At 71.3% G+C, this 222,967-nt stretch carries 222 protein-coding genes, 4 tRNA genes, 2 pseudogenes and 1 riboswitch (2 of these 229 cut by a window edge); of the genes and pseudogenes, 119 read left to right on the top strand and 109 right to left on the bottom strand.

The window, feature by feature from the left end:
* The 4 genes from BJ999_RS01420 to BJ999_RS01405 all read right to left on the bottom strand — a co-directional run.
* A protein-coding gene (locus BJ999_RS01420) for an ATP-binding protein (RefSeq protein WP_229810171.1) crosses the window boundary here: on the bottom strand, nt 1-51 show its beginning. It extends 495 nt beyond the left edge of the window; only the first 51 of its 546 coding nucleotides appear in the window; the start codon lies at nt 49-51; the stop codon falls past the left edge of the window.
* Between the two features lie 371 nt (nt 52-422).
* On the bottom strand, nt 423-2,435 hold the full coding sequence (locus tag BJ999_RS01415) for a sensor histidine kinase (protein ID WP_229810170.1): 2,013 nt from the start codon (nt 2,433-2,435) through the stop codon (nt 423-425).
* A gap of 64 nt (nt 2,436-2,499) precedes the next feature.
* Nucleotides 2,500-3,846 carry a purine-cytosine permease family protein gene (locus BJ999_RS01410; RefSeq protein ID WP_179831560.1) on the bottom strand — a complete coding sequence of 449 codons (1,347 nt, stop codon included), beginning with the start codon at nt 3,844-3,846 and terminating at the stop codon, nt 2,500-2,502.
* Nucleotides 3,839-3,955: riboswitch (TPP riboswitch) on the bottom strand. (Overlaps the previous gene by 8 nt.)
* 74 nt (nt 3,956-4,029) lie before the next feature.
* Nucleotides 4,030-4,365: a rhodanese-like domain-containing protein gene (locus BJ999_RS01405; protein ID WP_179831559.1), complete on the bottom strand. Its 336-nt coding sequence runs from the start codon at nt 4,363-4,365 to the stop codon at nt 4,030-4,032.
* Between the two features lie 47 nt (nt 4,366-4,412).
* On the opposite strand from BJ999_RS01405, the gene BJ999_RS01400 reads away from it, so the two are divergent.
* A complete protein-coding gene (locus tag BJ999_RS01400) occupies nt 4,413-4,874 on the top strand; it encodes an SSI family serine proteinase inhibitor (RefSeq protein WP_179831558.1) in 462 nt (153 codons plus the stop codon).
* A gap of 126 nt (nt 4,875-5,000) precedes the next feature.
* On the opposite strand, the gene BJ999_RS01395 is transcribed toward BJ999_RS01400, so the two are convergent.
* Nucleotides 5,001-5,867 (bottom strand): LURP-one-related/scramblase family protein, encoded by an 867-nt coding sequence (locus tag BJ999_RS01395; protein ID WP_179831557.1) that lies wholly within the window; start codon nt 5,865-5,867, stop codon nt 5,001-5,003.
* A gap of 86 nt (nt 5,868-5,953) precedes the next feature.
* Nucleotides 5,954-6,817, bottom strand: coding sequence for an Fpg/Nei family DNA glycosylase (locus BJ999_RS01390; protein WP_179831556.1), 864 nt, complete (start codon nt 6,815-6,817; stop codon nt 5,954-5,956).
* A gap of 197 nt (nt 6,818-7,014) precedes the next feature.
* Between BJ999_RS01390 and BJ999_RS01385 the strand changes: the two genes are divergently transcribed.
* From BJ999_RS01385 to BJ999_RS01375, 3 genes are all read left to right on the top strand, one after another.
* Nucleotides 7,015-7,221, top strand: a complete 207-nt coding sequence (locus BJ999_RS01385; protein WP_179831555.1) for a heavy-metal-associated domain-containing protein — start codon at nt 7,015-7,017, stop codon at nt 7,219-7,221.
* 64 nt (nt 7,222-7,285) lie between these two features.
* Nucleotides 7,286-8,263: a hypothetical protein gene (locus BJ999_RS01380; protein ID WP_179831554.1), complete on the top strand. Its 978-nt coding sequence runs from the start codon at nt 7,286-7,288 to the stop codon at nt 8,261-8,263.
* 32 nt (nt 8,264-8,295) lie between these two features.
* Nucleotides 8,296-10,530, top strand: a complete 2,235-nt coding sequence (locus tag BJ999_RS01375) for a heavy metal translocating P-type ATPase (RefSeq protein WP_179831553.1) — start codon at nt 8,296-8,298, stop codon at nt 10,528-10,530.
* A gap of 117 nt (nt 10,531-10,647) precedes the next feature.
* Here BJ999_RS01375 and BJ999_RS01370 read toward each other — a convergent pair whose 3' ends face one another.
* Complete coding sequence (locus BJ999_RS01370) at nt 10,648-11,079, bottom strand: MarR family winged helix-turn-helix transcriptional regulator (RefSeq protein WP_179838266.1); 432 nt, start codon at nt 11,077-11,079, stop codon at nt 10,648-10,650.
* Between the two features lie 115 nt (nt 11,080-11,194).
* On the opposite strand from BJ999_RS01370, the gene BJ999_RS01365 reads away from it, so the two are divergent.
* Nucleotides 11,195-12,274: an alkene reductase gene (locus tag BJ999_RS01365; protein WP_229810169.1), complete on the top strand. Its 1,080-nt coding sequence runs from the start codon at nt 11,195-11,197 to the stop codon at nt 12,272-12,274.
* A 4-nt stretch (nt 12,275-12,278) separates the two neighbouring features.
* Here the strand turns inward: BJ999_RS01365 and BJ999_RS01360 are convergent, their stop codons facing one another.
* From BJ999_RS01360 to BJ999_RS01350, 3 genes are all read right to left on the bottom strand, one after another.
* Nucleotides 12,279-12,887 carry a TenA family protein gene (locus BJ999_RS01360; RefSeq protein WP_179831552.1) on the bottom strand — a complete coding sequence of 203 codons (609 nt, stop codon included), beginning with the start codon at nt 12,885-12,887 and terminating at the stop codon, nt 12,279-12,281.
* Between the two features lie 175 nt (nt 12,888-13,062).
* The gene (locus BJ999_RS01355) at nt 13,063-15,240 is read right to left on the bottom strand and encodes a bifunctional polysaccharide deacetylase/glycosyltransferase family 2 protein (RefSeq protein WP_179831551.1); all 2,178 of its coding nucleotides are present in this window, start codon (nt 15,238-15,240) and stop codon (nt 13,063-13,065) included.
* Between the two features lie 2 nt (nt 15,241-15,242).
* Entirely contained in the window at nt 15,243-15,785 is a 543-nt protein-coding gene (locus tag BJ999_RS01350; RefSeq protein WP_179831550.1) for a hypothetical protein, read from the bottom strand.
* A gap of 119 nt (nt 15,786-15,904) precedes the next feature.
* Between BJ999_RS01350 and BJ999_RS01345 the strand changes: the two genes are divergently transcribed.
* Nucleotides 15,905-16,534 carry an RNA polymerase sigma factor gene (locus BJ999_RS01345; RefSeq protein ID WP_229810168.1) on the top strand — a complete coding sequence of 210 codons (630 nt, stop codon included), beginning with the start codon at nt 15,905-15,907 and terminating at the stop codon, nt 16,532-16,534.
* Complete coding sequence (locus BJ999_RS01340) at nt 16,531-17,232, top strand: hypothetical protein (RefSeq protein ID WP_179831549.1); 702 nt, start codon at nt 16,531-16,533, stop codon at nt 17,230-17,232. Before BJ999_RS01345 ends, BJ999_RS01340 begins: the two co-directional genes overlap by 4 nt.
* A 7-nt stretch (nt 17,233-17,239) precedes the next feature.
* Here the strand turns inward: BJ999_RS01340 and BJ999_RS01335 are convergent, their stop codons facing one another.
* Nucleotides 17,240-18,043, bottom strand: a complete 804-nt coding sequence (locus tag BJ999_RS01335; protein ID WP_179831548.1) for a transporter substrate-binding domain-containing protein — start codon at nt 18,041-18,043, stop codon at nt 17,240-17,242.
* A gap of 221 nt (nt 18,044-18,264) precedes the next feature.
* Here BJ999_RS01335 and BJ999_RS01330 point away from each other — a divergent pair, with 221 nt between their 5' ends.
* On the top strand, nt 18,265-18,825 hold the full coding sequence (locus BJ999_RS01330; RefSeq protein WP_179831547.1) for a dihydrofolate reductase family protein: 561 nt from the start codon (nt 18,265-18,267) through the stop codon (nt 18,823-18,825).
* 63 nt (nt 18,826-18,888) lie between these two features.
* On the opposite strand, the gene BJ999_RS41645 is transcribed toward BJ999_RS01330, so the two are convergent.
* Nucleotides 18,889-19,299 (bottom strand): phosphoribosyl-AMP cyclohydrolase, encoded by a 411-nt coding sequence (locus BJ999_RS41645; RefSeq protein ID WP_179831546.1) that lies wholly within the window; start codon nt 19,297-19,299, stop codon nt 18,889-18,891.
* A gap of 46 nt (nt 19,300-19,345) precedes the next feature.
* Nucleotides 19,346-20,128, bottom strand: coding sequence for a helix-turn-helix domain-containing protein (locus BJ999_RS01320; RefSeq protein ID WP_179831545.1), 783 nt, complete (start codon nt 20,126-20,128; stop codon nt 19,346-19,348).
* Nucleotides 20,129-20,213: 85 nt separating this feature from the next.
* Between BJ999_RS01320 and BJ999_RS01315 the strand changes: the two genes are divergently transcribed.
* Nucleotides 20,214-20,642, top strand: coding sequence for a hypothetical protein (locus BJ999_RS01315; RefSeq protein ID WP_179831544.1), 429 nt, complete (start codon nt 20,214-20,216; stop codon nt 20,640-20,642).
* 25 nt (nt 20,643-20,667) lie between these two features.
* Here the strand turns inward: BJ999_RS01315 and BJ999_RS01310 are convergent, their stop codons facing one another.
* Nucleotides 20,668-21,039: a hypothetical protein gene (locus BJ999_RS01310; RefSeq protein WP_179831543.1), complete on the bottom strand. Its 372-nt coding sequence runs from the start codon at nt 21,037-21,039 to the stop codon at nt 20,668-20,670.
* A 63-nt stretch (nt 21,040-21,102) separates the two neighbouring features.
* On the bottom strand, nt 21,103-21,681 hold the full coding sequence (locus tag BJ999_RS01305; protein ID WP_179831542.1) for a TetR/AcrR family transcriptional regulator: 579 nt from the start codon (nt 21,679-21,681) through the stop codon (nt 21,103-21,105).
* Between the two features lie 79 nt (nt 21,682-21,760).
* Here BJ999_RS01305 and BJ999_RS01300 point away from each other — a divergent pair, with 79 nt between their 5' ends.
* The 5 genes from BJ999_RS01300 to BJ999_RS01280 all read left to right on the top strand — a co-directional run bounded on the left by BJ999_RS01300 (nt 21,761) and on the right by BJ999_RS01280 (nt 26,840).
* Nucleotides 21,761-23,170, top strand: coding sequence for an MFS transporter (locus tag BJ999_RS01300; RefSeq protein WP_179831541.1), 1,410 nt, complete (start codon nt 21,761-21,763; stop codon nt 23,168-23,170).
* An 84-nt stretch (nt 23,171-23,254) separates the two neighbouring features.
* A complete protein-coding gene (locus BJ999_RS01295) occupies nt 23,255-24,277 on the top strand; it encodes an MDR family NADP-dependent oxidoreductase (RefSeq protein WP_179831540.1) in 1,023 nt (340 codons plus the stop codon).
* A 19-nt stretch (nt 24,278-24,296) separates the two neighbouring features.
* Nucleotides 24,297-24,722, top strand: coding sequence for a MerR family transcriptional regulator (locus BJ999_RS01290; protein ID WP_179831539.1), 426 nt, complete (start codon nt 24,297-24,299; stop codon nt 24,720-24,722).
* A gap of 71 nt (nt 24,723-24,793) precedes the next feature.
* Entirely contained in the window at nt 24,794-25,366 is a 573-nt protein-coding gene (locus tag BJ999_RS01285) for an NADPH-dependent FMN reductase (RefSeq protein WP_179831538.1), read from the top strand.
* A gap of 1 nt (nt 25,367) precedes the next feature.
* A complete protein-coding gene (locus BJ999_RS01280) occupies nt 25,368-26,840 on the top strand; it encodes a DHA2 family efflux MFS transporter permease subunit (RefSeq protein ID WP_229810167.1) in 1,473 nt (490 codons plus the stop codon).
* A gap of 43 nt (nt 26,841-26,883) precedes the next feature.
* On the opposite strand, the gene BJ999_RS01275 is transcribed toward BJ999_RS01280, so the two are convergent.
* Entirely contained in the window at nt 26,884-27,690 is an 807-nt protein-coding gene (locus BJ999_RS01275; RefSeq protein ID WP_179831537.1) for an SDR family NAD(P)-dependent oxidoreductase, read from the bottom strand.
* 109 nt (nt 27,691-27,799) lie between these two features.
* Entirely contained in the window at nt 27,800-28,372 is a 573-nt protein-coding gene (locus BJ999_RS01270; protein ID WP_179831536.1) for a CGNR zinc finger domain-containing protein, read from the bottom strand.
* A 69-nt stretch (nt 28,373-28,441) separates the two neighbouring features.
* Between BJ999_RS01270 and BJ999_RS01265 the strand changes: the two genes are divergently transcribed.
* A complete protein-coding gene (locus BJ999_RS01265; protein ID WP_179831535.1) occupies nt 28,442-28,831 on the top strand; it encodes a carboxymuconolactone decarboxylase family protein in 390 nt (129 codons plus the stop codon).
* Entirely contained in the window at nt 28,828-29,700 is an 873-nt protein-coding gene (locus BJ999_RS01260) for a phosphotriesterase family protein (RefSeq protein ID WP_179831534.1), read from the top strand. Before BJ999_RS01265 ends, BJ999_RS01260 begins: the two co-directional genes overlap by 4 nt.
* On the opposite strand, the gene BJ999_RS01255 is transcribed toward BJ999_RS01260, so the two are convergent.
* A complete protein-coding gene (locus BJ999_RS01255) occupies nt 29,697-30,146 on the bottom strand; it encodes a hypothetical protein (RefSeq protein WP_179831533.1) in 450 nt (149 codons plus the stop codon). The genes BJ999_RS01260 and BJ999_RS01255 overlap by 4 nt on opposite strands.
* 295 nt (nt 30,147-30,441) lie before the next feature.
* On the opposite strand from BJ999_RS01255, the gene BJ999_RS01250 reads away from it, so the two are divergent.
* Nucleotides 30,442-31,350 carry a hypothetical protein gene (locus tag BJ999_RS01250; RefSeq protein WP_179831532.1) on the top strand — a complete coding sequence of 303 codons (909 nt, stop codon included), beginning with the start codon at nt 30,442-30,444 and terminating at the stop codon, nt 31,348-31,350.
* Entirely contained in the window at nt 31,347-32,408 is a 1,062-nt protein-coding gene (locus tag BJ999_RS01245; RefSeq protein ID WP_179831531.1) for a hypothetical protein, read from the top strand. Before BJ999_RS01250 ends, BJ999_RS01245 begins: the two co-directional genes overlap by 4 nt.
* Before the next feature lie 111 nt (nt 32,409-32,519).
* Here BJ999_RS01245 and BJ999_RS01240 read toward each other — a convergent pair whose 3' ends face one another.
* Nucleotides 32,520-34,304 carry an alpha/beta hydrolase gene (locus tag BJ999_RS01240; protein ID WP_179831530.1) on the bottom strand — a complete coding sequence of 595 codons (1,785 nt, stop codon included), beginning with the start codon at nt 34,302-34,304 and terminating at the stop codon, nt 32,520-32,522.
* A gap of 342 nt (nt 34,305-34,646) precedes the next feature.
* Between BJ999_RS01240 and BJ999_RS01235 the strand changes: the two genes are divergently transcribed.
* From BJ999_RS01235 to BJ999_RS01215, 5 genes are all read left to right on the top strand, one after another.
* A complete protein-coding gene (locus BJ999_RS01235) occupies nt 34,647-34,808 on the top strand; it encodes a hypothetical protein (protein ID WP_179831529.1) in 162 nt (53 codons plus the stop codon).
* Nucleotides 34,809-34,882: 74 nt separating this feature from the next.
* Nucleotides 34,883-35,389: a MauE/DoxX family redox-associated membrane protein gene (locus BJ999_RS01230; protein WP_179831528.1), complete on the top strand. Its 507-nt coding sequence runs from the start codon at nt 34,883-34,885 to the stop codon at nt 35,387-35,389.
* Nucleotides 35,389-35,901 (top strand): TlpA disulfide reductase family protein, encoded by a 513-nt coding sequence (locus tag BJ999_RS01225; RefSeq protein WP_179831527.1) that lies wholly within the window; start codon nt 35,389-35,391, stop codon nt 35,899-35,901. Before BJ999_RS01230 ends, BJ999_RS01225 begins: the two co-directional genes overlap by 1 nt.
* A gap of 31 nt (nt 35,902-35,932) precedes the next feature.
* A complete protein-coding gene (locus BJ999_RS01220) occupies nt 35,933-37,768 on the top strand; it encodes an ATP-binding cassette domain-containing protein (RefSeq protein ID WP_179831526.1) in 1,836 nt (611 codons plus the stop codon).
* The gene (locus BJ999_RS01215; protein WP_179831525.1) at nt 37,765-38,253 is read left to right on the top strand and encodes a S26 family signal peptidase; all 489 of its coding nucleotides are present in this window, start codon (nt 37,765-37,767) and stop codon (nt 38,251-38,253) included. The genes BJ999_RS01220 and BJ999_RS01215 overlap by 4 nt, the downstream gene beginning before the upstream one ends.
* A 57-nt stretch (nt 38,254-38,310) precedes the next feature.
* Here BJ999_RS01215 and BJ999_RS01210 read toward each other — a convergent pair whose 3' ends face one another.
* From BJ999_RS01210 to BJ999_RS01195, 4 genes are all read right to left on the bottom strand, one after another.
* The gene (locus BJ999_RS01210) at nt 38,311-38,739 is read right to left on the bottom strand and encodes a DoxX family protein (protein ID WP_179831524.1); all 429 of its coding nucleotides are present in this window, start codon (nt 38,737-38,739) and stop codon (nt 38,311-38,313) included.
* Nucleotides 38,740-38,820: 81 nt separating this feature from the next.
* Nucleotides 38,821-39,255, bottom strand: coding sequence for a YdeI/OmpD-associated family protein (locus BJ999_RS01205; protein WP_179831523.1), 435 nt, complete (start codon nt 39,253-39,255; stop codon nt 38,821-38,823).
* Between the two features lie 82 nt (nt 39,256-39,337).
* Nucleotides 39,338-39,730, bottom strand: coding sequence for a VOC family protein (locus tag BJ999_RS01200; RefSeq protein ID WP_179831522.1), 393 nt, complete (start codon nt 39,728-39,730; stop codon nt 39,338-39,340).
* Between the two features lie 83 nt (nt 39,731-39,813).
* Nucleotides 39,814-40,227, bottom strand: coding sequence for a VOC family protein (locus tag BJ999_RS01195; RefSeq protein WP_179831521.1), 414 nt, complete (start codon nt 40,225-40,227; stop codon nt 39,814-39,816).
* Nucleotides 40,228-40,353: 126 nt separating this feature from the next.
* Between BJ999_RS01195 and BJ999_RS01190 the strand changes: the two genes are divergently transcribed.
* The 3 genes from BJ999_RS01190 to BJ999_RS01180 all read left to right on the top strand — a co-directional run bounded on the left by BJ999_RS01190 (nt 40,354) and on the right by BJ999_RS01180 (nt 42,423).
* A complete protein-coding gene (locus tag BJ999_RS01190) occupies nt 40,354-41,226 on the top strand; it encodes a sigma-70 family RNA polymerase sigma factor (RefSeq protein WP_179831520.1) in 873 nt (290 codons plus the stop codon).
* Nucleotides 41,227-41,261: 35 nt separating this feature from the next.
* Nucleotides 41,262-41,660: a VOC family protein gene (locus BJ999_RS01185; protein WP_179831519.1), complete on the top strand. Its 399-nt coding sequence runs from the start codon at nt 41,262-41,264 to the stop codon at nt 41,658-41,660.
* 67 nt (nt 41,661-41,727) lie between these two features.
* Nucleotides 41,728-42,423 (top strand): response regulator transcription factor, encoded by a 696-nt coding sequence (locus BJ999_RS01180; protein WP_179831518.1) that lies wholly within the window; start codon nt 41,728-41,730, stop codon nt 42,421-42,423.
* Nucleotides 42,424-42,514: 91 nt separating this feature from the next.
* Here the strand turns inward: BJ999_RS01180 and BJ999_RS01175 are convergent, their stop codons facing one another.
* Together BJ999_RS01175 and BJ999_RS01170 are read right to left on the bottom strand one after the other, a co-directional pair.
* A complete protein-coding gene (locus BJ999_RS01175; protein ID WP_179831517.1) occupies nt 42,515-43,531 on the bottom strand; it encodes an aldo/keto reductase in 1,017 nt (338 codons plus the stop codon).
* Nucleotides 43,528-43,974, bottom strand: a complete 447-nt coding sequence (locus BJ999_RS01170; protein ID WP_179831516.1) for a VOC family protein — start codon at nt 43,972-43,974, stop codon at nt 43,528-43,530. Before BJ999_RS01170 ends, BJ999_RS01175 begins: the two co-directional genes overlap by 4 nt.
* A gap of 59 nt (nt 43,975-44,033) precedes the next feature.
* Here BJ999_RS01170 and BJ999_RS01165 point away from each other — a divergent pair, with 59 nt between their 5' ends.
* Nucleotides 44,034-44,687, top strand: coding sequence for a TetR/AcrR family transcriptional regulator (locus tag BJ999_RS01165; RefSeq protein ID WP_179831515.1), 654 nt, complete (start codon nt 44,034-44,036; stop codon nt 44,685-44,687).
* Between the two features lie 124 nt (nt 44,688-44,811).
* Here the strand turns inward: BJ999_RS01165 and BJ999_RS01160 are convergent, their stop codons facing one another.
* Nucleotides 44,812-46,008, bottom strand: coding sequence for an MFS transporter (locus tag BJ999_RS01160; RefSeq protein ID WP_179831514.1), 1,197 nt, complete (start codon nt 46,006-46,008; stop codon nt 44,812-44,814).
* A 101-nt stretch (nt 46,009-46,109) separates the two neighbouring features.
* Between BJ999_RS01160 and BJ999_RS01155 the strand changes: the two genes are divergently transcribed.
* On the top strand, nt 46,110-46,715 hold the full coding sequence (locus BJ999_RS01155) for a TetR/AcrR family transcriptional regulator (RefSeq protein WP_179831513.1): 606 nt from the start codon (nt 46,110-46,112) through the stop codon (nt 46,713-46,715).
* Here the strand turns inward: BJ999_RS01155 and BJ999_RS01150 are convergent.
* The 5 genes from BJ999_RS01150 to BJ999_RS01130 form a co-directional block, all read right to left on the bottom strand.
* Entirely contained in the window at nt 46,712-47,911 is a 1,200-nt protein-coding gene (locus BJ999_RS01150) for a hypothetical protein (protein WP_179831512.1), read from the bottom strand. The genes BJ999_RS01155 and BJ999_RS01150 overlap by 4 nt on opposite strands.
* The gene (locus tag BJ999_RS01145; RefSeq protein WP_179831511.1) at nt 47,908-50,157 is read right to left on the bottom strand and encodes a xanthine dehydrogenase family protein molybdopterin-binding subunit; all 2,250 of its coding nucleotides are present in this window, start codon (nt 50,155-50,157) and stop codon (nt 47,908-47,910) included. The genes BJ999_RS01150 and BJ999_RS01145 overlap by 4 nt, the downstream gene beginning before the upstream one ends.
* 73 nt (nt 50,158-50,230) lie before the next feature.
* Nucleotides 50,231-51,076, bottom strand: a complete 846-nt coding sequence (locus tag BJ999_RS01140) for an FAD binding domain-containing protein (protein ID WP_373292687.1) — start codon at nt 51,074-51,076, stop codon at nt 50,231-50,233.
* Nucleotides 51,073-51,588, bottom strand: a complete 516-nt coding sequence (locus tag BJ999_RS01135; RefSeq protein WP_179831510.1) for a (2Fe-2S)-binding protein — start codon at nt 51,586-51,588, stop codon at nt 51,073-51,075. The genes BJ999_RS01140 and BJ999_RS01135 overlap by 4 nt, the downstream gene beginning before the upstream one ends.
* A gap of 47 nt (nt 51,589-51,635) precedes the next feature.
* Nucleotides 51,636-52,949 (bottom strand): MFS transporter, encoded by a 1,314-nt coding sequence (locus BJ999_RS01130; protein ID WP_218934890.1) that lies wholly within the window; start codon nt 52,947-52,949, stop codon nt 51,636-51,638.
* A gap of 99 nt (nt 52,950-53,048) precedes the next feature.
* Here BJ999_RS01130 and BJ999_RS01125 point away from each other — a divergent pair, with 99 nt between their 5' ends.
* The 3 genes from BJ999_RS01125 to BJ999_RS01115 all read left to right on the top strand — a co-directional run bounded on the left by BJ999_RS01125 (nt 53,049) and on the right by BJ999_RS01115 (nt 55,554).
* Nucleotides 53,049-54,134 carry a helix-turn-helix domain-containing protein gene (locus BJ999_RS01125; RefSeq protein WP_179831509.1) on the top strand — a complete coding sequence of 362 codons (1,086 nt, stop codon included), beginning with the start codon at nt 53,049-53,051 and terminating at the stop codon, nt 54,132-54,134.
* A gap of 363 nt (nt 54,135-54,497) precedes the next feature.
* The gene (locus BJ999_RS01120) at nt 54,498-54,980 is read left to right on the top strand and encodes a carboxymuconolactone decarboxylase family protein (protein ID WP_179831508.1); all 483 of its coding nucleotides are present in this window, start codon (nt 54,498-54,500) and stop codon (nt 54,978-54,980) included.
* Nucleotides 54,981-55,068: 88 nt separating this feature from the next.
* The gene (locus tag BJ999_RS01115; RefSeq protein WP_179831507.1) at nt 55,069-55,554 is read left to right on the top strand and encodes a carboxymuconolactone decarboxylase family protein; all 486 of its coding nucleotides are present in this window, start codon (nt 55,069-55,071) and stop codon (nt 55,552-55,554) included.
* A gap of 326 nt (nt 55,555-55,880) precedes the next feature.
* Here the strand turns inward: BJ999_RS01115 and BJ999_RS01110 are convergent.
* Nucleotides 55,881-55,963: transfer RNA gene (locus tag BJ999_RS01110), tRNA-Leu, on the bottom strand.
* A gap of 128 nt (nt 55,964-56,091) precedes the next feature.
* Here BJ999_RS01110 and BJ999_RS01105 point away from each other — a divergent pair.
* The 7 genes from BJ999_RS01105 to pknB are packed head-to-tail and all read left to right on the top strand — an operon-like array spanning nt 56,092 to nt 65,288.
* Nucleotides 56,092-56,847, top strand: coding sequence for an FhaA domain-containing protein (locus tag BJ999_RS01105; protein WP_179831506.1), 756 nt, complete (start codon nt 56,092-56,094; stop codon nt 56,845-56,847).
* A gap of 11 nt (nt 56,848-56,858) precedes the next feature.
* The gene (locus BJ999_RS01100) at nt 56,859-57,356 is read left to right on the top strand and encodes an FHA domain-containing protein FhaB/FipA (protein WP_179831505.1); all 498 of its coding nucleotides are present in this window, start codon (nt 56,859-56,861) and stop codon (nt 57,354-57,356) included.
* On the top strand, nt 57,353-58,936 hold the full coding sequence (locus BJ999_RS01095; protein ID WP_179831504.1) for a Stp1/IreP family PP2C-type Ser/Thr phosphatase: 1,584 nt from the start codon (nt 57,353-57,355) through the stop codon (nt 58,934-58,936). Before BJ999_RS01100 ends, BJ999_RS01095 begins: the two co-directional genes overlap by 4 nt.
* Nucleotides 58,937-60,523 (top strand): FtsW/RodA/SpoVE family cell cycle protein, encoded by a 1,587-nt coding sequence (locus BJ999_RS01090; protein WP_179831503.1) that lies wholly within the window; start codon nt 58,937-58,939, stop codon nt 60,521-60,523.
* A gap of 16 nt (nt 60,524-60,539) precedes the next feature.
* The gene (locus BJ999_RS01085; protein ID WP_229810080.1) at nt 60,540-62,015 is read left to right on the top strand and encodes a peptidoglycan D,D-transpeptidase FtsI family protein; all 1,476 of its coding nucleotides are present in this window, start codon (nt 60,540-60,542) and stop codon (nt 62,013-62,015) included.
* Nucleotides 62,012-63,454, top strand: coding sequence for a serine/threonine-protein kinase (locus BJ999_RS01080; protein WP_179831501.1), 1,443 nt, complete (start codon nt 62,012-62,014; stop codon nt 63,452-63,454). Before BJ999_RS01085 ends, BJ999_RS01080 begins: the two co-directional genes overlap by 4 nt.
* Before the next feature lie 22 nt (nt 63,455-63,476).
* Nucleotides 63,477-65,288, top strand: a complete 1,812-nt coding sequence (gene pknB, locus BJ999_RS01075; RefSeq protein WP_179831500.1) for a Stk1 family PASTA domain-containing Ser/Thr kinase — start codon at nt 63,477-63,479, stop codon at nt 65,286-65,288.
* A 218-nt stretch (nt 65,289-65,506) separates the two neighbouring features.
* Here the strand turns inward: pknB and BJ999_RS01070 are convergent, their stop codons facing one another.
* Genes BJ999_RS01070 through BJ999_RS01055 form a run of 4 tightly spaced genes read right to left on the bottom strand, consistent with a single transcriptional unit; the run spans nt 65,507 to nt 67,667 of the window.
* The gene (locus BJ999_RS01070) at nt 65,507-66,109 is read right to left on the bottom strand and encodes an anthranilate synthase component II (protein ID WP_179831499.1); all 603 of its coding nucleotides are present in this window, start codon (nt 66,107-66,109) and stop codon (nt 65,507-65,509) included.
* A 6-nt stretch (nt 66,110-66,115) separates the two neighbouring features.
* A complete protein-coding gene (locus BJ999_RS01065; RefSeq protein WP_179831498.1) occupies nt 66,116-66,304 on the bottom strand; it encodes a hypothetical protein in 189 nt (62 codons plus the stop codon).
* An 8-nt stretch (nt 66,305-66,312) separates the two neighbouring features.
* The gene (locus BJ999_RS01060) at nt 66,313-66,954 is read right to left on the bottom strand and encodes a class E sortase (RefSeq protein WP_229810079.1); all 642 of its coding nucleotides are present in this window, start codon (nt 66,952-66,954) and stop codon (nt 66,313-66,315) included.
* 23 nt (nt 66,955-66,977) lie between these two features.
* The gene (locus BJ999_RS01055) at nt 66,978-67,667 is read right to left on the bottom strand and encodes a DUF881 domain-containing protein (protein WP_229810078.1); all 690 of its coding nucleotides are present in this window, start codon (nt 67,665-67,667) and stop codon (nt 66,978-66,980) included.
* Between the two features lie 147 nt (nt 67,668-67,814).
* Here BJ999_RS01055 and BJ999_RS01050 point away from each other — a divergent pair, with 147 nt between their 5' ends.
* Nucleotides 67,815-68,072 carry a cell division protein CrgA gene (locus BJ999_RS01050; RefSeq protein WP_021597057.1) on the top strand — a complete coding sequence of 86 codons (258 nt, stop codon included), beginning with the start codon at nt 67,815-67,817 and terminating at the stop codon, nt 68,070-68,072.
* A gap of 154 nt (nt 68,073-68,226) precedes the next feature.
* Here the strand turns inward: BJ999_RS01050 and BJ999_RS01045 are convergent, their stop codons facing one another.
* Nucleotides 68,227-69,123: a rhomboid family intramembrane serine protease gene (locus BJ999_RS01045; RefSeq protein ID WP_179831496.1), complete on the bottom strand. Its 897-nt coding sequence runs from the start codon at nt 69,121-69,123 to the stop codon at nt 68,227-68,229.
* A 72-nt stretch (nt 69,124-69,195) separates the two neighbouring features.
* Nucleotides 69,196-69,720 carry a peptidylprolyl isomerase gene (locus tag BJ999_RS01040; RefSeq protein WP_179831495.1) on the bottom strand — a complete coding sequence of 175 codons (525 nt, stop codon included), beginning with the start codon at nt 69,718-69,720 and terminating at the stop codon, nt 69,196-69,198.
* Nucleotides 69,721-69,890: 170 nt separating this feature from the next.
* Between BJ999_RS01040 and BJ999_RS01035 the strand changes: the two genes are divergently transcribed.
* Both BJ999_RS01035 and BJ999_RS01030 read left to right on the top strand, forming a co-directional pair.
* Nucleotides 69,891-70,364 carry a hypothetical protein gene (locus BJ999_RS01035; RefSeq protein ID WP_179831494.1) on the top strand — a complete coding sequence of 158 codons (474 nt, stop codon included), beginning with the start codon at nt 69,891-69,893 and terminating at the stop codon, nt 70,362-70,364.
* A 111-nt stretch (nt 70,365-70,475) separates the two neighbouring features.
* On the top strand, nt 70,476-71,285 hold the full coding sequence (locus BJ999_RS01030) for an acyltransferase (protein ID WP_179831493.1): 810 nt from the start codon (nt 70,476-70,478) through the stop codon (nt 71,283-71,285).
* Nucleotides 71,286-71,362: 77 nt separating this feature from the next.
* Here the strand turns inward: BJ999_RS01030 and BJ999_RS01025 are convergent, their stop codons facing one another.
* Nucleotides 71,363-72,820 carry a DEAD/DEAH box helicase gene (locus BJ999_RS01025; RefSeq protein WP_179831492.1) on the bottom strand — a complete coding sequence of 486 codons (1,458 nt, stop codon included), beginning with the start codon at nt 72,818-72,820 and terminating at the stop codon, nt 71,363-71,365.
* Nucleotides 72,821-73,020: 200 nt separating this feature from the next.
* Nucleotides 73,021-73,479, bottom strand: a complete 459-nt coding sequence (locus BJ999_RS01020; RefSeq protein ID WP_179831491.1) for a rhodanese-like domain-containing protein — start codon at nt 73,477-73,479, stop codon at nt 73,021-73,023.
* A 108-nt stretch (nt 73,480-73,587) separates the two neighbouring features.
* On the opposite strand from BJ999_RS01020, the gene BJ999_RS01015 reads away from it, so the two are divergent.
* The 16 genes from BJ999_RS01015 (at nt 73,588) to BJ999_RS42775 (ending at nt 93,339) form a co-directional block, all read left to right on the top strand.
* On the top strand, nt 73,588-74,571 hold the full coding sequence (locus tag BJ999_RS01015) for a helix-turn-helix domain-containing protein (RefSeq protein WP_179831490.1): 984 nt from the start codon (nt 73,588-73,590) through the stop codon (nt 74,569-74,571).
* A gap of 525 nt (nt 74,572-75,096) precedes the next feature.
* Nucleotides 75,097-76,488 (top strand): iron-containing redox enzyme family protein, encoded by a 1,392-nt coding sequence (locus tag BJ999_RS01010; RefSeq protein WP_179831489.1) that lies wholly within the window; start codon nt 75,097-75,099, stop codon nt 76,486-76,488.
* 117 nt (nt 76,489-76,605) lie between these two features.
* Entirely contained in the window at nt 76,606-76,968 is a 363-nt protein-coding gene (locus BJ999_RS01005; protein ID WP_179831488.1) for a Rieske 2Fe-2S domain-containing protein, read from the top strand.
* Nucleotides 76,965-78,050, top strand: a complete 1,086-nt coding sequence (locus BJ999_RS01000; protein ID WP_179831487.1) for a 50S ribosomal protein L11 methyltransferase — start codon at nt 76,965-76,967, stop codon at nt 78,048-78,050. The genes BJ999_RS01005 and BJ999_RS01000 overlap by 4 nt, the downstream gene beginning before the upstream one ends.
* Nucleotides 78,047-79,516, top strand: coding sequence for an iron-containing redox enzyme family protein (locus BJ999_RS00995; RefSeq protein ID WP_179831486.1), 1,470 nt, complete (start codon nt 78,047-78,049; stop codon nt 79,514-79,516). The genes BJ999_RS01000 and BJ999_RS00995 overlap by 4 nt, the downstream gene beginning before the upstream one ends.
* Nucleotides 79,513-80,631, top strand: a complete 1,119-nt coding sequence (locus tag BJ999_RS00990) for an amidinotransferase (protein WP_179831485.1) — start codon at nt 79,513-79,515, stop codon at nt 80,629-80,631. The genes BJ999_RS00995 and BJ999_RS00990 overlap by 4 nt, the downstream gene beginning before the upstream one ends.
* A gap of 21 nt (nt 80,632-80,652) precedes the next feature.
* Complete coding sequence (locus BJ999_RS00985; protein WP_179831484.1) at nt 80,653-81,921, top strand: ATP-grasp domain-containing protein; 1,269 nt, start codon at nt 80,653-80,655, stop codon at nt 81,919-81,921.
* On the top strand, nt 81,918-83,174 hold the full coding sequence (locus BJ999_RS00980; protein ID WP_179831483.1) for an MFS transporter: 1,257 nt from the start codon (nt 81,918-81,920) through the stop codon (nt 83,172-83,174). Before BJ999_RS00985 ends, BJ999_RS00980 begins: the two co-directional genes overlap by 4 nt.
* 88 nt (nt 83,175-83,262) lie before the next feature.
* Nucleotides 83,263-84,528, top strand: coding sequence for an ATP-grasp domain-containing protein (locus BJ999_RS00975; protein ID WP_179831482.1), 1,266 nt, complete (start codon nt 83,263-83,265; stop codon nt 84,526-84,528).
* The gene (locus BJ999_RS00970) at nt 84,528-85,811 is read left to right on the top strand and encodes a hypothetical protein (RefSeq protein ID WP_179831481.1); all 1,284 of its coding nucleotides are present in this window, start codon (nt 84,528-84,530) and stop codon (nt 85,809-85,811) included. Before BJ999_RS00975 ends, BJ999_RS00970 begins: the two co-directional genes overlap by 1 nt.
* Before the next feature lie 145 nt (nt 85,812-85,956).
* Nucleotides 85,957-86,820, top strand: a complete 864-nt coding sequence (locus tag BJ999_RS00965; protein ID WP_179831480.1) for a S1 family peptidase — start codon at nt 85,957-85,959, stop codon at nt 86,818-86,820.
* A gap of 204 nt (nt 86,821-87,024) precedes the next feature.
* A complete protein-coding gene (locus tag BJ999_RS00960; protein ID WP_179831479.1) occupies nt 87,025-88,443 on the top strand; it encodes a cytochrome ubiquinol oxidase subunit I in 1,419 nt (472 codons plus the stop codon).
* Between the two features lie 9 nt (nt 88,444-88,452).
* A complete protein-coding gene (cydB, locus tag BJ999_RS00955) occupies nt 88,453-89,460 on the top strand; it encodes a cytochrome d ubiquinol oxidase subunit II (protein ID WP_179831478.1) in 1,008 nt (335 codons plus the stop codon).
* The gene (gene cydD / locus BJ999_RS41195; protein WP_218934888.1) at nt 89,457-91,112 is read left to right on the top strand and encodes a thiol reductant ABC exporter subunit CydD; all 1,656 of its coding nucleotides are present in this window, start codon (nt 89,457-89,459) and stop codon (nt 91,110-91,112) included. Before cydB ends, cydD begins: the two co-directional genes overlap by 4 nt.
* A 241-nt stretch (nt 91,113-91,353) precedes the next feature.
* The gene (gene cydC / locus BJ999_RS41190) at nt 91,354-93,096 is read left to right on the top strand and encodes a thiol reductant ABC exporter subunit CydC (protein WP_218934887.1); all 1,743 of its coding nucleotides are present in this window, start codon (nt 91,354-91,356) and stop codon (nt 93,094-93,096) included.
* Between the two features lie 114 nt (nt 93,097-93,210).
* Complete coding sequence (locus tag BJ999_RS42775) at nt 93,211-93,339, top strand: hypothetical protein (RefSeq protein WP_268247769.1); 129 nt, start codon at nt 93,211-93,213, stop codon at nt 93,337-93,339.
* A gap of 31 nt (nt 93,340-93,370) precedes the next feature.
* Here the strand turns inward: BJ999_RS42775 and BJ999_RS00945 are convergent, their stop codons facing one another.
* From BJ999_RS00945 to BJ999_RS00930, 4 genes are read right to left on the bottom strand one after another with little or no spacing between them, the layout of a single operon-like run.
* Nucleotides 93,371-94,174: an alpha/beta fold hydrolase gene (locus BJ999_RS00945; RefSeq protein ID WP_179831477.1), complete on the bottom strand. Its 804-nt coding sequence runs from the start codon at nt 94,172-94,174 to the stop codon at nt 93,371-93,373.
* 23 nt (nt 94,175-94,197) lie between these two features.
* Nucleotides 94,198-95,433: a hypothetical protein gene (locus tag BJ999_RS00940; RefSeq protein ID WP_218934886.1), complete on the bottom strand. Its 1,236-nt coding sequence runs from the start codon at nt 95,431-95,433 to the stop codon at nt 94,198-94,200.
* A gap of 10 nt (nt 95,434-95,443) precedes the next feature.
* Nucleotides 95,444-96,328, bottom strand: a complete 885-nt coding sequence (locus tag BJ999_RS00935) for a nitrilase family protein (RefSeq protein ID WP_179831476.1) — start codon at nt 96,326-96,328, stop codon at nt 95,444-95,446.
* A gap of 11 nt (nt 96,329-96,339) precedes the next feature.
* Entirely contained in the window at nt 96,340-97,692 is a 1,353-nt protein-coding gene (locus BJ999_RS00930; protein WP_229810077.1) for an amidase, read from the bottom strand.
* Nucleotides 97,693-97,857: 165 nt separating this feature from the next.
* Between BJ999_RS00930 and BJ999_RS00925 the strand changes: the two genes are divergently transcribed.
* Complete coding sequence (locus BJ999_RS00925) at nt 97,858-98,898, top strand: LacI family DNA-binding transcriptional regulator (protein ID WP_179831474.1); 1,041 nt, start codon at nt 97,858-97,860, stop codon at nt 98,896-98,898.
* Here BJ999_RS00925 and BJ999_RS00920 read toward each other — a convergent pair.
* A complete protein-coding gene (locus BJ999_RS00920) occupies nt 98,891-99,490 on the bottom strand; it encodes a TetR/AcrR family transcriptional regulator (RefSeq protein ID WP_179831473.1) in 600 nt (199 codons plus the stop codon). The genes BJ999_RS00925 and BJ999_RS00920 overlap by 8 nt on opposite strands.
* A gap of 116 nt (nt 99,491-99,606) precedes the next feature.
* On the opposite strand from BJ999_RS00920, the gene BJ999_RS00915 reads away from it, so the two are divergent.
* On the top strand, nt 99,607-100,641 hold the full coding sequence (locus BJ999_RS00915) for a hypothetical protein (protein WP_179831472.1): 1,035 nt from the start codon (nt 99,607-99,609) through the stop codon (nt 100,639-100,641).
* Between the two features lie 362 nt (nt 100,642-101,003).
* A complete protein-coding gene (locus tag BJ999_RS00910) occupies nt 101,004-101,177 on the top strand; it encodes a hypothetical protein (protein ID WP_179831471.1) in 174 nt (57 codons plus the stop codon).
* A 151-nt stretch (nt 101,178-101,328) separates the two neighbouring features.
* Here BJ999_RS00910 and BJ999_RS00905 read toward each other — a convergent pair whose 3' ends face one another.
* The 6 genes from BJ999_RS00905 to BJ999_RS00880 all read right to left on the bottom strand — a co-directional run bounded on the left by BJ999_RS00905 (nt 101,329) and on the right by BJ999_RS00880 (nt 106,978).
* The gene (locus BJ999_RS00905; RefSeq protein ID WP_229810091.1) at nt 101,329-102,024 is read right to left on the bottom strand and encodes a YdcF family protein; all 696 of its coding nucleotides are present in this window, start codon (nt 102,022-102,024) and stop codon (nt 101,329-101,331) included.
* Between the two features lie 89 nt (nt 102,025-102,113).
* On the bottom strand, nt 102,114-102,572 hold the full coding sequence (locus BJ999_RS00900) for a hypothetical protein (protein WP_179831470.1): 459 nt from the start codon (nt 102,570-102,572) through the stop codon (nt 102,114-102,116).
* 131 nt (nt 102,573-102,703) lie between these two features.
* Nucleotides 102,704-104,119 (bottom strand): MFS transporter, encoded by a 1,416-nt coding sequence (locus tag BJ999_RS00895; RefSeq protein WP_218934885.1) that lies wholly within the window; start codon nt 104,117-104,119, stop codon nt 102,704-102,706.
* 176 nt (nt 104,120-104,295) lie between these two features.
* The gene (locus BJ999_RS00890) at nt 104,296-105,531 is read right to left on the bottom strand and encodes an RNA polymerase sigma factor (protein ID WP_179831469.1); all 1,236 of its coding nucleotides are present in this window, start codon (nt 105,529-105,531) and stop codon (nt 104,296-104,298) included.
* Nucleotides 105,528-105,851: a YciI family protein gene (locus BJ999_RS00885; protein WP_179831468.1), complete on the bottom strand. Its 324-nt coding sequence runs from the start codon at nt 105,849-105,851 to the stop codon at nt 105,528-105,530. Before BJ999_RS00885 ends, BJ999_RS00890 begins: the two co-directional genes overlap by 4 nt.
* A gap of 488 nt (nt 105,852-106,339) precedes the next feature.
* Nucleotides 106,340-106,978, bottom strand: coding sequence for a TetR/AcrR family transcriptional regulator (locus BJ999_RS00880; RefSeq protein ID WP_179831467.1), 639 nt, complete (start codon nt 106,976-106,978; stop codon nt 106,340-106,342).
* Between the two features lie 88 nt (nt 106,979-107,066).
* Here BJ999_RS00880 and BJ999_RS00875 point away from each other — a divergent pair, with 88 nt between their 5' ends.
* The 4 genes and pseudogenes from BJ999_RS00875 to BJ999_RS00860 all read left to right on the top strand — a co-directional run bounded on the left by BJ999_RS00875 (nt 107,067) and on the right by BJ999_RS00860 (nt 109,640).
* On the top strand, nt 107,067-107,432 hold the full coding sequence (locus BJ999_RS00875) for an SgcJ/EcaC family oxidoreductase (protein WP_179831466.1): 366 nt from the start codon (nt 107,067-107,069) through the stop codon (nt 107,430-107,432).
* A 2-nt stretch (nt 107,433-107,434) separates the two neighbouring features.
* Entirely contained in the window at nt 107,435-108,238 is an 804-nt protein-coding gene (locus tag BJ999_RS00870) for an NmrA/HSCARG family protein (protein ID WP_229810076.1), read from the top strand.
* Between the two features lie 128 nt (nt 108,239-108,366).
* A pseudogene (locus tag BJ999_RS41640) lies at nt 108,367-108,471 on the top strand (IS5/IS1182 family transposase); the annotation flags it as partial.
* 836 nt (nt 108,472-109,307) lie between these two features.
* A complete protein-coding gene (locus BJ999_RS00860; RefSeq protein WP_179831464.1) occupies nt 109,308-109,640 on the top strand; it encodes a hypothetical protein in 333 nt (110 codons plus the stop codon).
* Nucleotides 109,641-109,859: 219 nt separating this feature from the next.
* Here the strand turns inward: BJ999_RS00860 and BJ999_RS00855 are convergent.
* A tRNA-Ala gene (locus tag BJ999_RS00855) sits at nt 109,860-109,932 on the bottom strand.
* Between the two features lie 473 nt (nt 109,933-110,405).
* On the opposite strand from BJ999_RS00855, the gene BJ999_RS00850 reads away from it, so the two are divergent.
* Nucleotides 110,406-111,341 (top strand): LLM class flavin-dependent oxidoreductase, encoded by a 936-nt coding sequence (locus BJ999_RS00850; protein ID WP_179831463.1) that lies wholly within the window; start codon nt 110,406-110,408, stop codon nt 111,339-111,341.
* Between the two features lie 112 nt (nt 111,342-111,453).
* On the opposite strand, the gene BJ999_RS00845 is transcribed toward BJ999_RS00850, so the two are convergent.
* Nucleotides 111,454-112,149 carry an HAD-IA family hydrolase gene (locus BJ999_RS00845; RefSeq protein ID WP_179831462.1) on the bottom strand — a complete coding sequence of 232 codons (696 nt, stop codon included), beginning with the start codon at nt 112,147-112,149 and terminating at the stop codon, nt 111,454-111,456.
* Nucleotides 112,150-112,171: 22 nt separating this feature from the next.
* Nucleotides 112,172-112,291, bottom strand: a complete 120-nt coding sequence (locus tag BJ999_RS41185) for a DLW-39 family protein (RefSeq protein WP_021592723.1) — start codon at nt 112,289-112,291, stop codon at nt 112,172-112,174.
* Nucleotides 112,292-112,511: 220 nt separating this feature from the next.
* Here BJ999_RS41185 and BJ999_RS00840 point away from each other — a divergent pair, with 220 nt between their 5' ends.
* The 3 genes from BJ999_RS00840 (at nt 112,512) to BJ999_RS00830 (ending at nt 115,445) form a co-directional block, all read left to right on the top strand.
* Complete coding sequence (locus BJ999_RS00840) at nt 112,512-112,721, top strand: hypothetical protein (RefSeq protein ID WP_179831461.1); 210 nt, start codon at nt 112,512-112,514, stop codon at nt 112,719-112,721.
* Nucleotides 112,722-112,738: 17 nt separating this feature from the next.
* Nucleotides 112,739-113,530, top strand: a complete 792-nt coding sequence (locus tag BJ999_RS00835; RefSeq protein WP_179831460.1) for an SDR family NAD(P)-dependent oxidoreductase — start codon at nt 112,739-112,741, stop codon at nt 113,528-113,530.
* A 121-nt stretch (nt 113,531-113,651) separates the two neighbouring features.
* Nucleotides 113,652-115,445, top strand: coding sequence for a M64 family metallopeptidase (locus BJ999_RS00830; protein WP_179831459.1), 1,794 nt, complete (start codon nt 113,652-113,654; stop codon nt 115,443-115,445).
* Between the two features lie 93 nt (nt 115,446-115,538).
* Here BJ999_RS00830 and BJ999_RS00825 read toward each other — a convergent pair whose 3' ends face one another.
* The 3 genes from BJ999_RS00825 to BJ999_RS00815 all read right to left on the bottom strand — a co-directional run bounded on the left by BJ999_RS00825 (nt 115,539) and on the right by BJ999_RS00815 (nt 117,734).
* Nucleotides 115,539-116,489 carry a DMT family transporter gene (locus BJ999_RS00825; protein WP_179831458.1) on the bottom strand — a complete coding sequence of 317 codons (951 nt, stop codon included), beginning with the start codon at nt 116,487-116,489 and terminating at the stop codon, nt 115,539-115,541.
* 113 nt (nt 116,490-116,602) lie between these two features.
* Complete coding sequence (locus BJ999_RS00820; protein WP_179831457.1) at nt 116,603-117,544, bottom strand: helix-turn-helix transcriptional regulator; 942 nt, start codon at nt 117,542-117,544, stop codon at nt 116,603-116,605.
* On the bottom strand, nt 117,501-117,734 hold the full coding sequence (locus BJ999_RS00815; RefSeq protein ID WP_089310823.1) for a hypothetical protein: 234 nt from the start codon (nt 117,732-117,734) through the stop codon (nt 117,501-117,503). Before BJ999_RS00815 ends, BJ999_RS00820 begins: the two co-directional genes overlap by 44 nt.
* A 536-nt stretch (nt 117,735-118,270) precedes the next feature.
* On the opposite strand from BJ999_RS00815, the gene BJ999_RS00810 reads away from it, so the two are divergent.
* Complete coding sequence (locus tag BJ999_RS00810) at nt 118,271-118,777, top strand: DUF3307 domain-containing protein (protein ID WP_179831456.1); 507 nt, start codon at nt 118,271-118,273, stop codon at nt 118,775-118,777.
* A gap of 759 nt (nt 118,778-119,536) precedes the next feature.
* Here BJ999_RS00810 and BJ999_RS00805 read toward each other — a convergent pair.
* Nucleotides 119,537-120,274 carry a bleomycin resistance protein gene (locus BJ999_RS00805; RefSeq protein ID WP_179831455.1) on the bottom strand — a complete coding sequence of 246 codons (738 nt, stop codon included), beginning with the start codon at nt 120,272-120,274 and terminating at the stop codon, nt 119,537-119,539.
* 296 nt (nt 120,275-120,570) lie between these two features.
* On the opposite strand from BJ999_RS00805, the gene BJ999_RS00800 reads away from it, so the two are divergent.
* From BJ999_RS00800 to BJ999_RS00755, 10 genes are all read left to right on the top strand, one after another.
* On the top strand, nt 120,571-121,431 hold the full coding sequence (locus tag BJ999_RS00800; protein ID WP_179831454.1) for a dioxygenase family protein: 861 nt from the start codon (nt 120,571-120,573) through the stop codon (nt 121,429-121,431).
* 543 nt (nt 121,432-121,974) lie between these two features.
* Complete coding sequence (locus tag BJ999_RS00795) at nt 121,975-122,478, top strand: DUF1269 domain-containing protein (protein WP_179831453.1); 504 nt, start codon at nt 121,975-121,977, stop codon at nt 122,476-122,478.
* A gap of 231 nt (nt 122,479-122,709) precedes the next feature.
* Entirely contained in the window at nt 122,710-123,303 is a 594-nt protein-coding gene (locus BJ999_RS00790) for a dihydrofolate reductase family protein (RefSeq protein WP_179831452.1), read from the top strand.
* Between the two features lie 142 nt (nt 123,304-123,445).
* On the top strand, nt 123,446-123,853 hold the full coding sequence (locus tag BJ999_RS00785; RefSeq protein WP_179838258.1) for a YciI family protein: 408 nt from the start codon (nt 123,446-123,448) through the stop codon (nt 123,851-123,853).
* Nucleotides 123,850-124,995 (top strand): RNA polymerase sigma factor, encoded by a 1,146-nt coding sequence (locus tag BJ999_RS00780; protein ID WP_179831451.1) that lies wholly within the window; start codon nt 123,850-123,852, stop codon nt 124,993-124,995. Before BJ999_RS00785 ends, BJ999_RS00780 begins: the two co-directional genes overlap by 4 nt.
* 158 nt (nt 124,996-125,153) lie before the next feature.
* Nucleotides 125,154-125,504: a hypothetical protein gene (locus BJ999_RS00775; RefSeq protein ID WP_179831450.1), complete on the top strand. Its 351-nt coding sequence runs from the start codon at nt 125,154-125,156 to the stop codon at nt 125,502-125,504.
* A 147-nt stretch (nt 125,505-125,651) separates the two neighbouring features.
* Nucleotides 125,652-125,975, top strand: a complete 324-nt coding sequence (locus BJ999_RS00770) for a VOC family protein (protein ID WP_218934884.1) — start codon at nt 125,652-125,654, stop codon at nt 125,973-125,975.
* A 1,481-nt stretch (nt 125,976-127,456) separates the two neighbouring features.
* Complete coding sequence (locus BJ999_RS00765; protein WP_179831449.1) at nt 127,457-129,085, top strand: replication initiator; 1,629 nt, start codon at nt 127,457-127,459, stop codon at nt 129,083-129,085.
* Complete coding sequence (locus tag BJ999_RS00760; protein ID WP_179831448.1) at nt 129,085-129,285, top strand: helix-turn-helix domain-containing protein; 201 nt, start codon at nt 129,085-129,087, stop codon at nt 129,283-129,285. The genes BJ999_RS00765 and BJ999_RS00760 overlap by 1 nt, the downstream gene beginning before the upstream one ends.
* A complete protein-coding gene (locus BJ999_RS00755; RefSeq protein ID WP_179831447.1) occupies nt 129,285-130,457 on the top strand; it encodes a tyrosine-type recombinase/integrase in 1,173 nt (390 codons plus the stop codon). Before BJ999_RS00760 ends, BJ999_RS00755 begins: the two co-directional genes overlap by 1 nt.
* 61 nt (nt 130,458-130,518) lie before the next feature.
* On the opposite strand, the gene BJ999_RS00750 is transcribed toward BJ999_RS00755, so the two are convergent.
* The 9 genes and pseudogenes from BJ999_RS00750 to dnaA form a co-directional block, all read right to left on the bottom strand.
* A tRNA-Ile gene (locus BJ999_RS00750) sits at nt 130,519-130,595 on the bottom strand.
* 89 nt (nt 130,596-130,684) lie between these two features.
* The gene (locus BJ999_RS43370) at nt 130,685-131,392 is read right to left on the bottom strand and encodes a DUF3566 domain-containing protein (protein WP_420838221.1); all 708 of its coding nucleotides are present in this window, start codon (nt 131,390-131,392) and stop codon (nt 130,685-130,687) included.
* A gap of 330 nt (nt 131,393-131,722) precedes the next feature.
* Nucleotides 131,723-134,227 (bottom strand): DNA gyrase subunit A, encoded by a 2,505-nt coding sequence (gene gyrA / locus BJ999_RS00740; RefSeq protein ID WP_179831446.1) that lies wholly within the window; start codon nt 134,225-134,227, stop codon nt 131,723-131,725.
* A gap of 82 nt (nt 134,228-134,309) precedes the next feature.
* Nucleotides 134,310-136,247, bottom strand: coding sequence for a DNA topoisomerase (ATP-hydrolyzing) subunit B (gyrB, locus tag BJ999_RS00735; RefSeq protein ID WP_179831445.1), 1,938 nt, complete (start codon nt 136,245-136,247; stop codon nt 134,310-134,312).
* A gap of 358 nt (nt 136,248-136,605) precedes the next feature.
* A complete protein-coding gene (locus tag BJ999_RS00730) occupies nt 136,606-137,124 on the bottom strand; it encodes a DciA family protein (RefSeq protein WP_229810074.1) in 519 nt (172 codons plus the stop codon).
* Nucleotides 137,121-138,263: a DNA replication/repair protein RecF gene (gene recF / locus BJ999_RS00725; RefSeq protein WP_179831444.1), complete on the bottom strand. Its 1,143-nt coding sequence runs from the start codon at nt 138,261-138,263 to the stop codon at nt 137,121-137,123. Before recF ends, BJ999_RS00730 begins: the two co-directional genes overlap by 4 nt.
* A gap of 159 nt (nt 138,264-138,422) precedes the next feature.
* Nucleotides 138,423-139,367, bottom strand: a pseudogene (gene gnd / locus BJ999_RS00720) (phosphogluconate dehydrogenase (NAD(+)-dependent, decarboxylating)); the annotation flags it as partial.
* A 90-nt stretch (nt 139,368-139,457) separates the two neighbouring features.
* The gene (dnaN, locus tag BJ999_RS00715; RefSeq protein ID WP_179831442.1) at nt 139,458-140,600 is read right to left on the bottom strand and encodes a DNA polymerase III subunit beta; all 1,143 of its coding nucleotides are present in this window, start codon (nt 140,598-140,600) and stop codon (nt 139,458-139,460) included.
* 653 nt (nt 140,601-141,253) lie between these two features.
* Nucleotides 141,254-143,311 (bottom strand): chromosomal replication initiator protein DnaA, encoded by a 2,058-nt coding sequence (gene dnaA, locus BJ999_RS00710; RefSeq protein ID WP_179831441.1) that lies wholly within the window; start codon nt 143,309-143,311, stop codon nt 141,254-141,256.
* 602 nt (nt 143,312-143,913) lie between these two features.
* Here dnaA and rpmH point away from each other — a divergent pair.
* From rpmH to BJ999_RS00685, 5 genes are read left to right on the top strand one after another with little or no spacing between them, the layout of a single operon-like run.
* On the top strand, nt 143,914-144,051 hold the full coding sequence (gene rpmH, locus BJ999_RS00705) for a 50S ribosomal protein L34 (protein ID WP_151542862.1): 138 nt from the start codon (nt 143,914-143,916) through the stop codon (nt 144,049-144,051).
* Nucleotides 144,020-144,433, top strand: coding sequence for a ribonuclease P protein component (gene rnpA, locus BJ999_RS00700; protein WP_373292683.1), 414 nt, complete (start codon nt 144,020-144,022; stop codon nt 144,431-144,433). Before rpmH ends, rnpA begins: the two co-directional genes overlap by 32 nt.
* Nucleotides 144,430-144,798, top strand: coding sequence for a membrane protein insertion efficiency factor YidD (gene yidD / locus BJ999_RS00695; protein ID WP_179831439.1), 369 nt, complete (start codon nt 144,430-144,432; stop codon nt 144,796-144,798). The genes rnpA and yidD overlap by 4 nt, the downstream gene beginning before the upstream one ends.
* Nucleotides 144,791-145,801 carry a membrane protein insertase YidC gene (gene yidC / locus BJ999_RS00690; protein ID WP_179831438.1) on the top strand — a complete coding sequence of 337 codons (1,011 nt, stop codon included), beginning with the start codon at nt 144,791-144,793 and terminating at the stop codon, nt 145,799-145,801. Before yidD ends, yidC begins: the two co-directional genes overlap by 8 nt.
* 38 nt (nt 145,802-145,839) lie before the next feature.
* Nucleotides 145,840-146,325, top strand: coding sequence for a Jag family protein (locus tag BJ999_RS00685; RefSeq protein ID WP_179831437.1), 486 nt, complete (start codon nt 145,840-145,842; stop codon nt 146,323-146,325).
* Nucleotides 146,326-146,497: 172 nt separating this feature from the next.
* Here BJ999_RS00685 and BJ999_RS00680 read toward each other — a convergent pair whose 3' ends face one another.
* Nucleotides 146,498-146,950, bottom strand: a complete 453-nt coding sequence (locus BJ999_RS00680) for a DUF6458 family protein (RefSeq protein ID WP_179831436.1) — start codon at nt 146,948-146,950, stop codon at nt 146,498-146,500.
* A 185-nt stretch (nt 146,951-147,135) separates the two neighbouring features.
* Here BJ999_RS00680 and rsmG point away from each other — a divergent pair, with 185 nt between their 5' ends.
* The 3 genes from rsmG to BJ999_RS00665 all read left to right on the top strand — a co-directional run bounded on the left by rsmG (nt 147,136) and on the right by BJ999_RS00665 (nt 149,956).
* On the top strand, nt 147,136-147,813 hold the full coding sequence (gene rsmG / locus BJ999_RS00675) for a 16S rRNA (guanine(527)-N(7))-methyltransferase RsmG (RefSeq protein WP_229810073.1): 678 nt from the start codon (nt 147,136-147,138) through the stop codon (nt 147,811-147,813).
* Between the two features lie 344 nt (nt 147,814-148,157).
* The gene (locus tag BJ999_RS00670) at nt 148,158-148,973 is read left to right on the top strand and encodes a ParA family protein (protein ID WP_179838254.1); all 816 of its coding nucleotides are present in this window, start codon (nt 148,158-148,160) and stop codon (nt 148,971-148,973) included.
* Nucleotides 148,970-149,956, top strand: a complete 987-nt coding sequence (locus BJ999_RS00665; protein ID WP_179831434.1) for a ParB/RepB/Spo0J family partition protein — start codon at nt 148,970-148,972, stop codon at nt 149,954-149,956. The genes BJ999_RS00670 and BJ999_RS00665 overlap by 4 nt, the downstream gene beginning before the upstream one ends.
* A 1,332-nt stretch (nt 149,957-151,288) precedes the next feature.
* Here the strand turns inward: BJ999_RS00665 and BJ999_RS00660 are convergent.
* From BJ999_RS00660 to BJ999_RS00650, 3 genes are all read right to left on the bottom strand, one after another.
* Entirely contained in the window at nt 151,289-151,765 is a 477-nt protein-coding gene (locus BJ999_RS00660) for a hypothetical protein (protein WP_179831433.1), read from the bottom strand.
* 466 nt (nt 151,766-152,231) lie between these two features.
* Nucleotides 152,232-153,176, bottom strand: a complete 945-nt coding sequence (locus BJ999_RS00655; RefSeq protein ID WP_179838253.1) for a D-alanine--D-alanine ligase family protein — start codon at nt 153,174-153,176, stop codon at nt 152,232-152,234.
* A 24-nt stretch (nt 153,177-153,200) separates the two neighbouring features.
* Nucleotides 153,201-154,433, bottom strand: coding sequence for an aminotransferase-like domain-containing protein (locus BJ999_RS00650; protein WP_179838252.1), 1,233 nt, complete (start codon nt 154,431-154,433; stop codon nt 153,201-153,203).
* A gap of 261 nt (nt 154,434-154,694) precedes the next feature.
* On the opposite strand from BJ999_RS00650, the gene BJ999_RS00645 reads away from it, so the two are divergent.
* Nucleotides 154,695-155,312: a GNAT family N-acetyltransferase gene (locus tag BJ999_RS00645; protein WP_179831432.1), complete on the top strand. Its 618-nt coding sequence runs from the start codon at nt 154,695-154,697 to the stop codon at nt 155,310-155,312.
* A 98-nt stretch (nt 155,313-155,410) separates the two neighbouring features.
* Here the strand turns inward: BJ999_RS00645 and trxA are convergent, their stop codons facing one another.
* Together trxA and trxB are read right to left on the bottom strand one after the other, a co-directional pair.
* The gene (gene trxA / locus BJ999_RS00640; protein ID WP_179831431.1) at nt 155,411-155,725 is read right to left on the bottom strand and encodes a thioredoxin; all 315 of its coding nucleotides are present in this window, start codon (nt 155,723-155,725) and stop codon (nt 155,411-155,413) included.
* A 113-nt stretch (nt 155,726-155,838) separates the two neighbouring features.
* On the bottom strand, nt 155,839-156,792 hold the full coding sequence (gene trxB, locus BJ999_RS00635; protein ID WP_179831430.1) for a thioredoxin-disulfide reductase: 954 nt from the start codon (nt 156,790-156,792) through the stop codon (nt 155,839-155,841).
* Between the two features lie 153 nt (nt 156,793-156,945).
* Between trxB and BJ999_RS00630 the strand changes: the two genes are divergently transcribed.
* The gene (locus BJ999_RS00630) at nt 156,946-157,518 is read left to right on the top strand and encodes a dienelactone hydrolase family protein (protein WP_179831429.1); all 573 of its coding nucleotides are present in this window, start codon (nt 156,946-156,948) and stop codon (nt 157,516-157,518) included.
* Nucleotides 157,519-157,711: 193 nt separating this feature from the next.
* Here BJ999_RS00630 and BJ999_RS00625 read toward each other — a convergent pair whose 3' ends face one another.
* The 6 genes from BJ999_RS00625 to BJ999_RS00600 form a co-directional block, all read right to left on the bottom strand.
* On the bottom strand, nt 157,712-158,488 hold the full coding sequence (locus BJ999_RS00625; RefSeq protein ID WP_179831428.1) for an anti-sigma factor family protein: 777 nt from the start codon (nt 158,486-158,488) through the stop codon (nt 157,712-157,714).
* Nucleotides 158,485-159,093, bottom strand: a complete 609-nt coding sequence (gene sigM / locus BJ999_RS00620; protein ID WP_229810071.1) for an RNA polymerase sigma factor SigM — start codon at nt 159,091-159,093, stop codon at nt 158,485-158,487. Before sigM ends, BJ999_RS00625 begins: the two co-directional genes overlap by 4 nt.
* Nucleotides 159,094-159,280: 187 nt before the next feature.
* Entirely contained in the window at nt 159,281-160,885 is a 1,605-nt protein-coding gene (locus BJ999_RS00615) for a protein kinase family protein (RefSeq protein ID WP_179831426.1), read from the bottom strand.
* A gap of 164 nt (nt 160,886-161,049) precedes the next feature.
* Nucleotides 161,050-162,768 (bottom strand): murein biosynthesis integral membrane protein MurJ, encoded by a 1,719-nt coding sequence (gene murJ / locus BJ999_RS00610; protein WP_229810089.1) that lies wholly within the window; start codon nt 162,766-162,768, stop codon nt 161,050-161,052.
* The gene (locus BJ999_RS00605; protein WP_179831425.1) at nt 162,761-165,241 is read right to left on the bottom strand and encodes a DUF6049 family protein; all 2,481 of its coding nucleotides are present in this window, start codon (nt 165,239-165,241) and stop codon (nt 162,761-162,763) included. The genes murJ and BJ999_RS00605 overlap by 8 nt, the downstream gene beginning before the upstream one ends.
* A gap of 167 nt (nt 165,242-165,408) precedes the next feature.
* Entirely contained in the window at nt 165,409-165,948 is a 540-nt protein-coding gene (locus tag BJ999_RS00600) for an aminoacyl-tRNA deacylase (protein WP_179831424.1), read from the bottom strand.
* Nucleotides 165,949-166,329: 381 nt separating this feature from the next.
* Between BJ999_RS00600 and BJ999_RS00595 the strand changes: the two genes are divergently transcribed.
* Together BJ999_RS00595 and BJ999_RS00590 are read left to right on the top strand one after the other, a co-directional pair.
* The gene (locus BJ999_RS00595) at nt 166,330-167,805 is read left to right on the top strand and encodes a CCA tRNA nucleotidyltransferase (RefSeq protein WP_179831423.1); all 1,476 of its coding nucleotides are present in this window, start codon (nt 166,330-166,332) and stop codon (nt 167,803-167,805) included.
* Entirely contained in the window at nt 167,802-169,115 is a 1,314-nt protein-coding gene (locus BJ999_RS00590; protein WP_229810070.1) for an adenosylmethionine--8-amino-7-oxononanoate transaminase, read from the top strand. Before BJ999_RS00595 ends, BJ999_RS00590 begins: the two co-directional genes overlap by 4 nt.
* Here BJ999_RS00590 and BJ999_RS00585 read toward each other — a convergent pair.
* The 4 genes from BJ999_RS00585 to BJ999_RS00570 all read right to left on the bottom strand — a co-directional run bounded on the left by BJ999_RS00585 (nt 169,112) and on the right by BJ999_RS00570 (nt 174,815).
* Nucleotides 169,112-170,431, bottom strand: coding sequence for an MFS transporter (locus BJ999_RS00585; protein WP_179831422.1), 1,320 nt, complete (start codon nt 170,429-170,431; stop codon nt 169,112-169,114). The two genes, BJ999_RS00590 and BJ999_RS00585, sit on opposite strands and share 4 nt — an antisense overlap.
* A gap of 573 nt (nt 170,432-171,004) precedes the next feature.
* Nucleotides 171,005-172,777 carry an ABC transporter substrate-binding protein gene (locus BJ999_RS00580; protein ID WP_229810069.1) on the bottom strand — a complete coding sequence of 591 codons (1,773 nt, stop codon included), beginning with the start codon at nt 172,775-172,777 and terminating at the stop codon, nt 171,005-171,007.
* Between the two features lie 261 nt (nt 172,778-173,038).
* Nucleotides 173,039-174,118 carry an inositol-3-phosphate synthase gene (locus tag BJ999_RS00575; RefSeq protein WP_179831421.1) on the bottom strand — a complete coding sequence of 360 codons (1,080 nt, stop codon included), beginning with the start codon at nt 174,116-174,118 and terminating at the stop codon, nt 173,039-173,041.
* Between the two features lie 73 nt (nt 174,119-174,191).
* On the bottom strand, nt 174,192-174,815 hold the full coding sequence (locus tag BJ999_RS00570; RefSeq protein WP_179831420.1) for a PadR family transcriptional regulator: 624 nt from the start codon (nt 174,813-174,815) through the stop codon (nt 174,192-174,194).
* A 1,212-nt stretch (nt 174,816-176,027) separates the two neighbouring features.
* On the opposite strand from BJ999_RS00570, the gene BJ999_RS00565 reads away from it, so the two are divergent.
* From BJ999_RS00565 to BJ999_RS00555, 3 genes are all read left to right on the top strand, one after another.
* Complete coding sequence (locus tag BJ999_RS00565) at nt 176,028-178,568, top strand: transglycosylase domain-containing protein (RefSeq protein ID WP_268247768.1); 2,541 nt, start codon at nt 176,028-176,030, stop codon at nt 178,566-178,568.
* A 466-nt stretch (nt 178,569-179,034) separates the two neighbouring features.
* Entirely contained in the window at nt 179,035-181,497 is a 2,463-nt protein-coding gene (locus BJ999_RS00560) for a transglycosylase domain-containing protein (protein ID WP_218934880.1), read from the top strand.
* A 131-nt stretch (nt 181,498-181,628) separates the two neighbouring features.
* Nucleotides 181,629-183,038 (top strand): glycosyltransferase family 87 protein, encoded by a 1,410-nt coding sequence (locus tag BJ999_RS00555; RefSeq protein WP_179831418.1) that lies wholly within the window; start codon nt 181,629-181,631, stop codon nt 183,036-183,038.
* Nucleotide 183,039: 1 nt separating this feature from the next.
* Here the strand turns inward: BJ999_RS00555 and BJ999_RS00550 are convergent, their stop codons facing one another.
* The gene (locus tag BJ999_RS00550) at nt 183,040-183,972 is read right to left on the bottom strand and encodes a MerR family transcriptional regulator (protein ID WP_179831417.1); all 933 of its coding nucleotides are present in this window, start codon (nt 183,970-183,972) and stop codon (nt 183,040-183,042) included.
* Between the two features lie 127 nt (nt 183,973-184,099).
* Nucleotides 184,100-184,570 carry a hypothetical protein gene (locus BJ999_RS00545; protein ID WP_179831416.1) on the bottom strand — a complete coding sequence of 157 codons (471 nt, stop codon included), beginning with the start codon at nt 184,568-184,570 and terminating at the stop codon, nt 184,100-184,102.
* Nucleotides 184,571-184,876: 306 nt separating this feature from the next.
* Here BJ999_RS00545 and BJ999_RS00540 point away from each other — a divergent pair, with 306 nt between their 5' ends.
* Nucleotides 184,877-185,344 carry a barstar family protein gene (locus tag BJ999_RS00540; RefSeq protein WP_179831415.1) on the top strand — a complete coding sequence of 156 codons (468 nt, stop codon included), beginning with the start codon at nt 184,877-184,879 and terminating at the stop codon, nt 185,342-185,344.
* Nucleotides 185,345-185,357: 13 nt separating this feature from the next.
* On the opposite strand, the gene BJ999_RS00535 is transcribed toward BJ999_RS00540, so the two are convergent.
* The 3 genes from BJ999_RS00535 to BJ999_RS00525 all read right to left on the bottom strand — a co-directional run bounded on the left by BJ999_RS00535 (nt 185,358) and on the right by BJ999_RS00525 (nt 187,060).
* A complete protein-coding gene (locus BJ999_RS00535; protein ID WP_179831414.1) occupies nt 185,358-185,741 on the bottom strand; it encodes a DUF4190 domain-containing protein in 384 nt (127 codons plus the stop codon).
* 183 nt (nt 185,742-185,924) lie between these two features.
* On the bottom strand, nt 185,925-186,692 hold the full coding sequence (locus tag BJ999_RS00530; protein WP_179831413.1) for a deoxyribonuclease IV: 768 nt from the start codon (nt 186,690-186,692) through the stop codon (nt 185,925-185,927).
* 56 nt (nt 186,693-186,748) lie between these two features.
* Nucleotides 186,749-187,060 carry a hypothetical protein gene (locus tag BJ999_RS00525; RefSeq protein WP_179831412.1) on the bottom strand — a complete coding sequence of 104 codons (312 nt, stop codon included), beginning with the start codon at nt 187,058-187,060 and terminating at the stop codon, nt 186,749-186,751.
* 220 nt (nt 187,061-187,280) lie between these two features.
* Between BJ999_RS00525 and BJ999_RS00520 the strand changes: the two genes are divergently transcribed.
* From BJ999_RS00520 to BJ999_RS00495, 6 genes are all read left to right on the top strand, one after another.
* Nucleotides 187,281-187,445 (top strand): hypothetical protein, encoded by a 165-nt coding sequence (locus BJ999_RS00520; RefSeq protein ID WP_179831411.1) that lies wholly within the window; start codon nt 187,281-187,283, stop codon nt 187,443-187,445.
* A 218-nt stretch (nt 187,446-187,663) separates the two neighbouring features.
* Nucleotides 187,664-187,954, top strand: coding sequence for a 30S ribosomal protein S6 (gene rpsF / locus BJ999_RS00515; protein WP_179831410.1), 291 nt, complete (start codon nt 187,664-187,666; stop codon nt 187,952-187,954).
* 37 nt (nt 187,955-187,991) lie between these two features.
* On the top strand, nt 187,992-188,579 hold the full coding sequence (locus tag BJ999_RS00510; protein WP_179831409.1) for a single-stranded DNA-binding protein: 588 nt from the start codon (nt 187,992-187,994) through the stop codon (nt 188,577-188,579).
* Between the two features lie 82 nt (nt 188,580-188,661).
* Nucleotides 188,662-188,898, top strand: coding sequence for a 30S ribosomal protein S18 (gene rpsR / locus BJ999_RS00505; RefSeq protein ID WP_019631633.1), 237 nt, complete (start codon nt 188,662-188,664; stop codon nt 188,896-188,898).
* A gap of 17 nt (nt 188,899-188,915) precedes the next feature.
* Complete coding sequence (gene rplI, locus BJ999_RS00500) at nt 188,916-189,362, top strand: 50S ribosomal protein L9 (protein WP_149262805.1); 447 nt, start codon at nt 188,916-188,918, stop codon at nt 189,360-189,362.
* A 387-nt stretch (nt 189,363-189,749) separates the two neighbouring features.
* A complete protein-coding gene (locus BJ999_RS00495; protein WP_229810068.1) occupies nt 189,750-190,451 on the top strand; it encodes a peptidoglycan recognition protein family protein in 702 nt (233 codons plus the stop codon).
* 4 nt (nt 190,452-190,455) lie between these two features.
* Here the strand turns inward: BJ999_RS00495 and BJ999_RS00490 are convergent, their stop codons facing one another.
* From BJ999_RS00490 to BJ999_RS00480, 3 genes are all read right to left on the bottom strand, one after another.
* Complete coding sequence (locus tag BJ999_RS00490; protein ID WP_052357975.1) at nt 190,456-190,644, bottom strand: hypothetical protein; 189 nt, start codon at nt 190,642-190,644, stop codon at nt 190,456-190,458.
* A gap of 54 nt (nt 190,645-190,698) precedes the next feature.
* Nucleotides 190,699-192,306, bottom strand: a complete 1,608-nt coding sequence (locus BJ999_RS00485; protein ID WP_218934879.1) for a hypothetical protein — start codon at nt 192,304-192,306, stop codon at nt 190,699-190,701.
* A 68-nt stretch (nt 192,307-192,374) separates the two neighbouring features.
* Entirely contained in the window at nt 192,375-193,700 is a 1,326-nt protein-coding gene (locus tag BJ999_RS00480; RefSeq protein ID WP_179831407.1) for an MATE family efflux transporter, read from the bottom strand.
* Between the two features lie 338 nt (nt 193,701-194,038).
* On the opposite strand from BJ999_RS00480, the gene dnaB reads away from it, so the two are divergent.
* Entirely contained in the window at nt 194,039-196,666 is a 2,628-nt protein-coding gene (gene dnaB, locus BJ999_RS00475) for a replicative DNA helicase (RefSeq protein WP_179831406.1), read from the top strand.
* Nucleotides 196,667-197,027: 361 nt separating this feature from the next.
* Here the strand turns inward: dnaB and BJ999_RS00470 are convergent, their stop codons facing one another.
* Entirely contained in the window at nt 197,028-197,909 is an 882-nt protein-coding gene (locus tag BJ999_RS00470) for an NAD(P)-dependent oxidoreductase (RefSeq protein WP_179831405.1), read from the bottom strand.
* Between the two features lie 49 nt (nt 197,910-197,958).
* Between BJ999_RS00470 and BJ999_RS00465 the strand changes: the two genes are divergently transcribed.
* Nucleotides 197,959-198,360, top strand: coding sequence for a MerR family transcriptional regulator (locus BJ999_RS00465; protein ID WP_179831404.1), 402 nt, complete (start codon nt 197,959-197,961; stop codon nt 198,358-198,360).
* An 18-nt stretch (nt 198,361-198,378) separates the two neighbouring features.
* On the opposite strand, the gene BJ999_RS00460 is transcribed toward BJ999_RS00465, so the two are convergent.
* The 3 genes from BJ999_RS00460 to BJ999_RS00450 form a co-directional block, all read right to left on the bottom strand.
* Nucleotides 198,379-198,960, bottom strand: coding sequence for a carboxymuconolactone decarboxylase family protein (locus BJ999_RS00460; protein WP_179831403.1), 582 nt, complete (start codon nt 198,958-198,960; stop codon nt 198,379-198,381).
* Nucleotides 198,950-199,285 carry a hypothetical protein gene (locus tag BJ999_RS00455; protein WP_179831402.1) on the bottom strand — a complete coding sequence of 112 codons (336 nt, stop codon included), beginning with the start codon at nt 199,283-199,285 and terminating at the stop codon, nt 198,950-198,952. Before BJ999_RS00455 ends, BJ999_RS00460 begins: the two co-directional genes overlap by 11 nt.
* A gap of 158 nt (nt 199,286-199,443) precedes the next feature.
* Nucleotides 199,444-200,016, bottom strand: coding sequence for a PadR family transcriptional regulator (locus tag BJ999_RS00450; protein WP_179831401.1), 573 nt, complete (start codon nt 200,014-200,016; stop codon nt 199,444-199,446).
* Between the two features lie 118 nt (nt 200,017-200,134).
* Between BJ999_RS00450 and BJ999_RS00445 the strand changes: the two genes are divergently transcribed.
* Nucleotides 200,135-200,527, top strand: a complete 393-nt coding sequence (locus BJ999_RS00445) for a nuclear transport factor 2 family protein (RefSeq protein WP_179831400.1) — start codon at nt 200,135-200,137, stop codon at nt 200,525-200,527.
* A gap of 40 nt (nt 200,528-200,567) precedes the next feature.
* Complete coding sequence (locus BJ999_RS00440; RefSeq protein ID WP_179831399.1) at nt 200,568-200,990, top strand: MmcQ/YjbR family DNA-binding protein; 423 nt, start codon at nt 200,568-200,570, stop codon at nt 200,988-200,990.
* Between the two features lie 21 nt (nt 200,991-201,011).
* Here BJ999_RS00440 and BJ999_RS00435 read toward each other — a convergent pair whose 3' ends face one another.
* Nucleotides 201,012-201,401: a cupin domain-containing protein gene (locus BJ999_RS00435; RefSeq protein WP_179831398.1), complete on the bottom strand. Its 390-nt coding sequence runs from the start codon at nt 201,399-201,401 to the stop codon at nt 201,012-201,014.
* A gap of 52 nt (nt 201,402-201,453) precedes the next feature.
* On the opposite strand from BJ999_RS00435, the gene BJ999_RS00430 reads away from it, so the two are divergent.
* From BJ999_RS00430 to BJ999_RS00420, 3 genes are all read left to right on the top strand, one after another.
* The gene (locus tag BJ999_RS00430; protein WP_179831397.1) at nt 201,454-202,425 is read left to right on the top strand and encodes a helix-turn-helix domain-containing protein; all 972 of its coding nucleotides are present in this window, start codon (nt 201,454-201,456) and stop codon (nt 202,423-202,425) included.
* 85 nt (nt 202,426-202,510) lie between these two features.
* On the top strand, nt 202,511-203,014 hold the full coding sequence (locus BJ999_RS00425) for a SigE family RNA polymerase sigma factor (protein WP_229810067.1): 504 nt from the start codon (nt 202,511-202,513) through the stop codon (nt 203,012-203,014).
* Nucleotides 203,011-203,856, top strand: a complete 846-nt coding sequence (locus tag BJ999_RS00420) for a hypothetical protein (RefSeq protein ID WP_179831395.1) — start codon at nt 203,011-203,013, stop codon at nt 203,854-203,856. Before BJ999_RS00425 ends, BJ999_RS00420 begins: the two co-directional genes overlap by 4 nt.
* A 24-nt stretch (nt 203,857-203,880) precedes the next feature.
* Here BJ999_RS00420 and BJ999_RS00415 read toward each other — a convergent pair whose 3' ends face one another.
* The 3 genes from BJ999_RS00415 to BJ999_RS00405 all read right to left on the bottom strand — a co-directional run bounded on the left by BJ999_RS00415 (nt 203,881) and on the right by BJ999_RS00405 (nt 205,562).
* Nucleotides 203,881-204,387: an OsmC family protein gene (locus BJ999_RS00415; RefSeq protein ID WP_179831394.1), complete on the bottom strand. Its 507-nt coding sequence runs from the start codon at nt 204,385-204,387 to the stop codon at nt 203,881-203,883.
* 136 nt (nt 204,388-204,523) lie between these two features.
* The gene (locus BJ999_RS00410) at nt 204,524-205,036 is read right to left on the bottom strand and encodes a GNAT family N-acetyltransferase (RefSeq protein WP_229810066.1); all 513 of its coding nucleotides are present in this window, start codon (nt 205,034-205,036) and stop codon (nt 204,524-204,526) included.
* A 61-nt stretch (nt 205,037-205,097) separates the two neighbouring features.
* Nucleotides 205,098-205,562, bottom strand: a complete 465-nt coding sequence (locus BJ999_RS00405; RefSeq protein WP_179831393.1) for a MarR family winged helix-turn-helix transcriptional regulator — start codon at nt 205,560-205,562, stop codon at nt 205,098-205,100.
* A gap of 88 nt (nt 205,563-205,650) precedes the next feature.
* Here BJ999_RS00405 and BJ999_RS00400 point away from each other — a divergent pair, with 88 nt between their 5' ends.
* Nucleotides 205,651-206,034, top strand: a complete 384-nt coding sequence (locus tag BJ999_RS00400; RefSeq protein ID WP_179831392.1) for a nuclear transport factor 2 family protein — start codon at nt 205,651-205,653, stop codon at nt 206,032-206,034.
* A 13-nt stretch (nt 206,035-206,047) separates the two neighbouring features.
* Here the strand turns inward: BJ999_RS00400 and BJ999_RS00395 are convergent, their stop codons facing one another.
* Complete coding sequence (locus BJ999_RS00395; RefSeq protein ID WP_179831391.1) at nt 206,048-206,839, bottom strand: SDR family NAD(P)-dependent oxidoreductase; 792 nt, start codon at nt 206,837-206,839, stop codon at nt 206,048-206,050.
* Nucleotides 206,840-206,917: 78 nt separating this feature from the next.
* Nucleotides 206,918-207,694: an alpha/beta fold hydrolase gene (locus BJ999_RS00390; protein WP_179831390.1), complete on the bottom strand. Its 777-nt coding sequence runs from the start codon at nt 207,692-207,694 to the stop codon at nt 206,918-206,920.
* A 162-nt stretch (nt 207,695-207,856) separates the two neighbouring features.
* Between BJ999_RS00390 and BJ999_RS00385 the strand changes: the two genes are divergently transcribed.
* Nucleotides 207,857-208,711, top strand: a complete 855-nt coding sequence (locus BJ999_RS00385; protein WP_179831389.1) for a helix-turn-helix transcriptional regulator — start codon at nt 207,857-207,859, stop codon at nt 208,709-208,711.
* Between the two features lie 6 nt (nt 208,712-208,717).
* Here the strand turns inward: BJ999_RS00385 and BJ999_RS00380 are convergent, their stop codons facing one another.
* Entirely contained in the window at nt 208,718-209,839 is a 1,122-nt protein-coding gene (locus tag BJ999_RS00380) for a methyltransferase (RefSeq protein WP_229810065.1), read from the bottom strand.
* 17 nt (nt 209,840-209,856) lie between these two features.
* Here BJ999_RS00380 and BJ999_RS00375 point away from each other — a divergent pair, with 17 nt between their 5' ends.
* On the top strand, nt 209,857-210,228 hold the full coding sequence (locus BJ999_RS00375) for a YrdB family protein (RefSeq protein ID WP_229810064.1): 372 nt from the start codon (nt 209,857-209,859) through the stop codon (nt 210,226-210,228).
* Nucleotides 210,229-210,244: 16 nt separating this feature from the next.
* Here BJ999_RS00375 and BJ999_RS00370 read toward each other — a convergent pair whose 3' ends face one another.
* On the bottom strand, nt 210,245-211,102 hold the full coding sequence (locus tag BJ999_RS00370) for a helix-turn-helix domain-containing protein (protein ID WP_179831387.1): 858 nt from the start codon (nt 211,100-211,102) through the stop codon (nt 210,245-210,247).
* A gap of 157 nt (nt 211,103-211,259) precedes the next feature.
* Nucleotides 211,260-211,976, bottom strand: coding sequence for a DUF4097 family beta strand repeat-containing protein (locus BJ999_RS00365; protein ID WP_218934878.1), 717 nt, complete (start codon nt 211,974-211,976; stop codon nt 211,260-211,262).
* A gap of 179 nt (nt 211,977-212,155) precedes the next feature.
* Between BJ999_RS00365 and BJ999_RS00360 the strand changes: the two genes are divergently transcribed.
* Both BJ999_RS00360 and BJ999_RS00355 read left to right on the top strand, forming a co-directional pair.
* Nucleotides 212,156-213,544 (top strand): MFS transporter, encoded by a 1,389-nt coding sequence (locus BJ999_RS00360; protein WP_179831386.1) that lies wholly within the window; start codon nt 212,156-212,158, stop codon nt 213,542-213,544.
* 9 nt (nt 213,545-213,553) lie between these two features.
* Complete coding sequence (locus BJ999_RS00355) at nt 213,554-214,309, top strand: SDR family NAD(P)-dependent oxidoreductase (RefSeq protein ID WP_179831385.1); 756 nt, start codon at nt 213,554-213,556, stop codon at nt 214,307-214,309.
* Nucleotides 214,310-214,378: 69 nt separating this feature from the next.
* On the opposite strand, the gene BJ999_RS00350 is transcribed toward BJ999_RS00355, so the two are convergent.
* On the bottom strand, nt 214,379-214,741 hold the full coding sequence (locus BJ999_RS00350; RefSeq protein ID WP_179831384.1) for a nuclear transport factor 2 family protein: 363 nt from the start codon (nt 214,739-214,741) through the stop codon (nt 214,379-214,381).
* A 178-nt stretch (nt 214,742-214,919) separates the two neighbouring features.
* Between BJ999_RS00350 and BJ999_RS00345 the strand changes: the two genes are divergently transcribed.
* From BJ999_RS00345 to dnaN (BJ999_RS00335), 3 genes are all read left to right on the top strand, one after another.
* Nucleotides 214,920-216,392, top strand: a complete 1,473-nt coding sequence (locus tag BJ999_RS00345) for an AlkA N-terminal domain-containing protein (RefSeq protein WP_179831383.1) — start codon at nt 214,920-214,922, stop codon at nt 216,390-216,392.
* Nucleotides 216,393-216,402: 10 nt separating this feature from the next.
* Entirely contained in the window at nt 216,403-216,912 is a 510-nt protein-coding gene (locus BJ999_RS00340; RefSeq protein ID WP_179831382.1) for a methylated-DNA--[protein]-cysteine S-methyltransferase, read from the top strand.
* Nucleotides 216,913-216,987: 75 nt separating this feature from the next.
* Nucleotides 216,988-218,133 carry a DNA polymerase III subunit beta gene (dnaN, locus tag BJ999_RS00335; protein WP_179831381.1) on the top strand — a complete coding sequence of 382 codons (1,146 nt, stop codon included), beginning with the start codon at nt 216,988-216,990 and terminating at the stop codon, nt 218,131-218,133.
* A 248-nt stretch (nt 218,134-218,381) separates the two neighbouring features.
* Here the strand turns inward: dnaN (BJ999_RS00335) and BJ999_RS00330 are convergent, their stop codons facing one another.
* Nucleotides 218,382-218,945, bottom strand: a complete 564-nt coding sequence (locus BJ999_RS00330; protein WP_179831380.1) for a helix-turn-helix domain-containing protein — start codon at nt 218,943-218,945, stop codon at nt 218,382-218,384.
* A 316-nt stretch (nt 218,946-219,261) separates the two neighbouring features.
* Here BJ999_RS00330 and BJ999_RS00325 point away from each other — a divergent pair, with 316 nt between their 5' ends.
* Nucleotides 219,262-219,933 carry a B3/B4 domain-containing protein gene (locus tag BJ999_RS00325; RefSeq protein WP_229810062.1) on the top strand — a complete coding sequence of 224 codons (672 nt, stop codon included), beginning with the start codon at nt 219,262-219,264 and terminating at the stop codon, nt 219,931-219,933.
* Complete coding sequence (locus BJ999_RS00320) at nt 219,933-220,808, top strand: EamA family transporter (RefSeq protein ID WP_179838242.1); 876 nt, start codon at nt 219,933-219,935, stop codon at nt 220,806-220,808. The genes BJ999_RS00325 and BJ999_RS00320 overlap by 1 nt, the downstream gene beginning before the upstream one ends.
* 141 nt (nt 220,809-220,949) lie before the next feature.
* Here BJ999_RS00320 and BJ999_RS00315 read toward each other — a convergent pair.
* The 3 genes from BJ999_RS00315 to BJ999_RS00305 form a co-directional block, all read right to left on the bottom strand.
* Nucleotides 220,950-221,037 (bottom strand) — tRNA-Ser (locus BJ999_RS00315).
* 10 nt (nt 221,038-221,047) lie between these two features.
* The gene (tadA, locus tag BJ999_RS00310; protein WP_179838241.1) at nt 221,048-221,485 is read right to left on the bottom strand and encodes a tRNA adenosine(34) deaminase TadA; all 438 of its coding nucleotides are present in this window, start codon (nt 221,483-221,485) and stop codon (nt 221,048-221,050) included.
* Nucleotides 221,486-221,522: 37 nt separating this feature from the next.
* Complete coding sequence (locus BJ999_RS00305; protein WP_179831379.1) at nt 221,523-221,960, bottom strand: tRNA adenosine deaminase-associated protein; 438 nt, start codon at nt 221,958-221,960, stop codon at nt 221,523-221,525.
* 186 nt (nt 221,961-222,146) lie between these two features.
* On the opposite strand from BJ999_RS00305, the gene BJ999_RS00300 reads away from it, so the two are divergent.
* A protein-coding gene (locus tag BJ999_RS00300; RefSeq protein WP_179831378.1) for an alkaline phosphatase family protein crosses the window boundary here: on the top strand, nt 222,147-222,967 show its 5' portion. Its footprint extends 499 nt past the window's final position; only the first 821 of its 1,320 coding nucleotides appear in the window; the start codon lies at nt 222,147-222,149; its stop codon lies beyond the right edge, outside the window.

Raw genomic sequence — 222,967 nt, 5'->3', positions numbered from 1 at the left:
CGCGACGCTGGACGGTGCGTGTGGCAGCAGTACGACGCTCGACGCCCTCACCTCCCCGATACTCCGCTCGCTCGGACGAGTCCCGTCATCACCCTTCCGGTACGTCCGAAATGCCCTGATGGCCATGACGGGAAACCCGAACGGATCAGTTCACCACCTGCACAACGAGTCATCGGCCGTCCGGTCACGGTGATCACCCCCGGGATCGGAATCTCGTCACCAACGGCGACCAACCAAGGATCTATCCAGCCAACGGCGGATTTACTCCTCACACACGCGTTTCGTCCGTCACACCCCGCCGACACCGCACTTCTCCGCACCGTTCCCAGCCTGCCACCCCGCGAGACCGCGGAAAGCGCTGGTCACGCACGTCTCACCGGACCGCCCGGGACGGACTGTCCGCACGGTAAGTAACCGTCCGCTCAGCGCGCCGAACGCAACACGAGGCGCATGCACGTCCCCTCGCCCGCCCGTGCGCCACCTGCGGGTCCGCGCCTTTCGGTGACGGAGAGTAGCCGAGTGGTCTGCTCTTCTTCGGGGATTTCAGCGCCAAAAGTTCCGTTGTTGGAAGTTTGGGTGGGTTCGATGTGAGATGTCTCACGTCGTGCGGGATGGGCGGAGATCGTGCCGCCCTGCGCCTCCGTCAGCCGTCTGACGATGTACAGGCCGAGCCCGATGCCGCCGAACCGGCGGCGGTCCCCCGCGTCCCCCTGGACGAACCGCTCGAAGATCCGCTCATGGTCCCCGATCGGGATGCCGATGCCCTCGTCGGAGACCGTGACGACGATGCCCGGGCCCTCGCGGCGGGCCCGCACCCGCACGGTTCCGCCGTCCGGGGAGTACTTGAACGCGTTCTCCAGCAGCTGCCCGAGGACGATGTCGGTGGCCATCGCGTCCCCGCTGCACAGCGGCAGGTCGGGGTCGATCTCCAGCTCCACCCGGTGCAGCGGCGACAGCGAGCGGAACCCGGCGACCACGCCCTCCAGGACGCGGGCGAGGTCGAACGGCTCGATCGTCACGGCCAGCTCGTCGGCCCCGGCGCGGGAGCCGAGCAGCAGGTGCTCGACGAGCCGCCCGAGCGACTGGGCGCGCTCGGCGATGGTGGCGACGGCGGCGCGGCGGTCGGCGTCGGTCAGCTCGTCCCACCGGTTGACCAGCGTGGACGCGAACCCCTGCACGACCGTGATCGGGGTCCGCAGCTCGTGGCTGGTCGTGGCGAGGAACAGGTCCTTGGCCTCCTCCAGCGCCTTGGCCTCCGAGACGTCGCGGAAGTCGACGACCAGCTCGCCGGTCTCCTCGATCTCGGCGGCCAGCACGTTCAGCCACGTGCCCGACTCCAGGCGGAACGTGAGCATCTCGCCGAGCGCGGGCATGTCGAACGGCAGCGGACGCCCGATCGCGTCCTCCGGCGGGATGCCGGTGAGGGTGTGCGCGGCGTTGTTCCAGTGCCGGACGACGAGGTCGTGGTCCAGCACCGCGATGCCGTCGGCGCTGGAGTCGATGACGGCGCGCTCGTGCGCCCGCTGCCGGACGACCTCCGCGTAGGCGACGGCGTTGCCGACCGCGACCCCGGCGTGCCCGGCGAGCAGCTCCAGCAGTTCGAGCTCGGTGTGCCCGACCTTGCGTCCGGAGAACAGCGCGTACATCGCGCCGTACGGCCGGTTCTGCAGGTACGAGAGGCCGAGGGCGATCGTGTGCAGGCCGGGCAGCTCCGACCAGATCAGGTCGCCGAGGCGCCGCTCGCCCGTGGCCAGCTTGACGGTCTTGCCCGACCGCAGCAGCTCCCCGACCAGGCTCGGCCGCAGCTCGGCGCACCGGCCGCGCATCCGCTCCGGCAGCCCGGACATGCTGACCAGCCGCAGCCGATCGCCCTCGATCTTGACGAAGCCGCCGGCGTCGGCGCCGGTCAGCTCGATGAGCGCGGCGGTGATCCGGTCGAGCACGACGGCGAGGTCGAGCTCGGCGCCGAGGTCGGCGACGATGTCGTTCAGCCGCCGGACGAGCCGGGCCCGCTCGGTCATGCGGTGCTGGACGATCTCGTCGTCCTCGACCGGGTGGTACACCCCGACCCAGCCGAGCAGCGTGCCGCTCGGATCCTTCAGCAGGCTCGTGTCGATGCGGACGTCGATGAGCCGTCCGCCGCGGTGGAAGCGGCGGGTGGCGATCGAGATCTGCCCGCCGTCGCCGTCGCCCTCGCCGCCGGGCCGGGTGAGGAGCCGCTCCTGGACGGCGTTGTGCTCGGCCTTCAGCTCGTCGGGGACGATCGGCGGGACCCGGCCGAGCACCTCCTCGGCGCTCCAGCCGAACATGCGCTCGGCCGCCGGGTTCCACACGGTGACCCGGTGCCGCTGGTCCACGGCTACGATCGCGTCGGCGGCGCTCTCGATGACGGCCCGCGCGATCGGATCGTGCACGTGCTGATACACGTCTGTCATCGTGCCACCGCACTCCGGCCTGCCGCCGGGCAACTTGCGCCGAAACTTGCTTTCGACCCAAACCTTACCGTCTGGTAAGCCTGCCGATGAGCAGGGCCGCGACCCCTGCGACCAGGAACGACAGCAGCGAGGCGCTCATCCACGTCTGCGGCGTGAAGTGCAGCGCGTCCCGGACGTCCGACCAGAACGCGGTCCAGCGGGCGACCGTGCCCGGGTTGACGAGCTGGTAGACGACGAACCCGATCGCCCATGCCGCGATCATGCCCCAGCGGGACGGCGCGGTCCGCGAGACGTCCCAGCCGCCCGCCCGGCGGCGGCCGAGGAAGAAGTCGGCGGCGAGGACGCCGAGCATCGGCACGAACACCGATCCGATCAGTGACAGGAAGCCGGCGTAGTCGCCGATGTCCAGGACCAGCGCGAGCACGGTGATGCCGATGCCGAGCGCGACGCTCAGCACCCGGCGGTCGGCCCGGGGGAACAGGTTCTGGATCGACACCGCGGTGGAGTAGGTGTCGGCGAACGACTGGTCGGCCTCCCGCAGCACGAACACCGCGAAGAACACCACGCCCAGCGAGGCGCCGAGGAACGGGTCGAAGATCTTGCCCGAGTCGCCCGCGACCAGCGCCAGCGCGAGCAGCCCGAGGACGTAGGCGACGATCTGCGTGACGGAGTAGCCGACGGCCGCGGCGCCGAACGCCCCGCGCTCGGTGCGCGCGTGCCGGGTGTAGTCGGCGGCGACCGGGACCCAGGAGATCGACACGGCGAGCGCGGCGTCCGCGCCGAGCCAGAACCCGCCCCACGAGCCCTGCGTCAGGTCGGGCAGCGGCTCCCGGACGAGCCGGACGTAGAAGTACACGAGCGCGATCGCCACCGCGACGGTCACGTAGCGGCGCAGCAACCGCACCGAGCCGAGCGGCCAGACCGTCAGCACGGTCGTGACCGCGCCGGCGGCGACCACGTAGCCCCAGCGCGGGACGCCGTCCCACAGCTCGCGGGCGGCGTCGGCGATGACGATCAGCTCGAAGGTGCCCCACCCGACGAGCTGGGCGATGTTGAGGACGGTCGGCGCGTACGACAGCTTCGCGCCGAACAGGCCGCGCAGCAGCACCATCGCGGGCTGCCCGGTGCGCGCGCCCGGCACGGCGGCGAGGCCGAGCATCAGCCCGCCGAGGATCGTCCCGACGGCCATCGCGACGATGCCCGCCATGATCGAGATCGTCGGCCGGCCGTCGGCGTCCGGCGCGAGGACGGTGTAGGCGCCGGAGAAGGCCAGAAGGCTGACGCCGAGGTTCCCCCAGAAGGCGCTCTGGTCCCAGAATCCGAGGACCTTGGGGGCCGGCTCGTCGAGGGTGTACGGGACCTCGTCGCGGGCGTGCTCGCCCTGAGGGCGCTTGTCGACATCAGACGTCACGGGACACGCTCCCTACGCCGGCATTACCCGGACAGGTTCATGCGGTCGGCGACGCCTTGGAGGCCGCCCTCTCAGCCCGGCTGTGGCCCGAGCTCCCGCGGTTATCGGTCAGGCCCGATCGTACAACCGCCCGTCACGCCCTAAAAGGGGGCATCCGGGTCAGATCACACAACATCCGTTAGATCACGCGACGTAGGGCGGGCCGTCCCCCGCACCCTCCATCGGGCGCCCGGCCTCGGCCCACCCGTGCATGCCGTCGTCGACGTTCCTCGCCAGCCACCCCGCCTGGTTCAACGCGGACGTGACCTGCGCGGACCGTGCCCCGGACCGGCAGATCACATAGACCTCCCGGTCGCGCGGGACCTCCCCCGCGCGGTCGCCGAGCTGGCGCATGGGGATGTGGACCGCCGCGGGCGCGTGGCCCGCGTCCCACTCGTCCTGTTCCCGGACGTCCAGCAGGTAGCCGTCCTGCGGAACGTCCGCGGCGACCACGGCCGGTACGTCTTCCCCGAAATTCATCACACCCCCCATGGAACCGCGCGAAGCCCCCCTGCGTCGAATCACGCATGCGGTATCGGACGCTCCTTTTGGCAGCGCCCGGGCTGGCCATGCTCCTGTCCACGGCCGCCTGCGGCGACGAACAGGCAAACGGGAACTCCGCCGGAGCACCTTCGGGCACGACATCCGTGCAGCCGTCCGGCTCACCGGCGGACACGCTGACCGTGCAGGTCAAGGCCTCCAAGGAGGCGCCCGCCAAGACCTGGCGGCTGACCTGCGACCCGCCCGGCGGCGACCATCCCGAGGCGGCGGGCGCCTGCGCGGCGCTCACCAAGGTCAAGGAACCCTTCACACCCGTCCCCAAGGACCAGATGTGCACCGAGATCTACGGCGGTCCGGAGATCGCCACGGTCAAGGGCACCTGGCAGGGCAAGCAGATCGACACCACGTTCACCCGTGACGACGGCTGCCAGCTGCACCGCTGGAGCCAGATCGGCCCGGTCTTCGGGAACGTCCCGAAGGTCCGCTGACCCCGTCCCGACCCATCTCGATCCATCCGGACGAGCCATCCCCGTTCCGGCTCCGTTCACGACCCGAAGGTCAGGCCCCGGCGCCCGCCGGGGCCTGACCCGTCTCACGGCGCGTGCGGCCGCCGGTCAGAGCCAGCCGCCGATGCTGCGGTTCTGGGCGACGGCGGTGTCGAACGCCAGCGGGCAGGCCAGCACGAGCGTGCGCATCGGCTCCTGCAACTGGACGTGCAGGCGCAGGACGTAGCGGTCGGCCCCGGTGAACACCTGGGAGAGGAACTCGCCCATCCCGTCGAAGCCGCGCTGGATCCGGGCGAGCTCCTGCTGCTGCCAGTCGGTGATCCGGCCGCTCAGCAGCTCGTAGTAGCCGATCTGCCGCTCGTGCGGGTCGAGGATCTCCCAGCCGCGCATCGCCCGCTTGCGCAGGTGCCCGACCAGCCCGCCGTGCGGAGTCAGGATCTGCATCCGGGGCGTGCCCATGAACCCGTACGGCTTGTGGAACAGGAAGTACGGCATGCCGTCCGGACGGAAGATCGACAGCTTGCGCTCGGCCTTGGTCTGGCTGCCCTGGTTCATGACGCGCAGGGCCTTCTTCGCGCCGCTCACCCCCTCTTCCCGGACGTACGCCGCGGGCTGCCCCTGCGGGCTCCAGATCGTGTAGTTCGCCTCGGTGGAGAAGAACTGCGCCGGCTGGTCGTAGACGAGGATCGGCGACCCGTACAGGTCGGCGGGCTGCTGCGGCGGCTGGGGGTGCTGCGGATGCTGCGGCATGGGGTAGCCGCCCTGCTGCGGTGCCGGATAGCCGCCCTGCTGGGGTGCCGGGTAACCGCCCTGCTGGGGTGCCGGGTAACCGGGCGCCTGCGGCGGCCGGCCGTAGCCGGGAGGCGGGCCCTGAGGCGGGGACGGCGGAGCGGGCGGAGGCGCGCCGTAGGGCGGCGGCGGGGCGCCGTGACCAGGGCCGCCGGGCGGGAAGGGTGGGGGTGGGGGGTATCCCATGGCGGCTCCTGAGAACGCGATCACCGCAGTCGACGCGCGACACGATACGCCCGGGCCCTCCGGCCCACAGCCGGATTCGCCCGGCGCTACTTGAGGAGGCGGGACATGCGGCGGTCGGCGAGCGGCTTGCCGCCCGTCTGGCAGGTGGGGCAGTACTGGAGCGCGGAGTCGGCGAACGACACCTCGCGGACCATGTCCCCGCACACCGGGCATTTCTGCCCGGCGCGCCCGTGCACCCGCAGGCCGGTCTTCTTCTCGCCCTTGAGGTCCTGCGCTTCGAGGCCGCGCGAGCGCTCCACCGCGTCCCGCAGCGTGGTGACGATCGCCTCGTGCAGGACGGCGACGTCCTCCTCGGTCAGCGAGGAAGCGATCTTGAACGGGGACATCCTGGCGACGTGCAGCACCTCGTCGGAGTAGGCGTTGCCGATCCCGGCGATCACCTTCTGGTCGCGCAGCAGGCCCTTGATCTGGCTGCGCTTGCCGTTGACGATCCCGGCCAGGGCCGCGGTGGTGAACGACTCGTCCAGCGGGTCGGGGCCGAGGGACGCCACGCCGGGCACGTCGTCGGGGTCGCGGACGACGTAGACGGCGAGCCCCTTCTTGGTGCCGGCCTCGGTGAGGTCGAAGCCCGAGCCGTCGTCCAGGTGCACGCGCAGGGCGAGCGGGTTCTTCCCCCCGGGCCGGACGGGCTTGGCCGGGATCTCGTCGCGCCAGCGCAGCCAGCCGGCGCGGGCGAGATGGACGACGAGGTGCAGCCCGTCGACGTCCAGGTCGAGGAACTTGCCGTGCCGGGCCGCGCCGGTGACGGTCAGCCCGCCGAGCGCGGTCACCGGCGGGTCGTAGGTCTTCAGCGCGGAGATGGCGAGAACATCGACACGGGCGACGGCATGGCCGACCGCGCGCTCCCGCAGGAACCCCGCCAGCGCCTCCACCTCAGGTAGCTCAGGCATGGCTTCAGTATCCGCGAAGAGCAGCGCCGCCGGAACGTTCGTCCACAGCCCTGTGGACACCTGTGGAAAACCCTGGGGCCGGTGTGACCCGGATCTCGGAATCACCCATACCCCCTAGGGGTTGTCACAGGTGTCCGGTTATGGCAGCATGAGGCCGACGAGATACCCCCCAGGGGTAATAAGCGAAGGAGACGCCGATGAGCACCGCCACCTACACCGTCAGCGGGATGACCTGCGGCCACTGCGTGAGCTCGGTGACCGAGGAGGTCGAGCAGATCACCGGTGTGACCGGCGTGGACGTCGACCTCCAGTCCGGCAGGGTCACCGTCACCAGCGAAACCCCCCTCGACGACGCCCGGGTCAAGGACGCCGTCGAGGAGGCCGGATACCAGCTGACCTCATGAGCGGACCGCGCCTCGCCCCCTGGGCGGGGTGCGTCCCTCGGAACATCGAGCGGAGTGAAACGGCATGAACAGCGCGACCAGGCTAGGGGCCTACGCCGTGGGTGTGGCGGTCGTCTTCGGCGGCGCCGCGGGCGTCGGCAAGATCGTCGGTCCCGTCGGCGGCACGGCGGAGATGGCGTCCCATGAGAACGGCGGGGGCCACGGCGGTGCGGGCGAGGGCGGCGGGCACGGCGCCGGAGGACACGAAGGCACGGCGTCCCACGCGCCGGGCGGGCTCCAGGTGTCGGAGGACGGCTTCACGCTGGCCCCGGAGCGGACCGTCCTCGACTCCGGCAAGAAGACGGACTTCCGGTTCACGATCAACGGACCGGACGGCAGGCCCGTCACCGGGTTCACGCCGCTGCACGGCAAGCGCCTGCACCTGATCGTGGCGCGGCGCGACCTGTCCGGCTTCCAGCACCTGCACCCGACCGAGGCCGGGGGCGGCGTCTGGACCGTCCCGATCACGCTGGCCAAGCCCGGCGTGTACCGGTTCTTCACCGACATCCAGCCGGCCGGCGCGAAGCGGCAGATCACGCTCGGCACGGACGTGTTCGTCCCCGGCGACCTGCGGCCGGCGCCGCTGCCGAAGCCCGAGCAGGTCGCGAAGGTGGACGGCTACGAGGTGCGGCTCACCGGGGGCCTCACTCCCGGCAGGTCCACCGAGCTGACCCTCGCCGTGAGCAAGGACGGCGAGCCGGTCACCGACCTGGAGCCGTACCTGGAGGCCTACGGGCACCTCGTCGCTCTGCGGCAGGGCGACCTGGCCTACCTCCACGTCCACCCGGACGGGGAGCCCGGTGACGGCGAGACCAGGCCCGGTCCCGGCATCACGTTCTTCGCCGAGGCGCCCAGCTCCGGCGCGTACCGCCTGTACCTGGACTTCAAGCACGACGGCAAGGTCCGCACGGCCGAGTTCACGGTGCACGCCGGGCAGGTCCCCGCCCAAGAGCAGGGCGAGGAGCCCGAGCAGGGGCACGACGACCAGCCCCACACCCACTGACGTTCCGCACGATCGAAGCAGAGGAGGACGCGATGAGCACGGACGCTGTGTCCGGGCGTATCGAGCTGGCGATCGGCGGTATGACGTGCGCGTCGTGCGCCAACCGCATCGAGCGGAAGCTCAACAAGATGGACGGCGTGACCGCCACGGTCAACTACGCCACCGAGAAGGCCAGGGTCGAGTTCGGGTCGGGGGTGTCGCCCGAGGAGCTGGTCGCCACGGTAGAGAAGGCGGGCTACTCCGCCGCCCTCCCCGCCCCGCCGAAGGCCGCCGAGGACGCCGCCCCGGAGCCGGCCGACGAACTGCGCCCGCTGCGGCAGCGGCTGGTCACCGCGGTGGTGCTGTCGGTCCCGGTGATCGCGATGGCGATGATCCCGGCGATCCAGTTCGAGGCGTGGCAGTGGCTGTCGCTGACGCTCGCCGCCCCGGTCGTCGTGTACGCGGGCTGGCCGTTCCACCGGGCCGCGGCGGTCAACCTGCGGCACGGCGCGGCGACCATGGACACGCTGATCTCGCTCGGCACGCTGGCCGCGTTCGCGTGGTCGCTGTGGGCGCTGTTCTTCGGCACCGCGGGCGAGCTGGGCATCAAGCACGGGTTCGAGTTCTCCATGACCCGTTCGGACGGGTCGATGAACATCTACCTGGAGGCCGCCTCCGGCGTGATCATGTTCATCCTCGCCGGCCGGTACTTCGAGACGCGCTCCAAGCGCCGCGCGGGGGCCGCGCTGCGGGCCCTGCTGGAGCTCGGCGCCAAGGAGGTCTCGGTCGTCCGGGACGGGCGCGAGGAGCGGATCCCGGTCGACCGGCTCGCCCTGGGCGACCTGTTCGTCGTCCGTCCCGGCGAGAAGATCGCCACGGACGGGACGGTCGAGGAGGGCTCGTCCGCCGTGGACGCGTCCATGCTGACCGGCGAGTCCGTCCCGGTCGAGGTCGGGCCCGGCGACACCGTGGTCGGCGCGACCGTGAACGCGGGCGGGCGGCTGCTGGTGCGCGCCACCCGGATCGGCTCCGACACCCAGCTCGCGCAGATGGCGCGCCTGGTGGAGGACGCGCAGACCGGCAAGGCGCAGGTGCAGCGGCTCGCCGACCGGATCTCGGGCGTCTTCGTCCCGGTCGTGATCGCGCTGGCGCTCGGCACGCTCGGCTTCTGGATCGGCACCGGCGAGCCGCTCGCCGGCGCCTTCACCGCCGCGGTCGCCGTGCTGATCATCGCCTGCCCGTGCGCCCTCGGCCTCGCCACCCCGACCGCGCTGATGGTCGGGACGGGGCGCGGCGCGCAGCTCGGCATCCTGATCAAGGGCCCGGAGGTGCTGGAGTCCACCCGCGCGATCGACACCGTCGTCCTGGACAAGACCGGCACCGTCACCAGCGGCCGGATGGCCCTGGTCGACGTCATCACCGCCGACGGCGTCGCGGAGGAGGACGTGCTCCGGCTGGCGGGCGCGCTGGAGAACGCGTCCGAGCACCCCATCGCCCAGGCCATCGCGAAGGGGGCCGTCGAGCGGATCGGCGACCTCGGCGCGGTCGAGGACTTCGCCAACGTCGAGGGCCTCGGCGTCCAGGGCGTGGTGGACGGCCACGGCGTCCTGGCGGGCCGCCCGCGGCTGCTCGCCGAGTGGTCGCAGCACCTCACGCCCGACCTCGAACGCGCCATGGAGAAGGCCCGGGCGCTCGGCCGCACCGCGGTCGCGGTCGGCTGGGACGGCGAGGCCCGCGCGGTGATCACCGTCGCGGACCAGGTCAAGCCCACCTCGCGGGAGGCGATCGAGCGGCTGCGCGCGCTCGGGCTGCGCCCGGTCCTGCTGACCGGCGACAACGAGACGGTGGCCCGCACGGTCGCCGCGGAGGTGGGGATCGAGGAGGTCATCGCCGACGTCCTGCCGCAGGACAAGGTGGACGTCGTCAAGCGCCTCCAGTCGGAGGGCCGGACGGTGGCCATGGTCGGCGACGGGATCAACGACGCCGCCGCGCTGGCCCAGGCCGACCTCGGCCTGGCGATGGGCACCGGCACGGACGTGGCGATCGAGGCGTCCGACCTGACCCTGGTGCGCGGCGACCTGCGCGCCGCGGCCGACGCCATCCGGCTGGCGCGCCGCACGCTGGGCACGATCAAGGGCAACCTGTTCTGGGCCTTCGCCTACAACGTGGCCGCCCTCCCGCTCGCGGCGTCGGGCCTGCTCACCCCCATGATCGCCGGAGGGGCCATGGCCTTCTCCTCGGTCTTCGTCGTGACCAACAGCCTGCGCCTGAAGCGTTTCTCCGCCTGATCGCGGTCGTGGGGTGCCGGGCCCTGGGGGCCCGGCACCCCACGACCCGCTTGCGATCGCCGCATCGCACCGGCTGATGTCGGTGCATGAGGCGAGCAGCGCCACCCCCGAGGGCGGTCAGGGGCGGAGGCGGGTGAGGAAGGGGGCGAGGTTCGGGTCGGTGGCGGCCTCGTCCAGGGCCTGGGTGAGGGTCTCGGTGTAGGTGGGGGCGGCCTTGTCCTGGACGGCGCGGCCCTCGTCGGTGATGACGGTGTAGACGCCGCGGCGGTCCTTCGGGCACATGGCGCGGCGGGTGAGGCCGGCGGACTCCAGCCGGGCGACCAGGCGGCTGACCGAGCTCTGGTTGAGGCCGATCAGGTCGGCGAGTTCCTGCATCCGCAGCTCTCCGTCCTCGGCGCGGGCGAGGTGGCACAGCGCGCGGTACTCCGACAGGCCGATCCCGTGGCGGCGCTGCAGGGCCTTGGCGAGACGGTGCTCGACCCGCCCGTGCAGCACGACGATGCCGTCCCAGAGCGCCCCGTCCGCCGCGGCCTTGGTGTCCACGCCCATCACGCACCCACTTCCTCTTGACGCCAGTTTACATGCAATGCCAACATGTGCATGTACATACAACTCATGCATGTACATGAAAGTTGCCTCGCGCCCGCCCGAAGGGATGAGGACGATGACCAGCCCCCTGCTCGCCCCGTACGAAGGCCCGCACCTCAGGCTGCGCAACCGGATTGCGATGGCGCCGATGACGCGGGGCCGGGCCGACGACGTGACCGGCGTCCCCCACCCGCTGACCGGGGAGTACTACGCGCAGCGCGCCGGGGCGGGCCTCATCGTCACCGAGGGGATCTGGCCGCACCCGCTCGGCAAGGGCGGCCCCGGCATCCCCGGCCTGGTGACGCGGGAGCAGATCGCCGGATGGCGCGCGGTGACGGGCGCCGTGCACGAGGCGGGCGGGACGATCTTCGCCCAGCTCTGGCACGTGGGCCGGATGTCGCATCCGCTCAACCTGCCGGGCGGCGCCACGCCCGTCGCCCCCTCGGCGGTGCGCATCCGGTCGGAGGGCATTCACACCAACGAGGGGAACGTCCCCCACGTCACGCCGCGCGCCATGACGACCGCCGAGGTCGAGGAGACGATCGCCGCGTTCGCGGTCGAGGCCAGCAACGCCGTCCGGGCCGGGTTCGACGGCGTCGAGGTGCACGGCGCGAACGGCTACCTGGTCCAGCAGTTCCTGGCCGAGAACACCAACCGGCGCACCGACCGGTTCGGCGGCTCCCGCGAGGGCCGGCTGCGCTTCGCCCTCGACGTCGTGCGGGCCGTGGCGGACGCTGTCGGGCCGGAGCGCGTCGGGTTGCGCATCTCCCCCGACAACCCGGAGAACGAGATCGCCGAGGAGGACGCCCGGGGCACCTACCGCGCCCTCGTGGACGCCCTCGACCCGTCCGGCCTGGCCTACCTGCACGTCATCGAGCGCGGCGCGTACGGGGCGCTGGCCGACCTGCGGCCCCGCTGGTCGGGCACCCTGATCGGGAACTTCAACGGCCCCGAGCCGACGTCCCAGCGCGCCGGTGAGGAGGTCGTCGCGGCGGGCCTGGCCGACGTCTTCTCCTACGGCCGCCTCTTCATCGCGAACCCCGACCTCCCCGCGCGGTTCGCGGCGTCGGCCCCGCTGGCCCGCCCCGTGGAGGACCTCGTCTACGGCGGCCACGCCGAGGGCTACGTCGACTATCCCCCGCTCGCTCGCGTGTGACCGCTCAGGACTCCACGGACCAGAAGGCCACCTCGTGCCGCATGCCCTCCATGAAGAGGCGTTCCGCGGTGGCCGGATCGGGCTCCGCCTCGTCGATCATCTGGGCGATGCGGGCGGCGAGGTCGGCGAAGCCGGGGTCGGCGTAGGTGTCGACCCAGCGGCGGTAGCGGGGCTCGGACGGCGGGTTCTCGGCGAGGATCCGCCCCAGCGTGGAGTAGCCCCACATGCAGGGGTACAGGGCCGCGAGGCCGTCGCCGTACACGGCGGCGCTGTCCAGCAGGAAGGACGTGTAGGCGGCGCACGCGGGCCCCTTCCGGGCGCCGTCGAGGTCGGCGGAGAAGCTCGCGGAGAGGGAGCGGTGCAGGTCGAGCTCGTCGTGGAAGGTGGCGTGGGCCAGGTCCACCAGGTCGCCCAGGTGGGCGTCGGGAGCCTGCCACGCGAGGCGGGAGAAGACCCGCACGTAGTCGTGCAGGAAGAGGTAGTCCTGCTCCAGCCAGGACCGGAACACGGCCTCGTCGAGGTTGCCTTGGGCGATGCCCTTGACGGTGGGGTGCTGGAGCTGTTCGTCCACCAGCGGGCGGCCGAGTTCCTCCAGGTGCGCGGCGAGACTCATGGCGCCAGTCTGCCGCAGAGACGACCAGGCCCCGCCGGGTCGTGCGACCCGGCGGGGCCTTGGTCTGGCACCGGTGTGTGGGTCGCCTCTCGGCGAAAGGCACAACACGGCTCCAGCCGAACGGTATTCCGTGAAGGCTATAGGTGAGGCCCGGGGACACCAGGCACACCGGCTGTCATCTGTAACCGATGGGCCCCGGGGATTGTTCCCGGCCCCCGAAATCCGCGAAGGTCCCCGTCCGCCGGATGGTGTGCCAGCCCAGGCGGGCCCCCAGCAGCGCGGTCACCACGGACTGCACGACCACCAGGTACATGAGCTGCCGGTAGACGAACTGCTGGAGCGGCAGCGCCCACAGCGGGCGGACGGACTCGCCGTCCAGCCACAGGGCGTAGGCGCCGGCGGCGGCCTGGGCGGCGACGAAGAGCGTCCAGGAGACGACGGGCACCAGCGGGTCGAGGAAGAGCAGCCCGAACACCGCGAACAGGTCGATGGCCGGGGCGAACAGGGGGAGCAGCACCTGGAACACCGTCAGGTAGGGCAGGCAGCGGCGCCCGAACCGCCCCGACCCGCCGCGCTCGACGACGGAGCCGCGGTGCTTCCACATCGCCTGCATCGTCCCGTAGCACCAGCGGTACCGCTGCCTCCAGAGCTGCCGCAGCGACGACGGCGCCTCCGTCCAGGCCAGGGCCTTCTCCTCGTAGACGACGCGCCGCCCGGTGCGGCAGATCGCCATGGTGAGGTCGGTGTCCTCGGCGAGGGTGTCGCCCGGGACGCCGCCCACCTCGGCGAGGACGGACCGCCGGAAAGCCCCGATCGCGCCCGGCACGGTCGGCATGCACCGCAGGAGGTCGAACATCCGCCGGTCGAGGTTGAAGCCGATGACGTACTCGATGTGCTGCCAGCGGCCGAGGAGGCCGCCCCGGTTGGCGACCTTGGTGTTGCCGCTGACCGCGCCCACCTCCGGGTCCGCGAAGGGGGCGATCAGGTGCCGGAGGGTGTCGCGCTGGAAGACGGTGTCGCCGTCCACGAGCACGAGGATCTCGGACCGCGCCGCGGCCATGCCCGCGTTGAGCGCGCTCGGCTTCCCGCCGTTCGGCTTGCGGAGGAGATGGAGCCCGGGCAGGCCCAGGGACTCGACGATCGCGGCCGTGCCGTCGCTGGACCCGTCGTCCACCACGATCACCTCGACGGTGCCCGGGTAGTCGGTGTTCAGCAGCGTGGTGACCGTCGCCGCGATGCCGACCTCCTCGTTGTAGGCGGGGACGACCACGGAGACGGGCGGGAACGGGTCCGGCGGCAGCCCGCCCGGGGGCGGCGGCGGTCCGCTCGCGCGCCGCCGGCGGCCCGCGGGCCTTCGCACCCGGCGCATGTGGACGTGCGCGAACACCAGCAGCGCCACGAGGCGGAGCACGCACAGGAGGCCCGCGACACCGAACACCGCGCCCATGGTGCCGGTGAGCCCGGACGCGGCGCGCTGGGCGGCCACCAGCGTCCAGCCGACGGCCCGCTCGCGCGCGGGCACCGCGACCTCGGCGGCCGGCATGCCCAGCGCCTGCGCGAGCGTGGTGAAGCGGTAGCCCTGCGGCTGGAGCCGGTCGAGGATCCGCCCGACCGCCGCGACCGTCTCGGACCGGTCGCCGCCCGAGTCGTGCAGCATCACGACGGCGCCCTCGCCGCGCGCTCCCGCCGCCAGCGCCCGCCGGACGACCGTCTCGGTGCCGGGACGCGCCCAGTCCTCGGTGTCGCGATCGGTGAGGACGACGACGTAACCGTCCTCTCCCGCCCGTTCGGCCGCGCGCCACTCCGGCGCGGTCAGGCCGTCCGGGCGGGAGGAGTACGGCATCCGCATCAGCCTGGTGTGGACGCCCGCCGCGCCCGCCAGCGCGCGTTGGGTGAGGTCCATCTCCAGGCGCGCCCGCCAGCGCGGCGCGGCGGCGAGGTCGGCGTGCGTGTAGGTGTGCGAGCCGATCTCGTGGCCCTCGCGGAGGATGCGGCGGGTCAGCGCCGGTTCGCGGGCCACCTGCGAGCCGACGGTGAAGAACGTGGCGCGCGCGTCGTGGCGGCGCAGGACGTCCAGGATCCGGGGCGTCCACTCGGGGTCGGGGCCGTCGTCGAACGTCAGCGCGATCGTCTTCGCGGGCATGCGGAGGCTCTTCGGGACGCCGCCCGAGAGGTTGACGACGGGACCGCCCGCGGTCACCCGGGACGGCGCCGGTCCGGAATGCCCCGGATCGGCCCGCGGGGCCTCGCCGACGGTCCCGCCCGCGAAGCCGTCCATCAACAGGAGCACGGCCAGCACCAGGCCGCCGAGCGACAGCAGGATCCAGTGGCCCCGCGGTTCACCGCGCCGCATGCTCAGCGGCCCTTCTTCTTGTGTCCCCACGCGGGAGGGGTCGCCTGCGAGTTGCCCGGGGCACTCGTGGCGGAGCCCGTCGCCGTCGCCGTCGGCGGGGATGACGCTCTGGGCGCCGTCGGCGCCGCCGGGACCCCCGGCTGCGCGGGTCCGGCGGACACGCGCGGCGACCGGGCGGCCGGCCCGGTGGGCCGGGGACGCCCGGACGGGGCCCGCTCACCCGCCTCCCCGGCCGGGACGCTCGGACGGCCCACCTTCGCCCGCGGCTGGGCGGACGGCTCGCTCCACGGCGTCAGCGGGACGTCGGCGCCCGTGGTCATGCCGAGGCCGAGCGCGCCCAGGAACACCAGGAGCACCGCGCCGACGAACAGGCCCAGCCGGCGTCCGATCCGGGCGCGCCACCCGGTCGCGTCGACGAAGACGGGCGCCGTCTCCGCCTCCTCCCGCGGGAAGGGTTCCGTGAGAGGCCGGGTCGGGGGAGGGGCGACCGGCGCTAGGCCGGTGACAAGGAGCTCGTCCCGGTCGTGCGAGGCGTTGCCGATCATCTTCGTCCGTCATCTCGTGCGGGGGGGGCGGCCGGTCGGCCGGTCGGGGGGTTCACTCCGTCAGCGCGAACCCGCGCGTACGTGTCACACCACAACGGGAATGCCTGCACAATGGCGCGGTGGACGAGGACGAGCTCGGCCGGGCGCTGCGGGCGGCGCAGGACGGCGACGAGGAGTCCTTCCGCATGCTCTACCGCGATGTCCAGCCCCGCCTGATCCGTTTCGCCGGGGCCATCGTCGGCGCGGACGCGGAAGACGTGACGTCGGAGGCGTGGCTGCAGATCGCCCGGGACCTTCCGGCGTTCCGCGGCGACCTCGACGGCTTCCGCGGCTGGACCGCGACGATCACCCGGCACCGGGCGCTGGACCACCTGCGCCGCAAGTCCCGCCGCCCCGGCTCCGACCTGCCGGTCGAGGAGCTGGTCGCGATGGCCGCCGATGCCGACACCGAGCTGGACGCCATCGACGGCATCGCCACCGAGCGGGCGCTCCGCCTGATCGCCGACCTGCCCCGGGACCAGGCCGAGGCGGTGCTGCTGCGCGTCGTCGTGGGCCTGGACGCCAAGTCGGCGGGCACGGTGCTCGGCAAGCGCGCGGGCGCCGTGCGGACCGCCGCCTACCGGGGGCTGCGGCGCCTCGCCGAGCGGCTGGCGGCGGCCCGCGCGGACGCCGCCGACGACGCGGCGGACACCCGCCCCCTCGTGCGCGGTGACAGAAGCGGCGGCAGCGGCGCTGAAGGGGTGATATGAGCGACGACACCGAGCCCGGACGGCTGGACCCGCGCGCCGCCGAGCGGCTGCTCGACGGCGCCGGCGGCCACGCCGAGCTGGGCGAGCTGCTCGCGGCCGCCTCCGCGCCCGGCCGCCCCCGCGAACTCGCGGGAGAGGAGGCCGCCGTCGCCGCCTTCCTCGCCGCGCCCCGGCCGGCCCGCCGCTCCCGGGCCGCGGCCCTGCGCCGATTCCTGACCGCCAAGGTCATCGCGGTGGTGGGCAGCTCGATCCTGCTGTCCGGCGGCGCGGCCTTCGCGACCGGGAACTTCCCCGGCCAGGACGCGGCGCCCGCGCCCTCGCCGACGCCCCACGAGCGCAAGACCCGCGAGCAGGGCGGCGGCTCCGGGTCCCATCCCCCGCGCCGGCCCGGGACGGGGCCCTCGCCCGAGCCGTCCGAGGGGCGGGGCAAGGCCGCCGGCGAGCACGGCAAGACGTCCGCGCCCGGTCAGAAGATGAAGACCACGAGTCCGAAGGTGAAGCCGACACCTCCGCGCGGCCCGGGGAACAACAACGGCACGATCCGGCCGACCACCCAGAGCAAGCCGAGCAAGAAGAACGGCTCCCAAGGGAACGGGGCCGCCAAGGGCGCCCCGCAGAGCGGTACCCAGAGCGGTACCCAGAGCGGTGACCCGCGGACCAACGTCCCGCTCCTGGGCGGCGGCGACGGCGGGCGGTGACCGGCGGTCACAGGCAGCCCTCGAACTGCGGCACCTGCACGTCCGACAGGTCCAGGCCGGACGAGCCGAACCACTTGCTCATGAACGCCGCCATCGTCCCGTCCTGGTACATCCGGGTGATGGCCGTGTTGAGCGCCTCGCAGCCGTCGGGGTCGCCCCGCCGGATCGCGATGCCCGTCCGCCGCTCGCCGAACCGGGCGTTCAGCAGCCGGAAGCCGGCGCCCTTCCGCGTCTTCAGCCCGGCCAGGATGGTGTCGTTCGTGGTGATGGCGTCGATGCGGCCGTCCGCCAGCATGCCCATGCACTCGTCGTAGGACCGCGCCGCCACGGGCACGGCCGGCACCTGCCGCTCGACCGTCACCGCCTCGGCGGCGCCCGATCCGGTGACGGCGCAGATCCTGCGCCCTTTCAGGTCGCGGACGCCGCGCACGCCGCGCTCGCGGTCCCGGACGAGGATGTCCTGGTACGACAGGAGGTAGGGGCCCGCGAACGCGAGCCGCTGCTTCCATTCGGGCTCCAGCCAGAACGTCAGGACCATGTCGACGTCCCCGTCGCGGAGCAGCCGTTCCCGGTCCCGCGCCAGCGCCGGGACGAAGCGGACCTTCTTCCCCAGCCGCGCGGCGAGGTAGCGGGACACGTCCACGTCGAGGCCCTCGAACGTGCCGTCCGGGCGCCGGAACCCGATGCCCGGCAGGTCCGGCCGCACGCCCGCGGTCAGCGTCTCCTCGCCGAGGATGGACGCCGCGTCGCGGCCCGCGCAGCCGCCGAGCAGGAGGGAGCCCGCCAGTGCCGCCGCGATCGGTCGCCGCATCCTTCGCCCCCTGCCCACGGCCCCGGCCCGTCGATCAGGGCGCGCCCGTCATCAAGGTGGCAGGCGGCCGGACGTCCCTCCACACGGTGACCGCATCCGGCCCTCCCTCCGCCGCCCGCGGCCACGGGCCCGCCGGACCGCCGTAAACATTCCGTAAACGGTGTCCGCGAAGCTCTGAGCACAGGAAACAACCTGTGGATCGCGAGCCCGAGGGGGAGATCATGCGGAAGTTCAAGCTTCAGGTGCAGGTCAGCGCGGACGGCTACATGGCCGGCCCGAACGGCGAGATGGACTGGATGACGTTCCCGTGGACCGACGACATCGGCCGGTACATCGACGCGCTGATGCGGCCGGTGGACTGCATCGTGCTGGGCCGCAGGCTCGCCGAGGGGTTCATCCCGGCCTGGGAGTCGGGGCCCGAGGGTGAGACCCAGGAGGCCATCGACCAGATGAACAACACGCCCAAGGTCGTCATCTCGAACGGCCTCACCGAGTCGCCCTGGAAGAACGCCGAGGTCGCGGGGGGCGACCTCACCGAGATCGTGAACGGGCTCAAGGCCCGCCCCGGCGGCGACCTGATCGCCTACGGGGGCGGCACGCTCGTCCGTGACCTGATCGCCCGGGGCCTGCTCGACGACCTCTACCTGTTCGTCAACCCGACCGCGATCGGCTCGGGCATGCCGGTGTTCCCGGAGGGCGACTACCAGCGGCTCGACCTCGTGGAGTCGCGCCTGTTCGACTGCGGCATCGCCGCCATGCACTACACGCCTAAGCGCGCCTGACCGGCTGCGCGGGCCGTCCGGCCCCGGCGTCCACCGCCCGGGGCCGGTCGCCCGCCCGGCCGGTCACTGCAGGAGGTGGCGCAGCGCCCCTCCGTCGGCGACGGAGCGGTAGTAGCAGGTGGGGCGGGGCTCCCCGGACGGGAGGTTCGTGTGGCAGGCGCCGCCGGTGGTGCGGTTGACGAGGTAGAGCAGGGAGTTCTGCTCGCAGTTGACGCGGACGTCGACCAGTTCGAGGACGTCCCCCGAGGTCGCGCCCTTGCGCCACAGCTCGTTGCGGGACGTCGACCACAGGACGGCGATCCGCTCCTCCAGCGTGGCCTTGAGGGCCTGGTCGTTCGCGTATCCGATGAACAGGACGTCCCCGCTGCCCGCGTCCTGCAGGACCACCGGGACGACCCGCGCCCCGGTCGCCGCGACGCCCGCCAGCTTGTCGAAGTCCAGGGTGAGCCGGGTGCCTTCTTCGAGTTCGTTCACCCCGCCATCCTGCCAACCCTCGGCACGGGCCGTCCCCACTGACACGTCACCCCCGCCGCCGCAGGAGGGCCGCCGTGGCCTCGTCGGCGGGCAGGAACGCTTCGAGACGCAGCTCGGACAGCGTGACGTCCACGGCGGTCGCGAACGAGGTCAGCGTGGTGATCAGGCGCAGCTCGCCGTCCGGGACCCGCAGCCGGAGCGGGACGGCGAACCCGAGGTGCCCGCCCGGCGACTCCACCGGGGGCAGGTAGCCGTCCAGCTCGTCGATGAACTCCGTCAGGCCCGGGTCGGGAACCTGCCGGGCCGTGTCGCGGAGGCTGCCGGTGATGTGCCGGCCCCATTCGGCGAGGTTCTCGACGCGGCGGGCCATCCCGTCCGGGTGCAGGGCGAGGCGGAGCACGTTGACCGGCGGTTCCAGCAGGGCGGGCGCGGCGCCCTCGGTGAGGACGCCGAGCGCCGGGTTCGCGGCGACGAGTTCCCCGTACGGGCGGACGACGACCGCCGGGTACGGCATGTGCCCGGCGAGAATGCGGTCGAGGGCCTCGCGCACCGGGCCGAGTTCGGGGGCGTCCAGCCCCGACTCGGTGTAGACCGGCGCGTATCCGGCGGCGAGCAGAAGCCCGTTGCGCTCCCGCAGCGGCAGCTCCAGCGACTCGGCGAGCCGCACCACCATGGTGCGGCCCGGCCGGGAGCGTCCCTGTTCGAGAAAGCTCAGATGGCGCTGTGTCGTGTCGGCCCTGATGGCCAGGTCGAGCTGGCTGAAGCGGCGACGCGTCCGCCAGCGTCGCAGGTCGCGGGCGAACTGCCCGGGTTCCGCCACCACCCTCATGCCCCCATCCCACACCGATCGCCGCGCCGGCTCCATTCCCTGGAGGGAATCGCGGACGCGCCCCGCGACTCGCAGACTGCCGGACATGCACATCGATGTGAAGCGAGTCGCCGACCGCTACCTCGCCCAGTGGAACGAGCCCGACCCCGCGGCGCGGAGCGCGCTGATCCGCGAGGTGTGGGCGCCTGACGCGACCCACGTCCTGGTCAACCCGCCGGAGGCGGTCCGGGACGCCGCCGCGGCGCTCGCCGTCCCCGCGCCGCCTCTGGAGGTCCACGGCCACCGCGCGCTGGACGCCCGGGTGACCAGGGCCTACGAGATGTTCGTCGCGCCGGGCGAGCACGTCTTCGAGGTCGCCGAGGAGCCCGTCGTCCTGCTGCCGCACGTGATCGGGGTCCGCTGGTCGATGGTGACGGCGGACGGCGGCGAGGCCGTCGGCGGCGGGCTGGACGTCCTCTACCTGGACGGCGACGGCCGCGTCCGCACCGACCACCAGTTCGTCGGGACGCGGTGACGCGCCGCACGGGGAAGGGCGGCCGTCAGGACGGTCGCCCTTCCGCGCGCAGGGCGAGGACGCCGAGGGCGGCGTAGCCGCCGGTGATCGCCGCCAGGCCGGCCGCCGACCGGCGCGGAACGTCGCCGCGGATCACATGGACGACCCCGGCCGCGGTGTCGCAGGCGTCCACCATCAGGCAGAGCCTCCGCCAGCGCCGCCGCGCCCCCGGATCGCCCAGCAGGTAGCCGAGGCCGAGGGCGACCGCCCTGCTGCCGAAGATCCGGATCATGTACCTGAGCTCGGGGCCGTCGCGGTCGCCGATGCCCGCCAGCCTCACGTTGAGGCCGGGCGCGGCCAGCGCCAGCGCGCCCCACGCCACCCGGCCGCCCGCCGCCATCTCCAGTGCTCGTTCCATGCCGCGACCCTCCCATCACATCCCGCCACGGACCGATTACCCCGGAGGTAAAGCCGCGATCGGCTACCCGGCCAGGATCGACCGCACCGTCGCGGTCACGACCCGGCCGGTCTCCTCCGCGTCCAGGCGCTCGGCGCGGGTCTCCTCGGCGGCGCCGTGCAGGACGTACTGCACGACGTTGACCAGCCAGGTGATCGGCAGGTCGGTACGGAACACCCCTTCCTCCTGGCCCCGGCGGATGATCGCTTCGACGCGCTCGGCCGGGTCGGCGTGCAGTTCGCGGACGCGTCCGGCCGGAAGGGCCTCCTGGGCCGCCGCCAGCAGCGCCCTCGATTCGGCCACGAGGGACCAACTGGACTCCACCAGCCGCGCGAGCGCCTCTGCCGGGCTGCCGGACAGGTCGAGGCCCGACAGCACCACATCCCCAGCGCGCAAGGCGTCGACCAGGGCGGCCTCGACCAGTTCGGCCCGGTTGCGGAAGTGGCCGTAGAGCGTCATCCGGCCGACACCGGCCGCCTTGGCGATGTCGTCGATGCTCGCGCCCGGATCCCTGCTCAGGCACTCGCGTGCCGCGGACACGATGCGGGCGATGTTGCGCTCGGCGTCGGCGCGCCGGCGCCGGCCGGTGGTGGCGGAGGGCATGCCGCATCTTAACTCGTATGACGCAGTACGGGTTAATCTGCTATATCTCGTATGGCACTGTACGAGTTAAGGAGACACGATGGCAGAAGACACTCACGCCCCGGCGGCGCGGGCCCATCCGCTGCGCTGGCGCATCCTGGGATTCCTCGGCGTGGCCCAGCTCATGCTGATCCTCGACGTCACGGTCGTCGCGATCGCGCTGCCGCACATGGAGGCCGACCTGGAGCTGAGCCGCCAGGCCGTGACCTGGACGGTCAGCGCCTACACCCTGACGTTCGGCGGGCTCATGCTGCTCGGCGGGCGGACCGCCGACCTGATCGGGGCCAGGCGCGTCGTCCTGGCCGGCCTGCTGGTCTTCACGGTGGCGTCCCTGGTCACCGGCCTGGCCGGATCGGCCGCCATGCTGCTGGGCGGGCGCGTCGCCCAGGGAGTGGGGGCGGCGATGCTGTCCCCGGCGGCCCTGTCCCTCGTGGTCACCCTGTTCCAGGACGACGAGCGGAACAAGGCGCTCGGCGTCTGGTCCGCGCTGGGCGGCGGCGGCGCCGCACTCGGCGTGCTGCTCGGAGGGGCGCTGACCGCCGGTCCCGGGTGGCCCTGGGTGTTCTTCGTCAACGTCCCCATCGGGCTGGTGATCTTCGCCGCGCTCGTCCGGATGCTGCCGCGCCACCGGGCGGCCGCGGCCCGCCCCCGGCTCGACGTCCTCGGCGCGCTGCTGGTCACCGCCTCGTCCGGCGCGCTGATCTACGCGTTCATCCGCGCCGGGGACGACGGCTGGCTCGGCCTCGGCACCGGCCTGCCGGTGCTGCTCGCCGTGCTCGGCTACCTGGCGTTCGCCGCCAGGCAGAAGACCGCCCGCTCGCCCATGATGGACGTCTCGCTGCTGGTCCGCCGTCCGGTCGCCACCGGCACGTTCCTGATCGTGACGGCCACGGCCCTGATGATCGCGATGTTCTTCCTCGGCACGTTCTACTTCCAGCACGCCCGGGGCTACGGCGCGCTGCGCACCGGCCTGCTGTTCCTCCCCATCGCGGTCGCGACGATGGCCGGCGCCAGCCTCACCGGCCGGACGATCGCCGCGGCGGGACCGCGCCGGCTCGCCGTGGCCGGGCTCGTCACCACCGCCGCGGGCATGGCCCTGCCCGCCGTCTCCCTCCACCCCGTGACCGTCGTGATCGGCACGGCGGTCGCGGGCGCCGGGACCGGCGCGATGTTCGTCGTCGCCTCCGCCACGGCCCTCGGCCAGGTGGCGCCGCACGAATCCGGCATCGCGTCCGGCATCGTCAGCACGTTCCACGAGTTCGGGGCCTCGATCGGGGCCGCCGTCATCTCCAGCGTCGCGGCCGCCAGCCTCACCGGCGACACCCTCGACGGCTTCACGCACGGCTTCGTCCTCGCCGCCGTCACCGCCGCCGTCGCCACGCTCACCGCCGCCGTCCTGACCCCGCCCCGTCCGCGCCGCCTGACCGAGCCGGGCCCGGCGGACGCTTGACCCTGACGCGCGGGTCAACGGTTAGCTTCGTGGCCCGCGTCCGGGGCCCGTCCCCGGACTCCAGTCCCTTTTGAGGAGCGTCCGATGCCGTCCTTGCCCCCTACCTCGCGCGTGGTCCAGCTCGCCGACCTTCCCGACGGGCTTCCGGGGCCGGAGCATTTCGGCGTCGTCGAGGTTCCCATGCCGGTGCCGGGGGACGGGGAGGCGCTGGTCCGCAACCGCTACTTCCAGGTCTTCCCGTCGCTGCGAACCCTGATCGGCGGCGGTGTGAAGGGCACGCCCTTCCCGCCGCTGCGTCCGGGCGACACCCTGTTCGGGGCGGCCATCGGCGAGGTCGTCTCGGCGCCCCGGGACGCCGGGCTCCGTCCCGGGGACCTGGTCCGCCACTGGCTGGGCTGGCGCGAGCACGCGGTCATGCCCGCCGACCAGTGCACGCCGCTGGACGGCGCGCTGCCCGATCCGGTCGCGCATCTCAGCCAGGCGGGCGTCGCGTACACGGCGCTGACCCGGGACGCGCGCGTCCGTCCCGGCGACACCGTGTTCGTCTCCGGCGGCGCGGGCGGGGTCGGCTCGCTGGCCGGCCAGGTCGCCCGCCTGCTCGGCGCGGGCCGCGTGATCGGCAGCACGGGCTCGCCCGGCAAGGCCGCCCGCCTGGTGTCCGAACTGGGCTACGACGCGGCCGTGATCCGGGGCGGGCGGCCCGTCGCCGAGCAGCTGGCGGAGGCCGCACCCGACGGCATCGACGTCTTCGTGGACAACGTCGGCGGCGAGCAGCTCCAGGCCGCGATCGCCGCCGCCACGCCCGGTGCGCGGTTCGTCCTCGTCGGGACGCTGGCCGGGCAGCTCGCACCGAACCGCGCCGGCACCACGGCGCCGGTCGAGGTCGACACGTTCCAGCTGATCGCCAAGCGCATCGAGATGCGCGGTTTCGGCGGGCTGGACGGCACCGGGCCGCGTCCCGAGTGGGCCGAGCGCGTCGGCGCCTGGCTCCGCTCCGGGGACATCACCTTCCCGCACGCGCGCGTCGCGGGCATTGAGAACGCCCCGCGGGCGTTGCACGAACTGATCAGCGGACGGCACCTGGGAGCCGTCATCGTCGAGTTGTGACGTCCCGAGAGGAGTCCCCATGCGGATCGGCGACGCCGCGGCGGCGGCGGGAACGACCCCGCGGGCCCTGCGGTTCTACGAGCAGCGCGGGCTTCTGCCCCCGCCGTCCCGCACCTCCGGCGGGCAGCGCCGGTACGGGCCCCGCGAGGTGGCCCGGGTGCTGACCATCCGCCGGTTGCTCTCCCTGGGGCTGACCATCGAGGACATCCGCGGCTGCGCCGACCGGCTCGACCTGCTGGACGGCGACGCGCTCCCGCCCTACGGCGGCCCCGGCTGCGCGGGGAGCGCCGGGGTCGCCCGGCGCCGCCTCGCCGTCCTCGACGCCGAGATCGCCCGCCTGACGGTGCTGCGCGACGCCCTCGCCACCCAGATCGGCGGGACCGACGCGGCCGGCGCCCCCGCCGCCGGCCCGTCACGCGGGCAGGTAGGGCGCCCAGTCATCTGACAGATGAGCCGCCCGCAGTGGTCTCCGTAGCTTCGATCGTGTCAACATGCCGCGCTTCGAGGAGAGACCCTATGAGCAAGGAACCGCTGCGCGTCGCGATCATCATCGGGAGCACGCGCGAAGGACGGTTCGGGCCGACCGTGGGGACCTGGTTCGTCGAGCAGGCCCGGCAACGCGACGACCTGATCGTCGATGTGGTCGACGTGGCGGACGCGCCGCCGCCGTCCGCGCTGGGTTCGAAGGCGTCCGAGGGGTTCGAGCGCGTGACCCGGACACTGCACGAGGCCGACGCCTACGTCGTGGTGACCTGCGAGTACAACCACAGCTTCCCCGGCACGCTGAAGAACCTGATCGACACCCACTTCCACGAGTGGCGGGCCAAGCCCGTCGCGTTCGTGTCGTACGGCGGGCTGGGGGGCGGGCTGCGGTCCGTCGAGCACCTGCGGGGCGTCTTCGCCGAACTGCACGCCGTGACCGTCCGCGACACCGTCAGCTTCCACCACCCGTGGAACTGGTTCGGGAACGACGGCCGGCCGAACGACCCCGAGGGGGCCTCCGCGGCGGCCAAGGGGATGCTCGACCAGCTCGCCTGGTGGGGGCACGCGCTGCGCGACGCCCGGGCCGTCCGCCCGTACGGGGGCTGAGGTGACCGCGACGGCCGAGGCCCCGCCGCGGGGCCGGACGGCGCCGGGCCCGACGGCGATCGTGCTCGTGCTCGTCCTCGGCTCCATCATGATCACGCTGGACACGACGGTCGTGAACGTCGCGATCAACCGGCTGTCGCAGGAGTTCCGCGCGCCGCTCGGCACGATCCAGTGGGTGGCGACCGGGTACTCGCTGGCGCTCGGCGCGGTGATCCCGTCCAGCGCGTGGGCGGTCGGCCGGTTCGGCGCCCGCCGTCTGTACCTGGGCGCGATCGCGGCGTTCGGGGCCGGGTCACTGCTCGCCGGGCTGGCGTGGAACATCGAGTCGCTGATCGCGTTCCGGGTCGTGCAGGGGTTCAGCGGCGGGCTGGTGATGCCCGTCGGCATGACGATCCTGCTGCGCGCCGCCGGGCCCGAGCGGCTCGGCCGGCTGATGAGCACCCTCGGGCTCGCGATCCTCGTCGGGCCGCTCGCCGGGCCCGTCCTCGGCGGCTGGCTGATCGACGAGGTGTCGTGGCGGTGGATGTTCTTCGTGAACCTGCCCGTCGCGGCGGCCGTGGTGGCGCTGGCCGCGCGGCTCTTCCCGCGCGACGTCCCGGCGGAGTCGAAACCGCTGGACGTCCCGGGCCTGCTGATGCTCTCGCCCGGCATCGCCGCCGTGCTGTACGGCGTGACGACGGGCGGCGACCGCGGCGCGTTCGGCTCGCCCGGCGTCGTGGTGCCGATGGTCGCGGGCGGAGCGCTGGTCGCCGCGTTCGTCGTCCGGGCGCTGACGGCCCGGCATCCGCTGATCGACCTGCGCGGCTTCCGGGACCGGACGTTCGCCGCCGCGACCGGCACGCTGACCCTGTTCTCCTTCGGCTACTTCGGATCGATGCTGCTGCTCCCGCTGTACCTGCAGGTCGTCCGGGGCGAGAGCGCGACCATGGCGGGCATGCTCGGAGTCCCGTTCGCTTTCGGCTCCGGGACGGCGATGCAGGTCGCCGGCCGGATCGCCGACCGGGTGCCGCCCGGACGGCTCGTCCCCGTGTCGGCCGCGACGGCCCTCGCCGGATTCGCGCTGCTCACCGTGCAGCTCGACGCGGACGCCTCCTACTGGGGGCTGTGCGCGACGATGCTGCTGATGGGCGCGGGCGGCGGAGCGACGATGATGCCCGCGATGACGGCGGCGACCCGCGGCATGCCCCACGACCGGGCCCCGGCGGCGAGCGCGACCGTCAACCTGGTCAACACGATGTCGGGCGCGATCGGGCTGGCGACGGCGTCGGTCGTGCTGTCATCGCTGATGAACGGCCTGGTGCCGGACGGGCGGGGCGGCGCGCTCCAGGCCGTCCACGGGATGGGCCCGGATGAGCGCCGGGCGATCGCCGGGCCGCTGGCGGAGGCGTTCCAGCACACCTACCTCTTCGCGGCCGGGATGCTGGCCCTGGCCCTGATCCCGGCACTGCTGCTGCCGCGCCGCCCCACCGGCTGACGCGTCGGGCCCCCGGCCGGCCGGGGCCGGGGGCCGGCGGGGCTCAGACCTCCTTGAGGAAGCCGGAGTCGACGGCGAAGTCGGCCCCCGTCGTGCTCGCCGACCGCGGCGAGGCCAGCAGCACGATCACGTCCGCGACCTCCTGCGGCGTCGCGAGACGCCCGGTCGTGAGGCTCATCATCTCGGCCGCGCCGCCGTCCAGCACCGCGTCGCGGTCGGAGCCCATCGCCCCGGCGATGATGTCGGCGGCGCCGCCCTCGTCCGTCCACCACGGCGTCCGGACCGGACCGGGCGACACCGAGTTGACCCGGACGCCCTGCGGCGCGAACTCCTCCGACAGCCCCTTCGTCAGGTTGTTCAGCGCCGCCTTCGCCGCGTTGTAGTCGTAGTTCATCGGCCCGGGGCGCCGCCCGTTCCCCGACGAGACGTTCACTATCGACGCCGCGTCGCTCTCCAGCAGGTGCGGCATCGCGGCCCGCACCGAGCGGACCACCGCGAACAGGTTGAACTCGAACATCTCGCGCCAGTCGTCGTCGGACGGGGTCAGGAATCCGAACCGGGGGAGCGTCGCGCCGGGCGGCGGCCCGCCCGCGTTGTTGACCAGGACGTCGAGCCGGCCGAACTCCTCCACGGCCCGCGCCACGACCTGCGCCGGGGCGTCGGCGTCCATCAGGTCGGCGGGCACGTGCAGCAGGTTCGGACCGGCGAGCGCGTCCAGCTCCCCGCCGGGCTTGCGGGACACGGCCACCACGCGGGCGCCCTCGTCCAGCAGCGTCCGCGTGACGGCCGCCCCGATCCCCTTCGACGCCCCGGTGACGATCGCGACGCGCCCGGCAAGCCTCAGGTCCATGGGTTTCCTCTCATAAGGCGGGCGCGCCCACCCCGGACGCGCCTCGCCCTCTGAACCCCATCCCGCCCCCAGCGGTTGCACCGAAGAACGCGCGCTCGCCGTCCTGGAGCTAGGCGTTCGGGTTCTTCGCCTCGGCCGCGCGGCGCGCGCGCAGGGCGCGTACCCGGCCGCGGCTGGCGCAGGCAGGGGACGGGCACCAGCGGCGACGGCCGGCCGTGTCGACGAAGACGCCGCGGCAGTCGTCCTCGGGGCAGACCTTGAGGTCGCTCCGTCCAGGGCCGGTCAGATGGTCGACGGCCTGCCGCGCGATGCGCCCCAGCGCCGCCCCGGCGGTCGGGGGCGCGGACCTCGTGATCCGTCCGCCGACCGACAGGTCGACCGGGTCCTCCTCGGCGAGGTAGCCGGCGAGGCTCCGCACGTCGTCCCCGTCCGGCGGACGCCCGTCCACGGTCGCGAGGGCGATGGGACGGAGCAGTTCGCGCAGGAGGAGGGCCCTGTCCAGATCGTGCCGGTCGGGCGGCCGGACGGGAGCGAGCTCGCAGAGGTCCAGCCACTCGGCGAACCGGCCGGGATCGGGAAGGCGCTCGACCGACCGCGCGCCGAAGGCGCGGCCGCGCGTGGCGAGCAGGTTCAGCCAGGTCGCACCGCAGTCGAGCCGGAACGCCGGCGGATCGTCCTTCATGGGACAAGGGTAACGCTCGACCCGTTACGATGCTACGGTAACGACTCAAGCGTTACAGAGGAGATCACCATGCCGCTCGCCGAGCACCTGACCCGCACCCGCCTCGACCGGGACGCGGCCTACCGGCTGCTGGACGTCCTCCAGGACGAGGCCACCCAGAACGCCGCCCTTCCCGGCCTCGACGACCTCGCGCCGGGCTTCGCCGACTGGATCGTCACGAGCCTGTTCGGCGGCACCTACCAGCGCGAGGGCCTGTCCCTGCGCGACCGGCAGCTGCTCAACCTCGCCGCCCTCACCGCGATGGGCGGCGTGGACCCGCAGCTCACCGGGCACGTGACGACCTGCCTCCGGCTCGGCATGGCCCGCGAGGAGATCGTCGAGGCGCTCGTCCACCTCGCGCCCTACCTCGGCGTCCCGAAGGTCCTCGCCGGCCTGCGCGTGGTGGCGGCGGCGCTGTGAGGATCAGGACGGTCCTCGGCGACATCGCCCCCGGCGACCTCGGCGTCTGCGACGCCCACGACCACCTCTTCCTCCGCTCGCCCCGGCTGCCGGGCGAGGAGCTCGACGACCCCGCCGCGGCCGCCGCCCAGCTCCGCGCCTTCGCCGCGCTCGGCGGCCGGGCGGTCGCCCAGTGGACGCCCCACGGGATGGGACGCCGCATCGACGACCTCGCGGACGTCTCGCGCGCCACCGGCGTCCACGTCATCGCCGCCACCGGCCTGCACCAGGCCGCCCACTACGACGCCGCCCTGCTGGAACGCCTCCAGCCGGACGTCCTGTTCGCCGACGAGCTGACCCGCGGCCGGGCGGGCATGATCAAGGTCGCCACCGCCTTCCACGGCCTGGACGCCCACGCCCGGCGCGTCATGACCGCGGCGGCCGGGGCGTCGAACGCGACCGGCGCCCCCATCGGCGTCCACCTGGAGCAGGGGACGTCGGCCCTCGACGTCCTCGACCTGCTCTGCGGGGCCCTCGGCGTGCCGCCGGACCGGGTGATCCTCGGGCACCTCAACCGCTCTCCCGACCCGTGGGTCCACCACCGCGCCGCGGAATCGGGCGCCTACCTGGCGTTCGACGGCCCGTCCCGCACCCACCACGCCACCGACTGGCACCTGTTCGCCTCGCTCACCGCGCTCGCGGAAGCCGGACACACCGACCGGCTCCTGATCGGAGGCGACACGACGACGGCGAGCGCCCGCGCGGAGCTGGGCGTCCCCCACACGCTCCGGGCACTGCGCCCGCGCGTCGAACGGCAACTGGGCCGCGAGGCGGCGACGGCCATCTTCACCACGAACCCGGCCAGGGCGTTCGCCGCTCCCTGGCCCTAGTTCAGCGCCTCGTAGACGAGGGCGGCCACCGCGCCGTAGGCCAGGTGGGGGACGACATCGGACGCCCAGTCCGACGCCGACCATTCGCGGGGATCGGTCAGGCCGAGGGCGGTCATCGGGGCGCTCGACCCGGCCATCGCCAGCCCGGTCAGCACGACGGTCCCGACCGGCCGCGGGAAGCGACGGCGCCCCGCCAGCAGGCCGTACAGCAGTCCCGCGCCGAGTCCGGTGCCGAAACCGAGCATCGGCCCGAGCCCGGCCTTGCGGTTCTCGGCCTTCTCCCCCTCGCCCAGCTCGACCCCGGCGACGTCGGCCAGCTTCTCCACGCTCTGCTCGGGCGTGCTGCTGGCCGGCCGTCCCCGCACCGCCATATCGAGATAGGTCACCATGTTGAGGGCGGTGGTCCCGGCCGCCCCGGCGGCCAGTCCGCGCGTGATTCTGTCCATGCCGTCGCGCTACCCAGCATCCGCGGGCTCCCACCTCCGCCCCGCGATCGACAGGCCGCTGCGCACGAACCGTTCCCGGCCCTCCCCGCGTTCGTCGACCAGCGCGCGGTGCCCCGGGGCCGACGGCGGTGCGGCCCCGTCCCGTGCGGTACCGGCGTTCACCGGGCTCCCCCGCCGGGCGCGAGACATCTCTGCGCGGCCGGTGAGTGCGCGGACCGGGCATAATCGGTGATCGCTGATCGAGTTGGGCAGGTGGGAAGTGGGCCGGGCGCTGAGACCCATTGTGGATCCGGAGTTGCCGGAGGCCGACCGGGACATCCTCGTCGCCCATCCCCACGTCCTGACACCGGCGGGCGAGAAGCCGCCGGCGCCTCCTCCCCTGGGAGGGCGTACTTGGGCGGACGCCGGGCTCTCCTTCCTCGCGGGGACGGCGTCCGGCTTCTTGCCCGCGCTCGCGCTTCCGTTCTTGTTCGGACGGGTCGGAGCCGCCGTCGGGATCGCCGTCCAAGGCGGGCTCGTCGCGACCTGGTGGTTCGGTGGGCTCGGGTTCTTTCTGGTGGCGGGGACCATGCTCCAGATCGGCTTCTTCGTGACGCTCTTCGTCCTGTGCTGGGAGGGGCGGGCCCAGCGGCTGGGTCGCGAACACCACACCCGTTACTACGTCGAGGACGACTTCGACGACCAGATGCTGCCGCTCGTCAGGCGTGCACAGGACGCGGTCGCGGCCGTGCTGGGGTCGGCGGTCGACGCCGCCGGCCTGCTGGACGACATCGCCAACACGCTGGAGTTGCCGCGTCAGGAATGGGACGTCGCCAGGACCTGCGCGGAGGTGACGCGCATCGATCGGCGGATCCGGTCCCTGCGGGACGGCGACGCCGGGCTGGACGAGATGCTCGAACCCCAGCGCCGGGCCTTGGCAAGATCCATCGAGGGGGTGCGGCGGCGCGTGGCCGCGCTCGAGGGGTACGCGGAGCGGACGGCGGCCGCCGACGCCGCCTACCGCGAGTGGCAGGTGATGGAGGAGCTGGAGGACCTCAGGGCCGACGTGCAGGAACTGCTCGCCAGGACCGTCCAGGACGAGCTGGCCGTCGCCGAGATCGGCCATCTCGCGGAGAAGACGCCGCTGACCGAGCTGCGGAGGACGGTCGAGGAGGCGCGGCAGGCCGGGCTCGTCCTGGCCGCGGGTGAGAAGGAGCCGGCATGAGGTTCGAGCTGTCGGCGGGCGGGCGGCGGCTGGGCGGGCGCTTCCCGCTGCCCCTGGGGTTCGCGGCGGTCGCCGGCCAGGCGGTGGCGCTGGTCGTGTGGGTCGCGCACACGCCGGGGGGCGAGCCCGGACGCGCGGCGACCGCGAAGGACGACGGCACGGTCGCGATCACCTACATCGTCACCGGGGACCGTCCGACCGCGGACGTCGAGTACGACGCCCCGAACGGTTCTGAGGACCATGAGGCGCTCGCGCTGCCGTTCAAGGCGCAGTACCGGTTCGAGAAGGGCGAGACGGTGTCGCTGCGCGTCCAGAACCGCTATCAGAACGGACCGGGCCACATGATGTGCACGATCGTCGCGAACGGGGCGGTCGTGAAGCAGGCGTCCGCGTCGGGCAGATTCGCGACCGCGTCGTGCGACGGGCTGGCGGGCATGAGCAGGCCGGTGCCGGGCGCGAAGGTTCCTCCGCTGACGGCACCGCAGCTCCCGAAGGGTGAGGTGCGCCTGACCAAGGTCGTTCGGGTCCCGCGCTACAAGGGGAGCGGGTCACCGGTCCTCGGGCGGGTCGGCGATGGCGACGCGCGTCTGTCGTACGCCGAGTTGGGCGGCGCCTGGGGCCCGAGCCGCCGGTCGGACCCGGAGGTGACCGGGTATGGCCGCCGGCAGGTCTTCGACACCGATGCCTCGTGGCAGGCCGTGCTCGCATCGGGGAAGGTGAGCAGCGCCCTCATGGGCGCGTACAAAGGCCCCGACCGGCTCCGGGCCCTGACCACGGCCGTCCAGGACGCCCGTCAGCACAGCGCCTTCACCGACACGACGACCGGCCGTGATGTCGCGTCCCAGCCCATCGACGTGAGCGGCCGGAAGGCCTGGGTGATCGTCCGCGAGATGCACTTCCGGAAGGAGGGCGTCAGCTCGACGATGGATCTGTCCGCCGTCGTGGTGGTCGACACCGGGCGTCCGCGGCCCTCGTTCGTGTGGCTGGACGTGCCCGGGTCCCACAAGCGGCTCTGGCCGGACGTCAACACGTTGATCAGTTCGCTGCGCGTCAGCTGAGCGGCCGGCCGGACGCGCAGTTCACCCGCGCTCGATCGCGGGGGCCGTCGTGCCGGGGCCGCTCACCGGGCGGGCCGGCATGCGGCCCGCCCGGCGTCACGGTCGTTCCGTTCAGCGGGTTCCGAGCAGGAGGGACGAGGGCACCCGCGTGGCCACCGGTGGGAGTTTCGTGCTGTTTCCGACGGCGGCCGCCTGGGGCGCCATCGCGCTCGCGTCGGCCGGTCCCCTGGTCGCGAGCGCCGGTTCAGGGCTGTCGGCGAACGGCTGGGTGTCGCCGACGCACACCTTGCCCGCGGGCGGCAGCGTCCCGCCGACGAGGTAGCCGTCGACCGCCTTCGTCACGCACGCCGAAGTGCCGTAGGCGGTGTGCCCCCAGCTGTTGCTGGACAGCAGGCGGCTGTTGGGCAGCAGCTTGCTGGACGAGACCGCGTCGTTGTAGTTCGTGGCCGGGTCGTAGTAGTTCCCCACGAACAGGACGGGGGCGTTCGTCCGCCGGTTGAAGGGACCTGTGTAGGCGTCCTCGTCGCGGACCTTCCAGGCGTCACGGGCGCACTGGACGCTTCCCCAGCCCCACGCGCGCCCGAAGTAGGGAGCCCGCCTGTCGGACGCCGCCGTCAGCGCGGGCCAGCTCCCCGCCTTCTTCGGGTGCAGGCCGTCGGTGCAGGTGACACCGCTGAACGCCTCAAGGCCGTTGTCGTAGGGGAAGTCCTTGGCCGAGACCTTCTCCGCGGCCTCCTTCTGCCGCCTGACCTCCGCCCGGCGCTCGGCGATGCGGGCGGCGAGGGCCTTGCGCGCCCTGGCGGCCTGCGCCGCCGTCGAGGCGGGCGAGGTCGCCACCCACAGGTCGGTGACCATGGCGTCGATGTACTCGTAGCCGCCCGGGTCGTACAGCGAGCCGAGCGCGCCGCCGACGAGGTCGGCGTAGGTGACCTTCTCGCCGTCGATCTCGGCGGGCTTCGCCTTCAGCCGCTTGGCGAGGGCGTCGAAGTTCTTGACGGGGTCCCCGTAGGCGGCGAACTGGCATTTCGCCTTGCCCGCCTTGCCGCATCGGACGAGGATCTCCCGCAGCGCCTTGTAGGCGCCGTCGGCGGACCGGAGCCGGTCGTCCAGGATCTGGTTCGCGGTCCTGGGGGTGCCGACCCAGGAGACGGGGTTGATGACACCGTCCACGACCACGGCGCGCAGCCGGTCGGGGAACATGTTCGCGTAGTACTGGCCGATCGCCGTGCCGTAGCTGAAGCCCAGGTAGGACAGCTTCTTGTCGCCGACCGCACGGCGCAGGACGTCCATGTCGCGCGCCGCCTCGGCCGAGGACATCGCGCCCGCCAGCTTCTTCCCCGTCGTCGAGCAGCCCTTGCCGACCGCCTTCGCGGACTTGATGTAGGCGGCCTCCTGCTTCGCGCCGACCGGGAACGCCACGTTCATCCCCGCCAGCGCGAGCGTCTGGTCCCTGGTGGACGCGAAGCAGGCGACGTTGGAGCTGAAGCCGATGCCTCGCGGGTCGAAGCCGACGACGTCGAAGCGGTCGAGGACGTCCTTACCGAGGAAGTCGGGCGCCTGGTACGCGATCGCGGTGCCCTGACCGCCGGGCCCGCCAGGGTTGACGAACAGGCTGCCGATCCGCTTCTTGGCGTTGCGCGCCTTCACCCTCAGGAGGGCGATCTCCGTGGTCGCACCTTTCGGATCGTCGTAGTCCAGGGGCAGCCGGACGGTCGCGCATTCCGCGTAGTCATAGCACTTGTACCAGGCCGGCTTCGGGGCGGGCACCCGGTCGACGCGCTCCTTCTCGACCGTGCTCGTCGTTTCGCCCGGGGCGGCCAGGGCGGTGACCGCTAAGGCGGGCACGAGCGCCGCACCGGCCACGCCGGCCGCGAGAATCCTGTGTCCGAGACGCATGAGGTTCCCTTCGTGGGGATCGATGCCTCTCCCGCGCAATTGCACGGATTGGTCCAGTGATTCTCGAATGCGCTACCTGTCCCCGTGATCCACCGCCGGACCCGACCTCCGCTTCAGAAGATCACCCCGAAGACCGATTGACGCTCGCTCCGAGGGCGTTCTTCAAGGCAGGGCGGACGACCCACCTCCGCCGAGAAGCCCGCCCACCCCTGGCCGAACATGCCCTCAGGGAGAAAAATGATCTTTAAACGGGATCGCGGGCCCCTGATGTGCTGTAATCCGGTTGGTCCGATTCATGATCACAGCCCACGGCCGCCCGACGGCCGGGGAGAGGAGACACGCATGAGCCGTCTCGTCGACCGCCTGCTGGAGCGCGTGGCCCCCAAGGCCACCGCGTCCGCCGGCTGCAGCTACAGCAACTACTGCTACCGCACCCTGTACATGCGCCGCATGTGCTGCCTCGACCAGGGTTGTCAGTCCTGGGTGATCGGCGCCTGCGGATAGCCGTGAGACCCCTCGTGGGCGCCGGCGCGCCGCCGCGCCGCCGCCCGTGAGGGGTCGTCCTGTGAGGAGTGCGCATGGAACTCGTGCGGATCGGCTGCGCCTGCCTGATCGGGCTGGTCTTCGCCGTGTCGGCCGTATCCAAACTCCGCGACTTCGACGGTTTCGCCAGGTCCGTTCCAGCGCTGGTGCCCGCGTGGCCCGGCCGCGCCCGGCTCCTGGCGATCACCACGACCGCTCTTGAGGCACTGGTGCCGCCGCTGCTGATCGCGCCGGTCACCGCCCCCCTCGGCTTCGGTCTCGCCGCCGTGCTGCTGGCCGCCTTCACCGCGGCCGTCGCGGCCGCGGTCCGGCGCGGACGCCGCACCGCCTGCCGCTGCTTCGGCCCGTCCAGCGTTCCGCTCGGTCCGCGCCATCTCGTCCGCAACGGAGCGCTGCTCACCTGCGCCGTGCTCGGCGCCCTGGCCCCCGGCGGCCTGCCGCCCGCGGGCGGCATCGCGGTGGCCGCCGCGGCCGGGCTGGCCGGAGCCGTGCTGATCGTCTTTCTCGACGACATCGTCGAGCTGTTCGCGAGGAACCCCTGATGCCCTATCTCATCGCCGCCGTCGTCCTCCTCGGGCTGCTGTCCGCGTTCAACCTCGTCCTCACGCTCACCCTGATCCGCAGGCTGCGGGGGCACGGCGCCGCGCACCCGGGCCACGGGGAGCTCGCGGGCCCGCCGATGGCGCTCGAGCCCGGCTCGCAGATCGGCGACTTCACCGCGACGACCACCGAGGGCGAGCCGGTCTCCCAGGCGGACCTCCCCGCCCTGGTCGCCTTCTTCTCCGCGAACTGCCCTCCCTGCCACGAGCTGGCTCCGCGCTTCGCGGAGCTCACGACGGGGCTGCCCCGGCTCGCGGTCGTGACCGGCGAGGATCCCGAGCTGGTCGCGGTCCTGTCACCGGCGGTCCGCGTCGTCGTCGAGGACTACGACGGCGCCGTGAGCGGCGCCTTCCAGAACACCTGGACGCCGGCGCTCTACATCGTCGACGGCGGGCAGCGCGTGGTGGCCACGGGCGGGCGCCTGGAGGACCTGCCCCTCGAAGCCCCGGCGTGAGGGCGCCGGAAGCGAACCGGGGGGCGGGCGCGTGAGCGGACGTCCCCCCGTCCGCGGAGTGGCCGCCGCCGGGACCGAGGCGGCCGCGCTCGTCTGGCGGTCCGCGCCCGGCGGCGTGTCCGGCTACCTGCTGATCACCCTGGCCGAGGCCGCCGCGCCGGTCGCGACCGCATGGCTGATGAAGACGGTGGTCGACCGGCTGGCGACGTCTCAGGGTTCGGTCGCGGGCCCGGCCGCCGCCCTGGTGGCGGCAGGTCTGGCCGCCGCAGCCCTGCCCGGGATCGGCAAGTACCTGCGCGACCAGGGCGGCCGGGCCGCCGGAGTCCGGGCGACCGACCGGCTGTTCGCCGCGACCGAACGCCAGGTCGGGCTCCGCCGGTTCGAGGATCCGGTCTTCCTGGACCGGCTGCGCCTGGCGCAGGAGGCGGCCGGCAGCGCCGGGTACCTGGTCGACGCCGTCTGCGGCACCGCGCGCGGCGCGCTGTCCCTCATCGGCTTCCTCACCTCGCTTCTGGTGATCAGCCCGCAGATGACGGGGCTGGTGCTGCTGGCCGCCGTACCGGCACTGATCGCCGAACTCCTGCTGTCGCGGAGCCGGGCGACCATGCAGTGGACGACCGAGCAGACCCACCGCCGCGAGTTCTTCTACAGCCGCCTGCTGACGGACGTGGAGGCGGCCACCGAGATCCGGCTGTTCGGCATCGGCGCCTTCCTGCGCGCCCGGATGATGTCCGAACGCCGTCGCGGCAACCGGGCCGAGCAACGGATGAGCCGGCGCGAACTGGCCGTCCAGGGCGGGCTCACCGCGCTGAGCGCCGCGGTGGCGGGCGGCGGCCTGTGGTGGGCGATCACGGCGGCACGGCACGGCACGCTCGGCGTCGGGGACATCACCATGTTCGTCGCCGCGGTCGGCGGCGTCCAGGCGGCCCTGACCCTGCTGACGTCCTCCATCGCCACCGCCCACGGCCGCCTGCTCGTGTTCACGCACTACGTCGCGGTGACCCGCGCGGAACCGGACCTGCCGAGCGCCGCGACGGGCGAGGCACCGCGACTGCGGCGGGGCATCGAATTCCAGGACGTGTGGTTCCGCTACAGCGACGACCACCCCTGGGTGCTGCGCGGCGTAGACCTGACGATCCCGCACGGCTGGGCCGTCGCGCTGGTCGGCCTGAACGGCGCGGGCAAGAGCACGCTGGTCAAACTGCTCTGCCGCATGTACGACCCGACCCGCGGGCGGATCCTGTGGGACGGCGTCGACCTGCGGGACATACCGCCGCACGCGCTGCGCGAGCGCATCAGCGCGGTGTTCCAGGACCACATGAACTACGACATGACCGCGAGGGAGAACATCGCGGTCGGCGACCTCCGGGCGCTCGACCGGCCGGAGGCGGTCCAGGGGGCGGCCGCCCGCGCGGGCGTCCACGACAAGCTCGCCGGGCTGCCCAACGGCTATGACACCCTGCTGACCCGGATGTTCTTCTCCGAGGCGGACAAGGACGACGCCGGCACCGGGGTGGTGCTGTCCGGCGGCCAGTGGCAGCGCCTCGCGCTGGCCCGTGCCTTCGTCCGCGACGGCCGGGACCTGATGATCCTGGACGAGCCCAGCTCCGGTCTCGACCCCGAGGCCGAGCACGAGGTCCACGCCCAGATGCGCCTCCACCGGTCCGGCGGGACCAGCCTGCTGATCTCGCATCGGCTCAGCGCCGTACGGGACGCCGGGCTCATCGCGATCCTCGACGGCGGGCGCGTGGCCGAGCTCGGCACGCACGAGACGCTGCTGGCGGCGGGCGGCCACTACGCCCGCCTGTTCCGGCTGCAGGCGGCCGGATACCAGGAGGCTCCGCGGCCTTCCGAGGACATCGGATGATGTGGCTCGCCGCCGCGGCAGGCGTGCTCCTGGTGTCCGGCGCCCTCACCGGCTGGGTGCGCCTGCGGTACCTGATCACCACGGTCGACGGACCCAGCATGGAGCCGACGCTCCACTCCGGCGACCGGCTCCTCGTCCGCCGGACCCGGCGGGTGCGCGCGGGCCAGATCGTGGTGGTGCGGATCCAGCCGCCGACGCTGGACGCGCCGCCCCCCGATGCCCCCGCCCCGGACGAGGAGACCCCGGTCATGCGGGTCCACCCGGACGGGCTCCTGCTCGTCAAGCGGGCGATCGCGGTGGCCGGTGATCCCGTCCCGGTGGACCGGGTGCCGTGCCTGCGGGAGACGCGGGAGACGACCGTGCCGCCGGGTGCCCTCGTCGTGCTGGGCGACAACGCGCCCACCAGCTGGGATTCCCGCGACTACGGATTCGTCCCCGCCGACCGGTTCATCGGCGTGGCCGTCCGCAGACTCCCGGCGCCCTGACCGCGCGGCCCTTCGGGCCCAGGCCGGTGAAGGGTTCCCTTGAAGGTGCCACCCCCGTCAGTTCGTTGGCTGGACATGATGATCAGTCTGTGACGGCGTGGGGCTCCGCAGGAGATCTCGCCAGTCGGCGGGCCAGTTGGCCAGAGCGATGACGCCCATGATGACGAAGTGGGTCGGCGCGGCCCAGCTCTCCACGGCCGGGTCGTGATTGACGATGTGGGTGGTGACCGCGCCGGTGAGCACGAGCACCAGCGTCGTGGCACCGACGAAGCGTGTTCGCTTGTCGGGGATCACCAGCAGGACGGCGGCTGCACCCTCCAGGGCGCCGACCACGAAGCGCATCCAGGACGGGTAACCCCAGTCAACGAACTTCACCGAGTACGCCGAGCTGACGAACGTGTCGCCCGGCCAGTACTTGGTCACGGCGCCCAGCGCGAATTCCAAGGCCAGAAACCAGTACAGACCGGTCGTGAGCCGCTTCAACATCTTTCGTTCCTTCCGGGGAAGTCGGGCAGGGTCAGGCGTCCGCGCGGCGATTCCTCCGCCGGCGGACTCCCGCTTCCGGTTTCAGGCCCGCAGGGTGGCGATGGCCTTCTCGATACGCCGCCGACGCGTCTCGGGCCTCTTCGCGCTCTCGATGGCGCGCACGTGCTCGCGCCTGCGGCTGTCCGAGAGACCGTCGTAGGCGGCGCGGGCGACGGGGTCGTCGTCCAGGGCCCGGACGAAGTCCGCGGGTTCGACGACGACGCGCGGTTCGGTGTCGAGCTCCAGCTCCACCTCGACCTCGTCGCCGGTCGCGACATCCGCGGCCCGCCGGTTGGCGTTGCTGAGGCCGAGCAGGTGGCGGCCGCGCATGATGGCCACCCTGCTCTGCCACGAGTGTCCGTTGATGGTGATCGTCACCCTCGGTCGCGCGCCTCCGCCGAGTTCCTCCACGACCTCGGCGGGGACCTCCAGGCCGCGCATGGGCTCCGGAGGTTCGACCACGGTGCGGAACTTCATGATCTGCCCCTTCTGTCATGCCGGATCGCCGTGGACGCGCGGGCCCGGCCGTGCCGACCGGGCCCGTGCTGAGTTCCGGCGATCACGAGGCGTAGGTGGTGACCTTCCACAGGTACCCGTCGGGGTCGGCGAAGTAGCCGAAGTAGCCGCCCCACGGGGCGGGGGCCGCTTCCCTGACCACGCTGCCGCCGGCCGCGACGGCCTTGCGCATCGTCTCGTCGACCGCGTCCCGCGAGTCGGGGTTCAGGTGGAAGGAGGCCCCTCGGAATCCGGATCCCTCGGGCGGGACGCCGGCGTCCTCGGCCGCGGCGTCCCACTCGTAGAGGGCGAGCTGCGGTGAGCCCTCCCCCAGGTGGAACGAGACGAAGTGGCGGGTGTCCTTGTCGATCTCGCAGCCCAGGCCTTCGGCGTAGAACCGCTTGGCGCGGTCCAGGTCGTCGACGCCGAGCATGACGGCGCTCATCTGCGGTGACACGGTGTTCTCCTCACGGGTGCGCGGTACCGGGATCGGCTTTCTGGAGTGCCCGTGGCGGGTGCCCGGGCACGTGATGGCTCGCGCTACTCGGCGTAGGGCTGGTCCTCGCCCTGATCGCTGTGGCCGAGGCTCCAGATGTGGCCCTCAGGGTCGGCGAAGGTGCCGCCGTAGCCTCCCCAGGGCAGGGGACCGGCGGGCTTGAGGATCGTGGCGCCGGCCTTCTCGGCCTCCGCCATGACCTCGTCGACCCGCGCCCGGCTGCGGACGACGTAGGTCAGGACCACGCCGCCGAAACCGCTGCCGTCCGGGCTGGTGCCGACCTGGTCGGCCAGGCCCTTGCGGCCGTAGAAGCCGACGGGCGAGGCGCCGTCCGATTCGAAGAACACCGAGATGCCCCAGTCGTCCTTGATCGTCCAGCCCAGTCCGTCGGTGTAGAACCGCTTGGCCCGGTCCAAGTCCCGGACGCCGAGAAGGATGGAACTGACGTGAGCCTTCATGGTCGTCTCCTTCATGTGCGAGTGGTCCGCCGGATGCGGCGGGGAGGACAGCCGGGCCCGGATGTCACATCGGCGCGATCGCGCCGGTCACTTCGTATGACAGGGACTTTCGCGGGAGTGTGACAGATGGCCGAGCAGGATTGGCTGAGCGCGCGGTTCGCCGAACACCAACGGCACCTGCAGGCGGTGGCGTACCGGATGCTGGGCTCGCGGAGCGAGGCCGAGGACGCGGTGCAGGAGGCCTGGGCTCGGGTCAGCCGCGCCGACACCGGTCAGGTGGAGAACCCCGCCGGGTGGCTGACGACCGTCGTCGCGCGGGTGTGTCTGAACCAGTTGGAGGCGCGCCGGAGCAGACGTGAGGACGCCACCGGGGCACTGCCGCCCGAGCCGAGGACGCCTCAGGCGCGCGTCCATCCGGTCGGCGAGGCCGATCCCGAGGACGAGGCGCTGCTGGCCGACTCGGTGGGCGTCGCGCTGACGGTGGTGCTGGACACGCTGACGCCCGCCGAGCGGCTCGCGTTCGTCCTGCACGACGTCTTCGCGGTGTCGTTCGGGGAGATCGGCTCCATCATCGACCGGTCACCGGCGGCGGCCCGGCAGCTCGCCAGCCGGGCACGGCGGCGTGTGCAGGGCGCCGCCGGGGCGTCCGGCGCCGCGCGTTCCGCGAAACGGGAGATCGTCGCGGCGTTCCTCGCGGCGGCGCGCGGCGGCGATTTCCACGCCCTGCTCGACCTCCTCGATCCCGACGCGGTGATCGTCGGCGAGTCCCGCGGCGCCGAAGCCGTGGCGTCCTTCTTCACGGGCCGCGCCCAGGCCGCACGCCTCGCCCTCGTCGACGGGGAGCCCGCGGCCGTCTGGGCCCACCAGGGCGTGAACAGAGCCGTCATCACATTCACCGTCGAAGACGGCCAGATCACCAGCATCAGCGTCGATACCGACCCCGACCGGCTCCGCGCCCTCGATGTCGTCTTCCTGCCCTCCCACTCGGTGGAGCAGTGACGGGCGACGACCTTCGGCCGATTCACGCCGCGAGCTTGAGCTTGCGGCTCTCGTCCTGCGCCCTGGCCGTCGACGACCTCGAACAGGCGCTCGCCTTCTACCGGGACGTGCTCGGCTTCGAGGTGAACGACAACGCCGCCTCCCTGGAGGCACCAGCCGTCGCACCGCCACGGCAGCCGGACATGCGGATCTTCCTCGTGCCACGCCCCGCGGACCCGTCGGCCGAGCGCAGGACGGTCGCGGACGACCTCGTGCACCGCCTCGTCTTCGCGACCGACGACTGCGACGCCGTCTTCGAGCGCCTGGAGGCCGCGGGCACCGAGGTGATGCAGGAACCGATCGACCGTCCGGGAATCCGCGACTGCGCCTTCCTCGACCCCTCCGGAAACCTCCTCCGGTTCACCCAAGCCACAGGTGAAGGTAAGGCTCGGTGATCGTGCTCTCGGTGGCGGCCCGGCTTTGCATATGTCGGCGATATGCCGTCCCGCCTAGCCTTCAGGTATGCGCGTGCTGGTCGTTGAGGACGAGCCCTACCTGGCCGAAGCCGTCCGTGACGGTCTGCGGCTGGAGGCGATCGCCGCCGACATCGCCGGCGACGGCGACTCCGCCCTGGAACTGCTCAGCGTCAACTCCTACGACCTGGCGGTCCTGGACCGCGACATCCCCGGTCCCTCCGGCGACGAGGTCGCCCGGTGGATCGTGGCCTCCGGCAGCGGCATCCCCATCCTCATGCTCACCGCCGCCGATCGGATCGACGACAAGGCCTCGGGGTTCGAGCTCGGCGCCGACGACTACCTCACCAAACCGTTCGAGCTTCGAGAGCTCGTCATGCGGCTGCGTGCGCTGGACCGCAGGCGCGCGCACGCCCGCCCCCCGGTCCGCGAGATCGCGGACCTGCGGCTGGACCCCTTCCGCCGGGAGGTCTACCGCGACGGACGCTACGTCGCGCTCACCCGCAAGCAGTTCGCCGTGCTCGACGTCCTCGTCGCCGCCGACGGCGGTGTCGTCAGCGCCGAAGAGCTCCTGGAGCGGGCCTGGGACGCCAACGCCGACCCGTTCACCAACGCCGTCCGCATCACCGTCTCCGCCCTGCGCAAACGACTCGGCGAACCCTGGCTCATCGCCACGGTGCCCGGCGTCGGCTACCGAATCGAAACCGGGACCGACCCCGTCCACCCCGGCGGCACTGATGAATAGGCGCCCAGGGCTCAGCGCCGACTGAACTGACCATCGGCTGCGCCGGATTCCTCCCCCTCGCGATCCAGTGGACGCGTGCGTCAGCCGGGCCCTACTCCTGCGGTCTTCCGGGGGTGGGGAGCGCGGCGCCGAAGACCCAGGGAGAGGTTTCGGCGATGAAGTCGTTCGGGAACCCGGGCGTGAACTCGGTGGCCTCGGTCAGTCGAGCGACGATCTCGGGCGGGAGGGTGAGATCGAGTGCGGCGAGGTTGTCGCGCAACTGATCACTGGTGCGTGCCCCGATGATGGGATGGACGATGGGCGAACGGCTCATCGTCCAGGCGATCGCCACCTGCGCCGGCGTGGCTCCCAGCTCGTCGGCGACCTCTGCGACGACGCGGGCGACGGCGTGGTCGCCGTCCGAGAGCGATGCGCCGGCGAGCCGGCCACTGGCAGTCCCCGAGCGGGTGTACTTTCCCGACAGCACCCCGCCGGCCAGCGGGCTCCACGCCGTGACGGCGAGTCCGAGCGTCTCGGCCATCGGCAGCAGGTCTCGCTCGATGTCGCGCTTCAGCAGGCTGTAGGGGACCTGGAGGGCGATGAACCGGCTCCAGCCGCGGCACTGGGCCAGTGTGTTGGCGTGCGCGACGACCCAGGCGGGGGTGTCGGAGATCCCCACGTACAGCACCTTGCCGGCCTGAACCGCGTCGTCGAGCGCGCGCATGGTCTCCTCGACCGGCGTGTGCCGGTCCCACATGTGCACCCAGTACACGTCGAGGTAGTCGGTGCGCAGCCGGCGCAGGCTGGTCTCCAGCGAGGCGCGCAGGTTCTTGCGCTGGTTGCCTGCGGCGTTCGGGTCGTCGCGGTCGCGGGAGACGGTGTACTTGGTACCGAGCACGAACGAGTCCCGCCGGCCTTCCAGGAGTTCGCCGAGGAACTCCTCGCTGGCCCCGTCGCGATAGTTCACCGCGGTGTCGATCATGTTTCCGCCGGCTTCGGCGTACTGGTCGAGCATCCGGCGGCACTCGGGCAGGGGCGCGCCCACGCCGCCGTGCTCACCGAAGGTCATCGCACCCAGGATCGCCTCGGACACCCGGAGGCCGCTGGCGCCCAGCGTCCGATATCTCACGCCTTCCCCGACCCGGAGAACAGCTGCGCGGCCTGCGCGACGACCTCCTCGTGCGGCACGTCGCGCACGTGCTGGTCCAGCGCCCACCGGTGCCCGAACGGATCCAGGAACTGGCCGGTGCGATCACCCCAGAACGCGTCGTGCACCGGCTCGAAGACCGTGGCTCCGGCCGCCGTCGCCCGCGCCCAGGCCGCGTCGACGTCGGAGACGGGGACATGCAGTGCGGCGGGCGTGCCGCCGAGGCTCGCCGGTGAGCGCATGCCGCGTTCGGGCATCTCTCCCGCCACCGCCAGCACCGTGCCGCTGAGCCGCAGTTCGACGGTCAGCGTCGCCCCGCCGGGAATCGCTACGCGGCTCGTCTCGCGCGCGCCCAACGCCTCGGCGTACCAGGCGGCGGCCTGGTCGGGATCGGTGACGACCAAATGGATCGCTATCTCTGCCATGAACCGGGACCATACACGTTGTACGGACACTGTGTATAGACATCGCGTATGATGCCCTCATGTCCGCCAAGCGCTCCTCCCGGCCCGCTCGCCGATCCGACACCCCGCCCACCTCCGGCCCACCCGGGGAACAGATCCTGTCCGCGACGCGCGAGCTGCTGCGGGAGCGCCGGTTCGACGGCCTCAGCGTGGCCGACATCCTGACCGCCGCCGGGGTGTCCCGCGCCAGCTTCTACTTCTACTTCCCCAACAAGCAGGCCGTGCTGGCCGAGCTGGTACGCCGGGCCGTGGCGCAGGGCCGGCAGGCGGCCCATCCCTGGACCGACGGACGGCAGGACCCGGTCACCGCACTGCGGGCGGGGACCCAGGAAGGCGCCCGGCTGTGGCGCGAGAACGCGGGCGTCCTCATGGCGATCGTGGAGAACTGGGCCTCCGACCCCGACCTGCGAGCTCTCTGGCTTGAACAGATGGACCTGTTCACCGACGCCGCCGTGGCGCGTATCCAGTCCGACCCGCAGGCCCTGCGACGACTCTCCGGCATGAACGTGCGCGCTGTCGCCGCATCACTGACCTGGCACGGTGAGCGGCTCTACTATCTGGCCGCAGCCGGGATCCCGCCCTTCGACGACGAGGACACCCTCGTCGACGTCCTCACCGACACCTGGACCGCCACCCTCTACGGGCGGCCGGCCGGGGAGACAACAGATCAGTGAAACGGAACCCGGCCCGTCGCAGCGGTGCGATCGGTGTGCAGTTCACGCAAGGCGGCGGCCGTGGGGCCGGGTTCGGTCGGCCGCCCGGACGGCGGGCGGGGTGCGGTGCCGGAGTGGCCTCCGGTCAGCGCAGGTCGGCGTGGCCTCGTGCGGTCGACACCGCCAGCGCCGCGACCAGAGCGGCGGCGCCGCCGAGCCACAGCACGCCCGACAGGCCGAGCGAGTCGAGGGCGACGCCGCCGACCAGCGCGCCCAGGCCGATCGACAGGTTGAACACCGCCACCCACAGCGCGGAGGCCGGCTCCACCGCGCGCGGCGCGGCCTTGATCATCCAGGTCTGCAGTCCGACCGACACCCCACCGTAGGCCAGGCCCCACACGACCAGCAGCGCGATGCCGCCGACCGTGCCCCGGCCCAGAAGCAGGAACAGCGGCATCGCGACGGCAAGGGTCAGGGTGATCACCTGCACGGTGCGGTGCGTCCGGCGGGCCAGTGCCGCCCCGGCGGCGAAGTTGCCGATCATGCCCGCGATTCCGAACCCGAACAGCAGCGGCCCGACCAGCCGCGCGTCGATCCCGGACAGCCGCTGCAGGGCCGGGCTGACGAAGGTGTAGGCCGCGAAATGACCGGTCACCACGAGGAAGGTGGCCAGTATGCCGACCCGGACGCCGGGGTTGCGCAGCTGCCGGGCCAGCAGGCGCGGGCTCATCACCTGGGAGGCGGCCAGCGGGGGCAGCACGCTGAGCAGTGCGGCCAGCGCGACCAGCGCCAGCGCGCTGAGCGACGCGAACGCGATCCGCCACCCGGTCAAGCCGCCGACCACCGTGCCGATGGGCACGCCGAACACGTTCGCCGCGCCGACCCCGCCGAAGATGATCGCGGTGGCGCGCGGCACGTGCGCCTCGTTCACCAGCCGGACCGCCAGCCCGCCCGCGACCGCCCAGAACCCGCCGATCGCCACCCCGACCACCACGCGGGACGACACCAGCACGCCGAAGTTCGGCGCCAGCGCGGACGTCAGGTTGGCGCAGGTCATCAACCCCATCAGGCCGAGTAGCAGCAGCCGCCGGTCCAGCCCGCCGACCAGCGCCGGGACCACCGGGGCCGCGATCGCCGCGACGAGGCTGGGCACGGTCACCATCAGTCCGGCCGTGGCTTCGGACACCCGCAGCGCCGAGCCCACCTCGGTGAGCAGGCCGATGGGCAGTTGTTCGGCGGTGACCAACAGGAACGTGCCCAGCGCCACCGCCGCCACGGCCGCCCAGCGGCTTGGCTCCGGCTCCTGCCGTACGGCGCGGGCGGTCCGCTCGGTACTCGTCACGTCGACCTCCCCAGGAATCCATTTGGGAGCGATCGCTCCCAAATACTGGGTCGGACCCTAGTATGGGAGCGATCGCTCCACAAGTCGGCTAGGGTGGGCGCATGGCACGACCTCGGCAGTTCGACGAGCAGGAGGCGGTCGCCCAGGCGACCGACCTGTTCTGGCGTCGCGGCTACAACGCCACTTCGGTCCGTGACCTGGGCGCCGAACTGCACCTCACGCCCAGCAGCCTCTACCGGACGTTCGAGGACAAGCACACGCTGTTCCTGCGCGCCCTCGACCACTACCGCGCGACCGAGTCCGCCCAGGCCAGGGAACGGCTGGCGACCGCCGGCCGGCCGGTCCGCGACGGGCTGCGGGACTGGCTGCTGTGGCTGGTGGGCTGCACCGCCGGCGCCGAACCCGGCCCAGGCTGCCTGGTGGTGAACACCGCCACCGAACTGGGCACCACGGACACCGAGGTCAGCGCGCGGACGGAGGCGGCCTTCGAGGTCACCCGGCGGGCATTGCGGTCACTGCTGGACGAGGGGCGTCGCAACGGCGAGCTGCGCGCCGAACTCGATCTCGACGCGGCCGTGGAGATGCTGTTCACCACGGTGCTGGGACTGCGGGTCCGGGAACGCGCCGGACATGACCCGCGGCGGCTGGCCACCGCGATCGACTTCGCCGTCCGCGCGCTGGGCCCCGCGCCGGCGGAGCCGGCCTAGCGGTCCTGCTTCGGGGCGAAGGGCCAGCGGAGTCCCACGCCCACGTGCAGGATGATGCCGGTGCCGAGGAAGCTGAGTGCGGCCGTGGTGACCCAGTCGTCGGCGGTGGCTCGCGTCCAGTCCGTGCCGTCGGCGTAGGCGGTGAGGGCGCGGTCGAGAACGAGCGCGACCAGCGCGACGAGGACGAGGGTGAGGCAGCGGTTCGGTACGGGCGGCAGGTGAGCGGCGGGCCACCCGTCGAACAGCATCGCGACGATGAGGGCGGCGCTGATCACGCAGCCGCAGGCGGCGCTGATGGCCGCCGGTTCCCACCCGGCGAGCTCGCGGAGCGCCAGGTAGGTGAGGGTTCCGGAGACGATGACGAGGGCGTTGCCCGCGAGCAGGCGCGGCGCGCGCGGGGCGAGGACGTTGACGGGCCAGCCGCGCAGGGCGATGAAGATCACCGTCTGCCAGACCCCGACCGCGACGAGCGCCGACCCGAAGTCGGCGGCGGCGATGGGGCCGCCGGGATCGCGGAGCCCGGCGGCGGTCCGGTCCGCGGCCGGGACGGCGTGGTGGTTGACGAGCAGGAGATACGCGCCGGTCCCGACCGCCCAGGTGAGCGCGAGCGCGGCGACGCCTGAGAGGAGCCGGCCCAGGGCGGCCAGCGGCCACCGCTCGCTGACCAGAGTCAGCTGGAGCATGGCGGTGAACACCGCGGCGGCCAGGGGGAGCGTCGCGGGGAACGTGGCCGGGACGGCGGGCCCGGGCTCGGCCTGGAAGATCCCGCGCGGGTCGGAGTCCTCGACGACGGCCTGCCCGGCGAACGTCAGCACCACGGCGGCGGCCGCGAGCAGGGCGGTGTCGATCAGGCCCGTCCATGGTGTGGACAGCCGGGAGCCGGGCCAGTCGTTCCACCAGAACGCCATCATGGCGACGGCGGGCAGCGCGAACGTGGCCAGCGGGCCGAGAACCACCAGCGATGTCGTCGCGCTGCCGGTGCCGAGGGCGAGGGCGAAGAACACGACCGCGGTGAGCAGCGCGCCGCCCAGGCCCGACCAGGGCTGGGCGGCCAGATTCCAGTGCCGCTCGGCGGTGTGCGCGGGCAGCAGGTGGGGCGGGGTGGTCAGAGAGGGCCGTTCGGGCAGGGGTGAGGTGGTGCCGCAGACGAGGCATTCCAGCCGGATCCGGCCGCGGGTCGTCCGGTCCCGGGTCACGCGTCCGGGACCGGCAGGTGGGCCAGCAGGTGTTCGGCGCTGATCGGCAGCTCGCGGACGCGGTGGCCGGTGGCGTGGTGGACGGCGTTGGCGATCGCGCCGCCCGAGCCCACCTGGCCGATCTCGCCGACGCCCTTGACGCCGAGCGGGCCGGTGACCTGGTCGTCCACTTCGACCAGTTCGATCTCGATGTCGGGTGCGTCGGCGTTGACGGGCACGAGGTAGTCGCCGAGGCTGGCGTTGGCCCAGCGGCCGAGGCCCGTGTCCATGCGGGTCCCTTCGAGCAGGGCCTGGCTCATCCCCCAGAGCATGCCGCCCATGAGCTGGCTGCGGGCCGTCATGGGGTTGAGGACGCGGCCGGGCGCGAACGCCGCGGTCATGCGCCGGACCCGGACGAGACCGAGGTCGGCGTCGACCGCGACCTCCGCGAACTGGGCCCCGAACGTCAGCAGCCCGTGCGGCGTGTCCAGCGGCGGCGGGTCCCAGCTACCGACGGCTTCGGCGTCGTTCATCATCTGCCGTTCCATCAGGTCGCCGTAGGTCTCGCCGGTGCCGTCGGCGACGCTCATGCGTCCGCCGGTGACGGTGATCCCGGCAGTGTCGGCGCCGTGCAGGGGTGACCGGGGGTCGCCGACGGCAGCGGCGACCATCTGGTCGCGTACGGCGATGGCGGCGTCGTGCACGGCGGCGCTGACCATCATCGCGCCGTTGGAGCCCACGGGGGAGCCGGCGGTCGGCATGTCGGTGTCGCCGTAGTCCAGGCGCACGTCTTCCAGGTCGATCCCAAGGCCGTCGGCGGCGACCTGGGTCAGGACGGTGGTCATGCCGGTGCCGAATTCCTGGGCGGCGGTGGACACCACGGCGGTGCAGTCGGGGTACAGGCGGGCGCGGGCCCGCTGGGTTCGCATGAAGAAGGCCACCGGGTACGCCGCGACGGCCATGCCGGTCCCGATCAGCCGGTTCCCCTCGCGCCGGACGCCGGGACGGGGGTCGCGGCCGTCCCAGCCGAACCGCTGCGCGCCCCGCCGCAGGCATTCGGCCAGTCCGCCGCTGGACCAGGGATGACCGGTGTTCGGGTCGACGTCGGTGAGGTTGCGCATCCGCAGTTCGACCGGGTCGATGCCGAGTTCGCAGGCGAGCTCGTCCATCGCGCATTCGAGGCTGAACATCCCCGCGGACTCCCCCGGACCGCGCGTGAACGTGGGCGTCATCGTGTTGCCGCGTACCAGCCGGTGCACGCCCTCGAAGGCGGGAGAGGCGTACACCTGGGAGGCGGCGCCGAACGCGGGCTCGGCCCAGTCGTCGAACGGCGAGGTGACGGAGATCTTGTGGTGCCGGATCGCGGTGATCGTGCCGTCCCGCCGCGCCCCGAGCCTGACCTGCTGCTCCTGCTCCTCGCGGTGCCCGCAGGAGGTGAACATCTGCTCACGCGTGACCGTGAGCCGGACCGGACGCCGGACGTGCCGGGCCGCCAGCGCGGCGAGGGTCACGTGCGGCCAGACCATCGCCTTGGACCCGAACGCGCCGCCCACGAACCGGGTCAGCACCCGGATCTTGGACGGGGACAGGCCGAGCAGGGCGGCCACGGTCAGCTGCACGGCCTTGATGCCCTGGCAGGAGTCGTACAGCGTCAGCCTGTCGCCCTCCCACACGGCGGTGGTGGTCAGCGGCTCGAGCGCGTTATGGTGGTTGGGGGAGAACCGGAACGTGGTGTCGACGTGCACGTCCGCCGCCGAGAATCCTTCCTCGAGGTTCCCGCGGCGCAGCTGGGCCGGCATGAAGCCACCGAAGATCTTCTCCGGTTCGTAGGCGTCGGCGCGGCCCTGCTCGATGACGGTGACGGACGGCGTCTCGGCGTACTCGACCTGGACGAGGGAGGCGACGTGCTGCGCCTGCTCCAGGCTGTCGGCCACGACGATCGCGACCGGCTGACCCGCGTAGTGCACCACATCGTCCTGCATCGGGAAGAACGTCTCTCCGGGCGCCGGCGCGCCCAGCAGGGAGGGGACCAGCGGCACACGGGCGACCCGCGGCAGGTCGGACCGGGTCAGGATCGCGGCGACCCCGCCGGCCTCCTCCGCCGCCGTCGTGTCGATCGAGGTGACGCGTCCGCTGGCCACCCGCGCTCCGACGATCTGCGCGTACGCCAGGTCCGGCAGGGCGAACTCTCCCGAGTAACGCGCCGTGCCGGTGACCTTCTCCCGGCCGTCCACGCGCGCGACCTCCCGGCCGACGGCTCCGCTCATCGGTCATCCCCGTTCGTGAGCATCGTCAGCGCCCGGACGATCGTCCGCTGCGCCAACTCGACCTTGAAGGAGTTCAGCGGCCGTGGCGCCGCCGCGGCCAGCGCCCGCGCCACGGCTTGGTCGCGATCCCGCCGAGCGCCAGCCGGACGTCCGCGACGGCGCCGTCGCGGATCTCCACCGCCGCCGCGACCGAGGCGAGCGCGAACTCGTAGGACGCACGGTCACGGACCTTCAGATAGACCGACCGGCGCGCCACCGGAACCGCGGGGACCTCGATCGCCGTGATCAGCTCCCCATGCTCCAGCGGATTCTCGCGCTGCGGGGTCTCCCCCGGCAGCAGGAAGAAGTCGTCGATCGGGACGGAACGCTCGCCTCCCGGGCCCCGCGTGCGCAGCACCGCGTCCACGGCGACCAGCGCGACCGCGACATCGGACGGGTGGGTGGCGATGCACCTGTCGCTCGTGCCGAGAACGGCGTGCCCGCGATGGAAGCCGGTGATGGCCGCGCAACCGCTGCCGGGCTCGCGCTTGTTGCACGGCGACACGGCATCACGGAAGTAGCCGCACCGCACCCGCTGGCACAGGTTGCCCCCCATCGAGGCCATGTTCCGTAGTTGCGCCGAGGCGCCGAGCAGCAGGGCCTGCGAGACCAGGGGAAACCTGTCCACCACCCCGGCCGCCTGCGCCACGTCGCTCATGCGTGCCAGCGCGCCGATGCGCAGGCCACCGTCCGGCAGATCCTCGACGCGGTTCAGGGGCAGGTCGTTGATGTCGACCAGCAGATCCGGCCGCAGCACGTTCTGGCGCACCAGGTCCACCTGGGTCGTGCCGCCGGCGAGGAAGGCGCCGCCCGGATTCCTCCAGACCGTCGCGATCGCCGTGTCGACATCGGCCGCCCGCGCGTAGTCGAAGGGCCTCATCGTCCCGCACCGCCCGTCGCGTCGCGGACCTCGCGGATCGCGGCCCGGATGTTCGGATAGGCCGCGCACCGGCAGAGGTTGCCGCTCATCCACTCGGCGATCTCGCCGTCGGCGGAGTGCCCCTCGTCCAGCAGCGCGACCGCGGACATGATCTGCCCCGGCGTGCAGTAGCCGCACTGGAACGCGTCATGGGCGATGAAGGACTCCTGCATGGGGTGCAGGCGGTCGCCGTCCGACATGCCCTCGATGGTGGTGACCTCACGTCCTTCGCAGGCGATCGCGAGCGTCAGGCAGGCCAGCACCCGGCTGCCGTCCACCCACACGGTGCAGGCACCGCACGTCCCCTGGTCACAGCCCTTCTTCGAACCGGTCAGCGCGAGATGCTCGCGCAGCGCGTCCAGAAGGCTCACCCGGGGCTCGATCCGCAGCTCCCGCGTGCGGCCGTTGACGGTGAGCCGGATCGTCCGGACTCCGGGTCCGGCCCCCGGCGGCGACGTGTCGTCCATCCTCATGCGGGAGTTCCTTCGGCGATCGACTATCGGTCACTATCAGTGTTCAATTATGCTCCGTCCGTAATCACGGTCACCTGTGGGGGCGGCTCTCCCGGTTGATGCCGATGGCGAAGTCCCGGCACACGAAGCCGGAGAACGTCTCGCCCCCGAGGCGATGAGCCTGTTCCTTGGTCCTTTTCGGTGGCGACGGCGGAGGCGGAGAGGAGCGTCGCGGCGGAGAGGCCGCCCCAGAGGGCGGACGCGCCGTAGGAGGCGAGCGCGGTGATGACCGCCGGGGAGACGGCGAGGCCGAAGCCCGTGGAGAGCTGGAAGCGGGAGAGGGCGCGTCCGAGGACGGGGGCCGGGGCGAGGGCGGTGACGAGCGCGGTTGCGCTGCCGGCATAGATGATCTCGCCGATGGTGCAGACCACGGACACCGTGGCGACGGCCGGGGCACTCCAGCGGTTTCCCAGCGACGTGGCCGCCAGGAAGCCGAGGTAGGACGCGGCGAGTACCACGCCGGCGAGAGCCAGCACGGTCCGCCGGGAGAAGCGGGACATCAGGACGGTGACCGGCACCTGAAGGGTGACCACCAGCACCGTGTTCGCCACGAAGATGGCCGCCGACCACATCGGGGACGCGTGCAACTGGGTCACCAGGATCAGAGGCAGCGCGATTTCGGGGACGTTGAGGCAGAAGACGTAGACCACGTTGGCGGCCAGCAACGCGCGCATCCGAGGTGCGGGCCCGCCGGCCCTGCCCTCGGCCGGAACAGCGGCCGGATGCGTGTGCAGGTGGACCGACCATGCCAAGGCCGCCGCAGCGAGATAGGCGAGCCCGGTGACGGCTGCCAGCACCTGCAGCGCAGTGGCGCCGCCCGCAAGGCATGCGGTGGCGAGGAGGGCGCCCACGCCCAGGCCGGCGTTGCGCAGAGCGCGGCCTCCCGCGAGAGCGGCGTCGCGTTCGCGGCCGTGAGCGACCGTGGCCACGAGGGCGGCGTGGGCGGCCGGCCATGCCTGGTTGCCGATGCCGAGGAAGAGCGCCGCCGCCGCGAACGGCCAGACGTGCTCTTCCGGGGCGGCCAGCAGCAGCGCCACGCCCAGCACCCGCACCAGCATCGACGCCGCCACGACCGTGCTGCGCGCGCCCCGGTCCAGCCACCGGCCGACAGCGGGCATGCACACCAGACCCACGACGATGCCGGCCGTCATGGCGATGCCGGTGGCCGACGCGGACAGCCTCAGCACCATCACCCCGTAGAGCAGCAGAAAGGGCCGCAGCAGGCCGGTGCCGAGCGCGTCCACCGCCAGGGCGACGGCATAGCGGGGGCCTCCGGAGGCCCGGACGAGGGCGCGCGGCTGGATCTTGGTGGTGGTTGCCATGGCGTCAACGGTGCGTTCGGCCGCCGGGCCGAGCGCACCGGTTGACGAACACCGTCAACCGACGCGGTCGTGGGCCGTCCGACCAGCGAGAATGAGGGGGTGACGTTGAGGATCGACATCGGCGGCCCGCCGTCCGGGCGACTGCGGTTCGCCGCCTCCCCGCTGGCCGAGCTGACCGCGATGCTGCACGTGCTGGCCGAGCCCGGGCATCACCCGCAGCTCGCCGGCTGGGCTGCGGACGTCTGGGCCGGGCTGCGTCCGGAGCTGGCCGAGCGGCTCAGAGAGGCGGAGTTCCTCTGGCGTTCCTCACGAGCCGACTTCCTGGTCCCGGCCCGTCCCCGGCCGACCCTCGCCGAGGAACTGGACGAGGTGGACCGGATCGACGACGAAACCTATGTGACCGCCGCGCTCGTCACCACGTGCGGCAGCAACCGGGTCCACTTCGCCGCGCCGTCGCCGCTCGCCGACGCGGCGGCGCGCGAGCGGGCCCTGGACCTGGCCCAGGCCCGCGGCGCGCTCCAGGAGGCCTTCGCGGAACGGCTGCTCGCGGACCCGGCCGCCGTGCGGGCGCGCGTGCGTCACACCCTCGAACAGTGTGCCGAGGCCTTCTTCGACGCCGCCTGGTCGAGCGTCGCCGTGCGACTGGCCACCGACCTGCGTCTGAAGAACGACCTGCTGAAGCGCCAGGGCATCGGGGCGGCACTGGCGTCGGTCTCCGGTGCCGTGACCCTGGCGCCGGACGGCGACTGCATCATCGTGGACAAGCTGCAGGACAGTGCGACCTCCGCCCACGGCACGGGGGTCACCTTCCTCCCCAGCGTCTTCGGCCGCCCGCACCTGGTGGCGGTCCACGCGCCCGGGTGGCAGCCGGTGGTGCAGTACCCCGTCGCCGAGGCGAGTCCGTCGGAGCCGGTATCGCTGGAAACGGTCACGCTACGGCTGGAGGCGCTCGCGCATCCGGTACGGCTCCGGCTGCTGCGCACCCTCGCCCGCGGCCCGCACACCACCGGTGAGCTGGCCCACGCCTGGGAACTTTCGCCCCCGGAAGTCTCCCGCCACCTCGCTGTCCTGCGCCGCGCGGGCCTGCTCACGGCCCGGCGGCAGGGCCGTTACGTCCGCTACACCGTCAATCTGCCCGACCTGACGGCGCTGGGAACCGACCTGCTGGCGGCCGTACTGCGCTGAGTGGCTTCGGTCTACCAGAACAAGGGCGACCGCCGCCTTCGGCGCGTGTCCATGGCTTCGGACACTCTCGTGATCGGCTGGGCGCGGCCCTCCGAAGGGCCAGGTAGAACCTCGGCAAAGCAGAGAAGCTCCCAGCTTGCCGCTGGGGCTCGCTCCGTCTGACCGGCAGCGCCACAGGGATCCTCCAGCCCGTGATCCCCGACCTGAGCGCCGCCCTGCCTCTGGGAACGCCCGCGCCCTGGGGGCCTTCGGACTCTGAACCCCTGAGGCGGTGATGTGACGCGCGTCCCTCTGGTCCGGTGTCACAGGAACCAGGCCGCCGGCATCTCTTGTCCGACCGCTCACAACAGCAGGGAGCTCACGATGACCGCTCGTTTGAACCTCTTCGGTGACCCGACCGCGACCGCCGCCAAGGCCGCCAAGCACTTCGGAACGGCAAGCCAGACGATCCTCGCGGAGTCGACGGTGCCGGCCGCGACCCAGAAGCTGGTCGTGTTGCGCGCCAGCCAGATCAACGGCGACGGTTACGCCACCGACGTGTGGAGCAAGAACGCCGCTCACGCGGGGGAGAGCGCCACCCGCATCAACTTGGTCGCGGCCTGGCGCGAGTCGACGGTGTTCACCGACGCCGAGCGCGCCGCCCTGCGGGTGGCCGAGGAGGGCACCCGCATCGCCGACGCCCACCCCGGCGTGTCCGACGAGACCTGGGCGAACGCCGCCGAGCACTACGACGACGACCAGCTGTCCGATCTGGTGATGCTCATCGCCCTGATCAACGCCACCAACCGCATGGCCGTCATCATCGGCCAGCGCGGCGGCGAGTACGAGCCCGGCGGACTCGGCTGATCCCGCACACCCCGTGACCCCTCGGCCGGTTCAGAGTCGCGCGCACGATACGCGCGCCGCCCAACCCCTCGAAAGTGAGAACCACGTCATGGAACCCCGTTTCGACCTGATGGCCAACCCGCTCGGCGCCAAGATCGCCAAGCGCATCTACAACGTCGCCCTGGCGATCACCGACTCGTCGCTGCCCCGCTCCACCCAGGACCTGGTGATGCTGCGCGCCAGCCAGATCAACGGCTGCGGCTTCTGCGTCGACTACCACACCAAGGACGCCACCGCCGCCGGCGAGGACGCCGTCCGCCTCCACCTCGTGGCCGCCTGGCGCGAGTCCACGGTGTTCACCGACGCCGAACGGGCCGCGCTGGCACTGACCGAGGAGGGCACCCGCATCGCCGACGCCCACCCCGGCGTGTCCGATGAAACCTGGGCGAAGGCACGCGAGCACTACGACGACGACCAGATCGCCGCACTGCTCTCCCTGATCGCCATGATCAACGCCAACAACCGGCTCAACGTCATGATCCACAACCCCGGAGGCGCCTACCAGCCCGGCCAGTTCGCCGACATGGCGAACTGACTCCCGGACTCCCTTCGCGGCCCGACCTCTCTCCAGCTTCACTGCCCTGCTCATCTGGCCCGACGGCATCGTCGCCTGAACACCCGCGGTCCAGCGTGACGGGCACCGTTCGGCAACATCACCAGCACCACCGGCCACATGACCAGCACCTTCACAGGCATGCCCCGAAGGCGCTCGACGCGAGTCCGGACGCTCCTGGGATCGGGTGGTCGCGGCCCTCGCGGGGGGCCAGGTGAGGCCTCCGGGAAGCGGAAGAGCCCCCCAGCTTGTCGCTGGGGGGCTCTTTCCGTCACTGTTAGGGGAGGACTTGCGTCACTGACCCCGCGTGGGCGAGGAGGGATTTGAACCCTCACATCCTTTCGGACACACGGACCTGAACCGTGCGCGTCTGCCGTTCCGCCACCCGCCCGTGGGCGCCGTCCCGTTTCCGGGTGCCTGAAAAGGCTAGCACGGGGTCCAGGGTGGTTAGGTATCCAGATACGCCGAGCGAACCTTCGCACCGATACGATCGTCTACCAGTGGGGAAGGGAGGTGCCCGTGGGCGTCATTCAGCGCTTCGAGCGACGGCTTGAGGGCATGGTCGAAGGGGCCTTCGCCCGTGCCTTCAAGTCCGAGCTCCAGCCGGTCGAGGTGGCCAGTGCTGTGCAGCGCGAGATGGACGATCGGGCGGCGATCGTGGCACAGGGCCGCACGCTCGTGCCGAACGACTTCGTCGTGGAGATCTCTCAGCAGGACGGGCAGCGGCTCCAGGTGTACGCCGACAGCCTGAGCCAGGAGCTGGCGAATCTCGCGCGCGAGTACGCGAAGGAGCAGGGGTACTCCTTCGTGGGTCCGGTGCGCGTGCGGTTCGAGAACGCGGGGGATCTCGCCACGGGCATGTTCCGCATCAGGTCGGGGGTGATCCGGGGCTCGACGGTCGAGGGCGGGGAGATCCGCCGGCCGGTGAGCGACGTGCCGCAGGGGGGCCGGGGCGGGGTGTTCGGGGGGCATCCGCGCCTGCTGGTGACCACGGCGCTGGAGGGATCGGACACGACTCAGCGCACCTATGAGATCAACACTCCCGTGACCCTGCTGGGTCGCGGTACCGACTGCGACCTGCGTCTCGTCGACCCGGGCGTGTCCCGGCACCATGCCGAGATCCGCGTAGAAGGTCCCGAAATCGCTCTCGTGGATCTAGGGTCGACCAACGGCTCGTTCGTGAACGGGCAGCCGATCCGGCGGGTCACGCTGGTCGACGGCTCCCGGGTCACGATGGGCCGCACCACTCTTGTGTTCCGCCGCGATAGGGAGTAACCCCGACTCCGATGTCCCCATTCACCCTCACGCTGATCAAGCTGGCGTTCCTCGCGGTGCTGTGGCTGTTCGTCATCGCGGCCGTCGGCGTGATCAGGGCCGACCTGTTCGGCTCGAAGGCCGCGTCCAAGGCGGCCACGCGCGCATCCCAGCCCCGTCCCCCCCGGGCGGCCAGGCAGCCGAAGCCACCCCGGCCACAGCGCAGCGCCCAGAACGGCGCCCCGACCAAACTCGTGGTCGTCCAGGGCGAACGGGCCGGCACTGTCATCGACCTCACCGGGGTGCCCATCACCATCGGCCGTGCCAATGACGCCACGCTCGTCGTGACCGACGACTACGCTTCGAGCCGGCATGCCCGACTTTTCGCGCAGGACGGTCAGTGGATCGTGGAAGATCTCGGCTCGACCAATGGGACGTATCTCGGACGCACGAAGGTGAGCCGGCCGATGCCGGTTCCCCCGGGCGTTCCGGTCCGTATCGGCAAGACCGTGATCGAGCTGCGCAAATGACACTGGGAATCCGCTACGCCGCGCGCTCCGACGTCGGCATGCTGCGCGAGGGCAACGAGGACTCGGCGTACGCGGGCGCGCACCTGCTCGCGGTGGCCGACGGGATGGGCGGGCACGTCGGCGGCGAGATCGCGAGCGCCGCGGCGATCGAGGCGCTGCGGGCCCTCGACAAGGACCTCCCGGCGACCGAGCTGCTGGCCGCGCTGGAGCACACGGTCAAGACGGCGAACGACAACCTGCACCGCATCGTGGAGTCCGACCCCGCCCTGCAGGGCATGGGGACGACGCTGACCGCGATGCTGTGGGCGGGCAACCAGGTCGCGCTGGTGCACATCGGCGACTCGCGCGCCTACCTGCTGCGCGACGGCAGCCTGTTCCAGATCACGCACGACCACACGCTGGTGCAGTCCCTGGTCGACGAGGGTCGGATCAGCCCGGACGAGGCGGCCTCGCACCCGCAGCGCTCCCTGCTGCTGCGGGCGCTGGACGGCCGCGGCGAGGTCGATCCGGACCTGTCGCTGCGCGAGGCGAAGGTCGGCGACCGGTACCTGCTGTGCTCGGACGGCCTGTCGGGCGTCGTCACGGCGGAGACGATCTTCCAGGTGCTCACGGAGGTGGACGACCCCGAGCAGGCCGTCCGGCAACTGATCGACCTGGCGAACCGGGGCGGCGGCCCCGACAACATCACCTGCGTCGTCGCCGACGTGGTGGACCTGGAGCGCCGGCCCCCGACGGGCGGCCCCGGCCACGCGGTCGGCGCGGCGGCCAACGCGGCGCCGCCGGAGCCGCCGGGCGGGGGGACGGGGCCGAACACGACCGTCGCCGACACCCCGGCGGGGCGGGCCGCGCAGCTGCGCGACACCAGACCGCATCCGCCGGTGGCGGTGGACGAGATGCCGCCGCCGCAGGCCCCGATGCCGATGGGCGACGCGATGGGCCCGCCGCCGGCGCCGGGCACCATGCCGCAGTCCCAGCGGATGCGGGGGCGGGGCGGCACGCGGCGCTGGACGTGGCTGGTCGTCGTGGCGGGCGTGGTCGTCGTGGGCGTCGTGGCGGGCGGGTTCGTGCTGCTGCAGAACGTCCGGAACGGCTACTACGTCGGCGCGAACAAGGCCGGCGAGGTCGTCCTCTACCGCGGGACGACGCAGAAGGTGCCGGGCCTCAGCCTGTCCCGCGAGGCCGCCAAGAAGGAACAGCCGAAGCAGCCGATCCTGGTGGCCGACCTCCCGCAGGACCTCCAGCAGCAGGTCAAGGACACCTACACCGTCGACGGCCCGAAGGCGCTGAAGCAGCTGGAGAGCGCCGTCTGCAAGTACTCGCTCATCGGGCAGGGCGGCAAGGTCGCCATGGTGAAGGGCCGGGAGCAGCAGAACTGCCGGCAGACCTCCGTCAAGAGCAGCGACATCCGGATCGACGAGCTGCCCGCCTCGGACGTGACCGCGGTCGAGAAGGGCACCCTCGTGTTCATCGGGCAGAAGGCGGCGCAGGCCAAGCTCGACCAGCTCGGCGCGCACCGGGAAGAGTGCAAGCAGCGCACCCCGTCCATCAAGGACTGCCCCTCCAGCGGAGGGAGCTCGTAGATGCAATCGATCGGGGAGCAGATCCGGGCCCACCTCCCGTACCAGCGGCGCAACGCCGCTTCGCTGGCCTTGCTGGCCTTCGCGATGATCCTGACGCTGTCGGCGTTCGCGGAGGTCGGCCTCGCCCGTGACGGGAACATCCCCGGCGGCCTGTTCGTGTACGGCGGCGGTCTCGCCGTGCTGGCGTTCGTCGCCTACTTCTTCCAGGCGAAGTTCACCCCCTACGCCGACCCGCTGCTGCTGCCGCTCGCGGTGGCGCTGAACGGCATCGGGCTGGCGATGATCTACCGCCTGGACCTCGACACCAGCCATGACCGCAAGGTCGCGGCGGCCGCGGGCAAGAAGCTGCTCCCGGACGCCGCCGACGCGCCCGGCCAGCTGATGTGGACGTTCGTCGGAATCGCCCTGTTCGTCGGCGCCGTGCTGATCATGCGCGACACCGACAAGCCGGACGCCCCGCTTTCGTTCCCGCCGAAGACCGCGCAGCGCTACACGTACCTGATCGGGCTCACCGCGGTCATCCTGCTGCTGCTCCCGATCGTCCCGGGCATCGGCCAGCAGATCAACGGCGCCCGCGTGTGGATCCACCTGGGTCCGTTCTCGGTGCAGCCGGGCGAGTTCGCCAAGCTGCTGCTGGTGGTCTTCTTCGCCGGATACCTGGTGAACAAGCGGCAGGCGATGTCGCTGATCGGCAAGAAGGTCGGCCCGATCAGCCTGCCCCGGGCCCGCGACCTCGGCCCGATCATGGTGATCTGGTTCTTCTGCCTGGGCGTGCTGTTCATGCAGAAGGACCTCGGCACCGCGCTGCTGTTCTTCGGCCTGTTCGTGTCGATGCTGTACATCGCGACCCAGCGGGTGTCCTGGGTGGTGATCGGTGTCGGGCTGCTGGCGGTCGGCATCTTCATCGCGACGCTGCTGCCGTTCATGGGCCACGTGAACCAGCGCATCGACATCTGGCAGAACCCCAAGCCGTACTTCGACGGCGGCTGCCTGCTGGACAGCGGCAAGGTCGTCCCGGTCAACCCCGACACCACCATCTACAAGAAGTACAAGGACCAGGGCAGCATCTCGCCGGGCTTCTCGGCCTGCGCGGAGCTGGGCGGGGAGTACTCCGACAGCGCGCAGCTGATGAAGGGCCTGTTCGCGCTCGGCCAGGGCGGCGTCCTCGGCACCGGGCTCGGCCAGGGCGAGCCGTGGCGGACGCCCCTGTCCTTCAGCGACTTCATCTTCGACTCGCTCGGCGAGGAACTCGGGCTGACCGGGTTGATGGTGTTGCTCTTGATATACGCGTTGATCGTGCAACGCGGGATGAAGACGGCCGTGGCGGCGCGGGACCCGTTCCTGAAGCTGTTCGCGGGCGGCGTGTCCTTCGTGCTGGCCCTCCAGGTCTTCGTGATCGTCGGAGGCGTCACACGGCTCATCCCGCTCACCGGCCTGACGACGCCCTTCCTGTCCCAGGGCGGCTCGTCGCTGATGGCCAACTGGATCCTGATCGCGATCCTGGTGCGGATGAGCCATGACGCGCGCAAGCCCGCCCCGCAGGCGATCCAGGACGAGGGCATGACCCAGATCGTGAGCACGAGGTGACTTCCCCCCTATGAACATGGACAAGCCGGTTCGGCGGGTGGCGATCTTCGCGTTGCTGCTCTTCTTCGGCCTGATGGCGCAGGTCAACTACGTCCAGGGCAGCCAGGCGGAGGACCTGCGGACCGACGCGCGCAACAGCCGCCAGTACGCGGACGTGTTCAACTCGCCGCGCGGCCAGATCTCGGCGGGCGGCGAGGTGCTGGTGACCTCGAAGGAGACCGGCAAGGACAACCCGAAGTACGGCCGGACCTACAAGGACGGGCCGATCTTCGCGCCGATCACCGGGTACTTCAACGGCAACGCCACCCAGGTCGAGCGGGCCTACAACTCGCTGCTCGGCGGCAAGGACACGCGGATCACGCAGCAGCGCTGGTTCGACACGTTCATCGGCAAGAAGGCCGAGGGCGCGAACGTCGAGCTGACGATCGACCCGCAGGCGCAGCGCACGGCGTACGAGCAGCTGAAGGCGCGGACGGCCGGCGGCCGCCGCGGCGGCGCCGTCGTGATCGACGTGAAGACGGGCGCGGTGAAGGTGGCGGCGTCGTGGCCGTCGTTCGACCCGAACGAGGTCGCGCCGCAGACCGGTGAGAAGGGCGGCAAGCGCCTGGAGCAGCTCGACAAGGGCGACGGCGTCATCAAGCCGCTGGTCGACAACGCCCTCAGCCAGACGTTCCCGCCCGGTTCCTCGTTCAAGGCGGTGGTGTCGGCGATCGGGATGCAGAAGCTCGGCCTCAACAGCTCGTCGACGGTGAACACCGGGCAGCTGATCCTGCCGGAGTCGGGCCGCCCGCTGCCGAACTCGCACGACAGCGGCAGCTGCGCCGGGTCGGCCCCGCTGCGCGGCGCCTTCGCCGAGTCCTGCAACACCTCGTTCGCGAAGATGGCGCTGGACATGGGCATCCAGGAGCTGCACGACGGCTCCACGAGGTTCGGGTTCGGCAAGCACGTGCAGCTGGAGCCCGACATGTACGCCGCGGAGAGCGACGTCCCGGTGTCGATCAAGGACGCCAAGGGCAACACGATCGAGACCGGCAAGGACGGCACGGCGCGGTCCGGCATCGGCCAGGAGAACGTGCGGGCCACGCCGCTGCAGATGGCGATGGTCGCCTGCTCGATCGCCAACGGCGGCAAGATCATGAACCCGTACGTGGTGCAGAAGGTCCGCGCGAAGGACCAGAGCGAGCTCTACAACGTCTCCCCGAAGGAGTTCGGCGAGGCGATGAGCGACGGCCAGGCCGGCCAGCTGGAGGACATGATGCGCGCGGTGGTCTCCGAGGGCACCGCGAAGAACCTGGCGGGCATGCGGATCGCCGGCAAGACCGGTACCGCCGAGCAGGGCCCGGGCAACCCGAACGCGAACTGGTTCGTCGGGTTCAGCCCGCCCCAGAACCCGCGCTACGCGTTCGCCGTCATGACCGAGGCCCCGGGCTCCGGCGCCGCCAACGCCGGCCCCATCGCCGGGGCGATCATGGCGAAGGTCCTGCAGAAGTGAGTACGGGCCTCGTCCTGAACGACCGGTACCGGCTGCTGGAGCGGTTGGCGATCGGCGGGATGGGCGAGGTCTGGCGCGCGTCCGACGCGCTGTCGGGGCGGCTGGTGGCGGTGAAGCTGCTGCGCCTGGAGCTGGGTTCGGACATGCGGGCGCGCGGCCGCTTCGAGTCGGAGGCGCGCTTCGCGGCGGAGCTGCGGCACCCGGGGATCGCGCGGGCGTTCGACTACGGCGAGCAGGCCGGACGGACGTTCCTGGTGATGGAGCTGGTGCCGGGCGAGCCGCTGGACGAGATCCTCGCGCGCGACGGCGGGCTGCCGCTGGAGGCGGTGCTCGACCTGATCGTGCAGGCGGCGCGGGCGCTGGTGGTCGCGCACGCGGCCGGGATCGTGCACCGCGACGTCAAGCCGGCGAACCTGATGGTGGCACCGGACGGCACCCTGAAGATCACCGACTTCGGGATCGCCCGCCGGCTGGCGGCGGCGTCGCAGACCCAGACCGGGATGGTCATGGGGACCGCGCACTACATCTCGCCGGAACAGGCGCAGGGCCTGGAGCTGTCCCCGGCGGCGGACCTGTACTCGCTGGGCGCGGTGGCCTACGAGTGCCTGACGGGCGCGCCGCCGTTCGACGGGCCGACCGCGGTGGAGGTGGCGCTCAAGCACGTCCGGGACGCCCCCGCGGAGCTGCCGGGACGGGTGCCCGAGGCGGCCCGCGAGCTGGTCATGGAGATGCTCGCGAAGGAGCCGCGGGACCGTCCCGCGGACGCGGACACGGTCGCCGCACGGGCGCTGGGGATCCGCGCGTCGCTCAGCACGGGCCGGGTCGGCACGACCCGCGAGGCCGCCCGGCTGGACACGGCCCGCAGGGGCGCACGCCGGTCCCCCGCCACCAGCCCCGATCCTCATCTCGCAAGATCGTCTACTTTGTCGGGATTTGACGCTGACGAAGGGGCGGATAACCTCGCCAGCGGACCAGTGTCCGGGCAACGGCGCTCGGCAGTGGCGTACGCGTCCGTCGCGGCCGTCCTGCTGGTCTGCGTGATCGTCGTCGGCTCCCTGTGGAAAGGGCTGGCCTTCGCCGGACCGGGCGGGGACGAGCGGGAACCGCCCGCCGCCCCGGCCACCCGGCCGGTCGGGGACGACAGTGTCGACGATCCGGCCTCCACCCCCGCCCCCGGCACCCCGCGGCGGCACTCGGGCCGGAGCACTCCGAGGCCGGCTGTCCCGCCGCGGCACCGGACGCATAGGATCCGTCCGTCAACGCAGGGGCCGCCCAAGGCGTCCCTGTCACATAAGCCATCCACGAATCCGCCCCGGGCGACTCCCACCGCCCCCGAGCCCACACCCGCACCGACGGGGAGCACCACGACTCCGTCAACTCCGAGCCCGGATCCCCCGCCGACCCCGGAGGGGAAGCTAGGTTCTGGAGACAAGGTGTAGACGTACGAGGGAAAGTGCACATATGAGTCAACCTCGGCTGCTCGGCGGCCGCTACGAGCTCGAAACGGTGATCGGGCGCGGCGGCATGGCCGAGGTCTACCGTGCCCGGGACCGCCGTCTCGATCGCATCGTCGCGGTCAAGACGCTGCGGTCGGACCTGGCCCGTGACCCCACGTTCCAGGCCCGGTTCCGGCGCGAGGCCCAGTCGGCCGCGTCGCTGAACCACCCCTCGGTCATCGCCGTGTACGACACCGGCGAGGACATGATCGGCGACACGCCGATCCCGTACATCGTCATGGAGCACGTGGACGGGAGCACGCTGCGCGACCTCCTGAGGGAGAACCGCGCGCTGCTGCCGGACAAGGCCCTGGAGATCACTGACGGGATCCTGCGGGCGCTGGACTACAGCCACCGCGGCGGCATCGTGCACCGCGACATCAAGCCGGCCAACGTGATGCTCACCCGGCAGCACGAGGTCAAGGTCATGGACTTCGGCATCGCCCGGGCCATGGCCGACACGGCGTCCACGATGACGCAGACCGCCCAGGTGATCGGTACCGCGCAGTACCTGTCGCCCGAGCAGGCGCGCGGGGAGCGGGTGGACGCCCGCAGCGACATCTACTCGACCGGTTGCGTGCTGTACGAGCTGCTCACCGGCAAGCCGCCGTTCACCGGCGACTCCCCGGTCGCGATCGCCTACCAGCACGTGCGGGAGGAGCCGGTCCCGCCGTCGCAGGTGGACCCGCAGATCCCGCAGTGGGCGGACGCGATCGTGCTGAAGGCGATGGCGAAGGAAGCCGACCACCGCTACCAGAACGCGACGGAGTTCCGGCAGGAGATCCAGCGCGTCCTGCAGGGCCAGCCCGTGTCGTCGACGGCGGCGTCCACGATGCTGATGGGCGGCCAGCAGCCGCAGGGCACCCAGGTGATGGGCGCGTACGGCGGCCCGGCGCGCACGCAGGTGCGGCGGCCGCAGGACGACGGCTACGGCCTGCCGCCCGTCCACTACGACGACGAGGCCGGACGCGGCGGCGGCGGCAAGAAGGCCGCGCTGTGGGTGGGCCTCGCGGTGCTGTTCATCGGCGGCGCTGCGCTCATCGGCCTGCTGATGAGCGGCGGGGACGACGCGGCCGACCAGGTCGCGATCCCCAAGAGCATCGTCAACGTCTCGCAGAACGACGCGACGGCCCAGCTCACCAAGCTCGGCTTCAAGGTCGGCGAGCCGAGGACCGACTTCAACGACGACGTCCGGAAGGGGTTCGTGATCAGTTCCGATCCGCAGCCCGGCACGGACGCCGCCAAGGGCGCTTCGGTGACGCTGCTGGTCTCCAAGGGCAAGAAGCCGCCCACGGAGATCGAGATCCCGGACGTGACCGGCAAGCCGTACGCCGCGGCGAAGAAGATCCTGGAGGAGCGCGGGTTCGAGGTCGACAAGCGGGTCGATTCGAACGACACCGTGCCGCGGGGCAACGTGATCTCGACCGATCCGACCGGCGGCTCGAAGGCGGCGAAGGGCTCGAACGTCACGGTGACGGTGTCGACCGGCCCGTCGAGCATGAAGGTGCCGAGCCTGTTCAACAACAGCCAGCGGGCCGCCTGCGGCAAGCTGGAGGGTCTCGGCCTGAAGTGCAGCGTGCAGAAGGGCACGCCGCCGCCCGACAAGCAGGTCGCTCCCGGCTTCGTCTACGACCAGCAGCCGGGTGAGGGCGCGACGGTCGCGCCGGGCGAGACGGTGACCATCTTCGTGGCGCAGAAGCCGCCGACGCCGACGCCCGGCCCGGGCACGCCGACGACGGGCTTCCCCGGCTTCCCACCGGGCAACGGCCAGGGCTGACCGAAAGTTGTTCGAGGGCCCCGTCTCCGGCAGGAGGCGGGGCCCTCGGGCGTTTCGCAGGCCGCGTCGCGGGGGGCCGGACGGGCCCGGGCATGAGAGAAGGGCTTCCGCCACTCGGGGGCAATGGCGGAAGCCCTTCGTCATGGTCTTCGTCACGACGCCAGGGAACGTTACGTATTTCAACCGATATTTTCTAGCTTGGGACGAGATGGGAGTGCCTAGCTCCCGCCCACCCGGTGAAGGCGCTGGTCAGCACAGGTGTCGAGCCAGTTCCGAAGCAGTCGATGGCCGGCGACGGAGAGGATCGACTCGGGGTGGAACTGGACGCCCTCGACGGGCCGGCCTCGGTGGCGCAGGCCCATGACGACGCCGTCGCGGGTGCGGGCGGTCACCTCCAGGACGTCCGGCGGGACGGTCCCGGGCACGACGGCGAGCGAGTGGTAGCGGGTCGCGGCGAACGGGTCCGGCAGGCCGCGGAAGACGCCGGCGCCGTCGTGGTGGATCTCGCTCGTGAAGCCGTGGACGATCTCGGGGGCGCGGGCGACCGTCGCGCCGTGCACGTGGGCGATCACCTGGTGGCCGAGGCAGACGCCGAGGAGCGGGGTGCCGCGGCGCTCGGCGTCCCGCACGAGGTCGAGGCAGACCCCGGCGTCGGCGGGATGGCCGGGTCCGGGGCTGAGCAGGACGCCGTCGACGTCGGCGGCGTCCTGGACGGCGACGTCCGAACGGTCCCTGACCACGCAGTCGGCGCCGAGTTCCAGCAGGTACTGGACGATGTTGTAGACGAAGCTGTCGTGGTTGTCGACGACGAGGACGCGCATCGCCGGTCAGCCCGGGGTGGCGGAGCCGGACGGCGCCGGGTCCTGCACCACGCCGTGGTCGAACTGGACCTTGGGTTCGACCCACGGGAACACGACGTACCAGAGGAGGACGGCGATCGCCACGAACAGGCCGAGCGCGGTCGCGGTCTTGGTCTGCCACGCGCCGGGCAGTCGGCGCCAGATCCAGGCGTACACGAGGCCTCCTACGTCCCGGCGGCGCGGGCCGACGCCGCGCGCGGCAGCGTCTCGACCAGCTCGCCGAAGATGATCATTCGTTGGGCGGCGGAGTACTTGGGGTGGCAGGTGGTGAGCGTGAGGAGCCGCTCGGTCGGCCGCCGCTTCGGGTGGAGCGGGACGGGAGCGGTCACCTCCGTCGCCGACGGCTTCACGATCCGCCGGTCGGTGACCTGGTAGACGTACTGCTCGTCCCGGGTGTCGATGAGGATCTTGTCGCCGCGGTCGAGCTCGCCGAGCCGGTTGAACGGCGCGGAGTAGGTCGTCCGGTGGCCGGAGACCACGAAGTTCCCGACCTGGCCGGGCAGCGCGCTGCCCGGGTAGTGGCCGGGCCCCTTGCGCAGGTCGGCCCGGTCGACGCCCTCGATCACGACGAAGCGGTAGTGCTCGCCGAACCGGGGGATGCGGATCACGGCGAGGCCCTTGCCGAGCTCGACCCTCTCGGTGGTGACCTTGGTGGCCCGCCAGTTCTTCAGCATCTCGTCGCCCAGCCTGTCCTGCGCGCCCTTGGTGTACTGGCCGGTGCCCCAGAGCTCGTAAGTCACGAACAGCATGACGATCAGCCCGGTGGTGATGCACAGCTCGCCCATGCCACGGATCACCGTCCGCACCGCGTCCTCCTCTGCCGGGGGGTTCAGCCGCCTTTGGGCGGTTCCGCCGGAACCGTAGCGTGCTTCATGGTCACGTTGCCGGTGTAGGGCGGCAACGTGGCGCGTTCCACCGTCCGCACCGCGTAGCCGAGCCCGTAGGCGCGGACGTACCTGCGGTAGATCGCGATCTCGCGGGACGCGCCGAGCGCCGCGCGCAGCCGGTCCGGATCGCCGACGGCGGTGATCCGGAACGGCGGGGAGTACACGACGCCCTGGAGGATCAGCGTATTGCCGACGCACCGCACCGCGCTGGTCGAGATCACCCGCTGGTCCATGATCTGCATGGCGCGGGCGCCGCCCGCCCACAGCGCGTTGACGACGGCCTGGACGTCGCTCTGGTGCACCACCAGGTCGTCCGGGCGGACGCCGCGGGGCAGCTCGCCCGACTTCGGCGGCGGCGCGTCGTCCAGCGAGACCCGGACGGCGCGGCCGGCGGCGGGGGTGAACCCGGCCTCGGCGGCCAGCCGGTCGGCCTCCGCCTGAGCGTTTTTCACCCGGGCGTCGTGACGTCCGGCCTCCCGGGAGATACCGTCGACCTGGCGGCGCAGCCGCCGGTACTCGGCGCGATCCTGCCGGCCCCGGCGCTGCTCCGCGGTGATGAGCTCGGTGATCCTGGTCCGGCCCTGCTCGCGCAGGCTCGTGCCGCGGGCCGTGCTCGCGCTCGCCGCGAACAAGGTTCCCGCAAGGAGCGTGAGAACTGGGATGATGCTTCCCCACGCTGGACGCCGTACGCTGCTCACCAGCGACTACGCTAACCGACAAAACACCCATGCGCGGCCCGGCGCTCCGGCCGCCGGACGCCCGAGGAGATCGATCCCACCGTGGCCAAGTCCAAAGTGCGCAAGAAGGCCGTCTACACGCCCCCGCAGAAGTCCAAGGCTCCCGAGGTCAGCCCGCGCTGGCTCGTGCCGACGATGGTCGGCCTGTGGCTCGTCGGCCTGATCTGGATCGCTGTCTTCTACGTGACGGCCAGCACCGGTACGGACGTGCCGTACATGACCGACCTGCACAACTGGAATCTGGGAATCGGCTTCACCGCGATCATCCTGGGTGTGATCCTTTCGACCCGCTGGCGCTGAACGCACGTTATCCACAGGTTGAGGATCCCTCACCGCGCCTTTCCCCAGGTTTTCCACAGCGGGTGTCCACAGGCGCCGGAGCGCGGACGCCGCCGCGCGTGAGCCGTGCGGCCGGTGCGGCCCGTGCGGCCGTGCGCGGCGGCCCCGCGCACGGCTACACCGCCGGGCTCAGCTCGGCCGTCCTGAGCATCACGAGCACCGCGAGCAGCACCAGCACAGCCAGCGGCGCGCCCAAGTGGAACAGCCGGCGCCGAGCCTCGGGTGCGTAGGCGTAGGCCGCGGCCAGCGCCGCCCCCACCGCGAGGCCGCCGACGTGGCCCTGCCAGGAGATGCCCGGCACCGAGAACGTGATCACCAGGTTGATCACCAGCAGCACCACGATGGGGCCGACCGGCCCGCCGAGCCTGCGGCCGATCACGAAGTACGCCCCGAACAGCCCGAAGATGGCCCCGGACGCGCCGACCGCCGAGTCCTGCGGCGAGCCGACCAGGTACAGCAGCACCGAGCCGCCGAGCCCCGACAGCACGTAGAGGGCGAGGAACCGCCACCGTCCGAGCACCTGCTCCAGCGCGGGACCGACGGCCCACAGCGCCCACATGTTGAACAGGATGTGGGTGATGCCGAACGATCCGCCGCGCTGGTGCAGGAACATCGTGGTGAACAGCCGGTACCACTCGCCCTCGGCGACCCCGCCGACCTCCCCGCCGGGCAGCACCCCCCGGCCGAGCATCATGAAGTCCCAGACCACGCGCCAGGACGCCAGCTCGGCGAGGTACACCGCGACGCACGCGCCGATGAGCGTGTAGGTGACGACCGGCACCGCGGCCGCCGGGCCCCGCGCGCCGAGGACCGTCCGGGGGACCGCCTTGCGGGCCCCCCGGTTGCCCTCGGCGACGCACTCCACGCACTGGTGCCCCACCGCCGCGTCCCGCATGCACTCGGGGCAGATGAAGCGGTCGCAACGGGTGCAGCGCACATACGTCTCGCGGCTCGGATGCCGGTAGCAGGTCGGCACCGAGGTCTCGGGGGCGGGACTCTGGTCTGTGCTCATCAGTGGCTCCGTGGGCCGTACGTACGGTGGGTGCTCGGCTCACCCGTAACGGGGTCTCACCGTGACGAACGTCTAACGGCGCTCGATCGTCACCGACTCGATGACGACGTCGTTCTGCGGACGGTCCATCCGCCCCGTCGGGACCTTGCCGATGCGGTCGACGACGTCGGTGCCCTCGATGACCTTGCCGAAGATGGTGTGCCGGCCGGTCAGGTGCTGGGTGTGCGCGACGCTCAGCGTGATGAAGAACTGGGAGCCGTTGGTGCCGGGCCCGGCGTTCGCCATCGCCAGCAGGTACGGGCGGTTGAACTTCAGGTCCGGGTGGAACTCGTCCTTGAACTCGTAGCCGGGGCCGCCGGTACCGGTGCCGAGCGGGTCGCCGCCCTGGAGCATGAACTGGTCGATGACCCGGTGGAAGATCGTCCCGTTGTAGAGCGGCACGTCCGACTTCTGGCCCGTGCGCGGGTCGGTCCAGGTGCGGGTGCCCTCCGCCAGCTCGACGAAGTTCGCCACCGTCTCGGGCGCGTGCTCCGGGTACAGCTGGATCACGATCTTGCCGAGCGACGTGTTGAGCGTCGCGAAGATCTCGTTGGCCACGCTGGCCGCCTCCTCTTGAGATGGGTTCTGTGACAACCGGTGCGCGGTCCGGCCGGGCCCGGATTCGTCACCTTGAGTGAAAGACTCGTCACGATCGCGGTGTTTACCTTCCGTTCGCTGGGAAGGCTGCCTGACAGGACCTCGCAAACAGGGAGGTTAGCGTGTCCCTAATGATCAATATCCGCCGGAAGCCGCAGGACGAGGTCGTCAACCGGCTCGCCCTCGTCCAGCAGGCGGCCCGCCAGGGCGCCGACGCGTGCCGGCAGAGCGCCGCCGACGCGGCCGAGCGGATCGGGCCGATCGCGAACGAACGCGTGATGATCGCCCGTGGATGGAGCGCACCGAGGCTGCGGCAGGCGGCCCGGTACGTGGAGACCGGGCTCGCCCCGCGGGTGAGCTCGTTCCTGAGCGATGTCGCCGGACGGGTGGAACCGCCGAAGTCGGCCAAGCCCGGGCGCGGCGCCCTCATGGCCATGATGGGGGTGGTCGCCGCCGTCGGCGTGGCGGGCGCGGTGGCGACACGCCGCGGCGCCGTCCGTGACATGGCCAAAGGGTCGAACGAACACGCGGGCAGCGCGACCTCGGCCGACTCCATGACGGTCAGCGGCGCCGACGCGGACGGGCAGGTGCATTCACCGCACTGAGCCCCGCGAACGCGCTGAGCGCACAGGTGAAGGGTCCGGCCGCACGGCGGCCGGACCCTTCACCGTCCCCGTGCGGACGGGGGGTTGCTACCACCCGGTACGGTGAACGCCATGTCGCCAAAACGCCCCTTGCGGCAGGTGCTGGCGGCCCGCGTGAAGCAGCGGGCGCGCCAGGGCGTGCACACGGTCGTGCACCACGCCTGGGAATGGATCCAGCGGCACGGGGAGATCACCCCGCACACGCCGGGCCGCCGCGAGTTCGCCTACCTGGGCGAGGGCGCCTGCATCGGATTCCCGACCGGCGCGATCTACGGCGAGCCCTGGATCTCGATCGGCGACCACACGCTGGTCGGCACGCACGTCACCATCTCCGCCGGGTTCGTGCCCGGCCTCGACCTCGGGCCGGACGTCATCGTCCGGATCGGCGGGAGCTGCTCGCTCGGCCGCGGCACCCACATCGTCGGCCACCAGTCGATCGACATCGGCGACGACGTCTTCACCGGCCCGAACGTCTACATCACCGACCAGAACCACACCTACGGCGACCTGCACACGCCGATCGGGCGGCAGTGGCCGGAGAACAACCCGGTCGTGATCGGGGACGGCTGCTGGATCGGCACCGGGGCGATCATCCTTCCCGGCACCCGCCTCGGCCGCAACGTCGCGGTGGCCGGCGGTGCCGTCGTCCGCGGCGAGTTCCCCGACCACTCGGTCATCGGCGGCGTTCCGGCCAAGATCCTGCGCAGCCACGACAAGGAGAACGGCTGGCAGCCGCCCCTGCGCACCGACCCCCTCATGTCCCTGGACGAGCTCGCGTCCCTCTCGGTGGACGGCCTGGAGGGCCTGCAGATCCTCCAGGACAGGCTGCGCGCCGAGTCCGCCGCCCGTGAGGGCGACGTCCTCAGCGAGGAAGCCGGCTGACCGTCCGGTCGCGGCGGCCACCCGACCTGGAACGCGGAAGAGCCCCGCCGTTGCCGGCGGGGCTCTCCTGTCGTCGGTCAGCTGGTCCGGGCGGTCCGGCGGTCGCCCCCGTAGGAGGCGCCCCGGCGGTTGCCGTGGGAGCCGCCGCCGGTCCGGGGGCCGCCGCGGCGTTCGCCGGACGAGTAGGAGCGGTGCTCGCCGTGCCCGCCCTCGCCGTCGCGGCGGCGGTTGCCGCCCTCGCGGTCGAAGGTGCGCGGGCCGCGGCCCCGACGCCCGCCGCCCTGCCGGCCGCGGCCGCCCTCACGGCGCGCCGGCCGCTCGGGGATGATCGGCTCCTCGATCGGGATGCCGGACGGCTGCCGGGCGCCGGTCACCTTGACCAGCTCGGAGTCGCCGGCGGACACCCGGGTCCGGGGCGCGTTGATGCCGGCGCGGCGCGTCATCGCGGACGTGGCGCGCACCTGGTGCGGCAGGACGAGCGTGACGACGGTGCCGCGCTCGCCGGCGCGGGCGGTGCGCCCGGCGCGGTGCATGTAGTCCTTGTGGTCGGCGGGCGGGTCGACGTGCATCACCAGGGACACGTCGTCGACGTGGATGCCGCGGGCGGCGACGTCGGTGGCGACCAGCACGCTGATGGTGCCCTCGCGGAACTCGGCGAGGGTGCGGGTGCGCAGGCCCTGGCTCTTGCCGCCGTGCAGGCCCGCCGCGCGGACCCCCGCCTGGGTGAGCTGCTTGGCGAGCCGGTCGACACCGTGCTTGGTGCGGGCGAACAGGATCGTCCGGCCCTCGCGGTTGGCGATCTCGGCGGTGATGGCGCTCTTCTCCTTGGGCGCCACGAGCAGCAGGTGGTGGTCCATGGTGGCGACGGACTCGTCCACCGGGCCGATCGCGTGCGTGACCGGCTCATGCAGGTACCGCCGGACCAGGACGTCGACGTCCTTGTCGAGGGTGGCGGAGAACAGCAGCCGCTGCCCGCCGGGCTTGGCGGCGTCCAGGATGTCGGTGACGTCGGGCAGGAAGCCCATGTCGGCCATGTGGTCGGCCTCGTCGAGCACGGCGATCTCGACGTCGGACAGGTCGCAGGCGCCCTGGCGCATCAGGTCCTTGAGCCGGCCCGGGGTGGCCACGAGCACCTCGACGCCGCGGCGCAGGGCGTCGATCTGCTTGAACATCGAGGTCTGGCCGATGACGGTCTTGAAGCGCAGGCCGAGCCCGCGGCCGAGCGGCTCCAGGTTCGTCTGGACCTGCTGGGCGAGCTCGCGGGTCGGGACGAGGATCAGCGCCAGGGGACGCTTGGGGGCGGCCTTGCGGCCGGCGAGGCGGGCCAGGAGCGGCAGCCCGAACGCCAGGGTCTTGCCGGAGCCGGTCTTGCCGCGCCCGAGGACGTCGCGTCCCGTCATGACGTCGGGGATGGCGGCGGCCTGGATCGGGAACGGCGCCTCGATGCCCTGGCGGACCAGGGCGCTCACCAGCACCGGCGGGAGGCCGAGCTCGGCGAAGGTGGGAACCCTCTCCTCGTCCGCGATGGCGGGCATGGTGGGGTTCTGTTCAGCGGCAGCTGTGGTCACGCATTACCTTCCGAGAGGGGGGCACGTCTCGGGAGGCACCGCGTGGGTGTGGCCTGCAAGGACGAGCCTGGCGCCGTCGTCGGCGCCGAAGAGTGATTCCTAGAGTCTAACGTCGTCGGAGGACGACCTTATGCCCCGTCCCGGAAGGAACATGCGCCACGTCACGCTCAGCAAGCACAGGAAACACCGTTGACGGGGGCGGTGAGCGGGTCCGGTGAACGCCGCGTGACGGCGCCGCCACCGGTCTCCACGGGGTGGCCCTCCCGCGCCCAGTACTCGAATCCGCCGAGCATCTCCTTGACGGGACGGCCGAGCCTGGCGAACTCCAGCGCCGCCTTCTGAGCGCCGTTGCAGCCCGGCCCCCAGCAGTAGACGACCACGTCCGCGCCCGCGGGGACGAGCGCGGCGGCGCGTTCGGCGATCTCGGCGGTGGGCAGGTGGACGGCGCCCCGGACGTGGCCCTGCGCCCAGCTCTCGGCGCTCCGGGTGTCGACGACCACGATGCCCGGCGTCCCCTCGGCGAGTCGGGCGGCCACGTCGGACGCGTCCGTCTCGAAGGCCAGGCGGGCGGCGAAGTGCCGGAGCGCCTCGTCGGCGGTGGCGGGCACCGGGCTGACTGCGTTCATGTGCGGGCTCCCTCGAACGTGAGAAGTCTCTCGTGGCCACCTCGATCCTCCGGTGGCGGCGCCGCGCCCGGAAGTGGCGTGAATGCCGCTTATCGCTAAGATCTCGCCATGCGCGTCGCCACCCCGTCCCGCCGGCACACGGTGTCGGTGCTGGTGTTCGACGGCATGGCGCCGTTCGAGCTCGGCACGGTCGTCGAGGTGTTCGGGTTGCCCAGGCCCGAGCTGGACGTCCCCTGGTACGACCTGCGTGTCTGCTCACTGGAACGCGGCCCGATGCGGGCGGTGGGCGGTTTCACGATGACGGCCGAACACGGTCTGGACGCGTTCGCGTCGGCGGACACCGTGCTGGTCGTCGCCGTCCCCGACGTCCGCGGGGACCCGCCGCCCGAGGTCGTCGCGGCGCTCCGGGAGGCGCACGCGCGGGGCTCCCGCGTGGTGTCCATCTGCTCGGGCGCGTTCGCCCTGGCCGCCGCCGGGCTCCTGGACGGACGGGAGGCGACCACGCACTGGCGGTACGCCGACCTGCTGCACCGCCGCTTCCCGGACGTCCGGGTGACGCCCGACGTCCTCTACGTGGACGGCGACGACGTGCTCACCGGGGCGGGCAGCGCGGCGGGTCTCGACATGTGCCTGCACCTCGTCCGCAAGGACCACGGCGCCCGGGTCGCCAACGCGGTGGCGCGGCGGCTGGTCGTCACGCCGCACCGGGACGGCGGGCAGGCGCAGTTCGTGGAGGCGGCGGTGGTCCCGCCTGGGGAGGACGACCCGGTCGCGAGGGCCATGGCCTGGGCGCTCGACCACCTCGCCGAGCCCATCACTGTCGCCCTGATGGCGCGGGAGGCGTGCCTCGCGCCACGCACGTTCCTGCGGCACTTCCAGCAGCGGACCGGGACGAGCCCGCTGCGCTGGGTGGTCGGCCAGCGGGTCCTGGCCGCGCTGCCGCTGCTGGAGGGAGGCGGCGCGCCGATCGAGGAGGTCGGCGCGGCGGTCGGCTTCGAGAGCCCCGCGACGTTCCGCCACCACTTCGCCCGGACGATGCGAACCTCCCCGTCCGCCTACCGCCGCACCTTCCGCACCACCACCGCCCCCTGACCCCACGCCTCGCGCGTCGGGCACGGGCGGGAGGCGGGGCGGGCGTCCGGTTACGGTCACGAAGCGGGGGGTGTCTCCGGAGCTTCCTGACCAGCAGGAGTCACCGATGTCATGGGTGAGTTGCGCCGTGGCGGCCGGTAGTGCGCGCCTGCGGTGACCGTGAGGGGCGACGAGGTCAGCACGGCTGTCAGGGTGCGCGGGAGGGGCGCGGCGCCGAACGGCCCGAACGCCCACAAGATCATTTTGGACGGGACCGAAACGTCCGGCCGCCGGGCCGGGAAATCCGAACGCCGGCACAAAGTTCCAGATCAATCGTTGATCATCGGCCGAAGCCTTTGTTAATCTGCCCGGCAGCCAGGGGGAAGCGATCTCTTACTGCTAGTGATAGATCACTTCCGCTCAGCGACATTTGTTCATCCCACCAACAAATGGAAGCCGTTCTCAGTGACCATGGCCGACACAATCGGCCGCGCACGCCTTCAGCTACACCCGACCCTTGAGTAGTCAGGTGAACGGTACAAGTTAATGACAGTTCAACCGCAGGCGGCTCCTGCCGCCACACACGCCGGCGGCACCCTCGGAAAGCGGATCCTGGCGTTCGCCGGCCATCCGCTGTTCCGCGGTGACGCCCAGGTCGTCCACGGCCGCAACCCCTACCGCCGCATGCTCGTGCCCGGCTCGCTGGCCGAGTCCGACTTCGACCGCCCGCCGGGCCCCGGCGACTGGGCGACCCATCGCTCCCTCGCCGCACACCGGCTGCTCGGGACCTTCTACGAGGCCGAGACGGTGCTGCTCCCCGAGCAGGGGCTCGACGGCCTGTACGAGGATTTCGACCTCTTCTACGGGCGCGACCTCAAAGAACTCCGGGAGACCTCGGTCTCGGAACTGGAACGTTTCGCGTTCGGCTGTCTGGACGATGCCGTGGACGTCAGCGGCGCCGCCACGCCCGAGGTGCTGGAGGCCTACTTCCAGCACGTCGTGGAGGAGGCCGCCGCCGGGCCGTCGCCCGCGCTGACCGCCATCGCCGACGCCCGCGACCGCAAGAGCGCCGCCGACCTCTACCTGGTGCAACTCGCGCTGGACGGGCTCACCGAGGCCTCCGCCATGTCGCGCAACCTCGCCGGCGCCTACGGCCCCGAGCAGTCCGCCCTGTTCAAGATCTTCATCGATGAATTCGGCTACGGGGTCTACGACGCCAAGCACACCACGATCTTCGCCAAAATGCTGCGCAGCCGCGCGATGGCGACCCATGTGCACGCGTACTGGAACTTCTACCTGGCCGGGCCGCTGGCGACGAACAACTACTATTACTACCTGTCCCGCGACCATGCGAAGTTCTTCCGCTACGCGGGCGCCGTCACTTATGCGGAGGCTGTTTTCGCGCCCGCATTCGTGGAAATGATCAAAGTCTTCCGCAGCATATTCGGGGACACCGTCGATCTGCATTACTGCGACGAGCACGCGCACATCGACGAGCACCACGGGCGCATCACCCGGGACCAGGTGCTGCTGGCCCTGGCCGGGCGGCACGGCCCGCGGGTCGTCCCCGAGCTCCTGCGCGGCATCGCGGAGGCGCGGCTCGTCGGCGGCTGGTTCGAGGACGACACCGCGGCGCAGATCCGCTGGTCGGACGGCCTCCCCCGGCACCGGGAGCTCGCCGGTTCGGCGCGGACCGGATCCGAACCGCCGCAGCGCGTCGCGCTGACCGCCGAGAGCCCGTTCGGCACGCGCAGCCACGACGGCGACGTCGTCCTGGAGGTGGAGCACGGTGAGGCCGACCTCGTCACGACCCCCACCGGACCGCCCGAGCGGCTGGCGCGCGGCGAGGCCGTGCTGATCCCCGGCGGACGCCTCTACGGGATCCGGCCGGCGACGCCGGAGACCGCCTGCCTGCTGCACGCCGTTTCTCCCGCCTGACACTCCCCACCCCCGACGCTCCCACCGAGACTCCCGTCTCTCCCGCCCCGCCTGACAGCGCCATGCCCAGTGCCGCCCCCGCCCGTCACCGGCCGCGCCCGAAGACAAGAGGAGCCGATGGCCCGCGTCATCGTGATGGATCTGAGCCGGCACAACACCGTGATGGTCGGCCACGACCGCTATTTCGTCCTGCACGAGGGCGAGCGGTCGCTGCTCGTCCGCGACCACTGCCCGCACCGCGGCGGCCCGCTCAGCCTGGCCCGCCGCACCCCCGACGGGCGGCGGCTCAGCTGCCCGTGGCACGGCACCAAGGTCGGCGTCTCCGCCGTGAAGCGCTCCTGCCTGCCGATGGTGCGCAGCGGGGACGAGGCCGTCGTCGTCCTTCCGGAGACGGGCGCCCCCGTCTCGGTCATCCACAAGGAGATCCTCGCCAACCTGCCGCCCGATCCGACCCACGACGAAGGGGCCGAGAGCCGATGAACAGCGCACAGCCGCAGACGCAGAGCGCGGTCGCCGGGATCCGTGACGGAATGGAGCTCGGCGAGTTCCTCAGGTGGGGGCGCGACCTGCACCACCAGGGCCGCTACGAGGACGCGGCCCGGGCCTTCGAACTGATCCTCGGCATGGACGCCGACAACCAGGAGGCCCTGATCGGCCGGAACCGGGCCGTCCGGCGCTCCGTCCCCCGCTGGCACTGGGAGATGCTGCACGACGAGGAGCGCGCCGAGCTGTACGACAGGGCGATCCGGCAGGCGGTGGCGTCCGCACCGGAGGCGCTGGTCCTCGACATCGGCGCCGGGTCGGGCCTGCTGGCGATGATGGCGGCGCGGGCCGGGGCGCGCGAGGTCGTGGCCTGCGAGGGCCAGCCGTCCGTCGCCGAGACGGCGGCGCGGGTGGTCCGGGTGGCCGGGTACGACGACGCGGTCGGCGTCGTGTCGAAGATGTCCACCCGCATGACGGTGCCCGGGGACCTGCCGAGGCGCGCCGGCCTGCTGGTCACCGAGATCGTCGACTGCGGGCTGCTCGGCGAGGGCATCCTCGGCACGATCGCGCACGCCCGCGAGCATCTCCTCGCCCCGGACGCGACGATCATGCCGTCGCGGGGACGGATCATCGCGCAGCTCATCGAGAGCGAGCCGCTGCACCGCAAGAACCACGTCGGCAAGCTCTACGGGTTCGACCTCGCGCCCTTCAACCGGCTGTCCACGCTGGAGTACTTCGACTCCCGGCTGCACCGGCACGAGCACCGGACGCTGTCGGAGCCGATGACGGTGTTCGAGTTCGACTTCTACACCGCGGACGCGCGGCCCCAGCGCACCGAGCTGACGGTCCAGCCGACGGCCGCGGGCAAGATGCACGCGGTCGCGTTCTGGTTCGAGATGGAACTGCTGCCGGGGATCGTCGTCGACAACGCGCCCGGCCATGACTCGCACTGGAAGCAGGCGATCCAGTGCCTGCCCGTCCCGCTGCACGTCCAGCCGGACCTGCCGGTGTCACTGGTCGCCGCCCACGACGGCGAGTGCGTCCGCTTCGAGGTCGAGTCCGAGGAGGTGGTCGCATGACGACCGTTACCGAGGCGATCGGCGCACCGGCGACGGGCATGGTGACGACGGGTGCGGCGCCGACGGCGGCCGCGGCGAGCGCCCTCGCCGCGTACTGCTCGCAGCGGATCTTCCGGCCGGGGCCCGAGGTCCTCATCGAGGGCAACCCGTTCCGGCGCCCGATCGGCCCGCCCGGCGCCGGCGACCGGGACTTCTCCGTCCCGGCGACGGAGGCCGAGTTCCTCGGCAGCGGGCAGCTCGTCGCCGGCCGCGTGCTGTGCAACGCCTACGAGAGCGACATGATCCTGCTGCCGCCCGCCGGGCTGGCCTCGGCGAAGGACGACTTCGCGCTCTTCTACGGCGACGAGGTACGGGCGCTGCGCGACGCCGTCCGGCCGGGCCTGGAACGGTACGCCTTCTCCTTCCTGGACGACGCCGTCGCCGTCCCGCCGGTGCGGACCCTGGAGGAGCTGCAGGCGTACTTCCTCGCCGAGGTCGGCGGGGCCGGAGCGCCCGCGGACGCGTCCGGGAGCAACCCGGCGGTGGACGCGGCGGCCGAGGTGACCGGGACCATGCGGCTGATCACCGAGTGCCGGCGGCCGGAGGAGGCCGCGGCGCTGCACCTCGTCCAGCTCGCCCTGGACGCGCTGACCGAGGCGTCGGCGATGGCGCGCAACCTCGGCGGCTCCTACGGCGTCGAGCAGTCCGAGCTCTTCAAGATCTTCAACGACGAGTTCGGGTACGGGCTCTACGGCGCCAAGCACAGCACGATCTTCAAGGAGATGCTGGCCAGCGTCGGGCTGCGCACCGACCTGCACGCCTACTGGAACTTCTACCTGACCAGCTCCCTGGTCGGGGTGAACTACTTCAACTGGCTCACCGAGGACCACCGCGGCATGTTCCGCTACATGGCCGCGGTGACGTACCTGGAGTGGCTGTTCGCGCAGGGGTTCGCCGACACCGGCGCCATGCTCCGCGCCGTCTACGGCGACCGCGTGGACGCCAAGTACTGCGACGAGCACGCGCACATCGACGTCCACCACGGGCGGATGACCTACGAGAACCTGCTGCTCGGCCTGGCCCGCACGCACGGCGAGCTCGTCATCCCCGAGCTGGTGCGCGGCATCGAGGACACCAAGCTGCTGCTGCGCCTCGGCGACGCCGACTTCCGCGCGCAGATCGCCTGGGCCGACGGCCTCGACCGGTACACCGAGGCGGGCGCCGCGCTGGCGTCCTCCGCGATGGACGACGCCGAGTCGAGCACGCTCCGTCCGGACAGCCCGTTCTGTACCGGCGTGTACGACTCCGACCGGCTCGTGGAGGTCACGAGCGGCGAGGCGGACGTGTACGCGTGGGCGACCGACCACCCGCACCGGCTCGGCACCGGCGACGTGCTGCTGGTGCCGCGCGGCCGCCTGCACGGCCTGAAGGCCGCCTCGCCCGAGGCCCGGGTGACCGTTCGAACCGTCGAGAGGACGTCGCGATGACCGAGAACGCGCCGTCGGCCGGGCAGCCCGCCCCGGTCGGCTCGTACAACGAGTGGGACCCGCTGGAAGAGGTGATCGTCGGCGTCGTCGACGGCGCCGCCGTCCCGCCGTGGCATCCGGCGATCGAGGCGACCGTGCCGCCCGAGGCGTGGGACTTCTACCGCCGCAACGGCGGCGGCGGCTTCCCGGAGGACCAGGTCGAGGCGGCCCGCGAGGAGCTCGAAGGGTTCGTGTCGATCCTGGAGGGCGAGGGCGTGACGGTCCGGCGCCCCGACCCGGTCGACCAGTCCCGACCGTTCGGGACCGCCGACTGGACGTCCACCGGCGGCTCGTCGCACACCTTCCCCCGCGACATCGCCCTGGTCGCCGGCGACCAGATCGTCGAGGCGACGATGGGCTGGCGGTCGTACTACTTCGCCACCCACCCGTTCCGGACGATCTTCAAGGACTACTTCCGGCGCGGCGCCCGCTGGGTCGCGGCGCCGAAGCCGCAGCTCACCGACGCGTCCTTCAACCCCGGCTACGCCGCGGCCAAGCCGGAGGCCATGTCCCTGGACGACCCGTTCCCCGACGCCACCTCCGTCATCACCGAGTTCGAGCCGATCGTGGACGCGGGCGACTTCATGCGGTTCGGCCGCGACATCCTCGTCCAGCGCAGCCACGTCACCAACCGGTTCGGCATCGAGTGGGTGCGGCGGCTGCTCGGCGGCGAGTTCCGGGTGCACGAGGTCGCGTTCGCCGACGACCACCCGATGCACATGAACGCCACGTTCGTCCCGCTGCGTCCCGGCCGGGTACTGATCAACCCCGAGCGGGTGCCGGAACTGCCGGAGATGTTCGCCGACTGGGACGTGCTGATCTGCCCGGAGCCCGCCATCCCCGCCGACCAGACGATGTACTTCTGCAGCCGGTGGATCGCGATGAACACCCTGATGCTCGACCAGGACCGGATCTTCGTCGAGGCGCAGGAGACCGACCTGCTGCGGCTGCTGGAGAAGGAGGGGTTCACCCCCGTCCCCGTCCCGTTCCGCACGGTCAACACCTTCGGCGGCGGCTTCCACTGCGCCACCCTCGACGTCCGCCGCCGCGGCGGGCCCGAGGACTACTTCTCCTGACAACCTGCGATCGAGGTCCGTATGTCGTATGACCCGCCCGCGGGCGGCGAGCGTCCGCTCCTTCTCCTGGTCGCGAGCAGCTACTGGGTCTACCGCAAGTACATCCTGGAGTCGGTGTCGCAGCGGTACCGGCTCTGGCTGCTCAACCCGTCCCCGGCGAGCTGGGAGGAGCCCTACATCGACGGACACACCGTCGTCGACTGCCTCGACCTGGACAAGCTGACGGCGGCGGCCCGCGAGGTCGCCCGCGACCACGAGGTCGCCGGCGTGTTCTGCTACGACGAGGTCTACATCGAGACGTCCGCGCACCTCAGCGCGGCGCTCGGGTTCCCCGTCCTCGACCCGGGCGCGGTGGCGCGGTGCCGGGACAAGTCCGCGACGCGGGAGGCGCTGCGGGACGCCGGGTTCCCGCAGCCCGCGTCCCGCGCCGTGGCCTCGCTGGAGGAGGCGCGCGCGTTCGCCGGCGAGATCGGCTACCCGATCATCGTCAAGCCGCGCAACCTCGGCGGCAGCCTCGGCCTCAGCAAGGTCGAGAGGCCGGAGGACCTGGACGCCGCGTTCGCGCTCACCGACGGGACGCGGATGGGCGGCATCCGCCAGTTCGAGGACTACGTGGTCGTGGAGGAGTTCCTCGACGGCCCGGAGATCTCCGTCGAGTGCGTCCTGTTCCAGGGGGAGTGCACGCCGCTGATCGTGGCGCGCAAGGTGCTCGGCGGCAGCGGCGATCTGGCGTTCGAGGAGATCGGCCACGACGTCGACGCCAACGACCCGCTGCTCTCGGACGCGGACTTCCGCGACACGCTGACCGGCGTGCACGCCGCCGTCGGGTTCACCGACGGGTTCACGCACATCGAGTTCAAGCTGACCCCGGACGGCGCGAGGCACGTCATCGAGATCAACGTCCGGCTGGGCGGCGGGATGATCCCCTACCTCGGGCTGCTGACCTCCGGCGTCGACGGGCCGCTCGCGGCGGCGGACGTGGCGGTGGGACGCCGCCCGGCCCCGCGGTTCCCGGGGCCCCGCAGGGCCGCGTCCATCCGGTTCGCCTATCCCCCGTTCGACATGGAGATCACGTCGGCGACCGCGCACAAGGAGCTGATGCGCCCGCCGGTCGCCGAGGTCGAACTCGGCACGCAACCGGGCGCGCGGGTGCGGCTGCCACCGCACGGGCTGGCCCGCTCCGGCTACGTGATCGCGGTCGGGGAGACGCCGGCCCAGACCCGCGCCGCCATACCGGACGCCGGGCGGTTCTTCACCTTCGAGGGCACCCCGCTGGAGCAGGCGCCATGAAGTCCGCGGAGCACCCGACGATTCTCGCCACGCTGCGCGAGATGAGCGGGACCGTCCGGATCCTGGTCCTCGGCAACCTGATCAGCAACCTGGCGGCGTTCCTCAACGCGTTCCTCGTGCTGTTCCTGACCGGCGAGGGCTTCACCGCGTGGGAGAGCGGCGTCGTGCTGACCGCGCTCATGGTCGGCCGGATCTCCGGGTCCGCGGTGGGCGGCGCCGCCGCGGACCGGGTCGGGTACCGCTGGGTCATCGTCGGCTCGATGGCGGGCACGGCGGCGCTCACCGCGGCCCTCGTGCACGTGCCGAACGTGTGGATCGGCGCCCTCGTCGCCGGGGGAGCGGGTCTGACCGCGACGGCGTACCGCCCGGCGGCGATGGCGTGGGTCGTCGAGCTCACGCCCAAGGACCGGCACGTGATGGTCTTCTCGGTGCTGCGGCTGACGTTCAACGTCGGCTCGACGGTCGGCCCGATGGGCGCCGCACTGCTGCTGACCTACGCGTCCTACGGCGCGCTGTTCTACGTGGACGCGGCGACGTCGCTGGCGTTCGGCGTGGTCGCCTACGTGGCGCTGCGGTCGGACGCCGAGCCCGCGCCCGGTGGCGGCGGATCCGGCGGGGAGCGCGCCGGCTACGGGCAGGTGCTGGCCGACCGGCGGTTCATGCTCGTGGTGCTCGGCCTCTTCCTCACCGCGGTGACCTACATCCAGTCGTCGGCCGCCCTGCCGCTGTTCGTGACGGGCTCGGGTCACGACGAGCGGGTGTTCGCGATGCTGCTGTCCGTCAACGGGGGCATCGTCATCGCCTTCGAGGTGCTGCTGTCCAAGTGGCTCCAGCGGCTGCCGATCGGGGTGCCGATGACGTTCGGCATGGCGATGCTGGGCGTCGGCCATCTGATCTACACCGGACCGACGCCCGTCGCGCTGCTCCTCCTCGCGACGGTCGTGTGGACGTTCGGGGAGGTCATCGCGGCGCCGTCCATGATGGCCTACCCCGGCCTCGTCGCGCCGGCCGCGCTGCGCGCCCGATACATCGCGGCGGCGACGATCCCGCAGCAGGTCGGCTACGCCGTCGGCCCCATGATCGGTGTCGCGGCGTGGCACGCGTGGGGTTCGGGCGTCTGGGTCCTGACCGGGGTGTTCGGCCTCGTGGGCGCCGCGGCCGTCGGCGCCGGCGCCGGGCTGGCGCGGCGGCGGCCGGCGGACGAGCCCGAGCCCGCCCTGGAGCCGGCCACGGCGGCCGAGGGCGGCGATTGAGGCGAGACGGCACGTGACCTACGCCGGCGGCCGCGCCCGGAAGGACGGGCACCGCACAACGAACGGAACGAAACAGAAGGTGACCACCATGGACAAGCCAGTCGTCGCAATCGTGCGGCCCTTCACCTCGGCGGCGATGGTCGCTCCCGCGCTCCGGGAGGCGGGGTTCAGCCCGGTGGCCGTGATGGACTACACGGGGCCCGCGCTCGCCCCGCTGCACTCCTCGCACGACCCCGGCAACTACGACGCGGTCATCAACCATCACGGCGACATGGCGGAGACGATCGCCCGGCTCGGCGCGTTGAACCCGATCGCCGTCATTCCCGGGGTCGAGGCGGCGCTGCGGCTCGCGCAGGAGTGCTCGGACGCCCTCGCGCCGGAGTTCTCCAACGATCCGGAGAGGGTCGACGCTCGGCGGCACAAGTACCTCATGCACCAGGCTCTCGCCGAAGCGGGGCTGCCCGTCCCCCGGCAGATCTCCACGACCGACCCCGACGAGGTCGCCGCCTGGATCGAGCGCGAGGGGCTCGCCGGCAAGGACCTCGTCGTCAAGCCGCCGACGAGCGCCGGCACGGTCGGGGTCAGCCGCGCTCCCGGCGGGCAGGGCTGGCGCGAGCTGTTCACGGCGATGCTCGGCACCCGCGACAAGCTCGACGTGCTGGCCGAGGAGGTCCTCGTCCAGGAGTTGATGACCGGTACCGAGTACGCCATCGACACCGTCAGCCACGACGGCCGGCATTCGATCACCGACATGATCAAGTACCGGCGGGTGCCGTTCGGCGAGGGCATCGCCGTGTACGACTACGTGGAGTGGCTCCCCTACGACACGGGCGCCTACGGCGAGCTGATCGACTACGGGCTCGCCGCGCTGGACGCGGTGGGGCTGCGCAACTGGGCGGCGCACACCGAGATCATGATGACCCCGGACGGGCCGCGCCTGCTGGAGGTCAACGCGCGGCTGGCCGGAGCGGGCAACCCCGCGGTGACCGAGATCGCCACCGGAGAGAGCCAGGTCACGAGGATCGTGGACGTGTGCCGCGGCCTCGGCCCGCAGATGCCGCCCGGCTACACCCTGCGCCGCAATGTCATGGCCGTGTTCCTCATGTCGCACTCCACGGGGATCGTGCGCAACGCCGAGATCTACGATCAGGCGCGCGACCTGCCCAGCTACCACTCCCCGGTGCACGTGGTGCGCACCGGGGACCGCGTCGACGCCAGCACGGACCTGTTCGCCAGCATGACGATGGGCTACATCATCCTCGCCCACGAGGACCCGGAGCAGATCTACGCCGACCGCGAGGCCATCCGCAAGGTCGAGAAGGACCTGATCGTCGACGTGGAGGAAACCGGCTGATGGTCACCGCGAAGTACATGGCGGCGGCCGGCGAGGGGCCCCTGCGCGACGCCATGGCGGAGGCCGAGTACCCGCCCGTGTTCGCCGAGGCGTGGGGCAGGTACCTGGCGACGCGGCCGCTGTTCTCGTCCGAGGCGCGGACGCGCCAGGCGGCCGACGACCTGGCCGGGCTGTTCCGGCTGATGACGGCCCTGCCCGACCGGCTGTTCGACGGCGACCGCCGCAGGTTCTGCGCCGCGGTCGGCGCGGACGCGCGCCGCACCGACCTCATGACGCGGTTCGACGCGGAGCCGATCCTGTACGGGCGGGCCGATCTCTACGACGACGGCTCGCGCTTCCGGCTGCTGGAGTTCAACATCGGCAGCGAGCTGGGCGGCGTCGACATGAGCGAGGCCAACCGCTGCCTGCTGGCGAACAAGGAGTTCGCCGCGTTCGCCGACGAGCACGGCCTGTCCACCGTCGACACTCCGGCGGCCATCGCGCGGCAGTTCGTCGAGGCCACGCAGAAGGAGGCGCCCGTCGTCGCCACGCTTGAGGCCGTCGACGGGATGGCGGCCTACGAGTCGCTGCACCGTTCCTTCCAGGAGTCGATGAAGCGGTACGGCATCGAGCTGCTCATCGGAGAAGTGGACCAGGTGCAGGAGAAGGACGGGCGGCTGTACCTGCACGACCGTCCGCTCGACCTCGTCCTGCGGTACTTCTCCGCCCACCAGGTGGCGCGGGACCCGCGGAACGACAAGCCCGTCGAGGCCGTCATGCGCGCCTATGAGGAGGGCAAGGTCGTCCTGTGGACTCCCCTGACGGCGTCCATGTTCTCCTACAAGAGCTGCCTGCCGCTCGTCTCCGATCCCGACATGCGCGCGGAGCTGTCGCCGGACGAGAACGCCCTGATCGACCGCATTCTGCCGTGGACGCGGACCCTCACCCCCGACCTGGCCGACCGGGTCCGCGCCGAACGGGACGACCTGATCCTCAAGCCCGTCGCGGGCCTGTCGGGGAGAGGCATCCGTGTGGGCTGGGACCAGACCGACCGCGAGTGGGCCGAGACGGTCGCCGAGTGCCTGAAGGAGGACTACATCGTCCAGCGCCGCGTCGTCCCCGCCGGGGAGCCGATGCTCAACGCGGAGACCGGCGCGGTCGAGGACTGGCTGGGCGTGTGGGGCCTCTTCGTCTTCCCGGACGGCTACGGCGGCGCGTTCTGCCGGGCCGTCCCGTCCGGCGGGGCGTCGGTCGTCAACCTCGGCACGAAGGGCGCGAGGGTGACCTCCGCGTTCCACTACTGATCGCCCAGGAGGCGCCGCGGGTCCGGCTGTGCAATGCCTGCCAGATTCGCGGCGCCCTCCGCTTTCGTCCACTTTCGCCCTTTCTGTACGGCGGGGCCGTGGTTAGCATCACGCTGCCACCCCTCACTGGAGAGGACCCCCCGCCATGCACAGACGCATTCTCGGCATGCTCGCCGCCGCGGCCGTCGGCGCCGCGGCGCTGACCGCGGGCGCCGCCCCCGCCTCCGCCGCGCCCGCCGCCGCGCCCGCGCGCCCCGCCCAGGTCAAGGCCGTCGACTTCACCGGGATCGTCGCCCTGAGCAACTGCTCCGGCTCGCTCGTCCGCACCCCGACCGCCGCCGACAGCGACCCGGCGCTCGTGCTCACCAACGGCCACTGCTACGAGGGCGGCATGCCCAGTGCCGGACAGGTCATTACGAACCGGGCGTCCAGCCGCACGTTCAGCCTGCTCAACCCCAGCGGCTCGGGCACGCTCGGCACCCTGCGCGCCAACAGGGTTCTGTACGCCACCATGACCGACACCGACGTGACCCTGTACCGGCTCAACCAGAGCTACGCGGCCATCCGGCAGGCCTACGGGACGCCGGCGCTCCAGCTCTCGATCAGCCACCCCACCGCCGGCGCCGACGTGCGCGTGGTCTCCGGCTACTGGCGCAGGATCTACTCCTGCAACATCGACGGCTTCGCCTACCGCGTCAAGGAAGGGGAGTGGACGTGGAAGGACTCGATCCGCTACACCCCCTCCTGCAACGTCATCGGCGGCACCTCGGGCTCCCCGCTCGTCGACGCCTCGACCGGCAAGGTCGTCGGGGCGAACAACACCATCAACGAGGACGGCGGCCGCTGCACGCTGAACAACCCGTGCGAGGTCGACCAGTCCGGCACCGTCACGGTGCACCCGAACATCGGGTACGCCCAGCAGACCTACATCCTGGCCACCTGCATCGCCCCCGGCAGCGTCCTCGACTTCAACCGCCCGGGCTGCCTGGTCCCGCGCGCCAGGAGTTGACCCGCCGCCGCCGCGGCGCGGCCCGTTAGACCGAAACACAGACCTGCCCTGGACGGGGCGGCGCACCCCTCGCGCCGCCCCGTCCAGCCGTGTCCGGGGGGAGTGACCCAACTAACCACCGGTCGTAGTACTACAGCTCGTAGTATTTCTGACAGGATGTAGTACTACAGCTTGTAGTAGATGAGCCGGAAGAGGCCTGCGCCCATGGACACCGTCGACATCGCCCGGTGGCAGTTCGGGATCACCACCGTCTACCACTTCCTCTTCGTCCCGCTCACGATCGGGCTCTCCGCGCTGGTCGCGGTGCTCCAGACGGCCTGGCTGCGGACGGGGAGGACGGCGTACCTGCGCGCCACCAAGTTCTGGGGCAAGCTCTTCCTGATCAACTTCGCGATGGGAATCGTCACCGGCATCGTGCAGGAGTTCCAGTTCGGCATGAACTGGAGTGACTACTCCCGGTTCGTCGGCGACATCTTCGGGGCGCCGCTCGCCATCGAGGGCCTGCTCGCCTTCTTCGTCGAGTCGACCTTCCTCGGCCTGTGGATCTTCGGCTGGGACCGGCTGCCGAAGCGGCTGCACCTCGGCTGCATCTGGCTCGTGCACATCGGGACGCTGCTGTCTGCGTACTTCATCCTCGCCGCGAACTCCTGGATGCAGCACCCCGTCGGCTACCGGATCGACCACGGGTCCGGACGGGCCGTCCTCACCGACTTCTGGGCCGTCCTGACCAACTCCACCCAGCTCGTCGCGTTCCCGCACACCATGACGGCGGCGTTCGCCACCGGCGGCATGTTCATGGCCGGCGTCAGCGCCTGGCACCTGGCCCGCCGCAGGAACGTCGAGGTGTTCCGGCCGTCGCTGAAGCTCGCGCTGGCCGTCACCGCGATCGCGTCCATCGGCGTCGCGATCACCGGCGACCTGCAGGGCAAGGTCATGACCGAGCAGCAGCCGATGAAGATGGCCGCCGCCGAGGCGCTCTACGAGACCGAGCGGCCCGCCTCCTTCTCGATCTTCACCGTGGGGACGCTGAACGGCGAGGAGGAGGTCTTCGGACTCAAGGTCCCGCGCGTGCTGTCGTTCCTCGCCACCGGCACCCTCGACGGCGAGGTCAAGGGGATCAACGACGTCCAGGCCGCCGAGCAGGAGCGCTACGGGGCCGGCGACTACCGCCCGATGACCCCCGTCATCTACTGGAACTTCCGGGTCATGGTCGGCGCCGGGCTGGCCATGGCGCTGGTCTCGCTGGCCGGGCTGTGGACGCTGCGCCGCGGCAGGCTTCCCTCCAGCCCCTGGGTGTACCGGATCGGCGTCCTCTCGCTGACCCTGCCCTTCATCGGCAACTCCGCCGGATGGATCTTCACCGAGATGGGCCGGCAGCCCTGGTCGGTGTTCGGCGTGCTGAAGACGTCGTCGAGCGTCTCGCCGGGGGTGTCGGCGTCGTCGATGCTCATCTCGGTCGCCTCGCTGACCGCGCTCTACGGCGTCCTCCTGGTCATCGAGACCGGGCTGATGCTCAAGTACGCCAAGGCCGGGCCGCCGTCGGAGGACGAGGTGCTGCCGCCGCCGTCCGACGGCCCCGGGTCCGACTCCGACTCCGAGCGCTCGCTCGCGTTCGCCTACTGAGGGCCGGTCATGGAACTCACCACCGCCTGGTTCATCATCATCGCCTTCCTGTGGACGAGCTACTTCTTCCTGGAGGGGTTCGACTTCGGCGTCGGCATGCTGCTGCCCGTGCTCGGCCGCGACGACGTCGAGCGCCGCGTCGTCATCAACACCATCGGCCCCGTGTGGGACGGCAACGAGGTGTGGTTCATCGTCGCGGGCGCCGCCACCTTCGCCGCGTTCCCCGAGTGGTACGCCACCCTGTTCAGCGGCTTCTACCTGCCGCTCCTCGCGATCCTGCTCGCGCTGATCATCCGCGGCGTGGCGTTCGAGTACCGCGGCAAGCGCGACGACGCCCGCTGGCGGTCCCGCTGGGACAAGGCGATCTTCTGGGGCAGCCTCGTGCCCGCGTTCATGTGGGGCGTCGCGTTCGCGAACATGGTCCGGGGTGTGCCGCTGGACGCCGACCACGAGTTCGTCGGCTCCCTCGGCGACCTCCTCAGCCCGTACGCGCTGCTCGGCGGGCTCACCACCGTCACCCTCTTCATCCTGCACGGCGCGGTGTTCCTCGCGCTCAAGACGTCCGGGGGCATCCGGGCCCGGGCCCGCCGGATCGCCGGGCTCGCCGCGGTCGCCGCCGTCGCCGCCGGTGGCGGCTTCCTGCTGATCACCCAGCTCCAGTACGGCAGGCCCGTCACCTGGCTGACCGCCGCGGGCGCCGCCGCCGGGCTGCTCGCCGCCGCGGCGGCCAACCGGCGCGGCCGCGAGGGCTGGGCGTTCGTCGGGACCGGCGCCGCCATCGTGCTCGCCGTCGCCACCCTGTTCCTGTCGCTGTTCCCGGACGTCCTGCCGTCCACCCTCGCCACCGGCGGCCTGACCACCGAGAACGCCGCCTCGTCCGGCTACACCCTGAAGATCATGACGTGGGTGGCGGCCGTGTTCACCCCGATCGTGATGATCTACCAGGGCTGGACGTACTGGGTCTTCCGCAAGCGGATCGGCACGTCCCACATCCCGGTGAAGAAGCCGGTCGCATGAAGCCCCTCGACCCCCGGCTGCTGCGCCACGCCCGCACGACGCGCCCGTTCCTCGCGGCGTCCGTCCTGCTCGGCGCCGCCACCGCCGGACTGATCATCGCCCAGGCCACCCTCCTCGCCGGCATGCTCACCCGCGCCTTCCTGGACGGCGCGTCGCTCGGCGACCTGCGGACCCCGCTCCTGCTGCTCCTCGCCGTCGTCCTCGGCCGGACGCTCGTCGCGTGGCTCCAGGAGGTCGCGGCGCACCACTCGGCCGCCGCGGTGAAGTCGCAGCTGCGCGGCCGGCTGCTCGCCCACGCCCTGGCCCTCGGGCCGCGCTGGCTGTCGGGCGAGCGCAGCGGCGAGCTCGCCACCCTCGCCACCCGCGGGATCGACGCGCTGGACGACTACTTCTCCCGCTACCTGCCGCAACTCGTCCTCGCGGTGATCGTCCCGGTGGCGGTCGGCGCGCGGATCCTGCTGGGCGACTGGCTCTCCGCCGTGACGATCGCGGCGACGCTCCCGCTCATCCCCGTCTTCGCGATCCTGGTCGGCCTCACCACCCAGCGCAGGATGGACCGGCAGTGGCGGACGCTCTCCCTGCTCTCCGCGCACTTCCTGGACGTCGTCGCCGGCCTCCCCACCCTGAAGATCTTCGGCCGCGCCCGCGCGCAGGCGGACCGGATCCGCGAGATCACCGGCCGGCACCGGCGCGCGACCATGTCCACCCTGCGGATCGCGTTCCTGTCCGCCCTCGTCCTCGAAGTGCTCTCCACGCTGTCCGTCGCGCTGGTCGCCGTGTCGATCGGGCTCCGGCTGGTGGAGGGCGGCCTCGGCCTGGAGACCGCGCTGCTCGTCCTGATCCTCGCGCCGGAGGCCTACCTCCCCCTCCGCCAGGTCGGCGCGCAGTACCACGCGAGCGTCGAGGGCCTCACCGCCGCCGCGCGGATCTTCGAGGTCCTCGAAACGCCGCTGCCCCCGTCCGGTACGCGGCGGGACGTCCCGGGCCCGGACCGGGCGACCCTCCGGCTGGACGGCGTGACGGTGACGTACCCCGGCCGCGACGTCCCCGCCCTCGACGACTTCTCGCTGACCGTCCACCCGGGCGAGACGGTCGCCCTGGTCGGCCCGAGCGGCGCGGGCAAGTCGACCGTGCTCGCCGTGCTGCTCGGCTTCGTCCGCCCGGACTCGGGCCGCGTCCTGGTCGACTGGGACGACCTCGCCGACCTCGCGCCGGACGCCTGGCGCGAGCGGATCGCCTGGGTCCCCCAGCGCCCGCACCTGTTCGCCGGCTCCGTCGCCGCGAACATCCGCCTCGGCCGCCCGGACGCCTCCGACGCCGAGGTCCGCGAGGCCGCCCGCGCCGCGAACGCCCTCGGGTTCGTCGACGCCCTCCCCTCAGGCTTCGGCACGCCCCTCGGCGACCGCGGCGCGGGCCTGTCCGCCGGCCAGCGCCAGCGCATCGCCCTGGCCCGCGCCTTCCTCCGCGACGCCCCGCTCCTCCTCCTGGACGAACCGACCTCCAACCTGGACACCGAAAGCGAGGCCGCCGTCCTCGACGCCGTCCGCCGCCTGGCGGAGTCCCGCACGGTCATCCTCGTGGCCCACCGCCCGGCCCTGGCCGCGATGGCCGACCGCACCGTCCCCATCACCCCCGCCCTGGTGACGACATGACCCCCTCCACCCACCACGCGTCTTCCGCCCGCCGCAGAGCCGCGCCGGCCCCGGGCGCGCCACTGGGCCGGGCTTCCACCGGTGAGGATCGCGGCTCGACGGGCGGGTCCGGTGTTGCGGCAGGTACTGCGCGGACCGCCGGTGCGGATGATTCACGTGAAACCTCCGTGTCCTGGTGCCGCACCACGGCGGAGGCTTCGGAGGACGGCAGCGGCTTCGCGGCCGAGACGGGGGTGAGGGCATGATCTTCCGGCTTCTCCGGTTCGCGCGTCCGGCGCGGGGACGGCTCGCGCTGGCGGTGCTGTTCGGGGTGCTGGCCCTCGGCAGCGGGGTCGGGCTGATGGCGACGTCGGCGTGGCTGATCTCGCGGGCGGCGCAGCATCCGCCGGTGCTCATGCTGATGGTCGCGATCGTGGCGGTCCGCGCGTTCGGGCTGGGGCGGGGCGTGTTCCGGTACGTCGAACGCCTCGTCGGGCATGACGCGACGTTCCGGATCCTCGCCGACCTGCGGGCGCGGGTGTACGAGCGGCTGGAAAGGCTCGCACCTGCCGGGCTTCCCTCCTTCCGCGGCGGCGACCTCCTGAACCGGCTGGTCGCGGACGTCGACGCCGTCCAGGACCTGTTCCTGCGGGTGCTGCTGCCCTGCACCGTGGCGGCGGTCGTCGGCGGCGCCTCCGTCGGGCTCGCCTGGCTGCTGCTTCCCTCAGCGGGCGTCGTCCTCCTGCTGGCCCTGCTGCTCGCCGGAGTCGTCGCCCCCTGGCTGTCGGGCGTCGTCTCCCGCCGGGCCGAACGCCGCACGACCGACCTGCGCGGCGAGCTCACCTCGCACGTCGTCGACACGCTGCAGGGCGCGCCGGAGCTCATCGCTTACGGCGCCGCTCCCGAGCAGCTCGCCAGGGCCGCGCAACTCGATCGCGACTTCACGCGCGCCACGGCCCGGTCCGCGACGACCACCGGGCTCGGCGCCGCCATCTCCGCCCTCGCCGGTGGTCTGGCCGTCTGGGGCAGTCTCGCCGTCGGCGTACCGGCCGTCCGCTCAGGTGCCCTCGACGGCGTCCTGCTCGCGGTCGTCGTCCTCCTCCCGCTGGCCGCATTCGAAGTCGTCGCCGGGCTGCCCCTGGCCGCGCAGTACCTGGAGCGGGTCCGCCGTTCGGCGGCGCGCATCTTCGCGGTCCTGGACCGTCCGTCCCCAGTTCAGGAGCCGGACGCCCCGGCACCCCTGCCTGCGGCGCCCTACACGCTCTCGGTCGAGGACCTGCGAGCCCGGTGGACGCCCAGCGCGCCTTACGCCCTCGACGGCGTCTCCCTGGACCTGGCGCCAGGCCGCCGTTGCGCGATCGTCGGCCCGAGCGGATCGGGCAAGACCACCCTGACGGCCGTGCTGCTCCGCTTCCTGGAGCCCGCCGGCGGCCGGACGTCCCTCAACGGCGTGGACCTGCGCGCCCTCTCCGGCGACGACGTCCGCCGGGTCGTCGGCCTCTGCGCCCAGGACGCGCACCTGTTCGACTCCACGATCGGCGAGAACGTCCGCCTGGCCCGCCCGTCCGCCACCGACGAGGAGATCCGCGACGCGCTGCGCCGCGCCCGGCTCCTCGACTGGGTCGAGTCCCTCCCGGACGGCCTCGCCACCCGCGTCGGCGAGCACGGCGCCCAGGTCTCCGGGGGGCAGCGCCAGCGCATCGCCCTGGCCCGCGCCCTCCTCGCCGACTTCCCGATCCTGCTCCTCGACGAGCCCGCGGAGCACCTCGACATCGCTACCGCCGACGAGCTGACCGCCGACCTCCTCGGCGCCACCGAAGGCCGGACGACCCTCCTGGTCACCCACCGCCTCGCCGGCCTGGACGCCGTCGACGAGATCATCGTCCTGGACGAGGGCCGCGTCGCCGACCGGGGCGCCCACACCGACCTCGTGAGCCGCCCCGGCCCCTACCGCGCACTCTGGCAACGCGAGCAGGCCACCGCACCGGCTCCCCAACTCGCGTGAGCCGTCCACCGAACTGTTCGTTTCGCCCTTTCTGAGGCGTTCGGAGAACACTTCCCGGTCCGTCCGCATCACACGGGGTACAGGATCCGTTCGATGGAACGGGGGATTCCACAGATGAAGATCTTGCGCATCACCCTCCGGATCGCGATGGTGCTCCTCGCCCTGGCCACCACGATCGGCGCCCTGGACGTCGCCCGAGCCGACGCCCCCGCCCTGCCGCGTCCCGCCGTTTCGCAGCCATGAGCTGAAGCGACGCGCGGACGGTCAGGCGCCCTCAGCGCGCCTTCACCGCGTCAGTGATCCGCTCGGCGAGCAGACGGGGAGCGGAGGCGTGGGCGAGGTGGCCCTCCCCCGGGAGGCGGACCACCCGTGCTCGCGGCATCGCCCGCTCGAACTGCGCGAACGCGGTCCCGTAGGGCGGCCGCCCCTCGTTGACCGCTCCGAGGAGCAGGGTGACCGGCACATCGAGTTCCGCGAAGGCGCCGAAGGCGGGCCGGTGGTCGTCGATGGCGCCGAGCTCGTCCGCGAGAGGCTCCGCCAGCGGGCGAAGGACGTTCCACACCGGGCTCCGCCGAAGCTCGGCGACATACGCGTCCGAGAAGCCGGACACGGCGGTGTTGACGAGCTCCACGGCACGGTCGAGGTCGTTCCGGCCGATCGCCTCGCGCAGCGGCCCCAGCGCCTCCGGGGCGAACGGGCGGGCCACCGGCTCGTACAGGGTGAGCGAGCGCAGGTCGGTGCGGCCGATCGCGGCCTCCAGCGCGATCAGGCCGCCGTAGCTCCAGCCGAACAGGTGCGTCCCACCGGAGAGACCGAGATCGCCGAGGCTTCCGAGGACGTGATGGAGGTCGTCCACCTCGGTGCGGACCGAGTAGCCGGGTCCGAGCGGTCCGCTCCCGGCCCGACCGCGGCGATCGAGCACGAGGACGGGGTTCGGAAGGTCGAGGTGCTCGACGACGGGACGCCAGGTGGCGGCGTCCGCCATGACGCCCGGGAGCAGCACCACCGGGGGGCCGTCGCCGTCGCGGATCTCGGCGCCGAGGACGGTGCCGTCACGGGTGAACTGGACGGTAGGCAAGGCAGGTCCTTCCTTGTTGCTGGTCAGAGGGTGGAAACGAACCCGGGCAGCAGGCCGAGCAGCGGGACGCCCACGAGCGTGCACACGGCCATGGAGGCCACGTTGCCGATGAACGGATGGAAGTCGGCGGGCAGGCGCCTGGAGATCAGCGCGGCCAGGGGCGGCCCGGCGACGGCGCCGCCCACCGCCCCGGCGACGACCGCCTGGACCGTCCCCCCGTAGGTGAGGACGACCGCCGGCGCGAGCGAGACGACCGGCACGAACGTCGGGTACCAGCCGGCGGCGACCCAGCGCCGGTGGTAGAGCAGGACGCCCAGCGTGCCGGCCAGCACCTGGGCGGTCAGCAGCGCGGGCAGCAGGGTGCTGCCGTACACCGGGGTCAGCGGGTTGAGCAGGTACGCCGCGAGGGTCGCGCCGATCAGGCCGGCGGAGGCCAGCTCGTTGCCGTAGAACTGGGCCTCGGTGAAGTCGGCCAGCACGCGCCTGACCACCCAGCCGGCACCGAACTCGTCCCGTCCCGGTACGGCCGCGGGCGGCTCGCCGGTCCCGGCGGCGGGGAGAGGGCGGGGCATCCACGGCAGGTGGCGGCAGACCAGGAACGCCAGGAGGGCCCCGGCCCACATGCCCGTGACGCAGCCGATGACGTTCGGCAGGTGAAGGGGCTGGCAGAAGAAGTTCGTCACGACCAGCGCCGCCGGCGTGGCCAGCGCGGCCCCGAGCACCGCCCCGGTGACCGCGACGGACCAACCCGCGCCGTAGACGAGCACGACCGCCGGGGGCACGGACACGAACGGCACGAAGGTGGGCTGCCACCGGCCCGTCGCCGGGATCGTCCACCCCCAGGCGAGGTCGGACAGCAGCAGGCCCAGCACGGCCGAGTACAGCAGCCACGGCCACAGACCGCTGCCGCAGGCCAGCGGGAATCCCGCCCAGCGCCGGCCGCGCCCGGCGGCCGTGTGCGCGAGCCAACCGCCCGCGATCATGCAGATCCCGCCGGGCGCGGACTTGTAGAACTGCGCCTCGGTGGCGTCGCCGATCCACCAGCGAAGGAACTGCGGGACGCTCGCGTACGCCTCGTCCTGCCAGCGGGCGTATCCGGGCAGGACGTGGGGGAGCCCGTCCGTCGCCCGCGTGAGGAGGACAGCAAGGACGGCGGTCGCCGAGACAAGCGCGGCGCCGGCCAGCCATCGCGCGGCCGCCGGTGGCAGGACCGGCGCGGTCGCGCCGTCGGCCCGCAGGGTCTGCGTGGTATCGCTCATGGCGTCGCCCTCAGCGGGGGAACGCGTCGCCGCCGCGATAGCCGAGCAGTGGATCGTACAGATCGGTGCGCCGGTCCCGGACGAGGTCGTTGAGGTCGTTCCAGATCGGCGCCGACCGCGCCGCCGCGAGGTCGAGATCGGCGTAGACGGTCGCCTCGCCCTCCGCGGGCGCGACGGAGCCGATCGGCCAGCCGCCCGTGCCCGTGATGAGGGAGCATCCGAGGAACCTGCCTCCGCGCTCCTCCCCGACCCGGTTCGCCGCGACGATCGGGAGGTTGTTGACGTGCGACGCGGTCATCGTCAGGTAGGCGGCCATGCACCGGCCCGCCTCGTCGAAGAGCGGCGGCGGCGTCCACACCCAGTTGTTCACGCTGCAGATCACGTCCGCGCCCTGGACGGCGAGGAGCCGCGCCACCTCGGGGAACCAGATGTCCCAGCAGATCAGCAGGCCGATGCGGCCGATCCTGGTCGGGAAGACGGGGAAGCCGAGGTCGCCGGGCTCGAAGTACAGCTTCTCCCGGTTCCACAGGTGGGTCTTCCGGTAGGTGCCGATCACCCCGTCCGGGCCGATGAGCACCGCCGTGTCGTAGAGCCGCACACCGTCGCACTCGGCCACGCCGCCGACGATGTGCAGGCCGCGCTCCCGGGCGAGCGCCGCCCACGCCCGCGTGGTGGGCCCGCCCGGGACGGGCTCCGCGTGCGCGTACGCCTCCTCGCGATCGGCGAACCCGTATCCCGTACCGGCCAGTTCCGGGAGCACGATCAGCGTCGCCCCCCGGTCCGCGGCCTCGTTGATCAGTTCGATGCTTCGCCGGACGTTCCCGTCCTTGTTCTCCAGGCCGACCTGGGGGTCGAACTGCACGGCGGCCGCGGTGACCGGGCTGACTGCGGGCATGGGCTGCTCCTTCATGGCTGCGCTGGGGTGGTGGACGTCGTCTTCGTCAGGCGGCGCGCCGCGGCGAGGAGCAGGCGCTCGGCGCCCGGCCGGGCGATCAGTTGCAGGCCGGCGGGCAGCCCGTCGACGAGGGCGGCGGGCAGGCTGACGGCGGGAAGCCCGAGCACGCTCCAGGGGCTCGTGTACGCCAGGAGTGCCGCGCGGACGTCGACCGGCGTCCCGTTCAGCGCCAGGGTCCGGGCGCCCAGCGGCGGAGCGACGACCGGAACGGTGGGCATGGCGAGGAGTTCGAAGCGGCCGAAGAGGGCCGTCACCGCCCTGCGGACCCGTTCCCGCAGCTCGCGGGCCGTGGCGGTGTCCTCGGCGGTGATCCGTCCGGCCGCGCGCAGCCGCGCCAGTACCTCCGCGTCGTAGAGTTCCGGCGCGGCCGCCATCCGTCCCGCGTGGAGCCGGTGGACCTCGCCGCTCTGGATCGCGGTGTACGCCCAGCGCAACCGCGCGATGTCGGGGACGGCGACGTCCCGCACGGGCAGCGGTCCCAGCATGGCGCGGGCCGCGGCGGTCACGCGCGGGTCGACCGGATGGACGGCGTCCGGCGCCACCCAGCCGACGCGGACACCGGAGACGTCCGGGTCCGGGGCCTCCCGCCCGGCCAGGGCGTTCCACAGCAGCAGGCAGTCGCCGGCGGTCCGCGCCATCGGGCCCACCGTGTCCAGGGAGGACGAAACCGGGAAGACCCCGTCGGACGGCACGGCGCCGAGGGTGGGCTTGAGCGCGACGATCCCGCAGCACGCGGCGGGGATGCGCACCGAGCCGCCGGTGTCGGTGCCCACCGCGAGCGGCACGATCCCGGCCGCCACGGCCGCGGCGGACCCGCTGCTGGATCCTCCGGCGAGACGCCCGTCCCCGTAGGGGTTGCGCGTCGCCCCGTTCAGCGAGCGGTCGCCCGTCGGTCCGAAGGCGAACTCGTGGGTCGTGGTCTTCCCGACGATGACCGCGCCGGCCGCGCGCAACCGGCGCACGCACTCGGCGTCCTGCTCGGGCACCCGGTCCGCGTGGTGGCGGGACCCCATCGTGGTGCGCAGCCCCGCGGTGTCGACGACGTCCTTGACCGCGATGGGGATGCCATGGAGGGGACCGCGGTCCAGGCCGGCGGCCAGTTCCCGTCCGGCGCGCTCCGCCGCCCCGCGCGCCCCGGCCCCGTCGACGGTGACGAACGCGTTGAGCCCTTCGAGCCTGGACGCCTCGGCCAGCGCCCGCTCCACCAGCTCGCCCGGCGACGACCGCCCGTCCCGGAGGGCGCCGGCCAGTTCCGCGACCGTCCGCCGGGCGAACCAGCCCGCCTCCGGCGGCAGGCCGATCACACCGACCGCCCCGCATCGACCCGTCGTGTCACGGCTTCGCCTCTTTCCCAATCGATTGGGGTGGATCTTCGGATGACCCAAACGATTGGGTCAAACGTTTGGGTTGTATAAAAGACACCGGACGGTGGCCCTGTCAAGGGGCACGGCGGCAGGAAGGCGGACGCAGTGGCCCGCAACGACCGGCAGCGGCCCGCGACGCTGCGGACCATCGCGCAGGCGGCGGGCGTCGACGTCTCCACCGTCTCCCGGGTGCTCAACGGCTCCCCCGAGGACGCCCAGCGCGCCGCGTCCCGCGAGACCGCCGAGGAGATCCGGCGCTGGGCCGCCCGGCTGGACTACCGCCCCAACCCGCACGCCACGAGCCTGCGCACCCAGCGCAGCAACCTCGTCGGCGTCCTGGTCCCCCGGCTGTCCGACCTGGTGCTCGCCACGATCTACGAGGGCATCGAGGACGCCGCCGCCCGGCACGGCCTCGCCACCTTCGTCATGAACAGCCACGACCGGCCGGAGCAGCAGCGGGCGCGCACCGAGCTGGCGCTGTCCCGGCACGTCGACGGCCTGGTCTTCGGCGACGCGCACACCGGCGCCGCGTTCCTCGACGAGATCGCCGAGCGGCGCGTCCCGTTCGTCCTGGTCAGCCGGCACACCGGCCGGCACCCGTCGGTCACCTGCGACGACCGCCTCGGCGGACGCCTGGTCGCCGACCACCTGCTCGCCCTCGGCCACCGGCGGGTGGGCGTCATCGCGGGCGAGCCCTTCGCCAGCACCGGCGCCGACCGCACCGCCGGCTTCGTCGACCGGTACCGGGAAGCGGGCTTCCCCGTGCCCGGCTCCCACGTCGTCAACTCCGGCTTCGACGCCGCCGGCGGCCGAGCCGCCGCCGAACGCCTCCTGCGGCACGACCCCCGGCCCACCGCCGTCTTCGCCGTCAACGACTTCGCGGCCATCGGCGCGCTCGGCGTCCTGCGCGACCAGGGCCTGCGCCCCGGCAAGGACATCGCCGTCGCCGGCTACAACGACACCCCCCTCGCGGCGGAGTTGCCCATCCCGCTCACCAGCGTGCGCTCGCCCATGCACGAGATGGGCGCGCGAGCGCTCGACCTGCTCGTCGATCTGCTCGCCGGACGGGCGACCCCGTCCGAGCGCCTGCCTCCCCGCCTCGTCGTCCGGGCCTCCACCGACCCCGCGCCGAGGACGGTCAACTGAGCGTGGCGCGCCCCCGGACCAGCGGCAGGAAGACCTCCTCCACGATCTCGACGAGAACGCCGTCCGGCACGGCCGGGACGCCCCGCGTCATGTACTCGTTCCGCAGCAGCGCCACCGGTGTGGACGCGACCCGCGGGTGCAGCGCCTCGGCCGCGGCCTCGCCACGAGCCACCGCCCGGCCGAGCACCGTCAGCCACGCCGCCTCGTAAGCACCGCCACCGCCGTCCCGGAGTTCGGCGAGCAGTTCCGGCGCACCCCCGGCCGCGGCGATCAGTCCGCGCAGGATCTCCCCGTACGGCGACGACCACGTGCTGTTCGCGCGGCGCAGCAGGGTCAGAGCGTCCTCACGCAGCGAACCGGTGTCCGGCACCGTGACCTCCGCGTCGGCCAGCCGGCGGTACGCGGCGACACCGAGCGCGACGCGGTTCGGCCACCGCCGGTAGATCGCGTTCTTGTTCGTCCCGGCCCGCCGCGCCACCTCGTCCATGGTCAGGCCACCGGCACCGGACTCCCGCAGCACCTCGGCGGCCGCCCCCAGGATCGCCTCCTCCAGCGCGGCCCCCCGCCGCCGCGACCCCCCACCCTCAGCCATGCCGCCCCTTCACCTGTCCCAGGGTACGAAGCGTACTCCAAACCACCTCTAGCAAAGGGAGAACGGCCACTCTATAGGGTACGGTGCGTACCGTAACTCGACGCGAAGGAACGACCATGCGCGCCCTCGGCATCAACTTCGACACGGGCTTCACCAGCGCGGGGACCACCACCCGCGAACCCTTCGACCCGGCCACCGTCCGCCGCGAGATGGACATCATCCGCACCGACCTGCGCTGCGACGCCGTCCGGATCACCGGCGGCGACCGCGACCGGCTGGAGACGGCCGCCCGCCTCGCCGCCGAGGCCGGACTCGAAGTCTGGTACTGCCCGTTCACCAACGGCCTCGCCCAGGACGAACTCCTCGACTTCCTGACCGACGGCGCCGCCCGCGCGGAGAGGCTGCGCCGCGACGGCGCCGAGGTGGTCTTCCTCACCGGCTCGGAACTCTCCATCTGCACCGCCGGCTTCCTCCCCGGCGAGACGCTCCAGGAAAGGGTCGCCGCCCTCTCCGACCCGCAGGAACTCCGCGCCGCGCTGGCCACCCTGCCCGCAGCGATCAACGCCTTCCTCGCCAAGGCCGTCGCAGCCGTGCGGGCCGAGTTCGGCGGCCGCATCGGCTACGCATCGCTGCCGTTCGAGGGCGTCGACTGGACGCCCTTCGACATGGTCGCCACCGACGCCGGCTACCGCGACGCGCAGAACGCCGCCCAGCTCCCCGCCGGGCTGCGGGCCCTCACCGCCCACGGCAAGCCCGCGGCGGTCACCGAGTTCGGCTGCGCCCCCTACCGCGGCGCCGCCGCCATCGCGAGCCGGGGCGACGAGGTCATCGAATGGAACGACCGGGCGCGCCCCGCCCGCTTCACCCGCCCGGTCGTCCGCGACGAGCAGGAACAGGCCGACTACCTGCGCGAACTCCTCGACATCTTCGAGAACTCGGGGATCGACGCGGCCTTCGTCTACACCTTCGCCCGCTACGACCTACCCCACGCCGACACCGACGCCCACGACTTCGACAAGGCGTCCTTCGGCATCGTCAAGGTCCTCCCCGACGACCGCAAGGGCACCGCCTACCCGGACATGCCCTGGGAGCCCAAGGCCGCCTTCCACGCCTTGGCCCACTACGGACACACCCGCACGCAACCGGCTTAGCACCACACGAGCGCCGCCGTGGCTCAGATACTCCGTGCCCATAGTTCGGTGATGGCATTACAGATTCGCAGTCCCTTGTGGGAAAAGTGTTGCGGTTTCCAGACAGGGTTCCGAGCCGTCCGATTCACGCGACTGTCAGGTGCCCCAACTGGGATTCGGCTCACTCATTGCCTTGCGTCACAGCACCGATCCCGCACAGTCTTCTCTAGGCCCGGTTCATCCCGGTGCCCGCCCGGAGATCTCCGGGGCTAAAACAAGAGAATAAGGTGGTTGATATATATATGGATAAGACACACAAGGGCACTCCGCTCATGGGAGCGCCTATTTGTTCACTTAGTACCGGTTGGTCCACAGTCGCTTCCGTGGCCGTCGGAGCGCTTCCGTTGCTCCCCGGTACCGGGGGCTCGGCGGTCGTCTTCGTGACCACCGAGGCGCCTCCGATCGTCCAGGCGTGCGACAAGCCCGGCCACGTGCAGGTGACCTGCATGTTCTGCCAGGTGTCGTACTGCTCGCTGTGTGACGGTCACAGCTGCTAGTTCCAGCCTGCCCTGGCCCTCGCGGGGGCCAGGGCGGTTGAGCGGCTGATCAACAGGCCGGCCCCTCCGCATCTGCGCGGAGGGGCCGGTTCCATGAGCAATGGCCAGCCGGCCGCCCCGCGGACGACGCCTCATCCTCGTTCGAGACGCGCTATCGGACGAGCCTGCTGGTGAAACCGGCCTCGACCAGCCGACGATAAGCCGCTTCGACTTCGGGCGGCATATCCTGTGGGATGGCGAATCCTCGGCCTGGGTAGACCATGATGCGCTGCGTGTCGCCCACCAGCATGTTGATCACGCGGTTCACGTCCCCGATGCTCCCGATGTACTCGTCCAAAGGGAGCGGCCGCGACGCGCAGACGACCTCGAGTTCCGGCCACAGCTTCTTGGCGGTGGAGTAGGCGCGGCGCTGCTGGTAGGGCCGAGAGATCAGCGTCGCTGAGCGAACTTCGATCCCGCGGCTCGCGAGCAACCTGCGGGTGAACTCGATGTTCTGGCCGGTATTGGTGGCTTCGGGTTCGACCAGGATCGCCTCACCGGGTACGCCGAGTCCGATGGCGTGGTCGCGGTAGTGGACGGCTTCGCCGCGCGGGAACCGCTCGATCGTCGTCGGCGCGTTGGCCCCGGTGAAGACGATGCGAGGGGCCGCCCCCTCCCGGTAGAGCTCCGCCGCGAGGGTGGCGACACCGAGATCATGGCTACCGAGCCCGATGGCGACGTCGGTGGGCCGGATCGTGTGGCACATGTCGTGGTAGTTCCACAGAATTTCCACATCGGCGCGGTACGCCTCGCCCAACGTCACCTCGGGCATGGACCTTTCGCCATTCACCAGGCGGTCCGGCGGCATCGCCACCGGACCGCACCTCAGAAAGATCTTGTGAGCGTCCGGCCGTACCGCCCGCGCGGCTCGGGCTGGGCGACCGAGGTCGGCGCTGGTCAGCCGCAGTGGACCTTCTTGCCGGTCAGCTCTCCCTTGTGCGCGCCGTCAGTGTTGATGAAGGCCTTGACGTACAGGCACCGATGGCGGGCGTAGACGTAGAGCGGCCCGGAGTACCAATGGTTCCGCTTGCTGTAACCGTCGTACTTGCAGTTGCCGTACGTGGTCCTGGCCGCGTTGTAGACGCAGAGCTTGAGCTTGATGCTGTAGAGCGACGTCGAGCCCTTGCGGACGGCCAGCGCGCAGTTATAGCCGTTGGAGGAGTTGTAGTAGACCTTGAGGTAGCCGCGGACCTTGGAGTTCACGTAGATCGAGTGGGTGCTGCGCAGGGCGTACTTCGACCCGCATGACGGGCCCGCCGCGCTCGCCGGCGTGGTGGACGCCAACACGGTCGTCAGCGTCAACGTGGGAAGCATGACAGCGGCCAGGCGCAGCGCGCGCCCTCCAATTTTGATCACGCGGTGAACCCTACGGCGACCAGGGGGGTTCCGCTAGTGCTGAGCGCCCCATCGTCCAGGACACCTCCCACCCTCCCGGCCTCGCAGAAACACCTGCGTGACGGCCACAACACAGCCCGCCTCGCCCATGCTCAGGAATGGGTCTCTTCCGGGGCCCTGCGGGGCATCAGGGTGACGAGCGGGACGCTGAGGGCGACCAGTCCCAGGACGACGATCAGGCTGATCTTCATGGCGTGGTCGAGGCCCGAGTCTGCGGCCTGGAAGAAGATCGAGGTGGCTGCGGCCGATCCCATTCCCGCGGCGAGCTGCTGAATCGAGCTCAGCGAGCCGCTGGCGCTGCCGGCCTCGTCGGGGTTGATGTCGCCCATGGCGACGTCGAAGATCGTGCTGGAGCAGCAGCCCAGTCCGAGGCCGATCACGAAGAACGCCGGGGTGAGCGACCACAGGCCGAGGCCGGTGCCCGAGGCGATGACCAGGGCGAGCACCCAGCCGCAGCCGGCCAGGACGATGGCCAGCCCTATGAAGATCAGGATGCGGCCGAGCTTGGCGACCAGGCCGCCCATGGCGGCGAACGCGGAGCCGATGATGCCCAGCGTCAGCGGCAGCAGGGCCAGCGCCGCGTCGCGCGGTGATGCGTGCAGGCCCTCCTGCAGGAACAGCGACAGCACGTAGACCAGGCCGATCGTGGCGGCGAAGACGGTGAGCCCGACGAGCAGGCCGGAGGTGAAGCCTCGGTTTCGCAGCAGGGACGCTTTGAGCAGCGGGTCGGCGGCGGTCGACTGGCGGTGGGCGAAGGCGGCGAAGAAGGCCAGGCCGGCGACGATCGCGGCGATCGGGATCGTGGTCCACCCGTTGGTGGAGCCCTCGATCAGGCCGTACAGCAGGCCGAACATCGCGGCGGCGAGCAGGCCCGAGCCCCAGCCGTCGACGACCGCGGAGTGGTCGCCGTCGTCATGGGGCAGGATCCTGACGGCCACCGCCAGACCGATCACGCCCAGGACCAGGTTGATCAGAAAGATCGGGCGCCAGGAGAGGCCGAACAGGTCGGCGCCGATGATGAAGCCCGCCAGCACCGGACCGCCGACGGTGGCCGCCCCCAGCAGCGGGCCGAACAGGCCGAACGCCTTGGTCAGCATCTCCCGCGAGAACGTCTTCGTCATGATCCCCATGCCCTGCGGGATCAGCAGGGCACCGAAGGCCCCCTGCGTCGCCCGGGCCACGATCAGCAGTGCCGGGTCGGGGGACAGGCCCGCCACCGCCGAGGCGGCCGTGAAGCCGGCCATCCCGATCAGGAAGAGCCTGCGCTGCCCGTACTTGTCGCCCAGCCGGCCGCCGACCATGAGCAGCACGCCCATGGCGAGCATGTACGCCGTGCCCAGCCATTTGATCAGGCCCTGCCCGCCATGGAGTTCCATGGCGATGGTGGGCGCGGCGATGTTGGTGACGGTCGCGTCGATCACGTCCAGCGCGTCGGCGAGCAGCACCAGCGCGAGGATCGCCCACATCGACCGCGAGGACGTCGGACGGGTCTCCGTCATGGTCGTCATCGCGATACCTGCGCTATGGCCGTCAGTTTCATGATCGGGGTTCCCTGCTCTTCAGGGCCGGCCCCTCATGGGCGGCCTCACACCCCTGCTACGAACACCACCGCCCCGATCCGACACCGCCTCCGAGATTTTCTTGCCGGACCTCGGTGGAGTCGTCGTAGCACCGCTCGAGGGCGCTACCGCAGTTGGTCGCGGCGGCGAGTCAGGTACGCGGTCTCGGCGGTGTTGCCGGCCAGTTCGATGGCCTTGTCGTAGGCCGCGCGCGACTGCCGGCTGCGGCCCAGCCGGCGCAGCAGATCGGCGCGGGTGGCGTGGTAGGCGTGATAACCGGCCAGCTCGTCCTCAAGACGGTCGACGGCCGCCAGTGCCACCTCCGGGCCGTCGAGCTCGGCGACCGCGACGGCCCGGTTGAGGACGATGATCGGCGACTGGTCGAGGCGGACGAGCTGGTCGTAGAGGGCGACGACCTGCGACCAGTCGGTGTCGCGGATGTCGCGGGCGGAGGTGTGCACGGCGTTGATCGCCGCGAGGATCTGGTAGCGACCCGGGGCCACCCCGGCGGCGGCAGCGGCGAGTCGCTCGCGCACCAGCCGGTGCCCCTCGGCGATCAGCGTCGCGTCCCAGGCCCCGCGGTCCTGCTCGTCGAGGGCGACCAGTTCGCCGCCGGCCGAGACCCGGGCGGTGCGGCGGGCCTCGATGAGGAGCATCAGCGCCAGCAGCCCGGCCGCCTCACCGTCGTCCGGCAGGAGCGCGCGGATCAGGCGAGTGAGCCGGATCGCCTCGGCGGTCAGGCCGTGACGTACCGGATCGGTGTCGGGGCCGGTCGCCAGGTAGCCCTCGTTGAACACCAGGTACAGCACCGCGAGTACGCCCGAGACCCGAGCCGGGAGATCCTGCGCGGACGGCACCCGATAGGGGATGCCGGCCGCCTTGATCTTGGCCTTCGCGCGGGTGATCCGCCGCTCCATGGCGGTCTCCTGCGCCAGGAAGGCGCGGGCGATCTCGGGCACGGTCAGGCCGCCGACCATGCGCAGCGTCAGCGCCACGCGGGTCTGCATCGCCAGCGCCGGGTGACAGCAGGTGAAGATCAGCCGGAGACGGTCGTCGTCGATGGCGCCGAGAGGCTCGGGCGGGTCGTCGTCGTACACCATCCGAGCCTCCTTGTGCTTGTCGTCGCGCTTGCTCTCGCGCCGGATCCGGTCGATCGCCTTGCGGTTGGCGGTGGTGGTCAGCCAGGCGCCGGGGTTGGGGGGCACACCATCGGCCGGCCACCGCTCGACGGCGGTCGCGAACGCCTCGGCGGCCGCCTCCTCGGCGATGTCGAGGTCGCCGAAGCGCCTGGTCAGGGAGGCGACCACCCGCGCCCACTCGTCCTGATGGACCCGGGTGATCGCCTCATCGACGTCGCTCACTGGAACGGCCGCACCTCGATCTTCCGATCGCAGACCTTCGACGCCTCCGCGGCGAGCCTGAGCGCCACGTCCAGATCGGGGGCCTCCCAGACCCAGACCCCGGCGAGATACTCCTTCGACTCCACGAAGGGCCCGTCGCTGAACACAGCCTGCTCGCCCCGGTTGTCGATGACCGTGGCCGCATCGGTGTCCGCGAGTCCGCCCGCGAACACCCAGTAGCCCTCGGCGATCAGTCGCTCGTTGAACGCGCTGATGGCAGGCTGCCTGTCGGTGCTGCCGGGATTGCTCTTGTCATCGATCACGGAGACCAGGTACCGCATCTGATGATCATCTCCTGTGTGTCAAGACTGCGTGGTTCGGTGGTCAGGGACTTCAAGCCGTCCGCCCGGCCGGCAGACCTGGATCATGACGCCCTTGGAGCCGACTCGCGACCGACCAGATCGTCCTCCATGTTCAACGCTTCCACGACGGACTCCCAGGCAGCGGCATCCTGCACCGGAAGGGTCCCCCACGAGCCGACGAACAGCTCGTAGCTCTGGCCCCCGCACAGGAACGCATCGGCGCGCAGGCAGGTCTGTCATGGTCACGGTCCCTCTGCCTTGACGCCGCCCCTTCTGGACGGCCTCACCCCTGCTACGAACACCACCGCCCCGATCCGACACCGCCTCCCGGATTTCTCCGAAGAACTTTCCGGGACGCCGATCGTCAGCGATGAGACGGTGTGACAGAAGGATTCGCGCGAACCAGGGCCTGTTTCGATCAGCGCCGTTTACTGATCCGGGCTCTTGCATCCCATGGACGGCTCGTCCTAGCTCGACCAGCGACCGGCGAAGAGTTCCACGCCCGGCGGCGAACCGGGCAACGGGTCATGTCCCGGCCGCAATCCGTCGAGCGCTATCGCGATCAGCCGTCGGCGAGCCTCGGCGGCGGCGCGGAGCAGGTCGTCCCGGCCTTGCTTGCGAAGCTGATCGACCACCGGGGAACGGCCGAGCTGCTCGATGAGCAGCGAGATATCGACCACGGTCACATCGGCGCGCAGGACGCCGGCCTCGTGTCCTCGCCGTACCAGCTCAGCGAGCAGCTCGTCGCCGCGGCGGGACCTGGCGCTCATCTCCTGGGTCACCTCGATGGCACCAGCGATGGGAGCCAGCGAGCCCTGCCCGAACTCGACACAGCAGCGCACGAATGCCGCCAGTCCGGCCCACGGATCGGGATCGGCCAAGCCCTGCTCGGCCGCCTCGTTCCAGTGGTCGAGGGACACCAGGCTGAGCTGCTGGAACAGCTCCTCCTTCGTCTTATAACGGCGGTAGAGGCTGCCGATGCCGACTCCTGCTCGGGCAGCGATGGCAGCGACGGACGCGTGCGCGCCGTCTTCGGCGAGCACGTCACGGGCGGCCTGGAGCAGCGCGCGGTCGTTGCGTTCTGCGATGTCTCTACGCGTGGTCATCGCCACAGACCTTACCAGTTGCGGAGCGAATCGCTCCGGCATAGTCTCAACGCGGAGCGGATCGCTCCGCTAGCTGAGGAGATGCGACATGGACCCCGAGATCGAGGCGATCGCGCAGGTCGTCCGCGACGCCGAAGAGCTGCAGAGCGACGTCGCCGGTTTCACTGGACTGCTGACCGAGGAGGTGTCCCTGGTCAACTTCACCGGGATCCGACTGCGCGGCCGCGAGCAGGTCAAGAAGGTCATGGCCGAGGCGCTGCGCACCCCGCTGAAGGACGTGCTGACCACGAACGAGCTGCTGGACGTCACGTTCCTGCGCCCGGACGTGGCGCTGGCCGACCTGATCAAGCATGTCAACGACGGCCGCACGGCAGCGCTGACGTTCGTGCTGGTCAAAGACGTCGGCACCTGGCGGATCGCGCTGGCGCAGACCACCCCGGTGGTGACGTCATGAGTATGGCTCTGGTCATCGGTGCCACCGGCCGGCAGGGCGGCGCCACCGCACGTCACCTGCTGCGCCGCGGCTGGCAGGTTCGCGCCCTGGTGCGCGACCCGGAAAGCCCCGCCGCGCGTCGCCTGGTCGGCACCGAACTCACGGTCGGCGACCTGGGAGACCCCGCGTCCCTGGAGCGAGCGATGCGTGGCGTCGATGCCGTGTTCAGCATGCAAGCCCTGGCCTACGAGCCGGAAACCCTCAAAGCCGAGGTACGGCAGGGCATGCTCGTCGCCGACCTCGCCCTGGATACCGGAGTCGGGCACCTTGTTCACAGCTCGGTCGGCGGCGCCGAGCGGCACACCGGAATCGAGCACTTCGAGAGCAAGGCGGCAATCGAGTCCTACATCCGCGCTCTGGGGTTGCCCGCGACCATCCTGCGGCCGGTGTTCTTCATGGACAACCTGCTGCACTACGCCGACGCCGCGGGCGAAAGGGTGATGGAGCTCCCGGTGCTCCCCGACCGGCCGATGCAGCTGATCGCCACCGACGATATCGGCCGCATCGCCGCGCACGTCATCGACCACCGGGACGACTACCTGGGTGTGGAACTCGAGATCGCCGGCGACGAGCTGACCTTCTCCGAGGTGGCCGCAATCTACGAGAAGGTCACCGGAGTGCCAACGCGCCTCGTCGCCCTGCCGGTCGAGGGCAGGATGTTCGAGTGGTTCGCCGAGAGCGGCTACCAGGCGGACCTCGCCAAACTGCGCGACCGCTTCCCTGGCTTGCTCACCTTCCAAGACTGGTTCCGCGGCCAGGTCCACTAGGGCCTGCTTCGAGGCCTGGAGTGTGTGACGGTGCGTAGCGATCTCTAAGCAGTGAGGTCTCTGGTAGACGGTTCATCGACCAAGAAGAATGAGGCCGTGATGGCCGGCGTCCGCGTTGCCGGCAGGGGCGCGGCCGTCCTCGAACCCGACCCGATCGCCTCCGGGCCGATAAGGCCTACTCCTCCCGGGCGGTCCGTGCCCACTTGCGCAGACGTGGCATCGCAGCGACGATCCCGGTGCCGGACGACCAGGCCGGTCACCGCCGACAGTGGGGCAGCCCTGGCGGCCGTCCCCCGCCTTCGACCCGGTCGACTACCGCGCCGACACGCCGTCGAAGGCGGCATCAACCGCCTCAAGCGCCACCGCGCGTGGCCACCCGGTACGACAAGCTCTCCGTCCGCCACCAGGCCGTCCTTGAGATCACCGCCATCAATGAATGGCTCCACCTACTTCGAACATCCGGCCCGCAGGGCCAGGGGGCGGCACAGGCCCTGGTTCGAGCACGTTCTACCGTCCCGACCGTGGTCCATCACAGGCGGTGCCGCGACCACGTTCGGCTGAGCGGCGGGCATCCCCAAACCACCAATGACCGTCACGGGCGCGGGATGGGCTTCCCGTAGGAGTGCCCTTGCCGGAGGCGTTGCCTTTCCCGGGAGACCGGTTGAAGACTGGGCGCCTCATCAGCTGTCGAAGGGATGCCATGCGTGGCGCGCTCGTGGGTCTGATGGCCGGTGGCTCGATGGGTGCACTGTGGGGGTCCACAAACAATTTCGGGACTTGGAACAGTGCGATAGGTGCTGGCCTGATGGGTGCTCTTGCGGGGACGTGGATCGGTTTGATCGTGGCAGCGGTGCGCAGTGCGTGGAGAAGCCGTCGCGAGGGTCGCGGAGAGCTCTGAGGCGGCGGCGCGGACCCCGTGACCGCCGGCGGCTGGGCGACAGAGCGGCGGCCGCCGCCACACGGCTCTGTGTCGAAAGACCGGTATATCGCTTGCGTCCTTGGCGGTGTTGGACGGTCACGACTGACGCTCGATTGCCGGGTGTCGTTTTCGCCAAAGAAGAGCCTCACCATGACTGCCCCCCTGAATGCCGCGCAGAAGTCCATCCAGAACAAGCTGGACCTCATCGCTGCTCTGGGCCCGATGGCTGCCGCCGGCAACCAGGCTGCCGAGGAGCAGATTCGGCAGATCACCCTGGCCCTGATCCCGGAGTCCGCCCAGGGCGCGGCCAACAAGTTCCAGGCCATCGCCGGGGTCTTCGCGGAGCTCGGCGCCGCTGCCCCGAGCGACTACAGCAAGCTCTCCGACGAGGAGCTCGCGGGCGCCTTCCAGTTCGTCACGACGGCGGCCAAGTACCTCGCGGAGCTCGAAGCGGAAGTCAGCAAGATCAAGCTCCCGCTCTGATCGGCCTGAGCCGGTTCTCACGAGATCCTTCTCCAGGACCGACTTCCAGCACACGAACCCCGGCCGCACCGGCCGGGGTTCTTCTTGGGTGCGATGGCCAAGGCTGAACTCAAGAAGGCGAAGCGATCGGGCACGCAACGGGCACGGAAGCAAAAAAGCGGTCGTGAGAGACGAGAGCCCAGGTGGAAACATGCCGTCCGACCTGGGCTTTCTGGTGTGTGGAGCCTAGGGGATTCGAACCCCTGACACCCGGCTTGCAAAGCCGGTGCTCTACCAACTGAGCTAAGGCCCCTGGTCCATTGCCTGACCTGTGGTGACGGCCGGTCGGCGTGACCGGTGACGATCGTACACCGTGGGTGGAGCGCAAGCTTTCCAGGCATGGCGCCCGGTGAGGCCTTGGCGGGTGTAGTTCGTCGCGTGGTGGGCGCGGCCGCAAGGCGACGGCGCAGCCCACGTGGCCGGAGGGCGGCGCAGTTTGTGCGACGTAGCCTGCCTGTTCCTCGTGCAGGTCGTTCTGCGGCATGCGGTCGAGGATGTGGTGCGCCCACTGGTCCAGGTTCATGATTCGCGGGCCATGGCGGGAGCGACGGGCTCTCCATGAAGCTGAGGTGGCGTTATGTCGATCCAGCGCACAGCGCTAGGTCGAGCGGGCTGCGGCGCCTGGCCGGGTGCAGGGGCTGGGAGAACTCCACTCGTCCACCGTGCCGAGCGCTTCATACCTTCGAGGGAATTGTCGTCATTCCTGGTCGGGGCCACGATCCTCGCATGGACACGAGATTCGGGATCTTGCTCCCCACCAACCGGGGTCAGTGGGACGACGCCCGCCGGTTGGTCGACTTCACCGTCCGGGCCGAGCACCTCGGCTACGACTCGGTATGGGCCAACGACACCCTGCTCGGCCCGCGGATCGAACCGCTGGCCATGCTCGCCGCCCTCTCGTCGGCGACCGAACGGGTCACGCTGGGGACGGCCGCCCTCCTGCCCGCCTTCCGCCGTCCGGTGACGGCGGCCCAGGCGCTCGCCTCCATCGACCACCTGTCGGCGGGACGCCTGATCGTCACCGTGGGTGCGGGCTTTCCCGGCAGGTCGGAGACCGAGTACGCGGTGTCCGGGGTGCCGTGGGAGCGCCGTTTCGGACGGCTGCACGACACGGTGGCCCTGTGGCGGGCGCTGTGGGCGGGCGAGCGTGCCTTCCAGGGCAAGGTGCTGCGCTTCGACGAACTGCCTGAGTCCACGCCCTCCTACCGGCCCGGCGGGCCCCCGATCTGGCTGGGCGGGGCGAGCCCGTCGGCGTTGGAGCGCGCCGGGCGGCTCTACGACGGATGGTTGCCCTACCCGCCCGACCCTGCCGACTACCGAGCGGGCCTCGCGACGGTGCGGTCGGCGGCGGCGTCTGCGGGACGTCCCGAGGACGCGGTCACCCCGGCGCTGTTCGTCACGGTGTTGATCAGCGACGACGCCGAAGACGTGGAACGGCGGCTCGACTCGTACTGCCGATCGACCTACGGCCTGCCATACGAGACGGTGCGGAGCATCCAGGCGATCGTCGCCGGCCCGGCCGAGCAAGTGGCCGCCGTGCTGGCCCGCTACACCGACGCCGGCGCGGGACACCTCGTCTGCCGCATCGCCGCGCCGTCCCTCGACGCCCAGCTGGACCAGCTGGAACTCATCGCCAAGACCGTACGCCCGGCGCTGAGCTGAACCTCTGCCTCCGAGTCGTTGAGATCACCGGCGCCTCGTGACCGGTCCGGGCATCATTCAGCGCAGGCAGGCCGCGCTCGGCGCGGGGAACTCGTCCTTGATGAGGCCGGGTCTACGCGTTCGCGGGGGTGCGGAGGATGAGGTCGGGGAGGGCGGCGACGGTGGGGAGGACGTGGGTGGCGCCGGCGGCGAGGAGGCGGTCGTGGTCGTCGGCGCCGGTGAGGACGCCGGCGACGATGGACGCGCCGGAGCGGCGGCCGCAGAGCATGTCGCCTGCCGTGTCACCGCAGACGGCGATGTGGCGGACGTCGTCCACGCCGAGGCGCAGGGCCGCGGTCAGGACGAGGTCGGGCCACGGTCGGCCGCGCGGGACGTCCTCGGGGCAGAGGGTCAGGTCGGCGCGGTCCCACCAGCCGAGGGTGTCGAGGACGCGGGCCTGCGTGCCGCGGCCGAAACCGGTGAGCAGGCACACGCGGACACCGGCGCCGCGCAGCCGCGTGAGGGCGTCGTCGGCGCCGGGTACGGGTGTGAGGCCGCGCCGGTCGATGAGGTCGTGATAGGACCGCTCGAACGCCAGGTGCGCGGCCTGGGCGCGAGGCTCGTCGAAGAGCGAGCGGAAGATGCCGATCTTCGATCCGCCGCGCGCGTCACGGAAGCGGGCGAGGGCACGGCCGTAGGACGCCGTGCCGGAGACGATCCCCAGAGTGGCGATCGCCTCGGCGAAGGCGGACTCGACGGTGTCGCCGTCCGCGACGGTGGTCCCGGCGAGATCGAGGCAGGCGACGGTGATCGGATCTGCTTCGTTCACGCCGGGGCCTGTCGCCGGCGTGTCAGTTGTCGGACGACGTGGCCTCGGTCCACAGGTCCAGCTCGGCGCGGTCCTGCTGGAGCTTGCGCCAGACGGCGAAGCCACCGAGTGCGACGACGGCGAGGACGAGCAGCTTCTTCACGGTGGGACCCCTTCACCTTCGACCATCAAGTCAGAACCCGGGAACGGCTCATCAGTGTCTGCTTCCCCCAGGCTCTCCGCAGCCTAGCAACCGCGGCCGGGCGATCAGCACCGAAGGGCCCCTCACCGGACGACACATTCAAAGAAGCCTCGCATTTCACCCTCTCGTCGGAACACCGGAACGGTCGCATAATCCGGGTGGACGACCTTCGGGAGTGCCGATGGCAGAAGACGACTTCCGGCGCTGGGAGCGCGAGCTGGAGCCGGACGTACCGGACGAGCGTCCGTCCGAGGGCCGCGGACTGGTGCTGGTCGCGGGGCTGACCGCCACGGCGTGCGCGGCGGTGATCGCGTTGGGCGACGTGCCGCTCGGCACCGCCGGGCTGGTGCTCTCGTCGATCATCCTGCTGCTGTGGCGCATCGGAATGTGATCCGCCATCATCGCGGCATGGATCTGCGCGGAGCGAACGTCCTGCTGACCGGAGCGACCGGCGGGATCGGCCAGGCGCTGGCGAGGGCCCTCGCCGCTCGCGGCGCCCGGCTGGTGCTGACGGGGCGCCGGGCCGACGTCCTGGAACCGCTGGCCGAGCGGCTCGGCGGCCGCGCCATCGTCGCCGACCTGGCGGATCGTGCGACGGCCGAGAACCTCCTGGACGAGGCGGGCCGGGTGGACGTGCTGGTCGCGAACGCGGCGCTGCCTGCGTCCGGACTGCTCTCCGAGTACTCGATCGAGGAGATCGACCGGGCGATGGACGTGAACCTGCGGGCGCCGATCGTGATGGCGAAGCTCGCCGCCGCGCAGATGGCCGATCGTGGCCGCGGCCACCTGGTCTTCGTATCGTCGCTGTCCGGGAAGACGGCGTCCGGGCACGCGTCCCTCTACAACGCGACGAAGTTCGGTATGCGGGGATTCGCCCTGGCGCTGCGCGAGGACCTGCGTCCGCACGGCGTCGGCGTCTCGACCGTCTTCCCCGGCTTCATCCGGGACGCGGGCATGTTCGCCGAGGCCGGCGTGACCCTGCCCAAGGGGGTCGGGACGCGGTCGCCCCGGGATGTGGCGCGGGCGACCGTCCGGGCCGTCGAGCGCGACATCGCGGAGATCGACGTGGCGCCGCTCGGGCTGAGGATCGGCGCGCGGATCGGCGGGGTCGCGCCCGTCCTGTCGGCGGCCGTGCAGCGGCGCGCGGGCGGGCACCGGATCTCGCAGGGCCTCGCGGACGGACAGCGCGGCAAGCGGTAGCGACAAATCGGGATCTACCGGCGATAATCCGGGCGAGCCCGCTTGATCAGCGGGAGAAGCCGGCGCAGCGCCCGGGCCGCATCCCGCCTGCCGCGCGCCCCCGCGCGAGGAGGGTCTGCGCATGTGGACGGGCAGGAAGATCGTGATCGGGACGGCGGCCGCCGCCGTCCTGTCGCTGGTGTCGGTGCCCGCGCGGGCGGCCGGACCCGCGGACGCGACCGTGGTGCCGGTGCAGATCACCGGCGATCCCGCGAAGCGCTTCAACCTGGTCGTGCTGGGCGACGGCTACACGGCTGCGGACATGCCGAAGTTCCGCGCACACCTCGCCAAACACCTCAACGACCTGTGGACGATCGAGCCGTTCAAGTCGTACCGCAGCTACATCAACGTGTACGCGGTGGAGACTCCGTCCGGCGAGTCCGGCGTGAGCTGTGACCCGGCGCTGTCCTCGCCTCGTCGCGAGACGCCGTTGGGCATGGCCTTCTGGAGCGGCTGTAGAGAGGACGGCATTCAGCGTCTTCTCGTCATGGACTCTGCGGCCGCCAAGACCTACGCGGACCTCGTCCAAGGCACGACTGTAGGAAATCGTCAGATCCTCGCGCTCGCCAACAGCGACACCTACGGCGGTGCAGGCGGCGCCTATGCGACGGCGTCCGGTGGGAACGCCTTGTCGGCTCTCATCGCGCCGCACGAGCTCGGCCACTCGCTGGGTGGGCTGGACGACGAGTACGACTACTACCAGCGGGGCGTCCCTGGTGGGACGTACACCGGTCCGGAGCCGGGCTCCATCCACCACACGCTTCTGTCCGAGGAGGAGATGCAGGCGCAGAAGCAGAAGTGGTGGCGGTGGCTCGGTGAACGGAGCGAGGCCGGGGGCACCATCGGACGCTACGAGGGTGGCCTCTACTCCAGTAAGGGCGTGTGGAGGCCGAGCCAGCACTCCATGATGAAAACGCTCGGCTACTACTACGACCAGGTCGCGCGTGAACGGATGACCCAGCGGATCTCGGGCAAAGTCAACCTCGTCCAGGCGAACACGCCCACGAACGCCCCGGTGGGGGACGACCGTGTGCTGTGGGTCGAAACGATGCATCCGACCGGTCACCCGTTGTCCGTTGATTGGACGGTCGATGGGAAGACCGTCGGGCGGGGCGCGAACCTCGACCTGTCCAGCCTGCACCTGAGGAAGGGCACGCACACGGTCGAGGCCACGGTCACCGACCCCACCGGGTTCGTCCGGGACCCGAGCATCCGGTCATCCGCCGCACTCACGCAGGTGCGTACATGGACGGTCGACACGGGCGTGACCACTCCAGCTGAAAACGTGCCAGTCGACTTCAACTCGTCCACACCCACTGACAAGCCCGTGGGAGGCGATTCCGTCGTCTACGTGGAGACGACCCACCCGGTGCAGAGGGTGCCCAAGGTGAACTGGGTATTGGACGGGCGCCGGGTACGCGGCGGCGGCCGAGACATCGATCTCGGACGGTTCCGCTTGGCGAAGGGCACGCACACGCTCATCGCACACGTCGGCTCCCACAGCCGCACATGGACGATCGACGCTCAGGCGCCGACAGTGGCGTACGAACTGTCCAAGGCGGCACAGAGCCAGGTTCGTTCTGGGCGGACGCCCGAGTACGTCTTCGACGGCCCCTTCACCATGCGGCTCACCGGCGCGGACGACCGTCCTGGCGTGGTCGTCTCCGAGTTCCGCGTGGACGGCGACGGCTGGTTCAACTACTTCGGCTGGCCGACCGACTCGTCCGCTCCCTGGCTGTTCACCGAGAACGGCACGGTCATCGACAGCCTCACCTACGGCAAGCTCGGGAAGGGCCGCCACACCATCGAGTACCGTGCGATCGACCCGGCGGGGAACCTCAGCAAGCCCGGCAAGTTCATCGCCACCCTCCGCTGACTCCAACGCCAATCCCTCACCGCAACTCCAGCGCCGCCCTACTGTCCAGTCGTAGACGCCGGCCCAGGCGGGCGGGCCGGTGTTCGGGTGGGGTCAGTGTTCGGGGGCGGGCTCCGGGGCGGGCTTCGCGGCGGGTTCGGGGGCGTGGGCGGTGGCGCCGTCGTCCGGCAGGGGTGCGGGGGCGGGCGCCGGGGACCGGCGCGCGGTGGCGAGGACGGAGCCGCCGAGGATCAGCACGAAGGACGCGATGATCGTCCCGGTGAGGGGCTCACTGAGGAACACGACGCCGGCCACGACCGCCACGGCCGGGTTCACGTAGGTGAACACCATGCCCCGGGAGGTGCCGACCTCCCGGATGAGCTCGAAGAACACGATGAACGCCAGCGCCGTGCAGACCAGGCCGAGGGCGATGAGCGCCGCGAGGACGCGGCCGCCCGGCATGGCGCTCGGCCAGGTGGCGATGGCCGGGCCGGTGTAGGCGAGCGCGGCGATCGTCAGCGAGACCGCGGCCAGGTGCAGGCTCGGGAGGTCCTGGAGGCGCCGGGTGGCGATCATCGGAGCGATCGCGTACCCGACCGCGACCAGCATGACCTCGCCGATCGCCCACGCGCTGCCGCCGCCGAGGTGCGGCCCGGCGAGCACGCCGACACCGGCCAGGCCGACCAGCAGTCCCGCCCACCGGAGGGGCCCGAGCCGCTCGGCGTCCCCGGTGAGCCGGGCGAGCACCACGCCGATGATGGGGACGGCGGCGATGAGCAGCCCCGTCATGGAGCTGGTCAGCCGGTTCTCGGCGTCCGACAGCAGCGCCCACGGACCGAGGATCTCCACCGCGGTGAACGCCAGGAGCGGGCGCCAGTGGCGGCGGACCGCGTCCAGCCGCCCGGTCCTGAGCGCCAGCGGCAGCAGGATGAGCGCGCCCAGCGCGGTGCGGGTGAACACCACCATGGGGACCGAGACGTTCTCGACCGCCACCTTGATCAACAAATAGGGGATGCCCCACAGCACGCTCATCAGCGCGAACAGCATCCAGCCGCGGCGACTCAACCCGACCTCCGTTCTCGACCGTCCCGCCCGGGCCGCCTCCCGCCCCCAGGACTTCGTGGGGCGGGCGCGTTCGCGATCGGCCCCCGGCACCCCGGGGTCCGCCCGGACGACGTTCAGAATGAGGGTCGGCGAGATGTGCTGTCTTGAACGCTGTTGCGGTAAACGCCCGGGGTGACGCCCAGCACGCGGCGGAACCATCGGGTGAGATGCGCCTGGTCGGCGAACCCGACGAGCGTCGCCGCCTCGGCCGGACGGTGTCCCGCGTCCAGCAGCGCCCGGGCGCGGGCCACCCGGTGCTGGGCGAGCCACGCGTACGGCGGCATGCCCATCGCTTCCCGGAAGGCGCGCAGCAGCTGGTAGCGCGACAGCCCGAGGTCGGTGGCGACTTCGGCGAGCGTCGGCGGAGCGATCAGTTCGTCGGACAGGCGGGTCGCGACCGTCCTCGCGATACGTCCGGCTTCGGCCCTGTGGGGTGCCGGGACAGCTTTCGGGCCGGACGCCGCATGACGCCGGACGAGCCCGCCCAGCACGCCGAGCAGCCGCGACTCGCCCTCAAGCGGGTCGGCGCCGAGCCTCAGGGCATGGTGGGCGAGGCGCAGCGCCTCACCGAGGCCCCGGTCGTCGATGATCGGGTTCGCGAAGTGCGGTGCGGCCGCGACCGGACCGGGCTCCGCGGTCGTCGCCGCGCCCAGCAGTTCGGCGGCGGGGTAGAGGCACAGGTACGCGAAGCCCTCCGGACGCGCCGGACCGCCGGTGTGCGCCTCGCCCGGCTCGACCACGACGACGCTGCCGGCCGCCGAGTAGATCCTCTCGCCCCGGTAGAGCATCGTCTCCGTGCCGTCGACGGTGACGCCGATGGCGTACTCGTCGTGGGTGTGCGGCGCGTAGTGCCTGCGGCCGATGCGGGCCGTCAGCAGATCGAGTGGCGCACCCTGGATGCCGCCCACCCGCGTCCACAGTGTCCGGTCGACTCCCCGGGCGTCGACGGGGACCCCGCCGTCCGGACGCCGATCAGGCCGAGAAGACGTGCCGGAGCCGCCAGCGGTCCTCGTCACGGCCGAGCTCCACGACGGCCACGCCCTCCGCGCCGGTGACCCGGAACCGGTAGACCCTGCCCTCCTGGGCCGATCCGTAGGTCTTCAGCACCGCGTCCACCGCGTAGCGCGTCCCCCGCCACTCGTACGCGGTGAGCCGTCCCGCCGGGTCGTGCTCGGCTCGGATCGGCTCGTTCAGCAACTGCCCCATGCGGGGAGGGTAGCACGCGTTCGAACAAATGTTCGCAGGTCGGAGAGCCCTTCCCGCGCGGCCCGGCCTTGCCTCCGGGCCGATCGGGGCGCGGAATCCGCCGTGCCGCCGGGCGTGGCGCGCCGCTCGCCTCCGTGGCGCCGGGCCGAGTCACGCGAGTCATGAACAGACCAACAGAAATCACCCCCGACCTCATCCCGATCACACTCGGCGGCCCCACGAGCACCGTCGGCCCATCTGGTGATCTTGACTTCGTCGGCTCCTGCGACGCGGGCATCGACCAGGCGCCGACTTCCTCGGAGCTCCTTCGGGCGACGACGCGCCGACCCCGCACCTTCAGCCGTCCGGGCTCCCGTCCGACGTACCCGCCCCGTCCCGGCTCACGTTCGCGGCCCAGCTCCGACGACCCCGTCGCGCGATGATCACGAATGGCCGCAAGCCCGGCACCGCCCGTGAAACGGTATTGATCATCCGGCGCTCAGAGCCGGCTGCCCGGGTCCTTCCCTGGCCGGTAATCGAAACACCGTGAGGTGAACATGTCTCCGGACAAGATCGTCGCCGCCGTGACCTTCGTGGTCGTGCTGGCTTCGATGCTCATCGCGCACAACGTCGGGGACCACTGGGTCCAGACCCAGGCCCAGGATCGAGACAAGGGTCTGCACGGCGCCCACCTGTGGAAGGGGCGCCTGGCATGCCTGCGGCACGTTGTGTCCTACACCGTTTGCACGTCGCTGACCGTCGGCATGATGTGGGCGCTCTTCGACCTGCGGATCTCGCTGCTCAGCTTCACCCTCGGACAGCTGATCTCGGCGGGCACCCATTACTGGGCCGACCGTCGGATCACCCTGCAGCGCCTGGCCGAGCTCGTCGACAGGCTCCAGGGGCTCAAGGGAGAGGCCGTGGGGTCCTTCTACAGGCTGGGCGCCCCGCGTGACGGCAAGGACGACAACCGCGTGCTGGGAACGGGGCGGTACGCCCTCGACCAGGCGTGGCACTGGTGGTGGATCTTCATCGCTTCCGTCGTGACCGCAGTCGCGGCGTAGGCACCCCCACCCGGCGGAGCCATCCACCGGCACCGCCTCCTACAACCGGCCCTCGTACTCCCGTGCGAGGGCCGTTCTTTTCTTGAACACGCCGCCGACGTGCTCGCCGACCTGTCAGAACCGGCGGTGCTCACCGGCGCAGGAGCCGCCACGCATGCCGTGCCCTATCAGGCGAGGTGCCGCATTAGTCGAGAAGCTCCAGGGGTCGTTATCCACAGGTTGTGGGTCATCGTTACGCACACCTCCACCCTCGTCACAGCAGGGCGTTCCGGCGTCGCGTCCACAGACGGATCCCCAGAACAGCCGGGCTTTCCACGGTCTGGACGGCACGTCGGCCGCCGCCTTCCCCATCATGACCGAGGTGACCCGTCCGTCCACAGAATCCACAACCTGTGGATAACCCTCGTGCACAACCTGGGTACGGCCGCGCGGCTCCGCGTCCACATTCTTCCCCAGCCCACCCCCAACCCGCGCGCTCACTTGTCCACGTCGTGGAAAAGCCGCTGACCAGCAGGAGAACCCACTCTGCGCTGAGGTTCTCCACACCCCGTTCACACCCTGTGGGCGAATTCCCTCCACAACCTCACCGCACCGGTGGACAACGTCGCCCACAGGAATCCCCAACCGTGTCCCCAGAAGCGCACTCCATCAGACCTGATCGTCATCCCGGCCCCACACCGGCGGCCGGCCCGGCGATCGACGCGGGACGATCAGCGTCGATGGTCCGGCACCTGGGGCTTTCACCTGGCACGGGCCCGGTCAGAGCGTGCCTCCGGTCGGTGAAGCCGGACCCTCGACGGGGACCGCGGCCTCCAGGTCGGCCAGGCGGCCGAGGTCATCGCCCAGTTCGGACGAGTCGGGCAGCTCGATCTCGCGGGCCTCGGCCGCAAGGGCGCGGACGCGAGGCCATTCCTCCAGGTGGGCTGCTGCGTCGGCGCGCAGGACCAGCGCCTTCAGGCGCTCGGACGGGGACAGCGCCTCACCGGAACGCAGCAGCCGATCGAGGATCCGGGCAGCGGCGCGATGGTCCCCCTTCGACTCGCCCAGGAGCGCGGCCATGTGGAAGGCCCGGGCCACCTTCTCCTCCGGGATGGGCGCGTGCCGCGTGTCGTCCGAGATGGCCTGGCCGATGCGGAGCTGGAGCCCGTCCGGGTCGCTGAGCAGGAACTGCCGGACGCCGTACGACATGTCCCGCACCGCGCTCAGCCGAGGAAGCCCCCGGGTCGGGACCCGGCCGAGGGCCTCGCGGAGCCCGCCGCGAAACGCCTCATACAGGGCGTCCACCTGCGTCGTGGTGATGTAGCACATGTTCATGGACGCGGCCGGATCATGTTTCTTCCACCCGAAGAACTGCAACTCGGCGTCGCCGCGCCGGACCGCGAGGTAGGGGTTGGGACGCGTCTGCCAGGTGGTCTGCTCGAAACCGAGCGCCCGGTAGAAGTCCCAGGTCAGCTCTATCGACCGGCACGGAAAGATCGGAATCGCCTTCTCACCCATGGTCGGAGCGTAGGAAGGGCGAACGGATTAGTCAAGTTTGATTAGTTCGCCCGACCGGTTGCCCGGCCGGCGGGGCCCACCGTTCGAGCGCGCGAACCGGGGAGGTGAGGGAGGATGTGCGTCATCGCGATCATCAGCGCGGCGATCGCCACCGCACTGAGGACGATCTTCGTGGCGCGCGACAGGGGCGGAGAGGCCGGGAGATCGGTTTCACCATCCGGCGGGCACCACTCCTGAGACCGGGGGACGTCCCCCATCGCCAGAGTTTTCCACAGGCTGTGGAAAGGGAGGCATTCGTGGACTTCAACGAGCACACTGCGACGCGGGCCGTCCAGGACAGTTTCCGCGACACTCCCGACCCGCGACTCCGCGAACTCCTGGATGCGCTCACCCGCCACCTGCACGCGTTCGTCGGTGAGGTGCGGCCGTCGATCCGCGAATGGGAGCAGGCGATCAGTTTCCTCACCGCGGTCGGCCAGACCTGCACCGACACGCGACAGGAGTTCGTCCTGCTGTCGGACGTCCTGGGCGTCTCCATGCTGGTGGAGACCCTGAACGAGCAGCAGGACGGCACGGAGAGCACTGTCCTGGGCCCGTTCCACATGGTCGAGTCACCCCGACGCGAGCTCGGCGACAGCATCGACCTGATCGGAGAGGCACAACCGTGCCTGGTCACCGGTCGTGTCCTGAGTGGCGACGGCACGCCCCTTCCTGACGCGGAGGTGGACGTCTGGCAGTGCAACGAGAAGGGCTTCTACGACGTCCAGCAGCCCGGGGTCCAACCTTCCGGCAACGGGCGCGGCCTTTTCCACACCGACCCCGAAGGACGGTTCCGATTCCGGACCGTCCTGCCCAGCCATTACCCGATCCCGACGGACGGACCGATCGGGCGGTTCCTGGAGGCCACCGGACGTCATCCCTACCGGCCGGCGCACATCCATTTCATCCTCCGGGCGGACGGCCATGCCCCACTGACCACCCACGTCTTCGTGGCAGGCAGTCCCTACCTGGACTCGGACGCGGTCTTCGCGGTCAAGCAAAGTCTCATCGTCGATTTCACCGAGTCGAACGACGCGGAGACGGCCGCCCGGAACGGCGTCCAAGCTCCGTTCCGCCATGCCGAGTTCGACCTGATCCTCAGCAGAGAGCTCAGGTGACCTGCCCCTACATGCTTGTGCGCCGCCGCACGCCACGACTCAGCCCCCGTGATCGCTGCTCCGGCGCGGCAATGTGGCAGGGTTCGAGGTGGACACCGCCCTCATCCGCATCACCAACCTCCCAGTTATCCACAACCTGTGGAGAACTGCCCTCCTTTTCTGGATAACCGTCTCCGGAGCTGCATAGGCCAAGGCCCGATCTCAAACGCCGCCAAAGCAGAGAGAAGCCTAAGCCGCCGCCTCAGCGCGCTTGCCCCCGTCGAGCGGAAACCGCTGCGCGCAGCCCGCACGTCATTCCGTCCCTGCGCCCCCGGCTCTCCGCCGCGTTCGGCCCTCATGCGCCGCCGGCTTTCGCCAATCGGAACCCACGTTTTGCCCTGTCCCGGTCCAAGAGACCATCGCCCGTGGTTTGCGGCAGACCACCCATTGGGGACCTTCAGGGCATCCCGACAGATCGCGCGGGTGATCGGCACGCCGGGAACGCCGCACACAGCGACCACGCACCCTCCTGTGCCCGGTAGCAGGAGAGACAACGGGGGAACCATGAGCGACCTGATCGCCGTCGCCTACGACGACCTGCCGCACGCCGAGCAGGCGCGCGAGAAGCTCGTCCAGCTGCACAAGGAGCACATCATCGAGCTGGCGGACGTCGTCATCGTCGAGCGCAAGCAGGACGGCAAGATCAAGCTCCATCAGGCACGCAACCTCGTCGCGGGCGGCGCGCTCGGCGGCGCCGCGTGGGGCGGGCTGATCGGGCTCATCTTCTTCATGCCGCTGCTCGGCATGGCCATCGGCGGAGCCACCGGCGCCGCCATGGGCTCCGCGGCCGACTCCGGCATCGACGACGCCTTCATGCGCAACCTCGCCGAGCAGCTGCCGCCCGGCGCCGCGGCCGTGTTCGTCCTGATCGACAAGCGCAATCCCGAGAAGGCCGTTCCGGAGATGGCGCCGCTGGGCGGCAGGCTCATCCAGACCTCGCTGTCCCCCGAGCAGGAGGAGCACCTGCGCGAGGCCGTCAAGGCCGCGCGCGCACCGCAGCCCGCCTGAGAACCCGGATCCGGCAGCGGCAAGCCCGCTCACCGGCACGGGACCGTGGCGCGCCGACGCCCCAGAGACCGGTTTCGAGACCCTCGAAACCGGCCTCTGACCTCCAGGCTCACCACAACGCCGCTCCCAGCGGCCATGGTGGAGCACCCAGTGGTCACGGCGGGCGATGAGTTCTCCCGAGGTCGCAGGTCCAAGCCTGTGCCACCGACCACGGAGAGCTTGGAGCGAACCATGACGAAGGTCATCACATCGGCGTCGATGTCCCTGGACGGCTACATCTCCGGGCCGGGTGAGAGCGGGTTCGAGCACCTCTTCGGCTGGCACCGGACAGGGGACGTCGAGGTCGCCACCGCCCGCCCCGACATGGCATTCAAGGTCACCCCGCAGACCGGCGAGCACCTGCGAAGGCTGGTGGACGGCACCGGAGCGCTGGTGGTCGGCCGCAAGCTGTTCGACCTGACGCAAGGCTGGGGCGGCAGCCACCCGTTCGGCGGGCCGGTTTTCGTGGTCACTCACACGGCACCCGACGCCTGGCCGCACCAGGGCTTCACCTTCGTCACCGACGGGGTCGAGAGCGCCGTCCGGCAGGCGGCGGAGGTGGCAGGAGGCAAGGCAGTCGGTGTAGCCGCCGGCGACATGGCACGCCAGGCCCTGGCAGCAGGCCTGATCGACGAGTTCTGGGTCGATCTGGTGCCCGTGCTGCTCGGCGGCGGCACGCCGTTCTTCAACGCCGTGACCGACGTCCCCCTCGTCCTGGACGACCCAGACGTCGTCCAGGGCCGCGGCGTAACCCACCTGGTCTACCGGCTCCACAGCCGCGCCTGAGCCGCACCGATCCGAGCGAACATCGCGGCCCCCACAAGATCCACCAGGAAGGGCGCGGTGGGGAGTCGAGAATCGGCGTGCGGTTCCGTATCCGGCGGTGAACGCGGCCACAATGGCTCCGGACGACAACGAGGAGAACATGATGGCCAAGTACCTGCTGCTCAAGCACTACCGCGGCGCGCCGGCACCGGTCAACGACGTGCCGATGGAGCAGTGGGCGCCGGAGGAGGTTTCGGCCCACGTGCAGTACATGCAGGACTTCATCGCCCGGCTCGAAGGAACCGGCGAGTTCGTCGACTCCCAGGGGCTCTCCCCGGAGGGCACGTTCGTCCGCTCCGACGGCGAGGGCCGGCCGCCGGTCACCGACGGCCCGTTCGCGGAGACCAAGGACCTGATCGCCGGCTGGATAGTGATCGACGTCGACACCTACGAGCGGGCGCTCGAGCTGGCCGGCGAGCTGTCCGCGGCTCCGGGTGCGGGTGGGAAGCCGATCCACGAGTGGCTCGAGGTGCGCCCCTTCCTGGGCGGGCAGCCCGCGGAGACCGAGTGAACGAGTCACTGCTGCGGGAGCTGGTACCCGCGGTGATCGGTGTCCTCGTCCGTCGCGGAGCCGACTTCGCGGCGGCCGAGGACGCCGTGCAGGACGCTCTGGTCGAGGCCGTGCGCGTGTGGCCGGACGACCCGCCGCAGGACCCCAAGGGCTGGCTGGTCACCGTGGCCTGGCGCAAGTTCCTCGACGCCGCCCGAGCCGACACCTCCAGGCGGCACCGCGAGGAGCGCGTCGATACCGAGTCCGTGCCCGTCCCAGGCAAGGCGGCCGACGAGACGCTCCAGCTGTACTTCCTGTGCGCGCACCCATCCCTGACGCCGGCCTCGGCCGTCGCACTCACGCTGCGCGCGGTCGGCGGCCTGACCACACGCCAGATCGCCCAGGCCTACCTCGTGCCGGAGGCGACCATGGCCCAGCGGATCAGCAGGGCGAAGCGGACCGTCTCAGGCGTCCGGCTCAACCGGCACGGTGACGTCGCCACTGTGCTGCGCGTGCTCTACCTGGTCTTCAACGAGGGCTACTCCGGCGACGTCGACCTCGCCGCCGAGGCGATCCGGCTCACCCGCCAACTGGCCGCCATGACCGACCACGAGGAGGTCGCGGGCCTGCTCGCGCTCATGCTGCTGCACCACGCCCGGCGCCCGGCACGGACCGGCCCCGACGGCAGGCTCGTGCCCCTCGCCGAGCAGGACCGCAGCCTGTGGAACACCCACATGATCGCCGAGGGCGTCGACGTGCTCCAGGCGGCCCTCGTCCGCGACCGCCTGGGCGAGTTCCAGGCCCAGGCGGCCATCGCGGCGCTCCACGCCGACGCCCGAACGGCCGCCGAGACCGACTGGGTGCAGATCGTCGAGTGGTACGACGAACTGGTGCGCCTCACCGGCAACCCGGTCGCCCGTCTCAACAGGGCCGTCGCGGTCGGCGAGGCCGATGGCCCGCGGGCCGGCCTGGCCGCCCTGGCCGAGCTCGACCCCGCCCTGCCGCGCCACACCGCCGCCGAGGCGTACCTGCGCGAGCGTGACGGCGACCCGGTCGCCGCGGCACGGCTCTACGCCCAGGCCGCCCGGTCAGCGCCCAACCTCCCCGAACGCGACCACCTCACGCGACAGGCCGCACGACTCAACGCCCGACTGCGCGATTGAGCGGCGGGCATTCACCGCCGCGACGGCGACGGGGTCAGCCCGACCGTGTCACTTGCCGTTCAAGGCCGACCTCCCCTACGCCTGGGCGCGGGCGCTGTGTACTACGGCGACCCCGACAAAGGACTGAAGGGCGACTTGATCCGCACTAACCTCGTCGCGTGAGTGATGACGTCCAGCAGGTTCAGCCGCTCGACTCCGGAATAGCCGAAGAGTGGATACGCAAGACCGATGAGCCGGACCTGCGCGCCGTCTCGGCCTCCAGGCTTCGAGCCGGGCCTTTGTGGAGCGTCAGCGCCTGGGTCATGGAGTTCATCCGCACGGACCCTCTCGAATCCGAACTGCGCCGCCGGATCGCAGAAGAGCTGAGCGGCGTCAGCGGCGTCACCGGTGTCGAGGAGGAAGACCGGGAAGTGTGGACTGTGACCGGCACTCCCACAGGCAGAGCGTTGGTCGAAGCGGTGGCCCGGGTGGTCGACGACCTGGCTCCCCAGACCCGCAAAGCTCTCTAACACGCATCGACACGACGTCCCGCACTTTGCGACCGACGAACGGACCTGTCCGGAGGGTGCATTCGCGCGAACGGCGCGCTCGCTCAGCCGATCCGGCTGCGCGCTACTCTGCGGCTCTCCTGCGCGGAACACGACGGAGGAGGTGAGATGGGCATTCGGATCAATGGCATCGTCATCGACGCCAATGACCTCGATCTTCTGGCGGAGTTCTGGAGTCGGCTGCTCGGTCTGGCGATCACCCGGCGTGAGGATGACTGGATCAGCCTTGGTCCGCACTTCGCCATGCAGAAAGTTCCGGAAGCCAAGGGTGTGAAGAACCGCGTCCACTTCGACTTGGTGGCTGACGACTTCCCCCAGGCTGTCGCACTTGCCGTCGAGCTTGGAGCGAGCCCTGTGGGCGAGATGCAAGAGGACCTCTGGCAGGTCTGGCGCGATCCGGAAGGCAACGAGTTCTGTATCTGCGTTTCCTGACGGCCGATCCGGCTACGTCCGGGACCTCCACCGCTACGGCCGCTCGGACCCATGCCTGCCGTCGGCCGGGCGCCCGGCGGACGCGTCGCGATGCGCGGCCCGGCGCTGCCGTCCGGTGTCCGGCGCCGCACGCTTCGCGCCATTGCAGTCGAAAGCCCCCACCGATCGCGGTGGGGGCTCTGAGCTGGTGGGCCTAGGTGGACTTGAACCACCGGCCTCATCCTTATCAGTTCGATCATGGTTAAGGTCGCGGGCTGGCTTCCCTGCGCTGACCTTGTGGTGGCGGCTGCTCGCGTGCGGCGGCATGTGCTGGTGTTGCTGTCACGGTTGCTGTCATTGTCCTCCCCGCGCCCCGTGTGCGCCTGTGTAGGCGTGACCACTCCGCACCACTCGCCCCGCCTGAGCTTCCCGTCTGCCGTCGTCCCGCGCTCTGCGCTGCCGGGCCAGGGCCAGGGGGTGAAGGTGGAGCGCCCCACTGGACGAACGACCTTCACCCCCTGGCCCTGGTCTGGTAGATCTCCGATCGGGACGGCGGCAGACGGGAAGCTCAGGCTTCCTACCTTCCTCCTCAGCGACCGGCACGGGCCGACCAGACTTCCCGGAGTCGGAGTGCCCCCCGCCGGAGGCATTGAACGCTCTGGATGAGCGTCCGAGCGCTACCGCCAGCGCATGAACGTCCGGAGGACTTCCAAGGCTGCGTCACGTCGGCTCTTCTTGGTCGACCAGACGGCGGGCAAGATCACTAGCCCAAAGATGAGGGCGGCGAAGATCAACCACTCATCGCCGTGGACCTCCACACTCCACCCACCGTTGACCTGGGGGTTTGGCGGCTCTGTCACCGTCGTTGGGTATCCCTGACTGGTGGGTCCTGATGCGGGGCCTAGTACCGTGAGCACGTGCGGCTCTCCTTCGAGTCGTGCGAGATGAGTGGACGGCCTCCCGTTGCCGCGGGGGGCCGTCGCCATTTCGGCGAACGACCCATGGCCGCCATGACCTCAAGGGTGCAGGTCATGCCGACATTGTCCGAGACCCGATACCCGCGCCGCAAAGCGTTCTGTGGACAACCCTGTGGACGACCTGTGGAAAAGAGTGGGCCAATCTGTGGATGGCGTGGGGGTAACCCAGGGGCTCTGGCATCCCCTATACCCAGCCTTAAGTCGTGACCTGCACGAACATCATCCACCGACTGTGCGGGAAAGAAAGTCGGCCGAAATCCACAAAGGGTGGGTACGGCACACCACCAATGACCACGTTCTGCTTGTCGCAGATGAATTAGCCCTCGGCGGCGGCGCGGTCCCCGTGGTGAGCAGTCGGGGCGGGCCGGCGGGCGTGGCGCGATGCGCGGTCCGGCGCGGCCGTCCGGTGACCGGCGCCCACGCCGCACGCTCCGGGCGGCCTGGCGCGGGGCCGCGCAGCGGCCTGAGCGCCGCCGCCCCTTGATCGATTCGGCTCCGGCTGGCGCAGGCTCGGAGGCGGGCGCGGTGGTCAAGACGCTTCCCCCGCTGGCGCGGGGCGTGCTGGAAGCGGTCGCGGTCGAGCACGGCGTGTGCATTCGGCCCGTGCCGATGCGGCGGGTGGACCTGCACACCGGTGCGGCCGAGGTCGTCTATGTGCCGTGCGGTCACACGCTGGCCTCGGTGTGCCCCTCGTGCGCTGAGCGAAAGCGCAAGCTGCGGGCCGTGCAGTGCTCCCAGGGCTGGCACCTGACCGAGGAACCGGTCATCACGCGCGCCGATCCGAACGACGAGCAGCGCGCGTGGATGGGGTTGCGGGCGCAGGCTGCGGCGGCCCGTGACAAGGCGGCTGAGGAGGGTTCGGCGGACGGGGAAGACGTCGGGTTCTGGGATGCCGTGGTGCGTGACCTGGACAACGAGCTTGAACGCACTGGGGTTCGTGGTGCTCTCAAGTCTGGTGAGGAGGGCAAAGGCCGGCGGACTCGTTCCACGCGGCGGCGGCAGGACGCGCCCGATCTGCCTCGGCGTCCGGTCGACTCCCGCACCCTCGGCAAGGTCTACCGGGGCAAGGACGGCAAGACGTTCCGGCCCTCGATCTTCCTCACGCTCACGCTGGACTCCTACGGGCGGGTGCGCTCGGACGGGACGCCCGTCGACCCGAACGGCTACGACTACACGCGGGCGGCTCGGGACGCGCTCCACTTCTCCAAGCTGGTGGACCGGTTCGTGCAGAACCTGCGCCGGTTCGTCGGCTACGACGTCCAGTACTTCGCCACCGTCGAACCCCAACGTCGTCACGCGCCCCACCTGCACATGGCCATTCGCGGAACCATCTCCCGCGCCGAACTGCGTCAGGTGGTCGCGGCCACCTATCACCAGGTGTGGTGGCCCTCGACGGATCGCGTGGTCTTCGAGGGGGATCACCTGCCGGTCTGGGATGACGTGGCGAGGGAGGACGGCGGCGGTTACCTCGACCCCAGAACGGGCGAGGTTCTTCCGACCTGGGATGACGCGCTGGACGCGCTCGGCCTGGACCAAGATGCCGAACCACTCCACGTGGTGAAGTTCGGGCGGCAGATCGACGCGCAAGGCGTCATGCCCGACTCACCGCAGTCCCGCAAGCTCATCGGCTACCTGACCAAGTACCTCGTCAAGGGCGTGGCTGAGTGCCACACCGCCGAGACGTCGGCGCAGCGTGAGCACGTGGACCGGATGGCTGAGGCGCTCCGGTATGAGCCGTGCTCACCGACCTGCGCGAACTGGCTTCGATACGGCATCCAGCCCAAGAATCCGCGGGAAGGCATGGCCCCGGGCTTCTGCAAGGGCAAAGCCCACAGGCGCGAACACCTCGGCTACGGCGGCCGTCGCGTCCTGGTCTCCCGCAAGTGGTCCGGTAAGACCCTGGCCGATCACAAGGCGGACCGTAAGGCGTGGGTCCTGGCCCGGCTGGCTGAGGCCGGTATCCCGGTCTCCAACCCGGCTGACCCGAACGCCGTGCACGTCTGGGAACGCGCCGGGCCTGGTGATCCCGACGTCAGGTCGACCGAAGCGCGACTTCTGCACCTGATCAACGAACGCATCCAACGGCGCCGCCAACTCGACGCCGCGACACAAAACGACACCCCCGAACTTTCGGCAACTGCGGAGGCAGCGTGATGGAAGAGACGGTGACCGAGCTTCGGCCGAAGTTGCTTCGGGTGCCTCAAGTCATGGAGGTGCTCCAGCTCGGTCGATGGAAGGTATACGAGCTGATGCGCACGGGCGCTCTGGAATCGGTCTGGGTCGGGCGGGATCGCCGGGTGCCTGCCGATGCCATCGACGCGTTCATCGCGGCTCTCAGAGAGGATGCGGCCTGATGGCGGAGCGTAGGAAGCCCTCCCGTCGCGCCAACGGGGAAGGAACGATCTTCCAACGGAAAGACGGGCGCTGGGTCGGTGAGGCGTACGTTCTGACCACCGAAGGTACGAGCAAGCGCGTCACGCGGTACGGCAAGAGCCGGACGGAGGTGCACAACAAGCTCGTAGAGGCTCAGCAGAAGTCGAGTCGCGGAGTCCCCGTGGCTAACAAAGCGTGGAAGCTGGGCGAGTACCTCGACTACTGGCTAGAGGAGGTCGTCCGGCCGTCCAAGCGGTGGAACACCTACAAGAAGTACGAGCAGACCACGCGGCTTTACCTCAAGCCGGGTCTCGGCAACCAACGCCTAGACCGGCTGCGGGTGGCCAAAGTGCAGACCTTCCTCAACCAACAGATCAAGGACGGTCAGTCGCTCGCCATGGTCCACATCATGCGCATGGTCCTGGGGGCGGCGCTGACTCGGGCGACGCGTGAAGAGTTGATCTCGACCAACGTCGCCCGACTGACGACGCTTCCTCCGGCTCCGGCTCACAAGTCCAAGCCGTGGACTGCGGATGAGGCTCGCGCGTTCCTGCACGCGGCTCGGGATGAACCGCTCTACCCGGCGTTCGTGCTGCTGATGGTCTACGGGCTGCGGCGCGGTGAAGTGCTGGGGCTCGGCTGGGATGACCTCGACCTCGATGACCTGGTCATGCAGGTCTCCTGGCAGTTGCAACGCATCGACGGGAAGCTCACGCGCACTCCGGTCAAGACCGATGCCGGAGACCGTCCCCTGCCCATCCTCCCGATCATCTATGAGGCGTTCATCGAACTGGCCGAACGCCAGATGTACGCCAAGCGCAGGGCGGGCGCGGACTGGAATGCGGAGTGGGACAAGATCGGCCTTGTGTTCACCACGCGCAACGGTGGGCCGATCGAACCGCGCAATCTCTCGCGAGCCTTTGAACGGATCTGCGTGAACGCGGGACTTCGCCGTATCCGGCTCCATGACCTGCGGCACGTGACGGCAACGCTGCTCAAGCGGCTGGGGGTGCCTGCGCGGGATGCCGCCGCGATCCTCGGCCATGCGAAGATCTCCACAACCATGGAGATCTACACCGACAGCAACATCGACGACCACCGGATGGGACTCGGCAAGGTGGCGGGCGAACTGTTCGGGGCTTCGGAGAGCTGAGCCGTTGCTGTCACCACTGCTGTCAAAAGCCCCCCACCGGTCGCGATGGGGGGCTCTGAGCTGGTGGGCCTAGGTGGACTTGAACCACCGGCCTCATCCTTATCAGGGATGCGCTCTAACCGACTGAGCTATAGGCCCGGAGTGTGCCGCCGCCCTGGCGGCGCAACGAGAGGTTACCCCATCTGGGCGGGCAACCGGAAATCGATTGCCGGGCGGCGGCGGCAGGCTTACTCGGCTTCCTTGAGGGTGACCTCGACACCGCCCACGAGGTCGGCGGCGAGGTTGTAGATGACGGAGCCGACCGTGGAGAGGGCGGTGATGAGCAGGACGTTGAGGGCGCCGACAAGGACGGTGTAGCCGAAGACGCGGATGAAGGAGAACCAGCTTCCGGCGTCGACGCTTCCGGTGGTCTCGCCCTGTTCCTTGGTGAGGCTGTTGACGGTGTCGCTGATCGCGTCGAAGACGCCGAGCCCGGACAGGATCACGTACAGGACGACGACGGCGACCAGCAGGACGACGAAGCAGACCAGCGACATGACGAAGCTGAACTTCATCACCGACCAGGGTTCGAGCCTGGCGAGCTGGAGCTGGGCCTTGCGGGCCGGCTTGCCGGGCGCGGGCTTGGACGCGGCGCCGGCCGGGGCCATCGCGGTGGACGGACGGTCCTTCAGGACGGTGCCGGCGAAGCCGCGGCCGCCCGAGCCGGACGAGTTGCCGGACGGCCCGCCCGCGGAATTGAACGCCTTGCCGGGCGTGTCCGTACGTCCTGTCGAGACCGAACCGGACGGCTCGGCGGGTTTGGCCCAGCCCACCGAGCCGGAACCGCCCGCGGGGCCGGATGCGGAACCGGCCGGAGTACCCGCCGCGCCGCCGACGGGAGGCGCCGGCCTGGCGGCGGGCTTGGGCTGCTCGGCGGTGTCCTTGACCGGGGCGATCTCAGGCGTGTCGGCCGGCTTGGCCGACGCGTCGTCGATCTGGGTGATATCGGCCCTCGTCTCGTCGCTGCCCTTGCCGACGGGGTCCGTCGCACCGGTGTCGATGTCGACGGTCGTCTCGTCGCGCCCGGACTTGGCGGACGCGGCGGCCACCGTCTTGCCCGGCTTCCCCCTGGACTTGCCGGTGGACTTGGCGGGGCCGGACTTGGCGCCGGGTTTCCGGTCGCCGTTCTTGCCTGCGCCGGCGGCGCCTGCCCCGTCGTTGTCCTGGCCGGGCTCGGTGCTCACGTGTCCTCCTGGCCTAGCGGCTCGGTGACGATGCAGGATACGTCACTCACCGTCGCCCCCTTCGGCTTCGTCAGAGTCCTCCATGGACTCTACGTTCCTCGCGATGGCCACCACGCTGTTCCCGTCGGCGAGATTCATCAGACGGACGCCCATGGTCTGCCTGCCGGACTGCTTGATCTCGGCGGCGGTGGTACGGATCACGCCGGCGTTCGACGTCATCGCGAACACCTCGTCGTCCGGGCCGACCATCAGGGCTCCGACCAACTTGCCGCGAGATTCCACGATCTTAGCGGTGAGAACGCCCTTGCCCCCACGTCCCTGGAGCGGGTACTGGTCCACCGGGGTGCGCTTGGCGTAGCCGCCCCCGGTGGCCACCAGGACGTCCTGGGAGGTGTCCTGCACGACCAGCATGTTGAGGACCTCCTGGTCCTCCTCGAAACGCATGCCGATGACGCCGGACGTGGCGCGTCCCATCGGGCGCAGCGACTCGTCGTCGGCGCGGAACCGGATCGCCTGGGCGCCGGTGGAGACCATCAGCAGGTTGTCGTCGGAGGACACGAGCCGCGCGGCGATCACCTCGTCGTCGTCGACGAGGTTGATGGCGATGATGCCGCCGGTGCGGGGCGAGTCGAAGTCGCGCAGCGCGGTCTTCTTGACGCGGCCCTTCTTCGTGCCGAGCACGAGGTAGGGGGCGACCTCGTAGTCGCGCAGGTCCATGACCTGGGCGATGTGCTCGTCGGGCTGGAAGGCGAGCAGGTTCGCGACGTGCTGGCCGCGCGAGTCGCGGCCGGAGTCGGGCAGCTCGTAGGCCTTGGCGCGGTACACGCGGCCCTTGTTGGTGAAGAACAGGATCCAGTGGTGCGTCGTGGTGACGAAGAACTGGTCGACGATGTCGTCCTGCTTCAGCTGCGCGCCGCGGACGCCCTTGCCGCCGCGCCGCTGCGCGCGGTAGTGGTCGGTGCGGGTGCGCTTGGCGTAGCCGCCGCGGGTGATGGTGACGACGACGTCCTCTTCGGCGATGAGGTCCTCGTACGACACGTCCCCGTCGAACGGGATGATCTGGGTGCGCCGCTCGTCGCCGAACTTCTCGACGATCGGGGCGAGCTCGTCGCCGACGATCCGGCGCTGCCGCTCGGGCGAGGCGAGGATCTCGTTGTAGTCGGCGATCTCCGCCATGAGCTTGTCGTACTCGTCGATGATCTGCTGGCGCTCCAGGGCGGCCAGCTTGCGCAGCTGCATGTCGAGGATGGCCTGCGCCTGGATCTCGTCGATCTCCAGCAGGTTCATCAGGCCCTGCTGCGCCTGCGAGGCGGACGGCGAGCGCCGGATCAGGGCGATGACCTCGTCGATGCGGTCGAGGGCCTTGAGCAGGGCGCGCAGGATGTGGGCGCGCTCCTCGGCCTTGCGGAGCAGGAACCGGGTGCGGCGGACGACGACGTCGATCTGGTGCGCGACCCAGTGCCGGACGAACTGGTCGATGCGCAGGGTGCGCGGCACGCCGTCGACGAGCGCGAGCATGTTCGCGCCGAACGTCTCCTGCAGCTGCGTGTGCTTGTACAGGTTGTTCAGGACGACCTTGGCGACGGCGTCCCGCTTGAGGACGATGACCAGGCGCTGTCCCGTACGGCCGGACGTCTCGTCGCGGACGTCGGCGATGCCGTCGAGCTTGCCCTCCTTCACGCCGTCGGCGATCTTGAGGGCGAGGTTGTCCGGGTTGACCTGGTAGGGGAGCTCGGTGACGACGAGGCAGGTGCGGCCCTGGATCTCCTCGACCTCGACGACGGCCCGCATGGTGATGGAGCCGCGGCCGGTCCGGTAGGCCTCCTCGATCCCCTTGCGGCCGACGATGAGGCCGGCGGTCGGGAAGTCGGGGCCCTTGACCCGCTCGATCAGTGCCTCGAGCAGATCCTCGTCGGACGCGCCGTAGTTGTCCAGGTACCAGCGGACGCCGTCGGCGACCTCGCGCAGGTTGTGCGGCGGGATGTTCGTCGCCATCCCGACCGCGATGCCGGCGGACCCGTTGACCAGCAGGTTCGGGTACCGGGACGGCAGGACGTCGGGCTCCTGCGAGCGGCCGTCGTAGTTCGGGGAGAAGTCGACGGTCTCCTTGTCGATGTCGCGCAGGAGCTCCATCGCCAGGGGCGCCATGCGGCACTCGGTGTACCGCATGGCCGCGGCGGGGTCGTTGCCGCGCGAGCCGAAGTTGCCGTTGCCGTCGACCAGCGGGTACCGCATCGACCACGGCTGGGCGAGCCGGACGAGCGCGTCGTAGATGGCCGAGTCGCCGTGGGGGTGGTAGTTCCCCATGACGTCGCCGACGACGCGGGCGCACTTGAAGTAGCCGCGGTCGGGCCGGTAGCCGCCGTCGTACATCGCGTACAGGACGCGGCGGTGGACGGGTTTGAGACCGTCGCGCACCTCGGGCAGCGCGCGCGCGACGATGACCGACATCGCGTAGTCGAGATAGCTCTTCTGCATCTCGACCTGGATGTCGACCGGTTCGATCCGTTCGCCCGGGTGTCCGCCCTCTGTGGTCACGTCCGTCACTCTCAAGACCTCTTCTGCTCGATGGGAAGGAAGTACGTCCGCCTGCGGGAGTCAGGCCGGGGAGCCGGCCCTGGCACGTACCTCAGATGTCGAGGAAGCGCACGTCCTTGGCGTTGCGCTGGATGAACTCCCGGCGGGGCTCGACCTCCTCGCCCATGAGCACGCTGAACAGCTCGTCCGCCTGGGCGGCGTCGTCCAGCTGGACCTGCAGCAGGACCCGGTTGTCGGGGTCCATGGTGGTGTCCCACAGCTCGTTGGCGTTCATCTCGCCGAGGCCCTTGAACCGCTGCACCAGGTCGCGGGGACGGGGGTCGCGCTTGCCCGCGGCGATCCCGGCCTCGATGATCGCGTCCCGCTCCGAGTCGGAGAAGGCGTAGTCGGCCTCGGTGCCCCGCGCGTCCCACTTGATCTTGTAGAGCGGGGGCTGCGACAGGTACACGTGGCCGGCCTCGATCAGCGGCTTCATGAACCGGAACAGCAGCGTCATCAGCAGGGTGTTGATGTGGTGGCCGTCCACGTCGGCGTCCGACATCAGGATGATCTTGTGATAGCGCAGCTTGGAGATGTCGAACTCGTCGTGCACCCCGGTGCCGAGGGCGGTGATGATCGCCTGCACCTCGTTGTTCTTCAGGATCTTGTCGATCCTGGCCTTCTCCACGTTCAGGATCTTGCCGCGGATCGGGAGGATCGCCTGGAAGTGCGGGTCGCGGCCGCCCTTGGCCGAGCCGCCGGCCGAGTCGCCCTCGACGATGTAGAGCTCGGACCTGGCCGGGTCGGTGGACTGGCAGTCCGACAGCTTGCCCGGCAGGGACGTCGACTCCAGCAGGCTCTTGCGCCGGGTCAGGTCACGCGCCTGCCGCGCCGCGACCCGCGCGCGCGCCGCCTGGGACGCCTTGTTGATGATCTCCTTGGCCTCGCCCGGGTTCTCCTCGAACCAGTCGCGCAGGTAGACGTTGCAGGCCCGCTGCACGAACGACTTGGCCTCGGTGTTGCCGAGCTTGGTCTTGGTCTGCCCCTCGAACTGGGGGTCCGCCAGCTTGATCGAGATGATCGCGGTGAGGCCCTCGCGGACGTCCTCGCCGGTCAGGTTGTCGTCCTTGTCCCGCAGCAGGCCCTTGTCGCGCGCGTACCGGTTGACGATCGTGGTGAGCGCCGCCCGGAAGCCCTCCTCGTGGGTGCCGCCCTCCGCCGTGTTGATGGTGTTGGCGAAGGTGTGCACCGACTCGGAGTAGGACGAGTTCCACTGCATGGCGATCTCGACCGACATGCCGGTGGCGTCGTCGTTGAAGTAGATGACGGACTCGTGCGCGGAGTCCTTGCGCGCGTTCAGGTAGCGGACGAAGTCCTCGATGCCGCCTTCGTAGTGGTACCGGACGACGTGCGGCTCGCCGTTGACGTGGTCGGGGCGCTCGTCCTGCAGCGTGATGGACAGGCCGCGGTTGAGGAACGCCATCTCCTGCATCCGGCGGGAGAGCGTCTCGAAGTTCCACTCGAGGGTCTCGAAGATGTCGGGGTCGGGCCAGAACGTGATGAGGGTCCCGGTCTCGTCGGTCTCCTCACCCTTCTGGAGCTCGATCTCGGGCCCCTGCCAGGTGTAGGACTGGCGCCACACGTGGCCGTCGGTGCGGACCTCCGCCTCCATCCGGGTGGACAGCGCGTTCACCACGGCCGAGCCCACACCGTGCAGGCCGCCCGAGACGGCGTAGGACTTGCCGTCGAACTTGCCGCCCGCGTGCAGCGTGGTCAGCACCAGCTCGATGGCCGGGCGCTTTTCCACAGGGTGCTCACCGACGGGGATGCCACGGCCGTTGTCGAGGACGCTGACGCCGCCGTCGGCCATGAGCGTGACCACGATCTCGTCGGCGTAGCCGGCCAAGGCCTCGTCGACCGCGTTGTCCACGATCTCGTAGACGAGGTGGTGCAACCCGCGCTCGCCCGTCGAGCCGATGTACATGCCCGGGCGCTTGCGAACTGCCTCAAGCCCTTCAAGGACAGTGATCGAACTAGCGTCGTACGCCAAAGGAGATCCTCCTGCCGGGGATGTCTGCCGCTCCGCGCCCGAGGGAGGCGCGGTGTGCCCCGTAACACACATGCGGGCACCCGGTCGGTGCTCTGGTCATGCTGGTCAGAGCCTCGGGCGCCCAATGACGGCGCAGCATCCTGAACCCGCATTCATTCTACCGGGTGACGAGGCGAAAAGTGGCACTCGCGAGCGCTGTGTGCGCGTGTGGCGGCCGAAGGGCCCCGGAGACACATCCCCCCATTGGGTCAGGGGGGTTATTTGGCCTACGTGGCGCTCGCCGCTGAACTGGACGACCCATCACCGAACAGATGTTCCCACCCGCCACTGACACATCGGCGCGGTCCGGGGCGTCGGCTCACCGGACGCGCCACGCACCCGTCCGGCGCGGCCCTGACGAGGGCCCCACCACCTTCACGCGGCGGACGGTGCCGTGGCCGAGTTCCTCGTTCAGCCGCCGCACGAGCGTGGACGACAGCAGGCGCAGCTGCGTGGCCCAGGTCGTCGAGTCGGCGGCAACGGTGAGCTCGCCGTCCTCGAAGTGCTCGGGCCGGGTGTGCTCGGCGAGTTCCGCGCCGACGATGCCGGCCCAGTTGCCGAACACCCCGCCGACGGCGGCGCGCTGCTCCCACCCGCGCGAGGCCATCAGGTCGCGGATCGCCGCCCCGAACAGCTGGGGGTCGCCGCCACGCCCGGGATCCCGCACGCGCCCGCCCCGTCCGGCGCCCTTGCGCTTGCCGCCCTGGCCGGGCATCGTGCCGCGCTTGAGCGCGTCCGCCTTGGCCTGGGCGAGCGCCTCGCGGGCCAGCTCGATCCCTGACTTGGCGGGAGGAGCCCCGTCTTCGGCGGACTTGTGCACATCCTGTGGATCACTCACTCGCTCGTCCCCTCGGAGTCACGAACGACCTGGCCGTCCGAGACGGTATACGAGCCCCCTGTCAGTTCGGCGGGGACGTCGGCGGGGACTGCCGCCGTGATCAGGACCTGCTCGGCCGGCGCCACCATCTCGGCCAGCCGGCTGCGCCGCCCGGTGTCCAGCTCGGCGAACACGTCGTCCAGGATGAGGACGGGGTCGTCGCCGTCCGCGCGGAGCAGGTCGAACGCGGCGAGCCGCAGCCCGAGCGCGAACGACCACGACTCGCCGTGGCTGGCGTAGCCGCGCGCCGGAAGCTCCCCGAGGCGCAGCACCAGCTCGTCCCGGTGCGGGCCGACGAGGCTCACGCCGCGTTCCAGTTCCTGCTTGCGCGACTCGGCGACCGCCTTCAGGATCTGCTCGGCCAGTTGTCCACGGTCTGTGGACAACTCCGCGTCCCCGAGGGAGCTCTTGTAGATCAGATCGGCCGCGTCACTGTGCGGAGCGAGCGCCGCATAGGCCTGTGCCACGAGCGGGCGCAGCGCCCCAACGAGATCGAGCCGTGCCGCCAGGAGCTCCGATCCCATGCGCGCCAGATGCGAATCCCACACGTCCAGGGTGGCGAGCACCTCCGGGCCAGGGGAGCGCCGGTGCGCGGCCGCCGATTTCAACAGGGCGTTGCGCTGCTTGAGGACACGGTCGTAGTCGGACCGCACGCCGGCGAACCGTGGCGCCCGCGCGGTCAGCAACTCGTCCATGAACCGGCGCCGCTCCCCCGGGTCGCCCTTCACGAGCGAGAGGTCCTCAGGGGCGAACAACACCGTCCGCAGCATCCCCAGGATCTCGCGCGGCCTGGGGACGGGGGACCGGTTGAGCCGCGCCCGGTTCGCCTTGCCCGGGTTGATCTCGAGCTCGATCAGCGCCTTGCGGTCATCCTTCACCACCCCGGCCCGCACGATCGCCCGCGGCGCCCCGTGCCGGACGAGCGGCGCATCCGTCGCGGCCCTGTGACTGCCGTGCGAGGCGACGTATCCGATGGCCTCGACCAGGTTCGTCTTGCCCTGCCCGTTCGGCCCCACGAACGCGGTGACCCCCGGCTCCAAAGCGACCTCGGCGGCCGGATACGAGCGGAAGTCCTGCAACGAAAGGTGGGCGACGTGCACAACACACGAGCGTAGAGCCTCACCCGCCCCCCACCACACACCTCACCCACACGGAGGGCCTGTGCACACCCCGCCCTCCCAGGGGGCCGACCCCACTCCCAGCCTGGAACACACCGCCGGGAGCCGGGGCCGGAACCCACAACTGTGGATAACCGAGGATCAGACCGAGGGAGGGTTCACGTCGGCGCCGGGGGAGTCGGCGCCCTTGGAGGACTCGACGGCGTGGCCGCCGAACTGGTTGCGGAGGGCGGCTACGACGCGCATCGTGGGGGAGTCGTCCTGGCGGGAGGCGAAGCGGGCGAAGAGGGACGCCGTGATGGCGGGCAGCGGGACGGCGTGGTCGACCGCGGCCTGGACGGTCCAGCGGCCCTCGCCGGAGTCGTTGGCGTAGCCGCGCAGGTCGTCCAGCTCGGGGTCGTCGGCGAGCGCGCGGTTCAGCAGGTCGAGCAGCCAGGAGCGGATGACCGTGCCCTCCTGCCAGCTCAGGAACGTCTCCGGCACGTTGGTGACGATGTCGCTGGCCTCGATCAGCTCGTAGCCCTCGCCGAACGCCTGCATCATCGCGTACTCGATGCCGTTGTGGACCATCTTCACGAAGTGGCCGGCGCCGACCTTGCCGGAGTGGACGAAGCCGTACTCGCCCTCCGGCTTGAGCGTTTCGAAGATCGGCATCAGCCGCTTCACGGCGTCCTCGTCGCCGCCGACCATGAGCGCGTAGCCGTTCTCCAGGCCCCACACGCCGCCGCTGACACCGCAGTCGACGAACCCGATGCCCTTGGCGGCCAGCTCCTCGCCGTGCCTCCTGTCGTCCACATAGTGTGAATTACCGCCGTCCACGACGAGGTCGCCCTGTTCCAGGACCTCCCCCAGCTTGTGGACGGTCTCCGCCGTCGGCTTGCCTGCGGGGACCATCACCCACACGGCCCGCGGCGGGGACAACCGCTCGACCAGTTCCTCGACCGAGCCGACGTCGCTGACCTCCGGGTCGCGGTCGTAGCCGACGACGGTGTGGCCGCCGCGGCGCAGCCGCTCGGCCATGTTGCCGCCCATCTTGCCCAGGCCGATGATGCCAAGCTCCATGAAACGCTCACTCTCCCCTGTGCGTGCCTGCCTGTGCGTGCCTGTCCGCCTCGTCCGCGGGGGCGCGGCTCCCCCGCGGACATCGCCACGGTGCCATGCCCTGGAGGGTGGTACTTATCCGGACAGACGGACCGGCATGATCAGGTAACGGTAGTTCGGGTTCTCCCCGTCCTGCGGCGGCTTTCCGGTGAGGACGGCCGGCTTGGTCGGGGTGGTGAAGGACAGCCGCGCCACGTCCGAGCCGATCGCGGAGAGCCCGTCGAGGAGGAACCCGGGGTTGAACGCGATGTCGATGTCCTCGCCCTCCAGGGACGCCTCCAGGCCCTCCACGGCCTGAGCCTCGTCACCCGTCCCGGCCTCCAGGACGACCTCGCCCTGGCTGAACGAGAGCCGGACGGGGGTGTTGCGCTCCGCCACGAGGGAGACGCGCTTGACGGCCTCGATGAAGGCCGCGGTCTGGACCTCGGCAAGGCCCGCGTACTCGCTCGGCAGCAGCGAGCGGTACTTGACGAAGTCGCCGTCCAGCAGCCGGGACGTGGTGCGGCGGCCGCCGCCCTCGAAACCGATCATGCCTTCGCCGGTGCCGCCCGTCCCGCCGAGCGCGATCGACAGCTCCGCGCCGGCCGTCAGCGACTTGGCGGTGTCGGCCAGCGTGCGGGCCGGGACGAGCGCGACGGCGGAGAAGTCCGGGCGCTCGGGCTTCCAGTGCAGCTCGCGGACGGCGAGGCGGTAGCGGTCCGTGGACGCCAGCGTGACGGTCTCACCCTCGATCTCCACACGGACGCCGGTCAGCATGGGGATCGTGTCGTCCTTGCCCGCGGCGATCGCGACCTGGGACACGGCGGCGGCGAACTCGTCGCTTCCCACCGACCCCGCTGCGGGCGGCATCTCCGGCAGCGTCGGGTAGTCCTCCACAGGCATGGTGAGAAGTGTGAACTTCGCGCTGCCGCAGCGGAGCATCACCTTCGCGCCGTCCGTCGTCACCTCCACAGGGTGGGGAGGAAGGCTGCGCGAGATCTCGGCGAGGAGCCGCCCGGACACCAGCGCCGTCCCGGCCTCCTCCACGTCGATGTCCGTGGACACCTGGGCCGAGACCTCGTAGTCGAACGCGGACAGCTTCAGCCGGTCGCCGTTGCCCTCGCCCCCGGCGACGATGTGCATGCCCGCGAGGACCGGCACCGGGGGACGGACGGGGAGCGTGCGCGCGGTCCAGGCGACGGCGTCGGCCAGGGCGTCTCTGTCGATGCGGAACTTCAAAGGGACCCGCCTCCTGCAGGTGTCGGACAAGGGTGAGCTGATCTCGTCCGGGCCGGGGCGCTCGGTGCGCGTTGTCCCCAGGCCCTGACTTGAGATGGATCTTTTCTTGGATAGATAAGGAGAGCAGTACTAGTAATAGGGGCCGTGGATAGTGTGGACAGAGGCCGTTGTCCCAGGTGAGACCGCGTTTCTCTGTCCACCGGTGCTGTGCATGGGCCGTGGACGGCGCGACGGCGCCTGGGGACGGCGAAATCATCCCCACACGTCATCCTCATGTCATCCCCCGGTTATCCACGAGTTCTCCACGGGTATACAGCCCGTTCGCCTGCGCTGGGGACGACGGGGCCGGTGATCTCCGGGGCCGTCCCCAGGCCGTCCCCAGCCCTTCCACCGGTTTTCCCCAGAAGGCCGGGCGGCGGTGCACACCCGGTCCACACCCGTCCACCGTTCATCCTCAGCTTCTCCCAAGGTTGCCCACAGGGTTATCCGCGAAAATCCCCAGAGTTTTCCACAAGTTGTGAGCAGCGCCGCCGATTCTCGGCTGACGCGCGCCTTTTGTCGGTTCTTTGCCTTGAACTGGGTGTGGACGGTGCGGGCGGGGCCCGTCCACAGGCGTGACGCAGGTCTGTCCACAGTGTGTACGAACAGGGGGATCAGCGCTTGCGGGCCTGGTGCTTGATGCGCCCCGTCAGCTCCGTGACCTGGTTGTATATGGCGCGGCGCTCGGCCATCAGCGACCGGATCTTGCGTTCGGCGTGCATGACCGTGGTGTGGTCGCGCCCCCCGAACTGCTGCCCGATCTTCGGAAGGGACAGTTCGGTCAGTTCCCGGCACAGGTACATCGCGATCTGCCGGGCGGTGACGAGCATCCGCGAGCGGGACGGCCCGCACAGGTCGTCGATCGTCGTCCCGAAGTACTCGACGGTCTGCGCCATGATCATGGCGGCGGTGATCTCGGGACCGGAATCGTTGGGGATGAGGTCCTTCAGGACGATCTCGGCGAGCTTCATGTCGACCGACTGCCGGTTCAGGCTCGCGAACGCCGTGACCCGGATCAGCGCGCCCTCCAGCTCGCGGATGTTCGTCGCGATCTGCGAGGCGATGAACTCCAGTACGTCGGGCGGCGCGGCGAGGCCCTCCTGCCGGGCCTTCTTCTGCAGGATCGCGATCCGCGTCTCCAGCTCGGGCGGCTGGACGTCGGTCGTCAGGCCCCACTCGAACCGGTTGCGCAGCCGGTCCTCCAGCGTCACCAGCTCCTTGGGCGGGCGGTCGCTGGAGATCACGATCTGCTTGCTGGCGTTGTGGAGCGTGTTGAACGTGTGGAAGAACTCCTCCTGCGTCTGCTCCTTGCCCTCAAGGAACTGGATGTCGTCGACGAGGAGGATGTCCACATCCCGGTAGCGGCGGCGGAACCCGTCGGCCTTGCCGTCGCGGATCGAGTTGATGAAGTCGTTCGTGAACTCCTCGGAGCTCACGTAGCGGACGCGGGCCCCGTTGAAGAGGCTCTGCGCGTAGTGGCCGATCGCGTGCAGCAGGTGGGTCTTCCCCAGGCCCGAGTCGCCGTAGATGAACAACGGGTTGTACGCCTTGGCGGGCTGCTCGGCCACCGCGACGGCGGCGGCGTGCGCGAACCTGTTCGAGGAGCCGATGACGAACGTCTCGAACGTGTACTTCGGGTTCAGCCGTGCGTGCTCGGACGCACCGGACTGCTGTGGTGGTGCCGGCGCGGGCGCACGGGGGTCGGACGTAGGGCCTCGGGGGTCGGTGCCCTCCTCGTCCCGGAAGACGCCTTCACCCCTGTAGGACTGCTCACCGCTCGAATAAGACTGTTCGGCCCCTGGGTAGGGCTGTTCACCGTTGGGGAACTTGTCGTCCGAGTGCCCGAGAGGGGCCTCATTCCCGGCGTGCTGCGGTTCGCGGCCCTGGGCCTCTGGGCGGCCAGGGCGCAACGGGCCGAGCGTCCGGTCGTTGAGGTGGGAGTGCGGCGGCCGTCCCTGGGGCTCGCCGCCGTAGCCTTCCTGCCCCCCGTAGCTCGGGTAGCCGCGGCCTTCGTAGGGCGCCGGCCCGCGTCCGCCGGGGCCCGCACCGTAGGCGGGCGGACGGGGAGCAGGCGGGTACGACCCGCGGTCGTCGTCCTGAGCCTGTGGATAACCTCCGGGCATACCGGGGTTGTGGGTAACTCCCGACTGCGGCCGGTATCCCTGGTCTGTGTACGCCTGTTCTGGATACGGGCGGTCGGGACGCTCCGCGTAGGACGACTGATCCCCGTACGGTTGCTCCCCGTACGGCTGCTCCGTATAAGAACGGTCCCGATCCCGGTCGCGCTCGTCGTGCGTCCGCTCGCCGTAGGGCTCGCCATAAGAAGGAGTGGGCTCGTGCAGACCGGGCCCTGCGCCCGGCCCCGGAATCGGCGCGGACAAGGGCTCGCCCGCGCCCGGACGGGCACCCCCAGGTGGCTCCGGCTGGACGGTCACCGCGACCCGGATCTCCCGGCCCAGTTCGCGGGAAAGGGCCTGCGTGATGAGGTTGCGCAGGCGCGTCTCAAGTGCGTCCTTGGCGAACTCGTTGGGCGCGGCGAGCAGTGCCGTTCCCTCGACGAGTGCCAGCGGGCGGACCATGGGCAGCCATGCGCGGTAGCTCGGCGACAGATCGCTCTCGGAGAGCGCGGTGAGGGTGCGGGCCCAGACCGATCCGAGATCCTGACCGTCCATGCGCAAGGTCCCCTCCCCACAACTCCGCCGAACGGAGCACCTGTACTGCCCGGCTTTCCCGCGGGATGCCACACGCCTCACAGGACACTGCCGCGACGCGGAAGACTTACTCTCTCACGAGTTGTCCACAGAGTTGTCCACATGCTGTGCATAGGCATGGGGGACCCTGTGCAAAACCCGTGAGGCGGGTTCAGGGGTGCGCGGTCGGCAAGGGGCCGGCCTTAGTGAGGGCCGGTACGGGATGGTTCTCGAACGGGGGGCTTGAGGAACGCCGACATCGGATTCTTCGAAGGAAGTGTCGGCTCGCCTCGTCGACCTTAACCGGTGCCGGACACGGCCGCAACACGGGCACCATCGATCCCGCCCGTCCGACGGAGCCTCGCGACGGGAGCCCCGCGGCGGCCGCCTCCGCTTGACCGGCCCCCTGGATACCCCGTAACGTTCTGAGGTCGAGTCGCATCGACGGAGATGTCGCGTGCCCGCCGGCTGCCCCTCAGGAAAGCTCGGGTGGGCCCCCGCTGCGGGGGACCGTACGCGGCCCTCGGTGCGAGCCTTCGAGCGCCAAGTCCTCAGACGAACCGACCGCAGCACTGGAGCCTCAAGTGAGCAAGCGTACCTTCCAGCCGAACAACCGTCGTCGCCACAAGAAGCACGGCTTCCGGCTGCGCATGCGCACGCGCGCGGGCCGCGCGATCCTGTCGAGCCGGCGTGGCAAGGGCCGCGCCCGCGTCGCGGTCTGACCCACCCCTCATAGTGCTGCCGTCCGGAAACCGGATGCGGCGGCGGGACGACTTCTCGTTGGCCGTCCGGCGCGGTCGCCGCGCCGGACGGCCAACTGTCGTCGTTCATCTGCTACGCCCGGAAGAGTTCCGACCGGCGGCGGCGCGGCCGCTGGTCGGGTTCATCGTGGCGCGCACCGTCGGCAACGCCGTGGTCCGCAACACGACCCGGCGCCGGCTCCGCCACCTGATGCGCCCGCACCTCGACCGCCTGCCAGCGGGTAGCCTGCTCGTAGTGCGCGCCAACCCCCGTGCGGGAGCGGCGCGACCAGACGAACTGGCCGCGGATCTGGAGTCGGCGCTCGACCGGCTGCTGCGGCCCGCGTCCAAGGGGCGAAGATGAGGAGTCCGCAGGGGACCGAGTTCCCCGCGCAGCACCGGACGGGCCACCCGGGTCCCGTCGCGGCCTTGCTGATCCTTCTCGTCCGCGCCTACCGCCGCTTCTTGAGTCCCCTGCTCGGGCAGCAGTGCCGCTTCCAGCCCAGCTGCAGCGCGTACGGCCTGGAGGCCCTCCAGGTGCACGGGGCACTGCGCGGCACGTGGCTGACGGCCCGCCGGATCGCGCGGTGCCAACCTTTCCACCCAGGCGGCCACGACCCGGTACCGCCGAAGAAGACGCCGGAACAGCGCGCGGCGGCTTCCTCGAACTCAGGCCGCGAGGAGAGCGGCCCCGCCCTAGCAGAGCCCAAGGAGCTGCCCGGTGCTTGATTGGTTGTACGAGATCGTCTCTCAGCTCATCGTGTGGATCCACACGGGGCTCAGTACGGTCGTCCCCAAGGACAGCGGATGGGCGTGGGGCGGTTCGATCATCCTCCTCACCGTCCTCCTGCGGCTGCTCCTCGTCCCCCTCTTCGTGAAGCAGATCCACGCTTCGCGCAAGATGCAGGAGCTGAACCCGAAGGTTCAGGCGCTGCGCAAGAAGTACAAGAACGACAAGCAGCGCCTCAACCAGGAGGTCATGAAGCTCTACCAGGAGAACGGCGCCAACCCGCTCTCGGGCTGCCTGCCGCTCCTGGTGCAGATGCCCATCTTCATCGGGCTGTTCCAGACGCTGAAGCGGATCTCGGACGCCAAGCCGGGGCAGAGCGTCTTCGCCGTCTCGTCCGACCTGGTGGCGAGCGCGCAGAACGCGAACATCTTCGGCGCCCACATCCCGGACACGTTCCTGAACGCCTGGGGCACCGACCCCAAGAGCTGGACGGCGATCATCATCACCGGCATCGCCGTGGTGATCAGCTCCGTCACGACCTTCTTCACCGTCCGGGCCAGCATGAAGCGGCAGCCCGTCGCGGACGAGGCCAACCCGATGATGCAGGCGCAGAAGATGATGGTCTTCCTGGCGCCGCTGTTCGGCCTCTTCGGCCTCGGCTTCCCCCTGGGCGTCCTCATGTACTGGGTGACGTCCAACAGCTGGACCCTGGCGCAGCAGCACTACATCTACAAGCGGTACCCACCGCCCGGCACGAACGGTGAGGCCGCTGCGGCCACGGCCAAGACGGGGACCAAGACCGGCCCCAAGGCCGCCGGGTCCAAGGCGGGGGCGTCCAAGGCGGGTGGGTCCAAGAACGGTGAGGCGGCGCCGTCGGGCATCAAGGCGAAACTGAAGAAGGAGCCGGAACCGGCCCCCGAGCCCGAGGACAAGCCGAAGGTCGTGCGCAACCAGCCGACCCGCAAGTCGCGCAGCAAGCGCAGCGGTACCCAGAAGCGCTAGTTTGGACCCCCGAGCATGTGCCGGAGAAGGAGACCCCGTTGAGCCAGACCGACACCACCGAGGTCGACGTCCAGGCGCTCGAACAGGAAGGCGAGATCGCCGCCGACTACATCGAGGGCCTGCTGGACATCGGTGACTACGACGGCGACATCGACATGGACGTCGAGGGCGAGCGCGCCATGGTCGCCGTCGTCGGAGGTGCCCTGGACGAACTGGTCGGCAAGCGCGGCGAGGTCCTGGAGGCCCTCCAGGAGCTCACCCGGCTCGCCGTCCACCGCCAGACCGGCAACCGCACCCGCCTCATGCTGGACATCGGCGGCTACCGCGAGCGGCGCCGCGCCGAGCTGACCAAGCTCGGGACGGACGTCGCGAACGAGGTCAAGCAGTCCGGCGAGCCCAAGCCCCTCGCCCCGATGACCCCGTTCGAGCGCAAGATCGTCCACGACGCCATCGCCGCCGCGGGCCTCCGCAGCGAGTCCGAGGGCGAGGAGCCCGACCGCTACGTGGTCGTCTCCCCCGCCTGACCCTCACGGCTGCACACGGCCCCGACCGGATCCCCCGGTCGGGGCCGTCGCCTTTCCGAACAGGGCCGGCATTCTTCCTCGGGCATGAGAGGGCCCCGCGCCCTGGCCGGCGCGGGGCCCTGGGGAGCTCGGTGTGCACCGCCGCCCTGGCACACCGAGCAGGCTCTCGGTGCTACCGCCGTGCGGTCCGGCGCCAGCGGCGGCGCGGGACGGCGTCGCCGGTGTCGACTGTGTTCTGCACTGCCGGGTCCTGCGCGTTGGCGGGATCCTGCGCGTACCCCGGGTCCTGTGGATGGTTGTGCGTGACCCCCCTGTCCGCCGGGTGCTCGACCACACGTTCGACGCGCTCGGCGGGACGGCCGCCGGGCGGCGGCGGGTCCTCGATGATGTGCTCCTCGCGGATCACCGTCCCCGGCTCGTCGCCGTAGGCGGGATCGGCTCCGGCCACACGTCCGGCCGCGCGGCGCGGCCGGGTGTACTTGAGCGTGAATCCCATGCTGATCAGGCCGACCAGGATCAGGATCCATCCGACCATGTGGATGTCGAGGCCGCTGAGGTCAACGCGGATGGCGAAAGCCAGGATCGCCCCTAGGGCGATGAATGCGAGACTGACTCCGATTCCCATGTGTCGGAGCTCCTTCCGGGGGACGGACGGGCGTCACGGCAGCCTGTACCCGGCCCTCGGCGATTATGCGGCGGGGTCATGTGGTTCTCGCCATAACGCAAGGGTCGTCCCACCCCGGTGTCCTGTTGTCCACGGGAACGTTGCGCGTGCACGGCAGCACCAGGTTTTGTGGAACGATTCGTCTGGTGGGGACTGCACGGGAGGTATTCGGTGACGCGCTGCCGATCGCGGAGCGCTATGCGGCGTTCCTCGCCAAGGCCGGGGTCGAACGCGGGCTCATCGGACCGCGCGAGGTCGACCGGCTCTGGGAACGCCATCTGATCAACTGCGCGGTGGTCTCGTCGGCGATACAGCAGGACGCCCAGGTCGTCGACATCGGCTCGGGCGCGGGACTCCCCGGCATCGTCCTGGCCATCGTCCGGCCCGACCTGCGGATCACCCTGCTGGAGCCGCTGCTGCGGCGCACGACGTTCCTGAACGAGTGCGTCGAGATGCTGGACCTGCGGAACGTCGACGTCCGGCGGGCCCGGGCCGAGGACGTGACCGAGGAGTTCGCGGCGGACGTCGCCACGGCACGCGCCGTCGCACCCCTCGAACGCCTGGCCAGATGGGCGCTGCCGCTGCTGCGCCCGGGGGGCGAGCTCCTCGCGCTCAAGGGCGAGCGGGCCGCGACCGAACTGGAGGAGGCGGAGCCGGTCCTGAAGCGCTTCGAGGTGCGCTCGACGGAACTGCTGCAAGTCGGGCGCGGTATGGTCGATCCGCCGACAACACTCGTCCGTGTGGTCGCCGGCCGAGGAGAGGTTGTCGGGCGACGGCAGCGCGCCCCCCGGCGCGCCAAAGGGTCGAGGAAGAGGTCTTCATGAGCACGGGACCAGGACTGGGCAGGCCTGACCGCGCCGACGAATCCCCCGACGAACAGCCGTCCGGCCCGGGCGGGCTCGGCGCGGACGAGGGCGCCCCGGCGCCCGCCTCCGGGGGGACGCGGCCGGACCCGGGATCATCGCCGGGCACCGCTCCCTCCGGGCACGCGATGTGGGGTAACACGACGTCCGGTACGGCGGAGAACGTCGGCTATGTGCCGACGAACGCCGGCGCGCAGCCGCCGGGCTCGCGCACCGGACCAACTCAGGGGGAGTCAGAACTCGTGCGAGAGGCGCTGCGGGACGCCAAGGTTTCACATGAAACAGCCGTCACCGCGCTCAAGGCGATGGCGGGCCGCAGGGAACGGGAGTGGCCGCGACCCGACCGATGCCGGGTCATCACCATCGCCAACCAGAAGGGAGGCGTCGGCAAGACCACCAGCTCGGTGAACATCGCCGCCTCCCTCGCCATGCATGGCGCGCAGGTGCTGGTGGTCGACCTCGACCCGCAGGGCAACGCGTCCACCGCCCTCGGCGTCGAGCACCACGCCGAGGTCCCGTCGATCTACGACGTGCTGATCGAGGACATGGCGCTCGCCGACATCATCGTCCCGGCGCCCGAGATCCCCAATCTCTTCTGCGCGCCGGCCACGCTCAACCTCGCCGGCGCGGAGATCGAACTCGTCTCGAAGGTGGCCCGCGAATCGCGCCTCCAGCGTGCGCTGGACGCCTACGACATCGAGAAGTTCGACTACGTGCTGATCGACTGCCCGCCGTCGCTCGGCCTGCTCACCGTGAACGCCCTGGTCGGCGGCGACGAGCTGCTCATCCCGATCCAGTGCGAGTACTACGCCCTGGAGGGCCTCGGCCAGCTGATCAGGACCGTCGACCTCGTGAAGGCGCACCTCAACCAGAAGCTGAGGGTGTCGACCATCCTGCTGACGATGTACGACGCCCGGACCCGCCTCGCCGCGCAGGTCGCCGAGGACGTCCGGACCCACTTCGGCGACGTCGTCCTCAACACGGTGATCCCCCGCAGCGTCCGGGTGTCCGAAGCGCCCAGCTACGGACAGTCCGTCATGACCTACGACCCCGGTTCGAGCGGCGCCCTCGCCTACAGCGAGGCCGCCTCGGAGATGGCCCACGGAGGAGCTGTCCAGTGAGCCAGCAGCGACGCGGACTGGGCAGGGGCCTCGGTGCCCTCATTCCCACCGCCCCGCCCACGTCCGCCGAGCCGAACGGCGCGGGAGAGCCGGGATACCCCGGCGGTCCCGTCTCGGACGGCACGGCCGCTCCCGCATCGCCGCTCGAACCGGTCGCCGGAGCCCATTTCGCGGAACTGCCCGTCCGCTCCATCACGGTCAACCCGCGCCAGCCCCGCGAGCACTTCGACGATCAGGCCCTGGAGGAGCTCGCCGAGTCGATCGGCATCGTCGGGCTGCTGCAGCCGATCGTCGTCCGCAAATCCTCCGCGGAGGAGCACGACTACGAGCTCATCATGGGCGAGCGTCGCTGGCGCGCGTCGAAGATGGCCGGGCTGGACGTCATCCCGGCGATCGTCCGCGACACCGGCGACAACGACCTGCTCCGCGACGCGCTCATGGAGAACCTCCACCGGCAGCAGCTCAACCCGCTGGAGGAGGCGGCCGCGTACCAGCAACTGCTGCAGGACTTCGGCGCCACCCACGAGCAGCTCGCCACCCGGATCGGCCGGTCGCGACCGCACATCACCAACACGCTACGCCTGCTGAACCTGCCGCCCGCCGTCCAGCGCCGGGTGGCGGCGGGAGTGCTGTCCGCCGGCCACGCCCGCGCGCTGCTCTCCCTCGACAGCGTCGAGGCCCAGGAGCACGTGGCGCAGCGGATCGTCCAGGAGGGCCTCTCCGTCCGTGCACTCGAAGAGATGATCGCGCTCCGCGAGGTCGAGGACGAGCCGAAGGCGCCGCGCCAGGGCCGCCGCAAGCAGCCGGTCGCCCCCGGCCTCAGGGAACTGGCCGACCGGCTCTCCGACCGCTACGAGACCAAGGTCCGCGTCGACATGGGCCGCAACAAGGGCAAGATCGTCGTCGAGTTCGCCACCCTGGAGGACCTGGACCGCATCATCAAGTCCATGGCCCCCGACGACAACGGAGCAGACGACTCCTAGAGCCCGCCCACCCAGAGCGCCCCGGACCCTCAAGGCTCCGGGGCGCTTCTCGTTCCCGCCCCCACGTTTCCCGTGAAACATCCTCCACCCGGCGAGGGAGCTCTCCCGCAGGGAAGAGGATCCGTCCTGAGCAAGTCCGGCCCATGGCGGAACGCCTACTGCGAGGCCGCGCCTCTCTGGCCTACTCTGCCTGCCGGCAGAATCGACCGGGTCGGGATAGCGACGGCCGCCTTGCCATGCCCAGCCTCACCAGACGCGGTGGCCACCGTCTGCCCGACCTCCCACCAAACGTGCCGGTATGGCGAGGCCGGACCCAGTGGAGTTCCCGGTGCGACACCCCGTTCGGCGCGGACGGCGCGGGGGCCGGTCAGGTCGTCAGCGGGACTCGCTCGCGAAAACCCTCGCGCGGCTGGCGGGCTGACCGCCGGCTGGCGTCCGGGGGTCCGGGGGGCCGTCTATCTGAGCGGCGCGCAGTGGGCGCCCCTGCGGCCACTGCTGGGATCCCCCAGCGGCCAAGGTCGGCCGTTGAGCCGACCAAACGCCAGATCAAGAAACTGGTCAACCATCACCAAGATCATGACCACGTTTCCAGAGGACGGCAGTTCCACAGCCCAGCTCCGGTAGGCGCTCCGGCCCCCGCCATACGAGGAGCGTGTTTCACGTGAAACTGAGGGTCTCGCGTTTTGAACGCCGACTGAAGGAGGATCCCCCGCAAACCGGCGGCATGGATCCCCGGCCCCCCGACTTGTGGGGCTCGGTGGCGCGGGCGACGTGGCTGGCGGTCCCCGTGAGCACGTGGCAAAGCTCGGCTCCCACCCCTTGCGCGTGAGCAGCGTGATGGCAGATGCGGCCATCCGCCAGCGTCATCAAGCCTCTGCTGGCCGCCGAAGTCGTCGACCGCCTTTATCTGCCACGTTCGGTGGTCTCCTGGCGGCGGTGTCTGACCGGACAGGACACGGGCAGAACAGGCGGGCTGCGCGGGCACGCCGGTGCTCTGGACGGCCAGGAGTCGGCCCGCTCCCGCGGTTGAGGAGAGACAGCCATCGCAGCCGCCCATGCGGTTGGCAAAGGGCAGCCGCTCGGAGCCTCGCGGCGCGGTAGGGGTGGACGTGCGGGGCTGGCGCAGTCGCTTCTTGTCCCCGTCCTGGTAAGCCGGGCGGCCCCGCGCGGCACGGCCGCAATGTTGGTGCCTCAAAGTCTGGTGGGCAAGTTTCACGTGAAACCTGCCTACCTGTGGCCCACGGGTCCGGGCGCAGGCGGCGCATGACGCCCCAGCCGTCCCCATGGATTGCCTTGACCATGTGCCCGTGGACGCACCTCCCAGAGCCTTCGCTATGTGGACGTACCCTTCACGCGCTGCGGCCGTGAAGCGGGAACTGGGGAGCGGGACGGGCCCTGCATGTTGCGGGTGGTGCCCGTAGACGAGGGCCGCCGGCGCCTGGCGGGCGCAGAACACGCGCCGATGTGTTCGGAGAAGCCCGCTTTGCGCTCCTCAACTCTCGTCTGACGGGTGAAGGCGGTCGCCGAGGAGTAGAGGCGCGTCCTGCTTGGTCGCGCTGGCGTGGTCGATAATCTCCCATTGGCCCGGATGTTCGGCGCCATCGCGGCCGCCCGGATCAGAGCCGCCGCCATCGAAGAGAAGCTGCCCGCCGCGATCACACCCACGTCGGGGTCGCGGGCCGTCTGATCGAACTCGACATACTGGTCGGCGGGCAAGCTGCTGAAGCCGAGCGCTACGTGCGCCCCGGTGCGCACCGCAGTCCAAACGTTCTCCTCGACCGCTGCGGCGCTGGTGTACTCGACGAGCACGTCGACCGGGGCACCGCGTCCAGCGCGTCAGCGACCGGGGCCGTAGACCACTCCCGTACTCCAAGGGAGCTGACGACCTTCTCCAGGCTCTTCCTTGCCGCAGCCTTCGACGCCCCGGCGCTGAGCGTCGACTGGTCGGCCCCCTCGATCGTCGCGAGCATCGGCGGGTTGGCCGCATGCGAGGGCTGCGCTGTTTCACGTGAAACGAGGGCGGGACTGTCCTGCGAGCCGTTACGTATGTGGCGGTTTGCTGGCCTTGGTGCGCGGCGAACTTCGGCCCCCTGTGAGGAGGGGGCTTCTGGTGTCGTCGGGGGGCGGTGCCCTGCCGCCCTGCGGGTTCGAGTTCGGTCAGGTTTGCTGGGCCGTGGCTTGTGCCCTGTAGGAGTAAAGGTCGGGTCGAGAGATCGTCGTGGCCGGTCGCCATCGACCGCGCAGGCTCAGGTTGAGGCCGGTGTGCGGGACGGGGTCAGCGGAGATGGGAGCGGAGGAGGGATTCGCAGACTTCGCCCAGGTCCAGGTCGGCGACGCTGATGGCTCGGGGGAGGAGGCTGGTTTCCGTCATGCCGGGGGCGACGTTGACCTCCAGGAAGTGGACCTCGCCGTCGGGGGAGACGATGAGGTCGGTGCGGGAGAGGTCGCGTAGGCCGAGGGCGCGGTGGGCGGTGATGGCGGCGGCGGCGGCACGGGCGGTCGCTTCGGGGGTGAGGCGGGCCGGGGTGATGAACTCGGTGTCGCCGGCGTCGTAGCGGGCCGTGTAGTCGTAGCGGCCGCCGGGGGCGATGATCTCGACGGCGGGCAGGGCGGTCGGGGCGCCGTCGAGATCGATGACGCTGACCGCGACCTCGGTGCCGCCGATGTAGCGCTCGACGAGGGCGGCGTCGCCGTAGGCGAAGCAGCCGACCATGGCGGCGGACAGGTCGGACGCCTCGTGGACGACGGAGGCGCCGAGGGCCGAGCCGCCGCGGGTCGGCTTCACGAACAGCGGGAGCCCGAGGCCGCGGACGATCTGGTCGAGGACGGACGCCGCGCCGAGGTCGTGGAAGACCTCCTTCGGCAGGGCGACGGAGTCGGGCGTCCGCAGGCCCGCGCGTCGCACGACGGACTTGGCGGTCGGCTTGTCCCAGACGACACGACATGCGTCCGGACGGGCGCCGACATAGGGGACGTCCAGGAGTTCGAGGACGTCGCGGATCGAGCCGTCCTCCCCCGCCGCGCCGTGCAGGACGGGGAAGACGACGTCCGGCGGGTCGTCGGTCAGGGAGTCCAGGAGTGTCGCGTCGGCGTCGCGGAGTTCGACCGGGATGTCGCGGGCACGCAGCGCGTCGGCGACGCGTCGTCCGGAGCGGAGCGAGACCTCCCGCTCGTAGGAGAGCCCTCCGGCGAGAACGACGACATGCCCGAGTTCCAAGATGACTCCCGTTTCACGTGAAACAAGTCAGACGATGCCCGGGCCCGGCGTCTGGACGCCGGTGGACGCGCCGCCGCTGGTGGTCCCGAAAGTGTCCCGGAGACGGATCTCCTGTTCCACCACTCCGGCCAGCCGGCGGACGCCCTCGCGGATCCGGTGCGGCTCGGGGAAGCAGTAGGACAGGCGCATGTGCCGATGGCCGGTGCCGTCCGCGTAGAAGCCGGTACCGGGGACGTAGGCGACGCGCTCGGCGATCGCGCGGGGGGCCATCGCCTTGGCGTCCAGCCCCTCGGGGAGGGTGAGCCAGACGAAGAAGCCGCCGGCGGGGTGCGTCCAGGTGCAACCGTCGGGCATGAGTTGGTCAAGGGACTCCAGCAGCGCGTCACGGCGCGTCCGGTACAGCTCGCGGAAGTCCTTGATCTGCTCCCGCCACGGCTGGGTGGTGAGGTACTCGCGGACGGCGAGCTGCGAGAAGTTCGACGGGCACAGGATCGCGGACTCGGCGGCTAGCACGAGCTTCGCCCGCACCGCGTGCGGCGCCAGCACCCAGCCGACGCGGAGCCCGGAGGCGATCGTCTTCGAGAACGAGCCGAGGTAGATGACGCGGTCGGCGTCGTCCGCGCGCAGGGCCCGCATGGGCTCGCCGTCGAAGCCGAGGAGCCCGTACGGGTTGTCCTCGATGATCAGCACGTCGTACTCGGCGCAGATCTCCAGGATCTGGGCGCGGCGGGCCGTGGTGAGAGTGACGCCCGCGGGGTTCTGGAAGGTCGGGACGGTGTAGAGGAACTTGACGCGGCGTCCCTGGGCGCGGAGGCGGGAGAGCGTCTCGCGCAGCGCGGACGGCACGAGGCCGCCCTCGTCCAGCGGCACGTGCACCACGTCGGCCTGGTAGGCGGCGAAGGTGCCGAGCGCGCCCACGTAGGACGGGGCCTCCGCGACGACGACGTCGCCGGGGTCGACGAAGATCTTCGTAATGAGGTCGAGCGCCTGCTGCGCGCCGACGGTGACGACGACGTCCTCCGCGGACGCCTGGACGCCCTCCAGGGACATGACCTCGCAGATGTGCTCGCGGAGCTGCTCGTCGCCCTGGGCGGAGCCGTACTGGAGGGCCTCGGCGCCCTTGCCGGCGACGAGTTCGCCGATCATCCGCCCGACGGCGTCGAGGGGGAGCGCCGAGACGTAGGGCGCGCCGCCCGCGAGCGAGACCACCTCGGGGCGGGCGACCATCGCGAACAGGGCCCGGATCTCCGACGGCACCATGCCGGCGGCACGGGCGGCGTAGCGATCGGCATAGGCATCCGTACGCGAGTGCTGTTCCACGAGGCCACCTCCGAGGCGATTCGGCTTCCCTGCAAACTACGTCATGACCACCGCGGCGAGACGCGTGGGTGTGGCGTGCCGCGGCATTGGGGAAACTCCTGTCCGATACGATGCCCGCGGGTCCCGGATGGTTGCCGGGAACTTCCGCCGCCACGGGTCCCAGGCCGGCGGGCGAGGATCGCAGCAGGGGGTGCCGACCCGGTGTCGCGTCGTCTCGTCAACATCACGCTCGACAATCTCGATGATCTGCCGCACCGCTGCCGCGGCTGCGTGTTCTGGGAGCTGGACCCGGTGAGCCGGGACCGGGCTCAGGAGAGCGGCGACGCGGGCCTGGAGAAGGAGGCGTGGGTCTCCTCCACCCTCCTGGAGTGGGGCAGCTGCGGCAAGATCGTCTACGTGGACGACGTCCCGGCGGGGTTCGTCATGTACGCCCCGCCGCTGTACGTGCCGCGTTCGGTGGCGTTCCCGACGAGCCCGGTGAGCGCGGACGCGGTGCTGCTCATGACGGCGCACATCCTGCCGGAGTTCTCGGGCGGCGGCATCGGCCGGATGCTCGTCCAGGGAGTCGCGAAGGACCTGACGCGGCGCGCCGTGAAGGCGATCGAGGCGTTCGGCGACCTGAAGGGCGAGGAGGGCGGGTGCATGGTGCCCGCCGACTACCTGCTGTCGGTCGGGTTCAAGACCGTCCGGCCGCACCACCGGTACCCGCGGCTGCGGCTGGAGCTGAAGTCGGCGCTGTCGTGGCGTGAGGACGTCGAGGTGGCGCTGGAGCGGCTCCTGGGCTCCATGACACCAGAAGGGGCGCTACGGCCCGTCTGAGGCCCTCTGAACGGCGCGTGGCCCGCACTCCGGGTTCGGAGGTACGGGCCACGCGTTTCGCGCTCGCCGCGGGAGACGGGAGGCGGTTCGGAGAAGGCTCAGATGAACTCGGCGAGATCCCTCAGCAGGGCCGCCTTCGGCTTGGCGCCCATGATCTGCTTGACGACCTCTCCGCCCTTGTAGACGTTCATCGTCGGGATCTGCATGACGCCGTACTGCTGCGGAACCTGCGGGTTCTCGTCGATGTTCAGCTTGACGATCTGGAGCTTGTCGCCGTGCTCCTTGGAGATCTCCTCCAGGATCGGCGCCACCATCCGGCAGGGGCCGCACCATTCCGCCCAGAAGTCGACGAGAACGGGCTTGTCGCTCTCCAGGACCTCGGACGCGAAGTCGGCGTCGGTCACGGCTTTCATCGGTCTCCTTCGGTTCTCGCGTGCGGGCGGGGACGCTCCCCCGCCCGTGCAGCCCACCGCGACGGCTTCGGCCCGGCGTCCGCCGGGCCGGCGTCGCAAGGCCGGTGGGGCGGTCAGGCTTGCGGGACGGTCTCGGCGGCGTCCTGGTCCTGCAGCCAGCGCTCGGCGTCGATGGCGGCCGAGCAGCCGCTGCCCGCGGCGGTGATGGCCTGCCGGTAGATGTGGTCGACCACGTCGCCGCAGGCGAACACGCCGGGGATCTTCGTCCGCGTCGTGGGTGCGTCGACCAGCAGGTAGCCGTCGGTGTCGGTCTCCAGCTGCCCGGCGAACAGGTCGCTGCGCGGGTCGTGGCCGATCGCGATGAACAGCCCGGTGATCTCCAGGGCGGACTCCGCGCCGGTCCTGGTGTTGCGGACCGTCACGCCGGTCACCCGGTCGTCGCCGTGGATCGCGGCGATCTCGCTGTCCCACAGGAACTTGATCTTCTCGTTGGCGAACGCCCGGTCCTGCATGATCTTGGACGCGCGCAGCTCGTCCCGCCGGTGCACCACGGTCACCGAGCGAGCGAACTTGGTCAGGAAGATCGCCTCCTCCATCGCGGTGTCGCCGCCGCCGACGACGGCGATGTCCTGCTCGCGGAAGAAGAACCCGTCACAGGTGGCGCACCAGGAGACGCCGCGGCCGGACAGCCGCTTCTCGTCCGGCAGCCCCAGCTCGCGGTATCCGGAGCCGGTCGCGACGATCACGGTCTTGGCGAGGTAGGTCTCGTCGCCGACCTTGACGACCTTCGGGTCGGCGGTCAGGTCGACCTCGGTGACGTCGTCGGTGATGAGCTCGGCGCCGAAGCGCTCGGCCTGCTTGCGCAGGTTGTCCATCAGGTCGGGGCCCATGATGCCGTCGGGGAAGCCGGGGAAGTTCTCCACGTCGGTGGTGTTCATCAGCGCACCGCCGGCCGTCACCGAACCCTCGAACACCAGCGGCTTCAGGTCACCGCGGGCCGCGTAGACGGCGGCCGTGTAGCCCGCAGGACCGGAGCCGATGATGATGACGTTACGGACGTCGCTCACAGTTCTTGCCTCTCCTCGTTGGCCGTCGGTGCCGCTCCGAGCCGGCCTCACAGTCGCGTCAACCGATCCTAGGGCCCGCTGATTCCCCGGTACGCGGCGCCGGGCCGCCCACCAGCGGCACGAGGGTCCGGGCGGCGCTCTAGGCTGTGGCCCATGGCACGCATTCTCCTCCTCCACTCGATGTACGGGCTCCGGCCCGCGGTGCACCAGGCGGCCGACCGGCTCCGTGCCGCCGGGCACGAGGTGCACACCCCCGACCTCTACGACGGGCGCGTCGTCGACGACGCGGAGGCCGGGATCGAGATCAAGGACGAGATCGGGCGGGACGAGCTGCTGCGCCGCGCCGTCGTGGCGGCCGCGCCGCTCACCGGGGAGGGCGGGCTCGTCTACGCGGGGTTCTCGCTCGGCGGATCCATTGCCCAGAACCTCGCGTTCGCCGACGACAAGGCGGCCGGGCTGCTGCTGATGCACGGCACGTCCGACATCGCGGAGGACGCGTCCACCGACATCCCGGTGCAGCTGCACGTCGCCGATCCCGACACCTGGGAGCCCGTCGACTGGCTCAACGCGTGGTACCTGCAGATGCGCAAGGCGGGCGCTGACGTGGAGGTGTTCCGCTACCGCGGTGCGGGCCACCTGTTCACCGACCCGGACCTGCCCGACCACGACGCCGAGGCGGCCGAGCGGGCCTGGACGACGGCCCTCGACTTCCTCGCCTCCCTCTGACGACGCGCCCCGGTCGCCGCAACCGCCGAGAAGCCCGGCACTACTGCCGCTGCTCGACGAACTTCGCAGGAAGTCCGGGCGTCCCATAGAGAGCAGGACGTCTCGGGCAGCCCATGTGCCATGTGAGAGGCCATGGACGGGGTCGGCCGTCCATGGCCTTCAGATATACGGGCGCCCGGTCAGGGCTTGGCGGTCAGGCGTTCTTCAGCTGCTTCAGCAGGTGATGGGCCTGCGGGGAGCAGTCCGGTCCGACGACCCAGATGTTCCGCTTGCCCGGCCGGTCGCCGTTCACCGCGATGATGATCGCGGGCTGTCCCTCGTATTTCGCCTGGTCGACGAGCAGAAGCGACTGCTCGCCGGCGACGCCGGTGACGCAGCCGCGGAGCCGCGGGTCGGGCGCGGCGGCCTCCGAGCGCATCTTCTGCTCGCCCGTCACGATGCCGCCGACCTGATCGCCCAGCGTGCCCGACCGGTAGTCGGTGCCGCTCTGGGCGACCTTGAACGTGGGCGCGGGTTCTCCGGGAGCCACCTTCGGCACCCCCGAGCCCGAGCCGGGATCGGTCAGGGAGCGGTGCGGGGCCGGGTGCCGTGCCGCGCTGTCGCTGCTGCTCGCGCCGTCCATCGCGATCTTGCCGACCGTCGCTCCGCCGCCGAGCACGACCACCGTCGCCGCGGCCGCCGACAGTATCCGCCAATGCCGCCTTCCGCGCCGTTGCTCCAGGCTCGCCACGGTGGCGGTGTGCATCGACTCCGCCGCGATGGCGGTGTCGATGCGTTCGGCCAGTTCGGCGGGCATGGACGGCACCGGGGCCTCCGCCAGGATCCGGGAGACGTCCGCAAGGTCGGCGGACAGGTCACGGCAATCGGCGCAGGTTTCGAGGTGTGCGTTGACGGAGGCGGCTTCGTCGTCTTCGAGAAGTCCCTCGGCCAGGTCGGCCAAGACGTCGTAGTCAAGGTGCGCGGGGTTCACTTGGGCATGCCACCTCCTTCCACACCTCCGACGTTCCTGGGCTCGCGTCGGTTCCGGTGGTGGACGAGAAGGGGCGCGAGCCGGGCGCGGCCCCGCGCGCACCGGCTCTTGATCGTTCCGGGCGGAACCTCCATGACCTGCGCGGCGTCGTCGACGGAGTAGCCCATCATGTCGACGAGGACGAGGGCGGCCCGCTGCTCGTACGGAAGCTGCTCCAGGGCGGTGCGGACGTCGAGGGAGACGCCGTGCGCGTCGGTCGGGTCGGGCATCTTGGGCGCGACGGCGTCGAACGTCGCGTCGTCGCCCATCGGCGTCGCGGGACGGACGGACTTGCGCCGGACGCGGTCGAGGCAGGCGTTCACCACGATGCGGTGCAGCCAGGTGGTGACGGCGGCGTCCCCGCGGAACCGTCCGGCGGCGCGGAAGGCCGAGAGGCACGCGTCCTGCAGCGCGTCCGCCGCCTCCTCCGGGTCGCCCAGCGTGCGCAGCGCGACCGCCCACATGCGGTCGCGGTGGCGGTGCACGAGTTCGGCGAAGGCGTGCGGATCCCCCTGTGCGTGCCGGGCGAGGAGCTCCTTGTCGGGTACTTCGCCTACGCGAGGCATGCTCACCGACGTCATGAGCGACCGCTTTCTCGTTCGGGACGCCCGGCCGGCGCCGGGCATCCGCGACCGGCTGCTGAGGTAGGCACCACGTGATCCTGGGGGGCGAGGGGACAAACTGCTCACAGGCACGATACAGACATGCGCCGCTCCACGTCACAGCTCACATCGGCCCCCTGCCGGAACGTGATCAGCCGGCCGCCCCGTAGACGGCGATCTCGCCGAGCCGCCCCTTGAACGGCCCGCCGGGCAGCTTGGTGAACCAGACGAGCACGTACCGGCCTGTGGCCTGCGGGTTCGCGGCGAAGGCCACCTCGCCGCCGTTGGGGGCCTGCTCCCCGACGCGCTTCAGGTCGGTCGGGGACTGCGAGTCGCCGACGCGGACCTGCAGCACCCCGCCGCTCACCGGGGAGTAGACCTTCACGTTGGCGACCTTGACGGGCTTGCCCATGTCGAGCAGGACGCCGAGGCCCTTGGAGTAGCGGCCGAAGTCGGAGTCGGCGTAGCTCTGGGTCTCCCAGGAGCCGCTGGGCTTGCCGTCGATGACGGACGCGAGGTTCTTGCCGATCGCGCCGTCGACGTGGCCGCCCACGGGGCGTTCGGCGGGCGAGACGCCCTGCGGGGCGAGCTTCGCGACGGACGGCTTGGGCGGCGCGCTCGTCTGGGAGTTGTCGGTGGCGCCGCCGCCCTTGGGGTCGTCGTCGCCGCCGGTGCCGGACAGCGCCCAGGCGCCGAGCCCGACGATGACGGTCAGCGCGGCCGCCGCGATGCCGATCAGGGCGGGGTTGGCCGGCCGCTTGGGGCCGCCGTGGCTGTGCGCGGGCGTCGTGCGGGTGGAGGTGGACGGCGGTGGAGGCGGGGAGGCGTGCCGCTGGGCGCGCGCACGCGGCGGCGGGACGTGCGAGGCCGCGGGCGGCTCGGGCGCGGGCTGCCGGTGCGGCTGCGTCGGCGGCGCCTGCTGGGGCGCGGGGCGCCTCGGCGGCGTCTGCCGCGGGGACGCCGGCGGGGCGTTGCCGAGCCCGGCGAACAGCGGCAGCGGGGTGCGCGGGACGCCGCGCAGCGCCTTGGCGAGGTCGGCGGGGGTCGCGAGCGGCTCGCCCGTGCCGATGCCGAGGCAGCGGCAGACGATCGAGTCGACCCCGTGCGAGATGCCGGCCTGGACCTGGCGGGGCGCGTGCGGGACGCCGTCGGACGCGGGCGCGGCGGGCAGCGCGGAGCCGTCCTCGTCGCCGGGCCAGTGGGCGGTGAGCGCCGCGTACAGCATCCGGCCGAGGCCGCGGACGTCCTCGGCGGCGGAGTCGTCGGAGCTGCGGTCGCACAGGACCGCGTCCGTGGCGACGCCGAGGATCTTGACGGTGCCGCCCGTCGTCCAGACCAGGTCGCGGGGGGTGAGGCAGAGGTGCGAGAGCCCGGCGGCGTGCGCGGCGGAGATCGCCTCGGACGCCTCGTACAGCAGCGTCGCGGCGCGGCCCGGCTCCAGCGGGGCCTTGGAGAGCATGCCCTCCAGGGGCTCGCCGGCGACCCATTCACTGACGATGTAGGCGCTCTCCCCCGAGTCGTCGGCGTCGAACACCTGGGTCAGGCGGGGGTCGGTCAGCCTGCTGGCCGACCGCGCCGACGTGACCGCCTCGGCGATCCGGGGGAACTCGGGGTCGAAGGTGCGGACGGCGACCGCCCGCGCGAGGATCTCGTCGATGGCCTTCCAGAGCGACGAGCCGCCCGAGTCGCTGATGCGCTCCTCGAGCCTGTAGCGGCCGGCGAGTCGGGTGCCGGGCTCGATGACTGACGTGCTCACGGCAACGTCCTGCACAGGTGGTCAGATCCCATGTTCGTGGCGTGGCAGCTTACGCCTCCGACCCTCCTCTTTGCGTTCCCCAGGGTGTCGCCCCGCAGGCCGTAGTCCCCCACATGGTAGTGGTTACTCGCGCGAGTGGCCGCCTTATCGCCGCGCGTCCTTTTTTACTTTGCGCGTCCCGGCAGCCGGCGTGCGAACGTGGCGATGGTCGTCTGGATCTCCTCCACGCGCATCAGCTTGGCGAACAGCACGTACAGCAGCCCGCCGCCGAGGGACCCGGCGACCAGGGTGGCCAGTGCGGGCAGCATCGTGTCGGTGCCGCCCAGGGCGTCCGCGATCGTGTGCGCGGCGTAGGCGAACCCGATCAGCGGCCAGATCGCGACGAGCAGCTTGAGATGGCCGCCGACGATGCGGCGGCCGTCGATGCCGCCGAGCTTGCGGCGCAGCACCAGCCAGCAGGTGATCGTCCCGACCAGGTTGGTGACGGCGAACCCGCCCGCGATGCCGACCACGATCCACTTGACGTCGAGGACGTTGTAGGCGGTGAACGCCATGATGATGTTGGCGGTGGTGACGACGAGGCCGACCAGGGCGGGCGTCCGGGTGTCGCCGTGGGCGTAGAAGACCCGCAGCATCAGCTGGTAGACGGAGAACGGGACGAGCGCGAGCGCGAACATCTGCATGACCCGCGCGATCACCAGGGCGTCGGCGGCGGTGGTGTTGCCGTGCGCGAAGAGCACGGTGGTGATCTCCGGTCCGAGCACCAGCATCAGCGCCGCCGCCGGCATGATGATCACCGAGGAGAGCCGCAGCCCGCTGGAGAACGCGGCGCGCACGTCGGCGGTCTTGCCCTCGGCGGCGAACCGGCTCATCCGCGGCAGCAGCGCGGTGATCACCGACACCCCGACGATCGCGTAGGGGAGCTGGAAGAGCTGGTAGGCGTTGAAGTACGGGGTGTACCCGTAGCCCTCGCCGAGCCCCTGGTCGAAGGCGAGCTTGCCGGCCCGGTTCGTCAGCGCGGTGACGACGGCGAGCGCGACCTGGGTGGCGACGACGTACAGCAGCGTCCAGCCGGCCATCCGCCCGACCTCGCCGAGCTCGCCGCGGCGGAAGTCCAGCCGGGGCCGCCACCGGAACCCGACGCGGCGCAGCGACGGCCACAGCGCGACCGTCTGCAGGACGATCCCGCCTGTCGTGCCGACGGACAGCAGCATGAGCTGCTGGTCGGAGATGGTGGACGGGTCGACGCGGCCGGTGGTGATCGCGAGGAACGCGCCGCCGACCGCGATCACGACGATGTTGTTCAGGACCGGCGCCCACATCGGCGCGCCGAAGCTGCCGCGCGTGTTGAGCACGGCCCCGGCGAACGCGCCGACGCCGTAGAAGAACAGCTGGGGCAGGAAGAACCGTGCGAACAGGACGGCGACGGCGCGCTGGTCGCCGGTGTAGCTGCCCGCAAGGACGTCGATGAACAGCGGCGCGAGCAGCACCGCCACGACGGTGAGGACGGCGAGCCCGATCACCGCGAGGGTGAACACGCGCTGCTCGTACTGCTCCCCGGCGGCCCGGTCGCGCTGCTTGGCCCGCACCAGCAGCGGGACGATGACGCTGGTGAGGATGCCGCCGAGCAGCAGGTCGTAGATCTGGTTGGGGATGGTGTTGGCGGTGTTGTAGGCGTTGGCGACCAGCCCGGTGCCGAGCGCGGCGACGATGACGGCGGTGCGCAGGAAGCCGGTGATGCGGGACGCGAGGGTCCCCACCGCCATGATCGCGCCGGACTTCAGGATGCCGGACGAGCCCTTGCCGTCCTGCTTCGGAGGCGTGTCCACGATCGTGGTGTCGGCGTCCGGGGCGCTCCCGCCGGGGAGGGGGATGTCAACCACCGTCTCGGCGGCGATGTTCCCCGCGCCCGGCGGCCGGCCCGTCGGCGGCGGGCCCGGGTACTGCGGCGGGGTCCTCGGGCCAGGAGTCTGCGGGCCCGGCCGCCGGCCCTGCGGGATCGGCCCCTGCGGGCGCGGTCCCTGAGGCGGGGGGCCCTGGGGCGGCGGGCCCGGCGGGTACCCCTGGGGGTCGCCCTGCGGCGGGTAGCCCCGTCCCGGGCGCCCCGGAGTATTCGGCGGAGGGTATCCCGGGCCCTGGGAACCCGGGCCCGGGGAGCCCGCCCCCTGGTTCCCCTGTCCCTGTCGATCCCATTCCGGTCGACCCGTCACCGGCTGCCTCCGCTTTCCGGCGGCGCCTCGCTCTGATGGCCCGCACTCCGACGCCCACGAAGAGTACGGCAAGTCCGCCGCCCGTGATGAGCAGGGCGAGCCGCCCGTATCCGGTCGTGGTGACCGTGATGGTCTCGCCGTCACCGTACGTCCGGCCGCCCGCGCCGGGAATCTGCAGATCGAGGCGGACGCCGAAGTTGCCGTTCCCGGCCGCCTGCGCCGGGATCCACCGCTGGGCCCGCTCCCCGGGCCCGAGCTCGATCACCGCGTCGTCGGGCTCCAGCTCGCCGAGCTTGAGCTTGGCGGAGTTCTCCGAGGTCACGACGAGCCGGACCTTCACCGACTGGTCGCTCAGCGTGTTCTCGACCAGGACGGGCAGCTTGCCCGAGCTGCCCCCCATCAGCACGCGCCTGTTCTTCGGGGGGACGACTCGGACCCGGTGCATGTCGTTCCTGAGCTCGTCCTCCAGCTCCTTGCGGGCCCGCTTGGCGCGGCTCGGCGACGTCCGCCAGCCGACCGACTCCAGCCGCAGCACGGCGCGCTCGTAGGAGATCTTCACCGGGCCGGTCATCACGGCCTGGAACGTCGCCGCGCGCTTCGCGATCGCCCGGGTCTGGTCCAGGTGGACGTCGCCCAGCTCGAACTTCTCGTAGTCGTCGGAGTAGCCGTGGAAGGCGCGGTCCTGCGGCTGGGCCGACTCGACCGACCGCAGCGGCACCTCGCGGATCCAGGACGCGGCCTTGGTGTAGGTGAGCAGGTTCTTGGCGAGCCCGTCGGAGGGGTCCCACAGCCGGTCGGGGGCGACGACGACGGTGCGCTGGACGCTCGGCGCCTCCGCCGCGATCATCGCGGTCTCGGCGAGGAAGCGCTGCTCGCTCATCAGCGCCCGGGAGGCGGACCGCGACCCGTCGTCGAGGATCTGGGTGACCGTCTGGTCGTAAAGGAGGGCCTTCTTGGCGCCCAGGTGCGTCTGGAGCGCGGTGGTCGCGTTCGGCTGCGCGCCCGTCGCGGGGTTCTCGAACTGGGAGCTGCTCATCAGGAACGACCCGCCGTCCTTCAGGGCGTACCTGGCGAGCTGTTCGAGCGTGCCGGGCCCGCCGACGCCGGACGCCGGCCAGGCGACGTGCGCGTCGGGCTGGCGGCCGAGGAGCTGCGCCACGAAGCCGGTGTTGCGCGCGTCGAAGGCGACGCCGATGTCGCGGGTCGCCTTGCGCCGGACCAGGGCCGTGACGTCGGGGTCGCCGTAGGGGAGGACGAAGTAGGGGTCGCCCTTGGAAGCGGTCTTGAGCGACGTCAGCCACGTCGCCGCGACCTTGCTCTTCTCCTTCCGGACGCCCTTGGCGGCTCCGGGCGCCTTGACGTAGTAGTCGCCCGACGCCATCTGCCGCACGTCGTCCAGCAGCGCCGGGTCGATCGCCCACGTGACCGGCGTGCCGGTGGTGGCGGCGGCCTCCACGAGCCGGTGGAGCCGGCCGCCGGGCGACAGCTCCTTGGTGAGCTCGTCGTCGATGAAGGTGCGGTCGTTGGCACGGTGCATCCGGTCGATCAGCGGCAGGACCCAGCCGACCGCCACCGGCTTGAAGCTCCGCTGCTTCGGCATCAGCGTCAGGAAGGTCGTCAGGCCGCCGACGACCTGCTGCGCGGAGTTCAGCACCTCGACGCGCATCGGGTACACGCCGGGGGTGGCGGCGGGGGCGCGCAGGCCCAGCTGCTGCGCGGTGGTCCGGAAGCTCCAGCCCTGGGTCACGCCGGGCCGGGTCGCCTGCGCGAGCGACTGCTGCTGCGGGGCGACGTTGGGCAGCGCGGTCTGCTGCCCGGACGCGAGCTGGTCGAGCTGGCTCCGGCTGGTCATGGGCTGGGCGCTGTAGCGCAGCCGCAGGGTGAGGCCGGCCAGCGCGTGGCCGGTGCGGTTGCGCGCCGCACCGGAAATCTCGATGTTGGATTTCGCGGTGAGGGTCTTCGGCGTGACCTTGGTGAGCGCGAGCGCCACCTGCGCGCGTGCCTGGGCCGCGGCGGGGGCGCCGGCAGGGGCCTTCGCGGGGGTCCGAGCCCGGACCCCGGCGGGGGACGCCATGGCCGGGGAGGCCGCCATCGTGAGACAGGGCAGCAGCGCGGCCAGCGCCAACGCGCGTCCGACCGCTTTCACGCCGTGTCCGCCCTCACGCCGTGCCCGTCCAGAACCCGTCCGGCGGCGCGAGGACAGGCCGAGGACGGCGGGCGTCGTTTTCCCGCACCACGGCCCCGATGGTAGTCCGTCGGTGTTCATGGCGTTGCCCGGTGCACCCGCCCGCCGGGCAACGCCGGGCGCGCGGGTCAGGTCGTCACGTGGTCCCGCCCCGGGGCGGACGCGGCGCTGAGCGGGGCCAGCAGGTCGACGGGTTTCGGGTGACAGAGGGAGTACAGCGCGCTGGCCTTGATGCCGAGCGCCGTGGACGCCTCGCCGGTCGCGGTGTAGACGACGCCGTGGGCGTGGAGCCCGTCCACGAGGCCGCGGTCGATCAGCAGCGGCATCGACTCCGGCAGGAGCAGCGGGCAGACCAGGCCCGCGGCGTACTCGGTGACGGCGTTGACCACGTCCGCGTGGGCGGGACGGACACCGCGGGCCCCCACGCCCAGCCGCACCGCCTCGGTGGACGGCCGCCGGCCTGCCGGGACGATCGCGCCGGCAAGGAAGGGGCGGCCGTGGTGGGCGCCGTCGCAGGAGTAGACGCGGGTCACCAGGCACCGCTCCGGCGGCAGGCCGAGCGCCCTGGGCAGTTCGTCGGCCCGGGACATCGCTAGGCGCAGCCGCACGATCTCGTGCGCCGTCTCCCAACCGAGAAGCGCGCGGTGGATGGTGAGAGCGTCCTTCATGTTCGGCTCCATCCCGCGGGGGGCGACCCCGCTCACCCCCGGATCTGGTTTCCCTACGGCCCCGTGCGTCGCACACTGCGGGGGGAGACCCCCACATACCCGGAACGGCAGGTCTCATCCCTGCCGCGCGGCACGCGAACCCATGCGACGCACCTCAACCGCACGTGCGGCGGACCGTGGCCCTTTTGGATCCCGCTACCGTTGTCGGTACGGGAGGCTCACCGGGTCGCGCAGGGCGTCGTCGGGGTGCCCGAAACGTAACCCGGGGAACGGGGCGTGTGAAGGGCCCCGTCCTTCTTCGGCCCCGAAAGGACTCCCGTGCGGGCCCCGGCGCTCGCCAGAAAGTCCTTTGTCAGCCCGTCAACCAAGGAAATACGCTCGATGGCCGTGCCAGACCAGAACGTGACCCCAGAGTCCTCGCGGCGTACCGCGATCGCCGAGCTGCTGCGCGGGATCGCGCCCGTCGCCGACGACCTCGGCGCCCGGTTCGCGGCGGCCGGTCACGAGCTGGCGCTGGTCGGCGGGCCCGTCCGGGACGCGCTGCTGCGCCGTCCGACCAAGGACGTCGACCTGACCACCGACGCCCCGCCCGAGCGCACCCTGGAGATCATCCGCGGCTGGGCGGACGCGCACTGGACGATCGGCATCGACTTCGGCACGGTCGGCCTGCGCAAGGACGGCGTCGAGCTGGAGATCACCACCTATCGCAGCGAGTCCTACGACCCGAAGTCCCGCAAGCCGGAGGTGTCCTACGGGACGTCCCTCGTGGAGGACCTGCGCCGCCGCGACTTCGCCGTCAACGCGATGGCGGCGCGGCTGCCCGGGCACGACTTCGTCGACCCGTTCGGCGGCCTCACCGACCTGCAGCGCAAGGTGCTGCGGACGCCCGGCCGGCCGGAGGACTCCTTCAGCGACGACCCGCTGCGGATGATGCGCGCCGCCCGGTTCGCCTCCCAGCTCGGCTTCACCGTCGCGCCCGACGTCGTGCGCGCGATGAAGGACATGGCGGGCCGCATCGAGATCGTGTCGGCCGAGCGGGTCCGGGACGAGCTGTCCAAGCTGCTCTGCGGCCGGTACCCGCGGGAGGGCCTGGCACTGCTGGTCGAGACCGGCCTCGCCGCGCACGTCCTGCCCGAGCTGCCCAGGCTGCGGCTGGAGATCGACGAGCACCACCGGCACAAGGACGTCTACGAGCACTCGCTGATCGTCCTGGAGCAGGCGATCGCGCAGGAGGAGGGCGGCCCCGACCTCGTCCTGCGGCTCGCGGCGCTGCTGCACGACATCGGCAAGCCCAAGACCCGCCGGTTCGAGACGGGCGGCCGGGTCTCCTTCCACCACCACGAGGTCGTGGGCGCGAAGATGGCCCGCAAGCGGCTGACCGCGCTGCGCTACCCGAAGGACGTCATCTCCGACGTGTCCCGCCTCGTGGAGCTGCACCTGCGCTTCCACGGCTACGGGACCGGCGAGTGGACCGACTCGGCCGTCCGCCGGTACGTGCGCGACGCCGGGCCGCTCCTCAACCGCCTGCACAAGCTGACCCGCGCCGACTGCACCACCCGCAACAAGCGCAAGGCCGACCGGCTGCGCCGCACCTACGACGACCTGGAGGTGCGGATCGGACGGCTGGCGGAGGAGGAGGAGCTGGCCGCGATCCGCCCGGAGATCGACGGCAACGAGATCCAGGAGATCCTCGGCATCACCCCCGGGCCCCTCGTCGGCCGCGCCTACGGCTTCCTCCTCGAACTCCGCCTGGACCGCGGCATGATCGGCAAGGAGGCCGCCGCCGACGAACTGCGCCGCTGGGCCGCCGCCGAGGGCATCGGCACCACGTCCGGCCGTGAGGAGGACGGCAAGTGATCCCGTTGCAGCTGGGGCGGATGAGCCCCCGGGAGACCGAGCGGATGCTGGAGTTCGACCGGGAGCACATCTGGCACCCGTACGCGCCGATGCCGGCGACGGCGCCCGCGCTGCCGGTCGTGTCGGCGGACGGGGTGCGGCTGACCCTCGCGGACGGCACCGAGCTGATCGACGGAATGTCCTCCTGGTGGGCGGCCGTGCACGGCTACAACCACCCGAAGCTGAACGCGGCCGTCACCGGGCAGCTCGGCAAGATGGCGCACGTCATGTTCGGCGGGCTCACGCACCCGCCCGCCGTCCGGCTCGCCGAGCGGCTCGTCGAGATCTCTCCCGAGCCGCTGACCAAGGTGTTCTTCGCCGACTCCGGGTCCGTCGGGGTCGAGGTCGCGATCAAGATGGCGCTGCAGTTCTGGCGGTCGCAGGGGCGTCCGGAACGGCGCCGGCTCCTCACCGTCCGGGGCGGCTACCACGGCGACACGTTCGGCGACATGGCCGTCTGCGACCCGGTGAACGGGATGCACCACATGTTCACCGACGCCCTCACCCAGCACGTCTTCGCGTCCCCGCCCCCGCTGGGCTACGCCACCGAACCCGACGAGGCGTACCTGGACGAGCTGGCGGATCTGGCCGCGAAGCACGCGGACGAGCTCGCCGGGATCATCGCGGAACCGATCGTCCAGGGCGCCGGCGGCATGCGCTTCTACGCCCCCGAGTACCTGCGCGCCCTCCGCGACATCGCCGACGAGCACGGACTGCTGCTGATCCTGGACGAGATCGCCACCGGGTTCGGCCGGACGGGCGAGCTGTGGGGCTGCGACCACGCCGAGGTCGTCCCCGACATCATGTGCCTCGGCAAGGCGCTGACCGGCGGCTACATGACGATGGCCGCGACGCTGTGCACCGACCGCGTCGCCCACGGCATCACCTCCGGCGAGGCGGGCGTCCTGATGCACGGGCCCACCTACATGGCCAACCCGCTGGCCGCCGCGGTCGCGTCCGCGTCCATCGACCTGCTGCTCTCGCGCGACTGGCGGGACGAGGTCGACACCATCGAGGCGGTCCTGACCAGCGAGCTCGACGGCGTCGCGGAGCTCCCCGGGGTGGCGGACGTCCGCGTCCTCGGCGCGATCGGCGTGATGGAGGCGCGCGAGCCGGTGGACGTCCTGGACGTCCAGGAGATCGCCATGGCGCACGGTGTCTGGCTGCGGCCCTTCGGCCGGCTCGTCTACACGATGCCGCCGTACGTGTGCACGGAAGACGAGGTCCACCACATCGCCGCCGCCATGCACGCCATAGCGGAGTCGCTCTAACGCAGGGCGTGCGCGGGCCGTTGCGTGCGGGAGGCGGCCGTCCGGTAGGCCACGGCGCCCGCTGCGTAGGCCACGATCACCGCGAGGAGGGTGAGGTCGGCGCGCCCGTCCGAGGGCAGCCAGGTCGCGGCAGCGGCGGCGGCAGCGGCGAACGTCGCGTTGAACAGCATGTCGTAGACGGCGAAGACCCGCCCCCTGTAGGCGTCGTCGATCGTCTCCTGCAGCGTCGTGTCGACGCACAACTTCACGCCCTGCGACACGACGCCGAGCAGGAAGGCGCCGACCGCCCAGGGACGCTCCGCGAACGGCATGCCGAGGACGAGCAGGCTCAGCGCGGCCCCGCCGAGCTGCCACGCCACCCACGCCTGCTTGCTGATCCGCCGCACCACCGGCGGCGTGATCAGCGCCGCCGCGAAGTACCCGGCGCCGGACACCCCCAGCATCAGCGCGAACGTCTCCAGCCCCCGGTCGGGATCGCCGGCGAAGTGGTTCCGGCACAGCAGCAGCGTCATGATCAGAACGACGCCGTACAGGAACCGGTGAAACGAGATCGCACCGAGCGCCAGCGCCGCCTGCGGCCGCCGCGCGATATGCCGCCCCCCGTCCACAAGCCCGCCCAGAACCCCCCGGATCGCCTCGACGGCCCGGGGCGCCTGCGACACCTCCGCCGCAGTGGTGACGTCCTCCGCCGCCCCGTGGGGGCCGAGCAGGCCCTTCGGAAGGGTCGTCGCGATCAGTCCGGCCAGCAGGAACAGCGCCGCCGCGACCACGAGGATCAGCGCCGTCCCGTCGTGCCCCGCACCGAACACCCGCCGGAACCCGTAGCCGACGCCCGCGCCGGCGAACGCGATGATCGTCCCGGACGTGACACTGAACGCGTTCGCCGTGACCAACTGGTCGCGTCGCACGACGTGCGGGAGCGCCGCGGACAGCGCCGCGAGGAAGAAGCGGTTCACGCCCAGCACGACGAGCACCCCGAGGAAGAAGCCGAGCCCGTCCTGCCCGCCCGCCACGAGCCCGGCGACGATCAGCACGAGCAGCGCGCGCAGCACCGGCGTCCACACGAGGATCTGCCGCCGCCGCCACCGGTCGATGAACACCCCGGCGAAGGGCCCGAGCGCCGAGTAGGGCAGCAGCGTCACCGCGAACGCGGCCGCCGCCTTGGCCGCCGTCGCCTGCCGCTCGGGCGAGAAGAACACGTATCCGGCGAGCGCCACCTGGAACACGCCGTCCGTCAACTGCGAGGCAAGCCGCGTCCCGTAAAGCCGCCGGAAATCCCGCCCTCGCAAGATCCCCCGCAACTCACCAGCCTGCATCTGATCAGGTTATGTCCTGTTTATTGCACTCCTCTCCTCCTTCGGACCCTTGGTGCCCTCCATCGTCGAGGACCGCAGCCGATCGCCGGCATCGCCCCATCGCCGAGCGATCAGGTGCTCGCAAGCTCGAACCTGCCCTCGGACGCGATCGCGTCCCCAGGTCATCGCGTGGTCGCTGCGGTGGCTGAGGCCAGCGCTGTGTTTTGCAGCGCGTACTGCGGCCGATCGAAGCACCGCTTCGCAGTTGCCTGGCGGCCGGCTCGCGATCAGGGGGACCTCCGGCGAAGCCGAGCGAAGACGCGATCGTGCGGGACTGAATCGCCCAGCGGCCCGTCCAGTGGGAACAAGGTGGACCGTCAGGGACACAACGACACCAGCCACCGACCGAAGGGGCGCTGGGACCGCAGCCGGCGCCGCAACCACGCGGCGACCTCAATGGTTGCGATCGCGTCCGAAGGCAGATTCGAGCGAAGCAAGAATCTGATCGCGCAGCGAGCCGCAAGGCGAGCCGGAGCGATGCCAGCGATCGCCCGCGTAGTTGTGGGGCGGGGCGCTCTGCGCCCCGCCCCACAACTACGCAATAAAGACCCTCGTGAGGTCGTAGGCGGCGGTGGTGGGGAGGAAGAAGGCGCCGTGGACGCGGGAGGAGCGGTAGGTGGTCTGGGCGCGGTCCAGGAGGGGGACGATCGCGGCGTCTTCCATGATCTTCTGGTCGGCCTGCTGCCAGTAGCCGGCGGCGCGCTGGGCGTCGGGGGCGGTGAGGGCGGCGTCGATGAGGGCGTTGACCTGAGGATTGTCGTAGCCGCCGTAGTTGGTGGAGTTGGGGCCGTAGGTGCGGCCGTCGAAGAGCGGCTGGATGATCGAGCGGCCGTTGTTGCCGTACCAGTCGGGGACCCAGCCAGGGGCGGCGATGTCCCAGGCGCCCTCGCGGGCGCGGGCGGGGGTGGAGAGGGTGCTGGAGTAGAAGGAGCCGCCCGAGTCGGGGGCCAGTTCCGTCTCGACTCCGCAGGCGTCGAGGTTCTGGGCGATGGACTGGGCGATCAGTTTGTGGACGCTGTTGGTCCGGTACGGGAACTTCAGCTTGAGGCCGGGGCGGCCCGCCTTGCCGAGCAGTTCGCGGCATTTGGCGGGGTCGCCGGACTCACCGGGCGTGGGGTAGTGGTTGACGGCCGCGTAGCCGGAGTTGCCCGGCGGGATCACCGTGTGCAGCGGCCTGGCCACGGACGGCCCGCCGACGATCTTGATGAGGGCGCTGCGGTCGACGGCGTACTCCAGCGCCTGCCGGACCGCCCGGTCGCCGAGCGCGCCGCGGTTGCGGGGGCTGCGCGTGTTGAACACCAGGTACGGGCTGTTGTTCGGGGTCTCCCTGATCGCGAAGCGCGGGTCGTCGCGCAGCCGCGGGATCGCCGACGTCGGGACGGGCTGGTCCCACGCGAGGTCGGCGTTTCCCTGCTCGATCTGCTGCTGGACGGTCTCCGGCGAGTCCTGCCCCAGCGTGATCTGGATCTTCGCGACGTGCCGCTCGCGCAGCGGGTCCGAGCCGGCCTGCCACGCCGGGTTGTGAGTGAGCAGGTAGGAGATGCCCGGCTTGTAGTCGGTGATCTGGTACGGGCCGTTGGAGACGGTGTGCTGCCGGAACTCGGCACTGTCCGGGACGTACCGGTCGTACTCCTGCGGCGCGGCCGCGGTGACCGGGAGCGACAGCAGGTTGAGGAAGTCGCTGGCGGGACGCTTCAGCTTGAACACCAGCGTCCGTTCGTCCTTGGCGCGGACGCCCTCGAAGCCGTGGTCGCGCTGGTAGGCGGCGATCGCCCCGGCGTCCTTGGCGTTGACGGAGCCGTATCCGCGGCAGAACGCGTCCATGCCCTTGAGGGTGGAGACGAAGTAGCCCTTGGCGGCGGACGGCGAGGCCGGGTTGCACAGCCGTTCGAAGGCGCGGACGAAGTCCTGGGCGGTCACGGGGCGCGGCGGGTTGGTGTTCCACCGGACGCCGTCGCGCAGCCGGACCGTGTACGTGCGGCGGTCCTTGCCGACGTCGCCGTTCTCGCGTGTCGGGATCCGCTCGGCGACGTCGGGCCGCACGGGGACCGTCTCCTGGAAGTCGTTGGACGCCCGGTTCCCGAACAGGGTCCGGGCGAACATGCGGACGAGCCCGTACGCGCCGACGCTGGCCACGGACGCGGGGTCGAGGTGCTCCACGTCGGACGAGCCGACGACGCGCAGCGTGCCGCCCTGGCGGGACGCGCCCTCCGCGGACGCGCCGTCCCCTCCTCCGGCGCATCCGGCGAGCCCCACCACGAGGCCCGCCAGCCCCGCCGTCACCTTGATCATTTCGCGTGCCGCCACGGTGTCACCTCACTGACTCAGAACCTGGCGCGCTAGTCACCGGCGGTGTCACAGTAGGGCCAGAGCGTGACAAAGGGCCGGTACATCACCGTTTCTCTACAGAAGTAAGGACGCCCTGACAGTGGGATGTCCACTGACAGGGCGTCCTTGGAGAACTTTGTGATCAGGCTCTCAACGGCTCGTGAACCTCGTCCCACCTGGGATGCGAGCCGCCGACCCCCGGATGGGGGAACGCTGACCGGCGCGTTGCGCCCGCCGGTCTTAGCGCTCGATCTCGCCGCGGATGAACTTCTCCACCGCGTCGTGCGCCTGGTCGTCGTTGTACTGCTCCGGCGGCGACTTCATGAAGTAGGAGCTGGCCGACAGGATCGGGCCGCCGATGCCGCGGTCCTTGGCGATCTTGGCGGCGCGGACGGCGTCGATGATGACGCCGGCGGAGTTCGGGGAGTCCCAGACCTCCAGCTTGTACTCCAGGTTGAGGGGCGTGTCGCCGAAGGAGCGGCCCTCCAGCCGGACGTAGGCCCACTTGCGGTCGTCCAGCCACGGCACGTGGTCGGACGGGCCGATGTGCACGTCCGCCTTCGCCATCTCGTGCGGGATCTGCGAGGTGACCGACTGCGTCTTGGAGATCTTCTTGGACTGGAGCCGCTTGCGCTCCAGCATGTTCATGAAGTCCATGTTGCCGCCGAAGTTGAGCTGGTACGTGCGCAGCAGCTCGACGCCGCGGTCCTCGAAGAGGCGGGCCATGACGCGGTGCGTGATGGTGGCGCCGACCTGCGACTTGATGTCGTCGCCGACGATCGGAACGCCCGCGTCGGTGAACTTCTGCGCCCACTCGGGGTCGCTGGCGATGAACACCGGCAGCGCGTTGACGAACGCGACCTTGGCGTCGATCGCGCACTGGGCGTAGAAGCGGTCGGCCTCCTCCGAGCCCACCGGCAGGTACGACACCAGGACGTCCACCTCGGCGTCCTTCAGCGCCTGCACGACGTCGACCGGCTGGGCGTCGGACTCCTCGACCATGTCGAGGTAGTACTCGCCGAGGCCGTCGAAAGTGTGCCCGCGCTGGACGGTCACCCCGGTGGGGGGCACGTCGGCGAACTTGATGGTGTTGTTCTCGCTGGCGTGGATGGCCTCGGACAGGTCCATCCCGACCTTCTTGGCGTCCACGTCGAACGCCGCCACGAACTCGACGTCGCCCACGTGGTACTCGCCGAACTGGACGTGCATCAGGCCGGGAACTCGCGTGTCGGGGGTCGCGTCCTTGTAGAACTCGACTCCCTGGACGAGTGAAGAGGCGCAGTTGCCCACACCGACGATGGCTACGCGCACCGAACCCATCCGGTCGCTCCTTCTCTGTTGCGGAACATGTGTGGTGGAGTCTCACCCGCCCCCGAAGGCGCCGGGCCACTGCTCAGCGGCCCTCGTCCCGAGGCATGTCCTGGTCAATTCGCTTAGCTGACTGTGCTTGCTGTTCCTGCTCGGCCCGCTCGCGCCCGATGAGCTCGTTGAGCCACCGGACCTCGCGCTCGACGGACTCCAGCCCGTGGTTCTGCAGTTCCAGGGTGTAGGAGTCGACTCGCTCGCGGGTTCGCGCCAGGGCGGCGCGAACGCTCTCCAGGCGCTCCTCCAGCCGGCTGCGCCGGCCTTCGAGGATCCGCAGCCGGACGTCGGCACGGGTGTGCGAGAAGAAGGCGAAGTGCACGCCGAACCCCTCGTCCTCCCACGAAGCCGGGCCGGCCTCGGTGAGGAGCAACTGCAGGCGCTCCTTGCCGTCGGCGGTGAGCTTGTAAACGATCTTCGATCGGCGGCTCTGCAGCGCCAGCGGCGCGTTCGGCTCCTCCGGCCGGTCCTCCATGATCAGCCCGTTGGCCAGGAGCTGCTTGAGGCACGGGTAGAGCGAGCCGTACGAGAACGCGCGGAACATGCCCAGCAGGGTGTTGAGCCGCTTGCGCAGCTCGTATCCGTGCATCGGGGACTCGTGCAGCAGCCCGAGCACGGCGAGCTCCAGCACGCCCGCGCCCTTCTTGGCCGCCATCCCGGTCCCTCTTCCGCAGAAGCCGATGTCTCGATCCGATGTATCGAGTGAATGTATCGACTCGATACATCGACAAGATACGTAGTCCGGCTCGTCCTGGCAAGTGGCGATCTACCTGGGACGCCCCGGACGCCCCATCGGCCCGTATCGCGAATGTGGCGATTTCAGGGTGTATGTGGTGGAAATGTGTCAAAGTTGCGTCCTGGAACCACCTGGCCGCGTCGCACGACCCCGATCCCGGGACAGCCCGGAACGGCAGCCGAGTGAGGAGGAGCCACCGACCCCTCGGGGCGCGGACCGGCCAGGGCGTCCTTCGCCGAGCACACGCTCCCCCCGCTCACCAGCCCGCACAGTACTCTTCGGACGGCGCACGAGCCGCAACAAGGGCCGGGAGCCACCCGGCCCTCGGCAACAACCGTTGTCCCCTGTTGATGAGGTCGCGTGAGTAATCCAAGCCAGCCCCGACCGGAACCCGGGTCGCAGAGGCCGGGCGGGCACCAGAACCCCCGTCCCGGTGACTCCGGCGATCACGGCTTCCCGAGCAACCACGGTGAGCCCGCCGGAACGAACGCCGCGGGTCCCCCTGGCGCGCCCCCGAACCCCGCCCCGCCGGGCACGGCGGAAGGGCCCGGTCTCATGGGTGCTCCCGGCGCGAGCCCGGGTCCGCTCGGAGGTCCCGCGCCGGCCGCGTCCGCTCCCGCGAGCCCGTCGAGCCCCGTCCCGCCGTCCACCGGTCGCCACGCCGCCCCGGGTGGACCGGTCGCTCCGGACGGACGCGGCGCTCCGGGAAACGCGCTCGTACCGAGCGGCCAGAGCGGACCAGGCGGAGCGCCCGGCCAGGGCGGTTTCGGAGGCAACGGCGGGTTCGGCCCTAACGGCGGCCCCGGTGGGACGTCCGGTCCAGGCGGATTCGGCGGTCCCGGCGGTCCCGGTTCCGGCCAAGGCGGGTTCGGTGGCCCGGGAGGCAACGGCGGACCCGGTGGATTCCAGCCGTCGGGCGGGCCCGGCATGGGCAACGCGCCCTCGGGCGGCCACGGCATGCAGGGCGGACCCGGCATGGGAGGTGGTCGTCCTGGGATGGGCGGTCCTCCCGGCGGGCACGCGGGTCCCGGGATGGGGGCGCCGGGACGGTCCGGGTTCCCGAACGCGCCCGGCATGGGTCCCGCGCAGGGAATCGCCGGTGGGCCCGGTGCGGGGGGAATGGGCCCGCCCATGGGGTTCGGGACGCCGGGGATGCCCGGCGCGGCCCCGAAGCCGGGCGTGCGCGAGAAACTCGGTGAGCTCGGAAAGGCCGGGCAGGGGCTCGGCGCGAAGGTGACCGCGAAGTTCCGCGGCGGCGGCGTGCGCGCGGCCAACCGCACAGGCGGGCCGGGTGGCCCAGCCGGCCCCGGCGGACCTGGCGGCCCCGGCGGTCCGGGAGGCCCCGGTGGGCCCGGTGGGCCCGGACGGCACGGACCGCCCGGCAAGAAGGGGTTCCTCGGCCACCTGCGGTCCCGCGAGACCGGCTGGCGGCGCTTCGTCCCGTCCTGGAAGGTCGTGGGCGGCGTCTGCGGGCTCGGCCTCGCGGCGTTCGTCACGCTGGTCTGGGTCGCCTACGCGAACACGCCGACCCCGAAGGAGCCGACGGTCGCGGGCGTCGAGGACCAGGCGTCGATCTTCTACTACACCGACGGCACCGAGATCGGCCGGATCGGCAAGAAGCGGCAGAGCGTCGAGCTGGCCAAGGTCCCGCCGAACGTCCAGAACGCGGTGCTGGCGGCGGAGAACCGCAGCTTCCGCACCGACCCGGGGTTCTCGGTCAAGGGCACGACGCGGGCGGTGTGGGACAACCTGACCGGCGGGTCGGGCGGCGGTTCCACGATCACCCAGCAGCTCGCGAAGAACTACTACTCCGACCCGAGCAACCGGACGGTCAGCCGGAAGTTCCAGGAGCTGTTCATCTCGCTGAAGCTGGAGGACGAGCACTCCAAGGACGAGATCCTCAAGCTCTACCTGAACACGATCTACTTCGGCCGCGACACCTACGGCATCCAGGCGGCGTCCCGCGAGTACTTCGGGACGGACGTGTGGAAGCTGCGGCCCGACCAGGCGGCCCTCCTCGGCGGCATCATCCAGAACCCGAACCGGGACCCGGGCGACAAGGCCAGCCAGGCGTGGGCGACCTCCAGGTACCAGTACACGCTCAACGGCATGGTCTCGATGGGCAAGCTCAGCCGGGCCGAGGCCGACAAGTACATCAAGCAGGGCCCGCCCAAGATCCGGAAGGCGGGAACCAGCGACCAGCTCTACGGCGGTCAGCGCGGCTACATGCTGATGCGCGCCAAGCTGGAGCTCGGCCGGCAGGGCATCGACACCAAGGAACTGACGACCCAGGGCCTGCGGGTCTACACGACGTTCGACCGCAAGAAGATGGCCATGGCCAAGCGGGCGGCCGAGCACACCGTCCCGCAGGTGAACCCGAAGAAGCTGGCGAAGAAGAAGATCCGGGTCGGCCTGGTCTCGGTGAACAGCGCGAACGGCGAAGTCGTCGCGTTCTACGGCGGTCCCGACTACCTGGACCAGTCCTTCGACAACGTGTGGCAGGGCTCGGCACAGGCCGGGTCCGCGATGAAGCCCTACGTGCTCGCGACTGCGCTGAAGCAGAACTACAGCCTGAAGAGCCTCGTCGAGGGACGGTCGAAGGCGCCGATCGGCCCGGACGGCAGCGTGGTGTCCAAGGACGACCCGAACGCCGTGATCGTCCCGAACAGCCATGACGTGGGCCCGGCGATCAACTTGATCACCGCGACGAAGGACTCGGTCAACACCGCGTTCCTCCAGCTGATGGGCAAGGTCGGCATCGAGGAGGCGATGAAGACCGAGACCGACGCCGGCATCGCGTCCGACCTGCTGGAACCGCACAAGTGCTGCCTGAACCTCGCGCTGGGCGTCAACAACATCCGGCCGATCGAGCAGGCGGCGGGGTACGCGGTGTTCGCCAACGGCGGGATGTACCACCAGCCGCACGTGATCCGCGTGGTCAAGAAGTCGGACGGCAAGTCGGTGCGGCTGCGGCCGACGTACGAGAAGCGCCGCGTCTTCAGCCCGAAGGTCGCCGCGGACGCGACGTACGCGATGCAGCAGGTCATCAAGGGCGGGACCGCGACGGCGGCCGCCCTGCCGGACGGACGCCAGGCCGCGGGCAAGACCGGCACGACGGACCGGAACGTCTCGTCGTGGTTCGTCGGATACGTCCCGCAGGTCTCGACCGCGGTGACGATCTACAACGACGCGATCGGCCCGGACGGCAAGAAGAAGTCGGTGATCCTGCCGCAGATCGGCGAGGTGGAGGGCGGCACGATCCCCGCCCGCATCTGGCGGTCCTACATGGCGAACGCGGTGCAGGGCATGGCCCCGCAGGCGTTCCCGGCGCCCGCGTGGGGCGGGATCGTGCAGAAGTGGGCGAAGCCGCCGGAGAAGAAGAAGGACGACGAGGGCAAGCCGCCTTGGTGCAACACCCCGGTGGGCAAGTTCGACCCGCGCTGCCAGGACGGCGGCGACGGCGGCGACGGCGGCCAGGGGAAGCCGTGCCAGTCCCCGTTCCAGAACGGCAACTGCGACCCGAACAAGCCGCCGAGCAACCCGCCGCCCCGGTGGTGGTGCCAGATCCACCAGGGCGACCCCGCCTGCCGGGGTCGGAGAGGCGGCCGCGGCGCCCAGGCCGAGACCGAGAGCCTGCGGCCCCTGCTGCTGCTGGCGAGGCCGCCCGAATGAACCGGCCGGCTCTCGCGATCCGAACCGTCCACTGGAGATGGGGGTGTGACATGGAGCATCCTTGCGAATCGCCGCACGCCGGCGCCTTTGACCGCATGCGCCCGTCCGTTCCGATGAAGGTGAGCCTTGCCTCAGCGGCCCCCTGCGCGCCGGGGGCACAGTACGCTCGGACGACGCAAAGCCGTACCCCAGTTGATGAGGCCGCGTGAGTAACCCAAGCCGATTTGGACCGGATTTCGGAGAGGGCTCTGGCCGGAGGGGCTCCCCCCGTCCCGGCTCTTCCGGCACGCCCTCGGGCGGGCAGCGCGGCGCGCCGGGCGGCTCGCCGACGCCGAGCAGGACGCCGCGCCCCGGAGGCAGGCCGGGTGGACGCGGGGGCGGGCCCTCGCGTGCCGCCGGTGCGCCCGGCGGCACGCGGCGCCGCGGCGCGCCCGCGCCCATGCGGTCGGGCGGTACTGGTCGCCCCATGCGAGGCGGCCCCGGAGGCCCTCCCAACGGCCCGGGTGGCCCCGGAGGGCCGGGTGGCCCCGGCGGCCCGGGTGGACCGGGTGGACCGGGCGGCCCTGGTGGACGCGGCGGTGGCTCCGGAGGCGGCGGCGACGACGGCTTCTGGGGTGACGAGGGACGCGGTGGCGGACGCGGTGGCCGCGGAGGCGGCCGCCGCCGCGAACGCAAGCCCGCCGACGAGGCGAACAAGAAGACGGGCTGGCGGCGCTACGTCCCGAACTGGAAGATCACCGTCGCCGCCGTCAGCGTGATGATCCTCGGCCTGGCGACGCTCGTCATCGTCGCCTACGCCAACACCCCGATCCCGACGGAGAAGCAGCAGGCCGCGCTCCGCCAGGAATCGGTGATCACCTACGCGGACGGGTCGACGATGGCCCGTATCGGCACGCACCGCGAGGACATCGCGCTGGACAAGGTGCCGAAGCACGTCCAGAACGCCGTCCTCGCCGCGGAGGACCGCAACTTCTGGCACGAGCCGGGCATCTCGCCGGTCGGCATCGTGGGCGCGCTGTACCGGGCGGGGACGGGCGGTGGCGCCGCCGGCGCCTCGACGATCACCCAGCAGCTGGCCCGCAACTACTGGGCGAACCTCAGCCAGGACCGCACGGCCAGCCGCAAGCTCAAGGAAATCCTCATCTCCGTCCGGATGGGCAAGGAGATGGACAAGTCGCGGGTCCTGGAGCTGTACCTGAACACCGTCCCGTTCGGACGGCACGCCTACGGCATCCAGGCGGCGTCCCGCGCCTACTTCCACAAGCCCGTCACCGAGATCAACGAGTCGCAGGCGGCGATGCTCGCGGCCCTGATCCAGCGGCCGGGCTACTTCGCCACCTACGGCCCCGCGTCCAACCCGGCCAAGCAGGCGCTGATCAACCGCTGGAACTACGTCCTCGACGGCATGGTCGAGAAGAACTGGCTCGACTCCGGCAAGCGCGCCCAGGCGAAGTTCCCCCAGACGCAGAAGAACTGGAGCGACGTCCCGGACGACCCCAACTCCGGCTACCTCCAGGACCGCGTCATCAACGAGCTGAAGACGCTCGGCATCGACGAGCAGATGCTGGAGACCGGCGGCCTGAAGATCACCACCACCTTCCGCAAGGACCTGCAGGACTACACCAACAAGGCCGTCTCGCAGATCCGCAAGCAGAACGGGCTGAAGAACGACATCCAGTTCGGCCTCGCGGCGATCGACCCCAAGACGGGCGGGGTGGTGGCCGCCTACGGAGGTCCGGACTACCGCAAGCAGCAGTTCGACAACTCCTTCCAGGGCATGGTGCAGCCGGGTTCGTCGTTCAAGCCGATCGTGCTCGCCACGGCGCTCGACCAGGGCATCAGCCTGCGGACGACGATGGACGGCAGCTACAAGCGGACGATCGCCGGAGCGTCCTTCACCAACGACAGCCGCTCCGAGAACGGCGTCTACAACCTCAAGCAGATGACGGCGATGTCGATCAACACGGCGTACGTCGACCTGGGGCAGAAGGTCCAGCTGGCCAACGTCGTGGACATGGCCAAGAAGATGGGCATCCCGGCGGGGACCCGGGACCTCAAGGACGACATCACGTCGCTGCCGCTGGGCGTCATCGACGCCACCCCGGTGACGATGGCGTCGGTCTACTCGACGTTCGCGGCGGGGGGCAAGCACCGGGAGGCCCACGTGATCGCCAAGGTCACCGACAACCGGGGCAAGCCCATCATGAACAACAAGCACAAGCTGCTGGAGAAGCTGCCCTGGCAGAAGCCCACGACCGCCTTCGACGAGGGCGTCGCGGCGGACGCCACGAACGCGATGCAGGCGGTCGTCACCAGCGGTACCGGTACCCGCGCCAGCCTCGGCGCCCGTCCGGTCGCCGGCAAGACCGGTACCACCGACGAGAACAAGTCGGCCTGGTTCGTCGGCTACACGCCGGAGCTCGTGACGTCGTCGGCGATGTGGCGGCAGGACAAGAACGGCAACCGCAAGTCGCTGATCGGCGTCGGCAACTACAGCCAGGTCTACGGTGGTACGGTCCCGGCCGAGCTGTTCAAGACCTTCATGCTGAAGGCCCTGGAGGGCAAGGACATCACGCAGTTCCCGCCGCCGGTCAACGGCGGCCAGCTCGCCCCGTGGGCGAAGGCGAAGCCGACTCCCACGGCGTCCTCGACCCCGACGCCGACCAACACGCCGACCTGCCAGCCGGGGCAGCAGGGTCAGCCGGGGCAGAGGCCGCAGCCCGGCTGCCAGTCGGAGACGCCGAAGCCGACGGACACGCCGACCATCACCCCGCCGGGGTCGGGCGACGTGCCGTGCAACCAGTACAACATGCCGCTCGGCTGCAACCCCAACCTGCCACCCACCGGTGACAAGACCTGGTGGTGCGCGAAACCCGAGCACAGGAACGACCCGGCCTGCCGGAAGGAAGAACCCACCACCCGCAACTAGCGGCACTAGCGGCACGCCCGCGACGCGACGGCCCGGAGCCCCACGGCTCCGGGCCGTTCCCGTTCTTGATCGCCCGCGTCTCCGGACGAATAGGCTTGCTGTCCATGTCGTCGTCTACGGAGAGGCTCACGATGTCCGCCGATAGCGACCGGGTGGACGCGCCCGGACGGCTGAAGCGGCTCGCGCCGGTGCTGACCGGGCTCACCGCCCTGACGTGCCTTCTCGGCTGGCTGCAGAAACAGCCCTGCGCGTCGGTGCGGTTCGACTTCCTCAAGACGACGGCGAACGCCTGCTACACCGATGTCTACCCGCTCTACTACGTGCGCGGGCTCAGCGACGGGAAGCTCCCGTACTTCGACACCTTCACCGGTTCCGACATCCGGTACGTGGAGTATCCGGTGCTGAGCGGCGGCTTCATGCAGCTGGTCGCGTGGCTGGTCAAGCCGTTCGGGGTGGACGCGCGAGGCCTCGCGTTCTACGACAGCACCGTCCTGCTCCTCGCCGTCCTCGCGGTGGTAGCCGTCCTCGCCACCGCGTACGTGGCCGGACGCCGCTCGCTGCGCACCGGCCTGATGGTGGCGCTGTCCCCCGCGCTGCTCCTCACCGCCTACATCAACTGGGACCTGCTGGCGGTGGCGCTGTCGGCGCTGGCGCTGGCGGCCTGGTCGGCGCGCCGCCCGGCCCTGGCGGGCGCCCTTCTCGGCCTGGCGATCGCGGCGAAGTTCTATCCGCTGCTGTTCCTCGGCCCGCTCGTCCTGCTGTGCGTCCGGGCCGGGCAGTGGCGCCCCATGGGCCGCGTGCTCGCCGGCACCGCCGCCGGATGGCTGGCGGTGAACCTGCCCGTGATGCTCTTCGCGTGGGACGGGTGGAAGGAGTTCTACACCTTCAGCCAGAAGCGCGGCATCGACTGGGGCTCGATCTTCTTCGTCCTGCAGGACCACGGGCTGGAGAAGCCCGCGTCCGACACCGACCTCCTCAACCTGTTCGGCACGGGAACGTTCCTCGTCCTCGCCGCCGGGATCGCCGTCCTCGCTCTGGCGGCCCCGCGCCGCCCGCGCCTGCCGCAGTTGATGTTCCTCGTGCTGGTCGCGTTCATGCTGCCGAACAAGGTCTGGTCGCCGCAGTACGTCCTGTGGCTGCTGCCGCTGGCGGTGCTGGCACGGCCGAAGCTGCCGGCGTTCGTCGTCTGGCAGCTCGGCGAGATCGCCTACTTCTTCGGCATCTGGTGGTACCTGCTGTCGGTGTCCGCCCAGACGCAGGGCGCCGACCTGTCCGGGACGCTGTCGGCGGTGCTGAGCCTGGACGCCCCGGACGGAGGGATCAGCAAGGACGTCTACACGCTGGCGCTGCTCGCCCGGTTCGTGACCGTCCTCGCACTGGCAGCGCTGGTGGTGCGGGACGTCCTGGTCCCGTCCGGCGACAACGTCCGGTCGGACGGGGTGGACGACCCGGCGGGCGGTGTCCTCGACGGCGCATCCGACGTGGTGGCGCCGGCACGCCGGCGCGGCGACCACCACGCCGGCGTGCCCCTGCCTTCCTGAGTCAGCCGCGGAGGCGCAGCGCGTCGACGAACCACTGGAAGAGCGGCGTCAGCGTCGGCGGGACGGGCCAGCCGTTGATGAGGGCGAGCAACTGCCAGTACCGCTCGGTGCGGGGGTCGGTGCCGATCTCCAGCCGGTGCAGCAGGTCGCGCCTGAAAGCGGCGTCGTCGGTGGCGTCCCACGCGTCGGCGTAGGCGCGGACCAGCTCGTCGACGACGGGTCGGGCCGCGTCCGATCCGGGCTCGATTCCGTCCGCGACGGCCTGCTCCGCCTTTGCCCTGGTCAGGTCGGCCAGGCCGGCGAAGTCGTCCGGGAGGGTCCCCTGCGCGACCTCGGCCGCCTGGAACTCGGCCATCCGGCGCACCGAGGCCCGGAAGCCGGGGTCGCCGACCAGTTCGGCCAGCTCGACCCAGGCGTCGACCTGCTCGGGTTCGGGATCGTCGGGCAGCTCCGGCAGCGCGGAGCGCATCTTCTCCGCGAAGCCGGGGTGCAGGTCGAGTCCGGCGAAGGACTCGTCGATGAAGTCGGTGATGATCCGGCGCCGCTCCTCGTCGGACAGCCGGGCGAGCCTGTGCATGAGTTCGATCTCCTCCGGGGTTGATCCGCGTTTGGCCACCGCCCGCAGCACGGCCCGGCGCAGCCTGAGCGTGCGGATCTGCACGTCCAGCGCGTCCGCGTGCGCCGCCGCGACCTGCCCGACGTCGACCTCCCGGTCCAGCAGTCGCCGGACGGTGGCAAGGTCGACGCCGAGGTCCCGCAGCGTTCGCACCAGGTCGAGGCGCTCGGCGGCGTCCGCGTCGTACAGCCGGTAACCGGCCTCGGTACGGCGGGTGGGCGGGACGACACCGGCGTCGGAGTAGAACCGGATCGTCCGCACCGGCAGCCCGGTGCGGCGCGCCAGTTCGCCGATCGTGTACGTGGTGTCGCCGTCCATGCCCCTCACCCTGCGGCCTCCACCCGGTGGAGACTCAACCCGGAATCGCACGCTCTCACATCGGCCATGCGAGAGGCCCGTCCGGGCGGGTTCGCCGGGACGGGCCTCAGGAGCTCTCGGGACCGGCTCAGTCCTCGTAGGCCGGGTCGGCGACGGTGGGGGTGCCGCCCTCGCGGCGGGCGCGGCGGACGTCCTGGACGAACTCGCGGGAGAACATCGCCGACAGGGTGGCGACGCCGCCGCGGTGGACGCGGATCTCCCCGTGCCGGACCTCGCCGGTGACGCGGATCGTGCGGCCGCCGCCGTTCTCGCCCGTCCAGTCCTTGACGCGGCCGCGGCCGGTGTGGCGCAGGTCCCAGTGGTCGATCCGGGCGTCCTGCGGGACGAGCAGCTTCACCATCGAGTGGTCGAGGTCGAGCTCGATCTCGATGTCGCCGTCCGGGATCCGCGGCGAGCGCAGGTCCAGCACGACCATGCCGCGGCGGGCGCGGACCTCGAAGCGTCGGTCGGTCGTCCAGTGTCCGAGCTTCTTGACGTTCTCGTAGTGGGCCTGGACGCGGGCCGGCGCGCCGGCGGTGGTGGTGGGCGTGGTGTCCATCTCTGTGTTCCTCTCGGAATCGGGCAACTACCTCGCTCCAAGAGTTGCTCTGTGTGTGAGCATCTCTCAATTCGAGAGAATAGGAAACGAGGGGATGCCTGTCAAGGGACGCCGGCGCGCCAGGGATCAGCCTCGGCTGGCTCCGGGAGAAGGAGTGGCCTGGTCAGAGGCAGGCGCGATGTGACCGGAACCTGCCGATATCGAGGGGTTCTGTAGCGAGAGTGGGGGAACGGAACGCGGCGGGCGGCACTGGTCGCCCCGGACCCCGCGGACCCGCGGGGGGAGCGGCAACTGCCGGGAGATGACGTGAACGCGGACCGAGCACTGACCGAGCTGCTCGCCGGACGGCTGAGACCGGGCGTCTACCAGTGGCGGGCGTCCCCCGTGCCGGGCGCCGTCGGCGACACGAGCTGGATGGAGCGCGCCGACGAGGCCGGCTGGCGCGGCTTCTACCTCGACGGACGCCGCGCCAGGGACAGGGACTCGTTCCTGCGGCTGTGCGGCGGCGTGTTCGAACTGCCCGGGGGCGCGGGCGCCGACTGGGACGATCTCGGCGAATGCCTCAAGGACCTGTCATGGACGCCCACGAAGCACGGCTACCTGGTGCTGTACGAATCGTGGGCGGAACTGGCCGACGCCGACCCGGCGTCGCTGCGCGCCGTCCTCGACGTGTTCGGGCGCGCGGTGAAGACCTGGCGGGACACCCCCACCCCCATGACGGTGCTGATGTCGAGCGTCGGCGTGGAAGTGGCGGGCGTCCCCCGGCTCGCCTGAGCGCGGGCCCGGATCAGTAGGTGCTGGTGGAACCGCTGCTCGCGGCGAACATCGCGATCCCGAGGATGTAGAAGAGCAGGATCAGGAGCCAGCCCGCGGAGATCAGGTAGCCGAGGATCAGGCCGGTGACGGCCATCCCGTGCCCGCCCTCGCCCGTCCGCTTGATCTGGCCCAGCGAGACATGTCCGAAGATCACCGCGAGGATGGACGTGATGCCGCAGGCGAAGAAGCCGATCAGGCCGCACACCAGCGAGGCGGTCGCCATCCCGTTGGTCGGACGGACGACCGGCATCGACTGCCCGTAGTAGTGGTGCTGCACGGCCGGGGGCTGGGAGTAGGACTGGGCGTAGGGGTCCTGGGCTCCGTAGCCGTAGGGGTCATAGGGGGGCTGTGCCATGTGCTTCCCGATCGATTCGCGCGCCCGCCGCCGGAGGGCACGCGTGCGCTGAGGGCTGGTTCCGGATTATGCCAGTGTGACGTGACCTTCGAATTTTGTCTTCAGGCTGGGCCTATGCGCGTTTAGATGCCGCACCCGCCACCGCGGTTCCCGGACACCGGCGACGATCCCGACTCTGCTTCCTCAGAGCTTCGAACGCAACCACGAGATGTCGTCGGCCTGGCCCTCCGCGGGCGTCTCCACCACGACCGGGGCGCCCGCCGCCCGCACCACGCCGAGGATGAGCTCCGGGTCGATTGTGCCGCTGCCCAGGCCGGCGTGCCGGTCGGCCCCCGACCCGAACGAGTCCCGGCTGTCGTTGCAGTGCACCAGGTCGATGCGGCCGGTTATGGCCTTGATCCGGTCGACGGCGTCGACGAGTTCCTCCCCCGCCGCGTGCGCGTGGCAGGTGTCGAGGCAGAAACCGAGCTTGGACTCAAGACCCGGCACCCCGGAGAGGACCTCCCAGAGCCGCGAGATCCGGTCGAACCTGCGCGCCATCGCGTTCCCGCCGCCCGCGGTGTTCTCGATGTAGACCGGAATCGGGCACTCGACCCGCTCGAACACCTTGCGCCAGTTCTCGAAGCCGGTCTCCGGGTCGTCGTCCTTCAGCACGTGCCCGCCGTGCACGATCAGCGCCTTCGCACCGATCGACGCGGCCGCCTCCAGTTGCTGGGTGAGGTTCTTGCGGCTCGGGATCCGGATCCGGTTGTTGGACGTCGCCACATTGATCGTGTACGGGGCGTGCACGTACACGTCCACGCCGGAACCCTCCAGCGCCTCCACGCCCTCGGGCAGGACCGGCTTCTTCCATCCCTGCGGATCACCGAGGAAGAACTGGACGACGTCGGCGCCGATTGCGCGGGCGTTGTCGAGCGGGTTGTTCTGGTCGACGTGGGCTCCGATGCGCATGCCCCCGAGACTAGCCGCGCCCCACGACAAGCTGCGCGGTCATGCCGGCCGCGCGGTCAGATCGAGAAGCCTCCGTGGCTGAGCGCGAAGCCGGCGCCGACGAACGAGGCGACCATGCCGATCACGTTCAGCCACCGCTCGTTCGTCGTCGCGGAGACCATCTGGGAGTACAGGGCGACCGGCAGGCCGATCACGCCGAGCAGCGCGCCGGGGAAGTGGGCCGCGGGGATCCACCCGAGGATCAGTGCCACGATCCCGATCGTCACCGCGGCCACCGCCAGGACGTCCTTGCGCCGATGGGGCTCGGCCTCGCTCTGGGCGCGGACGGCGCTCTCGGGTGCGCCGGCGCCGGTCGCCTGCTGGGACATCGGGCTCCTCCTCCAGCTCGAACTCCCGCGCCAGGGGCCACACGGCGAGCGCGGGACCGGACGGACCATGCGGGTAAAGCAATTCCCAGCGAAGACGAGGATCAACCGGTGGGCGGCGCGGAATGTCGGAGGCACCCGGTACGGTCGAACACGGATTCGAGAACACCGGCTCGGGTCCGTCCCCCGAGGGGAAGCGGGGGAAGAGCAGGAGGTGCACACCGTGACGAACGCGGAGTTGGGGCTCATCGGTGACGCGGAGCTCGTCGAGGAGCTGTCGATGCTGACCACCCAGGCCGCCCGCATGCGCGCCCGCATGGCGGACATCATGGCCGAACTGGAACGCCGCCGCTGTACCCGCCCCACCCAACCCCATGCAAGGCGCTAGGCCCGCCCATGCCGCCCGCCCAGACCGCCCGCCCATGCCGCCGACCGGCGCTCAGCTCCGGGAACCGGCTCGGGCGCGCCTCAGTGTTGGTAGCCTGTATCGGTCTCGCGGCAGGTCCGCCCGGCGATCCGGGTCCGGCGCCGCCGCGACGGACGCAAGAGCCCTCCTGTCACGGAGAGACCGTGACCGCATCAGTCCAGAGGAGGTAGGGACACAGCATGCGTCGTTACGAACTCATGACCATTCTCGACCCCGCCATCGACGAGCGCACCGCGGGTGCGGCGCTCGACCCGTTCCTGAAGGTCGTCAAGGACGGCGGCGGCAGCGTGGAGAAGGTCGAAGTCTGGGGCCGCCGCCGCCTGGCGTACGACATCCAGAAGAAGTCCGAAGGCATCTACGCGGTGGTCGACCTGTCGGCTGAGCCTGCCACGGTCAAGGAGCTCGACCGGCAGCTCAACCTGAGCGAGTCGATCCTCCGCACCAAGGTCATCCGCCCCGAGGTCCACTGAGCCAGGCTCAGCCCTCACAGCAGCCGGAGCGAGCCCCATGGCAGGCGACACCGTAATCACGATCGTCGGGAACCTCGTCGAGGACCCGAATCTGCGCTTCACCCCGAGCGGCCAGGCGGTCGCCTCCTTCCGTCTCGCCTCGACCCCGCGGTTCTTCGACCGCCAGGCGGGCGACTGGAAGGACGGCGAAGCGCTCTTCCTGACCTGCAACGTCTGGCGGCAGGCCGCCGAGAACGTGGCCGAGACCCTGCAGCGCGGCATGCGGGTGATCGTGCAGGGACGCCTCAAGCAGCGCTCCTACGAGACCCGCGAGGGTGAGAAGCGCACCGTCTTCGAGGTGGAGGTCGACGAGGTCGGCCCGTCGCTGCGCAACGCCACCGCCAAGGTCAACAAGACCCAGCGGCAGGGCGGCGGCGGTGGCGGCGGCTTCGGCGGCGGTGGCGGCCAGGGCGGCGGCGGCTTCGGCGGCGGCGGCCAGGGCGGTCAGGGCGGCGGCGGTTTCGGCGGCGGCGGTCAGCAGGGCGGCGGCTTCGGCGGCGGCCAGCAGGGCGGCGCACCGGCCGACGACCCCTGGGCCACCGGCGGCGGTGGCGGCGGAGGGTTCTCCGACGACCCGCCCTTCTGAGTCCGCCGCTCCGGCGCGACCAAGAGACAACGAGTACACGTCCATTCCCGCGTGAGCGGGGCTCTCCCAAAGGAGCACCACGATGGCGAAGCCACCTCCTCGCAAGCCGAAGAAGAAGGTTTGCGTTTTCTGTCAGGAGAAGATCTCCTACGTCGACTACAAGGACACGGGCCTGCTGCGGAAGTTCATCTCCGACCGCGGCAAGATCCGTGCCCGGCGGGTGACCGGCAACTGCACCCAGCACCAGCGGGACGTCGCCACGGCGATCAAGAACGCCCGCGAGATGGCGCTGCTGCCGTACACCAGCACCGCGCGCTGAGGCAGGGGGTAAAGAACATGAAGCTCATCCTGACCCAGCAGGTCTCCGGGCTCGGCGAGCCCGGTGACGTCATCGACGTCCGCGACGGCTACGGCCGCAACTACCTCGTCCCCCGCGGGTTCGCGATCAAGTGGACCCGGGGCGCCGAGAAGGAGGTCGAGTCGATCAAGAAGGCGCGCTCGGCCCGCGAGATCGCGACCGTCGAGCACGCCCGCGAGGTCGCCGACCGGCTCGGCGGGCTGCGGGTGACGCTGCGCACCCGCACCGGCAGCAACGGCCGCCTGTTCGGCGCCGTCACGGCCGCCGACATCGCCGAGGCGGTCCGCGCCGCCGACGGCCCCGACCTGGACCGCCGCCGCATCGAGATCGGGAACCCGATCAAGACCGTCGGCACCCACCGGGTCAGCGTGCGCCTGCACAGCGACGTCAACGCCACGATCGACGTCAACGTCCTCGAGGCCTGACGCACGACCACCCGACGACCCCCGGACCCGCCCAGGGCCGGGGGTCGTCGGCGTTGGCACGCCACCCGAAACCCGTCTTCGGACCTGACCGCAGGGGCCGGGGATGCGGGATCTGCCGATGTTTGCGCGGGCCGCGGATGTCCGAGTTTCCCGCGCTACGCCCGTGAATCGCCGTGTGTTTGAGTGATCAGCTTTGCGGCGATCACGTTCCGTGATCATGGTGTCGCGGAACGAAGGGGGGCGGTGGTGTTCGCGCATTCGGGGGAGGGCGCGCACGGCCGGCAGCGCACGGGCCGGGCAGTGACACGCAGGGCGGTCATCGGCGGCGTCATGGGGGCCGGACTGCTGGAGATGCTGCCCTTGGGGATATCCCGCCAGAATGAGGCCATGGCGGAGGATCTGGCGGCCGGACCGCACCGGGGAGCCGGCGACCGTGTGCTGTTCACGGCCGATGCCCCGCAGGTCTACACGCGGGCGCAGTGGAACGCGAGGGCGCCCAGGCGCGCGGCCGAGGTGGTCGACCGGCCGCCGGACCACATCATCGTGCACCACACGGCGACGGCGAACGCGCGGGACCGCTCGCTCGCCCACGCGTTCGCCCTGTCGCGCTCCATCCAGAACATCCACATGAACAAGAACGGCTGGGACGACGCGGGCCAGCAGCTCACGATCAGCCGCGGCGGCATCGTGATGGAGGGCCGCAACCGGAGCCTCAGGGCCATCCAGTCGGGCGACCTCGCCATCGGCGCGCAGGTCCTCCACCACAACCAGCACACGATCGGGATCGAGAACGAGGGCACCTACCTGTCCGCCGCGGTGCCGGGCGCCCTGTGGAGATCGCTGACGGAGGTGTGCGTCTGGCTCTGCCAGAAGTACGACCTCGACCCGTCCGAGGCCATCGTGGGTCACCGCGACTACAACAGCACCTCGTGCCCCGGGGACGTCCTCTACGCGCGGCTGCCCCAGTTGCGGCGCTCGGTGGCCGAGCGCCTGGAGGACACGTCGGGCCAGAGCTCCACGAGCCAGGGCGGTTCCGACGGCGAATCGATCCTGTCGCCGCTGCTGCCGCCTCTCGACGACCTGGGCTGAGCGGCTACGTCTCGGGTGTCGTGTAGCGGGTGCGGCGCCGGGCGATCTCGGGGTCGATGCCCTCGACCAGCGACCAGATGCCCGCCACCCGTTCGACCAGGGTCTCGGGAGGCAGGCCGGCGAGGCCCTCCGCCGCCAGGTCGTCGATCGCCTGAGTCAGCCGGGCCATCCGCTCGCCATGTGTGGAACACATGTTCGAATAGTAGCGGGAGTGACGGGCGATGCAGTGGCGATCCGAGAATCGTGCCTAACCGATCCTGTAGGCCCCGATCACGGTCTGGTCCAGCAGACCGGGGACGTTCATGCGGAGGGAGACCTGCCCGGCGGACGGGTTGGGGATCGTCGCCGTCCAGTTCGCCCCGGTCTTGTGGATGGTCGCCTTCCGCCACGCGTGCCCGTCGTCGAACGAGACCTGGAGGGACGGAGCCGCCGTCGAGCCGGCGACGTTCAACGTGATGGGCTGCGGGACGCCGGAACGCGCGTGGTTGCGCTCGTCCAGCGGGGTGCGGAGCCGGATGCCCGGCAGCGCCGTCGGCTCGCCGTCGCGGACCGTGAAGCGCAGGACGGTGTGCTGCGTCGATGTGTGGTCCGACCAGGGGGCCTTCCGGGTCGCGTCCAGGGTCAGCGAGTAGTCGCCGGGAGGCGGCGCCGGCCAGTCGTGGGCGGTGCCGGGCTCGTCGCTCTGGTAGACGACGCGGTTCTGGGCGTCCCGGAGCACCGACCGGCCGACCGTCCCGGCGTAGGGGGCGAGCATGCTCCGGCTGTCCCAGGTCGAGAGCATCGGGACGGCGAGCGAGGGCTCTGCGCCGGCGGTCGACCAGATGGCCGTGCCCGGGGTCGCCGTGAACGGTCCGATGTTCCAATCGCGGGCGTACCGTCCAGCGCGCTGCGGGGCGAACGACCGGCTGCGCTCGTCAAGGCTGTCGAACGAGCAGTCCGGCGTAGTGACGGCCGAGTCCTGCGACCAGGTGAAGCCCGGAGTGAAGTACTCGGTGCGGGTCGTGGGCAGCGCGCCGACGCCGACCCACGCGCCGATGCCGACGTCGCCCCAATCGACGCCGACATGCCCGCCGCCGCAGGCGGGGCGGCCTTCCGTGCCGTACCTGGTGCGCGCGGCCGCGAGGCCGCTCGTGCGGATCAGGGCGCTGAACGGCTCGTCCAGACGGCCCGCGTTGAGGTGCGCGAGGCCGTAGACGTAGGGGCTGGAATCGGCGGAGCCGTTCCTGGTCATGACGGCCTGCGCGCGGAGCGCGAGACCGGCGGCCGGGCCGGTCGGTGTGACGTAGAGGTCCGTGCCTTCGTTCATGGTCATGAGGGCCTGCTCGCCGCCGATCCGCTGGGTGACCATGAGGCCCGCGGAGGCCAGGCCCGCGTCGGCGCGGTCGATCCGGGGCAGGACGCGGCGGCCTTGGCGAGCGTCCAGGACGAGGTCGCCGGGCTGGACGTCCGGCAGGTAGACGAGCGTGCTGGACGCCCCGGTCGTGACCCAGCTCATCACCGCGTAGCGGCCGGCCGGCACCTCGGCCTCCAGGCGTCCGTTCACCACCGTGCCGCCCAGCCAGTCGCCGCCGTCCAGTGGGGCCAGCGTGACGAACACTTCGTCCGGGGCCTTCCCGTCGCGGTTCAGGACCGTGATGGAGAGGCGCTGTCCCCGCACCGTCCGGGCCGACGCGATCGGATGGACCGGACGGGGGCGTTCGCCATGGAACCGTGTGGCGCGATACCCGTCCCGCGGGGTGGCGCGGGCTTCCTGTGACCGTGCGGGACGAGGGTCGGCGTGGGCCGGGGCCATGGCGGTGGCCGCCGCGCCGGTCAGTGTGAGCGCGAGACCGATTCCCACGGCCGTCTTCTTCATGGACAAGGGGGTACCTCCTGCTCGGGCGTCTACCTCCGCATGTCCAGAAGAAGGCGAGCATTTCGGTATCAGCGGACGGCGCCGGTGACCATCCAGCGGTCGCCGCGGGCGCGCAGGCTCAGTGTGATCATCCGGGTCAGCATCCACAGGCCGATCGCGACCCAGAGGCCGACCAGGCCCGCGTCCGTCCGGTGGACGACGAGAGCGGCGGGCAGGAAGACGGCCGTGGCGACCAGCGTCGTCACGGCGAGGTAGGCGCCGTCGCCCGCCCCGATCAGGATGCCGTCCAGGACGAACACCACCCCGGCGACCGGCTGCAGCGCCGCCACGAGGAGCAGCGAGGCGAGCAGGAGGTTCCGGACGTCGCCGTCGGAGGTGAACAGGGCGGGCAGCCACGGCCGGATCACGAGGACGGCCAGGCCGAACACGACGCCGCAGCCGATGCCCCACCACACCATCCGGCGCGTGACGGCCCGCGTGGCGGTGATGTCGGACGCGCCCAGGTAGCGCCCGGTGATGGCCTGGCCGGCGATCGCGATGGCGTCGAGCGCGAACGCCAGCAGCGTCCACACCTGGAACCCGACCTGGTACGCGGCGATCTCCGGGTCCCCCATGCGCGCCGCGATCGACGTTCCGACGATGAGCACGACGCGCAGCGCCGCCGTCCGTACCAGCAGCCCGAAACCGGCCGTGGCAGACGTCCGCAACCCGTCCCAGTCGGGGCGGACCATGGCGCCGTGCCTCAGCGCCGCGCGCAGCACCACGGCCACGTACACGACCGCGCTGCCGGTCTGCGCGAGGACGGTGCCCCACGCGGATCCGGCGATCCCCCAACCAAGCACGATGACGAACACCACGTTGAGCAGCAGGTTCAGCGAGAAGCCGCCGATCGACACGAGCAGGGGCGTGCGCGTGTCCTGGAGGCCGCGCAGCACCCCCGTCCCGGCCAGGACGACCAGCATCGACGGGATCCCGAACAGGCTCACCCGCAGGTACGTCTCGGCATAGGGCGCCACACCCGGGGACGCTCCGAACGCGTCCACGATCCAGGGGATCAGCGGCCAGCCCGCCACGATCAGCACGGCGCCGATGGCGAGCGCGAGCCACATGCCGTCGATGCCCTGCCTGATCGCCCCCCGCAGGTCCCCCGCGCCGACCTGGCGGGCCACGCCCGCGGTGGTGCCGTAGGCGAGGAAGACGCAGAGGTAGACGAGCGTGTTCAGGGCCTGCCCGGCGACCCCGAGCCCGCCCAGCTGCGCGGTGCCGAGATGTCCGACGATGGCCGAGTCCGACAGCAGGAAGAGGGGTTCGGCGACGAGCGCGCCGAAGGCCGGCACGGCGAGGCGCAGGATCTCGCGGTCGTGCGCGGTCGCGAGCCGCCGGGGGGTCGTCATCGCGCCGAGGCTACCAGCGTGTAACTCACAAATGAAATAAAAGCCTTACATGGCGCCGGTCGGCGGACTTTCTTTCCCGCACACCCGGTGGACGAGGTCATCGCAGCTCAACGGGTGGATCCTAACGCCGTCCCCGAGGAATCCACAGAGTTGTCCACAGGTCGTGCACAACCTGTCCCGCGTGTCTGCACAGGTCGTCCACAGGCTTGTCCACAGGCCGCTTTGCCCACGGCGGCGTGCCCTCGCGAGAATGTCCGACGCGAGGGATAGACGTGAGGTGAACGGTCGGCGATGTGCGGACGGGGCCGCCGGCGGGCCAGGACGAAGGGGGTGTGGCAGTGAGCGTTGCGGATATCGGGCCGCAGGAGCATGAGTTCGAGCGCACCCCCCCGCACGACATCTCGGCCGAGCAGGGCGTCCTCGGCGGCATGCTGCTCTCCCAGGACGCCATCGCCGAGGTCGTGGAGCTGCTGCGCACCCCCGACTTCTACCGTCCCGCCCACCAGATCATCTACGACGTCGTCCTCGACCTCTACGGTCGCGGCGACCCCGCCGACGCCGTCACCGTCGCCGGCGAGCTCACCAAGAACGGCGAGATCGGCCGCATCGGCGGCGCCCCCTACCTGCACACCCTGATCTCCCTGGTGCCCACGGCGGCCAACGCCGGGTACTACGCCAAGATCGTCCACGAGCGCGCGATCCTGCGCCGCCTGGTCGAGGCCGGCACCCGCATCGTCCAGATGGGCTACGCCGCCGACGGCGCCGACGCGGACGAGGTCCTCGACCGCGCGCAGGCCGAGGTCTTCGCCATCGCCGAGAAGCGCGCCGGCGAGGACTACGTCGCGCTGAGCGAGATCATGCCCGGCGCCCTGGACGAGATCGAGGCGATCGGCAGCCGCGGCGGCCAGATGGTCGGCTGCCCCACCGGCTTCGCCGACCTGGACGCCCTCACCAACGGCCTGCACCCCGGCCAGATGATCGTCGTCGCCGCGAGGCCCGCCATGGGCAAGGCCCTGCACGTCGCCACGCCGCTCCCGACCCCGGCCGGCTGGACGACGATGGGCGAGGTCAGGCCCGGCGACCAGCTGATCGGAGCCGACGGGAGGCCGACCCGCGTGGTCGCGGCGACCGAGGTGATGCGCGGCCGCCCCTGCTACGAGATCGAGTTCTCCGACGGCGAGGTCATCGTCGCCGACGCCCGGCACCAGTGGCGCACCACCGAGGAGAACGCCTCCCGGGAAGCGTCCCGCGTTCCCGGCCGGCGACCGGCCGCGGGCGAGGCCCAGCAGCCGGTCGCCGAAGCCGCCTGCCGCGGCCCTCTCCCAGGTCGCGGGAACGCCCCGCTTCGCGCGACCGCGGGCATGGCCGGCAGGTCCGGCCCGCGCACGCATCGCCTCACCGACGCCCGCCTCGTCGTGCCTCAGGCAACGAACGCCTCCGGCGCGCGCGACGCCGAACTGGTCCACGCCGCCGACCGCTCCTCGGGGGCGGGTGACCCCGGCGGAGCGCTCCCGGGTTCACCGTCCCAGGGGGAAGGCCACGGAACCGCCTCGCCGCACGAGGGCGAGACCGTCCACCGGATCGAGACGACCGAGCAGATCTTCGCGGCTCTGGACGGCGGCCCCCGCCGCGCCGTCGAGTTCGCCGCCGTGTTCGACCTCCCCGAGGCCGACCTGCCGCTCGACCCCTACGTCCTCGGCGCGTGGCTCGGCGCCGGCGACGATGACGACGCCCGCATCACCTGCCTGGACGGCTCCGTCATCACCCAGATCGAGGCCACCGGCCAGGAGGTCGCCGCGGAGGCCGTCTTCGGGTGCCATCTGCTGTCCGGCGTACGCGGGCGGCTCGCTTCACTCGGCCTCCTCGGCGGCAAGCACATCCCGTCCCGGTACCTGCGGGCCTCAGCCGCTCAGCGACGGGCGCTGCTGGCCGGGCTGCTCGACGTTTGCGGGCACATCTCCAGGGACGGCCGCCTCGACGTCGCCGTCCCGTCCGCACGCCTCGCGGGCGACCTGCGCGAGTTGCTCGTCAGCCTCGGCCATGACGTCGCCATGACCGCCGACCCCCCCGGAGAAGACCTCTGGCAATTGAGCTTCGTCCCTGCCGAGACGGTGTTCCGGCTGCCGCGCAAGGCGGCCCGGCAGCGCGCTGACGTCCACCCGAAGGCGCCGGTGCGGTACATCGTGGATGTGCGGCCCGTCGAGAGCGTGCCGGTGCGGTGCGTCCAGGTCGACAACGACGACCACATGTACCTGGCGGGACGCTCCTGCGTCCCGACCCACAACTCGACGCTCGCCCTCGACTTCGCCCGCGCCGCGTCCATCAAGCACGGGCTGGCCTCGGCGTTCTTCAGCCTGGAGATGGGCCGCAACGAGATCACGATGCGCCTGCTGTCCGCGGAGGCGCGGGTGGCGCTGCACGCGATGCGGTCCGGCACCATGCAGGACGAGGACTGGACGCGCCTCGCCCGGCGCATGAGCGAGGTCGCCGAGGCGCCGCTGTTCATCGACGACTCGCCGAACATGTCGATGATGGAGATCCGTGCGAAGTGCCGCCGCCTCAAGCAGCAGCACGACCTGCGCCTGGTGATCATCGACTATCTGCAGCTGATGACGTCGGGCAAGCGCGTCGAGAGCCGCCAGGTCGAGGTCTCGGAGTTCTCCCGCTCGCTGAAGCTCCTCGCCAAGGAACTGGGCGTCCCGGTCATCGCGCTCTCCCAGCTCAACCGAGGCCCCGAGCAGCGAACCGACAAAAAGCCCATGGTGTCCGATCTTCGTGAATCGGGCTCTATCGAGCAGGATGCGGACATGGTGATCCTGCTGCACCGCGAGGACGCCTACGAGAAGGAGTCGCCCCGCGCCGGCGAGGCCGACCTCATCGTCGCCAAGCACCGCAACGGCCCCACCGCCACCGTCACGGTCGCCTTCCAGGGCCACTACAGCCGCTTCGTGGACATGGCCCAGTAACGCGCCCCGGCTGCTGCCGGGGGTGGCGGCCGTTGCCGGATCCCCGGGTCTGGTTGTCGGCTCTTCGCGGGTACACCTCTGAGGACAAGAGCGTTGTGAGCGCGGTCTGTTCTCGCACCGCCAGACCTTCGTTTCGTGGAGGGGCAGGTCTGCGGGTTCCCCCGTTCGTCATCCAAGCGCTCCAGCAGCTCCATGACCGGGGACTGCTCGGCGGCGCGGCAGGTGCGGTGGCCGGCCCCTGAACGTGCAGGCCGGCCCGGGCGGGTCGTGGGCCAGATCCCGGTGGGACCCATGCAGGTGCCACCGCCCGGGCCACCCGTGCGGGCGGAGTACTTTCGCCGTGCTGTCACTCCGGGAGTGGTCAGGCTCCCCGAGGGTTGCGGAACTCGTCGATCAGGACGGGGTACTGCTCCGCTCCGTGGCCGGCGGCGATCGAGCGCTCGGCCATCGCTTTGATCAGCTTCGGGAGTTCGGTGTTGACGTCTGCCGCCTCGCTCTCCTCGATGAGGTGCGCCATTGCTCCCGCGTCGGTCTCCAGGGCCGACACCTCGGCCGGGAAGGAGCCGCGGTCGATCTGCTCGGCGTATCCGGGAAGCCATCCGGCCACAACGGTGGCGATCTGCTGCGCGAACGGCGCATACGCCGCGGCGTCGACACCGGCCGTTCCGAGCAGGGCGGTGCCCTGGAGCCAGGCGTTCAGGACGCTCCACATCATGGCCAGGCCGGCCACGTCGTACAGGGACGCCAGCCCCGGGTCCTCGCCGAGATAGGTGACGGTGCCGAGCGCGCCCAGTGTCGGCTCGTGCGCCGCGAAGTCCGGTCGCGGCCCGCTGTGCAGGATCACCGCCTCGGCGGTTCCGATGGCCGGCGGGACGGCCATGATGGCGCCGTCCAGGTAGCGGGCGCCGCGGCGTTCTGCCCATCGGGCGGCTTCGCGGGCCTGGGCCGAACTACCCGAGGTGAGGTTGATGAGCGTCGTGCCGTCCAGTTCGCAGGCGTCGAGCACCTCGCGGACGGCCTCGTAGTCGGTGAGGCAGATGATCGTCAGGGAACCGGCCTTGAGCGCGTCGCCGGCCGTCGGCGCCGGCCGTGCGCCTTCGGCCACCAGGTGGTCGGCCTTGGAGGTCGTGCGGTTCCACACGGTCGTGGGATGTCCCGCTTTCAGGAACGCGCCGGCCAGTGCCCGGCCCATCAGGCCGAGTCCGATGACCGTCACGGGGATGTCGGTGTTGTCGTTGCCCATGGCAGCATCGTTAACGTTGATACCGGTCTGAAGGTCAAGTGAGGATGCGATGCGGATCGGAGAGCTGAGCCGCCGGACGGGCGTCAGGGCCCATCAGCTGCGCTATTACGAGGCGCAGGGCCTGCTGGAGGCGGATCGTGGCGCGAACGGTTACCGAGAGTACGGCGACGCGGCCGTGGTGCGGGTGAAACAGATCCGGCACCTGCTCGGTGCCGGACTGTCCTCTGAGGACATCGCGTATCTGCTGCCCTGCGCGGCCGGGGAGACCCCGGATCTGCTCGGGTGTCCCGAGCTTCTGGGCGCGATGCGGACACGGCTGCGGCGACTGGACGACCGGATGGAGCGGCTCGCTCGATCCCGCGACGCCCTCGTCGGCTACATCGACGCCGCCGAGCGGACGGACGGCGAGAGCTGTCCGCCCGTTGCCTGCGTGGAACCCCTTCCCGCCTGAGATGGGGGTGTTGTGCGGTCAGCGGTAGCCGCGTTTGAGCAGGTACCTGGCCCCTGCCTCGAAGGCTTCGGGGGTGAGCAGTGCGAAGCCGAAGGCGTCGGCGAGACGGTCGGTGACGTTGAATGCGGCGCAGACCGCCAGGGCGTCCTTGACCTGCTGGGGTGAGGCACCTGCGGCCAGCACTTCCCGCATGTCCTCGGCGTCGACCGTTCCTTCACGCGTCAGCTTGCCGAGCATCCGCAGGGTCGCTCGCAGCGGCTCATCGACGGGGGCGGATTCCAGGTCGGCCAGCACCGCGACGACGCGTGGCCCGTCTTGGTATGCCTGGCTTGCGGTCGCCGTGTGCGCGCTGATGCAGAACGCGGTCTCGTTCACCTTGGACACATAGGCGGCCATCAGCTCCCGGTCGCCCGCCGACCAGTCGGACGGCCCGCGCATCGCCTCGTGGGTGAACGCCTTGGCCCGGGCGCCGTAGAAGTCGGGCCGGTAGAAGACCAGCTTGGCGGCGTCCGGAACCGGATGCCTGGAGAACAGCCGGATGAGCGCGAACAGCAGCTTGGTTCCCGGGCCGTAGCCGTGGTCGAGGACGTCAAGCCGCATGATCGGGCCTCCCCTCGCCGGTCGCTTCCGCCAGGGCCGCCAGTCCGGCCCCGTACAGCCGGTCGGACTGGCCGACCGCAGCGCAGACCACCAGCTCGAAGACCTGGTCCTCAGTGCACCCCGACGCCTTCGCCGCCGCCAGGTCCGCCTCGGTGACCTGCGCCGGGCTGTTGACGATCTTGCCGATCAGCGTGTCCAACGGCGGGGAGAGGCCGTCGTTGCCGAAGGCGCACGCCCGCTGTTCCGCCGATGCCTTCCCCTCCCCGTTCAGCACCCGATCCACCAGGGCGCGGTGCGCTGCTCGCTTCCCGTCCTCGTCCGGCATGCCACTCTCCTTCGCAGCCGATTCGTCCGCTCCTAAGAACTAGACGATCGGTACCCCACGGAACATGACATGCGGCCGGAAACAGCGAGCACCAGCGCGTCGCCCGACACAGTGACCGGCCGGCCGTGCTCGGACGCAACGAGCGCCTGGAACCCCGGTCAGCCCTTCAGGGGGCGGCTCGTGGTGCGGCGGTCGAGGATGGTCAGGGTCTCCTCGCACCAGCGGAGGTTCTCGCGCTCGAACGCCAGGCCGCGCATGAGGGTGAGGTAGGGGCCGATCCGGTCGGCCGTGGCCAGGTACTCGGCTTCGGTGCGGCCGTTCAGGAAGCGGGCCTGGAGCCGCTCGAAGCGTGCGATCTTGGACTCTGCCCAGGTCCGTCGCTCACGGAGGGCGGCCATGACGGCCTCGGCGTCCCCCGCGTCCACCGCCTGGACCTGCACCATCAGCTCCTCGCGCATCGCGCCGGGGCGCGGGGGCCTGGCGGTGAACTCGTGCAGGGCGCTGCGGCCGGCCTCGGTGAGGGAGAACAGGCGCTTGTTGGGACGGCGTTCCTGCTGGACGACCCGCGCCTGGATCAGTCCGTCGGCGGCCATCTTGTCCAGCTCCCGGTAGAGCTGCTGGGGCGTGGCCATCCAGAAGTTGGCCACGCCGGCGTCGAAGCTCTTGGACAGGTCGTACCCGGACGCCTCGCCCTCCAGAAGCGTGGCCAGGACCGCGTTCCGCAACGACATGGTCTCGAGCGTATCGGCCCGTGATCGCCGCCACGTCGCCGCCCGGTGGACGGCCCCTCGTGACCCGGCTAGTGTAATTTGCACCTATTCAACAAGTTGGATATCTCGGGGGTGTCGCATGCATCCGTTCAGGCGGGCGGTCGAGGCCGGGGACACGGCGGCGATCGCGGGGCTCCTGGCCGACGACGCCGTGTTCACCAGCCCGGTCGTGTTCAAGCCGTACCGTGGCAAGGCGATCACGGCGGCGATCGTGCGAGCCGCCGCGCGGGTGTTCGAGGACATCCGCTACGTGCGGGAGATCGCCGGCGCGGACGGCCGCGACCACGCGCTCATGTTCCAGGCGACCGTGAACGGCCGCGAGGTGCACGGGTGCGACTTCCTCCACATCGACGAGGACGGCCTGATCGACGAGCTGACGGTCATGGTGCGCCCGCTGTCGGGGGCCACCGCGCTGGCCGAGGCGATGGGCGCGCAGTTCGAGCAGATCGAGCGCGAGGTGCTCAGCGCCTGACCGGGACCCCGGCCGACCGGCCCGGGGTACGCTGCGCGGCATGCAGGCTGACGACCGTCCTGCCCGGGACGAGGACGTGCACGAGCTGGCACAGGGAATGCCTCACGTCACGGTGGAGTACGGCAAGAGCGGGAACGCCGTGTACCAGGTGGGAGGCAAGTCGTTCGTGTTCTTCCGCACCCCTCGCCCCGACGCCGTCGACCCCGTCACGGGCGAGCGCCACCCGGACGTGATCGTGTTCTGGGTGCCGTCCGAGTCCGACAAGAAGGCGCTGGTGCAGGACGAGGCGTCGCCCTTCTTCACGACGCCGCATTTCGACGGCCACCGCTCGGTGCTCGTGCGGGCGAGCCGCCTCGGCGAGCTCACGCTGCGGGAACTCACCGAGGTCGTCCAGGACGCGTGGCTGTCGCAGGCGTCGCGCAGGCGCGCGGACGCCTGGCTGCGCGACCATCCCGGCCTCTAGCCCTGACCGGCGACCGTTGCGCTAGTCGAGCGGTCGCCCTGTGGTCGCGTCGACGTGGTGCGGCACGTCCTCGTGCCGGTCGCCGACGCTCAACGTCCCGGTCGGCTCGAACATGAGGATCGAGGCCCCGCCCGGGGCGGACGGCTTGTGCTCTATGCCGCGGGGGACGACGAACACCGCGCCCCTGGGCAGCGTCACGGCGCGTTCGCCCCCTTCTTCGCGGAGCTCGATGGTCAGTTCGCCGTCGAGCACCAGGAAGAACTCGTCGGTGTCGTCGTGGGCGTGCCAGAGATGGTCACCGGCGACCTTGGCGACGCGGACGTCGTAGTCGTTCACCCGCGAGACGATGCGCGGGCTCCAGAGGTCGGTGAAAGTGGCCAGCGCGGACTGCAGATCGATCGGTTCGCTCATCTGACCACTGTCTCGATTGGCCCCGGTCCAGCGTGAGTGCTAGGAATCGCATATGTCGCAAGGTTCCTCGCACCGTGTGGTGATGATCGTCGACAGGGGCTCGAACCCGTTCGAGATGGGCGTCGCGACCGAGCTGTTCGGCTTGCGCCGACCCGAGTTGGGCATCCCGTGGTACGACTTCACGCTCTGCGCTCCCGGCCCGGTGGCGATGCACGCGGGGATGTTCACGATGTCGGGGATTCCGGGGTTGGAGGCGGTCGAAGGGGCGGACACGGTGATCGTCCCAAACCGTCCCGACCCCGACCACGCCCCTGACGAGAGGGTCCTCGCCGCGATCCGGGGGGCCGCCGCCCGAGGCGCGCGCCTCGTGAGCTTCTGCACCGGCGCGTTCACCCTCGCGGCCGCCGGCGTGCTCGACGGCCGTCCGGCGACCACCCACTGGCGCTGGGCCGATCTCTTCCGGGCCCGCTTCCCGTCGGTGCGGCTCGAACCCGGGGTGCTGTTCGTGGACGACGGTGACGTGCTGACCGCCGCGGGCAGCGCCGCCGCGCTCGACCTGGGCCTGCACCTCGTGCGCCGCGACCACGGCGCGGAGGTCGTCAACGCCGTCAGCCGCCGCCTGGTCTTCGCCGTGCACCGCGACGGCGGCCAGCGGCAGTTCGTCGAACGTCCCGTCCCCGCGATCCCGGACACCTCGCTGGCGCCCGTCCTGGCCTGGGCACAGGAGCACCTCGATCAGCCGCTGACCGTCGCCGACCTGGCCGCCCGGGCCGCGACCAGCGCCGCCACCCTGCACCGCCGCTTCCAAGCCGAACTCGGCACTACGCCGCTGGCCTGGCTGAACGCCGAGCGGGTCGCGCTGGCGTGCAGGCTCATCGAGAGGGGCGAACTCCGGCTGGAGGCCGTCGCGCGTGCCAGCGGCCTGGGCACCCCCGCCAACCTGCGCACCCGGCTTCGCCGCCAGACCGGCCTCAGCCCGTCCGCCTACCGCGCCCGCTTCGCCGCGGCGAAACCCGAGGTCTGAACCGCGACCGCGCGAACAACGCCCCGTCCGCCATTGACCGGTCATTCCTGCCAACCATCCGTGCTCCCTGAGGCGTTCAATGGGCGTGAGTGAACCGACGCAGGAAACCGCGTACGTCACGTTCGCGGCCGCCGCGTGGAAACGCCATCACGGCTTGGCCACGTTGCTGACCGGCGACTCCCACCGCGGCGAAGAACTTCTCCAGGACTGCCTGGTGAAGCTGTACGTGCGCTGGCGCCGGGTGGCGGACGGCGATCCGGACGCCTACCTGAAACGGATGCTGGTCAACGGCAACGTCAGCTGGTGGCGGCGCAGGCGGCGCGAGTTGCTGACCGAGGCCCCCGAACGGCTCGACGCACGCTCCAGCTCCCCGCGGGAACCGGACGACGAGCTGCGCCGTGCGCTGCTCGCCCTGCCCCGCCAGCAGCGCGCGGTCGTCGTGCTGCGCCACTACGCCGACATGACGGAGGCGGCGACCGCCGGCCTCCTCGGATGTTCCGTCGGCACCGTCAAGAGCCAGCACTCCCGGGCGATGAAACGGCTCCGTTCCACGCTCGCCCTTCCGCAGACCGAGGAGATCACACGATGAGCGAGGAACGGCTGACCCGGATGCTGCGGTCGGCGACCGACGGGCACCCGATCACCGACGCGCCGATCGAGACCCTGATGCACCGCGGCCGACGCGCCAGGCGCAGGCGCCGCACGGCCGCCGGCGCGGTCGGCACCGGCGCGATCGCCCTGGTCGTGGCCGCCGCCACCGTCGGCGGGAACCTCGTCTCCGGCGACGACGGCCGCCGCACGATCACCCCCGGACGAGAGAGCGGCGTCACCCTGGCCGCGGCGACCGAGGCGACGGCGAGCACGACGTTCCACGTGAAACTCACCTGGACGCTGAGCTCGCGCGGCCGGCGTGAAACGGTGGAGACCTATCAGGGCGCCTTCGACGCTCCCAACCGGCGCGGCTACCTGCGCGGACCCGGATCGGTGCCGATGGAGCAGCGCTTCATCGGCGACGAGTGGTACGTGCGGCGCGGTGAGACATGGCGCAAGCTCGACCGCGGCCTGCGCGGGCTGACGCGCGGCACCACCGGCCCGCAGGAGCTGACCGCCGATCCCGGCCGGATGCTGCGGATGCTGGCCACCTTCGGAACGGTGACACCTCAGGGCCGGGCGGGCAGCGGGGAGACGGCGGTGCAGGTCTACGCCTTCTCCCACGCCGCCCGGCCCTCCGAGGGGTCGCCCGCCGGGACCCGGATCACCGGGACGGTGACGGTCGGGACCGCCACCCGCAAGATCCAGAAGATCGTGCAGACGACCGTCATCACCAGCGCGGACCCCGAGATCGCCGACCGGGACCCCGTCCGCTTCACCTCCGTAACCGAGTTCTCCGACTACGGGACGCCGGTGCAGGTCACGCGTCCGTCCCCGTAGGCGGACGGCGCCGGTGGGACGTCGTCAGCCGGCGCGGGAGGTCACCGTGAGCTCGGGGGAGGACGCCAGGGTCTGCAAGACGACGCAGTACCGCTCGGTCAGCCGCAGCAGGGTGGCCATGTCCTCCTCCGAGGCGTCGGTGTCGAGCTCGAACCGCAGCCGGATGGCGCGGAAGCCGACGGGCGCCTCCCGGTCCACGGCGAGCGTCCCGCGGAAGTCCAGGTCGCCTTCCGCGCTGACCGTCCCGCCGTGGACGTCCAGCTCCAGGGCCGTCGCGACCGAGCGCAGTGTCACCCCGGCGCAGGCGACCAGCGCCTCCAGCAGCATGTCGCCGGAGCACAGCAGGGTGCCGTCGCCTCCGGCCGCCGGGTGCAGCCCGGCCACCGCCAGCGCCCGTCCCGTCTCCAGCGAGCAGGTGACGCCGTCCTCCAGCGTCCCGGCGGCGCTCAAGGTCACCACGGCGGATCCGGGATCCTCCCGGTAGCGCTCCTTGAGCGGCTTCTGCAACTCGCGAAGCTCTCGGCTCTCCATCAGGCCCCCATCCGATCGCGGAACGTCTCCCCGGTGCCCGTCCCAGCGAGCCTAACGCCGCGAGCAGCGGCATTCATCGCCCGCCCAGAGGCCCTGGCGCCCGCCCCGTCGTCTTGGCGGGGTTTCCGAGGATGCTTCAGCGGGCGGGGCGTTCGTAGATGAGTTCCCGGCCGTCTTCCTCGTCCCATTGCTCGCCCACGTGGGTGAAGCCCTGACCTGCGATGGTGGCCAGGGATGCCTCGTTGTCGGGGCTGATCGTGGCGCGGACGGTGGTGACGGACGGTTCGGCGGCGGCGCGGGCCAGGAGGGCGGCGAGCATCGCGCGGGCGTAGCCCCTGCGGCGGTGGGCGGGGTCGACGGAGTAGGCGATCACGACGGTCCCGTTCTCGTCCGGAGCGCTGTGGAAGCCCGCGTGGCCGACCACCACGCCTTCCGGTTCGGTGACGGCGGCCCGGACGATCCAGGGGGCGTGGGACGGGTCGCGGTCGAGTTGGGCGAGGCGGAAGCGCCACAGGTACTTCGCGTCGTCGGTGGTGAAGTAGTCGGTGAGGGGCACTCCGGCGACCGCGCCGGCGCCCTCCAGGTCGTCCTCCAGCAGGGCTTTCATCGCGGCGGGCGGCAGTTCGGCGAAGCGGATGGCAGGCGGCACGGGCGGCTCCTCGGGTCGGGGGCGATCACTCTATGTTGGGCGCCCCAATGATCGCCACCGATTATCCGGGCCGGCGGCTCTCGGCGTGGTGGTCGACGACGCGGGTCAGCAGTTCGGTGAGACGGGTGCGTTCGTCCGGTGCGAGGGGGGCGAGCAGGTCGTCCTGGATGCGGGTGACGACCTTCTCCAGTTCCACCAGGTGGAGGGAGCCCTCCGGGGTGAGCGTGATGACGTTGCGGCGCCGGTCGGACGGGTCGGGGGAGCGGTCGACCAGGTTCTTGGCGGCCAGCTCGTTCAGGGCGGCGACCACGTCGCTGCGGTCGATGCCCGAGCGGCGGCCGAGGTCGGCCTGGCTGGACGGGCCGTACTCGTCCAGGGCGGCGAGCAGCCGGTAGTGGTAGCCGCGGGCGCCGGCGGCGGCGAATCCCTCGGCGACCAGGCGGTGGCTGTGCGCGGAGGCCAGGTTGATCAGCCAGCTCGGGGTGTGCCGGAGCCGCGTGGGCGTCCGGCCCTCGGACGTCGTCATGCGGTCCAGTGTAGGGGTTGTTGGCTCGGCCAACGATCGTTTATTGTTGGGCATGCCAATGTTGGCATCGCCAATGAAATGGGGAACCGTGGACGACCGTGCTGAACTCTCCGATCTCGTCAGCCGTCTGGGGTCGTGGCTGGACGACAAGAGCCCCGGCGACGGGCGGGCCCTCTTCGCCGAAGGCGCCGAGGCGCACACCCAGGGCGGGGTCGCGAAGGGGATCGACGCCCTCGTCGCGCAGGCGCGCCGGAACCACACGGTGCCGACCCAGCACTTCATCACCGATCCGCTCATCGATGTGGACGGCGACCAGGCCGCGATCGGCGCGAACCTCCTGGTGGTCTTCGCCCGGGAGGACGGCCTGCGCCTGCTCGGCGAGCGCTACGAGCTGCGCGCCGTCCGGACGGCGGAGGGATGGCGCATCACGCGGGTCGAGGCCCGTCCCATCTGGGAGGCCGTGAATCTCTGAGACCCGCGCTGGTTCAGGGGGACGTGAGTTCGTCCGAGATGGCCTTCAGGCGGGCGCGAGCGTTGGAGTCGTATGCCTGGGCGTTCGCGCGCGCTTCCTGGAGCCCGTCGAAGAAGCGGCCGGACACCTCGTCCAGGGCGGGGTCGGTGATGAGGCGGTGCGTCGCCCGGACGCCCTCTTCCAGGGTGCTGAGCGGCGTGACCACGATCTTGGTCGGCATGTAGGTGGCCGGATGCAGGGCGTTCGCGGTGACGCCCGTCCCGGCCAGCTCGGCGGCGAGGTCGATCGTGAACAGGATCTGGGCGAGCTTGCTCTGGTAGTACGCACGCATCGCGGTGTACCCACGGGTGATCATCACGTCGTCGAGGTCGACGGCCTGCTGGCCGAGGCTGCTGACGTTGACGATCCGCGCCGGCGCGGATGCGATCAGGGTGGGCAGCAGGAGCCGGGTGAGCAGGTAGCCGGACAGGTAGTTCACCTGGAACGTCAGCTCGTGGCCGTCCGCGCTCTCCTCCCGCGGGCCCTCGGCGGAGCCGATCCCCGCGTTGTTGACGAGGACGTCCAGGCGCGGGTGGTCGGCGCGGACGGCCTCGGCGAGCGCGCGGGTCTCGGCCAGCGAGGACAGGTCGGCGCGGTACCAGGAGGCCTTGCCACCGATCTCCCGGAGGGTCGCCTCGCCGCGCCGGTCGTCGCGTCCGTGGACGAGGACCGTGGCGCCTTCGGAGGCCAGCTCGGCGGCCAGGGCGCGGCCGAGCCCGTCGGTCGCGCCCGTGATGAGAATGGTCTGCTGTTCGATGGGACGCATGTTCTCCATGGTGCCCGGTGCGCACGGTAACCGGGCTCCGCCCAGCCGGGCACCTGGCTGAGCGGCCCGGAGCGGCGGTCAGGGGCGTTCGATGAAGTCCCGGACGAGCTTGACGAACTCGTCGGGCCGCTCCGCCATCGCCACGTGGCCGGTGTCGAGTTCGGCGTACTCGCTGCCCCGGATGCCCGCGAACAGCTCCCGGTGGTTCTCGACGGGGATCGTCTGGTCGCGGGTCGCCCCGATGACCAGGGTGGGCGCCGCGATCCGGGGCAGCAGCGGCCGGATGTCGAGCCGCTTGACGAGGTCGATCTGCCGTACCCGGTCGTCGTTCAGGCCCATGAACGCATGCTGCTGCTCGACCGCGTCATGCCCGATCTGGTTGAGGAACGCGCGGCTCAGCGCGGTGAGCGTCGCGAACCTTCCGAAGCCCTCCGGGTCGCTGGCGAGGTCCAGCCAGAGGGTCATGTGCTGCTGGATGTACTCGTCGCCCGCGTGGGACAGCCCCGCGACGGGCACCAGCCGCCGGACGAGGTCGGGGCGCAGCGCCGCGGCCGCCGCGACGGTCGGGGCGCCGAGCGAGAACCCGACCACGTCGGCCGGGCCCGCGCCGGTGTCCTCGATCACGGCGTTGACCTGCGCGCCGAGTGCCTCGATGGTGATCGGAGAGCCGTCGTCCTCGGCGGGGTCGCTGCCGGAGAGGTCGGGCAGGACGACGGTACGGTGATCGGTGAAACGGTCGAGCAGCTGGTCCCACATGCCCGAACCGGGCCCGACGCCGTGCACGAGGACGAGGACGGGCCCCGAGCCCTCGACGCGGTAGGGGACGGTGGCGTTTCCAACGGTGAGCTTCGGCATGACGGGCCGTCCTTCTCGGTGTCGTTCCTTCTCGGTGTCGTTCCTGGACGACCTCGACGCTGCCAGCGCCAGGCCACGATGAGGAGCGGACGGCTTTGGCTAGGACAACGGGTCCCAGTCTCGGATCTACGGACATTCCGGACGGGGCGGAATCATGGGGGCATGGAGATGGACCGCAAGGAGCTCGCCGACTTCCTCCGCCGCTCCCGCGAGCGGCTCCGCCCGCAGGAGGTCGGGCTGACGGCGGGCCCGCGGCGCCGGACGCCGGGGCTGCGCCGCGAGGAGGTGTCGCAGCTCGCCGGCATGTCGGCGGACTACTACATGCGCCTTGAGCAGGCCCGCAGCCCGCAGCCGTCCACACAGCTGCTCGGCGCGCTGGCCCGCGCGCTGCGGCTCACGATCGACGAGCGCGACCACCTGTACGTCCTCGCCGGCCACCGCCCGCCCGCCGGGCCGTTCGCGGGCGAGTACGTCCGGCCGAGCATGCTGTACCTGCTGGACCGGCTGCACGAGACCCCGGCGCAGATCATCGGCGACCTCGGCGACCTGCTGGCCCAGAACGCGCTGGCCGAGGCCCTTTTCGGGTGCGTCTGCACGGTGGAGGAGCCCGACCGGAACATCGTGTGGCGGTGGTTCACCGACCCGTTCGTCCGGGAGGCGTACCCGGAGGAGGAGCACGAGCCGCACGGCCGCCGGCATGTCGCCCTGCTGCGGGCGGCCGTCGCGCGCCGGGGCAACGACGCGGCCGCGTCCGCCCTGGTCGAACGGCTGCACGCGGCCAGCGGCGAGTTCACCCGGGTCTGGGACCGGCACGAGGTCGCCGTCGAGCGCACCAGCCGGATGAAGGTCGTGCACCCGGAGGTCGGCCTCATCGAGTTCGACACCGAGGCGCTGCTGACCCCGGCCGAGGACCAGCGGCTCGTCGTCTTCACGCCGCCGCCCGGCACCGGCAGCATCGAGCTTCTCGACCTGCTGCGCGTCATCGGTCCTGAGACCGCGCACCGCAGCCACCGCTGACCGGCGTCACCCGGCGGTGAGCCGCCACAGGGACGTGGTCTCGGCGGCGCGGGCCGCGTGGAGGGGGTCGTCGGGATCGGCGGCGCGCGGGTGGCGCGGGGCGGTGTCGAGCCTGCCCGCGACCCGCAGGCCGGACGAGGCGATCATCTCCAGGAGCTCGTCCCGCGTGCGGAGGCCCAGGTGTTCGGCCAGGTCGGACAGGATCAGCCACCCCTCCCCGCCCGGTTCGAGGTGGCCGGCGAGGCCGGACAGGAAACCGCGCAGCATCCGGCTGCCCGGATCGTAAACGGCGTGCTCCAGGGGCGTGCTGGGCTTGGCCGGGACCCAGGGCGGGTTGCAGACGGCCAGACCGGCGCGTCCGTCCGGGAAGAGGTCGGCTTGGACGACCTCGACGTTCACTTCCAGACGGTCGACGTTCTCTTGGGCGCAGACCAGCGCACGCGGGTCCTGGTCAGTGGCGACGACGTGCTCGATGCCACGACGAGCCAGAACCGCTGCCAGGACGCCCGTACCGGTTCCAACGTCGAACGCCGTTTTCGTCGGCGGAAGCGGTGCCTCGCCCACCAGATCGACGTATTCGCCCCTGATCGGTGAGAAGACGCCGTAGTGCGGGTGTACGCGGTCGCTGCCCAGCGCAGGAATCGGGACGCCCTTCTCACGCCATTCGTGTGCGCCGACCAGGCCGAGCAGTTCTCGCAGTGAGGTGATGTAGGGCTGGTCGTCCGTCCCGTAGGCCTCCGTACAGGCGTCCTGGACGTCTGGTGCTCGCCGTAGCGGAATCACGTGACCGGGGTCGAACGGTATGAGCAGCATGCCGAGCGTCCGCGCGCGCTGGGCGCGCGCCTGCCGGTACAGGTGGAACGCCTGGGCGCGGTCCGGTTCGGGTTTGTGCCTGCGCCGCCGTGGGGGACGGTCGATCCGGCGCGCCATGGCCTTGAGAAGCTGCCGCGCGTTCTGGAAGTCGCCGCGCCACAGCAGCGCGGTGCCCTCGCACGCCAGGCGGTAGGCGTCGTCCGCGCGCGTCTCGTCGTCGGCCACCACGACGCGGCGGGGCGGCGGCGCGCCGCTCTCCGACCGCCAGCGGACGCGATGGTCCCGGCCGTCCTCCCGCCAGGAGATCTCGTCCACAGAGGTACCGTATCGGCGTGCGTCTACCTGGGCCATTGCATGCCCTCAACGAGGGGCTCGCCTTCCTGCTGGAACTCGCCGCCATCGCCGCGCTCGCCTGGTGGGGCTTCACGGCGGGCGGGAACGTGCTGGTGAACGTCGTCCTCGGGGTCGGGGCGCCCGCCGCGGCGATCGTCCTGTGGGGCCTGTTCGCCGCGCCACGGGCCCGGTTCACGATCGCGCTGCCGCTCGTCCTGTTGGTGAAGGCCGCCGTGTTCGGTGCGGGCGCGCTCGCCCTCGATGGCGTCGGCCACGCCACGGCCGCCGTCGCCTTCGCGGTGATCGCCCTGCTCAACACAGCCCTGGCGACAATCGACCGTGACGCCCACTTCCGCGCGGCCGCCGGGTGAGCCGGCACCGGCCGTTCTAGGCGAGGTCGGCGCTGGAGAGGTGGGCGGACGTCTCGGCCAGCTTGCGCAGGGCCGCCTCTGAGGCCGAGCCCGGTTCGGCCGCGTAGAGCATGAGGCGGCTGAGGTCGGGGTCGCCGGGCAGGTGCAGGGTCTCGAACGGAAGGACGAGCCGTCCCACCTCGGGATGGTCGATACGGGCCTCGCCGTGCGTCAGGTCCGTGACGTGGTGCGCCGACCACAGGCGGCCGAACTCCGGGCTCCGCTCCCGCAGGCAGTCGATGACCGCGCGCAGGTGCGGGTCGTCCGGATCCTGACCGGAACGGAAGCGGAGGTAGGCGGCGTTGCGGCGGGCCACCGTCGGCCAGTTGTCGCCGAGCCGGGCCTTGTAGTCGGGGTTCAGGTGGATCTGGTGCGACCAGGTCCGCTCGTCCGGCGGGACGTTCGCCAGGTCGACGAAAACGGCGGCGGTGAGCCGGTTCCACGCGACCACGTTCGTGTAGTGCCCGACGACGTACGCGGGCGCGTGCGCGAACGAGTCGAGCAGGTGCTGCAGCGGTGCCCGCAGGCGCGGAGGCGCTGCGGCGGGCGCGCGGCGCGGCGGGTGGGCGAGCCGGTGCAGATGGGCGTGCTCGTCGCCGTCCAGCCGCAGTGCCCGCGAGATCGCGTCCAGGATCTCGGTGGACACGCCGTCGGCCGTCCCCTGCTCCAGCCTGATGTAGTACGCGACGCTGACACCGGCGAGCTGCGCGAGCTCCTCGCGCCGCAGCCCGGGGACCCGCCGCCGCGTCCCGTACGAGGAGAGGCCGGCGTCCTCGGGACGCAGCCGCGCCCGCCGCGACTTGAGGAACTCGCCGAGCCGGCCATTGCGCGCCATGCCGCCGAGGCTATCCGGAGCCGCCTCGCGCGCACGCCCGCGCGATCCGTGTGCTCGCCGCGATCAGCCTGCTGGACCAGGCGCACGCCGCCCGGTACTCGGGCAGGTTCGACCGCGCAGGCCCTGTTCGTGAACGCTATGACCTGAGGACCGCGGGTCAGGCGGTCCTGGTGGTGATGTCGCCGTTGCTGGTGCTGACGTCGAGCCGGTACTCGGCGGACGGGTCGTTCGGGATGCCGAGCCGCCGGTCGCCGTCGCCGGTGTGCGTGCTCACGCGGTAGCGTCCCGCGGGCATGGTGACCGTGACCTCGCCGTTGTCCGTCTTGACGCGGACGTTCTGCGGCGAACCGGGCGTCAGGGCGACGTCGCCGTTGGACGTCTCGGCGTCGACGCCGCCCTTGAGGTCGCTCCCCCGGATCTCGCCGTTGTCCGTCCTGACCTTGATCGGGCCCGCGGCGCCGTTCAGGCGGACGGAGCCCGAATCGGTGGACACGTCCACCTTGCCCACCTTCGACAGGGTGATGGAGCCGTTCGAGGTGCCGCCGGACACGGGGAGGCCCGCCGGGAGTTCGACCGTGTAGCTCACCGAGCAGTGCGAGCCGCAGCCGCGCAGCGTCAGGACACCGTTCTCGATCCGGTACGTGGGCCCCTCCGGCTTGTCACCGCGGTGCTTGACCTCGCGGTGCAGGGACGTCTTGGACGAGCCACCGTGCAGCGTCACGCTGCCGGAACCTATGTGGTCCATTCGCACAGCGGTGACTTTGCCCTTCAGCGTGACGTCGTCCTCGTAGGTTGAAGCGAAGGCCACGTCGCATGCGCTGAGTGCGGTCACGCTGACTGCGGCTAGGGCGAGGGCGAAAACCTTGCCACGCACGGCAATCCTCCTGGTCGGTCTGGCTGAACGCTGCTGAGCCTAAGGAGACGGTCACCGGAAGGCCGTCACGCCAGGGAGCCAAGTTGGTTCTCCCCCGCAGGTCGCTGAGCCTGCTACCGGGAGTGGTACGAACGAGCGGGGACTGGGTAGGCGCGTCCGGCGCGGCGAGAGTCTCTGCCATGACCGCACTCACCACCGCCGTGTCCGCTCCTCCAGAGCGGATGTCGTCACGGCACAAGCTGGTTCTGACACTCCTGCTCGGCGCGCAGTTCATGCTCGCCATCGACTTCTCCATCCTGAACGTGGCGCTGCCCGTCGTCGGCAGAGGACTGGGCTTCGGACTGGACCAGCTCCAGTGGATTGCCACGGCGTTCGCCCTCCCCGCCGCCGGATTCACGTTGCTGTTCGGTCGCGTGGCCGATCTGTCCGGACGGCGCCGGATGCTGCTCGCGGGCATGGCGCTCCTGGCCGCGGGGTCGCTGGTCGGTGGGCTGGCCACCACGCCGGCGATGCTGCTCACCGGACGCGTCCTGCAGGGCCTGGCCACGGCGATCGCCACACCGGCCGCCCTGTCGCTGCTCACCACGTCGTTCCCGGAGGGGCCGCTGCGGACGCGCGCGCTCGGGCTCAGCGGCGCGCTGATGTCGGCCGGGTTCACCGTCGGCGCGATCCTCGGCGGGGTGCTGACCGACCTGCTGAGCTGGCGCTGGGCCTTCCTGGTCAACGTGCCGGTGGCGGTGCTGATCTTCGCGGTCACGCCCGTCGTGGTCGCGGAGAGCCGGTCCCGGGACGGGGCGCGGCTGGACGTTCCCGGCGCGGTGACCGTGACCGGCGGCCTGCTCGCCCTCGTCTACGGGATCACGTCCGCCGGTTCGGCCGGATGGGGCTCCCCCGCCGCGCTCGGCGCACTGGTCGCCGCCGCCGTCCTGCTCACCGCGTTCATCCTGGTCGAACGGCGGTCGCCGGCTCCGCTCGCGCCGCTGAACGTCCTCACCCGGCGCACCGTCACCTGGGGCAACGTGGGCGGCTTCGTCGCGTTCGCCACGGAGACGTCGCTGGTGTTCCTGATGACGCTCTACCTCCAGAAGGTCCTCGGATTCTCGCCGCTGGCGACCGGGCTGGCGCTCGGCGTCCTCGGCGCCGGGACGTTCGCCGGAGGCGTCGCCGCGCCCCGGGTCATGCGGCGGCTCGGCGGCCCGGCCACGCTGGTGTCCGGACTCGTCCTGCAGGCCGCGGCCACCGCCGCGCTGCTGGGCCTCGGGGAGTCGCGCGGCGCCCTCGGCCTGCTGCTCGCCGCCACCGCGATCGGGGGATTCGGGAACCTTGTCGCGATCGTCGCGTTCATGGGGATCGCGACGTCCGGGCTGCCGGACCGCGAGCAGGGCCTCGCGACCGGGCTCGCCACGATGACGCAGCAGGTCGCGATCACCCTCGGCATCCCCGTGATGAGCGCCGTGGCCACGGCGAACGCGTCCGTCATCGGCGGCGTCCACACGGCGACGGCCGTGAACATCGCGATCGTCCTCGCGGGCGCGGCCCTTGCCGGGTCGTTCCTGCGGCGCTCGTAGGGGACCGCCATGGACCTCGAACTCGAAGGCAGGGTCTACATCGTGACCGGCGCGTCCGCCGGGATCGGCGAGGCGACCGCCGCCCTCCTGGCCCGCGAGGGCGCCCAGGTCGTCGGGGTGGCGCGCTCCCCCGTCGACGTGGCCGCCGACCTCACCCGGCCCGACGCCGCCCAGCACGTCGTGGACGTCGCGCTGGAACGGCACGGACGCCTGGACGGCCTCGTCAACAACGCGGGCGCCCTCGAATCCCGGATCGGGTTCCTCGACGTCACCGACGCCCAGTGGCACGCGACGTTCGAGCTGAACCTGCACGCGGCCGTGCGCATGGCCCGCGCCGCACTGCCCGCACTCATCGACCAGGGGGCGGGAAGCATCGTGCACGTCGCAAGCGAGGCCGCACGTTTTCCCGACACGCCACTGGTCGACTATGCGGCGTCCAAGACGGCGCTCCTGTCGGTGTCCAAGACGCTGGCGGGGGAGTTCGGGCCCTGCGGAGTCCGTTCCAATGTCGTCACGCCCGGCCCGACCCGCACGCGCCTGTGGGACGAGCCCGGAGGGTTCGCCGACCAGTTGGCCGACCAGTACGGCCTACCGGTGGAGGAGGCGATCCAACGATTCGTCCAGGACGAACGGCGGCTCCCCACCGGACGTCTTGGCACGCCCCAGGACGTCGCACGGGTCATCACGTACCTGCTGTCACCGTTGGCCGCCCAAGTCACCGGTGCCGAATGGACCGTGGACGGGGGAGCGCTACGGCAACTGTGAACGGGGCGTGCCGGACGTCACGGGCGTCCGGCACGCCGCCCCGTCGGTCCGGACCGGCAACGGCCCGGGTCAGGCCGGCACCTTGTCGAGGAACCCGGTCACCCGGTCGAACCGGCCGTCGTCGTCGAACGTCGCCACGTCGAAGCCGACCACGATCGCCTCGCCGCCCTCCGGACCGAGCTCCCAGGTGAAGCGGGCCACGTTGTGGTGGGCGTCGACCGTCCCCGCCGCGCGGAACACCAGGCCGGGGAACTGCTGCTGCGCGGCGCCGACGAACGCGTCGATCGCGTCGCGCCCCTCCGCCACACCGAGCGGGTCGACGTAGACCGGGCTCTCCGTCCACAGCTCGTCGATCGCCGCACGCCGCGCGTCCGCGTCGGTCTCGTTCCACACGGCCAGGTAGCGCTCGACCCGCTGCTGCACATCGCTCATGGCATGACTCCCATCTGATCTTCGGGATCGTTCGCCCCGATGACCTCTACGCTGCCGGGTCCGCGGCGGAAGATCGATTACCTGGGACGTCATGCCCGCGCGTCCGCTGACCTGGACCGCGACGATGATGTCGGATTCCTGCCAGTGAAGACCCCTGACCATCGGTGATGCTGGAGGCATGCACGAGGACGTGGAAAGGTGCGTGCGGGCCTTCCAGGCGAAGGACGCCCGCTTCGACGGATGGTTCTTCGGCGGGGTCGTGACCACCGGGATCTACTGCCGCCCAAGCTGCCCCGTGGTGCCGCCCAAGCCGGAGAACATGCGCTTCTACCCGAGCGCTGCCGCCGCCCAGCAGGCCGGGTTCCGAGCCTGCAAACGGTGCCGTCCCGACACCTCCCCCGGCTCCCCGGAATGGAACCACCGCGCGGACGTCGTCGCCAGGGCCATGCGCCTCATCGCCGATGGCGTCGTCGACCGGGAGGGCGTTCCCGGCCTCGCGGCACGGCTCGGCTACAGCACGCGGCAGATAGAGCGCCAACTCAACGCGGAACTGGGCGCGGGCCCGCTCGCCCTGGCACGGGCCCAGCGCGCGCAGACGGCGCGGCTGCTCATCGAGACGACACCCCTTCCCATGGGCGACGTGGCGTTCGCGGCGGGGTTCGCCAGCATCCGCGCCTTCAACGACACCGTCCGGGGGGTGTTCGCGCTCACCCCGTCCGCCCTGCGCGACCGCGTCGCCAAGGGACATCCGCCCGCCGGGTCCGGTGCCCTGTCGCTGCGGCTGCCGTTCCGGGCCCCGCTGTGCCCGGACAACCTGTTCGGGCACCTCGCCGCCACCGCCGTCCCCGGTGTCGAGGAGTGGCGGGACGGCGCGTTCCGCCGCTCCATGCGGCTGCCCCACGGGCACGGCATCGCCACCCTGCGGCCCCAGCCGGACCACGTCGCCTGCACGCTCAGCCTCAGCGACCTGCGCGACCTCCCCATCGCGATCAGCCGCTGCCGCTGGATGCTCGACCTGGACGCCGATCCCGTCGCCGTCGACGACCTCCTCCGCGCCGACCCCGTCCTCGCGCCGCTCGTCGACAAGGCCCCGGGGCGCCGCGTGCCGCGCACCGTGGACGCCCCCGAGTTCGCCGTCCGTGCCGTCCTGGGCCAGCAGGTCTCGACGGCCGCGGCACGCACCCACGCGGCGCGCCTGGTCACCGCCTACGGCGACCCCATCGACGACCCAGGCGGCGGGCTGACGCACCTCTTCCCGACCCCCGCCGCCCTGGCCGGACTCGACCCGGAGTCCCTCGCCTTCCCCAAGACCCGCCGCACGACCCTGATGACCCTGGTCGATGCCCTCGCCCAAGGGGAGATCGACCTCGGCGTAGGGAGCGACTGGGACGAGGCCCGCGCGCGCTTGTCCGCCCTACCCGGCTTCGGGCCGTGGACCGTCGAGACCATCGCGATGCGCGCCCTCGGCGACCCGGACGCGTTCATCCCCGGCGACCTGGGCATCAGGGCCGCCGCCGCAATGCTCGAACTTCCTGTCACCCCTGCGGCGCTCACCCGGCGCGCCGCACAATGGCGACCTTGGCGCGCCTACTCCGTCCAGTACCTGTGGGCCACCCTCGACCACGCCATCAACCTGCTTCCCGCGAGCTGAAGGAACCGCTGTGGAAACAACGCACGTCGTCATAGAGAGCCTCGTAGGCCCGCTCACCTTGGTCGCCACCGACGGCGCTCTGTCCGGGCTCTACATGGAGATGCAGCGGCACCGTCCGTCCCAGGAGACCTTCGGTGCCCCCGGCGACCCCGAAGACGAACCCTTCGCGACCGTCGCCGAACAGCTCACCGCGTACTTCGCAGGCGACCTGACCGAGTTCGACCTGCCGCTCCGCCTCCACGGAACGCCCTTCCAGGAGCGCGTCTGGGCCGCCCTACAGGAGATCCCCTACGGCCAGACCATCACCTACGGCGAACTCGCCGTCGAGATCGGCAGCCCGTCCGCGTCCCGTGCGGTCGGCCTCGCCAACGGGCGCAACCCGGTCGGCGTCATCGTCCCCTGCCACCGCGTCGTCGGCTCCACCGGCTCGCTCACCGGCTACGGCGGCGGCCTCGACCGCAAGCGCTACCTCCTCGACTTCGAGCGCAAGGTCCGGGCCACCGAGAACGCGCTCTTCTGACCCTCGCGGAGGAATGTCGGAGCCCCGGGTTACCGTGCACGTGATGGCCGTCGAACCCGAGAAGGGCTGATCAAGGTGGAGTTCCGAGTCGAGCGCCAGACGTTCGCCGACGCGGTGGCGTGGGCCGCGCGGACGCTGCCGTCACGTCCCGCGCTCCCCGTCCTCGCGGGCATGCTCATCGAGGTCACCGAGCAGGGCGAGCTCACCCTCGGCGCGTTCGACTACGAGGTGTCCGCCCACGCCACCGACGAGGCGGCCGTCGCGGAGCCGGGCCGCGCCCTCGTTCCCGGGCGGCTGCTGTCCGACATCGTGCGCAACCTCCCGAACCAGCCCGTGGACGTCTTCACCAAGGGCTCCGAGGTCGTCGTCCGCTGCGGCCCGGCCGAGTTCGGCCTCCTGACGCTGCCCGTCGAGGACTACCCCGCCCTCCCCGAGCCGCCCGCCCGCGCCGGCACCGTCCCCGGCGACCTGTTCGCCGCCGCCGTCGCGCAGGTCAGCCCGGCCGCCGGACGCGACGACACCCTGCCCATGCTCACCGGCGTCCGGATCGACATCGAGGGCGACACGATGTGGCTCGCCTGCACCGACCGGTACCGCATCGCCGCCCGCGAGCTGACCTGGTCCCCCGAGGAGCCCGACTTCACCGCCGGCGTCGTCGTCCCCGCCCGCACCCTCGCCGACACCGCCAAGGCGATCAAGCGCGGCGCGGACGTCTCCATCGGCCTCGGCGGCACCGCCGACACCCTCATCGGCATCTCCGGCGGCGGCCGCAGCATGACCAGCCGCCTCCTCGACGACCAGTACATCAACTACAGGTCCCGGCTCACCGGCACCTGGACCTCGGTCGCCGAGATCCAGGTGGCCCCCTTCGTCGAGGCGATCAAGCGCGCCGCCCTCGTCACCGAGCGCGGCACCCCGATCCGGCTGGCCTTCACCGCCGACGAGGTCCGCATCCGCGCCGCCACCGGCGACTCGGCACGCGCCAACGAGAGCGTCGGCGCCCACCTCGACGGCGACGACATCGACATCGCGTTCGCCCCCCAGTACCTGCTGGACGGCCTGGCGGGCATCGACACCGAGTACGCCCGCCTCGAATGCACCGGCCCCACCAAGGCCGCCCTCCTCACCGCCATCCCCGAGAAGAAGGACGACGAGCCCGACCCCGAGAACACCGACACCGGCTACCGCTACCTGGCCATGCCCGTCCGCCTGACCGGCTGACCCCATCCGCGGCTCGCCCGACCCCGCTTGCACACGCTCAACCCCACGCCCGGCCCGCAGCCGCGTCCGCCCTGGTCCAGGCCCTGGTCCAGGCCCTGTTCCCGCCGGCGCGCCGATGCCCGAACTGCACGCCCAGCCCGGCTGCGTGCCCTGTGGCCGCCACCGGCCGCGTGCCACCCGGGTCCGTGCCTGGGGCCTGACCGCACGCGCGTGCTGGTTCTCACCCGCACGCAAGGGGCGAGGGCTGGTCAGAGATCGAGGACGGCTAGGACGAAGCGGACTTCCTCTTCCCCCGCGTTGCCGTAGGAGTGGGGGCGGTCGCCTACGAAGACGGCGGCCGTGCCGGCCTCGATGAGGTCCGTTCGGCCGTCCACGCCCAGGGTGAGCGCACCCTCCTGGACGTACACGATCTCCTTGGTGCCAGGTACGTGAGCGTCGCTCTCGCGCGTCTCGCCGGGCTGGAGCACCCAGTTCCACAACTCCAGCGACGGCCGCGGATCGCTCCCGGCCAGCAGCGTTCCCGTCCCGCCGTGCTCGCCCTGCCACAGCACGACGTGCCGTTCCGGCCGGAACATCCGCACCGGAGGCTCCTCCTCGACCTGCACGAGCCGGGTGAGCGGCACCCCGAGCGCGTCGGAGATCCGGATGAGCGTCCCCAGGTTCGGGTTGCCGCGCCCCTGCTCCAGCCCGACCAGCACGCCCTTGCTCACCCCCGCGCGCCCGGCGAGCTCGTCCAGGCTCCATCCGTGCCCGGCACGCAGGGCCCGCACCGTCCGCGCCACGGCCTCGCCGATCGCCTCCTGCCCGCTCAAGCGCCCTCCAGCCGCCTCGTCCCGGTCCGCCGCCCGCCAGTCTCCCGCACTCCGAGGCGCGTCGACGTCGCGCGCTCCGGCATCAGCCACGTGGAGTGCGGCCGGCCAAGGGCCGCGGACCCCGCCGAGCGCCTCGACCGCACCCTCAACGCCGGCGGTGAGATCGCCCATGCGTGGGACGACCCCCGGAGGAGATCAAGACGTGAGGTCCGCCGCCGGGACTGGAATCCGTACGGCCGGACGTTGCACCGTTTTGGACGGCCACGGACGGTCGGTATGATGATACGCGGATGTCATTAAAGTGACCGTGCGGAGGATGCGGATGCTGGAGCGGATCGTGGTGGACGAGGCCGTGCGGGAGCTGCGTCCCGATTTCGCCGTCCTCGTCATGACCGCCGAAGGACTGGAGAACGGCCCGAGCGACGAGGTCGGCGAGGGATGGCTGGCCGAGGCGGCGAAGGCGGCGGACGCTGACGATCCGCACGTCGAGGCGTGGCGCGAGGCCTACCGGGCGTTCGGGGCCAAGCCGCAGCGCACCCGGCCCTCGGTGGACGCGCTGCTGCGCCGCGCCGACGCGCTCCCGTCCATCAACAGGGTCGTGGACGCCTACAACGCGGTGAGCGTCGAGTACGCGCTGCCCATCGGCGGCGAGGACCTGGACGCCTACCGGGGCCCGGCGCGGCTGGTCAGAGCCACCGGCGACGAGCCGTTCGACGTGATCGCCGGCGGTGAGCCCGCGGTCGAGCACCCGAACCCCGGCGAGGTCGTCTGGCGGGACGACCAGGGCGTCACCTGCCGGCGCTGGAACTGGCGCCAGTGCGTCCGGACGCGGCTGACGGAGACCACGAAGAACGGCCTGTTCCTCCTCGAACGCCTTGAGCCGTACCCCCTCGACCGGCTGGCCGAGGCGGGCGACCGCCTCGCGGACCGGCTGCGGACGATCTCGCCCGGGGTACGGATCGAGACCAGGCTGATCGGCGGGCGGTGATGGTCACGGTTCTCGCCCTGGCCGCCGCCCTCGCCTACGGGGTCGCCGACTTCCTCGGCGGAACCGTGACCCGCGGGTCGACCGCGATCAGAGCGCTGACCTGGTGCGTTCCGATCGGGCTGGCGGTCGTGCTGGTGTCGGCGCTGCTCACCGGCGGGGACGTGAGCGCCGGGCCGATGGCCTGGGGGTTCGTGGCCGGCCTCTGCGGCGGCGGCGGGCTGATCGCGTTCTACCGGGCCCTCGCGCGGGGGCCGATGAGCGTGGTGGCGCCGGTGTCGGCGCTGGCCGCGGCCGTGATACCGGTGGCCGTGGGCGTCGCTCAGGGCGAGCGGCTGGACGCGTCGGTCCTGCTCGGCGTCCTGCTCTGCCTCGTCGCGATCGGCCTGGTCAGCATGGAGGCCGGCGGGGAGAAGGAGCCCGCCGCGGGATCGGGCGGGCGGCGGCTCCTGGACTCGGGTCCGGTGATGGCCGGCCTGTCCGGCAGCTGCTTCGGTGTCTTCTTCGTCCTGCTGAACGAGGCGGGGGACGGCACCGGGCTCTGGCCGATCGTCGGCGCCCGCCTCGGCAACCTCGCCATCGTGGTCGTCGCGCTGCTGTTCCTGGCGGCCCGCGGCGGCAACGCGGGCCCGAAGCTGTCCGGACGGACGCTGATCGTGCTGGCGCTGCTGTCCGGCAGCCTGGACGCGGGGGCGAACGTGCTGTACTTCCTCGCGGTCCACAGCGGCATGCTCAGCCTCGCGGCCGTCCTCACGTCCCTCTACCCGGCGATCACCGTCCTGCTGGCGAGAGTCGCCTACAGCGAGCGCCTGCGGGCCGTCCAACGCGTCGGCATGGCCGTCGCCGTGGCCGGCGTCGCACTCGTCACGGTCGGCTGAGAACCTTCGTCCGCCTCATATCAAGCCGAGGTGACCTGGAGGTCTCTCGGGCCCGCAGGCAGAGAAGGGCCGGCCAGGAGCTGGAGGATGCCCGTCAAGCGCGAAGGCCGCCGGCCCGGCGTCGGGCGGCGGCCTTCGTGGTGGCGGTGGTGGTGGGATTCGAACCCACGGAAGCTTGCACTTCACACGCTTTCGAGGCGTGCGCCCTCGTCCACTAGGCGACACCACCGCGGGAGAGCCTACCCGACTCTGCGGCGCGCGAAGAACTCGATAAGCGGGGCGGCGCACTCCTCGGCCATCACCTCGGCGATCACCTCGGGGCGGTGGTTGAGGCGCCGGTCGCGGACGACGTCCCACAGCGATCCGACCGCACCCGCCTTCGGGTCGACCGCGCCGTAGACCACGCGGTCCAGCCGAGCCTGGACGGACGCCCCGGCGCACATCGTGCAGGGCTCCAGCGTCACGACGAGCGTGCAGCCGGACAGCCGCCAGCCGCCGAGGACCGCCGCCGCCCGCCGCATCGCGACGATCTCCGCGTGGCCGGTCGGGTCGGCGGTCCGTTCGCGCTCGTTGCGGCCCGTTCCGATGATCTCGCCGGAGGCGTCCAGGACGACGGCGCCGACCGGGATCTCGCCGTCGGCGGCCGCCTCGCGGGCCGCGTCCAGGGCCCTGAGCATCGCCGGCCGGAACGTCGCGACGACCGGATCGCGCGCGTCAGTCACGGAGGTGGTCGAACTCCTCGCCGAATCCGGCCCGCTCGGCGACGACGAGAAGCGCGTCGCCGGGCAGGGAGCGCTCGCCGAGCTCGCGGAGCCGCTTGGCGTCGACCCCGAGATCTTCGAGCAGGGACGCGTCGCCCGCGGCGTCGCCGTCCGGCACCTCGCCGACGAGCTGCTGGAACAGCGAGCCGAGCCCGTCCTCGCGGACGGCGGAGATGTAGGGGCGCGGCTCGTCGTTGCCGTCGAGCCGGACGATCGCGAACCAGTCGTCGTCCTGCTCGACCAGCAGCACGACCGGGTCGCCGTAGGACTCGACCGCGGCCTCCCGCATCAGGTCGGCGACGTCGTCGACGCTCTCCGCCTCGTCGAGTACGGCCTCGGCCCCGACCCAGCCCTGGGGGGTCTGCGCGAACACGGCGGCGAAGTAGGACACGTGCTCATTGTGACCCAGACGGTCTGTCCGCTCACACCCCCCTGTGCGCGGGAATCGGTGGCCGGGGTGCCCGGAAGCGGTTGTGAATAAACTTCGCGTCTTGTCCGGTGACGGACGCCCGGCGTCCTTCCCCCGGTTCACGCGAGTCCGCATACTGCTCAGCGATCGCGATCCGGGAGGAGTGCCATGGGTGCGGACGAACTGACCAGACGCGGGTTTCTGGCGGGGACGGCGGGCGCCGCGGCGGTCATCGCGGCGGGCGCCGTCTCCGGGTCGTCCGCCCAGGCCCACGCGGCGGAGCAGGCCGCCGCCAGGCGCGCCCCCGTCGCCGAGCTGCCCGATCCAGAAGAGTCCGGAATCGACCACATTGTCGTGGTGATGATGGAGAACCGGTCCTTCGACCACTACATGGGCTGGCTGCCCGGTGCCGACGGCCGCCAGGCCGGGCTCACGTTCACCGACGCCGACGGCAACGCGCACGACACCCACCACCTGAAGGTGCCGTGGGGATGCGGCTTCAGCGACCCGGACCACTCCTACCAGGGCGGGCGAACCGAGTACAACGGCGGCAAGTGCGACGGATGGCTGCGCGCCGGCGACAACGACGTGTTCTCCATCGGCTACTACGAGGGCCCCGACCTCGGCTTCCACGGCCACGCCGCCCTCGACTGGACGGTCTGCGACCGCTACTTCCCGGCGATCATGTCGTCCACGTTCCCGAACCGGATCTTCCAGCACGCCGGGCAGACCGACCGGACCTCCAACTCCCTGACGATCTCCGAGACCACCACGGTCTGGGACCGGCTCAAGGCCAGGGGGATCTCCTGCCGGTACTACTTCAGCGACGTGCCGTTCACCGCGCTGTGGGGCCTGCGGCACCTCGACATCAGCCGGAACATCGCCGAGTTCCGTGACGATGCCCGCAACGGGCGGCTGCCCGCGGTCAGTTTCGTCGAGCCCGGCTTCCTCGGCGAACTGCTCCTGCCCGGCATGTCCGAGGACGAGCA

The organism is Actinomadura citrea (genome assembly GCF_013409045.1).
Classification (GTDB): Bacteria; Actinomycetota; Actinomycetes; order Streptosporangiales; family Streptosporangiaceae; genus Spirillospora; species Spirillospora citrea.
Note: the sequence above shows the minus strand (reverse complement) of the source record. Positions and strands in the feature narration are given on the sequence as shown.

What these genes read in the sequence shown, in the direction of transcription:
- BJ999_RS00420 (WP_179831395.1), top strand. Translation starts at nt 203,011, where the DNA reads ATGAGCGAGGAACGGCTGACCCGGATGCTGCGGTCGGCGACCGACGGG.
- BJ999_RS01180 (WP_179831518.1), top strand. Translation starts at nt 41,728, where the DNA reads ATGCGCGTGCTGGTCGTTGAGGACGAGCCCTACCTGGCCGAAGCCGTC.
- BJ999_RS00810 (WP_179831456.1), top strand. Translation starts at nt 118,271, where the DNA reads ATGTCTCCGGACAAGATCGTCGCCGCCGTGACCTTCGTGGTCGTGCTG.
- BJ999_RS00435 (WP_179831398.1), bottom strand. Translation starts at nt 201,401, where the DNA reads ATGAGCGAACCGATCGATCTGCAGTCCGCGCTGGCCACTTTCACCGAC.
- BJ999_RS01010 (WP_179831489.1), top strand. Translation starts at nt 75,097, where the DNA reads ATGACAGTTCAACCGCAGGCGGCTCCTGCCGCCACACACGCCGGCGGC.
- BJ999_RS00770 (WP_218934884.1), top strand. Translation starts at nt 125,652, where the DNA reads ATGGGCATTCGGATCAATGGCATCGTCATCGACGCCAATGACCTCGAT.
- BJ999_RS00530 (WP_179831413.1), bottom strand. Translation starts at nt 186,692, where the DNA reads ATGCGCATCGGAGCCCACGTCGACCAGAACAACCCGCTCGACAACGCC.
- BJ999_RS00885 (WP_179831468.1), bottom strand. Translation starts at nt 105,851, where the DNA reads ATGCGGTACCTGGTCTCCGTGATCGATGACAAGAGCAATCCCGGCAGC.
- BJ999_RS01190 (WP_179831520.1), top strand. Translation starts at nt 40,354, where the DNA reads ATGGCCGAGCAGGATTGGCTGAGCGCGCGGTTCGCCGAACACCAACGG.
- BJ999_RS01135 (WP_179831510.1), bottom strand. Translation starts at nt 51,588, where the DNA reads ATGAGGATGGACGACACGTCGCCGCCGGGGGCCGGACCCGGAGTCCGG.
- BJ999_RS00570 (WP_179831420.1), bottom strand. Translation starts at nt 174,815, where the DNA reads ATGGCGGCCAAGAAGGGCGCGGGCGTGCTGGAGCTCGCCGTGCTCGGG.
- BJ999_RS01365 (WP_229810169.1), top strand. Translation starts at nt 11,195, where the DNA reads ATGACCAGCCCCCTGCTCGCCCCGTACGAAGGCCCGCACCTCAGGCTG.
- BJ999_RS01130 (WP_218934890.1), bottom strand. Translation starts at nt 52,949, where the DNA reads ATGGCAACCACCACCAAGATCCAGCCGCGCGCCCTCGTCCGGGCCTCC.
- BJ999_RS00650 (WP_179838252.1), bottom strand. Translation starts at nt 154,433, where the DNA reads ATGGTGCCGTCGGAGATCCGGGCCCTGTTCGCGATGGTCGCCCGCCCC.
- BJ999_RS00835 (WP_179831460.1), top strand. Translation starts at nt 112,739, where the DNA reads ATGGATCTGCGCGGAGCGAACGTCCTGCTGACCGGAGCGACCGGCGGG.
- BJ999_RS01235 (WP_179831529.1), top strand. Translation starts at nt 34,647, where the DNA reads ATGAGCCGTCTCGTCGACCGCCTGCTGGAGCGCGTGGCCCCCAAGGCC.
- BJ999_RS01035 (WP_179831494.1), top strand. Translation starts at nt 69,891, where the DNA reads ATGATCAATATCCGCCGGAAGCCGCAGGACGAGGTCGTCAACCGGCTC.
- BJ999_RS00960 (WP_179831479.1), top strand. Translation starts at nt 87,025, where the DNA reads ATGGACACCGTCGACATCGCCCGGTGGCAGTTCGGGATCACCACCGTC.
- BJ999_RS00560 (WP_218934880.1), top strand. Translation starts at nt 179,035, where the DNA reads ATGCGAGGCGGCCCCGGAGGCCCTCCCAACGGCCCGGGTGGCCCCGGA.
- BJ999_RS00970 (WP_179831481.1), top strand. Translation starts at nt 84,528, where the DNA reads ATGGTCACCGCGAAGTACATGGCGGCGGCCGGCGAGGGGCCCCTGCGC.
- trxA (WP_179831431.1), bottom strand. Translation starts at nt 155,725, where the DNA reads ATGAAAGCCGTGACCGACGCCGACTTCGCGTCCGAGGTCCTGGAGAGC.
- BJ999_RS01275 (WP_179831537.1), bottom strand. Translation starts at nt 27,690, where the DNA reads ATGGACCTGAGGCTTGCCGGGCGCGTCGCGATCGTCACCGGGGCGTCG.
- BJ999_RS01170 (WP_179831516.1), bottom strand. Translation starts at nt 43,974, where the DNA reads ATGGCAGAGATAGCGATCCATTTGGTCGTCACCGATCCCGACCAGGCC.
- BJ999_RS00390 (WP_179831390.1), bottom strand. Translation starts at nt 207,694, where the DNA reads ATGCCGAAGCTCACCGTTGGAAACGCCACCGTCCCCTACCGCGTCGAG.
- BJ999_RS00755 (WP_179831447.1), top strand. Translation starts at nt 129,285, where the DNA reads ATGGCGGAGCGTAGGAAGCCCTCCCGTCGCGCCAACGGGGAAGGAACG.
- BJ999_RS01215 (WP_179831525.1), top strand. Translation starts at nt 37,765, where the DNA reads ATGATGTGGCTCGCCGCCGCGGCAGGCGTGCTCCTGGTGTCCGGCGCC.
- BJ999_RS01300 (WP_179831541.1), top strand. Translation starts at nt 21,761, where the DNA reads ATGGCAGAAGACACTCACGCCCCGGCGGCGCGGGCCCATCCGCTGCGC.
- BJ999_RS01025 (WP_179831492.1), bottom strand. Translation starts at nt 72,820, where the DNA reads ATGCCCGCCATCGCGGACGAGGAGAGGGTTCCCACCTTCGCCGAGCTC.
- BJ999_RS01320 (WP_179831545.1), bottom strand. Translation starts at nt 20,128, where the DNA reads ATGAGGGTGGTGGCGGAACCCGGGCAGTTCGCCCGCGACCTGCGACGC.
- BJ999_RS00370 (WP_179831387.1), bottom strand. Translation starts at nt 211,102, where the DNA reads ATGGCGCGCAATGGCCGGCTCGGCGAGTTCCTCAAGTCGCGGCGGGCG.
- BJ999_RS00470 (WP_179831405.1), bottom strand. Translation starts at nt 197,909, where the DNA reads ATGGGCAACGACAACACCGACATCCCCGTGACGGTCATCGGACTCGGC.
- BJ999_RS01090 (WP_179831503.1), top strand. Translation starts at nt 58,937, where the DNA reads ATGCAATCGATCGGGGAGCAGATCCGGGCCCACCTCCCGTACCAGCGG.
- tadA (WP_179838241.1), bottom strand. Translation starts at nt 221,485, where the DNA reads ATGCTCAGGGCCCTGGACGCGGCCCGCGAGGCGGCCGCCGACGGCGAG.
- BJ999_RS00465 (WP_179831404.1), top strand. Translation starts at nt 197,959, where the DNA reads ATGCGGATCGGAGAGCTGAGCCGCCGGACGGGCGTCAGGGCCCATCAG.
- BJ999_RS01290 (WP_179831539.1), top strand. Translation starts at nt 24,297, where the DNA reads ATGCGGATCGGCGACGCCGCGGCGGCGGCGGGAACGACCCCGCGGGCC.
- BJ999_RS00320 (WP_179838242.1), top strand. Translation starts at nt 219,933, where the DNA reads ATGGTCACGGTTCTCGCCCTGGCCGCCGCCCTCGCCTACGGGGTCGCC.
- BJ999_RS00325 (WP_229810062.1), top strand. Translation starts at nt 219,262, where the DNA reads ATGCGGATGCTGGAGCGGATCGTGGTGGACGAGGCCGTGCGGGAGCTG.
- BJ999_RS00405 (WP_179831393.1), bottom strand. Translation starts at nt 205,562, where the DNA reads ATGACGACGTCCGAGGGCCGGACGCCCACGCGGCTCCGGCACACCCCG.
- BJ999_RS00600 (WP_179831424.1), bottom strand. Translation starts at nt 165,948, where the DNA reads ATGAAGGACGCTCTCACCATCCACCGCGCGCTTCTCGGTTGGGAGACG.
- BJ999_RS00760 (WP_179831448.1), top strand. Translation starts at nt 129,085, where the DNA reads ATGGAAGAGACGGTGACCGAGCTTCGGCCGAAGTTGCTTCGGGTGCCT.
- BJ999_RS00875 (WP_179831466.1), top strand. Translation starts at nt 107,067, where the DNA reads ATGGACCCCGAGATCGAGGCGATCGCGCAGGTCGTCCGCGACGCCGAA.
- BJ999_RS01165 (WP_179831515.1), top strand. Translation starts at nt 44,034, where the DNA reads ATGTCCGCCAAGCGCTCCTCCCGGCCCGCTCGCCGATCCGACACCCCG.
- BJ999_RS00430 (WP_179831397.1), top strand. Translation starts at nt 201,454, where the DNA reads ATGTCGCAAGGTTCCTCGCACCGTGTGGTGATGATCGTCGACAGGGGC.
- BJ999_RS00575 (WP_179831421.1), bottom strand. Translation starts at nt 174,118, where the DNA reads ATGGGTTCGGTGCGCGTAGCCATCGTCGGTGTGGGCAACTGCGCCTCT.
- BJ999_RS00805 (WP_179831455.1), bottom strand. Translation starts at nt 120,274, where the DNA reads ATGGGTGAGAAGGCGATTCCGATCTTTCCGTGCCGGTCGATAGAGCTG.
- BJ999_RS00920 (WP_179831473.1), bottom strand. Translation starts at nt 99,490, where the DNA reads ATGGCTGAGGGTGGGGGGTCGCGGCGGCGGGGGGCCGCGCTGGAGGAG.
- BJ999_RS01285 (WP_179831538.1), top strand. Translation starts at nt 24,794, where the DNA reads ATGAGCAAGGAACCGCTGCGCGTCGCGATCATCATCGGGAGCACGCGC.
- BJ999_RS01030 (WP_179831493.1), top strand. Translation starts at nt 70,476, where the DNA reads ATGTCGCCAAAACGCCCCTTGCGGCAGGTGCTGGCGGCCCGCGTGAAG.
- BJ999_RS00485 (WP_218934879.1), bottom strand. Translation starts at nt 192,306, where the DNA reads ATGAAGAAGACGGCCGTGGGAATCGGTCTCGCGCTCACACTGACCGGC.
- BJ999_RS01210 (WP_179831524.1), bottom strand. Translation starts at nt 38,739, where the DNA reads ATGTTGAAGCGGCTCACGACCGGTCTGTACTGGTTTCTGGCCTTGGAA.
- BJ999_RS00555 (WP_179831418.1), top strand. Translation starts at nt 181,629, where the DNA reads ATGTCCGCCGATAGCGACCGGGTGGACGCGCCCGGACGGCTGAAGCGG.
- BJ999_RS01370 (WP_179838266.1), bottom strand. Translation starts at nt 11,079, where the DNA reads ATGGGCGTGGACACCAAGGCCGCGGCGGACGGGGCGCTCTGGGACGGC.
- BJ999_RS00790 (WP_179831452.1), top strand. Translation starts at nt 122,710, where the DNA reads ATGACGAAGGTCATCACATCGGCGTCGATGTCCCTGGACGGCTACATC.
- BJ999_RS00445 (WP_179831400.1), top strand. Translation starts at nt 200,135, where the DNA reads ATGCATCCGTTCAGGCGGGCGGTCGAGGCCGGGGACACGGCGGCGATC.
- BJ999_RS01045 (WP_179831496.1), bottom strand. Translation starts at nt 69,123, where the DNA reads ATGAGCACAGACCAGAGTCCCGCCCCCGAGACCTCGGTGCCGACCTGC.
- BJ999_RS00905 (WP_229810091.1), bottom strand. Translation starts at nt 102,024, where the DNA reads ATGCCGCCGGACCGCCTGGTGAATGGCGAAAGGTCCATGCCCGAGGTG.
- BJ999_RS01385 (WP_179831555.1), top strand. Translation starts at nt 7,015, where the DNA reads ATGAGCACCGCCACCTACACCGTCAGCGGGATGACCTGCGGCCACTGC.
- BJ999_RS01070 (WP_179831499.1), bottom strand. Translation starts at nt 66,109, where the DNA reads ATGCGCGTCCTCGTCGTCGACAACCACGACAGCTTCGTCTACAACATC.
- BJ999_RS01265 (WP_179831535.1), top strand. Translation starts at nt 28,442, where the DNA reads ATGCCGCTCGCCGAGCACCTGACCCGCACCCGCCTCGACCGGGACGCG.
- BJ999_RS00355 (WP_179831385.1), top strand. Translation starts at nt 213,554, where the DNA reads ATGGACCTCGAACTCGAAGGCAGGGTCTACATCGTGACCGGCGCGTCC.
- BJ999_RS00670 (WP_179838254.1), top strand. Translation starts at nt 148,158, where the DNA reads ATGGCGGGCCGCAGGGAACGGGAGTGGCCGCGACCCGACCGATGCCGG.
- BJ999_RS01120 (WP_179831508.1), top strand. Translation starts at nt 54,498, where the DNA reads ATGACCGCTCGTTTGAACCTCTTCGGTGACCCGACCGCGACCGCCGCC.
- yidD (WP_179831439.1), top strand. Translation starts at nt 144,430, where the DNA reads ATGAGGAGTCCGCAGGGGACCGAGTTCCCCGCGCAGCACCGGACGGGC.
- BJ999_RS01390 (WP_179831556.1), bottom strand. Translation starts at nt 6,817, where the DNA reads ATGCCTGAGCTACCTGAGGTGGAGGCGCTGGCGGGGTTCCTGCGGGAG.
- BJ999_RS00965 (WP_179831480.1), top strand. Translation starts at nt 85,957, where the DNA reads ATGCACAGACGCATTCTCGGCATGCTCGCCGCCGCGGCCGTCGGCGCC.
- BJ999_RS01095 (WP_179831504.1), top strand. Translation starts at nt 57,353, where the DNA reads ATGACACTGGGAATCCGCTACGCCGCGCGCTCCGACGTCGGCATGCTG.
- BJ999_RS00550 (WP_179831417.1), bottom strand. Translation starts at nt 183,972, where the DNA reads ATGGACGGCGACACCACGTACACGATCGGCGAACTGGCGCGCCGCACC.
- BJ999_RS01295 (WP_179831540.1), top strand. Translation starts at nt 23,255, where the DNA reads ATGCCGTCCTTGCCCCCTACCTCGCGCGTGGTCCAGCTCGCCGACCTT.
- rplI (WP_149262805.1), top strand. Translation starts at nt 188,916, where the DNA reads ATGAAGCTCATCCTGACCCAGCAGGTCTCCGGGCTCGGCGAGCCCGGT.
- BJ999_RS00480 (WP_179831407.1), bottom strand. Translation starts at nt 193,700, where the DNA reads ATGACGACCCCCCGGCGGCTCGCGACCGCGCACGACCGCGAGATCCTG.
- BJ999_RS00870 (WP_229810076.1), top strand. Translation starts at nt 107,435, where the DNA reads ATGGCTCTGGTCATCGGTGCCACCGGCCGGCAGGGCGGCGCCACCGCA.
- BJ999_RS00785 (WP_179838258.1), top strand. Translation starts at nt 123,446, where the DNA reads ATGGCCAAGTACCTGCTGCTCAAGCACTACCGCGGCGCGCCGGCACCG.
- BJ999_RS01310 (WP_179831543.1), bottom strand. Translation starts at nt 21,039, where the DNA reads ATGGAACGAGCACTGGAGATGGCGGCGGGCGGCCGGGTGGCGTGGGGC.
- BJ999_RS00585 (WP_179831422.1), bottom strand. Translation starts at nt 170,431, where the DNA reads ATGCAGGCTGGTGAGTTGCGGGGGATCTTGCGAGGGCGGGATTTCCGG.
- BJ999_RS00840 (WP_179831461.1), top strand. Translation starts at nt 112,512, where the DNA reads ATGGCAGAAGACGACTTCCGGCGCTGGGAGCGCGAGCTGGAGCCGGAC.
- BJ999_RS01355 (WP_179831551.1), bottom strand. Translation starts at nt 15,240, where the DNA reads ATGCGGCGCGGTGAACCGCGGGGCCACTGGATCCTGCTGTCGCTCGGC.
- BJ999_RS00990 (WP_179831485.1), top strand. Translation starts at nt 79,513, where the DNA reads ATGACCGAGAACGCGCCGTCGGCCGGGCAGCCCGCCCCGGTCGGCTCG.
- BJ999_RS00995 (WP_179831486.1), top strand. Translation starts at nt 78,047, where the DNA reads ATGACGACCGTTACCGAGGCGATCGGCGCACCGGCGACGGGCATGGTG.
- BJ999_RS00680 (WP_179831436.1), bottom strand. Translation starts at nt 146,950, where the DNA reads ATGGGAATCGGAGTCAGTCTCGCATTCATCGCCCTAGGGGCGATCCTG.
- BJ999_RS00415 (WP_179831394.1), bottom strand. Translation starts at nt 204,387, where the DNA reads ATGGAGAGCCGAGAGCTTCGCGAGTTGCAGAAGCCGCTCAAGGAGCGC.
- BJ999_RS01380 (WP_179831554.1), top strand. Translation starts at nt 7,286, where the DNA reads ATGAACAGCGCGACCAGGCTAGGGGCCTACGCCGTGGGTGTGGCGGTC.
- BJ999_RS00565 (WP_268247768.1), top strand. Translation starts at nt 176,028, where the DNA reads ATGGGGTTCGGGACGCCGGGGATGCCCGGCGCGGCCCCGAAGCCGGGC.
- BJ999_RS00545 (WP_179831416.1), bottom strand. Translation starts at nt 184,570, where the DNA reads ATGGACACCACGCCCACCACCACCGCCGGCGCGCCGGCCCGCGTCCAG.
- BJ999_RS01155 (WP_179831513.1), top strand. Translation starts at nt 46,110, where the DNA reads ATGGCACGACCTCGGCAGTTCGACGAGCAGGAGGCGGTCGCCCAGGCG.
- BJ999_RS00630 (WP_179831429.1), top strand. Translation starts at nt 156,946, where the DNA reads ATGGCACGCATTCTCCTCCTCCACTCGATGTACGGGCTCCGGCCCGCG.
- BJ999_RS01225 (WP_179831527.1), top strand. Translation starts at nt 35,389, where the DNA reads ATGCCCTATCTCATCGCCGCCGTCGTCCTCCTCGGGCTGCTGTCCGCG.
- BJ999_RS00345 (WP_179831383.1), top strand. Translation starts at nt 214,920, where the DNA reads ATGCACGAGGACGTGGAAAGGTGCGTGCGGGCCTTCCAGGCGAAGGAC.
- pknB (WP_179831500.1), top strand. Translation starts at nt 63,477, where the DNA reads ATGAGTCAACCTCGGCTGCTCGGCGGCCGCTACGAGCTCGAAACGGTG.
- BJ999_RS00450 (WP_179831401.1), bottom strand. Translation starts at nt 200,016, where the DNA reads ATGTCGTTGCGGAACGCGGTCCTGGCCACGCTTCTGGAGGGCGAGGCG.
- BJ999_RS00460 (WP_179831403.1), bottom strand. Translation starts at nt 198,960, where the DNA reads ATGCGGCTTGACGTCCTCGACCACGGCTACGGCCCGGGAACCAAGCTG.
- BJ999_RS01395 (WP_179831557.1), bottom strand. Translation starts at nt 5,867, where the DNA reads ATGGGATACCCCCCACCCCCACCCTTCCCGCCCGGCGGCCCTGGTCAC.
- cydC (WP_218934887.1), top strand. Translation starts at nt 91,354, where the DNA reads ATGATCTTCCGGCTTCTCCGGTTCGCGCGTCCGGCGCGGGGACGGCTC.
- BJ999_RS00795 (WP_179831453.1), top strand. Translation starts at nt 121,975, where the DNA reads ATGAGCGACCTGATCGCCGTCGCCTACGACGACCTGCCGCACGCCGAG.
- BJ999_RS00915 (WP_179831472.1), top strand. Translation starts at nt 99,607, where the DNA reads ATGCGCGCCCTCGGCATCAACTTCGACACGGGCTTCACCAGCGCGGGG.
- BJ999_RS01375 (WP_179831553.1), top strand. Translation starts at nt 8,296, where the DNA reads ATGAGCACGGACGCTGTGTCCGGGCGTATCGAGCTGGCGATCGGCGGT.
- rpsF (WP_179831410.1), top strand. Translation starts at nt 187,664, where the DNA reads ATGCGTCGTTACGAACTCATGACCATTCTCGACCCCGCCATCGACGAG.
- BJ999_RS00495 (WP_229810068.1), top strand. Translation starts at nt 189,750, where the DNA reads ATGGCGGAGGATCTGGCGGCCGGACCGCACCGGGGAGCCGGCGACCGT.
- BJ999_RS00935 (WP_179831476.1), bottom strand. Translation starts at nt 96,328, where the DNA reads ATGCCCGCAGTCAGCCCGGTCACCGCGGCCGCCGTGCAGTTCGACCCC.
- BJ999_RS00980 (WP_179831483.1), top strand. Translation starts at nt 81,918, where the DNA reads ATGAAGTCCGCGGAGCACCCGACGATTCTCGCCACGCTGCGCGAGATG.
- BJ999_RS00395 (WP_179831391.1), bottom strand. Translation starts at nt 206,839, where the DNA reads ATGCGTCCCATCGAACAGCAGACCATTCTCATCACGGGCGCGACCGAC.
- BJ999_RS01255 (WP_179831533.1), bottom strand. Translation starts at nt 30,146, where the DNA reads ATGGACAGAATCACGCGCGGACTGGCCGCCGGGGCGGCCGGGACCACC.
- dnaA (WP_179831441.1), bottom strand. Translation starts at nt 143,311, where the DNA reads ATGGACGGTCAGGATCTCGGATCGGTCTGGGCCCGCACCCTCACCGCG.
- BJ999_RS01335 (WP_179831548.1), bottom strand. Translation starts at nt 18,043, where the DNA reads ATGCGGCGACCGATCGCGGCGGCACTGGCGGGCTCCCTCCTGCTCGGC.
- BJ999_RS42775 (WP_268247769.1), top strand. Translation starts at nt 93,211, where the DNA reads ATGAAGATCTTGCGCATCACCCTCCGGATCGCGATGGTGCTCCTCGCC.
- BJ999_RS01350 (WP_179831550.1), bottom strand. Translation starts at nt 15,785, where the DNA reads ATGATCGGCAACGCCTCGCACGACCGGGACGAGCTCCTTGTCACCGGC.
- cydB (WP_179831478.1), top strand. Translation starts at nt 88,453, where the DNA reads ATGGAACTCACCACCGCCTGGTTCATCATCATCGCCTTCCTGTGGACG.
- BJ999_RS00360 (WP_179831386.1), top strand. Translation starts at nt 212,156, where the DNA reads ATGACCGCACTCACCACCGCCGTGTCCGCTCCTCCAGAGCGGATGTCG.
- BJ999_RS00830 (WP_179831459.1), top strand. Translation starts at nt 113,652, where the DNA reads ATGTGGACGGGCAGGAAGATCGTGATCGGGACGGCGGCCGCCGCCGTC.
- BJ999_RS01000 (WP_179831487.1), top strand. Translation starts at nt 76,965, where the DNA reads ATGAACAGCGCACAGCCGCAGACGCAGAGCGCGGTCGCCGGGATCCGT.
- BJ999_RS01100 (WP_179831505.1), top strand. Translation starts at nt 56,859, where the DNA reads ATGTCCCCATTCACCCTCACGCTGATCAAGCTGGCGTTCCTCGCGGTG.
- BJ999_RS00510 (WP_179831409.1), top strand. Translation starts at nt 187,992, where the DNA reads ATGGCAGGCGACACCGTAATCACGATCGTCGGGAACCTCGTCGAGGAC.
- BJ999_RS00985 (WP_179831484.1), top strand. Translation starts at nt 80,653, where the DNA reads ATGTCGTATGACCCGCCCGCGGGCGGCGAGCGTCCGCTCCTTCTCCTG.
- BJ999_RS01315 (WP_179831544.1), top strand. Translation starts at nt 20,214, where the DNA reads ATGCACATCGATGTGAAGCGAGTCGCCGACCGCTACCTCGCCCAGTGG.
- BJ999_RS00895 (WP_218934885.1), bottom strand. Translation starts at nt 104,119, where the DNA reads ATGACGACCATGACGGAGACCCGTCCGACGTCCTCGCGGTCGATGTGG.
- BJ999_RS00385 (WP_179831389.1), top strand. Translation starts at nt 207,857, where the DNA reads ATGGAGATGGACCGCAAGGAGCTCGCCGACTTCCTCCGCCGCTCCCGC.
- BJ999_RS01415 (WP_229810170.1), bottom strand. Translation starts at nt 2,435, where the DNA reads ATGACAGACGTGTATCAGCACGTGCACGATCCGATCGCGCGGGCCGTC.
- BJ999_RS00440 (WP_179831399.1), top strand. Translation starts at nt 200,568, where the DNA reads ATGCAGGCTGACGACCGTCCTGCCCGGGACGAGGACGTGCACGAGCTG.
- BJ999_RS00860 (WP_179831464.1), top strand. Translation starts at nt 109,308, where the DNA reads ATGACTGCCCCCCTGAATGCCGCGCAGAAGTCCATCCAGAACAAGCTG.
- BJ999_RS01240 (WP_179831530.1), bottom strand. Translation starts at nt 34,304, where the DNA reads ATGCGTCTCGGACACAGGATTCTCGCGGCCGGCGTGGCCGGTGCGGCG.
- BJ999_RS01005 (WP_179831488.1), top strand. Translation starts at nt 76,606, where the DNA reads ATGGCCCGCGTCATCGTGATGGATCTGAGCCGGCACAACACCGTGATG.
- BJ999_RS01230 (WP_179831528.1), top strand. Translation starts at nt 34,883, where the DNA reads ATGGAACTCGTGCGGATCGGCTGCGCCTGCCTGATCGGGCTGGTCTTC.
- sigM (WP_229810071.1), bottom strand. Translation starts at nt 159,093, where the DNA reads ATGCCTCGCGTAGGCGAAGTACCCGACAAGGAGCTCCTCGCCCGGCAC.
- cydD (WP_218934888.1), top strand. Translation starts at nt 89,457, where the DNA reads ATGAAGCCCCTCGACCCCCGGCTGCTGCGCCACGCCCGCACGACGCGC.
- BJ999_RS00850 (WP_179831463.1), top strand. Translation starts at nt 110,406, where the DNA reads ATGGACACGAGATTCGGGATCTTGCTCCCCACCAACCGGGGTCAGTGG.
- BJ999_RS01245 (WP_179831531.1), top strand. Translation starts at nt 31,347, where the DNA reads ATGAGGTTCGAGCTGTCGGCGGGCGGGCGGCGGCTGGGCGGGCGCTTC.
- BJ999_RS01270 (WP_179831536.1), bottom strand. Translation starts at nt 28,372, where the DNA reads ATGAAGGACGATCCGCCGGCGTTCCGGCTCGACTGCGGTGCGACCTGG.
- BJ999_RS01015 (WP_179831490.1), top strand. Translation starts at nt 73,588, where the DNA reads ATGCGCGTCGCCACCCCGTCCCGCCGGCACACGGTGTCGGTGCTGGTG.
- BJ999_RS00880 (WP_179831467.1), bottom strand. Translation starts at nt 106,978, where the DNA reads ATGACCACGCGTAGAGACATCGCAGAACGCAACGACCGCGCGCTGCTC.
- BJ999_RS00350 (WP_179831384.1), bottom strand. Translation starts at nt 214,741, where the DNA reads ATGAGCGATGTGCAGCAGCGGGTCGAGCGCTACCTGGCCGTGTGGAAC.
- BJ999_RS00525 (WP_179831412.1), bottom strand. Translation starts at nt 187,060, where the DNA reads ATGTCCCAGCAGGCGACCGGCGCCGGCGCACCCGAGAGCGCCGTCCGC.
- BJ999_RS01020 (WP_179831491.1), bottom strand. Translation starts at nt 73,479, where the DNA reads ATGAACGCAGTCAGCCCGGTGCCCGCCACCGCCGACGAGGCGCTCCGG.
- BJ999_RS01400 (WP_179831558.1), top strand. Translation starts at nt 4,413, where the DNA reads ATGCGGTATCGGACGCTCCTTTTGGCAGCGCCCGGGCTGGCCATGCTC.
- BJ999_RS01305 (WP_179831542.1), bottom strand. Translation starts at nt 21,681, where the DNA reads ATGCCCTCCGCCACCACCGGCCGGCGCCGGCGCGCCGACGCCGAGCGC.
- BJ999_RS01205 (WP_179831523.1), bottom strand. Translation starts at nt 39,255, where the DNA reads ATGAAGTTCCGCACCGTGGTCGAACCTCCGGAGCCCATGCGCGGCCTG.
- BJ999_RS01115 (WP_179831507.1), top strand. Translation starts at nt 55,069, where the DNA reads ATGGAACCCCGTTTCGACCTGATGGCCAACCCGCTCGGCGCCAAGATC.
- BJ999_RS00975 (WP_179831482.1), top strand. Translation starts at nt 83,263, where the DNA reads ATGGACAAGCCAGTCGTCGCAATCGTGCGGCCCTTCACCTCGGCGGCG.
- BJ999_RS01195 (WP_179831521.1), bottom strand. Translation starts at nt 40,227, where the DNA reads ATGAAGGCTCACGTCAGTTCCATCCTTCTCGGCGTCCGGGACTTGGAC.
- BJ999_RS01085 (WP_229810080.1), top strand. Translation starts at nt 60,540, where the DNA reads ATGGACAAGCCGGTTCGGCGGGTGGCGATCTTCGCGTTGCTGCTCTTC.
- BJ999_RS01360 (WP_179831552.1), bottom strand. Translation starts at nt 12,887, where the DNA reads ATGAGTCTCGCCGCGCACCTGGAGGAACTCGGCCGCCCGCTGGTGGAC.
- BJ999_RS00455 (WP_179831402.1), bottom strand. Translation starts at nt 199,285, where the DNA reads ATGCCGGACGAGGACGGGAAGCGAGCAGCGCACCGCGCCCTGGTGGAT.
- rpsR (WP_019631633.1), top strand. Translation starts at nt 188,662, where the DNA reads ATGGCGAAGCCACCTCCTCGCAAGCCGAAGAAGAAGGTTTGCGTTTTC.
- BJ999_RS00595 (WP_179831423.1), top strand. Translation starts at nt 166,330, where the DNA reads ATGGCCGTGCCAGACCAGAACGTGACCCCAGAGTCCTCGCGGCGTACC.
- BJ999_RS00815 (WP_089310823.1), bottom strand. Translation starts at nt 117,734, where the DNA reads ATGGGGCAGTTGCTGAACGAGCCGATCCGAGCCGAGCACGACCCGGCG.
- BJ999_RS00490 (WP_052357975.1), bottom strand. Translation starts at nt 190,644, where the DNA reads ATGTGTTCCACACATGGCGAGCGGATGGCCCGGCTGACTCAGGCGATC.
- BJ999_RS01140 (WP_373292687.1), bottom strand. Translation starts at nt 51,076, where the DNA reads ATGAGGCCCTTCGACTACGCGCGGGCGGCCGATGTCGACACGGCGATC.
- BJ999_RS01405 (WP_179831559.1), bottom strand. Translation starts at nt 4,365, where the DNA reads ATGAATTTCGGGGAAGACGTACCGGCCGTGGTCGCCGCGGACGTTCCG.
- BJ999_RS00535 (WP_179831414.1), bottom strand. Translation starts at nt 185,741, where the DNA reads ATGGCACAGCCCCCCTATGACCCCTACGGCTACGGAGCCCAGGACCCC.
- BJ999_RS01340 (WP_179831549.1), top strand. Translation starts at nt 16,531, where the DNA reads ATGAGCGACGACACCGAGCCCGGACGGCTGGACCCGCGCGCCGCCGAG.
- BJ999_RS01330 (WP_179831547.1), top strand. Translation starts at nt 18,265, where the DNA reads ATGCGGAAGTTCAAGCTTCAGGTGCAGGTCAGCGCGGACGGCTACATG.
- BJ999_RS00940 (WP_218934886.1), bottom strand. Translation starts at nt 95,433, where the DNA reads ATGAGCGATACCACGCAGACCCTGCGGGCCGACGGCGCGACCGCGCCG.
- BJ999_RS01145 (WP_179831511.1), bottom strand. Translation starts at nt 50,157, where the DNA reads ATGAGCGGAGCCGTCGGCCGGGAGGTCGCGCGCGTGGACGGCCGGGAG.